Source organism: Pantoea sp. RIT-PI-b (assembly GCF_001187905.1).
In the GTDB taxonomy this organism is placed as follows: domain Bacteria; phylum Pseudomonadota; class Gammaproteobacteria; order Enterobacterales; family Enterobacteriaceae; genus Pantoea; species Pantoea nemavictus.
This window is the reverse complement of record NZ_LGIS01000033.1, coordinates 1-230,686: the sequence shown is the minus strand read 5'-3', so window position 1 is coordinate 230,686 and position 230,686 is coordinate 1. Positions and strand designations below refer to the sequence as shown.

Annotated in this window: 209 protein-coding genes and 6 pseudogenes (1 of these 215 cut by a window edge); 117 read left to right on the top strand and 98 right to left on the bottom strand. The window is 53.4% G+C overall.

Annotation, left to right across the window (positions count from 1 at the left end; all coding sequences use genetic code 11):
- The 3 genes from AC790_RS22070 to AC790_RS22060 all read right to left on the bottom strand — a co-directional run.
- Positions 1-823: the 5' end (the start) of an efflux RND transporter permease subunit gene (locus tag AC790_RS22070; protein WP_049853216.1), read on the bottom strand. The gene continues 2,270 nt to the left of window position 1, outside the view; 823 of the gene's 3,093 nt are visible here — the first part of the coding sequence; it begins with the start codon at positions 821-823; its stop codon lies off the left edge, out of view.
- Positions 820-1,908 carry an efflux RND transporter periplasmic adaptor subunit gene (locus AC790_RS22065; RefSeq protein WP_049853215.1) on the bottom strand — a complete coding sequence of 363 codons (1,089 nt, stop codon included), beginning with the start codon at positions 1,906-1,908 and terminating at the stop codon, positions 820-822. The genes AC790_RS22070 and AC790_RS22065 overlap by 4 nt, the downstream gene beginning before the upstream one ends.
- A 72-nt stretch (positions 1,909-1,980) precedes the next feature.
- Entirely contained in the window at positions 1,981-2,595 is a 615-nt protein-coding gene (locus AC790_RS22060) for a TetR/AcrR family transcriptional regulator (protein ID WP_049853214.1), read from the bottom strand.
- 37 nt (positions 2,596-2,632) lie between these two features.
- Between AC790_RS22060 and AC790_RS24915 the strand changes: the two genes are divergently transcribed.
- The 4 genes from AC790_RS24915 to AC790_RS22040 all read left to right on the top strand — a co-directional run bounded on the left by AC790_RS24915 (position 2,633) and on the right by AC790_RS22040 (position 4,822).
- Entirely contained in the window at positions 2,633-2,836 is a 204-nt protein-coding gene (locus AC790_RS24915; protein WP_161804885.1) for a hypothetical protein, read from the top strand.
- 141 nt (positions 2,837-2,977) lie between these two features.
- Positions 2,978-3,460 (top strand): glutathione peroxidase, encoded by a 483-nt coding sequence (locus AC790_RS22055; protein ID WP_049853213.1) that lies wholly within the window; start codon positions 2,978-2,980, stop codon positions 3,458-3,460.
- A gap of 471 nt (positions 3,461-3,931) precedes the next feature.
- A complete protein-coding gene (locus AC790_RS22045; RefSeq protein ID WP_049853212.1) occupies positions 3,932-4,324 on the top strand; it encodes a VOC family protein in 393 nt (130 codons plus the stop codon).
- A 69-nt stretch (positions 4,325-4,393) separates the two neighbouring features.
- Positions 4,394-4,822 carry a hypothetical protein gene (locus AC790_RS22040; protein WP_049853211.1) on the top strand — a complete coding sequence of 143 codons (429 nt, stop codon included), beginning with the start codon at positions 4,394-4,396 and terminating at the stop codon, positions 4,820-4,822.
- A gap of 63 nt (positions 4,823-4,885) precedes the next feature.
- On the opposite strand, the gene AC790_RS22035 is transcribed toward AC790_RS22040, so the two are convergent.
- Both AC790_RS22035 and AC790_RS25220 read right to left on the bottom strand, forming a co-directional pair.
- Complete coding sequence (locus AC790_RS22035) at positions 4,886-5,170, bottom strand: zeta toxin family protein (RefSeq protein WP_369817643.1); 285 nt, start codon at positions 5,168-5,170, stop codon at positions 4,886-4,888.
- Positions 5,171-5,177: 7 nt separating this feature from the next.
- Positions 5,178-5,342 (bottom strand): annotated as a pseudogene (locus AC790_RS25220) (cupin domain-containing protein); the annotation flags it as partial.
- 434 nt (positions 5,343-5,776) lie between these two features.
- On the opposite strand from AC790_RS25220, the gene AC790_RS22030 reads away from it, so the two are divergent.
- Positions 5,777-6,433 carry a surface lipoprotein assembly modifier gene (locus tag AC790_RS22030; protein ID WP_049853210.1) on the top strand — a complete coding sequence of 219 codons (657 nt, stop codon included), beginning with the start codon at positions 5,777-5,779 and terminating at the stop codon, positions 6,431-6,433.
- A 98-nt stretch (positions 6,434-6,531) separates the two neighbouring features.
- A complete protein-coding gene (locus AC790_RS22025; RefSeq protein ID WP_235440762.1) occupies positions 6,532-7,215 on the top strand; it encodes a helix-turn-helix domain-containing protein in 684 nt (227 codons plus the stop codon).
- Here AC790_RS22025 and AC790_RS22020 read toward each other — a convergent pair.
- The 6 genes and pseudogenes from AC790_RS22020 to AC790_RS21995 all read right to left on the bottom strand — a co-directional run bounded on the left by AC790_RS22020 (position 7,192) and on the right by AC790_RS21995 (position 12,719).
- Entirely contained in the window at positions 7,192-7,788 is a 597-nt protein-coding gene (locus tag AC790_RS22020) for a bifunctional 4-hydroxy-2-oxoglutarate aldolase/2-dehydro-3-deoxy-phosphogluconate aldolase (protein WP_049853209.1), read from the bottom strand. The two genes, AC790_RS22025 and AC790_RS22020, sit on opposite strands and share 24 nt — an antisense overlap.
- On the bottom strand, positions 7,778-8,674 hold the full coding sequence (locus AC790_RS22015) for a 2-dehydro-3-deoxygalactonokinase (protein WP_049853208.1): 897 nt from the start codon (positions 8,672-8,674) through the stop codon (positions 7,778-7,780). Before AC790_RS22015 ends, AC790_RS22020 begins: the two co-directional genes overlap by 11 nt.
- A complete protein-coding gene (locus AC790_RS22010) occupies positions 8,671-9,567 on the bottom strand; it encodes a dihydrodipicolinate synthase family protein (protein WP_049853207.1) in 897 nt (298 codons plus the stop codon). The genes AC790_RS22015 and AC790_RS22010 overlap by 4 nt, the downstream gene beginning before the upstream one ends.
- Positions 9,561-10,724, bottom strand: coding sequence for a mandelate racemase/muconate lactonizing enzyme family protein (locus tag AC790_RS22005; RefSeq protein ID WP_049853206.1), 1,164 nt, complete (start codon positions 10,722-10,724; stop codon positions 9,561-9,563). The genes AC790_RS22010 and AC790_RS22005 overlap by 7 nt, the downstream gene beginning before the upstream one ends.
- 17 nt (positions 10,725-10,741) lie before the next feature.
- A pseudogene (locus AC790_RS22000) lies at positions 10,742-11,978 on the bottom strand (MFS transporter).
- A 525-nt stretch (positions 11,979-12,503) separates the two neighbouring features.
- Positions 12,504-12,719, bottom strand: a complete 216-nt coding sequence (locus AC790_RS21995) for a DUF1471 domain-containing protein (protein ID WP_049853205.1) — start codon at positions 12,717-12,719, stop codon at positions 12,504-12,506.
- Between the two features lie 201 nt (positions 12,720-12,920).
- Here AC790_RS21995 and AC790_RS25215 point away from each other — a divergent pair, with 201 nt between their 5' ends.
- Entirely contained in the window at positions 12,921-13,241 is a 321-nt protein-coding gene (locus AC790_RS25215; protein WP_049853204.1) for an ASCH domain-containing protein, read from the top strand.
- Between the two features lie 50 nt (positions 13,242-13,291).
- Positions 13,292-13,648: a DUF4440 domain-containing protein gene (locus tag AC790_RS25210; RefSeq protein WP_049853203.1), complete on the top strand. Its 357-nt coding sequence runs from the start codon at positions 13,292-13,294 to the stop codon at positions 13,646-13,648.
- Positions 13,649-13,692: 44 nt separating this feature from the next.
- Here the strand turns inward: AC790_RS25210 and AC790_RS21980 are convergent, their stop codons facing one another.
- Entirely contained in the window at positions 13,693-13,959 is a 267-nt protein-coding gene (locus tag AC790_RS21980) for a hypothetical protein (protein ID WP_049853202.1), read from the bottom strand.
- Positions 13,960-14,241: 282 nt separating this feature from the next.
- Positions 14,242-14,790 carry a GNAT family N-acetyltransferase gene (locus tag AC790_RS21975; protein ID WP_049853201.1) on the bottom strand — a complete coding sequence of 183 codons (549 nt, stop codon included), beginning with the start codon at positions 14,788-14,790 and terminating at the stop codon, positions 14,242-14,244.
- Positions 14,791-15,056: 266 nt separating this feature from the next.
- On the opposite strand from AC790_RS21975, the gene AC790_RS21970 reads away from it, so the two are divergent.
- Both AC790_RS21970 and AC790_RS21965 read left to right on the top strand, forming a co-directional pair.
- On the top strand, positions 15,057-15,575 hold the full coding sequence (locus tag AC790_RS21970; protein ID WP_049853200.1) for a GNAT family N-acetyltransferase: 519 nt from the start codon (positions 15,057-15,059) through the stop codon (positions 15,573-15,575).
- Between the two features lie 310 nt (positions 15,576-15,885).
- Positions 15,886-16,788 carry a LysR family transcriptional regulator gene (locus AC790_RS21965; protein ID WP_049853199.1) on the top strand — a complete coding sequence of 301 codons (903 nt, stop codon included), beginning with the start codon at positions 15,886-15,888 and terminating at the stop codon, positions 16,786-16,788.
- Positions 16,789-16,791: 3 nt separating this feature from the next.
- Here the strand turns inward: AC790_RS21965 and AC790_RS21960 are convergent, their stop codons facing one another.
- Complete coding sequence (locus AC790_RS21960; protein WP_235440761.1) at positions 16,792-17,490, bottom strand: alpha/beta fold hydrolase; 699 nt, start codon at positions 17,488-17,490, stop codon at positions 16,792-16,794.
- Positions 17,491-17,863: 373 nt separating this feature from the next.
- Between AC790_RS21960 and AC790_RS21955 the strand changes: the two genes are divergently transcribed.
- The 3 genes from AC790_RS21955 (at position 17,864) to AC790_RS21945 (ending at position 19,579) form a co-directional block, all read left to right on the top strand.
- Positions 17,864-18,211, top strand: coding sequence for a hypothetical protein (locus AC790_RS21955; RefSeq protein ID WP_049853198.1), 348 nt, complete (start codon positions 17,864-17,866; stop codon positions 18,209-18,211).
- 358 nt (positions 18,212-18,569) lie between these two features.
- Positions 18,570-19,286 carry an AzlC family ABC transporter permease gene (locus AC790_RS21950; RefSeq protein WP_049853197.1) on the top strand — a complete coding sequence of 239 codons (717 nt, stop codon included), beginning with the start codon at positions 18,570-18,572 and terminating at the stop codon, positions 19,284-19,286.
- Positions 19,283-19,579, top strand: coding sequence for an AzlD family protein (locus AC790_RS21945; protein ID WP_049853196.1), 297 nt, complete (start codon positions 19,283-19,285; stop codon positions 19,577-19,579). Before AC790_RS21950 ends, AC790_RS21945 begins: the two co-directional genes overlap by 4 nt.
- A 258-nt stretch (positions 19,580-19,837) precedes the next feature.
- Here AC790_RS21945 and AC790_RS21940 read toward each other — a convergent pair whose 3' ends face one another.
- The 6 genes from AC790_RS21940 to AC790_RS21925 all read right to left on the bottom strand — a co-directional run bounded on the left by AC790_RS21940 (position 19,838) and on the right by AC790_RS21925 (position 22,911).
- Positions 19,838-20,440, bottom strand: a complete 603-nt coding sequence (locus AC790_RS21940; RefSeq protein ID WP_049853195.1) for a LysE family translocator — start codon at positions 20,438-20,440, stop codon at positions 19,838-19,840.
- Positions 20,441-20,774: 334 nt separating this feature from the next.
- Complete coding sequence (locus tag AC790_RS25075) at positions 20,775-20,900, bottom strand: N-ethylmaleimide reductase (RefSeq protein WP_072093469.1); 126 nt, start codon at positions 20,898-20,900, stop codon at positions 20,775-20,777.
- Between the two features lie 33 nt (positions 20,901-20,933).
- A complete protein-coding gene (locus tag AC790_RS25070; protein ID WP_235440773.1) occupies positions 20,934-21,236 on the bottom strand; it encodes a hypothetical protein in 303 nt (100 codons plus the stop codon).
- Positions 21,237-21,292: 56 nt separating this feature from the next.
- On the bottom strand, positions 21,293-21,415 hold the full coding sequence (locus AC790_RS25270; protein ID WP_255351279.1) for a hypothetical protein: 123 nt from the start codon (positions 21,413-21,415) through the stop codon (positions 21,293-21,295).
- Between the two features lie 81 nt (positions 21,416-21,496).
- Complete coding sequence (locus AC790_RS21930; protein WP_049853193.1) at positions 21,497-22,255, bottom strand: pirin family protein; 759 nt, start codon at positions 22,253-22,255, stop codon at positions 21,497-21,499.
- Positions 22,256-22,329: 74 nt separating this feature from the next.
- Positions 22,330-22,911 carry an isochorismatase family protein gene (locus AC790_RS21925; protein ID WP_049853192.1) on the bottom strand — a complete coding sequence of 194 codons (582 nt, stop codon included), beginning with the start codon at positions 22,909-22,911 and terminating at the stop codon, positions 22,330-22,332.
- Between the two features lie 186 nt (positions 22,912-23,097).
- On the opposite strand from AC790_RS21925, the gene AC790_RS21920 reads away from it, so the two are divergent.
- Positions 23,098-23,967, top strand: coding sequence for a LysR family transcriptional regulator (locus tag AC790_RS21920; RefSeq protein ID WP_200902280.1), 870 nt, complete (start codon positions 23,098-23,100; stop codon positions 23,965-23,967).
- A 176-nt stretch (positions 23,968-24,143) separates the two neighbouring features.
- On the opposite strand, the gene AC790_RS21915 is transcribed toward AC790_RS21920, so the two are convergent.
- The gene (locus tag AC790_RS21915; protein WP_049853190.1) at positions 24,144-24,650 is read right to left on the bottom strand and encodes an ATP-binding protein; all 507 of its coding nucleotides are present in this window, start codon (positions 24,648-24,650) and stop codon (positions 24,144-24,146) included.
- Positions 24,651-24,838: 188 nt separating this feature from the next.
- On the opposite strand from AC790_RS21915, the gene AC790_RS21910 reads away from it, so the two are divergent.
- On the top strand, positions 24,839-25,186 hold the full coding sequence (locus tag AC790_RS21910) for a hypothetical protein (protein ID WP_049853189.1): 348 nt from the start codon (positions 24,839-24,841) through the stop codon (positions 25,184-25,186).
- A gap of 791 nt (positions 25,187-25,977) precedes the next feature.
- Here AC790_RS21910 and AC790_RS21905 read toward each other — a convergent pair.
- Positions 25,978-26,907, bottom strand: coding sequence for an alpha/beta hydrolase (locus AC790_RS21905; protein WP_049853188.1), 930 nt, complete (start codon positions 26,905-26,907; stop codon positions 25,978-25,980).
- Between the two features lie 121 nt (positions 26,908-27,028).
- Between AC790_RS21905 and AC790_RS21900 the strand changes: the two genes are divergently transcribed.
- The 4 genes from AC790_RS21900 (at position 27,029) to AC790_RS21885 (ending at position 29,947) form a co-directional block, all read left to right on the top strand.
- On the top strand, positions 27,029-27,937 hold the full coding sequence (locus tag AC790_RS21900; RefSeq protein ID WP_049853187.1) for a LysR family transcriptional regulator: 909 nt from the start codon (positions 27,029-27,031) through the stop codon (positions 27,935-27,937).
- Positions 27,938-28,348: 411 nt separating this feature from the next.
- Positions 28,349-28,582, top strand: a complete 234-nt coding sequence (gene chaB / locus AC790_RS21895; RefSeq protein WP_049853186.1) for a putative cation transport regulator ChaB — start codon at positions 28,349-28,351, stop codon at positions 28,580-28,582.
- Between the two features lie 76 nt (positions 28,583-28,658).
- Positions 28,659-29,135 (top strand): DUF2243 domain-containing protein, encoded by a 477-nt coding sequence (locus AC790_RS21890; protein ID WP_049853459.1) that lies wholly within the window; start codon positions 28,659-28,661, stop codon positions 29,133-29,135.
- A complete protein-coding gene (locus tag AC790_RS21885) occupies positions 29,132-29,947 on the top strand; it encodes a cytochrome c oxidase assembly protein (protein ID WP_049853185.1) in 816 nt (271 codons plus the stop codon). Before AC790_RS21890 ends, AC790_RS21885 begins: the two co-directional genes overlap by 4 nt.
- Before the next feature lie 4 nt (positions 29,948-29,951).
- Here AC790_RS21885 and AC790_RS21880 read toward each other — a convergent pair whose 3' ends face one another.
- From AC790_RS21880 to AC790_RS21840, 10 genes and pseudogenes are all read right to left on the bottom strand, one after another.
- Positions 29,952-31,118: a glycosyltransferase family 4 protein gene (locus tag AC790_RS21880; protein ID WP_049853184.1), complete on the bottom strand. Its 1,167-nt coding sequence runs from the start codon at positions 31,116-31,118 to the stop codon at positions 29,952-29,954.
- A 651-nt stretch (positions 31,119-31,769) separates the two neighbouring features.
- Positions 31,770-32,509 (bottom strand): annotated as a pseudogene (locus AC790_RS21875) (SDR family oxidoreductase).
- On the bottom strand, positions 32,502-33,659 hold the full coding sequence (locus AC790_RS21870) for an alkene reductase (protein ID WP_049853183.1): 1,158 nt from the start codon (positions 33,657-33,659) through the stop codon (positions 32,502-32,504). Before AC790_RS21870 ends, AC790_RS21875 begins: the two are co-directional and overlap by 8 nt.
- Before the next feature lie 212 nt (positions 33,660-33,871).
- Positions 33,872-34,132: a YdgH/BhsA/McbA-like domain containing protein gene (locus tag AC790_RS21865; RefSeq protein WP_007885066.1), complete on the bottom strand. Its 261-nt coding sequence runs from the start codon at positions 34,130-34,132 to the stop codon at positions 33,872-33,874.
- Positions 34,133-34,226: 94 nt separating this feature from the next.
- Positions 34,227-34,982: an alpha/beta hydrolase gene (locus AC790_RS21860; RefSeq protein ID WP_007885067.1), complete on the bottom strand. Its 756-nt coding sequence runs from the start codon at positions 34,980-34,982 to the stop codon at positions 34,227-34,229.
- A 91-nt stretch (positions 34,983-35,073) separates the two neighbouring features.
- Positions 35,074-35,754 carry a type 1 glutamine amidotransferase domain-containing protein gene (locus tag AC790_RS21855; protein ID WP_007885069.1) on the bottom strand — a complete coding sequence of 227 codons (681 nt, stop codon included), beginning with the start codon at positions 35,752-35,754 and terminating at the stop codon, positions 35,074-35,076.
- Positions 35,755-36,079: 325 nt separating this feature from the next.
- Positions 36,080-37,495 (bottom strand): NAD-dependent succinate-semialdehyde dehydrogenase, encoded by a 1,416-nt coding sequence (locus tag AC790_RS21850; protein WP_007885070.1) that lies wholly within the window; start codon positions 37,493-37,495, stop codon positions 36,080-36,082.
- Between the two features lie 97 nt (positions 37,496-37,592).
- Positions 37,593-38,402, bottom strand: a complete 810-nt coding sequence (locus AC790_RS21845; protein WP_007885071.1) for a helix-turn-helix transcriptional regulator — start codon at positions 38,400-38,402, stop codon at positions 37,593-37,595.
- Positions 38,403-38,626: 224 nt separating this feature from the next.
- Positions 38,627-38,765 (bottom strand): annotated as a pseudogene (locus tag AC790_RS24465) (ASCH domain-containing protein); the annotation flags it as partial.
- Positions 38,766-38,801: 36 nt separating this feature from the next.
- The gene (locus AC790_RS21840) at positions 38,802-39,695 is read right to left on the bottom strand and encodes an ABC transporter six-transmembrane domain-containing protein (protein ID WP_007885072.1); all 894 of its coding nucleotides are present in this window, start codon (positions 39,693-39,695) and stop codon (positions 38,802-38,804) included.
- Between the two features lie 94 nt (positions 39,696-39,789).
- Between AC790_RS21840 and AC790_RS21835 the strand changes: the two genes are divergently transcribed.
- Positions 39,790-40,362 carry a TetR/AcrR family transcriptional regulator gene (locus AC790_RS21835; RefSeq protein WP_049853182.1) on the top strand — a complete coding sequence of 191 codons (573 nt, stop codon included), beginning with the start codon at positions 39,790-39,792 and terminating at the stop codon, positions 40,360-40,362.
- Between the two features lie 125 nt (positions 40,363-40,487).
- Here AC790_RS21835 and AC790_RS21830 read toward each other — a convergent pair whose 3' ends face one another.
- The gene (locus AC790_RS21830; RefSeq protein ID WP_049853181.1) at positions 40,488-41,723 is read right to left on the bottom strand and encodes an MFS transporter; all 1,236 of its coding nucleotides are present in this window, start codon (positions 41,721-41,723) and stop codon (positions 40,488-40,490) included.
- A 102-nt stretch (positions 41,724-41,825) separates the two neighbouring features.
- Between AC790_RS21830 and AC790_RS21825 the strand changes: the two genes are divergently transcribed.
- Complete coding sequence (locus tag AC790_RS21825; RefSeq protein WP_049853180.1) at positions 41,826-42,782, top strand: AraC family transcriptional regulator; 957 nt, start codon at positions 41,826-41,828, stop codon at positions 42,780-42,782.
- An 84-nt stretch (positions 42,783-42,866) separates the two neighbouring features.
- Here the strand turns inward: AC790_RS21825 and AC790_RS21820 are convergent, their stop codons facing one another.
- A complete protein-coding gene (locus AC790_RS21820) occupies positions 42,867-43,745 on the bottom strand; it encodes a LysR family transcriptional regulator (RefSeq protein ID WP_049853179.1) in 879 nt (292 codons plus the stop codon).
- Between the two features lie 104 nt (positions 43,746-43,849).
- Between AC790_RS21820 and budA the strand changes: the two genes are divergently transcribed.
- Genes budA through AC790_RS21805 form a run of 3 tightly spaced genes read left to right on the top strand, consistent with a single transcriptional unit; the run spans position 43,850 to position 47,121 of the window.
- A complete protein-coding gene (gene budA, locus AC790_RS21815; protein ID WP_049853178.1) occupies positions 43,850-44,632 on the top strand; it encodes an acetolactate decarboxylase in 783 nt (260 codons plus the stop codon).
- Positions 44,633-44,646: 14 nt separating this feature from the next.
- Positions 44,647-46,326: an acetolactate synthase AlsS gene (gene alsS, locus AC790_RS21810; RefSeq protein WP_049853177.1), complete on the top strand. Its 1,680-nt coding sequence runs from the start codon at positions 44,647-44,649 to the stop codon at positions 46,324-46,326.
- Positions 46,327-46,347: 21 nt separating this feature from the next.
- Positions 46,348-47,121: a (S)-acetoin forming diacetyl reductase gene (locus AC790_RS21805; protein ID WP_049853176.1), complete on the top strand. Its 774-nt coding sequence runs from the start codon at positions 46,348-46,350 to the stop codon at positions 47,119-47,121.
- 151 nt (positions 47,122-47,272) lie between these two features.
- On the opposite strand, the gene norR is transcribed toward AC790_RS21805, so the two are convergent.
- Positions 47,273-48,793: a nitric oxide reductase transcriptional regulator NorR gene (gene norR / locus AC790_RS21800; RefSeq protein WP_049853175.1), complete on the bottom strand. Its 1,521-nt coding sequence runs from the start codon at positions 48,791-48,793 to the stop codon at positions 47,273-47,275.
- Positions 48,794-49,251: 458 nt separating this feature from the next.
- Here norR and norV point away from each other — a divergent pair, with 458 nt between their 5' ends.
- The gene (gene norV, locus AC790_RS21795) at positions 49,252-50,721 is read left to right on the top strand and encodes an anaerobic nitric oxide reductase flavorubredoxin (RefSeq protein ID WP_049853174.1); all 1,470 of its coding nucleotides are present in this window, start codon (positions 49,252-49,254) and stop codon (positions 50,719-50,721) included.
- A gap of 4 nt (positions 50,722-50,725) precedes the next feature.
- Positions 50,726-51,871, top strand: a complete 1,146-nt coding sequence (gene norW / locus AC790_RS21790; protein WP_049853173.1) for an NADH:flavorubredoxin reductase NorW — start codon at positions 50,726-50,728, stop codon at positions 51,869-51,871.
- An 802-nt stretch (positions 51,872-52,673) separates the two neighbouring features.
- On the opposite strand, the gene AC790_RS21785 is transcribed toward norW, so the two are convergent.
- The 3 genes from AC790_RS21785 to AC790_RS21775 all read right to left on the bottom strand — a co-directional run bounded on the left by AC790_RS21785 (position 52,674) and on the right by AC790_RS21775 (position 54,848).
- Positions 52,674-53,402 carry an SDR family oxidoreductase gene (locus AC790_RS21785; RefSeq protein ID WP_049853172.1) on the bottom strand — a complete coding sequence of 243 codons (729 nt, stop codon included), beginning with the start codon at positions 53,400-53,402 and terminating at the stop codon, positions 52,674-52,676.
- On the bottom strand, positions 53,402-53,893 hold the full coding sequence (locus AC790_RS21780; RefSeq protein ID WP_049853171.1) for a nuclear transport factor 2 family protein: 492 nt from the start codon (positions 53,891-53,893) through the stop codon (positions 53,402-53,404). The genes AC790_RS21785 and AC790_RS21780 overlap by 1 nt, the downstream gene beginning before the upstream one ends.
- Positions 53,894-54,101: 208 nt before the next feature.
- Positions 54,102-54,848, bottom strand: a complete 747-nt coding sequence (locus tag AC790_RS21775; RefSeq protein WP_007885093.1) for an SDR family NAD(P)-dependent oxidoreductase — start codon at positions 54,846-54,848, stop codon at positions 54,102-54,104.
- 178 nt (positions 54,849-55,026) lie between these two features.
- Between AC790_RS21775 and AC790_RS21770 the strand changes: the two genes are divergently transcribed.
- On the top strand, positions 55,027-55,605 hold the full coding sequence (locus tag AC790_RS21770; RefSeq protein ID WP_049853170.1) for a TetR/AcrR family transcriptional regulator: 579 nt from the start codon (positions 55,027-55,029) through the stop codon (positions 55,603-55,605).
- 182 nt (positions 55,606-55,787) lie between these two features.
- Here the strand turns inward: AC790_RS21770 and AC790_RS21765 are convergent, their stop codons facing one another.
- Positions 55,788-56,699, bottom strand: coding sequence for an alpha/beta fold hydrolase (locus tag AC790_RS21765; RefSeq protein ID WP_049853169.1), 912 nt, complete (start codon positions 56,697-56,699; stop codon positions 55,788-55,790).
- Positions 56,700-57,047: 348 nt separating this feature from the next.
- Entirely contained in the window at positions 57,048-57,941 is an 894-nt protein-coding gene (locus AC790_RS21760) for a helix-turn-helix domain-containing protein (RefSeq protein WP_082204304.1), read from the bottom strand.
- Between the two features lie 304 nt (positions 57,942-58,245).
- Here AC790_RS21760 and AC790_RS21755 point away from each other — a divergent pair, with 304 nt between their 5' ends.
- The 10 genes from AC790_RS21755 (at position 58,246) to AC790_RS21710 (ending at position 77,685) form a co-directional block, all read left to right on the top strand.
- Positions 58,246-59,892 carry a (2,3-dihydroxybenzoyl)adenylate synthase gene (locus tag AC790_RS21755; protein ID WP_049853167.1) on the top strand — a complete coding sequence of 549 codons (1,647 nt, stop codon included), beginning with the start codon at positions 58,246-58,248 and terminating at the stop codon, positions 59,890-59,892.
- Positions 59,893-63,282, top strand: a complete 3,390-nt coding sequence (locus tag AC790_RS21750; RefSeq protein WP_049853166.1) for a non-ribosomal peptide synthetase — start codon at positions 59,893-59,895, stop codon at positions 63,280-63,282.
- Positions 63,279-68,687, top strand: a complete 5,409-nt coding sequence (locus AC790_RS21745; RefSeq protein ID WP_049853165.1) for a non-ribosomal peptide synthetase — start codon at positions 63,279-63,281, stop codon at positions 68,685-68,687. The genes AC790_RS21750 and AC790_RS21745 overlap by 4 nt, the downstream gene beginning before the upstream one ends.
- Positions 68,684-69,751: an NAD-dependent epimerase/dehydratase family protein gene (locus tag AC790_RS21740; protein WP_049853164.1), complete on the top strand. Its 1,068-nt coding sequence runs from the start codon at positions 68,684-68,686 to the stop codon at positions 69,749-69,751. The genes AC790_RS21745 and AC790_RS21740 overlap by 4 nt, the downstream gene beginning before the upstream one ends.
- A complete protein-coding gene (locus AC790_RS21735; protein WP_049853163.1) occupies positions 69,751-70,500 on the top strand; it encodes a thioesterase II family protein in 750 nt (249 codons plus the stop codon). Before AC790_RS21740 ends, AC790_RS21735 begins: the two co-directional genes overlap by 1 nt.
- Before the next feature lie 9 nt (positions 70,501-70,509).
- Entirely contained in the window at positions 70,510-70,809 is a 300-nt protein-coding gene (locus tag AC790_RS21730) for an isochorismate lyase (RefSeq protein WP_049853162.1), read from the top strand.
- A 157-nt stretch (positions 70,810-70,966) separates the two neighbouring features.
- On the top strand, positions 70,967-73,093 hold the full coding sequence (locus AC790_RS21725; RefSeq protein WP_049853161.1) for a TonB-dependent siderophore receptor: 2,127 nt from the start codon (positions 70,967-70,969) through the stop codon (positions 73,091-73,093).
- A gap of 2 nt (positions 73,094-73,095) precedes the next feature.
- A complete protein-coding gene (locus tag AC790_RS21720) occupies positions 73,096-74,202 on the top strand; it encodes an ABC transporter substrate-binding protein (RefSeq protein ID WP_082204303.1) in 1,107 nt (368 codons plus the stop codon).
- Positions 74,203-74,245: 43 nt separating this feature from the next.
- Positions 74,246-75,964, top strand: a complete 1,719-nt coding sequence (locus AC790_RS21715; RefSeq protein WP_049853159.1) for an ABC transporter ATP-binding protein/permease — start codon at positions 74,246-74,248, stop codon at positions 75,962-75,964.
- Complete coding sequence (locus AC790_RS21710; RefSeq protein WP_152929151.1) at positions 75,961-77,685, top strand: ABC transporter ATP-binding protein; 1,725 nt, start codon at positions 75,961-75,963, stop codon at positions 77,683-77,685. The genes AC790_RS21715 and AC790_RS21710 overlap by 4 nt, the downstream gene beginning before the upstream one ends.
- A 258-nt stretch (positions 77,686-77,943) precedes the next feature.
- Here AC790_RS21710 and AC790_RS21705 read toward each other — a convergent pair whose 3' ends face one another.
- A complete protein-coding gene (locus tag AC790_RS21705; protein ID WP_049853157.1) occupies positions 77,944-78,819 on the bottom strand; it encodes a LysR family transcriptional regulator in 876 nt (291 codons plus the stop codon).
- A gap of 100 nt (positions 78,820-78,919) precedes the next feature.
- Between AC790_RS21705 and AC790_RS21700 the strand changes: the two genes are divergently transcribed.
- The 4 genes from AC790_RS21700 (at position 78,920) to araC (ending at position 84,794) form a co-directional block, all read left to right on the top strand.
- Positions 78,920-79,894, top strand: a complete 975-nt coding sequence (locus AC790_RS21700) for a nitrilase family protein (RefSeq protein ID WP_049853156.1) — start codon at positions 78,920-78,922, stop codon at positions 79,892-79,894.
- A 478-nt stretch (positions 79,895-80,372) separates the two neighbouring features.
- A complete protein-coding gene (locus AC790_RS21695; protein WP_049853155.1) occupies positions 80,373-82,406 on the top strand; it encodes a beta-galactosidase in 2,034 nt (677 codons plus the stop codon).
- A gap of 26 nt (positions 82,407-82,432) precedes the next feature.
- On the top strand, positions 82,433-83,827 hold the full coding sequence (locus AC790_RS21690) for an MFS transporter (RefSeq protein ID WP_235440759.1): 1,395 nt from the start codon (positions 82,433-82,435) through the stop codon (positions 83,825-83,827).
- A gap of 88 nt (positions 83,828-83,915) precedes the next feature.
- Positions 83,916-84,794, top strand: coding sequence for an arabinose operon transcriptional regulator AraC (gene araC / locus AC790_RS21685; RefSeq protein WP_049853153.1), 879 nt, complete (start codon positions 83,916-83,918; stop codon positions 84,792-84,794).
- A gap of 203 nt (positions 84,795-84,997) precedes the next feature.
- Here the strand turns inward: araC and AC790_RS21680 are convergent, their stop codons facing one another.
- Together AC790_RS21680 and AC790_RS21675 are read right to left on the bottom strand one after the other, a co-directional pair.
- A complete protein-coding gene (locus tag AC790_RS21680) occupies positions 84,998-88,216 on the bottom strand; it encodes an autotransporter domain-containing protein (protein ID WP_049853152.1) in 3,219 nt (1,072 codons plus the stop codon).
- Positions 88,217-88,595: 379 nt separating this feature from the next.
- The gene (locus tag AC790_RS21675) at positions 88,596-89,930 is read right to left on the bottom strand and encodes a PLP-dependent aminotransferase family protein (RefSeq protein WP_049853151.1); all 1,335 of its coding nucleotides are present in this window, start codon (positions 89,928-89,930) and stop codon (positions 88,596-88,598) included.
- A gap of 112 nt (positions 89,931-90,042) precedes the next feature.
- Here AC790_RS21675 and AC790_RS21670 point away from each other — a divergent pair, with 112 nt between their 5' ends.
- Positions 90,043-90,921, top strand: a complete 879-nt coding sequence (locus tag AC790_RS21670) for a DMT family transporter (RefSeq protein WP_049853150.1) — start codon at positions 90,043-90,045, stop codon at positions 90,919-90,921.
- Between the two features lie 16 nt (positions 90,922-90,937).
- On the opposite strand, the gene AC790_RS21665 is transcribed toward AC790_RS21670, so the two are convergent.
- A complete protein-coding gene (locus AC790_RS21665; RefSeq protein ID WP_049853149.1) occupies positions 90,938-91,447 on the bottom strand; it encodes a GNAT family N-acetyltransferase in 510 nt (169 codons plus the stop codon).
- Positions 91,448-91,510: 63 nt separating this feature from the next.
- Between AC790_RS21665 and AC790_RS21660 the strand changes: the two genes are divergently transcribed.
- Both AC790_RS21660 and AC790_RS21655 read left to right on the top strand, forming a co-directional pair.
- Complete coding sequence (locus AC790_RS21660; RefSeq protein ID WP_049853148.1) at positions 91,511-92,089, top strand: XRE family transcriptional regulator; 579 nt, start codon at positions 91,511-91,513, stop codon at positions 92,087-92,089.
- 324 nt (positions 92,090-92,413) lie between these two features.
- A complete protein-coding gene (locus tag AC790_RS21655; protein WP_007885172.1) occupies positions 92,414-92,698 on the top strand; it encodes a biofilm development regulator YmgB/AriR family protein in 285 nt (94 codons plus the stop codon).
- A gap of 217 nt (positions 92,699-92,915) precedes the next feature.
- Here AC790_RS21655 and AC790_RS21650 read toward each other — a convergent pair whose 3' ends face one another.
- Genes AC790_RS21650 through AC790_RS21620 form a run of 7 tightly spaced genes read right to left on the bottom strand, consistent with a single transcriptional unit; the run spans position 92,916 to position 98,930 of the window.
- Complete coding sequence (locus AC790_RS21650; RefSeq protein WP_082204302.1) at positions 92,916-93,791, bottom strand: DMT family transporter; 876 nt, start codon at positions 93,789-93,791, stop codon at positions 92,916-92,918.
- Positions 93,788-95,158 carry an amidase gene (locus AC790_RS21645; RefSeq protein WP_049853147.1) on the bottom strand — a complete coding sequence of 457 codons (1,371 nt, stop codon included), beginning with the start codon at positions 95,156-95,158 and terminating at the stop codon, positions 93,788-93,790. Before AC790_RS21645 ends, AC790_RS21650 begins: the two co-directional genes overlap by 4 nt.
- Positions 95,151-95,354, bottom strand: a complete 204-nt coding sequence (locus AC790_RS21640) for a hypothetical protein (RefSeq protein ID WP_049853146.1) — start codon at positions 95,352-95,354, stop codon at positions 95,151-95,153. The genes AC790_RS21645 and AC790_RS21640 overlap by 8 nt, the downstream gene beginning before the upstream one ends.
- A 9-nt stretch (positions 95,355-95,363) precedes the next feature.
- Positions 95,364-96,380 (bottom strand): ABC transporter substrate-binding protein, encoded by a 1,017-nt coding sequence (locus AC790_RS21635; protein WP_049853145.1) that lies wholly within the window; start codon positions 96,378-96,380, stop codon positions 95,364-95,366.
- 2 nt (positions 96,381-96,382) lie between these two features.
- Positions 96,383-97,219 carry an ABC transporter permease gene (locus AC790_RS21630; protein ID WP_235440758.1) on the bottom strand — a complete coding sequence of 279 codons (837 nt, stop codon included), beginning with the start codon at positions 97,217-97,219 and terminating at the stop codon, positions 96,383-96,385.
- 18 nt (positions 97,220-97,237) lie between these two features.
- Positions 97,238-98,020 (bottom strand): ABC transporter ATP-binding protein, encoded by a 783-nt coding sequence (locus AC790_RS21625; protein ID WP_049853143.1) that lies wholly within the window; start codon positions 98,018-98,020, stop codon positions 97,238-97,240.
- Positions 98,013-98,930 (bottom strand): carbon-nitrogen hydrolase family protein, encoded by a 918-nt coding sequence (locus AC790_RS21620; protein ID WP_007885195.1) that lies wholly within the window; start codon positions 98,928-98,930, stop codon positions 98,013-98,015. Before AC790_RS21620 ends, AC790_RS21625 begins: the two co-directional genes overlap by 8 nt.
- 137 nt (positions 98,931-99,067) lie before the next feature.
- Between AC790_RS21620 and AC790_RS21615 the strand changes: the two genes are divergently transcribed.
- The gene (locus tag AC790_RS21615) at positions 99,068-99,733 is read left to right on the top strand and encodes a helix-turn-helix domain-containing protein (RefSeq protein ID WP_049853142.1); all 666 of its coding nucleotides are present in this window, start codon (positions 99,068-99,070) and stop codon (positions 99,731-99,733) included.
- Positions 99,734-99,771: 38 nt separating this feature from the next.
- A complete protein-coding gene (locus AC790_RS21610) occupies positions 99,772-100,233 on the top strand; it encodes an OsmC family protein (protein ID WP_049853141.1) in 462 nt (153 codons plus the stop codon).
- Position 100,234: 1 nt separating this feature from the next.
- Here AC790_RS21610 and AC790_RS21605 read toward each other — a convergent pair whose 3' ends face one another.
- Complete coding sequence (locus tag AC790_RS21605; protein ID WP_049853140.1) at positions 100,235-101,311, bottom strand: diguanylate cyclase; 1,077 nt, start codon at positions 101,309-101,311, stop codon at positions 100,235-100,237.
- Between the two features lie 174 nt (positions 101,312-101,485).
- Positions 101,486-103,321: a methyl-accepting chemotaxis protein gene (locus AC790_RS21600; RefSeq protein ID WP_049853139.1), complete on the bottom strand. Its 1,836-nt coding sequence runs from the start codon at positions 103,319-103,321 to the stop codon at positions 101,486-101,488.
- A gap of 360 nt (positions 103,322-103,681) precedes the next feature.
- On the opposite strand from AC790_RS21600, the gene AC790_RS21595 reads away from it, so the two are divergent.
- Positions 103,682-104,752: a CDP-glycerol glycerophosphotransferase family protein gene (locus AC790_RS21595; protein WP_161804884.1), complete on the top strand. Its 1,071-nt coding sequence runs from the start codon at positions 103,682-103,684 to the stop codon at positions 104,750-104,752.
- 40 nt (positions 104,753-104,792) lie between these two features.
- Here the strand turns inward: AC790_RS21595 and AC790_RS21590 are convergent, their stop codons facing one another.
- Positions 104,793-105,188 carry an adenylyltransferase/cytidyltransferase family protein gene (locus AC790_RS21590; RefSeq protein ID WP_049853457.1) on the bottom strand — a complete coding sequence of 132 codons (396 nt, stop codon included), beginning with the start codon at positions 105,186-105,188 and terminating at the stop codon, positions 104,793-104,795.
- A 494-nt stretch (positions 105,189-105,682) separates the two neighbouring features.
- A complete protein-coding gene (locus AC790_RS21585; protein ID WP_049853137.1) occupies positions 105,683-106,732 on the bottom strand; it encodes an NAD(P)-dependent alcohol dehydrogenase in 1,050 nt (349 codons plus the stop codon).
- Between the two features lie 111 nt (positions 106,733-106,843).
- Here AC790_RS21585 and AC790_RS21580 point away from each other — a divergent pair, with 111 nt between their 5' ends.
- Positions 106,844-107,275 carry a helix-turn-helix domain-containing protein gene (locus AC790_RS21580; protein WP_049853136.1) on the top strand — a complete coding sequence of 144 codons (432 nt, stop codon included), beginning with the start codon at positions 106,844-106,846 and terminating at the stop codon, positions 107,273-107,275.
- Here the strand turns inward: AC790_RS21580 and AC790_RS21575 are convergent.
- Positions 107,217-108,041, bottom strand: coding sequence for a helix-turn-helix transcriptional regulator (locus tag AC790_RS21575; RefSeq protein ID WP_049853135.1), 825 nt, complete (start codon positions 108,039-108,041; stop codon positions 107,217-107,219). The genes AC790_RS21580 and AC790_RS21575 overlap by 59 nt on opposite strands.
- Positions 108,042-108,144: 103 nt before the next feature.
- On the opposite strand from AC790_RS21575, the gene AC790_RS21570 reads away from it, so the two are divergent.
- Positions 108,145-109,032, top strand: a complete 888-nt coding sequence (locus AC790_RS21570; RefSeq protein ID WP_049853134.1) for an SDR family oxidoreductase — start codon at positions 108,145-108,147, stop codon at positions 109,030-109,032.
- A 70-nt stretch (positions 109,033-109,102) separates the two neighbouring features.
- On the opposite strand, the gene AC790_RS21565 is transcribed toward AC790_RS21570, so the two are convergent.
- A complete protein-coding gene (locus AC790_RS21565; protein ID WP_049853133.1) occupies positions 109,103-109,924 on the bottom strand; it encodes a Cof-type HAD-IIB family hydrolase in 822 nt (273 codons plus the stop codon).
- Between the two features lie 127 nt (positions 109,925-110,051).
- Positions 110,052-110,690 (bottom strand): TetR family transcriptional regulator, encoded by a 639-nt coding sequence (locus AC790_RS21560; protein ID WP_049853132.1) that lies wholly within the window; start codon positions 110,688-110,690, stop codon positions 110,052-110,054.
- A gap of 92 nt (positions 110,691-110,782) precedes the next feature.
- On the opposite strand from AC790_RS21560, the gene AC790_RS21555 reads away from it, so the two are divergent.
- Positions 110,783-111,451 (top strand): O-methyltransferase, encoded by a 669-nt coding sequence (locus AC790_RS21555; protein ID WP_049853131.1) that lies wholly within the window; start codon positions 110,783-110,785, stop codon positions 111,449-111,451.
- Between the two features lie 33 nt (positions 111,452-111,484).
- Here the strand turns inward: AC790_RS21555 and zigA are convergent, their stop codons facing one another.
- From zigA to AC790_RS21540, 3 genes are all read right to left on the bottom strand, one after another.
- Positions 111,485-112,705: a zinc metallochaperone GTPase ZigA gene (gene zigA, locus AC790_RS21550; RefSeq protein ID WP_049853130.1), complete on the bottom strand. Its 1,221-nt coding sequence runs from the start codon at positions 112,703-112,705 to the stop codon at positions 111,485-111,487.
- Positions 112,706-112,884: 179 nt separating this feature from the next.
- Positions 112,885-113,991 carry an ABC transporter substrate-binding protein gene (locus AC790_RS21545; RefSeq protein ID WP_049853129.1) on the bottom strand — a complete coding sequence of 369 codons (1,107 nt, stop codon included), beginning with the start codon at positions 113,989-113,991 and terminating at the stop codon, positions 112,885-112,887.
- Between the two features lie 116 nt (positions 113,992-114,107).
- Entirely contained in the window at positions 114,108-114,860 is a 753-nt protein-coding gene (locus tag AC790_RS21540; protein WP_049853128.1) for an IclR family transcriptional regulator, read from the bottom strand.
- A 391-nt stretch (positions 114,861-115,251) separates the two neighbouring features.
- Between AC790_RS21540 and AC790_RS21535 the strand changes: the two genes are divergently transcribed.
- The 6 genes from AC790_RS21535 (at position 115,252) to AC790_RS21510 (ending at position 120,066) form a co-directional block, all read left to right on the top strand.
- Complete coding sequence (locus AC790_RS21535) at positions 115,252-115,644, top strand: RidA family protein (RefSeq protein WP_008109150.1); 393 nt, start codon at positions 115,252-115,254, stop codon at positions 115,642-115,644.
- Between the two features lie 142 nt (positions 115,645-115,786).
- Positions 115,787-116,623, top strand: a complete 837-nt coding sequence (locus AC790_RS21530; protein ID WP_049853127.1) for a transporter substrate-binding domain-containing protein — start codon at positions 115,787-115,789, stop codon at positions 116,621-116,623.
- A gap of 49 nt (positions 116,624-116,672) precedes the next feature.
- Positions 116,673-117,410, top strand: coding sequence for an amino acid ABC transporter permease (locus AC790_RS21525; RefSeq protein WP_049853126.1), 738 nt, complete (start codon positions 116,673-116,675; stop codon positions 117,408-117,410).
- On the top strand, positions 117,407-118,051 hold the full coding sequence (locus AC790_RS21520) for an amino acid ABC transporter permease (protein WP_049853125.1): 645 nt from the start codon (positions 117,407-117,409) through the stop codon (positions 118,049-118,051). Before AC790_RS21525 ends, AC790_RS21520 begins: the two co-directional genes overlap by 4 nt.
- Positions 118,048-118,785 carry an amino acid ABC transporter ATP-binding protein gene (locus tag AC790_RS21515; RefSeq protein WP_049853124.1) on the top strand — a complete coding sequence of 246 codons (738 nt, stop codon included), beginning with the start codon at positions 118,048-118,050 and terminating at the stop codon, positions 118,783-118,785. Before AC790_RS21520 ends, AC790_RS21515 begins: the two co-directional genes overlap by 4 nt.
- A gap of 9 nt (positions 118,786-118,794) precedes the next feature.
- The gene (locus AC790_RS21510; protein ID WP_049853123.1) at positions 118,795-120,066 is read left to right on the top strand and encodes an alanine racemase; all 1,272 of its coding nucleotides are present in this window, start codon (positions 118,795-118,797) and stop codon (positions 120,064-120,066) included.
- Between the two features lie 188 nt (positions 120,067-120,254).
- Here the strand turns inward: AC790_RS21510 and AC790_RS21505 are convergent, their stop codons facing one another.
- Both AC790_RS21505 and AC790_RS21500 read right to left on the bottom strand, forming a co-directional pair.
- Positions 120,255-120,944 (bottom strand): aspartate/glutamate racemase family protein, encoded by a 690-nt coding sequence (locus AC790_RS21505; RefSeq protein WP_049853122.1) that lies wholly within the window; start codon positions 120,942-120,944, stop codon positions 120,255-120,257.
- 15 nt (positions 120,945-120,959) lie between these two features.
- Positions 120,960-123,017 carry an FUSC family protein gene (locus AC790_RS21500; RefSeq protein WP_049853121.1) on the bottom strand — a complete coding sequence of 686 codons (2,058 nt, stop codon included), beginning with the start codon at positions 123,015-123,017 and terminating at the stop codon, positions 120,960-120,962.
- 264 nt (positions 123,018-123,281) lie between these two features.
- On the opposite strand from AC790_RS21500, the gene AC790_RS21495 reads away from it, so the two are divergent.
- The gene (locus tag AC790_RS21495) at positions 123,282-124,229 is read left to right on the top strand and encodes a sulfonate ABC transporter substrate-binding protein (protein WP_049853120.1); all 948 of its coding nucleotides are present in this window, start codon (positions 123,282-123,284) and stop codon (positions 124,227-124,229) included.
- Positions 124,230-124,322: 93 nt separating this feature from the next.
- On the opposite strand, the gene AC790_RS21490 is transcribed toward AC790_RS21495, so the two are convergent.
- The 8 genes from AC790_RS21490 to ssuD all read right to left on the bottom strand — a co-directional run bounded on the left by AC790_RS21490 (position 124,323) and on the right by ssuD (position 133,798).
- Positions 124,323-125,537: an acyl-CoA dehydrogenase family protein gene (locus AC790_RS21490; RefSeq protein WP_049853119.1), complete on the bottom strand. Its 1,215-nt coding sequence runs from the start codon at positions 125,535-125,537 to the stop codon at positions 124,323-124,325.
- A gap of 3 nt (positions 125,538-125,540) precedes the next feature.
- Entirely contained in the window at positions 125,541-126,974 is a 1,434-nt protein-coding gene (locus AC790_RS21485; RefSeq protein ID WP_049853118.1) for an MFS transporter, read from the bottom strand.
- Positions 126,975-127,152: 178 nt separating this feature from the next.
- Positions 127,153-128,028 carry a MetQ/NlpA family ABC transporter substrate-binding protein gene (locus tag AC790_RS21480; RefSeq protein ID WP_049853117.1) on the bottom strand — a complete coding sequence of 292 codons (876 nt, stop codon included), beginning with the start codon at positions 128,026-128,028 and terminating at the stop codon, positions 127,153-127,155.
- Entirely contained in the window at positions 128,025-128,723 is a 699-nt protein-coding gene (locus AC790_RS21475) for a methionine ABC transporter permease (protein WP_049853116.1), read from the bottom strand. Before AC790_RS21475 ends, AC790_RS21480 begins: the two co-directional genes overlap by 4 nt.
- Positions 128,720-129,739 carry a methionine ABC transporter ATP-binding protein gene (locus AC790_RS21470; RefSeq protein ID WP_049853115.1) on the bottom strand — a complete coding sequence of 340 codons (1,020 nt, stop codon included), beginning with the start codon at positions 129,737-129,739 and terminating at the stop codon, positions 128,720-128,722. The genes AC790_RS21475 and AC790_RS21470 overlap by 4 nt, the downstream gene beginning before the upstream one ends.
- Complete coding sequence (locus AC790_RS21465; protein WP_049853114.1) at positions 129,736-131,130, bottom strand: LLM class flavin-dependent oxidoreductase; 1,395 nt, start codon at positions 131,128-131,130, stop codon at positions 129,736-129,738. The genes AC790_RS21470 and AC790_RS21465 overlap by 4 nt, the downstream gene beginning before the upstream one ends.
- Before the next feature lie 74 nt (positions 131,131-131,204).
- A complete protein-coding gene (locus AC790_RS21460; protein ID WP_049853113.1) occupies positions 131,205-132,611 on the bottom strand; it encodes an FAD/NAD(P)-binding protein in 1,407 nt (468 codons plus the stop codon).
- A 14-nt stretch (positions 132,612-132,625) separates the two neighbouring features.
- Positions 132,626-133,798 carry an FMNH2-dependent alkanesulfonate monooxygenase gene (ssuD, locus tag AC790_RS21455; RefSeq protein WP_007886124.1) on the bottom strand — a complete coding sequence of 391 codons (1,173 nt, stop codon included), beginning with the start codon at positions 133,796-133,798 and terminating at the stop codon, positions 132,626-132,628.
- 274 nt (positions 133,799-134,072) lie between these two features.
- Here ssuD and AC790_RS21450 point away from each other — a divergent pair, with 274 nt between their 5' ends.
- Positions 134,073-136,004 carry a sigma-54-dependent Fis family transcriptional regulator gene (locus AC790_RS21450; protein ID WP_049853112.1) on the top strand — a complete coding sequence of 644 codons (1,932 nt, stop codon included), beginning with the start codon at positions 134,073-134,075 and terminating at the stop codon, positions 136,002-136,004.
- 449 nt (positions 136,005-136,453) lie between these two features.
- On the opposite strand, the gene AC790_RS21445 is transcribed toward AC790_RS21450, so the two are convergent.
- The 3 genes from AC790_RS21445 to AC790_RS21435 form a co-directional block, all read right to left on the bottom strand.
- Entirely contained in the window at positions 136,454-137,425 is a 972-nt protein-coding gene (locus tag AC790_RS21445) for a ParB family protein (RefSeq protein WP_007886113.1), read from the bottom strand.
- A gap of 7 nt (positions 137,426-137,432) precedes the next feature.
- Positions 137,433-138,632: an AAA family ATPase gene (locus tag AC790_RS21440; RefSeq protein ID WP_049853111.1), complete on the bottom strand. Its 1,200-nt coding sequence runs from the start codon at positions 138,630-138,632 to the stop codon at positions 137,433-137,435.
- A 1,670-nt stretch (positions 138,633-140,302) separates the two neighbouring features.
- Positions 140,303-141,232 (bottom strand): RepB family plasmid replication initiator protein, encoded by a 930-nt coding sequence (locus tag AC790_RS21435; RefSeq protein ID WP_007886110.1) that lies wholly within the window; start codon positions 141,230-141,232, stop codon positions 140,303-140,305.
- Between the two features lie 480 nt (positions 141,233-141,712).
- On the opposite strand from AC790_RS21435, the gene AC790_RS21430 reads away from it, so the two are divergent.
- The 4 genes from AC790_RS21430 to AC790_RS21415 all read left to right on the top strand — a co-directional run bounded on the left by AC790_RS21430 (position 141,713) and on the right by AC790_RS21415 (position 146,543).
- On the top strand, positions 141,713-143,089 hold the full coding sequence (locus AC790_RS21430; RefSeq protein ID WP_049853456.1) for an aldehyde dehydrogenase family protein: 1,377 nt from the start codon (positions 141,713-141,715) through the stop codon (positions 143,087-143,089).
- A gap of 173 nt (positions 143,090-143,262) precedes the next feature.
- Complete coding sequence (locus tag AC790_RS21425; protein WP_049853110.1) at positions 143,263-144,537, top strand: nucleoside permease; 1,275 nt, start codon at positions 143,263-143,265, stop codon at positions 144,535-144,537.
- Positions 144,538-144,547: 10 nt separating this feature from the next.
- On the top strand, positions 144,548-145,576 hold the full coding sequence (locus AC790_RS21420; protein ID WP_049853109.1) for an ADP-ribosylglycohydrolase family protein: 1,029 nt from the start codon (positions 144,548-144,550) through the stop codon (positions 145,574-145,576).
- On the top strand, positions 145,563-146,543 hold the full coding sequence (locus AC790_RS21415; RefSeq protein ID WP_049853108.1) for a PfkB family carbohydrate kinase: 981 nt from the start codon (positions 145,563-145,565) through the stop codon (positions 146,541-146,543). Before AC790_RS21420 ends, AC790_RS21415 begins: the two co-directional genes overlap by 14 nt.
- Here AC790_RS21415 and AC790_RS21410 read toward each other — a convergent pair.
- A complete protein-coding gene (locus AC790_RS21410; RefSeq protein WP_049853107.1) occupies positions 146,530-147,270 on the bottom strand; it encodes a GntR family transcriptional regulator in 741 nt (246 codons plus the stop codon). The genes AC790_RS21415 and AC790_RS21410 overlap by 14 nt on opposite strands.
- 314 nt (positions 147,271-147,584) lie before the next feature.
- Here AC790_RS21410 and AC790_RS21405 point away from each other — a divergent pair, with 314 nt between their 5' ends.
- Positions 147,585-147,833, top strand: a complete 249-nt coding sequence (locus AC790_RS21405) for a type II toxin-antitoxin system RelE/ParE family toxin (RefSeq protein WP_049853106.1) — start codon at positions 147,585-147,587, stop codon at positions 147,831-147,833.
- Complete coding sequence (locus AC790_RS21400; protein ID WP_007886102.1) at positions 147,826-148,143, top strand: DNA-binding transcriptional regulator; 318 nt, start codon at positions 147,826-147,828, stop codon at positions 148,141-148,143. The genes AC790_RS21405 and AC790_RS21400 overlap by 8 nt, the downstream gene beginning before the upstream one ends.
- A gap of 45 nt (positions 148,144-148,188) precedes the next feature.
- Here AC790_RS21400 and AC790_RS21395 read toward each other — a convergent pair whose 3' ends face one another.
- Positions 148,189-148,374 carry a tautomerase family protein gene (locus AC790_RS21395; protein WP_007886101.1) on the bottom strand — a complete coding sequence of 62 codons (186 nt, stop codon included), beginning with the start codon at positions 148,372-148,374 and terminating at the stop codon, positions 148,189-148,191.
- A gap of 199 nt (positions 148,375-148,573) precedes the next feature.
- Here AC790_RS21395 and AC790_RS21390 point away from each other — a divergent pair, with 199 nt between their 5' ends.
- Genes AC790_RS21390 through AC790_RS21375 form a run of 4 tightly spaced genes read left to right on the top strand, consistent with a single transcriptional unit; the run spans position 148,574 to position 153,217 of the window.
- Positions 148,574-150,100 carry an ABC transporter substrate-binding protein gene (locus tag AC790_RS21390; RefSeq protein WP_049853105.1) on the top strand — a complete coding sequence of 509 codons (1,527 nt, stop codon included), beginning with the start codon at positions 148,574-148,576 and terminating at the stop codon, positions 150,098-150,100.
- Positions 150,100-151,035, top strand: coding sequence for an ABC transporter permease (locus AC790_RS21385; protein WP_049853455.1), 936 nt, complete (start codon positions 150,100-150,102; stop codon positions 151,033-151,035). The genes AC790_RS21390 and AC790_RS21385 overlap by 1 nt, the downstream gene beginning before the upstream one ends.
- Positions 151,032-151,817 carry an ABC transporter permease gene (locus AC790_RS21380; RefSeq protein ID WP_049853104.1) on the top strand — a complete coding sequence of 262 codons (786 nt, stop codon included), beginning with the start codon at positions 151,032-151,034 and terminating at the stop codon, positions 151,815-151,817. Before AC790_RS21385 ends, AC790_RS21380 begins: the two co-directional genes overlap by 4 nt.
- A complete protein-coding gene (locus tag AC790_RS21375) occupies positions 151,814-153,217 on the top strand; it encodes an ABC transporter ATP-binding protein (RefSeq protein WP_049853103.1) in 1,404 nt (467 codons plus the stop codon). Before AC790_RS21380 ends, AC790_RS21375 begins: the two co-directional genes overlap by 4 nt.
- Here the strand turns inward: AC790_RS21375 and AC790_RS21370 are convergent.
- Together AC790_RS21370 and AC790_RS21365 are read right to left on the bottom strand one after the other, a co-directional pair.
- Positions 153,214-153,735: pseudogene (locus AC790_RS21370) on the bottom strand (N-acetyltransferase family protein). The gene AC790_RS21375 and the pseudogene AC790_RS21370 sit on opposite strands and share 4 nt — an antisense overlap.
- Positions 153,736-153,876: 141 nt before the next feature.
- Positions 153,877-154,425: a helix-turn-helix domain-containing protein gene (locus AC790_RS21365; RefSeq protein ID WP_049853102.1), complete on the bottom strand. Its 549-nt coding sequence runs from the start codon at positions 154,423-154,425 to the stop codon at positions 153,877-153,879.
- A 102-nt stretch (positions 154,426-154,527) separates the two neighbouring features.
- Here AC790_RS21365 and AC790_RS21360 point away from each other — a divergent pair, with 102 nt between their 5' ends.
- The 5 genes from AC790_RS21360 to AC790_RS21340 all read left to right on the top strand — a co-directional run bounded on the left by AC790_RS21360 (position 154,528) and on the right by AC790_RS21340 (position 157,838).
- Positions 154,528-155,202 (top strand): AzlC family ABC transporter permease, encoded by a 675-nt coding sequence (locus tag AC790_RS21360; protein ID WP_049853101.1) that lies wholly within the window; start codon positions 154,528-154,530, stop codon positions 155,200-155,202.
- On the top strand, positions 155,192-155,512 hold the full coding sequence (locus AC790_RS21355) for an AzlD domain-containing protein (protein WP_049853100.1): 321 nt from the start codon (positions 155,192-155,194) through the stop codon (positions 155,510-155,512). Before AC790_RS21360 ends, AC790_RS21355 begins: the two co-directional genes overlap by 11 nt.
- A gap of 51 nt (positions 155,513-155,563) precedes the next feature.
- The gene (locus tag AC790_RS21350) at positions 155,564-156,034 is read left to right on the top strand and encodes a GNAT family N-acetyltransferase (protein WP_007886076.1); all 471 of its coding nucleotides are present in this window, start codon (positions 155,564-155,566) and stop codon (positions 156,032-156,034) included.
- Between the two features lie 43 nt (positions 156,035-156,077).
- Positions 156,078-157,046, top strand: coding sequence for a magnesium/cobalt transporter CorA (gene corA, locus AC790_RS21345; protein ID WP_049853099.1), 969 nt, complete (start codon positions 156,078-156,080; stop codon positions 157,044-157,046).
- A gap of 99 nt (positions 157,047-157,145) precedes the next feature.
- A complete protein-coding gene (locus AC790_RS21340; protein WP_049853098.1) occupies positions 157,146-157,838 on the top strand; it encodes a DJ-1/PfpI family protein in 693 nt (230 codons plus the stop codon).
- A gap of 60 nt (positions 157,839-157,898) precedes the next feature.
- Here the strand turns inward: AC790_RS21340 and AC790_RS21335 are convergent, their stop codons facing one another.
- Positions 157,899-158,633, bottom strand: a complete 735-nt coding sequence (locus tag AC790_RS21335) for an SDR family oxidoreductase (protein ID WP_049853097.1) — start codon at positions 158,631-158,633, stop codon at positions 157,899-157,901.
- 160 nt (positions 158,634-158,793) lie between these two features.
- On the opposite strand from AC790_RS21335, the gene AC790_RS21330 reads away from it, so the two are divergent.
- Positions 158,794-159,726 carry an AraC family transcriptional regulator gene (locus tag AC790_RS21330; protein ID WP_049853096.1) on the top strand — a complete coding sequence of 311 codons (933 nt, stop codon included), beginning with the start codon at positions 158,794-158,796 and terminating at the stop codon, positions 159,724-159,726.
- Position 159,727: 1 nt separating this feature from the next.
- On the opposite strand, the gene AC790_RS25265 is transcribed toward AC790_RS21330, so the two are convergent.
- Both AC790_RS25265 and AC790_RS21325 read right to left on the bottom strand, forming a co-directional pair.
- Positions 159,728-159,859, bottom strand: coding sequence for a hypothetical protein (locus tag AC790_RS25265; RefSeq protein WP_007886067.1), 132 nt, complete (start codon positions 159,857-159,859; stop codon positions 159,728-159,730).
- A 207-nt stretch (positions 159,860-160,066) separates the two neighbouring features.
- The gene (locus AC790_RS21325; RefSeq protein ID WP_049853095.1) at positions 160,067-160,771 is read right to left on the bottom strand and encodes an SDR family oxidoreductase; all 705 of its coding nucleotides are present in this window, start codon (positions 160,769-160,771) and stop codon (positions 160,067-160,069) included.
- 105 nt (positions 160,772-160,876) lie between these two features.
- On the opposite strand from AC790_RS21325, the gene AC790_RS21320 reads away from it, so the two are divergent.
- The 30 genes and pseudogenes from AC790_RS21320 (at position 160,877) to AC790_RS21175 (ending at position 199,633) form a co-directional block, all read left to right on the top strand.
- Entirely contained in the window at positions 160,877-161,767 is an 891-nt protein-coding gene (locus AC790_RS21320) for a LysR substrate-binding domain-containing protein (RefSeq protein ID WP_049853094.1), read from the top strand.
- A 251-nt stretch (positions 161,768-162,018) separates the two neighbouring features.
- The gene (locus tag AC790_RS21315; RefSeq protein WP_049853093.1) at positions 162,019-163,206 is read left to right on the top strand and encodes a M20 family metallopeptidase; all 1,188 of its coding nucleotides are present in this window, start codon (positions 162,019-162,021) and stop codon (positions 163,204-163,206) included.
- 22 nt (positions 163,207-163,228) lie between these two features.
- Positions 163,229-164,077, top strand: a complete 849-nt coding sequence (locus tag AC790_RS21310; RefSeq protein WP_200902279.1) for a transporter substrate-binding domain-containing protein — start codon at positions 163,229-163,231, stop codon at positions 164,075-164,077.
- Positions 164,078-164,089: 12 nt separating this feature from the next.
- Complete coding sequence (locus AC790_RS21305) at positions 164,090-164,809, top strand: ABC transporter permease (protein ID WP_049853091.1); 720 nt, start codon at positions 164,090-164,092, stop codon at positions 164,807-164,809.
- A gap of 9 nt (positions 164,810-164,818) precedes the next feature.
- A complete protein-coding gene (locus AC790_RS21300; protein ID WP_049853090.1) occupies positions 164,819-165,505 on the top strand; it encodes an ABC transporter permease in 687 nt (228 codons plus the stop codon).
- Positions 165,502-166,278, top strand: a complete 777-nt coding sequence (locus AC790_RS21295; RefSeq protein ID WP_049853089.1) for an ABC transporter ATP-binding protein — start codon at positions 165,502-165,504, stop codon at positions 166,276-166,278. The genes AC790_RS21300 and AC790_RS21295 overlap by 4 nt, the downstream gene beginning before the upstream one ends.
- 363 nt (positions 166,279-166,641) lie before the next feature.
- Complete coding sequence (gene tssB, locus AC790_RS21290; RefSeq protein ID WP_049853088.1) at positions 166,642-167,139, top strand: type VI secretion system contractile sheath small subunit; 498 nt, start codon at positions 166,642-166,644, stop codon at positions 167,137-167,139.
- A gap of 29 nt (positions 167,140-167,168) precedes the next feature.
- Positions 167,169-168,716 carry a type VI secretion system contractile sheath large subunit gene (tssC, locus tag AC790_RS21285; RefSeq protein WP_049853087.1) on the top strand — a complete coding sequence of 516 codons (1,548 nt, stop codon included), beginning with the start codon at positions 167,169-167,171 and terminating at the stop codon, positions 168,714-168,716.
- Between the two features lie 14 nt (positions 168,717-168,730).
- Positions 168,731-170,071: a type VI secretion system baseplate subunit TssK gene (gene tssK / locus AC790_RS21280; protein ID WP_049853086.1), complete on the top strand. Its 1,341-nt coding sequence runs from the start codon at positions 168,731-168,733 to the stop codon at positions 170,069-170,071.
- A complete protein-coding gene (tssL, locus tag AC790_RS21275) occupies positions 170,068-170,742 on the top strand; it encodes a type VI secretion system protein TssL, short form (protein WP_049853085.1) in 675 nt (224 codons plus the stop codon). Before tssK ends, tssL begins: the two co-directional genes overlap by 4 nt.
- On the top strand, positions 170,739-172,436 hold the full coding sequence (locus AC790_RS21270; RefSeq protein ID WP_049853084.1) for an OmpA family protein: 1,698 nt from the start codon (positions 170,739-170,741) through the stop codon (positions 172,434-172,436). The genes tssL and AC790_RS21270 overlap by 4 nt, the downstream gene beginning before the upstream one ends.
- Positions 172,437-172,440: 4 nt before the next feature.
- Positions 172,441-172,932, top strand: a complete 492-nt coding sequence (hcp, locus tag AC790_RS21265) for a type VI secretion system effector Hcp (RefSeq protein ID WP_049853083.1) — start codon at positions 172,441-172,443, stop codon at positions 172,930-172,932.
- Positions 172,933-173,263: 331 nt separating this feature from the next.
- A complete protein-coding gene (tssH, locus tag AC790_RS21260) occupies positions 173,264-175,864 on the top strand; it encodes a type VI secretion system ATPase TssH (RefSeq protein ID WP_049853082.1) in 2,601 nt (866 codons plus the stop codon).
- A 43-nt stretch (positions 175,865-175,907) separates the two neighbouring features.
- Positions 175,908-178,403: a type VI secretion system Vgr family protein gene (locus AC790_RS21255; RefSeq protein ID WP_049853081.1), complete on the top strand. Its 2,496-nt coding sequence runs from the start codon at positions 175,908-175,910 to the stop codon at positions 178,401-178,403.
- Between the two features lies 1 nt (position 178,404).
- Entirely contained in the window at positions 178,405-179,454 is a 1,050-nt protein-coding gene (locus AC790_RS21250) for a hypothetical protein (protein ID WP_049853080.1), read from the top strand.
- Positions 179,444-181,375: a DUF3274 domain-containing protein gene (locus tag AC790_RS21245; RefSeq protein WP_049853079.1), complete on the top strand. Its 1,932-nt coding sequence runs from the start codon at positions 179,444-179,446 to the stop codon at positions 181,373-181,375. Before AC790_RS21250 ends, AC790_RS21245 begins: the two co-directional genes overlap by 11 nt.
- Positions 181,376-181,924: 549 nt before the next feature.
- Positions 181,925-183,196 (top strand): annotated as a pseudogene (locus AC790_RS21240) (DUF2345 domain-containing protein); the annotation flags it as partial.
- Positions 183,197-183,228: 32 nt separating this feature from the next.
- Positions 183,229-183,993, top strand: coding sequence for a hypothetical protein (locus AC790_RS21235; protein ID WP_235440756.1), 765 nt, complete (start codon positions 183,229-183,231; stop codon positions 183,991-183,993).
- The gene (locus AC790_RS21230) at positions 183,990-185,963 is read left to right on the top strand and encodes a hypothetical protein (protein ID WP_049853077.1); all 1,974 of its coding nucleotides are present in this window, start codon (positions 183,990-183,992) and stop codon (positions 185,961-185,963) included. The genes AC790_RS21235 and AC790_RS21230 overlap by 4 nt, the downstream gene beginning before the upstream one ends.
- Before the next feature lie 395 nt (positions 185,964-186,358).
- Positions 186,359-186,622, top strand: coding sequence for a PAAR domain-containing protein (locus tag AC790_RS24450; protein ID WP_072093465.1), 264 nt, complete (start codon positions 186,359-186,361; stop codon positions 186,620-186,622).
- Positions 186,622-188,061 carry a hypothetical protein gene (locus tag AC790_RS21220; protein WP_049853075.1) on the top strand — a complete coding sequence of 480 codons (1,440 nt, stop codon included), beginning with the start codon at positions 186,622-186,624 and terminating at the stop codon, positions 188,059-188,061. The genes AC790_RS24450 and AC790_RS21220 overlap by 1 nt, the downstream gene beginning before the upstream one ends.
- Entirely contained in the window at positions 188,061-191,435 is a 3,375-nt protein-coding gene (locus tag AC790_RS21215) for an ImcF-related family protein (RefSeq protein ID WP_049853074.1), read from the top strand. The genes AC790_RS21220 and AC790_RS21215 overlap by 1 nt, the downstream gene beginning before the upstream one ends.
- 2 nt (positions 191,436-191,437) lie before the next feature.
- The gene (gene tssA / locus AC790_RS21210) at positions 191,438-193,009 is read left to right on the top strand and encodes a type VI secretion system protein TssA (RefSeq protein ID WP_049853073.1); all 1,572 of its coding nucleotides are present in this window, start codon (positions 191,438-191,440) and stop codon (positions 193,007-193,009) included.
- 62 nt (positions 193,010-193,071) lie between these two features.
- Positions 193,072-194,826 carry a type VI secretion system baseplate subunit TssF gene (gene tssF / locus AC790_RS21205; protein ID WP_049853072.1) on the top strand — a complete coding sequence of 585 codons (1,755 nt, stop codon included), beginning with the start codon at positions 193,072-193,074 and terminating at the stop codon, positions 194,824-194,826.
- Positions 194,790-195,857 carry a type VI secretion system baseplate subunit TssG gene (tssG, locus tag AC790_RS21200; protein ID WP_049853071.1) on the top strand — a complete coding sequence of 356 codons (1,068 nt, stop codon included), beginning with the start codon at positions 194,790-194,792 and terminating at the stop codon, positions 195,855-195,857. Before tssF ends, tssG begins: the two co-directional genes overlap by 37 nt.
- Positions 195,835-196,371 carry a type VI secretion system lipoprotein TssJ gene (gene tssJ, locus AC790_RS21195; RefSeq protein ID WP_082204300.1) on the top strand — a complete coding sequence of 179 codons (537 nt, stop codon included), beginning with the start codon at positions 195,835-195,837 and terminating at the stop codon, positions 196,369-196,371. Before tssG ends, tssJ begins: the two co-directional genes overlap by 23 nt.
- Positions 196,368-196,823, top strand: coding sequence for a type VI secretion system baseplate subunit TssE (tssE, locus tag AC790_RS21190; RefSeq protein ID WP_049853070.1), 456 nt, complete (start codon positions 196,368-196,370; stop codon positions 196,821-196,823). Before tssJ ends, tssE begins: the two co-directional genes overlap by 4 nt.
- A gap of 325 nt (positions 196,824-197,148) precedes the next feature.
- Positions 197,149-198,456 carry a sensor histidine kinase gene (locus AC790_RS21185; protein WP_235440755.1) on the top strand — a complete coding sequence of 436 codons (1,308 nt, stop codon included), beginning with the start codon at positions 197,149-197,151 and terminating at the stop codon, positions 198,454-198,456.
- Positions 198,457-198,460: 4 nt separating this feature from the next.
- The gene (locus tag AC790_RS21180; protein WP_049853068.1) at positions 198,461-199,072 is read left to right on the top strand and encodes a response regulator transcription factor; all 612 of its coding nucleotides are present in this window, start codon (positions 198,461-198,463) and stop codon (positions 199,070-199,072) included.
- An 87-nt stretch (positions 199,073-199,159) separates the two neighbouring features.
- On the top strand, positions 199,160-199,633 hold the full coding sequence (locus AC790_RS21175) for a heme-binding protein (protein ID WP_049853067.1): 474 nt from the start codon (positions 199,160-199,162) through the stop codon (positions 199,631-199,633).
- A 54-nt stretch (positions 199,634-199,687) separates the two neighbouring features.
- Here the strand turns inward: AC790_RS21175 and AC790_RS21170 are convergent, their stop codons facing one another.
- The 3 genes from AC790_RS21170 to AC790_RS21160 all read right to left on the bottom strand — a co-directional run bounded on the left by AC790_RS21170 (position 199,688) and on the right by AC790_RS21160 (position 202,041).
- Positions 199,688-200,443: a molybdenum ABC transporter permease gene (locus AC790_RS21170; RefSeq protein ID WP_049853066.1), complete on the bottom strand. Its 756-nt coding sequence runs from the start codon at positions 200,441-200,443 to the stop codon at positions 199,688-199,690.
- Positions 200,443-201,366 carry an extracellular solute-binding protein gene (locus AC790_RS21165; protein ID WP_049853065.1) on the bottom strand — a complete coding sequence of 308 codons (924 nt, stop codon included), beginning with the start codon at positions 201,364-201,366 and terminating at the stop codon, positions 200,443-200,445. The genes AC790_RS21170 and AC790_RS21165 overlap by 1 nt, the downstream gene beginning before the upstream one ends.
- 114 nt (positions 201,367-201,480) lie before the next feature.
- Positions 201,481-202,041 (bottom strand): hypothetical protein, encoded by a 561-nt coding sequence (locus AC790_RS21160; RefSeq protein ID WP_049853064.1) that lies wholly within the window; start codon positions 202,039-202,041, stop codon positions 201,481-201,483.
- A 289-nt stretch (positions 202,042-202,330) separates the two neighbouring features.
- Between AC790_RS21160 and AC790_RS21155 the strand changes: the two genes are divergently transcribed.
- The 3 genes from AC790_RS21155 to AC790_RS21145 all read left to right on the top strand — a co-directional run bounded on the left by AC790_RS21155 (position 202,331) and on the right by AC790_RS21145 (position 204,940).
- A complete protein-coding gene (locus AC790_RS21155; protein WP_007889782.1) occupies positions 202,331-202,600 on the top strand; it encodes a hypothetical protein in 270 nt (89 codons plus the stop codon).
- 122 nt (positions 202,601-202,722) lie between these two features.
- Positions 202,723-203,739 (top strand): NAD(P)-dependent alcohol dehydrogenase, encoded by a 1,017-nt coding sequence (locus AC790_RS21150; RefSeq protein WP_007889780.1) that lies wholly within the window; start codon positions 202,723-202,725, stop codon positions 203,737-203,739.
- Positions 203,740-203,923: 184 nt separating this feature from the next.
- The gene (locus tag AC790_RS21145) at positions 203,924-204,940 is read left to right on the top strand and encodes an NAD(P)-dependent alcohol dehydrogenase (RefSeq protein ID WP_049853063.1); all 1,017 of its coding nucleotides are present in this window, start codon (positions 203,924-203,926) and stop codon (positions 204,938-204,940) included.
- A gap of 101 nt (positions 204,941-205,041) precedes the next feature.
- On the opposite strand, the gene AC790_RS21140 is transcribed toward AC790_RS21145, so the two are convergent.
- Positions 205,042-206,781, bottom strand: coding sequence for a DUF2534 family protein (locus tag AC790_RS21140; protein WP_049853062.1), 1,740 nt, complete (start codon positions 206,779-206,781; stop codon positions 205,042-205,044).
- Positions 206,782-206,853: 72 nt separating this feature from the next.
- Positions 206,854-207,270, bottom strand: a complete 417-nt coding sequence (locus AC790_RS21135) for a DUF2946 domain-containing protein (RefSeq protein ID WP_049853061.1) — start codon at positions 207,268-207,270, stop codon at positions 206,854-206,856.
- 244 nt (positions 207,271-207,514) lie between these two features.
- Between AC790_RS21135 and AC790_RS21130 the strand changes: the two genes are divergently transcribed.
- On the top strand, positions 207,515-207,736 hold the full coding sequence (locus AC790_RS21130; protein ID WP_049853060.1) for a type II toxin-antitoxin system Phd/YefM family antitoxin: 222 nt from the start codon (positions 207,515-207,517) through the stop codon (positions 207,734-207,736).
- 112 nt (positions 207,737-207,848) lie between these two features.
- Here the strand turns inward: AC790_RS21130 and glsB are convergent, their stop codons facing one another.
- Complete coding sequence (gene glsB, locus AC790_RS21125; protein WP_049853059.1) at positions 207,849-208,772, bottom strand: glutaminase B; 924 nt, start codon at positions 208,770-208,772, stop codon at positions 207,849-207,851.
- 145 nt (positions 208,773-208,917) lie between these two features.
- Here glsB and AC790_RS21120 point away from each other — a divergent pair, with 145 nt between their 5' ends.
- Complete coding sequence (locus AC790_RS21120) at positions 208,918-209,268, top strand: cupin domain-containing protein (RefSeq protein ID WP_049853058.1); 351 nt, start codon at positions 208,918-208,920, stop codon at positions 209,266-209,268.
- A 168-nt stretch (positions 209,269-209,436) separates the two neighbouring features.
- Entirely contained in the window at positions 209,437-209,901 is a 465-nt protein-coding gene (locus tag AC790_RS21115) for a heme-degrading domain-containing protein (protein ID WP_007889767.1), read from the top strand.
- Positions 209,902-209,964: 63 nt separating this feature from the next.
- On the opposite strand, the gene AC790_RS21110 is transcribed toward AC790_RS21115, so the two are convergent.
- From AC790_RS21110 to AC790_RS21090, 5 genes are all read right to left on the bottom strand, one after another.
- Positions 209,965-211,278, bottom strand: a complete 1,314-nt coding sequence (locus AC790_RS21110) for a cytochrome c (RefSeq protein ID WP_049853057.1) — start codon at positions 211,276-211,278, stop codon at positions 209,965-209,967.
- Positions 211,279-211,280: 2 nt separating this feature from the next.
- On the bottom strand, positions 211,281-213,050 hold the full coding sequence (locus tag AC790_RS21105; protein WP_049853056.1) for a GMC family oxidoreductase: 1,770 nt from the start codon (positions 213,048-213,050) through the stop codon (positions 211,281-211,283).
- A gap of 18 nt (positions 213,051-213,068) precedes the next feature.
- Positions 213,069-213,797 carry a gluconate 2-dehydrogenase subunit 3 family protein gene (locus AC790_RS21100; RefSeq protein WP_049853055.1) on the bottom strand — a complete coding sequence of 243 codons (729 nt, stop codon included), beginning with the start codon at positions 213,795-213,797 and terminating at the stop codon, positions 213,069-213,071.
- Positions 213,798-214,073: 276 nt separating this feature from the next.
- Positions 214,074-214,898, bottom strand: a complete 825-nt coding sequence (locus tag AC790_RS21095; RefSeq protein ID WP_049853054.1) for a sugar phosphate isomerase/epimerase — start codon at positions 214,896-214,898, stop codon at positions 214,074-214,076.
- Positions 214,899-214,915: 17 nt separating this feature from the next.
- Positions 214,916-215,929, bottom strand: coding sequence for a LacI family DNA-binding transcriptional regulator (locus AC790_RS21090; protein WP_049853053.1), 1,014 nt, complete (start codon positions 215,927-215,929; stop codon positions 214,916-214,918).
- A gap of 405 nt (positions 215,930-216,334) precedes the next feature.
- Between AC790_RS21090 and AC790_RS21085 the strand changes: the two genes are divergently transcribed.
- The 3 genes from AC790_RS21085 to AC790_RS21075 all read left to right on the top strand — a co-directional run bounded on the left by AC790_RS21085 (position 216,335) and on the right by AC790_RS21075 (position 218,905).
- The gene (locus AC790_RS21085) at positions 216,335-217,513 is read left to right on the top strand and encodes a Gfo/Idh/MocA family protein (RefSeq protein ID WP_049853052.1); all 1,179 of its coding nucleotides are present in this window, start codon (positions 216,335-216,337) and stop codon (positions 217,511-217,513) included.
- A gap of 8 nt (positions 217,514-217,521) precedes the next feature.
- Positions 217,522-218,463 carry a sugar phosphate isomerase/epimerase gene (locus tag AC790_RS21080; protein ID WP_049853051.1) on the top strand — a complete coding sequence of 314 codons (942 nt, stop codon included), beginning with the start codon at positions 217,522-217,524 and terminating at the stop codon, positions 218,461-218,463.
- Positions 218,464-218,560: 97 nt separating this feature from the next.
- Positions 218,561-218,905: a helix-turn-helix transcriptional regulator gene (locus tag AC790_RS21075; protein WP_007889758.1), complete on the top strand. Its 345-nt coding sequence runs from the start codon at positions 218,561-218,563 to the stop codon at positions 218,903-218,905.
- Here the strand turns inward: AC790_RS21075 and AC790_RS21070 are convergent.
- Positions 218,898-220,088 carry an MFS transporter gene (locus AC790_RS21070; protein WP_049853050.1) on the bottom strand — a complete coding sequence of 397 codons (1,191 nt, stop codon included), beginning with the start codon at positions 220,086-220,088 and terminating at the stop codon, positions 218,898-218,900. The genes AC790_RS21075 and AC790_RS21070 overlap by 8 nt on opposite strands.
- 236 nt (positions 220,089-220,324) lie before the next feature.
- On the opposite strand from AC790_RS21070, the gene AC790_RS21065 reads away from it, so the two are divergent.
- On the top strand, positions 220,325-220,858 hold the full coding sequence (locus AC790_RS21065; protein WP_049853049.1) for a sterol desaturase family protein: 534 nt from the start codon (positions 220,325-220,327) through the stop codon (positions 220,856-220,858).
- On the opposite strand, the gene crtB is transcribed toward AC790_RS21065, so the two are convergent.
- The 5 genes from crtB to AC790_RS21040 are packed head-to-tail and all read right to left on the bottom strand — an operon-like array spanning position 220,797 to position 226,567.
- On the bottom strand, positions 220,797-221,726 hold the full coding sequence (gene crtB / locus AC790_RS21060; RefSeq protein WP_049853048.1) for a 15-cis-phytoene synthase CrtB: 930 nt from the start codon (positions 221,724-221,726) through the stop codon (positions 220,797-220,799). The genes AC790_RS21065 and crtB overlap by 62 nt on opposite strands.
- Entirely contained in the window at positions 221,723-223,204 is a 1,482-nt protein-coding gene (locus AC790_RS21055) for a phytoene desaturase (RefSeq protein ID WP_049853047.1), read from the bottom strand. Before AC790_RS21055 ends, crtB begins: the two co-directional genes overlap by 4 nt.
- Positions 223,201-224,370 (bottom strand): lycopene beta-cyclase CrtY, encoded by a 1,170-nt coding sequence (gene crtY, locus AC790_RS21050; protein ID WP_049853046.1) that lies wholly within the window; start codon positions 224,368-224,370, stop codon positions 223,201-223,203. Before crtY ends, AC790_RS21055 begins: the two co-directional genes overlap by 4 nt.
- Entirely contained in the window at positions 224,370-225,647 is a 1,278-nt protein-coding gene (locus tag AC790_RS21045; protein ID WP_049853045.1) for a glycosyltransferase, read from the bottom strand. Before AC790_RS21045 ends, crtY begins: the two co-directional genes overlap by 1 nt.
- A gap of 14 nt (positions 225,648-225,661) precedes the next feature.
- Complete coding sequence (locus AC790_RS21040) at positions 225,662-226,567, bottom strand: polyprenyl synthetase family protein (RefSeq protein ID WP_049853044.1); 906 nt, start codon at positions 226,565-226,567, stop codon at positions 225,662-225,664.
- 231 nt (positions 226,568-226,798) lie between these two features.
- Between AC790_RS21040 and AC790_RS21035 the strand changes: the two genes are divergently transcribed.
- The 3 genes from AC790_RS21035 (at position 226,799) to AC790_RS21025 (ending at position 230,186) form a co-directional block, all read left to right on the top strand.
- Positions 226,799-227,740 (top strand): 2-hydroxyacid dehydrogenase, encoded by a 942-nt coding sequence (locus AC790_RS21035; protein ID WP_049853043.1) that lies wholly within the window; start codon positions 226,799-226,801, stop codon positions 227,738-227,740.
- A gap of 118 nt (positions 227,741-227,858) precedes the next feature.
- The gene (locus AC790_RS21030) at positions 227,859-229,040 is read left to right on the top strand and encodes an FAD-binding oxidoreductase (protein ID WP_049853042.1); all 1,182 of its coding nucleotides are present in this window, start codon (positions 227,859-227,861) and stop codon (positions 229,038-229,040) included.
- A gap of 120 nt (positions 229,041-229,160) precedes the next feature.
- A complete protein-coding gene (locus AC790_RS21025) occupies positions 229,161-230,186 on the top strand; it encodes a Gfo/Idh/MocA family protein (RefSeq protein ID WP_049853041.1) in 1,026 nt (341 codons plus the stop codon).
- Positions 230,187-230,686: the final 500 nt, after the last annotated feature.

Sequence of the window (230,686 nt, the reverse complement as noted above, 5' to 3'; positions counted from 1 at the left end):
CTGGCGGGTCAACATAACCGCGCTCGATCTTCGCGACATCCGCAAGCCGCAGCGTATGGTTAGCCGCAACGACCGGCGTATTACGAATTTTTTCCAGCGTATCCAGCGCGCCATCAAGGCGAATAAACACCTCGGGGCCGCGCGTCTGAACAGAACCGGCGGGCGACAGGGCATTCTGCCCGTTCAGCGCGTTGAAAATCTGCTCTGGCGCTATGCCCAGCGTGGCGAGGCGATCGCTGGAGAAGGAGACATAAATGCGCTCGGCCTGCTCCCCGGTGATGGTCACTTTTTTTACGCCCGGCACGTGCAGCAACTGCTGGCGGAGTTTTTCGGCATCGCGAGTCAAAAAGCGCTGCGGTTCACCTTTGGCTTTCAGGGCATAGAGGGCAAAAACTACGTCCGAGAATTCATCGTTAACCATCGGCCCGATTACACCAGGCGGCAGGTTGCGCGCCTCATCGCTGAGCTTTTTCCGCGCCTGGTAAAACTGCTCCTGCACCTCCGCGGGCGGCGTGCTGTCCTGCAGCGAGACCATGGTGTAAGCCATGCCGGGGCGGGTGTACGTCTCGCTGCGATCGTACCACTTCAGCTCCTGCAGGCGTTTCTCCAGCGGTTCGGCAACCTGATCCTGCATCTCCTGCGCGGTGGCACCCGGCCAGGCGGTGATCACCGTGAGCTGCTTGACGGTGAACGGCGGATCTTCAGCTCGCCCCAGTCCGAGAAAAGCGATCACACCTGCTACCGTAACGAGGAGGATGAGGAATAACGTGACTGACCGTTCACGCACCGCTAAGGCCGACAAATTAAAGCGATGCTGGCTCATGGCGTGACGCCTTCTGGCTCTGGCGCTCCGCTGCGGACCGCTTCACCCTCATGAAGCAGATGCGCGCCTAGCGCTGCCACCTGCTCCCCGCCATGAAGCGGACCCGACACGCGTGCGCTGTCATCGCTGATACCGAGTAGCGTGACTGCGCGCCAGGTCACTTTTGCGGGTTTACCTGTCACCACCCAGACGCCTGGACCGCTCCCGGCATCCCATAAGGCACCGAGCGGAATCGACCAGGACTCTCCGGCACCGGCAGATTCAGGAATACGTAACGTGACCGTTGAACCCAGCGGCGCACTGGCAGCGGCACCGCTCAGCACGTAGCGTGCTTCATAGGTACGGGTTGCAGCATCAGCCGCGTCCGACAGCTCGCGCAACCTGGCCTCGTACACGATCTGGCTGCCATAGACCACGGCCGTCGCTGTCGATCCGACCTGCGGCCGCAGTGTCTCAGGCAGACTGACCATCGCCTCACGCTGCCCGGCTCGCGCAAGGCGCACCACGGTTTGACCGGCGCTGACCACCTGACCGGGATCGGCCAAGGTATCGACTACCACGCCATCTGCGTCAGCGCTCAGTACGGCATATTGCGAGGCGTTGAGCGCCACGCGTGCCTGCGCCTGCGCAGCGCTCAGATCGGCGCGCGCTGCCTCTGCTGCAGCGCGGATCTGACTGTAAGAGGAGGCAGAAACCGCACCGGTGCCGACCAGTCCGCGATAGCGATTCTCATCATCGCCGGCCTGTCGTGCCCGTGCCTGCGCGGCGTTTACCACTCCTTCCGCTGCGCGTACCTGCAAAGCCAGATCGGCCGGGTCGAGTTTCATCAGGAGCTGACCGCGCCTGACGCTTTGGCCCTTATCAACCAGACGTTCGAGGACTTTGCCCGATACGCGAAATCCAAGATCGCTCTGGACGCGCGCCGCAACCGTGCCGGTAAAAACCCGCGCGTTTTCTGCGGCAGGCTGCACCGCTGCCGTCCTGATCAGAGGCGGTTGAGTACGCGGATCGTCAGCGGACGATGCCGGTTCGCCGCAGCCGGTCACAAGGCAGGCGACTGAGAAAAACAGGAGATGCCGGAGCATGGGTTACCTTACTCAAGGAAAGTGTGAGCACCCATTCTCTGACTAGTGACCAATTATGTCAATGGTCACTAATTACGGTGCCAAACTTCTTAGCACTAATGCCGCCAATTGGATTGCATCTTCCTCGGCAGTATCAAGGGATGTCTGGAGCTGAAGAGGATCGGCCAGCGGTTTGAGCACCAGATAAACCGCGGCAGCCGTTTCATCCAGCGCCGTTTTACGCTCAAACTCTCCCGCAGCGCGTCCTTCACGCAGGATGGCCAATACGGTTGCGCGCAGCGAAGCTTCATATTGGACGGCAGCGGCCCAGTGCTCGCGCGAGGACGCTGCGGCGATGTCATACAGTCGACGCTCGCGGAAGAACAGCTCACTGCCTGCCACCGCAAGTGTTTTAAACAGTTGCCTTATTTTTTCCGTAGCTGACGGCGAACTATCCAGTGCGCCGTTTAGGCGTGCGGTAATCTCTGTGAGGCAATTGACACAGATGACTTCGCCAATTTCCTGTTTAGAGCCGAAGAATTTATAGATATAGGCTTTAGAGAATCCGATGGATCGTGCGAGATCGGACACGGTGGTTTTTTCAAAACCGTAGTGGCTAAAGTATTCCATTGCGGCAGCGACAATCTGGTCGCGAATGGTGTGATCGGAAGGACCCCGCGTGGCGGCGGGATTTTTTTGCTCTGTCATTTTTTAAACCTGCTCATTGAGCGAAGAGTGACGATTTGTGACCATTGGCTATTTTGGTCACATTTACCGGTCGCTTCAAGACCTCATTTACACCGGCTACCAACGTGGAACAGCAAACCACGCTACCAGCCACTCCGTTAACGCACTGATCTTTGCTGATTGTAACTGGCTGGAAGGCTTCATCAACCAGACGCCGTTTTCGCCAATCGCCGTCTATTCCGGCAGGGCAAGTGGTGATTGATTCGAATGTATGAATGCGGAGAATTAAGACCGCCCGTATGTCATATTGGGTGGCTTAATGCTGCTGCCCACACCGTGCCCCTCGGCAACGAGTCGACTGGTAATGGCGAGGTAGTGCGGATTTTGCTCTGAGGATTGCGACATGACCCCCTTTCATCAACTTACTGCCACCAGTCTGCGAGGCCAGCCCATCTCGATGGCCGAGTACACTGGCAAACTGGTTCTGGTGGTTAATACCGCCAGCCATTGTGGATTTACGCCTCAATACGCTGGCCTTGAAACGCTCTATAAAAAGTACGCCGCTCAGGGGTTGGTGGTGCTTGGGTTTCCCTGCAACCAGTTTGGTAAACAGGAACCCGGCGGTGCCGACGACATCGCGCAGACCTGTCACATCAACTACGGTGTGAGCTTTCCCATGTTCGAGAAAGTGGCAGTCAACGGCACCGCAACGCACCCAGTGTTTCGATATCTGAAAGAGGAATTGCCCGGCGTGCTGGGTGGACGGATCAAGTGGAACTTCACTAAGTTCCTGATCGGACGCGACGGCAAACCGCTTAAGCGCTTTGCACCCTTCACCACCCCGGAAAAAATGGAAAGCGTAATCCTCGCCGCACTTGAAGTCTAACGGTTATTGTTATTTGAACCGTCCGCTTTATGCCAGGAGCGGACGATGTAAACGAACTAATATGTTAGATTTGAGTGCCGTACCCAGTCACAATTAGCGATATAGAACCATGATCGAGACGATGCGAATCGCAGCGATTAGTGATGCAGAGTCCGTTACGGCACTGACAAGAATGGCTTACGCTAAATGGATACCTGTAATTGGCCGAGAACCTCTTCCGATGAAGGCAGATTACGCCGCGTTCATCAAAGAGAATAGAGTTGATCTTTTTTTCTGTGGCGTAGATCTGGCCGCGCTCATCTAAACAATAACGGTTCCGCCTCTCCAATCCACCCTATTCTGATGGCTGGCATAGTCATCACAAATACTCCCAAGCATTATGGTAAATCCCGTGTTGTGCTGTGCTCAGACAGTTGTACCTCGCAAATTCTTCAGCAAACATCTCTAAAGCACAAATAAGGATCGAGCCAAATGAACATAATCAAAATCGACCATATCCACGTCTACGTTGACGATATCGAGAAAGCAGAACACTGGTATCAAGAAATCCTTGGCTTCACCCGTGACAACTCCCTGTACTTCTGGTTTGAGCAAGGAGGGCCGCTCGTCATCAGGAATAATAGTGCATCACTTTCCCTCTTCCTGAGAAAATCTCAATACCCAGGCCACACCATGGCTTTTGCCGTGGAGGTGTCAGCGTTTCTTGAACTCATACCTATCCTCAAGTCCAAAAAAATCGCCTACACCGTCCGTGATCACGATGTATCCATGTCCCTTTACTTCAACGATCTCAGCGGCAACATGATTGAAATAACGTCCTGGGAATATACACAGGCAAAACAGATATTGGAAAACGCGGTATAACGATCCGTCAGTCAGGAACGGGTAACGCTATAATCAATAACGGACAAACATGTTGAAAGGAATCAAAAATTGAAATTTCACTACTCGCTTCATCGCCTTAGCTTGGCAAAGCAGTGGCAAAAAGACAGTTTCAGAATCGCGTTTTTCATACTCACCGGCCTGTTCTTCTCAGCCGTTATTAAATGGCTATTACCCCAATTAACTCATGGTAATATCACCGGTGGCTTTACCGGTATGCTATGCGGGCTTGCAGCAAGTTTTTGGTTTACCAATATTTCGTGGCTTAAGTTTAAGACACCCATTTGCTTAAGCGATCTGGATTTCATTCTGAAGAAATACAATTACCAACGAAATGAGCAAGGTTATTATGATCTTCAGATAGCGAAATACAGAAGATTCAAATCCCAGCGCATTTATATAAGTAACGATGGCAATGACATCACGCTAGAAGGCCCCTACAACACCCTAAAAAGAATCATCAATCAACTCAATAAATAGCGGGGAATTTTGAGGCGAGTGAGAAGATGACTGGCGCAAATACCTATCCAGTCATTGTCAGTCTTAACTGTGTACCACCATATTAAACCCTTCATCCGCATGCGGTGCGACGAAGTAGCTGCTGATCACCTCGAACTGCGCATCGGTTGCCGGGCAATCCAGCACCACTGACACCCCGCACTGTAGCAGCAATATCAGGTGTGGCGTCATCGCGTTGCATAACTTGCCTGCACAACGTACGTAGTCTGCGACATCCTCCATCTCTCCGGCGAACAGATGCGCCAGCGTTGATTTTCCGGCAGCGATTTTGCCGCACAGCAGATGTAAAACAGGACGAGATGTGGACACAGACGCAGAGCACAAAGAAAAACTGCCGGGAAACGGAGTGAAAGTGTCGCTTTTCAGAAGTGCCGGCAGGCATTTTTTCATGAATAATCAGCATGTCTTGAAGGTTTACCAAATACCAACCATCGCAATCGTCGCCCCATACATAATGCTCTGCATTTTCTTTTGAAATCATCATCAGTCTCTTGTTTACATGCACCCATCTATTAAGAAGTTAAGAAAGTAATACCGAGAAATGCTATCGATTCGTAACAGATTAAGCTTCTAATTAAATAAAGATATGAACTGCATTGTCCAACATATTTAGTAGTCATGTATGTATTGGGATAAAAGATTTTGTCGGGACAATGATGTCAGCTTTTCGCTCATATCGGACATCCGCCTAACGTCAATCATTTATGCCATAAACTGCTGTAGGCGATCTCACAAGGCTGCAGCGACCTACTCGCAGCCGTTATTTTGTTTAATTACACGCGGATGAAGGGGTAAAAGTGGTGGTGTACAGTTAAATTTTCTTTCCCTCACGCCTATTCCTCAACCTCGCCTTTTGCTAGCCTATGTGGCTGGACTGCTTCCAGCCGCATTAGCGTTGCCGGTTAAGGAGTTTTCATGTCGCCTTTCAACAAACACCGCCCCTTCATTTCCCTTTCTCGTCGTCAGCGTCGTAAAAAAGTCATCAAGCTTAAAAACCGTATCTATCGTGAACGTCAGCGTTGTGGCGGGATGTTCTATGATGATTGCGATATCCGACACTACCAAGATAACCCCGACCATATTTGGGCATGGAGTGATATCTATTTTGTCGGCCACGATCCCGCCGACCTCTGGAATGCTGAAATCATCACGGCTAAGTTGGCGTTTCAGGATGCGGTACACGATCGTGCATTCAATGAAACCTGGGCGATGCTTAGTGCGCAGGAACAAGAAGAAGAGACGCGATATGAGACAACACCCAATGTGAATAGCAAAGGCAAAATCGTTAGCCACACCCTTGTGCATCGCGAAAAACAGGCCCATGCGATTTTTGGCGGACTGACATTTTGGCAGTTTGTTGAGAAGCGTGAGCAGGAAATTGCGCAAGATGAACCGCCGGCTGTGCGTTGTGGTTATCAGTATCTGCCGGGATTCGCATATGGGCATGGGCTCCGGATGATTGTTGACGCTGAGACGCTGAGTGTGCCGGTTATTGAGGCGGCGATTGGGGATTTTTTGAAGAGGGTGAGTGGCGTGCCCAGGCGACAGCGATTTATATGTGGGAGGATTTAGGATTTCACAATCTCTTTCTAAATTCATATCACGCTGAAAAAATAGAATTTATCATTTTCAAACCATAGTCATCAATAAGGCCATCCATGAATAGCACAGTGTACGATGCTTTCCGCTGCCTGAACTTACTCGCGACAGCGACTCGTCCGCATGGAATTCGTGAAATGGGACGGGAGCTTGGACTGGATTCAGCCAAGGTTACGCGATTAATACAGACTTTACTGACGCTGGATATGGTACAGCGCGATGCCAACCGCAAATACAGTTTGGGTATCGGTATCCACCGCTTATCGGCTCACGCGATTCACAATTCGGCTTTTTACAATGCAGTAATGGACTTACTGGAAGAGAGCGGGAATCACGCCATCTCCATCGTGATCGGAGTGCTAAGTGGAAATAAGGTGGTCTATTTGATTCATACCCGTGGCGGAAAAAGTATTGCGCGTGCCATAGGCAATTATGAGTCCTATCCGGTCCATGATTCGGTAATCGGTATAAAACTTCTATCAGCGATGAGCGACGAAGAGATTATTAGCCAGATTGGTATCCACGATTATCAACTGCTGAGAAGTGATATTGACGAGTCGCGCCGGCATCAGGTGTTTGCCAAAGATTTTGGAGAGGGCGATTACCGCCTGGCATGTAATATCCCTGGCATGCAGGCAGCGATCGCGCTATCGAATATCAGCAGTGAAAAAATGGATATTGAAAGCTTACGTTTGTATCTGACGTCGGCAGCGAAAAAAATCAGCGGAGAATCACTGCCGATGCTGCAGCAATAATTCGCAACGAGCCGCTGTCTCAGACACGCGCTGGCCCGTTTTATACAGCGCGGAACCGAGCCCCACACTGTCGTAATAACGCAGGAACTCAGTTGCATTCTCTACCCCTACCCCACCCACGGCTGAAAAGCTGACGGGCTGAGAGAGCGGACCTTTCACCAGTTGAGGGTAATTTGTTGGCAGTGCACAGGCCGGAAAAACTTTCATCACATCTGCTCCCAGATCGATCGCCGTGAATATTTCACTCGGCGAATACACCCCCGCGTACACTAAAAGTCTATGCAGCTTGGCCTGCGCAATCACAGCCGGATTCAGATTAGGAGTCAGAATAAAATCCGCAGCGGCGGCAAAACTGCGCTGCACCTGATCTTCTGTAGTGACCGTTCCAACACCGAGCTGGATATCATTTCCAAAGCGCTGGCGGACTTGTCGCAGACTGATTTCCCAGTTGGGTGAATTGGTCGTGATTTCTATACGATAAATGCCATGCTCAACCAAACAGGCAATATGCGGCACTGCGTCTTCGGGCGTAATCCCGCGGAGGATTGCGATGATTTGATGATTATCCGCCATAGCTAAACACCCCATTCAACCCGGCAATGATTGTGTCTTCGGCGGCTAAAAGTTCATAACGACGGTGCAAAACCTCACATGCCATCTGGTAACGTGGCAATAGTATTTCACTACCAATAAAGCACACCGTTTTATCGTCGCCGGGATGCCCGCATTCAACTTCGTATCCTATGAGCAATCCAGAAAGCCAGGAAGCGGCCTCTTCCTGTGCCAGTGCACCAAGAATGTAACGGCCCCGGCAGCGAAACAGTTCCGTCACAAGTTCAACTTTTTCATGCACCACTGATAGCGCCGTTTCGACTCCCGCCTGAAAAGCGGCAGGTGAGTCAACCTGCTCCGGCAAGCCCTTACCCACCACGGAGTGATTGAGTAACAAATGATAAAGCTCGCCGGTCATCAAGGTCTGCATCCCTGTGACCTGCTGCTGCGAGCGCTCAACCTTCAGCCATTTACTGTGGGTGCCGACGGCGGCGAATGTGGCGGCATCAGAAAGCGTTAGCGCACCCGCCAGCTGCATCTCTTCACCCCGGCAGATCTCATTGACTCGTTTATCGCAAATGCCGGGACGTAAGGTCAGCGGATTTGGCAAGATATCCGGCAGTTCCATGCCTTTACCCAGTAGTTGCGAAAAACTCAGTGGCATATCGAGGTAACCGGCGTCAGCAATACCGATATTGCTGCCAATCATGCCGCAGAGCAGCACGGGTATTTGTTCATCGTAAGCATCTTCCAGCCGATGCAGCTGCTGCTTTAAAAGCTCAGGCAACGCTGAGCGCTGGCACTTGCCGACGCCGCAGCTGTCTTGCACAGATCTGATCACTACGCCATCGCGCACGCTGAGGGCGCGAAAGTTGCTGGTGCCCCAATCCACCGCGATATAGTTCATGGACGTCCTCCCAACACGGCGAGAGGTAGATAATCCGTGATCTCTTTCAATTCCCGACGCGTGGCGTCATCCAGACTTTTCGCCGGCTCACGTACATAGTCACTGGCAAATATCCCTGCCTGGTGCAGCACTGTTTTATGTATGGCTACCCCAATCCCCGGTTGCACTCCATAGCGCAGGAAAGGTAGATAGCGATAAAACAGCGCCTGCGCTTCCTGACGATCTTGCTGCCATGCCGCCAGGATGGCATTAATCACGTCCGGGAATTCGCAAGCAGGCATGGTGCCCGTTACACCCCGGCATAACTCCTCAAACAGGAAACCTGCGTTCAAGCCACCAAACAGGCCTACGCTATCTCCAAGCGCCTGTTTTAACGCAGTGATTTTCAACGTCGTCGGCGGTTGTTCCACTTTGATATACCTGATGGCAGGAAAGTCCTGACACAAACGCACCAGCGTTGATACGGGAATATTAACGCCCGTCATCAGAGGCGCGTCCTGGATCATGATATCGATTTCGCAGGCCTGGCATATGTCTCGCCAGAAGTGATAGATCTCCTCCGGACCGGGCTTAACCACCGAAGGCGGATTGACCATTGCCACCTGAGCTCCCCAGCGATGCACCCGGTTGATCTCTTCAATAGCAACCGCGGATGAAGCACCGCCAGCTGCAGCCACCAGCGGTAAATCCCCCACCAGCCTTTTGACGCAAAAGAACAGAGTCTGTTTTTCATCCTGCGTTAAGGCGTAGCCTTCGGAAGCATTGCCAAACAATGCCAGGCCATCAATGCCTTGTTGCAGCAGAAATTTCACCAAACGTTCAATGGAGGCCAAATCCAGCTGGCCCTGCTCATCAAAAGCCGTGGCGAGAATCGGAACGTTACCTTTTAACATGCAGCCTCCATCACCACGTCGCGCACGCGATCTTCATCGATTTCAATGCCTAACCCTGAGCCCTGCGGCAGATGATACTCACCGCGTGCGCAAATCAGTGGCTGCTTAACCAGTTGATTAGCGATGGCAAAAACGGGCGGCTGATATTCGAGCATAAACAGGTTGGGTATGGCGGCGGCAACATGGATCGACGCGGCGATGCAGGGACCTAAACCTACGCTTAAATGCGGTGCTACGCGTAAATTCCATGTCTCGGCCAGCGACGCGATATGCATCAGCTCGCTAATGCCGGTTCTGCCGACATCGGGCTGCAGGATATCTGCAGCGCGCTGTTCAATCACCGCTTTGAATTGATAACGCGTACGCTCGGTTTCACCTAACGCAATGCTGACCGCGCTTTTGCCACGTAATTCGCGATGGCCGGCGATATCTTCTGGCAGCAGTGGTGCTTCAAGAAAGCCAACGCCCAGCGCGTGCAGTTGCGCTGCTAAATCGGTAGCCTCTGCCACGCTGTAATTCCAGTGCGCATCAATGAAGACTTGCGCCTCATCGCCGAGCGTTTCACGAATGGCGCGAATATTTTTAATGTCTTCGCGCACGCCGTAACCCAGGGCTAACTTAACGGCATTAAAGCCCTTCTCCTGCCACTGCCGGGCGAGGCGGCAGCGGCTTTCAATGTCGGGCTCAGGTAAACCCGAGACATAGCAAGGAATCACATCGCGGAAAGCACCGCCGAGTAGTTGATGGACCGGAAGACCCAGAATTTTGCCCTTGAGATCCCACAATGCGATATCCACACCAGCAATAGCGTCGATATGATAACCACCGGTATGTCCACGATCGCGCATCGAGTCATACATCCTTGAGTTGAGCACGCCGCTAGAGAATGGCGATTCCCCGATCAACAATGGCGCAAAAAGTTGCTTAATCAGTTCCGCGATCACCTGAGGCACCACCGGCGCAAGGGCTTCTCCCCATCCTACATGCCCTTCGCTACTGGTAATTTTCACCAGGCAGGTTTCCATCTTGCGTGAGTAGACGCAGCGGTATTCTGGACGATAGTAATAATCCGGGCCGGTTCCGTCCGACTTACCGCCGAGGTAGGCATGTTCCGGGGTGATTTTGAGTGGGAAACACTCCACTTTCGTTATGTGCATAAAGGCTCCAGTTTCCGTTAATCCAACACTTTTCCGGCAGTTTCTTTGGCAAACCACACTGCAATGAATGAAATTAGCGCGGTGATCATCACGTACCAGGCGGGTGACAGCGGATCGCCCGTTAAGGAGATCAGACTGGCTGATGCCAGTGGGGTTACACCGCCAAACACTGCCACAGTCAGGTTGTAGGACATCGCGATGCCACCATAGCGAATCGCCGTCGGGAACAGTTCGACCATGGCTGCGCCACAGCCGCCATTAAACAGCGCAACACACACACCCAATACACTCATTGCCGCGATAGAGCTGCCGACCGATCCCTGTGTCATCAGGAGCATGGCGGGATAGGTCAACAGGATGAAACCCGCGCATGCCACCAGCATCAGCGGTCGTCGTCCCCATCTATCAGACAAGTAGCCCGTGATCGGCATGCAAATAGCGACGCTCAGTAAGCCCAGCGTGGTGATGAGATAAGAATCAGTACGGCTGTAGTGCAGATGCGTAGACAAATAGCCGGGCATAAAGGATTGCAGCACCCAGCTGCTGACCGCTTTGATCACGACGAAACCGGTGCAAAACAGCAACGCCGACAATGAGGTTTTGAAGGCAGTACGCAGTGGCGATTTTTCGATTTTGCCGGTGGCTTTTAACTTGTGAAATTCCGCCGAATCTTCCATGTTGCGGCGCATATATAACCCCCCCAATCCGAGCGGTGCAGCGAGCAGGAATGCGCCATCCCCAGTCATTCATTGCCGTCTCACCTAACCCATAGGTCAACAGCAGCACCAGGCCAGAGCCGCAAACAAACGCCATGAAACTGAAGTTCTCACTCCAGCAGGTAAGCGTGGCGCGACGATGCGGCTCAGCGCTCTCTGCCAGATAGGTGATTACCCCGGAACTCTCACCACCTGCGGCGAAGCCTTGTACTAATCGAGTCATCACCAGCAGCACCGGTGCGATAATGCCAACCTGATGCCAGGTCGGCAGAATGCCCATCACAAATGTAGATATTGAGGTGATGACAATCACCGTCACCAGCACTTTGCGTCGTCCCAGACGATCGCCCATGGAACCGAAAAAGAAGCCGCCCAGTGGACGCATTAAAAAGCCGGAGCCAAATACAGCAAAAGACTTCAGCAGTGCGGTAGCTGGGTCAGAACTGACAAAGAAGTTGCTGGCAATAATCGCCGCCAGGGTGCCGTATAAGCCAAAATCGAACCACTCGATAAAATGACCAATCCCGGCTGCCATCATGATTTTGGCAGTACGCTTTGGCGGATTATTGGTTTTTGTCGCCACGTACTCACCGCCATATTGACGGGTTGAATTCTCCATACGACCTCCAGAGGGTAAATGTCGCGCCACAGGGAGACGCGTCATGTCTTGGAAGTTAGCGTATGAATTTTGGTGGGATGTTGCGCAGGCGTTGAGAGATAGCGTGAAGCTAATCAAAGAACAAATCCGGCAATTGCTTCACATAGTGAAGCAGAGAAGTGTTCTCTGACCAAGCGCTCAATGGAAGCCGCGATTATAGTGAACGGATTAAGTCATTACGCATTCATCCAAAGCTTTACCTATGCTGCCGACGGTTTTTTGCAATGCGTATTTGTCATCTCGGCCCACTAGATTTTACAGAACTCAAGGTCATGTTATTGCTTTATGAGTACATGGTGATGTCCGCAGCTGAGGACACACCATGTAGCACACATTTAAAGCTCAGACGCGAAAAAGGCCGCCATTATGGCGACCTTTTCCGGCACTTCCCTTTGCGACCATCCTTTATTTGTATAATTCTGCGGTCATGTGCACGATATTGTTGGTGTTTGCCTCAGTAATTTTGTACTGAGCACCTTGTTCCTGAGCCTTCGCTGCAATTTTTGCTTCTGCACCATCCAGCGTACCGGAGGTTACTGAAACACTCTGCGCAAAGCTTGCTGCAGACATCAGAGAAAGAGCGGCTACGGCGGCGATAGACATTGCTTTGATAGTTTTCATGGTCATATTCCTTAATTTGTGTGGTTGAAAGCTCGTTCGCTTTCGATGTAATAATAATACCTATAGTTATCATTTCACAATTAACAATAAATGCTGGTATTGTGATCGTGCTAACTATTGCGTCGATAGGCACTACCTATGGATATCACTTCATCGCACAGCAGAGTTGAGCAAGTACACTACTGCTAATCAGGAGCGAACATGGTTCAAAGCCTTAAAATTGTCCCGCGGCTGCTTTCCGAAGTTCGGACAGGCACAAAAACGCATACCATCCGTTGGGGTGAACAGGAGATAGTTCCGGGTGCGATGACCTATGTGAATGCATCAGATGCATCTGACACAGCACGAGTGATGGTGACCAAAGTCAACAGGATGCCGTTGTCTGCTGTTGCAGGTTATCTGGATAAGCGAGATGTGTGGCCAGATAAGGTCATGCTGGAAGGGATGCGTGAACACTATCCTGATATTGAGCTAGATTCTGAGGTAGATGTAATACATCACCTTGCGTCGGCTAACGAATGACACCGAAACGCGGGCGAAATCTAATGCTCTTAAGGTCGAGGATATAACCCGTGCTGCTAGAAAAGCTAAAAATTCTGGAGTGCAGCCTTCATGGCGTAAAGCGGAGCGATCGCAACTGGCTTGAGCAAATACTGCATCCACAATTTCACGAAATCACCCGTTCAGGCTTGATGGTTAACCGCATCGAGACCATAGCATCACTCGAGCACGAGAAAGATGCCCCGGATATTCTGAGCGCTGATTTTCAGCTGATCTGCCTGGGTGATGCCTGCGTAATATTGCATTACAGAACTTCCCAATCCGATGGTAGTCGAGCGTCTCTACGCACATCTTATTGGATACTCTGCGAGGAAAACGGCTGGCAGCTCGCTTTTCACCAGGGCACACCAGAAGCAGGTTCAACTTAATAATGCATATTGAGGCATTAGCAATAAGCTATGGTTTAGGGCCTTTATTTCAGGAACAACGAATCTACCGCGGCCTTCAAGCCAACCGTTAGCGCTACAAATGCTCCACCCGTTGCGAATGCAGACTCCGTAGTCTTTTCTTCCTGGCAAATATCCCTAAAACGTAGCAGTGCAGCTTCAGCATCGGATGCGGTTACTTCTTCAAACTGTTTGTCATACCTTTGACTAATCAGCAACGTTGCTCTGCTTTCATCCGCTCTGTTCACCACCAGGGTATGCTTATCATTTTTATAAATGCAGTAATGCGGCATAAGTCGCTCCATTAGCTAAATGCTGTAAACATAATGTAATGCAACTGATTAAAGATAAAAGCGATAGCTGTCAAATAGATATCATCCCCCTCCCCTCTCTGATTGACCACGATACGGAAACGGGCCGCTTTGTGCCACTACCGGACGTCTTACGATGATGACAACTGCCTAATATGGCGTTCATCGTATTGGCTGTGTCCGGAGGGAGGCCAGTGAACTCTGGTTTTTCATCAAGTTACGCCAGCTGAAGGTAGTGTCTAGATTCGTGGCCATAGTCTTATGTTAAAATGAATTCGGCAGCCCCCTTTTGTTCCAATCGGTTTGGGTCAGAGTAAACAGCATGCTGGCAGGCGCATTTTTAACATCGTGAATGTCTTTTACATACCGGAGTCCGGCATTCGTCAGGACTTTCTGCGATGCCAGGTGATTTGCTCTTACTGCAGCAGATATCTCAGGCATTTTGAGCTCAAAAAACCCGTAGCTGACCACGTAGTTAGCAAACTCTGTCGCCAGCCCCTTCCCCCATGACTCAGTGGAGAAACGGTATCCGAGGTTATTGATATCGTTATTGGCATAACTGCGGATAGTCAGTCCGCCAAAGCCGATGATCCTTTCGGGATTATCCTTCAAAGTGATAGCCCAGTTTCCGAAACCGTAATCCTCCCAGTGTTTAAGCCAGCGAGCCAAAACATCGCAAGCGTAATCAATATCAGGATACGGACCTGCAGGATTAAACGTATTTGTGGCAGGGTCGCCATAAATTCTGAAAAGGTCATCTGCGTCTGAGGTGATTACAGGACGAAGATGCAGTCGGGAGGTAGTTAGCAGCAAAATGTCTCCTGAGCTTTTGATGGATTCTATGAGTTTTCTTTCTTTTTTATAGCCAGAATTCTTCAGGTTCACAATGGGGGTTATTTTTATGGTGGAAGACTACCCATGCCATCATTATTTTCACGTCCGCATCTCGCTCAAGCGGACTTACTCACGTTCAGCTGTCCGCTACGTGCCAAAAGCGGACGTTGTTGTAGTTGCTCGGGTGAGATGAACCATGCATGGTGGTTTAAAGCTGCATTGAATAGCTACGATTGGAGGAAGTGATGATTGCTCAGCAAGCGCCTCAACTTGAAACTGCCCGACTGATTTTAAGGCAATTTGCGCTCAGCGATTTTCCAGAGCTTATGGCAAGCTGGGCTACTCCTGAGATGGCTAAAATTAATGGCGGTGAGAATCCGACAGCAGAAATCGTTTGGTCACGCTTACTACGCTATATCGGACACTGGCATGCATTAAGTTATGGCTACTGGGCAGTTATTGAAAAAACAACAAGTCGTTATATTGGTGCATTTGGTTTTCAAGATGCCCATCGCGATATCACCCCTGCGTTAAAATACCCTGAAGCTGGATGGACATTGATTCCCGAATTTAGGGGAAACGGTTATGCGTCTGAAGCATTTACAGCAATTTTACTTTGGGCCGATAAGACATTTTCCTCTTCAGTGTGCTGTATCATTGACGAAGAAAATAAACGCTCAAATTATCTCGCTGAGCGTTTTGGTTTCGAGTTTCAAGGGTATGTTAACTACCATGGTAAGCAGGTACGGATGCTTATACGTTAGTAGACTATTCACCGTTGATTAATATACTGCGATGTCAGTAATGTCCGCAGATCACTCTTAGCGGACATAAGCCTTACGCCAGACCATTCTGTGCCAGAAGCGGACATTGCCTAATTAGATGCTAATGAAAATCAAACTTTTAATCCGATTAATAAAGACTGATAGCTCGATTAAAAAATGACTCAGTTTAAGCATTACTTCCCTGGCTACCTGACAACCACGTAGAATTCAGGTTTGAGGTTTCTTACGCTCATGACAATAAAAATGACTTATGTTTAACTGTGCTGAATTTTTCATTTGAGTCGAATTAATGAACCTCCGGGCAGTCGATCTTAATCTTTTGGTCATTTTTGACACGCTGATGCGTGAAAAGCACGTTACCCGCGCAGCCCGAAAAGTTCCGATGAGTCAGCCAGCCATGAGCAGCGCGCTGGCGCGGCTTCGCGTGCTATTTGCTGACGAGTTGTTCATCAGGGTTAATGGGCAGATGGAGCCGACACCGCGCGCCATTGAAATCAGCGCTGGTGTCACGAGAATACTGAAGGAAGCCGAGCGGCTGATGCTTTCGGAAGTCTCCTTCGATCCTTCAGCCAGCGGGCTGACGTTCTCAGGAAGAATGGCAGACCTGATGGGTTCTATGCTGTTGCCGGAGCTGCTTGCCTCTGTGACGTCTCAGGCGCCGGGCGTGAAGATTAACATCGAACATACGCCCATTGATAAGACCATAACTGCCCTGGAAGATGGCAACCTGGATTTTGCCGTCAGTTCTCAGCTACGTCATACCTCAGGCGTGATCAGCGAGCCGGTTATTACCGACAGGCTAGTATGCATCATGCGCCCGCAGCACCCGCTTACGTCCGGTGAACTCACCCTTGACGCATTTCTGAACATCGGCCACCTGCATGTGGCGACCAGCTCATCAGATGTCCGGTTTGTCGACGATCTGCTTTCGGGAAAACGCCTAAGACGTAACATTGCCGTGACCATACCGCACTGGCTGACTCTGCCCTTTGTACTGGCCAGAACCAATCTGATTTCGGTGGTATCTGAGAAAATGGCAACGACCCCACATTTTTCGGGCCTTGTGATCAAAGCGATGCCCTTTGACGCGCCCCCTTTTAGCTGGAATCTTTACTGGCATAAGCGCGATTCCAGTAACGTAGCGCACCTCTGGTTGCGTGAGCAGATCTTTCGCGTCTGCCGCATGCTCTGAGCGTCACAGCCCGACAGAATCGAGCCAGACTGAAATATATCGGGCTAATTGGCCGGGTTGTTCAAGCGGGACAAGATGGCCACTTCCTTTAATAACCTCAACGTCGCTCCCAAAGCAATTCGCCAGTTCCGCGACTTCTTCATAACGCCGGAGCCGGTCCTCATCTGCAGCAAATACCTTAACCGGTCCGGTAAAAGAGCGGGTGGTGATGTCATTTCGTTCCAAAAGAGCCTGCGCTCTGAACACTCCCGATCCCAGTCGTTTTCCCATCTCACGTATTCTCTGGATTAATAGCGTATCTCCCTGTCGCGAAGGATGAAGCGATCGTTTAATCGCAACCGGGCTGATACCGTTAAAGTCTCCGGACAGCGCGACGCGGGAGGCAGCATCGAGCAGCTTGCGCTGTTCAGGCGAATCTTCCCGCAGCGAGGTGGCAATCAGAATCATGCCGACAGTACGTTCGGGATAGGCCTCAGCAATTGCCCGGGCCACATAGCCGCCCAGCGAGAAACCCACCAGAATAAAGCGATGGGGTAGATCGCTGACAATATAACGCGCCATCTCGGCAATGTTATGTCCACGCGCGAGACTTGCCCGAATAAAGCATCGCTCGTCAGGATAAACGCGGATGAACTCATCCCACAGGGTCTCGTCGAGCATAAATCCCGGAATAAGCACCACGGGTAATTGCTGATGTTGCACAGGCCAGTCCTTAAGCTGAAAGCTCTGTCAATCCTGCAGCGCACCCTCTGCAGCGTCAACCGGTGATTTTGATAATTCATGATGTCTGTATTTCATTCATCGCATGAATACATGCATATGAATTATTGATTGGATCAATCGCACGCGCTGCCTGACATTAAGTGGTTTTGACGAGATGCAGAGATAAAATGAACTCTTCTATCACGCGAAGTAAGGCTTCAGCCGATTCAGCGCGGGCAACTGCAGAAAAATTATCCAGTAGTGCTGATGCTTAACCATTCATGCAGGCTGAGAATGGGGACATGCCCTTTACAATGCCATTGTTCATATAACTTACCTACGTCACGTTCGATTGCTTTTAACAGGAGAATTTATGAGTAACCCATGGCTTTCCATTCCCTTAGCTGACTATGAGGGGCATATGGCGCTCCCGGATGTCGGCCAGGCGGATATGCTCTCCGGTGAACTGGAGACGCTGCTCGCAGAATATTCACCTAAGTCCGTCGCCATTGCAGGCTGCGCAGGCGGCAATGGTTTCGATAAAGTGATTAATGCCGGGGTTACGCGACTCGTTGGGGTAGATATCAACCCTGAGTACATCGCGGACGCGCGCGCGCTATACAGATCAGATTGCGCAGCTGGAACTCTATGCGCTCGATATTCAAACGGCCATACCAGACAGCGCACCTGCGGATCTGGTCTACGCTGCCCTGCTTTTTGAATACGTCAATATTGATGATGCGTTAAAAAACCTACGCGCAATGTGTCATGACAGCAGCATTTTTGCTGCGCTTTTGCAGCTTCCCAAAGAGGGAGCTGAGGCCGTAACGCCCTCACCCTACTCAACCCTGAAAGAACTGAGTTCGCTGATGCGGCTGGTTTCTCCTCAAGAATTGAATGACAAGGCGGTCCAGGCCGGATTTAACTGCCTTTCCCAGCGCATCATCACACTCAACTCCGGGAAGCGCTTCTCTCTGCACGTGTATGAACCCTGCTGAGGGGGCGGCATACGCATTGATACTGGCTTGTTTACACAAGCTCTCAGCACAGGCCATTGTTACGAATGACAGGTTCTGATTATGGAAACCCGACTTAACACGGACAGCTTTTCAGATGGCGTGCGCGATGCCGTTCCGCTTCTTCTCGCCGTTGCGCCCTATGCTCTGGTGCTGGGCGCGCAGGCGTCTCGCTCCGGGCTCTCAGTCTCTGAACTCGGCCTCATGACGGCGCTGAATTTTGCCGGCGGTTCGGAATTTGCCGCCATTCAGATTTGGAAGAACCCCCTTCCAATACTGACGATCATCCTCATAACATTCCTGATTAACAGCCGCCACATCATTATGGGTGCGGCGCTTACGCCCTACACCAAGCATCTGCCTCGCCGAAGAGTATTACCGGCTCTTTTTCTGATGGCAGATGAAGGCTGGGCGGTCACCTATGCAAAAACATTGCGTAATGCCGCAACCATGCCAGCAGATAAAGCGCTGACAATGGGATATTTCCTTGGTGCATGCTTCCCGTTCTATCCCGTCTGGGTGGGGTTTTCCATCGCTGGGGCGATGATTGGCCCGGTGCTGGGCAACGTTGATGCCTACGGATTTGCCATTGCCTTTCCGGCAACCTTTATTGTACTGCTCAGAGGCATGTGGAGAGGCTTTTCAGCAGCCCTTCCCTGGCTGATTAGCCTTGCCGTAGCCGGAGTGGTTTATCACCTCATTCCCGGACACAGCTATGTTCTGGCGGGTACGTTCTGCGGCCTGCTGGCAGCTTGGTTTCTGGGAGGACAGCGATCATGAGCTGGATTGCTGTCGTTACCATTCTGGGTATGGCTTCGGTGACTTATCTGACGCGTGTGCTGGGCTATCTGGTCTTGCGAAACCGTCACCTTAGCCCCAGGGCAACTTATGTAATGCAGAGTGCACCAGGCTGCGTCATGGTCTCCGCCATTTCCCCCTACTTCGTTTCAACGAATCCTGCTGAGATCATTGCCATATTCATTGCAATCCTGTGCTCTGTCCGACTGCCTATGTTGTCCACGCTGGTTATCTCAATCGGATCGCTGGCACTTCTGCAGCTGGTTTTTACGTGATACTTCTTAGCTATTGTCTTTGCCGAATGGTCAATTAACTGATTATTGGGCATAGCTTTATTTCAGCGGCTTTCACGGCAGTCCAGATAATGGATAAAGTGTTGCACGGCGTGCGACACGCTGTTGTTATCACGCCAGGCAAAAAAGAATAAAGCCACTAATCGGACAGTTTTATTGATGGTGTACGCGAGGCAACTCCACTACTTATTGCCACTGTGCCCTGTGCTCTGATACTGGTGAGATGTCGGCTGCAGGAAATTAATCAATAAAACTGTGCAATGAAAAAATAATGAGTAACAGCCCACCAGCCATGTTTACATATTTTTTCAGCAACAGTGGATTAATTTTCTTTGTTGAGAAGACCAGTGTATGACTGATGATAATAAGCCAGAGGACCATTATCGCCACATGGAAAGAAGCCAAGGTTAGATAATTGCCCACCCCGCCATACTTTCCTGCAAACTGAGAAACCACCGTCAAATAAAAAATAATTGCTTTGGGGTTTAAAACATTTGCAAGCCAGGCTTCCTTTATCGTAACTGGAGACGGTTTTTTTTGAGATTGTGGGTGCTGTGCATTCAAACCATCTCGGATGAGCATAGCTCCCAGCCAAAGAAGATATAATGTTCCTGCAATTTTAAGCACACTAAAAATTGCCGGCGATGACACAATAACTGCGGTTATACCGAATCCGATAAGGAGCGCATGGGTGTAGATACCCAGTGCTGTACCAGCGAGGGTTCTGTAAAGACCTTTGCGGCCACCTGCCAGAGCGCTACCCATAACGAGTGTGAAACTTGCGCCTGGAGAGAGTGCAACTGGAAGTAGTGCTGGCATAAAGCCGAGAAGATTAATATCCATAAGCTTTTAATAATAGGCGAGATTTCACTCAGCCGCTACTATGATCTTTAACATTTAAGAATAAATCTACTACGCGTTCCCTGCGTGACCTTTCAGTCCGCTTTTCGCTCACAGCGGACCTTACTTCCGCGTCCGCTTCGTGCCAGAAGCGGATTTTATCAACGACCTAACTCATCCATATATTCCATATATCAACTTATGTATTCAGTATAAATAGCGGGAGGTTGATGAATTAGTAATAAAATTACCCCGCATGATACAATCAATATGGTAGGCTTAATAAAATGAAAGTAGGATATACGTGAATATTTACCCTCTTCATTGACATAATAAATCACTCAATTTCAGGATAATCTGTATATCCTGCGACACCACCGCCGTAATAGATCGCCGGATCGGCATTGTTCAGCGGAGATTCTGTTTTAATACGGCTGACGAAGTCCGGGTTAGCCAGAATCATCTGGCCGTAAGATTCAAGATAGGCAAGTCCGGACTAGATATCATCACCAATGCTTTCTCTGCTTTTCCCTGTGCGATTAAGTATCAGCGGCTGCGTCCATAATGCCCGCAATTCATCCAGCAGTGTCTCATTGCCCATATGCATAATGTGCAGATAGCTCAGTCCGAGCTTATTCAGCTCAGCAACCAGGTAACGATAAAGTGCCGGACCTTCTTCACCTTCACTGATACCCCAAATCTGGCTGCCGGGAAAAAGACGGATCGCGGTTTTGTCTGCACCAATCTCTTCTGTAATGGCTACCGCCACCTCCAGCGCAAAACGTGCACGGTTTTCAATCGAGCCGCCATATTCATCGCTGCGCTGGTTGGCGCTGGGCGCTAAAAACTGGTGTATCAGTTAGGCATTAGCGCCGTGGATTTCCACACCGTCGGCACCGGCCTCAACAGCACACCGGGGGCAATAGCAGAAGGTGCCACGCCCTGACGATGGTGCGGCGTGTTGTCAGGATGATTCATGCGGCCGGTATGCATGAGCTGGATGAACAGATGCCCGTCCTTATGAAAAAATGCGCTACCCGTGAATTTTTATAAATGCCATTACAGGCGCGTGTGCATATTTCCACTGAACATACCACCACGGAAAACTTTTGCCGCCGGGTCAGTAGTGAAGAGCACCAGATCAGTGGTGTCAAGTGCGGTGACGGTGTGAACGTCGTCGCCTTCGATTATAATGCTCTCACCCGTTTTAAGAGGAATTTCACCTATCCGCGCTGCGCCCTGAAAGACATATAACAGGCGCACCACGTTACCTATCGGAACAGCCGGCAGCTTCAGTTCGCTACCTTCAGCAAGCCGCGCGTCCTGTACCCACGTTTGAGAACGAAAAGTTAACGGCGCATTTTCAGGGCCGGCAATCAGCCGCCAGATATTGTCACTGTAAGGCGTACCAAAGTCGTGGAACTGAACCTGTGGTGTCAGGTCGGTTTCTGAGGGGCGAATGAAAATCTGCAAACACTGCATTGACTCGCCTTGTTCACCCAGAATGCGCTCTTCATGCTGGAAGGTATGCCCTGCGTTCATGAGCATCAGCCGGGTATCAGAAATTTCTTCCTCATTACCGACCGTGTCCAGATGCAGCATTCTGCCTTTACGCATATAGGTGAGAATTTCATCATCCTTATGTGGATGCATTGAAATTACCGTTCCGGCTTTGACGTTTGCCTGATCAATACGTCCGATTGCACCAATACCACTGTCGCCTGAATTCTGCACCATGCCCGGCCAGAGAATATCGATACCGAAACCGCCAGAGCCATGCTGACGTTTACTGCTGTTTTCTATTTTAAGCATTGTCATTACCCTTCTGTCCGGGAAGGCAGACCCGCACGGAGGGCGCAAAACGCTGCCGAACGGGCCTGCTGGTTTATTCTTTACTGAAAGGATTCCATTAATACCTGGACCAGTTTCTCTCCCTGAGGTGTTGCCCAGCTTCCTGCCAGCTCAGCAATCAGCTGGTTGGTTGTGGTGAGGGTAATACCATTTTTGTCCATACGGCGGAGCGCAATGTCATCAGCCATTTTGGTTGGTGAGGCACCGGCATCAGCAACGACCTGCACGTCAAAGCCAGCTGCAACCAGTGTCAGTGCCGGGTATACCGTACAGACGTCATTGGTGACACCCGCAATAATCAGTTTCTTTCTGCCGGTGGCTTTAACCGCGGCGGCAAAGTTCTCATCGTCCATGGCGTTTACGATGCCCAGACGCTTGATTCGTGCCTCAAACTCTTCCGGCAGAATGGTTTTCAGTTCTTCAACCAGCGGACCTTGCGCATGCTCTTCCATGCTTGAGGTCAGCACCACCGGCATATTAAGAATTGCAGCGGATTTGGCCAGCATCAGCGCATTACGTTTTAACTCTTCAAAGGGCATAGATTTGGCCCAGCCCATAGTGCCGACCTGATGGTCAATTAACAGCATGGCAGCATTGTCAGCAGAGAATTTTTCAAAGCTCATGATATTTATCCTGTAGATTTAGTTTAACCACCTGATACTTATAATTTTTATCAGGATTAATGCAGGGTTTTATTCATCTCTCCTGCGAATGATTAAAGTATATCCTGTTATTTTTTGGGATAAATAGCTAATATCAGAATTGAATATTCCACATATGGCACAATTAAGATGGAACTTCTCAATCACATGTCTTACTTTGTCGAGGTCGTTAAAGCGCGCAGTTTTCGTGGCGCGGCTGAAGCCCTCGGCATGCCTAATTCCACGCTGTCCCGTAAAATAAACGAGCTTGAAAAGTTTATTGGTCTCAGACTGTTACACAGGACAACGCGCAAGATTGAGCTGACTGAAGCCGGCCAGATTTATTATGAACGAAGCCGGCGCATCATTGATGAAGCGCGTCTGGCGCATGAACAGCTGGGTTCCCTCCTGGCTCAGCCGCAGGGCATGCTGAGGGTCTCTTTACCGGCCGATTTTGCGGTGATGACGCTTGCGCCCTTTATTAAAGAATTCGCAGACTTTTATCCGGGTATCAGCTTCGATTTTGATTTAACGCCGAGAAATGTTGATTTGGTGTCGGAGCCCTATGATCTGGCTGTTCGCATGGGGAGTCTGCCCGATTCAGGCCTCATTGCGCGTAAGCTCGGTTCGCTTTCGCGCAGCCTTTACGCATCCCCCGACTATCTGATTCAGAATGGCATTCCCGGCAGCCCTGATGAGCTGACGGATCATGAATGTATAGGTATGCGGCAGGATAAGCCCGGTTACTGGCAGTTATATCGCGAAGAAAGCCGAATTAGCCTTAAAATTTCCGGGCGTTTTCAGATGAACAGCATTGGTATGATGCGTCGTTTTGCCTCCATTGGAGCAGGCATTGCGATTCTGCCTGACAAAATTGTCGGGGAAGACGTTGCGGATAGTAAACTGGCCCGTGTATTACCTGACTGGAAGGCAGAAGCTGTAACGATTTATGCTCTTACTGAAACGCGACTGCTACCCGCGAAAACTCAGGTGTTTATTGAATTTATGCGTGAGAAGCTGAGCGAGCAAGCTGACTGACCTGGACGGCTACGCATATTGCTATAATCGAAAGGTACGCTTTCGCTCATAGTGGACATAGTTTGACGTCAGTCCGTTTAATGCAGGAGCGGACATTGCATGTATTAAGGCATCATAAGAGCCGTCAATTTCCGGAAAATAACGGCTCGATGGTGGCTTAATCGTGGATGATGCATTTAGAGGTATTCGATAATGTTAAACCCTTCGTCAACCGTGGGTTCTGAGAAATAACTCGTTATGGTATCGAACTGTTGATCTGTAGCTGCAAAGTCGTGCGCACCTTCTGCGTTACGGGCGTGTAGCCGGGCTCTACAGACTTCATCAGATACGTTCAAATAATGCAGACGATTATCAGCACCTGACTCCTTAATGATACTCATCATCCATTCACGCTGGGTCCGTGTGTTTGCCGGGAAGTCGAGAACAACGGTTACGCCTGCGTTGAGTAGTGCCACCAGGTGGGGCTTCATAGCGCTTCTGAGCTTTGAGGAACACTGAATATAATCCGCCACTGACTGCATTTCATCTGCATAGAGCTTAGCCAGCCAGTCGTCCTCACTGATAATTACGGCGCCAGGTAAAGCACCTAATTTTGCTGATAATGTGGATTTGCCTGATGCAATTTTTCCGCATAAAAGATGCAGGGTAGGTTTTACTGAAGTTGCCTCTGTATCGAAGTCCATTTTTACCTCACTGGTATGTTCCGGTAAGGCTCACCATACCGGTGGGAGGGGATAAACTCTATTTAATTTAGCCTTATACATTAAATCTTAAGCAAGTTGCCAATATAAAAAGTTGTTCTTGGGATATATAAGCTGAGAAGTTATCATCTTAACCCGTATGGATTGAAGCCAATGAAATGAAATGTGTGATGAATTTTTTTATTAAAATAATCGCTGTGATAGCCTCACTTTCAGCCATAGGCTTTATGGCTGTTTATGCTGATATTAAACTTGGCATTAAGGCGGATACTGAGGCCTGCCCAGCTTTAAATATACGACAGGTGGCCGATGCAGTAGTTGAGGATGTGACAAGGCCAGATAATCGGGTTTTTGCATCTCAAAATCTTACAACTGATGACGTAAACGTTCGAATAGACGAAGTTCAAATTGGGCCTACAAGTGCGCTTGTCACGTTTACCACATCCAAGGATCCGGGGTTGGTATGGAGCGCAATGCCTCGCTGTTCTGATTTGAAAGATGTTGAATACGGGAATTAACAAAGACGCTTAAGTTTCACCCACTTCTACGCTCGCACCGTGCCACGAGTGGAAATAAAACATTCATGACATCGTTGCGTAATGAAACATATGACGTACAGGGTATTGCAACGTGGGATATAGTCCGTTTCTCGCTCATAGAGAACCTCAAACAAGCGTCCGAGTTGTGCCAGAAGCGGAGAATGATAACTAAAATTAGTGTCCGCCGGTTGTTAACTGGCGGCCATCGTTCATCTGTTGCCTGGAAGTTCTGTATCAATGTTGGAGACATCACCCATTTAAATCCAGCCAGGATTATATTCGCTCCAGCATATTGACCAGGTGTTGCGAGCGCCCTTTTCCATACCAACCCTGTAATGCGCGCCGTAAATTTTTCGTCCTTTTGAATCATGAGTGTAATTTGCAATAACACCGCCAATTATCAGAAAGGCTGACTGGCGATCGCATTTTGCAAAACGGCAGTGACATTTTCACGGCCGGAAACGATTGTCTTCATAGACGCTACGCCAGAGTTCAAGCAATTCCGGAGGAGTTGAGAAGTCACTCAGATGCCATATCCATCCGTCGCTTTCCTCCGCTATCCAGTTCAGGTCCTATCGTGCGCGACCAACCACTATCATCGGAATGCGGGCTTCAAGTGGCATAATAAAGGCGGCCCGGGCGAAATACGTGCTTATAAGCGCTGTGTGAGTCAAGATCCGGCGGATAAGTAAGTTGGGTCTGTAAATGGGGCATTTTCACTCCTGCCGGGCGCGGTCAGCCGCGCCCGTTATTCAGTTCATCATTGATAATTACTTCGCGGCATCCCGCAGAGCCTGCTTCATAAAGACGACAGAGCTCTCCAGAGCCTGTACCGCTTCTGGCGGCAGCGTGGAGAAGAAATGCCATGCGTGAAACATACCTGGCCAGACTTCCAGATTTACGCGAACGCGGTGATCACCCAGGTGAGTGGCCAAACGCATCGCATCGCTCAGCATCAGTTCGTTTTCACCAATCTGAACCAGCACCGGCGGCAAACCCGTCACGTCGGCAAACACGGGAGATGCCATTGGGTGATTAGGTAACGCATCGCCCAGGAAGGTGCGAGCCAGGAAATCCAGACCGGCCTTGGTGTTCAGCGGATCGAGGCCTTCCCGGTTGTTCATGGATACGCCCGTGTGCTCAAGGTTGGCCCATGGGGAAATTGAAACACCGCCGGCCGGAAGCGGCAGGCCTTTGTTGCGTGCAGCAACCATAACGGTAACCACCATCGCTCCGCCCGCAGACTCGCCCGCCAGTATGATTTTGCTGGCGTCAAATCCCTGTTCAGTTAACCACTCATACGCACGAACGGTATCGGTAACGGGCGTAGGGAAAGGATACTCCGGCGCCAGACGGTAATCCGGCATGTAAACCCTTGCGCCCAGCATGCTGGCATAGTTACCACCAATGCCGTGATAGCCAGCCGGTTCACCGACAATGTAAGCCCCGCCGTGGATGTACATAACGATGGCATCAGTTTCAAGGTTGTCGGGAGTCACCAGCGTTCCCGGCACGCCCCCCATGTCGACCTCAGAAAAGCACACGCCGGCAGGTGCCGGATTTTTAGCCAGCATACGGGTATAGGCGTCACGCACCTCGCTCATAGGCGTTACGGTATCCTCACCCGTAATGATTGGGCCCAGGCCAGCCAGGCTTTCTGACCATTCTTTTACAGCTTGTTTGGTTTGTTGATTCAGCATTTCAATTCCTGTTTGCATTTGCGCTTAAAAGTAACAGGTGCCTATGATAGGTAAATATTTGGGGAATGTGCTTCCCTTATCAGGGTACGTTAACGCCCGTATTGAATGAGATAAATAAATCATGGAAATCAACAGCATTGGTGATATCGCCGCATTCGTTGCGGCTGTAAAAGCCGGGAGTTACACCCACGCTGCGGGCTCTCTCGGACTCACACGTTCAGCCATTGGCAAGAGTATTGTCAGACTCGAAACGCGTATGGGGGTACGCCTTCTTAACCGTACCACCCGGAGTCTGAGTCTGACCGATGAAGGGAGGATCATGTTCGAACGTTGCCGGCAGATACTGGATGACCTGGAAGAGGTCGATGCTGCCATGGCCATGCGCAGAGGTAAGCCAACGGGGACTCTCCGGCTGAGTGCGCCGCTTTCTTTTGGGCAGCACCATATCCTTCCCATTCTGGATGTTTATCTTAAAAAGTGGCCTGAGCTTCGTGCGGAGGTGTCCTTTAGCGACAGGTTTGTTGATCTTATTGAAGAAGGCTTTGATATTGCCATTCGCATCGGTGAACCCCGCGATGACTCGCGCATTCTTACCCGAACGATTGCTTCGCAGCACATTGTCACTTGTGCATCTCCCGAATATTTGTCCTTACGGGGCGTTCCAGAAACGCCCGCAGACTTAATCAGGCATGACACTATTTTTCTTCTGAGTGCAGAAAAGAGGCGCAGCTGGCGGTTTGCGACTCCGGAAGGTACTTTTGTGTATGAAGGACCCGGGCGGCTAAACCTCGACAGTTCGGAAGCCATGCGGGCATCGGCTATTTCCGGATTCGGTATAGTTCACTTACCAACCTATTTGTTAGGAGAAGACCTGCGTAGCGGTAAGCTGATACCTGTGCTTGAGGAGTATCCTTTCCCACCTGAACCAATTCGGATCATCTATCCCAGCAAAAAACATTTATCCCCGCGAATTCGCGCCTTTATCGACCTGCTGGTTGAAAGCTGGGAGCAAGGCGTACCCTGGGAATAAGGGAAGTGTACGTACAGAAATCCTAAATGCTGTTATGTGAAATTCATCTACAGGTTCAACGTCCGCTTTTGCTCATAGCGGACAATGAGCCCGATAATGGCAGACTTGTTCAATCTGCAGATGTTTATGAATAAGATGAGCAAAACTCATTAAATGCACAGGCCGCTCATTACTGACTGGAAGCAAATCATAGGGTCAGCAAACTTATATGTTGTTACTTCTTAATTATTGCTCATATCGGTGAATCATCAGCATTACTCTTTGAACAGCTATGATTGTTACATGCCGGATGATCAAACTACCTCAGGTGCGAAATCCAGGCCCTACAACATTGACCTCAATCGCATACGTGGACATTGAAATTTATCTCAAGTGAACCAGGCTTAAGTCTCTCATCAGAGGAAGACCTATATGCCCTATAAATCACGAGACTCCCTGCCAGACAGCGTCAGACATGTCCTTCCTGCACATGCGCAGGATATTTACCTTGCGGCTTTTAACAGCGCGTGGGATGAGTATAAAGATAAAAAAGACCGTAAGGATGACAGCTCGCGGGAAGAAGTGTCACATAAAGTGGCCTGGGCTGCAGTCAAGCATACGTACGAAAAAGGCAGCGACGTTAAATGGCATAAAAAGAAATCCTGAGCAGACCTTCAGTTCCATGCCCGGCTGGTACAACCCAGTCTGAGTTCACCTGTAACCCCCCTTCATGGAGACTGATTTGTCATTAACCAACCGGACTCAATATCGCGACCTTAAACGTTCTTTCCTCTCTGCCGTTCCGCTGGGTATTGGCGTGATGGCATCAGTTGATGAGATCATATTTCATCAGCTGCTGGCCTGGCATCACTTCTTTGACTGGGGCACTCCCGCTTATGGTCTGTTTTCCGATGGGTTACTACATTCTGCCGAACTAATCGCCTTTGTGGCAGGCGCCTTCTTGATGCTTAACCTTATCCGTGCCCAGAGCCTGTGCAGATTGTCTGCATGGTCCGGTTTCTTTACGGGTCTGGGAGGTTTTCAGATATTCGACGGCATTGTTGACCACAAGCTATTCAGACTTCATCAGATACGCTATGTGGATGATTTATGGATCTATGACCTGGTGTGGAATGGCGCGGGACTGCTGATGCTGTTAGCTGGCTGGCTCCTGTACCGACGTGCACGAAGAACGGAGGCTACCCTTTGGAGGAGATGATCCATCATGGCCCACCTCCGGGTTCCTCTGTGCTGGTCTTGTTGCTTACCCTCTTTCCACTGTGTCTGCTGTGCCTCTATGCCATAGCCGCCTTTCGCAGGCGTGAGGCATCAGGATGGAGCGGCTGGCGCATGGCGAGTTTCACTGCGGGCATCATGCTAATTGTGATAGCCGTACTGCCGCCGGTCGCGCACTGGGCGCATCATGATCTGCGCGGTCATATGTTTCAGCACCTGTTGCTGGGGATGTTTGGCCCGCTCGGATTAGTGTTCGGTGCACCCGGCACGCTGCTAATCCTGAGTCTGACGAAATCGGGGGCACACCGGTTCATGAATATTATGCGGTTGCCACCGATCAGACTGCTTATTCATCCCGTCACCGCAGCCATTCTGGATATCGGCGGAATGTATCTGCTTTACCTCACGCCTTTGTTTAGTCTGAGCATGTCCCATCCGGTTTTATTTGTACTAATGCATCTGCATTTTGTTCTGTCTGGCTATCTGTTTACCTGGTCCATTGCCGGGCCCGATCCGGCACCTCATCGTCCCTCAAGAAGTTTGCGACTGGTGGTCGTTTTTCTGGCAACAGCGGCGCATGCTGTTCTTGGCAAATTGATGTACGGATACGGATATCCACAGGGGATGTCTGGCAGCCTCGATGAGGCGCAGTCTGCGGCACAATGGATGTACTACGGCGGTGATCTGGCTGAACTCTTGCTGGTGACAGGTTTCTTTGCGGCCTGGTTCAGGCAGCGCAGTGTATTGCCTGTTTTCATGGCAACCAGAGTTGCGCGTGCGCGCAATGAAGAGTGACGTTTTATTTCTTTTTTTCTGGGTCAAAATCCCTATATATCGCACTGAGCCGCTCTCTGAACACCACCGGATCGTGCTCTCGACGGATGCGCGCGACAGACTGTATAGAACGATCTTTGACGGCTTTTCTGTCGCTGATGATCTGCAAAATGTGGGCTTTCAGCTGACTAACGATGGCGCTTCTCAGTACCGTTTTGTCGCTGAGCGCTCCTACCGTCAGCTCCGACATACTGTTCAGGGGGCAGCGGATAAGCCAGCCGGCATTTTCCGGATTGATTTCCGGCAGGGCTCTGACGTTAGTCGTAATCACCGGGCAGCCGCAGGCCTGCATTTCCAGAACGGAAAAACCGTAGGTCTCCTGCCAGGTGGGAAGTAGCCCAACGTCAGAGGTCTTAATCAGCTCCAGCACCGCGTCGTTGCTGAGCGATGTATGGTGCCGGAATATCGGGCATTCACGTAGCGTGTTCTCTATGCTTGCCCGAAAAGCGGCATCGTCCTGAAATTCCTGGTGGGCCACGTTATGCGTCCTGCCAGGATCCCCCACCATATTTACGCGCACGTCGTTCATGCTTATCATGTTTTCCCTTAACAGCTGGCTAACGGCCAGAACAACTTCAGCCCCTCCCTTGCGATAGAACTCCTTACCCACGAAGATAAAAGTCAGCGGACCTTCCTGAACCGTAGCGTTTTTTTCCTGTATCACCGGCTGCGGGGGGTGCAGTACGTGCAGTTTAGGCCCGATGATGGCCTGCTCTCTGGGAAAATGCTCCAGCAGCCGCAGCTGGATTTGCCGTGTAGCTTCTGAGATAGCGATGATGCCTTTGCAGCGCGAAGAGCAAACATACCGGAGTTCGCGCGCCAGCTCGGGATTGTCAAATTTCACTATTCCACCGACGGGCAGAACACGAGGCAGTTCGGTTTCAAAGGTCGCTACCCAGTCGCCAGGGCCCGAAGAGACTTCGTTGAAAAGGTGGATAATGTCCGCATCAACTGAAGACATCAGGGGCAGCGGGCGGAAAATAAAGAGTTTATTTTGGTGCAGCAAGCGCTGCCGTATGACGTTGATCCAGGTCCAGATGTTTCTGGACCGGTAATCCAGATAGCGATGTGAAGGGTCTGTGATGATGTTTCTCTTTTCCGGGTAGCCCTTCCCCCCCACGATAATCTTCATCCTTCCCCCTGCTGGCGAGTGTGAAAAAAATCAGTTTCAGAATTAATCAACAACCATTGAGTTTGTAAGGACGTGCGAGTGCTTGCGCGTTTTAAAAGCGGACGTGGCGTTGAGTAATGAACAAGACGTCCAAGGCCCCTCCACGCTGTTTCGAGAAGCTGCGCCGATTCAGGTGCTGGTCTGCACATAAATGGCGCTGGCTGACATTCCGATATGCTTAATTATGCGCGGGCCCACCAGAGAAAGACGTGTAACTGCAGGCATTTACTGACATTCCGGAAAACTTCGGGAGAGAAAGTACCACCGAAAATTTAAAATTCAGGTGGCTATATCGACTGCCATTAATGCCTGAAAACCCGGATCGGCCGGAGCACCCAAATCTAATGCTGCTATTTAGATTACGAGTGCCCTCGGTGCTACGGGCTGGAAGGCCAGGCATGTGGTAATGATTGGACCAGGAAGGGTATTGACGGACTGATTGCCCGCAAGGCGATAAACCCCGATTTCTCCTTCAGCACGGATATGCCAACGTTTCTGTACCTGATGGCAAAAATACTCTGTCAGGTATCCTGACAGCTTATCTCCTGACGCTGCGGCCCATATACTGGGCCGGCTGAACAATTAGCTGCAGCGGCAGCCATCGTGAAGCGGTCAGAACTCCTGACGAGTCGGGCGAAGCACGATTTCATTAATGTCTACGTCCGCAGGCTGTTCAATCGCAAACGCAATGGCCCGCGCTACCGACGAGGCAGGGATAGCCTGTTTTAGAACGCCAGAACATTTTCGGCGGCCGTGCCGGTCGTGGAGTATTTTAAATCACTCTCCACCGCACCGGGTTCAATACAGGTGACGCGGATGTTGCCGCCTATCTCCTGACGCAGACCATCCGATATGGCTCTGACCGCAAATTTCGTTCCGGAGTACACCGTGCCTCCAGGCGCAAAGACTTTGATGCCCGCCACTGAACTCAGGTTAATGATATGTCCACTCTCCTGAGCCTGAAAGCGCGGCAGCGCAGCGGCGATACCATAAAGTGTCCCTTTCAGGTTGACGTCGATCATGGCATCCCATTCGTCAGTATTCACTTCAGACATAGGGCGGATCGGCATCAGACCCGCGTTATTAATCAGCACGTCCAGCTGGCCAAAATCGCTGACCACCTCTGCGACGACGGCTTCAAACTGGTGCTTATCGGTAACATCCAGCTGATAACCGCGGGCGACATGACCGCCGTCGGTAATCTCCTGTACAACCTGATCCGTTTTTGACTGTCTACGTGCCGCAACGGCGATTTTTGCGCCCCGCATCGCCAACAGTCGAGCAACTTCAGCACCAATACCCGAATTACCGCCGGTGATAAGAATGACTTTGCCTTCGATACCGTTATTCATGGGTATTCTCCTTCATTACTGACGTTGCAGGTGGGTAAACTGGATAATCAGTAAAACCTTCCTCAGAACCACCGTAGAGACGCGCGGCATTTAGCGCGTTAAGCGGCCAGCCGTTGGCAATCCGTGCTGGTAAGTCAGGGTTCGCCACAAAGGGTCTGCCAAACGCAATCAGATCGGCATAATTGCTGCGGATCATTTTTTCTGCACGCTCTGCCGTGTAACGTCCGGCATAAATGATGCGGCCACTGAACACACGGCGTATCTCACGTCGGAAGGCCTCTGGCATATCCGGTGCGTTGTCCCAGTCCGCTTCAGCAATTGAAACGTAGGCAACGCCTGCGCTTTCGAGGACTTTCACCGCTTCCACGTAGGTCGTATGCGGATCGCTCTCCACCAGACCGATATAAACGCGATCTTCGTCGGTACTGGTAAATAACGGGGTGAATCGCACACCGAGGCGATTGGCACCGACAGCCGCGCTGACAGCTTGCACAATTTCACGCAGGAACCGCAGACGGTTTTCGAGTGAGCCGCCGTAAGCATCCTGACGATGATTGGCATGTTCAGAAATAAACTGGTTCACCAGGTAGCCGTTGGCCGCATGGATTTCCACGCCATCAAAGCCGGCACGAATCGCGTTTCTGGCAGCCTGAACGTAAAGCTCAACCAGTTCCTGAATGTCCGCGATTCCCAATTCACGCGGCGCGGAGGGTGAAACGAGAGTTCCGGTCCCTGGCCCAGTTTCAATAAATGCCTTAACTTTTTCAGCCTGAATGGCCGACGGTGCCAGCGGTGCGCCATTTTCAGGTTGCAGTGACGTATGGGAAACGCGGCCAACGTGCCAGAGCTGGGCGAATATCACACCTCTGCTGGCGTGCACGGCATCCGTGACTTTTTGCCATCCCTCAATCTGCGCTTCGCTGTAAATGCCCGGTGTCCAGGCATAACCCTGACCGCGCGGTTCAATCTGAGTTCCTTCGCTGACCATAAAGCCCGCGCCGGCACGTTGCTGATAATATTCTGCCATCAGGCCGGTTGGCAGATCGCCAGGCTGGCCGCTGCGCTGGCGCGTCAGTGGAGGGAATACAATCCGGTTTTTCAGGGTATAGGGACCGAGATTTATCGGATGAAACAGCGCTTCATGTTGCATTTCTATTCTCCAGTATCTCTGCAAAAAAATCACATTAGACCGGTCGACTAGTAATAACGTAACCCTAGGCCGATCGGCTATTTTCATCTCTTCAATCAACCAACAACGAGATCAGTCGACTAGTAAATACATCCGGAAATTTCCCCGTGATGAAGATTTTCAGCTCAGGTGATATAGCCCACCCGCTAGATTCCAACACTGATACCTCATGCTTACTTGTAAATTTCCGCCGTGCCGTAAAGATAATTGCGACCGCCGGCAGAAACCACGCGATAGGATCCGGCACCTTCGGCTGTCGCTTTCGCATCGAGTCGGTTTATCAGCTCACTCAGATTGCTTCCGGCAGCCGAGGCTGAGATAACGCCGATACGTTGCTCGCCAGCAGGTTGATCCTGAACCTGATTAGCGGCAAATGCAGGTAATGAAGCGGTAGAGATGGCGAACAGTGCAACAGCTTTAGTCATGATTTTCATGATATTTTCCTTTCAGTCAGTAAAGTGGTTTGAGTAGTAGAGAGAATTTTTTGGCCGGGACCGTTTAGTGGCTCCGGCGTTAAGTTACGAACATTTAGTGCGACAAACTCTGTGCTGCCTTTTCAATCACGGCCGCAATCTTACCGGGCTGTGAGGCATAAATTGCGTGGTTACCTTTCAGTTCGGTCACCTTGCTGCCGGCACGCTCGGCCATAAAACGTTCCAGCTGCGGGTTGATGGCGCGGTCTTCCGTCGCTACCACAGCCCAGCTCGGCTTATGCTTCCACGCCGGTTCGCCAGCTGTCGCACTGAAGGCCGCCACCGCGGGCATGACCTGAGACTGTGCCAGTAGCGCGGTCTCTTTTTCCGGCAGATCGGCGGCAAAGTCCGCGTGGAACGACTCAGGTTTCAGATAGAGGAAATGATCGTCCGTTTCAGCAATCGAATGCGCGGCGGGCGGGTATTTTTTTGCCAGGCTCAGCAGCGAGTCCCCTTTTTCCGGCTGCATCGCTGCGATGTAGACCAGCCCTGCCACCGACGGATCATTACCCGCATCGCTGATAATCATGCCGCCGTAGCTGTGTCCGACCAGCAGCGTTTTGCCACTCTGCATTTTCAGTACGCGTTTTGTTGCGGCCACGTCGTCTGCCAGGGAGGTTTGCGGCTCCTGAACAATCGACACCTTGTAGCCCTCTTTATGCAGAATGCGGGCGATCGGGTTCCAGCCGGAGCCATCAACGAAAGCCCCATGGACCAGAACGATATTTTTAACCGGCTCGGCCAGCGATGACTGAGCATAGACAGACAGAACCAGGCTTAAAGCGGCTGAAGCGACAGTTTTTTTGAACATTTTTTATCTCTCTTTCATAAACAGGTTGAGTTTGCTGTACCGGGTGCTGAGAGAGTTGCTGGGCAATCCCCCGCAGCCGGCCGGAGTCATATCACTGTGCCAGCTGTTTGATCAGCTGCGCTGCGGTTGCTGCTGATGAGGTCGGGTTCTGACCGGTGATCAAAAGACCATCCGTGACCACATAAGAGCTCCAGTCCGCGCCTTTGGAATAAATACCGCCCTTCGCAATCAGCTCATCCTCGACCAGGAATGGCACCACGTGGGTCAGGCCTACCGCCTCTTCTTCAGTGTTAGTGAAGCCGGTGACCTTGCGTCCTTCGACCAGCGGTCTGCCTTCCGGCGTTTTTACGTGACGCAGTACGCCAGGTGCATGGCAGACGAACGCCACGTTTTTTGAAGCGGCAAAGAAAGATTCAATTAGCGCGATAGAATCCTTATCTTCCGCCAGGTCCCACAGCGGACCGTGGCCACCCGGATAAAACACGGTATCGAACTCGGCCTGAGACACACTGTCGAGGCGGACGGTGGTCGCCAGCTGCGCCATGGCGTCAGTATCGGCTTCAAAGCGGTGCGTAAGCTCGGTCTGGAAGTCCGGCTCATTGCTTTTTGGATCCAGCGGTGGGTTACCCCCCTTCGGTGAGGCCAGCACGATTTCCGCACCGGCGTCCTTAAAGGCGTAGTAAGGAGCGGCCAGCTCTTCGAGCCAGAAGCCGGTTTTACGGCCGGTGTTGCCCAGCGTGTCGTGTGAGGTCAGTACCATTAAAACTTTCATTGTCATTCTCCAGTATGTCGATAAGTGATATTCAATTAGACCAGTCGTCTATTAACTTGCTGCATTTCCTGTCCTGGTGCTGACGGTTGCTTTGCTTAAACCTGATGGCTATGCAATTGCCCCCGATTTTAAGCAACCTCGTTTGCCCTGACAGTTGCCGTGAAACCAAACTAACATCAATTAGACCGGTCGTCTACAAGGATTGTATGTCATGTTCAGATTTCTTTTTAAAACAATTATGACGTAGAACGGCTTCGGTATTTTCACAATTACATCAAACCATTGCGCAAGCCGGTTCTACAGAAGAAACGTCATTGTCGCAGACTCAGTCCAGCTCTTTTGCCCAAACAGCCTGCGCATTCGTGAATTCGCGCAACCCAAAGTGGGACAGCTCACGGCCGTAACCACTTTTTTTCACGCCGCCGACAGGTATGCGGGCGTTAGTGGCAGAAAAACCGTTAATGAACACGCCGCCCGTTTCCAGACGCCGGGCCATCCGCTGTCCACGCTGAATATCCGCCGTCCAGAGGTTACCCCCCAGACCGTAGTCGCTGGTGTTTGCCAGTTCAATGGCGTGCTCAGCATTATCCGCAATCGTGATAGCCGCAACGGGACCAAAGGTTTCCTCGTCAAAAGCGGCCATACCCGGTACCACGTTACCCAGCACCGTAGGCGCGTAGAAATTACCGCTTCCTTCCAGTTTGTGTCCGCCCAGCAGGAGCGTTGCCCCGGCTTCCAGCGTACGCTCAACCTGATGATGTAGCTCATCGCGCAGATCCTTTCTGGCCATTGGGCCAACGCGGGTCTGAGGATCCATCGGGTCACCCACTTTCAGCTGGCTAACCGCAGCGATAAATTTTTGCGTAAACGCCTCCGCAATGGGCGCTTCCAGGATAAACCGTTTTGCCGCCAGGCAGACCTGACCTGCGTTCTGGAAGCGGGCTTCAACGGCGGCACGCACTGCCTGATCGATATCCGCATCAGCAAGAACAATAAAAGCATCTGAACCGCCCAGCTCAAGCAGACTCTTTTTCAGCGCTCTGCCCGCAATAGCCGCTACGGCAGATCCTGCTCGCATGCTTCCCGTCAGGGTTACTGCGGCGACACGGTCATCTTCAATGACGCGCGCCACCGTATCATTGTCCGTCACCAGGTTGGTAAACAGGCCAGCAGGAAAACCTGCGCTTTCATAAGCATCCTGTAGGGCATAGGCCGATCCCATGACGTTAGGAGCATGCTTGAGAATAAAGCCGTTGCCGGAGAGCATGATGGGACCGGATGCGCGGATAACCTGCCACAGCGGGAAGTTCCACGGCATCACCGCCAGGATTGATCCCACCGGTAAATAGGAGACATAAACCTGGTCGCCGTTATCGACGGACACCGGTTCGTCAGCCAGCACTGATGGGCCGTTGTCTGCAATCCAGTCTAAAGTGGCCGCGCATTTCTCGACTTCCGCGCGGGCTGCTGAGAAGGTTTTGCCCATCTCAGCGGTGATCAACCCTGCCAGTAAATCAGTGCGTTCGCGCAGAATCTGCGACAGACGGCGGTAAGCCGTAACACGTTCGCGTAAAGGGGTGGCGCGCCACAGGCGAAACGCGGCCGCATTCTGTTCCAGCAGCGCTTCCACTTCTTCTGTGGTCTGGTAGGCATAATTAGCAATGAATTCATCGGTCGCCGGATTGCGTGATACCGCAAAGGTGATGTCAGATGAAACTGGATTAGCAGATTGAGATGTCATTTTGAAGCCTCCTGAATGATGGGTGCAGCATGATTGTGCTGCCTGAAATCCATCTTAAGTGCGCCCAAAAATCTCAGGAAGGCGTGTTGTTATCCTATTACTGATGGTCACTGGCAACATGTCTGGGAATGTAGGTTACCAGTGAAAGATCGGGCCTGCCCTCTGGCGTCAGGGCGACATAGGTGAATTCAATGTGTCCTGAGGTAGGATGTGCCAGCCTTTTACTCCCCTCACTCATGCCCTGTACGTCGGTATCCTGCCACCACTCCCGAAATTCAGGTGACTGCTCGCTCAGTTCATCGATCAGGGCGTCGAAATGCGCCTTATTCTGCGCCCGCGCACGCGATGCACGGAATACGGAAATCATTCCGCGCGCCATCTGCTCCCAGTCCAGAATCAGCGTCCGATAAGGCTGGTAGAGAAACAGCAGGCGCAGTGTATTTCGTTCGTGCGGCTGCAATGAACTGTAATCAATGAAAAGGTCGGCGATGGCGTCATTCCACGCCAGAATATCCAGACGCGCATTGCGCACGTATGCAGGGATTGGATTGATGGCGCGAACCAGCATGTCGAGCCCATCGCTGACACCCATATCCACCTGACGCGGTTCCGGCTCCTCACGCGGTGAAAGGGCAAAAAGATGCGATGACTCTACGCGGTTAAGTCTGAGCACCTTTGCAATACGCTGCAGCGCTTCAGAGGAAGGCTTGATTTCACGGCCCTGTTCCAGCCAGGTGTACCAGCTGACGCTCACACCAGCCAGCATTGCTACTTCTTCACGGCGTAATCCCGGCGTGCGGCGGGTGCCCTTTGGCATGCCGAACGCTTCTGGGTCCAATCTCGCCCGGCGACTGAGAAGAAATGCACCCAGCTCGCGACGCTGCTCCTGAGTGGTCTTTTTGACCATGATGCTAAGCCCCTGAATAAGAATGTTTCGACAGCTATTTTTATATCAGCAGTTAACAGAAAAAAAGGTTTTCCTTAAATTTTCAACTCAGCAGAGAGACTCGCTCTGCTGAGAGAATTAACTGACTGCCATGCTGTTTAAAATGGGTGACACCATACAGGATGGTAATTATTAAAAAATGGCTGTAGCAACACCGCCAGGGTTTTATTTATCAATTAGTTGAATTATAGCGCTTCAATAACCTCATATTCTTCTGCAACTAGCTCCATATCTTCAGAGTAAAAACCTGCTCTGGTAAAAAGCTTTATGCTCTGCTCTCCAGTATTCAAGGCTCAAATTCCTTTCACCTTCTTTACGCGCATAACGTGCTAATTGAATATTGCGTTAATAGTCCGCGCTTCAGATAAGATCGGTATTCACTCGTTTACCTATATCTTTAAGCTGCGAATATTTTTCAAGCAACTGTGGCGCATCGTCAAGGCTCATCGCGAACATCCAGAGATAGGTCATGACGGAGTAAATGTGACCAGCGTCGGTCCCGCCTCGGAGTGCCATAGTGAAAATAGTCATAGCAAATAACAACGCGGTGACCGCCCCGATAGAAAGATATCCCATCGCTTCACGATCTGACAGGCGGATACGCAGCCCCGCAATTACCCGATAATGCCTGCTCAAAGAGGCAACCGGGGCACTGCTGACAAAGCCCACTTCTTTTTCCAGTCGGTCATTAAGCCGGTAAAAAAGCGCCTCATTTTTACGCGTATATCCGGGCAGGAAAAACGAAAAGAATAGCAATACGGCCAAACAGGCGATCCCGGACCAAAATTCAATCGCGAGCAGCATGAATGCCGCCCCGGTAATTGAAGCCAGGGAGGTAATCAATACCGGCAGATGTTTTTCAAAGAAGTCGACGAATTCTCTTGAAAGCGCAACGCGGGCGGCGATCGTGGAATGGCTATGATTTTCCCGACGCTGGGCAAGAATAACCGGCACTGCCAGTTCGGCGTATATCCTTGCGAATGTACGCGTATCCAGGCTGCGCCGGGCGGCACCAATCACCCACATGGTAAAAACCATTAGCGCATAAAATACTGCATGCCATGCCTTACCGGCGACGATTGCATTTATGGCAAAGCCGGCCAGCAGTGGATAGAGCAGATAGGTCAGGTTTTCGGCGATAACGAGCATGAGGGTAAAGAAAAGCTTTTTGCTATGACGGCGTCCAAGTCGTTTAAGCGTTTGTACCGCGCTGCCGGTTACCTTGACCGGATCAGTAATATCATGCGTTTGCATAGGTCCATTTTCTGTTAATATTAATTTGAGCATGTGCTCAAATTTAGAATCGCAGTCTATTTGAGCAACTGCTCAAAGTCAACGGAGCCATGCCATGAAAGAAATAAAGGAAGCGCTTAAAGCACGTATATTGGACGGCGCTGCTTTGCTATTCGCAGAGAAAGGTATTGAGAATGTCTCAACGCGCGAACTGACCGAGCGGCTCTCTATCTCACGCAGCCATATCTATTATTATTTCAGCGACTGGCAGACGCTATGTATAGAAGCTCTGACAAGATATATGCAGAATGAGCTGGATACTTTTTCACAATCCATAGAATCCATATCACCCACCGAAAAACTGATTACGGTTATTGAAAATTATCTACCGGATGCCCCTGACGCCGCCTGGCAGCTTTACGGTTCTCTGTGGCAAATGGCGGGACGCGATAGCGCATTTGCTGAACTGGCAGAACTGTTACTTCAAAAGTGGACGATTTTCATCACCGAGATCGTTGAGCAAGGTATCGCCGCTGGCATTTACCGACCTGTTGAAACCGCGCGTTTTACCCGGCAACTTGGCGCTTTGCTTAACGGATATGCCGATAGCCTCACAATAAACCCTAGCCCGGCAAAGCACCGCGAAGCTGTCGAAGATATACAAGCGTTTATTCAACTCACTCTTTAGGATTCTTTCTGCTAACAGAATCATCGGGTTATCCACTCATCACCCTTCATGCTGCCGTGAGTGAGAGCAATGAACGGTGAGATAATTGGCAGGTCAGGCATTTACCTGTAAACCTGCCGTTGGTTTTAGTGAAATGACTGGCTTCCGGTACCGGTCACGACTGGGGATACCCTAACCCGATAGGCAATAACCATTGCCGCAACCAGCATTATGCATCCCGCGGTGAGGAATACTCCGGTGATGCCGCTTATGCCATAAACCAGTCCCCCAATAGCGGCACCGATGGCAATTGAGGATTGAACGGCGGCTACCACCATTCCTCCTGCACTCTCTGCCTCATCGGGTAAAGCACGCGCTACCCAGCTGGACCAGGCTACCGGCACGCCGCCAAATGCAAAGCCCCACAACATAACCAGCAGAGTAAGTCCTGTCAGTGATACCGGCAGGGTTAACAGAGCGAGTGCAGCCGCCCCTACTAACGTGGGCATCACGATCAGCGTCAGGCGTAAGCTTCGTTCCATCAACCATCCTGCCGCTAGCGTCCCAACAAAATTAGCCAGTCCAAATCCCAGCAAAATTAGCGCAAGTGTTTCACTTCCAACATGCGCGAGCGTTTCAAGTGCCGGACGTATGTAGGTAAAAAGCGCATACTGCCCGGTGTGTGCCAGCACACAGCCCAGCATCCCCACGCTAACGCCAGGCCGCTGCAGAAGAGAATAAACCGAAGCTGTTTTACCCCGAATAACCGGCGCCATACCGGGAAGCGTGAACCACTGAAAAATTAAGGTGATTGTCCCGACTGCAGCGGCGACAAAAAAGGCGCTACGCCAGCCAAAAAGGCCGCCAATGTAGCTTCCCAGAGGGACAGCCACAACGGTGCCTAACGCGATACCACTAAAAATAATCGACAGTGCGCGCGGTACTAACCTCTCAGGCACCAGTCGCATTGCCACCGCCGCCGCCATGCTCCAGAATCCACCAAGAGCGATCCCCAGCAAGACGCGCATCGCCAGCAACATAACGATGCTTGTAGATAGCGCCACCAGCACATTTGAAACGATCATCAACACCGTAAAACTCAACAATATGGTGCGCCGATTCATCGCACGCGTCAGGCGCGGTACCATTAACCCGGCAAATAACGCAATTAACGCCGTAATCGTGACGGCCTGGCCTGTAAGTGATTCTGACACCTGAAAATCCTGCGCCATGGGCGTTAATAAACTCGCCGGCAAGTATTCTGCGGTTAGCAAGCCAAATACGCCCATGGTTAACGAAAACACCGCCCGCCAGGCAGGCCGAATTTGCTCATCACGGTCTAAGACTTCCTCGTGCGCATTCACACAGACTTCGTTTGTCATTCCCGTTTTTCCTTCTAAATAGCTTTAAAGGCCGAAGTCTATGCAGGCGGGCGTGGATGATCTATGCTCTAAAACCCTCAGTTTTTAACCCAAAACCCGAATATGAACGCGACCAATCCCTTTGCCCTCTCGTCTGAACTCATCAGTGAACTGCTTGCAGGTCTGCGGCTTCAGGGCGTGCAGTATCGGCGTATACAGACTGGCAATACCTTTGGTCTGAACTTTGTCAGTCGGCCTGGTCACGCTTATTTGCACTATGTTGCCGTGGGAGATGTGCTGCTTAGAAACACAGATGGCCATTGTCTTACGCTTTCAGCGGGTGAAGCGGTCTTTATTCCACACGGCATAGAGCATCAGCTGTTGTCGGCAACCACCGTTGAAGTGATGAATATCGATGATTTAGAGACAGCACCACTGGATGACAACGTGAGTGGACTGGATAGCTGTCCCAGCACCCAAGAGACGCCAAGTGCGGTGATGTTTTTTGGTTGCATGGAGATCAACTTAGGCAGCATGCAGCGGCTAGCAGAGGCGATGCCTGAAATTATGCTTGCCGATGCACAGGGCACTCACTGGCCTGGACTCATGCATATACTTGATGCGATGAAACGCGAGATATGCTCCGGACGCGTGGGCTATGCTGGCATCCTTGCCAGGTTGGCCGATGTCGTTGCCGCGATGTTTATCAGGGGTTGGGTGGAAAACGGTTGTGATAACAGCTCTGGACTGGCAGCGGCCCTGCGTGATCCGCGTTTGGCCCGCGCCATTCTGGCCATTCATCGCGAACCGGCTCGGGATTGGAGTGTGGCAGAGCTCGCCGCTGAATCACATATCTCCCGATCCGCATTCGCGGAGAGGTTTCAGGCAACAATCGGTATACCTCCCCTGCGATATGCAACGGAAGTGCGCATGCAACTGGCTATCCGCTGGTTGTCGTCAGAAAAAATCACCATTGACGCTGCATCACAACGCTTAGGTTACTCCTCGCAAGCTGCCTTCAGTCGGGCATTTAAACGCGTGACAGGCAAGTCTCCCGGAACACTGCGTATTCCGAGCTGAAGCATTTCAGGTCGGATTTTTATTCAGCGCTTAGAGTGATATTTAATATTGGGCATCATTATGACCTGAATAAAATGCCCGATTTCACGCATTAATTAAATTGAGCAAATGCATCACTGTCCTGGAGGGATTATTGCGTCGCCAGGCAAAAGCGATATCGGTGAACAGAGTGTTATTCTCTATTTCACAAAACGTGATGTGTGGGTTGTTCACGCAGCACATTGACTCTGGTACCAGTGCGATTCCGCAACCTGCGCCCACCATGCCGAGAGACGACGTAATCTGTGGCGCCTGAATAAATCGTGTTGTTGTAAACCCCGCACGCAGACACGTGCTGACGATCAGTTCATAGAGGCTGGGAGCGACTTCACGCGGAAACATAATCAATGTTTCATCCACCAGCTGTGATAACGCAATGGTGTGCAGATGGCTACATGCATGACCCACAGGTAACGCAACCATCATTCTCTCAGTAGCGATAACCTTCAGGTTGAACGCTTTGCTGCTTTCACACGGCAGGCGAATAAACGCCGCATCGAGCAATCCATCCCGCAAATCCTGCATCAGTAAAGCCATGTTTTCTTCACGCGTGATGAGCTCCATCGCCGGATAACGTGTTTTAAAACGTTGAATAAGATCAAACACCGGTGCACCGAAGGCGACTGAACTGGCGAACCCCAGCGACATCTGCCCGCTTATGCCCCGCGCCATGCCTCGGGCTTTCTCGAGCGCATGGTCAGCCAGCTGCACAATCTCTGCGGCATCATTCAGGAATGCCCTGCCCGCGTCGGTAAGCTCAACACCGCGCGTCAAACGTTTCAGTAACGGTGTCCCAATCTCGTGTTCCAGCCGCTGGATTTGCTGGCTCAGCGGCGGCTGAGAAATGCCCAACATCTCTGCGGCACGAGTGAAATGTAGCGTCTCTGCAACGGCTACAAAATAACGCAGATGGCGAAGTTCCATATCAAATACGTCTCAAAGTTAACAGGTTTCGCTATTGGATTCCGTAGGCCAAAAAGCCCACCATGATATTAACACGGCTTAACTATTGGTTTGCGAGGTGGCAAATGTGTAATTTTGTATCTGACTGTTCATGCGAGGAACAGCTGAAAGAGACCGTCTTAAAACTCAATGATGATTCACCAGAAAAGGTTATCTATCAGACCTCCCTGATGAGCGCGCTGCTGAGTGGTGTTTATGACGGATCCACCACGGTGTCGGACTTATTAAACAAAGGCGATTTTGGTCTGGGTACCTTCAACCAGCTTGATGGCGAACTTATCGCCTTCGACAGCAAAGTCTATCAGTTACGCTCCGATGGCAGCGCCAATCCTGCCAAACCCGAGCAACAAACGCCGTTTGCAGTAATGACCTTTTTCAAACCGGAACATCATCACCGCTTCAGCGGAACCGCGACGCGAGAAGAGGTTCACCGGGTTATCGACAGTAAAATCACTTCAGACAATCAGTTCTGCGCCATGCGCATCAGTGGCCGCTTCCAGGCGGTTCAGACTCGTACCGTTCCCTGTCAGTGCCGCCCTTATCGCTCGATGCCTGAGGTGCTGGGCGATCAGCCAACCTTCGCATTCAAACAGACCCCGGGTGAACTGATTGGCTTCCGAACGCCGCAGTACATGCAGGGGATCAACGTGGCCGGTTATCACGAGCACTTTATTACTGATGACCGGCAAGGCGGCGGACACATCCTCGACTATGTGCTCGAGGAGGGAACGCTGACCTTTGGCGCGATTAGCAAGCTGGTGATTGATCTCCCCCGGGATACCGAATTCCTCCAGGCAGAGCTCAATCCTCACAATCTTGATGAAGCCATTCGGGCCGTTGAAAGCTAACCGTAGAGGTCACTATGAAAACGTTAAAAACCAACACTATCTGGAACAGCGGCGCCGATTTAGTTGTCGCACAACTTGAAGCGCAGGGGGTTAATCACGTGTTTGGCATCCCCGGAGCCAAGATCGATAAAGTGTTTGATTCGCTGGTGGATTCACCCATTCAACTGATCCCTGTCAGACATGAAGCTAACGCTGCTTTTATGGCCGCAGCAGTAGGCCGACTCACTGGGCATGCAGGTGTTGCACTCGTGACCTCCGGACCCGGCTGTTCGAACCTGGTTACCGGCATGGCAACCGCCACCAGCGAAGGCGATCCGGTGGTGGCCATTGGCGGAGCGGTAAAACGATCGGATAGCGCCAAACAGGTTCACCAAAGCCTGGATACCGTTTCGATGTTTCGCCCGGTCACTAAATATGCTGTTGAGGTCACCTCTCCTTCCGCACTGACTGAATGTGTCTCCAATGCATTTCGTCATGCTGAAAACGGACGCGGCGGCGGCACATTTATCAGCCTGCCACAGGATATTGTCGACCAGCCTGTGTCCGGCAGCCCTTTGCACAGCAATGGACACATCAAGCTGGGTGCCGCACCCGATGCCCTGATTGAGGCGGTCAGCCAGGAGATCACTCGGGCAAAAAATCCGGTCATTCTGCTGGGCCTGATGGCCAGTCAGCCAGAAAACAGCGCTGCGATTCATGAATTACTGTCGAAAAGCCAGATCCCGGTAACCAGTACTTACCAGGCCGCAGGTGCCGTCAGACAGGAGAACTTCTCACGGTTTGCCGGACGTGTTGGACTATTTAACAACCAGGCCGGAGACCGTCTATTACAGCAGGCAGACCTGATCATCACTATCGGGTACAGCCCGGTTGAGTATGAGCCAGCAATGTGGAACAGCGGCAAAGCTTTGCTGGTCCATATTGATGTGCTGCCAGCTGATACGGATAACCTTTACCTGCCTGACGCAGAACTGGTCGGCGACATTGCCCAGACCGTAAGCAAGATTGCCACCCGCATCACCGCGCCGCTTCAGCTCAGTACCATCGCAGCTTCTGTGCTGGAAGATCGGCAGCAGCAACGGCAATTACTGGCACTGCAAGGCGCCAGCTTAAATCAGTTTGCGCTGCATCCACTGCGCATCGTGCGCGCGATGCAGGACATCATTAACGCTGACATCAGCCTTACCGTTGACATGGGAAGCTTTCACATCTGGATTGCGCGATATCTGTATAGCTTCCGCGCGCGCCAAATCATGATCTCCAATGGTCAGCAGACCATGGGTGTCGCCCTGCCCTGGGCTATCGGTGCATGGCTGGTTGATCCCTCACGCAAAATTGTATCGGTCTCCGGTGATGGCGGATTTTTACAATCAAGCATGGAGCTGGAAACTGCTGTCAGGCTCAAGGCCAATATTCTGCATATCATCTGGGTCGATAACGCCTACAACATGGTCGCCATGCAGGAAGAGAAAAAGTATCAGCGCATTTCAGGTGTCAATTTTGGCCCGGTTGATTTTAAAGCCTATGCCGAAGCGTTCGGCGCTGCCGGCTTCTCAGTAAACAGTGCTGCTGAACTGGAACCAACGTTGCGCAGAGCCATGGATATCAATGGCCCGGCAGTGGTCGCTATTCCGGTCGACTACAGCGATAACCCATTGCTGATGAGTCAGTTACACCTCAGTCAACTTCTCTAAATAAATATCAAGGATGCCATTATGAAAAACAGAGTCGCATTTGTGACCGGTGCCGGCCAGGGCATTGGCGCTGCCATCGCCTTACGCCTGGCAAAAGACGGCTTTGCCGTTGCCATCGCGGATTTCAATCTTGAAACAGCGCAGCATGTCGCTGATGAGATTATCCGCTCGGGGGGAAAGGCTTTGGCGCTGCAGGTTGATGTCACCCAACGCGACAAGGTATTTCACGCTGTTGAAGAGGCACGTCATGCGCTGGGCGATTTCAATGTGATTGTGAACAATGCCGGTATTGCGCCATCAACACCCATCAGCGATATCACCGAAGAGATTGTGGATAAGGTCTATAACGTCAACGTCAAGGGGGTGATTTGGGGAATGCAGGCGGCGATCAACGCTTTCGCCGCGGAGAATCACGGCGGCAAAATCATTAATGCCTGCTCTCAGGCTGGACATGTAGGCAATCCGGAACTTGCCGTATACAGTTCCAGCAAGTTTGCCGTTCGCGGGCTTACGCAGACAGCGGCCAAGGATCTTGCGCCTAAAGGCATCACGGTTAATGCCTTCTGTCCCGGCATTGTTAACACTCCCATGTGGCAATCCATCGACAAACAAATCTCAGAAGCGGCAGGTAAACCGGCCGGGTATGGCACTGAGGAGTTTGCCAAACGTATTACCCTGGGCCGCCTGTCTGAGCCGGAAGATGTGGCTGCCTGCGTTGCCTTTCTGGCGGGACCCGACTCCGATTACATGACCGGGCAATCGCTATTAATCGACGGCGGTATGGTATTCAACTGATTCAAAGATGGTGCTTACCCGCACTACAATGCGGGTAAGTTATTAGCCATGAGTATTTACCTATGCATCTCATTCCATCGGAAGAACAGTTTCGCGTCTTCCTGGCTAAACGGCAGGTGACCTATATTATCTTTGCGATTAACATCACCCTTTATTTCAGTCCCAATTTGACTGCCAGCCGATGAAGATTACCGGGATCCAATTCCAGCTTTCTAGCCGCCTTAGCCCACACCCGATCGCAGCTTTCATAGACCTGTTTAATGTAGTCGTACTGAAATTTACGCGTCGCCTCGCTGAGGTTCACCACTGGCGTGGTTAGCAACATTTTGATCGGCTCTGCATGAACGGTTCCGCCATCCTGCAGTTGAAAATGTTGTGGAAGCAGAATGACTTCGCCGTTGCGTGATTCGGCCTGCGCGATGATCACGGCACGATATATGGCATGTTCCAGCTCGCGCACATTTCCCGGCCAGCTTGCGGCTTGCAGCATAGCGCGGCAGCCAGCACTTAACGCAACACTCAACAGGCCAAATTTCACCCGACACTTTTCACAGAAATAGCCCGCTAGCAGCACGATATCGTCACGACGTTCATTCAGCGACGGGACGAACAGCGGGAAGACGCTAAGGCGATGATAAAGATCAGCCCTGAATTTGCCATCGGTCACCGCCTTGCGCATATCGAGGTTGGTCGCGGCGATAATGCGCACATCCACGGTAAGCGGCTTATCTTCGCCCACTCGCTGCAGATCGCCGTACTGCAGCACGCGTAGCAGCTTGGCCTGCAGCGAAAGCGGCAACTCTCCAATCTCATCAAGAAACAGCGTCCCTTTATCCGCCAATTCGAATTTGCCCGGCCGATCGTGAATGGCGCCGGTGAACGCCCCTTTGACGTGGCCAAACAGCTCGCTCTCCGCCACGCTTTCCGGCAGGGCTGCACAGTTGAGATAAACCAGCGGCCGCGCTGCGCGATGAGAATGTTGGTGGAGGGCCTGAGCAACCAACTCTTTACCGGTGCCGGTTTCACCCATGATCAACACGCTGAGATCGGAAGGAGCAACCACACCAATCTGTTGTTTGAGATGCGCTAACGCCGTCGAATCACCGATGATCTCCACCTCCTCACTCTCTTCGGGCCGGTGTGGTGGCGGTGTAAAGGATGAGGCGGGTTTTTCTAAACGCTCCATCAGCAAGGCATTATTCAGTGCGCCCGCCGTCAGGCTCGCCAGCACCCGTAACTCTTCATCGCTGTAATCATCAAATTGAGTAGCGTTAATGCCATCCAGCGTCAGGGCGCCGATCAGCGTTTGCCCAACAAAAAGTGGCATGCCGACGCAGGCGTGGACGTGTAAATCGCCTTGGTCAGGAATCAATCCATCATAGGGATCGGGTAAATCACTGTCGGCGGGAAAGCGCACTACATCGCCAGCCCGCGCGATGGCCTCAAGTCGTGGATGAGCATCAAGATTGAATCGCCGCCCCATCACATCCGGTGCCAGACCCGCGGTGGCCAGCGGACGAAACTGCTGATTCTCGTAACGTAATAGCGCGGTGGCGTCACAGTTTAGCGCGTCGTGGATGCTGTTAATCATCCGCATAAACCGGTCGCGGCCATGCACTCCATTTTGAATATCAACAGCCAGTGCCGCCAGCGTCTGAACAGAAAGAGTCATATTGTCACCCGCACATGAATTGTCTCAAAGACAAGCAAAGACATTGTATTTAACACAATATGAAATTATACATTTGATTAAAATCAACGTGTTATGTAATGGCAAGGAATATGCCTCATTAGATTAGATAATGTAGCTCAGGAGTATCACCGTGTCAGAACAACAAAACAGTCAGGCGCTTAGCGCTTAGCAAATTGCATCGGCCGCTGATGCCCTGCGTTGGGCAGCGGCATCATCTATCCACCGGCGCTGTTAATTGCACTGAATATATAACCCGCTGCGGCGGGTTTTTTATGCCTGTAAATTGTCATTAATACAATTAGTTGTCACTAACACAAAATTGGTTATTGTAATTTAAACAAAATCCAATATGTAAACATATAAATATCAGCAACTTAAATATTGGCACGCTTGATGCACAACGATTGTGAAACCAACTTACGCTAACAGGGCATCAAATGAATATTCACGTAAAAAACAACATTTTTTGGGTCGGCAAACGTGACTGGGAAGTTGAGCACTTTCACGGCAAAGAGTACAAGATGCAACGGGGCACCAGCTATAACAGCTATCTTATTCGCGAAGCCAGGAACGTCCTGATCGATACGGTTGATCTTAAATTCCGTACTGATTTTGTTAAGAATCTGGCAGAAGAAATCGATCTGAAAAAAATCGATGCCATCGTAATTAACCATGCAGAAGAAGACCATTCAGGCGCACTCGCCGAACTGCTGGCGCTGATTCCAGGCACGCCGATTTACTGCACCGCTAACGGCGTTGATTCCATCAATGGTCATCACCACCATCCCGAATGGAATTTTAACGTGGTTAAAACCGGTGATTCGCTTGATCTCGGCAACGGCAAAAAACTGATCTTTGTTGAAACCCCGATGTTGCACTGGCCAGACAGCATGATGACTTACATGACAGAGGACGCCGTGCTGTTCAGTAATGACGCCTTCGGCCAGCATTACTGCGATGAACATCTGTTTAACGATGAAGTTGACCAACACGAACTGTTTGATCAATGCCAGCGCTATTTCTCCAATATCCTGACGCCTTTTGCGCGTCTGGTTACCCCAAAAATCAATGAGATACTCGGCTTTAATCTGCCGTTCAGCATGATTGCGACTTCGCATGGCGTGGTGTGGCGCGATAAACCCACCCAGATTGTAGAGCTGTACCTGCAATGGGCTGCGGATTATCAGGAAGATCGCATCACCCTGTTCTACGACGCCATGTCTAACAACACCCGCATGATGGCGGATGCGATCGCCGAAGGTATCCGCGAAACCGATCCGCGCGTTGCCGTGAAGGTTTACAACGTCTCCACCCACGACAAAAACGAAATCATCACCTCCTGCTTCCGCTCCAAGGGCATTTTGGTCGGTTCCTCCACCATGAACAATGTGATGATGCCGAAGGTGGCGGGCATGCTGGAAGAGATTACAGGCCTGAAATTCCGCAATAAACGCGCCTCCGCGTTCGGTTCTTATGGCTGGACCGGCGGAGCGGTGGATCGCGTTGCCACTCGCCTGCAGGATGCCGGTTTTGATATGACGATTGCGCTCAAAACCAAGTGGCGTCCCGACCTCTCCGCGCTGGAAGAGTGCCGCGAGCATGGCCGCAAAATCGCCCGTGAATGGGCGCTCTCGCCGCTGCCGGTAGCCGTCGTCGCAGCGAATACTGCCGCTGCGGTTATGGCAGCTTCCGCACCCATAAACCAGGGTGGCGTCGGTGTGGTAGAAGCGGGTGAAGACATTGGGCAGAAAATGATTTGTACGGTTTGTCAGTGGGTTTACGACCCGGCCGAGGGCGAACCAAACCAGGATGTCCTACCCGGAACCGCATGGGAAGCCGTGCCAGACGATTTCTTATGCCCTGGATGCGCGCTGGGCAAATCCGTGTTTGATCCTTACGAGGGCTGAGTCCATGTCAGCAGACATTGTGATTGTTGGCTCAGGCTTCGCCGCCCGCCAGCTGGTCAAAAACATCCGGCATCTGGATAAACATGTGCCGATTCGCATCTTTGCGGCCGATAGCTGTGATGAATACAACAAGCCCGAACTCAGTCATGTTTTCAGTATGGGTTATCGCGCTGAGGCACTCACTCGACAAACCGCAGCAGAGTGGGCGGAAAACCAGAACATCATGCTGCATCCTTTTACCACGGTTTCGCGCATTGATACGGCAGCAAAGGTTATCAGAACTCCCGCTGGCGATTACGTCTATGGCAAGCTGGTGCTTGCTACTGGTGCCGAGGCCATCGTACCGGCGATAGAGGGCAGTGATCTGATCTTCACGCTAAACAGTCAGCAGGAATACCGCCGCTATGACAACGCGCTGATAGATGCGCATCGAATATTGATGGTCGGCGGGGGTCTCATCGGCACAGAACTCGCGATGGATTTTAACCGTGCAGGTAAAGCAGTAACGGTAATGGACCGCAGTAACGGCCTTCTTTCGGCGCTGTTACCACCGGAAATCAGTGCTCGTCTGCACAACCGTTTGATGAACAACGGGGTAGAGTTTCTCTTCAGGCATGAACTTTCCAAAATCTCACGGCATGAAGATTTACTGGAGGCAACGTTCAGTAACGGACAACGGAGGATTTTTAACGCCGTGGTGTGTGCCATTGGCTTACGCCCTAATCTTACGCTGGCGCAGAGTGCGGGAATCGAAACACGTCGTGGAATTGTGGTTGATGACACTCTCGCCACCTCGGCTACCGATGTCTACGCCTTGGGTGATTGTGCAGAGATTCAGGGAAAACTGATGCCCTATCTGCAGCCCGCTACCCTTGCGGCAATGACGCTGGCTAAAAACCTTACCGGTCACGACGCCAAACTGATGCTGCCAGCCATGTTGATCAAGGTTAAAACGCCGGATATGCCGCTTCACCTGGCGGGCGATCCAGCGAATGCAGCTTATCATTGGGATATGGCGTTATCCCCGTCAGGCATTATTGCTCAAGGCCGTGATGAAGACGGGGCATTACGGGCATTTGTTGTCAGCGAAGAGCATATGAAGCTGGCATTCAGTATGTTGAAGGACATCAAACTTTCGGGCGCATCTTAACCCAAGCATTTTATTAACAGACGATCGGACGCATTTAGGTTCGCTAATTAAAGCGGCGATGGTCCTTGCATCAACCAGGCCGGTAATCCACCGGCCATTGCTTCCAACTTAATATCAAAGGATGTGGCACAATGAATATGCCTGAAATATTACCCTGCATAACCCCTCCTCTTGCACCTGTGGGAGAATTATTTGGTTAAGCATGCACTGTGATTCCTTCGCCATGAATATGGGAACATGTGACGTTGATGCACGCATTGATGCAAGTATTGGAACGATTTCTCAGCGTAAAACGTTCCCACCTGAAATGCTTAAGGAGGTCGTTGCGGTGATATTTTGGGAGATGTGGAATGCGTGGGAGCCAGCAGAAGGCAAAAAGGTTGTGGCTGAATAATAAACAACACCTAAGCCGCATTTTTATAAGTTTCAATCAGTACCTGTAGCGGACATTAATGAATGTTGCCGTGGATTAAACGCCGCGATGTTTATCTCTGTATTGACGTTATCAAAAAACAGACCGTGCCTTGCCGCTGTTTAGGCCTTTCGCCGTTATGCCTCTGACAAAACCTGTAATCTGAACAATCGTTATATAATGCGCGTCCCTTGCTTCACAGCTAATAGGGGCTGGCAGGTGCATCCTTGCACATAACGCCTTTTTATCATCCATGGTTCTCGGTGTTCTTGTGCTAAGCACAGCCATTTAGAGAATGATGAATTGTCGGTCATTCAATCCCTGGCTTTAGCTGTTATACAACTACTCATCAGCTTCGGTTAAGCCAGCAAATATCCAACAAGAACTCCACTACCAGGGCTGACGACCATGGCTACCAAAAAAACCACCCGTCGGCCCATCTGATTCCGTTAATGCCATTTTTATGGCCGTAATGGCTCCTTCATCTGGCGTCAGAAAACCCGTATTGCCATTTAAATCGGTCTGCACATGTCCGGGTTCAACGGCATTGACTTTAATACCCATAGGTTCGATTTCTTTCGCGAATGAAACGGTAACAGCGTTCAGAGCAACCTTTGAAGAGGTGTAACCTAGCAGGTTTACGCTTGAATATATTGAAGTCGGATCGGTAATTAGCGTTAAGGATCCTACGCCGCTGCCCATCATGACAATCCGGGCATTGCTGGACGCTTTAAGCAGAGGTAGGCACGCCTGTGTCACCCGAATCGGGCCAAACAGATTAACTTCATACACCGCTTTTATATCCTCAATACTGACCTGGCTTGGGGGGGTATGAATATCATTGATGATGCCGGCATTATTAATAAGGACATCAAGTGATGCGACTTTACGCGAGAGTTCATTAACGGCATTGGCCACGCTTGCTTCATCCGAGACATCCAGTTCAAGTAGTCTGACGTCAAGACCTTCCTGGATTAAGCGTTCAACGGCTTCTTCACCCCGCCTGCGGTTGCGCGCGCCCATCCAGACCGTCATACCGGCCTTTGCCAGACCTTTGACGATTGCAAAACCAATACCTTTATTGGCTCCGGTAACGAGAGCGTTCTTATTAGTGTCCACTACGCCTCCTCAGCCTGTGAACGGGCGGCAGAGTTGCCAACATGGAACTGAAGATTACCCATCAAACGCGGAACAACGTTGCGGGATGTGAAGCGCCACTGACCGTCATGTTTCTCAAAACTGTCGAAATAGCGTCCAGTGCAAATTGGCTGCAATGAAAATCCATCCAACTCCTGATGAACGGTGAAATAGCTGACGCTCGTTGCTGTATCACCGGCCGGCGAGATGTCTATCAGTGCATTAGAAACGTTATGCGACGTCCGGGGCGTTCCGTCTTCATGGCGCTGAACGCCATGGATAAGAAATTGTTCAACTTCTTCGCGACCCTGCGCAGTATCACTTAAAACGATAAATTCGGAATGCTGGAACAATTCAGCGTTTTCGGCAAATTTCCCATCATCCAGATTGTGAACATAGATAGCCAGCAAACGCTGTATTTGTAATTCATCGATATAATTTTGAATATTTTCAACTTTGTTAAAGTTAGTCATGATTAGAACTCCTCAGGATAGGATTAAATTCCACATTCTTTTAAAAGCGAACGGGTATAATTAACTTTATTTGATAGCAGACACAGAAAGCGTGTAATTGACACCTTCAGCCCAGCAGTGCAGCAAATGTATTGCTCACATTAAATGATGAACAACGTCACTCGGCAGATGAGATATAATTGTTAGCCTCTGCGATACATTAAAAATATTAGATCTGCGATGCACCGCCATCAGAAAATATTTCAGCGCCATTGATATAGGCGGCATCCTCACTGGCAAGGAAAGCAACCGCTTTTGCAATTTCGCTTATCTTCCCAATGCGCCCAATTGGGCTGCGGTCTCTTAACGATTGCAAAATTACGTCCACAGGCTGTGGCAGGAAGTCGCGTAAAGACTGTGTATCAACCGGGCCCGGACTGAGAACATTTATGCGAACGCCTGAACCTTTGATATCCAGTATCCAGCTACGTACCATTGCGCGTAATGCGGCCTTGGTACCGCCATAAATACTCATCCCCTCCCCGGGATTAATTGAGGCCGTCGATCCTGTAATAACAATGCTGCTACCGGGTTTCATCAGCGGTAAGGCTTTCTGCACGGTAAATGTAATACCTCTTACGTTGGTGGTGAACTGGCGATCAAACTTCTCGGGAGTAATTTGCCCGAGTGGTTCAATTTCTCCCATGCCAGCATTAGCGATTAAAATATCAATGCGACCAAATCGGGATTTAATCTGCTCATAAAATGTATCCAGATCGGGGAGGCTTGATACATCCAGCTGAACCTGACTCGCATCAGGGCCTAACGTACTGACTGCCGACTCAAGTTTATTTTTATTTCGGCCAGTAATGATTACGGTTGCACCGCGTGCGGCAAGCTCTTGCGCGATACCCAGACCGATGCCGGATGACGCACCGGTTACAACTGCGATTTTGTTCTGGAATGACTGAGGCATGGTGATGTTTCCTTTCTGGTAGTGATTGAACATGTAGTGATCACTACATAGAAAAAGATTCATGCACAAGCTTTATTTTAATGACTATTTATAAATCGATTAAATTCAATTACATAAATTTAACCTTTGATGCTTTATCATTTAGCGATTACTATATAAATAGCATTCAGGAGGCGAGATGACACAGATAAACAGGCAGCGACGCCCTGCTTTTGATCGCGAGGCTGGTGTGGCCATTGCACAGGCGCTATTTCATGAACATGGCTTTGACGCAGTGAGCATTGCTGACCTGACTCAGGCGTTGAACATTAAGCCACCCAGTTTTTATGCTGCGTATGGCAGTAAGGTGGGTTTATACCAGAGGACACTGGAACGTTACGCACAGGAGAGCGCGCTTCCTCTAGATAAACTTTTATCACCCGAGAAATCTGTTGCGGCAGGTGTGGAAGCTTTGCTTATTGCAGCAGCCAGACAATACGGGCGTCATGCGCATCAGCGTGGTTGTTTGGTTACTGAGGGCATGCGCGCTGATGATAAAGATGCCCGGGAAGTCGCCTGTAAGATAGCTCAGCCAGGAACTACAGCCATTCATAACTGGCTTATGGCTAAGTGTCCACAATCAGCTGAATGCCTTACAGACTTTATTGTGGTGACATTGAAAGGGTTATCTGCTGCAGCCTATCAGGGCATGTCTCAACGCAGACTAATAGAAACAGCAAAAATGTCTTCACAGGTTGTTTCTGCACATGTTAAATAATATTGAGCGTTTGGGTCGCCTATATCAATCCGTTCTCTAAAACGGTTATGTTATTATTTAAAATCCCATCTCCCCCTAATTATTCATCACCTACAGTGGTAAGTGGATAACTTATACATCGTTATTGAAAACAAGAGCGGCTGCTTTTCTCTCACAGCCGAGCTGATGTGCAGCAGCAGCATCTATTGATTTAAGAATGACTCTACTTCGTTGGAAAACCGTTCTGGCTGATCCAGCATAATAAAGTGAAAACTGTTATCGATACGTGTGAAATGAATATCTGGCGCAGAAGCATAGGCCTGACGGTACATCGCATCGACGCTGGCGGCAGGAATCCCGAATAAGGTGTCATATGCGTACATGACCTCAATCGGCGCTTTAATGCGACCAAGTTCGGGACGCAGATCGGTAATCATTAATTCATACACGGCATCCGCCACTGTTTTGCGATCAGAATTAATCCCCGCCGTCACCAAAGCTGGCCTCTCCGACTCGGTCTTAGCCAGACGGGCTATGGATGTTTTCTGAAACTCTGCCATTTGCTCCGGCGACAGCCCCAGTAGCCAATCCCGCGTAGCAGTAGCACGTGGGGCAGCAGTTTCGCTGATCGCCGCAGGATCAATCATCAGCATATAGAACGGCAACGCATCGACGATCATCAAACGACCGACCAGGTCGGGATGACGGGCCGCCAGCATTATTGCTATTTCTCCCCCAAGAGAATGGCCAATAATTACCGGTGCTTTGATGTGCTGGCTTTGAATGTAATCAGCGATGGCATCAACTGCCGGAGCGATGACCTTCCCGTCAGGATTGGCAATGGCAGGCGTACTCGCAAAGCCCGCAAGCTCAACAAGATGAATGCGGTGGCTCTTACGTAAACCTGATGCTAAATCGGCCCAAACTTCGCGTGACGATGCCAACCCCGGAATTAGTATGACATCCGCTCCTGAGCCATGCGTCTGTACAGAGATACGCTGCGAGTTCGGATGCTCTGCAGGTAGGGACATAGACTGAGTTGCGGACGCTGAGACTAAGACTGACATCAATAAAAGAGTCCCTCCAAGCGTGGCACGAATAGTTGCGGTAGGCATGAGTTTAGTCCTTGTTATTTTTATCCCTGATGAACCGGGTTAGCTTACAGAAGGGTTTATTATAAAAGATAAAATTATTAAGGAACGGATACAAAGACTTTGGCAAGTGCTGGTAACAGTTCCGCGCTGCCAGGATAAACATGAGTTCGCTTTTCACTCATAGCGGAGCTGCTGTGCAATGTCTGCTTCGTGCCAAAAGTGGATCACTTATAAACCGTTATTGACATTAAGAAACTCATTGACGAGCTGAGCCTCGACAAATCAATGCTGCTGGATGTTCTGCACAGCCGTTTTGGCAGGGTTTTGTACTTAATCAACCAACATATGATTATCTCGTCCACTTTCTCTTCAGCACCGCATATCCTTAGGCGCAAAGCCGTATTTCTTGCGAAATGCGACCGACAGATGAGCCGGTGAATAGCCTACCTGATAAGCCACTGACGACACGCTGGCTTCTCCGCTTGAGAGCATGTGCCATGCGGTTTCCAGTCGAAGTGTCTGAAGATAGCCATATATGCTTTGATCAAATAATCGTCTGAACCCGGTGGTGAGTTTACGCGTGTTGAGACCCACCAGCGCGCTGATTTCTGTAATCGAGGGCGGTGAATCAATCCGCTCGGCCAGCAGCGTTTTGACATCGTGCAAACGTGCGATATCACCGCTACTCAAACGCGGCATCGCGGGTTCAATCGCGCCATTTTTCGCACTCAAACTGTCAAGGGTATGCGCTACGATCTCCAGTGCTTTGCCCGTCATATAGAGCTGACGGGCAACGCCCTCAAGAGGGTTGGTAAAAAGCTGGGCTTTAAGTCCACACAGGCATTTTGGCGCGGCCTGTACGCGCATTTTAGATTTAGCAGACAGATCGAGATGCATACCTGCCTCTAACCGGCTCATTGAATCCTCACACAGATACTGACTTAATGAGTTAGTGGAGAGATTAACGGCAGTGAAACGCAGGTCCGCACCCGGAAGAAAACACTGGCTGGCCTGTGCGATATCCTGATTCCAGATAGCGCACAGCGCAGGTCCCTTAATATGTAACTCTTTTTGCTGGGGGAAGCGGCACAACAATTCACCGCTTTCAATGATGATGACTTTCAAGCCGAGATGAAGCTGTTCATCGTGCCAGATGGCACGTTGCGGTTTTACACTGCCGCTGGTCAGCGCAATATCGCCATTCAGTAGGATCTGTGCACCGCTTTCAACTCGCTCTTTCATGCCCCGCTGTTGTCGCTCCATCGTCGAACTCCCTTATGCGAAAAATGGTATTGATAATCATTCTCACTGTAAAGGGAATGTAAATACCTGTCTATCACTTTAGCTGTTGAAAATTTAATATCTGATGTTATTAACCGCATAATGAAAATGGGTTACCAGTTTTAACTGGTCCAGACTTTCATAATTTCTAAAGAATTAGTTTCTTCAGCTAAAGTTCTGATGATTGTTATTAATAACCTGAAGGCATAACAATATTACCGATTTTATCTCAGGGCAGTTGCCCCTTAATTATTCAGTAATAACGTTAAGGTCTGGCAGGTTAAATATGAAAAATAACCCCTCACTTACTGCGCACTATACACTCGCAGAATGGCCACAGGAATCTCGTGAGAATTATTTTCGTCAGGGATTATGGAATGAAGAGACATTCGCCCAATGTATTCATGATATTGCAAATGCGCATCGCGATGAAATAGCAATCTGCTTCAATGACGAAAGCCGGACCTACGGCCAACTTTGTGATCGTGGTATTCAGCTTGCGGCGCGTTTCAGAGAAATGAATATCGATAAAGGTGATGTAGTCATCCTTCACTTACCGAATTCAATAAATTATGTCGAGGCGCTTTTTGCCTTCTTTATCGCCGGAATTGTGCCGGTATTCGTGCTGCCTGCGCACAGGGAAAATGAGATTCTGGCTTTTACCCGGGCGGCCAATGCTAAGGCCTATTTTTATCAGGAAACATTCGATGGAGAATCGCTGAAAGAGGTTGCCCAAAGTCTGGCACGGGCGTTACCTGATATTCAGCAGATAAGCATTGCGGAAGGCGCTTCCCTGTACAAAATATTATCTGCTGAGCGCGCACCGCAGCGCCCACTTCCCGATCATCATCCTGACGATCTTGCGTGTTTTCAACTTTCTGGCGGTACCACCGGCATACCAAAATTGATTCCGCGTCGTCATCGGGATTATCTCTGTAATATCCGCGCTGCCATCAAGGCTTGTGGTTTTGGACCTCAAACTGTGTATTTGACAGTGTTGCCGATGGGCCACAATTTTCCGCTGGCCTGTCCCGGTTTCATTGGCACGTTGCTGGCAGGCGGAAGAGTGGTCATTAGCGATAAAAACTATCCCGATCACTGCTTTGATCTGATTGATCAACACCGCGTCACGGTAACCGCGTTAGTACCACCACTGGCTATGGTCTGGCTGGATGCGGCTGAAGTCTATCAGCCCAACTTGTGCTCACTGGAGATGCTGCAGGTGGGGGGCGCGAAAATGAGTTATGAAGCTGCAAAACGTGTTCGCCCAGTGCTTGGATGCAGTTTGCAGCAGGTGTTCGGTATGGCAGAAGGCCTGATCTGTTTTACTCAGCCTGGCGATGTCTCCCTGCGGGCATTAACCACTCAGGGAAAACCCATGACATCCGCAGATGAGATTCGGGTTGTCGATGAGCATGGCGAAGCGGTAGCCGCGGGTGAAATGGGCTTCTTGCTTACGCGCGGCCCTTACACTATCCGTGGATATTATGCTCCTGACGAAATTAATGCCGCATCGTTTACCGACCAGGGTTTTTATCGCAGTGGTGATTTAGTCCGACTTACTCTGGATGGCGATATTATTTCTGAAGGCCGCGATAAAGATCAAATTAACCGTGGTGGTGAAAAAATTGATTGCGGTGAACTTGAGGATATTTTATTGCGCCATCCCGCCGTTAAAGACGCGGCGGTGGTCGGCATTCATGATGATTATTTAGGCGAGCAGTGTTGTGCCTTCATTCTATATGATTCTCCTGCGCCCTCAGCCACAGAACTGCGCCAATTTCTCACTCAACAAGGCGTGGCGAGCTTTAAAATTCCAGATCGATTTATTTTCACTACGGCGTTTAATTTAACCGGTGTCGGTAAAGTCAGCAAAAAACAACTTCGTGCGAAATTAAAGCAAGCCTTTCTCTTTAATCCGGAGGAGAAATAAATGCCGCGTCTCAAAGAACTTTTATTGAATCATGTGGCTAATTTAACCGGATTGCCTGTGGAGGCATTAGAGGCTAATCACTCTCTTCTGCTGCAAGGCGTCGATTCGATCGGCCTGATGAGAACGGTAAACCTGCTGCGCAAACAGGGTGTCCATTGCAGTTTCGATACGTTAAAACAGCACCCTACTCTCACTGCCTGGCTTGCTCTGCTTCCCGATAAAGCAACGGCAAGCACAGTTGCACTCGCTGAAATTCCCACACAGGATCTTGCGCAGCCAATCGCATTAACTCCGGTACAGCAAGCCTATTGGATGGGCAGACAGGAAGATCAACCGCTGGGTGGCAATAGCTGTCAGGTGTATATCGAACTACAAGGCGCTGATATTTGTCCGAAGCGCCTGCGCCGGGCCTGTCAGCGTTTAGTCGAACGGCATCTCATGCTTCAGGTGCAGTTTTCCGCACAAGGAGAGCAGCATGTGCCAGTGTGCGACCGTATTTTTTCGGTTGAAGAGGCTGACTTACGCGCCATGTCCGCCAATCAGGTTGACGTGAGGCTACAGCAATATCGTCAGCAGTTTTCCCACTATCGCGCGGATGTTGAACAGGGATGGCCGCTGCGGGTTGCTCTTTCACGCCTGCCAGGGAATGTGGCCCGGCTTCACCTGAATATAGACCTGCTTGTCGCGGATGTTCTGAGCATAAATGTTCTGCTGCGAGATATGACTAAGCTCTACAATCAGCCAGATAACGCTCTACCTCCCTTAAAGGCTAACTTTTTCCAGTATCAATACCTGCAAGGGATTGAGAGCAAGCAACGTTACCGTGAGGCAAAAGCCTATTGGCAGCAGCGGCTGAGTTCACTGCCCGGTGCGCCTGCACTTCCGTTGGCTCAGCAACCCGAAATGGTGACCAAACCGCGTTTCACCCGACGCGACTATCTGATCAAGCACCACCAATTGGCGATTTTGCAAGACAAAACCAAACAGCATGGCATCACCCTTGCCGTAGTTTTTTTGACCTTGTATTGCGAAATACTGGCGCGCTGGAGTGAGAACAAACATTTCCTGCTCAACGTGCCGTTATTCAACCGCAACGATCTTGTGCCAGACGTAGGCGATATGGTCGCCGACTTCACCACGCTGCTGCTGCTGGAAGTTGACTTCCGCCAACCGGCATCCTTCGTGCAGCGCCTGCAACAGTTGCAGTCACAACTGCACCGTGACATTGCCCAGGCCGATTACTCAGGTGTAGAGGTGTTGCGTGATTTAGCACGTCTGGAAGGGACTGCTCCCCGCACCGCGCCTGTGGTATTTGCTCTTAACCTCGGCGAGCCTTTTCTTCCGGAAGTCGCGGAACAAACGCTGGGCACACTGCACTGGATGATTTCTCAAACGCCTCAGGTTTGGATTGATCATCAAAGCTACCCAACGCGTGAAGGTCTACTACTTAACTGGGATAGCGTGGACAGCTTGTTTCCTGCTGAGATGGTAAGTTCGATGTTCAGCTGTTGGTTAGCGCGCCTGCATACGCTGATCGAACAGGAGTGGCGTGATGTGCCCGATATATCCCTGCCTCCCTTTACTCAGGCCATACGCAGCCGGGTCAACGCCACGGCACTCAGTATTGAGCCCGCAAGACTGCATGACGGTTTCTTTCAACAGGCAAAATATCAGCCACACGCACCCGCCGTTATTACTGCCGATCGTACCACCAGCTATCAAGAATTAGCGCAACGCGCACTGCAGATTGGTTTTGAACTGCGTCAGCGCGGCGTGAAACCCGAGGATATTGTTGCCATCAATCTCCCCAAAGGCATTGAGCAAATTGCCACCGTGCTGGGTGTGCTCGCCACCGGCGCATGCTGGCTGCCTCTGGCCGTTGATCATCCTCTCGCCCGACGCATAACGATATGCCAGCGCGCAGAGGTTGTCTGTGTCATCACTCACCGGGCTGAACCGTGGCCGGAATCGGTGCTGGTTTATCAAACCAGTGAGTTAATCAGTCACCCTCATTCCCATGCTCTGAAAACACCCGCCAGCGGCAATGACGAAACCCTGGCCTATGTTATCTATACCTCGGGCTCCACGGGAGAACCAAAAGGCGTAGCAATCACGCATCGCGCAGCATGGAACACCATAGCAACGCTCAATCGCCGCTTTGGCATCACTCATGAGGATCGCGTGCTGGCAATCTCCGGGCTGGAGTTTGATTTATCGGTCTACGACATCTTCGGCTTACTTTCCGAGGGAGGCGCCCTCGTCATGCCTGATGAAGATAAGCGTCGCGATCCGGATAGCTGGCGGTCTTTGGCGCAGCAGCACGCAGTCACATTGTGGAATTCCGTCCCGGCGCTGCTGGAGATGCTGTTATTAACCACGTCAAACCAGCCCTTCCTGCCGACACTTCGACAGGCATGGGTTTCCGGTGATCGGGTAGCGCCGGATTTGGCAAAGCGTTTGCGTCAGCGAATACCCCATCCAGTGCGGGTTATTGCGATGGGCGGCGCCACCGAAGCAGCTATCTGGTCGAATGCCTTTGAAATAATGCCCGAGACTGACAGCACAACCCGCGTTCCTTACGGTTATCCGCTGGCCAACCAAAAGTTTCGCGTCATGGACACCCATCACAGTGACTGCCCAGACGGTGTACCGGGTGAGTTGTGGATTGGCGGTGTGGGGCTTGCGCGGGGTTACATCGGTGATGCGGCTCAGACCGACCGCCGTTTTGTTGAATATCAGGGGGAGCGCTGGTATCGCACCGGTGATCGCGGCTGCTATTCCGAGGATGGCTTGCTGCATTTTCTCGGGCGGCAGGATCATCAGGTTAAAGTGGATGGCAATCGTATCGAGCTGACTGAAATCGAGTCAGCGCTGCAGCAACTGCCGAGTGTAATCGATGCGTTCTGTCTGGTGGTAAATCAGCGTCTCGAAGCGGTTCTCACGTCCGACAATCAACTCGACACTGCGGTATTACTGGCTACGCTCGCGGCAAAGCTACCCGCTTATATGCTGCCTTCACGCATCCACACTGTCAGCAACTTACCCCTGACCGCCAATGGCAAAGTTAACCGCGCTGCGCTCGAAAAGATGATTGCTGAGCTGGCAGCGCAAGCCACGCCCCTGACCCACGATGAAAGTCCCCTGCATGCACAACTGCGCCTGATGTGGCAGGAAATACTTGAAGTGAATGTCTGCGATATCCGTCTGACATTTTTCCAGGCGGGAGGCAACAGTCTGCAAGCGATGCGACTGGTCAACCGCATCAATCAAACGTATGGCGTACAGCTCTCGCTGCGTCAATTTCTCAGCAACGCTACGTTGGCGGCGTTGGCCACCTTTATCACCTCAACTTGTTCTGCCAATACCACCACCGAAGAGGGAGCATTATGAATTCATCCACATTGATTAGTGAGCTAAAAGCGGCGGGTATTGTCCTATGGTGCGAAGGTGACACGTTACGCTATCGCGCACCCGCAGGTGCCATGACGCCTGAACGCGTCTCTTTACTGAAGCTGCACAAGCCCGAACTTATCGCGGCGTTAACCAAACCTGAGTGGCATGACGACCCGACCCAGCGGTTTTCGCCTTATCCGCTGACTGGGCTGCAATCTGCCTATTTACTGGGACGCAGTGAAGCTTTTACTTTGGGAGGGGTTGATTGCCATGGCTACCTCGAGTTTCGTTTTGCAGAACTGGATGTTGCCCGCCTGACCACGGCCTGGCAGTCACTTATCGCCTGCCACGATATGTTGCGCACTATCGTTCATGCTAGCGGCTCGCAGCAGACGCTCGCTGAGGTGCCAGAGGCCACGATAAACGTTGAAGACATTGGCAAACGAACGAAATCAGAGCAGCAGCAATGCCTGCAACAGCGTCGGGAAGCACTAAGCCATTATCAAGGCCAACCCGATTGCTGGCCTCTGATTAGCCTGGAAGTGACGCAAATGAGTGATTGCGCCGTGCTCCACATCTCATTCAATTTGCTGGTGTGTGACTTCCAGAGCGCGCGTCAGTTGCTGAAGCAGTTAAGCGCGGCCTATCAGGGCCAAACGGTGACAGCCCCCGCAATTACGTTCCGCGACTACGTGATCAATAGTCAGCGCCAGAGTGAAAGTGCTGATTATTTGCAGGCGCGTGATTACTGGCTGGCAAGAGTGGACACATTACCAGCCGCACCGGCGCTGCCTATCTGCGCAGTGCCTTTAACACCAAAATTCTTCCGCGAAGGCTTTGTGCTAGCGCCCGCTCAATTTTCCCAATTAGCGCAGGCCGCCGCCGCGCACGGGGTGGGATTAAGTGCGCTGTTTGCCACCCTGTATGCGGCGACACTCCAGCGCTGGGTAGCCGGTAGCCATTTTGGCCTGAGCCTCACCATGATGCAGCGCCAGCCATTGCATCCGGCGGTAGATCAGTTGATCGGTGATTTCAGCGCAGTAGAATTGCTCGACATCAAACTGGCGGCTCAGCGCTCCCTGCTTGGCCAGGTTCAGGTCATTCAGGAACAATTATGGCGCGATCTCGACCATAGCGCGTTCACCGGTATCGATGTTTTGCGCGAGTTGGGCCGCCGGCGAGGCCGAGAAGCAGCGCTGTATCCGGTTGCATTTACCAGCGCAATAAGTAGCGGCACGGACTGCTGTACGCATCTGCTGCAAGGCGCGCAACAAACCTACAGCATCACGCAAACGCCTCAGGTGGCCCTCGATTGCCAAATCAGCCCAGGCGAAAACGGCCTGAATATTAACTGGGATATTCGTGAAGGCATGCTCTCTGCTGCAACGGCGAAAGAGATGTTTGCCGCATTCCGCGCAACCATTGAATCGCTGTGTGAAAACGCGGGTGCCTGGCATATCCCGGTTAACGTGCCCTTACCGGCAGCACAGCTACAACGCCGTCTGGCAATGAACGACACCACAATGGCTTTGCCGCAGGGAGTGTTGCATGCCCCCGTCTGGCAGCAGGCGCTGCGTACTCCCGACCTGCTGGCGGTGAAGGATGCGCATCAAACGTTGAGTTACCAGCAATTAACCGCTGCCGCCGATGCACTCGCGGCGCGCCTGCTACAACAAGGCCTTACACCCGCAAGCCGGGTGGTGATCGCCATCGAAAAAAGCATCTCTCAGGTTGTTGCCGTTCTCGCCGCAATGCGGGCGGGCGCCGCCTGGATTCCTTTAGATCTCTCACTCCCGGTAAAACGCCAACAGTGGCTGCTTTCACTTGCGCGCCCGGATGCCATTCTGGCCGACAGCGGCCAGCTTCCTTTTGCGGAAACAGACAGTGATTTGCCTCCGCTCATTCTCGTCGATGAGCAGCACGACACAGTACTGCCGTTACGCTGGCCGAAAGTCAGTCCTGATGCCCTTGCCTATGTTATCTACACCTCGGGTTCTACCGGTGAACCGAAAGGGGTGATGATAAGCCACCAGGCAGCACGTAATACGGTTGAAGCCATTAACCGCATGCTCAATCCGCATGAGGGTGATCGCGTGCTTGGATTGGCTAACCTCAGTTTTGACCTCGCGGTTTACGATATTTTTGGCATTCTTGCTACCGGTGCAGCATTGGTGCTACCAGAACCCCGTCATCGCAGCGATCCGTGGCAGTTAGCTCGTCTGATGCAAGCGGATCACATCACTCTGTGGAACTCGGTGCCTGCACAGCTCGCCATGCTGGTGGATTATTTGCACAGTGAATCGGATGCACAGTGTCCTTCACTGCGCGCGGCGTTGTTATCGGGAGACTGGATCCCGGTTAATTTACCTGAACGTGCCCGCCAGCCCTTACCGAATGCGCAACTGTACAGTCTGGGCGGCGCCACCGAGGCCGCTATCTGGTCGGTTTGCTATCCCATCGACCATGTTCAGCCTGACTGGACCAGTATTCCTTATGGCCGCCCGCTGCCCAACCAACACTTGTATGTGCTGGATAGCGAACTGAATGAGTGTCCCGAAGACGTCGCCGGTGATCTGTTTATCGCCGGTGCCGGGCTGGCGATCGGATACGATCGTGATGATGAAAAAACAGCCCAGCGCTTTATCACGCACCCGCAAAGTGGCGAACGCCTGTACCGTACCGGTGATCTGGCGGCTTACAGAGCGGATGGCAACCTGCAATTTCTTGGCCGTGAAGACGATCAGCTTAAAGTGCGCGGCCACCGTATTGAACTGGCCGAAATCGAAAGCACGCTGATTCGTCACCAGGATATTGCAGCGGCCAGCGTGTTGGTCACCGATCGCGGCCAAAGCACCCAGCGACTGCTGGCCTTTGTCACTGCGGCAGAGCAAGCGGTTTCTCAGGCAGGCTCGGATGTAGCCAAAATACTCCCTCAGCATGCAAAGACACTCGCAGGAGAAATGAACCGCGCCACCGTATTAGAGCTGGCGCAGGGCATTGAAGAGGTGTCGTTATACGCTATGGCGCAGGCGCTTTTAAGCCTGCCACAGTTTAGCAATCCGCAGATTCCGGTTGCCCTTAGCAATCTAATTGCCAGCGGCGCGGTCGCAAAACGCCATGAGTGTCTGATTGGCCGCTGGCTGCGTGCACTGACCGAGCACGGCTTTTTACAGCAGAAAACGGAAACGCATTTCAGCGCACAGCGACACATCACGCTTCAGGATGTAGAGCAGCGTTGGAGCAGGCTCTACCAGTTGGAAAAGGAGGTGAATTGGGGAGCCGCCATCCTGCGTTATATGCATGACAGCCATCTCGCCCTGCCGGCGCTCATGCGCAATGAAGCGGATCCGCTGGATCTGTTGTTCCCTCAAGGGCAGACGCACGTGGCAGAAGCGGCTTATCGTGACAATTTAGTCAGCCGAACCGTGAACAGTCTGGTCTGCGCCACAGTGCGTCAGATTGCCCGGGAAAAGAACGGGGATACACTGCGCTTGCTGGAGGTAGGTGCGGGCGTGGGAGGAACCAGCCTTGATCTGATACCAGCGCTGGATGATTTCCCGGTGGATTATCTGTTTAGTGACCTGTCGAATTATTTCCTCAATGAAGCAGAGAAACGCTTTAGCCAATGGCCGTGGGTGCGTTATGGCCTGTATGACATCAATCAGCCCGCTTTGCCGCAGGGAATTGAGGCATCTTCACGTGACGTGATTCTGTGCGCCAACGTTTTGCATAATTCACGTCATGCCGCTGATGTCATCGGCAAGCTAAAAGAGATTCTGGCACCCGGTGGCTGGCTGGTGTTTATCGAAGCGACCAGCAACAGCTATCAGATTATGTCCTCGATGGAATTTAAAGAAGGGTTAACCGGCTTTGAAGACTGTCGCCGTGAGCAAGGTACGACCTTTATGGGCATCGATGAATGGCAGAATTATCTGCAGCAGGCGGGCGCAACGGAAATAGTCATTGCCCCTAATGATGAGCTTGGGTTACAGGATTTAGGGCAACACGTGTTTGCGGCACGCTTCAAAACCCAGCAGGCCAGCGTTAAACAACAAGCATTGCAGGACCATCTCGCGCAATGGCTACCTGGCTGGATGCTGCCCGATGCTATCCACCAGCTTGAGCAACTGCCACTGACCTCTAACGGCAAGATTGATCGTCGCGCGCTCGCCGCGCTGGTGCCGTCAAAACCTGCGGAAGGGATGCGAGTGGCTGAAGCACCAATCACCGCACTGGAAAAAGACATCGCCAAAATTTGGCAGTCGGTACTTAAAGTTGAAAGCGTTGGCCGCTACGACAACTTCTTTTCGCTGGGTGGTGATTCTCTGTTGGTGGCTCAGGTGGTCAGCCGACTTCGCGCCACCTTACCGCAGGCCGCAGGATGGCGCTGGGATACGCTGCTTCGTGCCATGATGAACGAACAGCATCTGGCGGCTCTCGCGCTTCGCTTCGGCGAACAAAGCGTCTCGAACTATCGTCTGCTGGAGCTGCAACCTGGTGCAGAAAGCGAATCAACGCTGTTATTGATCCATGATGGCAGCGGTACCCTTGCACCCTATCGTGAGCTGCTTGAAAACATCGGACCGCAACAGCGCGTGCTGGGCATGGCACTGAACAGCCCAGAACCGTTCCTCGCCCATCCTGCAGAAAATGGCATTGCCTGGCTGGCAGATCAGGCGGTAGAGATCATCTCGAACCACGAAGATACCGCGCCATTACACATTGTCGGCTACTGCCTGGGCGGCATGCTGGCGCAGGAGATTGCCACCAGACTCACTTATATGGGACGCAATGTAGCGCAACTTAGTATTATCAGCAGCTATCCGGTGCCGTTCCGCATCGAAGATGATCTTCTGGCTGAGTATATTTTTGCACGCGTGATGCAAGCCAACCCACAAGCGCTTGGCTATCCACAGGATGAAAAAGCGTTCCAGCAGCTGCTAAACGACATCCTTCATGAGACGCCGGGCGTTATCCCACAAGGCTCTCTCGCCCGGTTCTCTTCGGGAAAACAGGACCTCTGTGCAACAGCAATCACAACCTTAGCAGCAATGAGTTCTGAAGCGCGCCTGGAGCGTATTCGCGACCATACCGCCTTTGCCGACAGTGAGTTGAACACTCCCACACGCATTGCTGAACAATATCGCCTGATTCGGCATAGCTTGCTGGCGGTTAATGGGCACGCGTTACGGGCATATCCCGATCCCCTTACCTTCCTGCGTCAGCACGGTGAGATGCAGGTTTTACCGGCAATGAACAGTGAGATGACCGCTTACTGGCAGCAACATAGTCCGCATCCTTTACGGATACATGATCTTCCTGGCGATCATTTTAGCTGCATGAGCGCCCAGCACTGCCAGCATGTTTTACGCGCGTTGGGTCTGAATGAGGGCAGCCAATGAACAGCCAACCTTTGGTGGGCATTCTGGGTGCTCGCGGTGCTGTTGGAGAACAGGTGATTGCACTACTGGCGGACGTGGTGCCCCTACGCGCGGGCAGCCGCGGTTTTCCTGTGCGCAAACATCCCGGTGTTGATTATCGGGAAGTCGATCTGTTTGATGAGGACGCATTACACGACTTTTGCCATGGCTGTCAGCTGATCATCAATTGCGCGGCACCCGGTTGCCAGATTGGTGATCGGGTTGCGCGCATGGCGGCGGAGTCGGATTGTGATTACGTCGATCCCGGCGGCGACGATAACCTTTATTCTTTACTTAAGGGCAAGGTGAATCCCGAGCGGCATTTCATTTTATCGGCGGGGATGTTGCCTGGGTTATCCGGCTTGCTGCTGCGCAGTGCCATCAGAGCGTTTGACCATTTGCAGGAAGCCAAAGGCTATGCGCTGAGCTGTGAGCCCTTTTCATTCGGCGGCGCTGCTGACTTTCTCGCCAGCCTGGACAATGGATATGGCGTTGCTGGCGCCGCCTTACGCCAGGGTGAACTGCAACTGTGCCCGGGCGGTGAACCCATCCAGCTGCCGCTGGCGCAAACAAGCGCAGCAGCCTTCCCGTTTATGACTAATGAATGGCAACGCATCGGTGCATCACAACCTGCACTTGATTTGACGTGGTACAACCTTTTTTCTTCGGAGGCGCTGACCCAGTGGCTGACACAACGTTCTCAACGTGAAGAGCAGGCAGCAGAAGCTTTGGTGGCCTTAAGCATTCAAGCGTTTGCAGGCAAGCGATTACAGCATGTGATGGCAGTCGAAGCTTATGGGGAAAAACAGGGACATCTTCAGCGTCGGGCTTGCGTAGTTGAATGTGCATCGGGCGCGCAATTAACGGCTGCGGTGACCGCATTTGCCACATTAAAGGTGATTCAGCGCGCGGTGCCCACAGGCCTGCATTTTGCGGCGGATGTACTGCCGCCTGCTGAGACGCTGCAATATCTGCAACGCCAGATTGCTAATTTCTGCTGGCTGGAGCTACCGTCGCTGCTAGAGAACGTTGAGGGGGCGATTTAATGCGCAACGCTTTACTCTCCCGGCTCGATAGCTGCCCGCATCCACACCACGAAGTGCTGTGTTTTCCGCATGCGGGAGGTAGCGCCAGCTATTTTCAGCGCTGGGCGCAGCAACTGCCCGCGGGCGTGGCGCTGCGGGCGCTGCAACTACCGTTACGCGAAGAGCGGCTGGACGACGACCCGATCAGTGATATGCGTATGCTGATTTCTCAGCTCATGGAAGAACTTGCAAACTTGCCGCCTCGACCACGAATTCTGTTTGGCCATAGCATGGGCGCCACCGTGGCCTGGGAACTGGCCTTAGCGATGCAGCACTCGGGCAACCCGGTGTGTAAGTTGTTTGTTTCGGGACAAACGCCGCCTGACAGGCAGCGCCAGACCCAGTTTCATCTCGCATCCAACCAGGCATTGATCACTGAAGTATCGCGCTTTTCTGCAACATCAGCTTCAGTATTTGAGTTTCCTGCGCTGCGCGAATTAGTGCTGGGGCAGTTGCGCCATGATTACGCGCTGATCGAATGCTGGCAGCCTACATCCTCCATGACGCTCACCTCTCCCATTACCGTGTTACACGGCACCGAAGACAGTGAAGTTAACGAGCCTGAAGCCAGACGTTGGGCAAATTTCACCTTGAATGACTTCAAATTACTCAGTTGGCCGGGTGACCACTTTTATCTGACAACGCACTGGCAGGCCGTTTTGCGATGCCTGATGCAGGAACTCACCCCACTTCCCCTCGATATGCCATAAGGAGCACCTGTGATTGCCGCTAAAGATTGCCAAAACTTGCAGGAAATACGTGCCGGTATCGATGCCATCGATCGCCATCTGATATCCCTGTTGCAGCAGCGCCTGACGTATGTGCTGGCTGCATCACAATTCAAACCTGATGTTGAGAGCATTCCGGCCCCTGAACGCGTGGATAGCATGCTGATGGACCGACTAGAATGGGCCAAAGATGAGGGAATAGATCCACCGTTTGTTATTGGATTGTTCCATTACATTATTCCCTGGTATATCGATACCCAAATTGCCTGGTGGCGGAAAAACCACGCCTGATTACCTGCTGAACTTCCCGGATAAGCCGGGAAGTTCCCTTTTTGCTTTCCATCGAAAGAAAGAGTTCCGCAAGCGAAAGTGTTGCTGATTGTTTGCTCAGTGCCTCACTGACACACTTTTAGCTGACAAATAAGTCGACACATTTTCGGAGAACACCTTGGAAAACAATAATAAAAATTGGGCGCGCTGGACAACGCCTTTAACCTGCCTCGCATTGCTGGTACACGCCGGTTGTGTACAGGCGGAAGAGACGCTTACCGTTACAGCCGGTGGGGATACCGTCGCAGATAAAGGCTACGTTTCGCAAACCAGCACCACGGCAAGCCGCACCAACTCATCCGTGCTGGCAACACCTCAGTCAGTTTCCGTCATTACGCGGGGTGAAATGGATGATCGCAACGTCCAGAGCACTACGCAGGCGTTGCAGTACACGCCCGGCGTTTTTGCCTCTACCTCTGCCATCTCATCGCGTTTCGATTATTTCAATATTCGCGGGTTTGACTCCACGCTGAATGGTACGCTGCTGGATGGATTACGCTCCACTACCCAACAGTCCTACGTACGCTATGAACCTTACGGGTTAGAACAGCTTGATGTGCTGCGAGGACCGAACGGTTTTCTTTATGGAGCGGGCTCACCTGGCGGCATTGTAAATGGCATCAGTAAGCATCCCACGCTCAACGCCCAGCATGAAGTCGGTATTCAAACGGGCAGCCACGGTCGTATGCAGGGGCAGTTTGATACGTCAGGACCGGTCAATGAGGATAAGACGCTGCTCTATCGGATCGTCGGTGTTGCGCGTGACAGTAATACGCAGTTCGACAACGTACCCGATGACACCCTCTATCTGGCACCATCACTGACGTGGCTTCCTGATGCGGATACCCGATTAACAGTACTGGCCTCAGTGAACCGTAATAAATTCGGTCCGCCGCGTGCATTCCTGCCGCTCTATGGCACGCTGCGCACGAATCCCAATGGTCAGGTTGATCGCAACAGTTATCTCGATGGCACCAACCTCGATAACCATATGACCCAGACCAATCTGGGTTACGAACTCGACCACAACTTTGGCGATCGCTGGAGCTTCCACTCTGCGAGTCGCTATACCGAAACTGACCTGATGACACAAACGCTCTCCGGCACGGCGCTGGCGGCAGATATGCGGACCCTCAATCGCGCTGCCTATGAGTTTGGTATCAAGGGAAAGATCTTCGCTACTGATAACAACCTCAAAAAAGAGTGGGATGCCGGGCCGGTTCACGGCTCCAGCGTTGCTGGGTTGTCTTTTCGTCACACCGGAGAGGACTACTATCTCAACTACGGACGTGCCAGAAGCATTGATATTTATCAGCCCACCGGCAGTGGTCGCTTTCCCGCTACCACGGCGTTCACCAGCACACAGCAGAATGCCAATGAAACCGGTGTGTATCTCTCCAACAGCCTGGCGTTGTATCAGCATCTGAATTTAGATCTTTCCGCGCGTCAGGACTGGGCGTCGGTCAATACCAAAAATCGCCTCAATAACACTTACACCTCGCAGGATGACCATCGCACCACCTGGCGGGCCGGCCTGAGCTGGATAACCGACAGCGGTGTGGCGCCTTATGTGAGTTATGCCACCTCTTTTGCCCCAGTGCTGGGGACAAATATTTACGGTGAAACCTATAAACCCACCACCGGTAAGCAGTGGGAAGTGGGGGTGAAATATCAGCCTGAACAGATAGATGCGCTCTTTACCTTGGCTTGGTTTGATTTGCAGCAAAATAACGTTCAGACCAGCGATCCCAATAACTCACTGAACAAAGTCCAGACCGGCCAGATCACGTCAAAAGGAATCGAGGCCTCTGCGACAGCCAACCTGACGGAGCAGTGGAAGCTTATCGCTAGCTACAGCTGGAATGATCTCGAAACCACAAAATCCAACGTGGCAGGTGCCCAGGGCAACACGCCCGTCGCCATGCCGGAAAACATGGCTTCATTGTGGAGCAACTATACCGTGGCAAGCGGTCCACTGGCCTCGTTGGGCTTAGGTGCAGGAGTGCGCTATGTCGGTTCTACCTGGGCCGATACGAACAACACCATCAAGGTACCGGACTACACGCTGGTGGATGCCGCCATTCGTTACGATCTTGGCCAGTTAAATAGCCAGCTGCAGGGACTGAATGTGGCGCTCAACGCGAACAATCTGTTCAACAAACATTACTGGGTGAGTTGTTCAACCACCAGCTGTAGCACCGGCTATGACCGCTCACTGAGCGCCACCCTTTCCTATCGCTGGTAAGCATGAAGGATTTTATGAAGAGAATAAGCTGGTTTTCAATGCTGATTATGATGTGCTTTGCATGGAGCACTTCATCCGCCTGGGCCTCAATAACCGTTACCGACATGTTGCAGCGTCAGGTCACTTTGCCGGGCCCCGCGAAACGCATTGTGTTGGGCGAAAGCCGCCACATTATAACGCTGGCGCTGCTGGAGAAAGATCCTATCAGCAACCTTGTTGGCTGGGGCGACGATTTGCAACGCTACTCACCGGCTACCTGGGATGCGATTGCAAAGCAATATCCAGCGGCACGTAATATTCCCGTTTTGGGTACCATGAACAGTGGCACCTTCTCAATGGAAGCGACCATTGCGGCTAAACCCGATCTGGTTATTTTTACCCTCTACGGTCCGATTCCGCCGGATCTCAAGGCACTGGATGCTGCGCACATTCCTTATGTGTTCGTGGATTTTTTCCGAGAACCACTGACCAATACCGTGCCGAGCCTGAAATTACTGGGTGATGTTCTGGATGAGAAGGCAAGAGCAGATCATATTATTGCCTTCTGGCAGCAACATATGGATGAGGTTCAAAAACGACTGGATTCAGTCAGCACGCGTCCTTCCGTGTTCTTCCATCTCAATCCCGGTAAAGGCGACTGCTGTTTCACCTCCGGCCCCGGCAATATGAGTGATTTTATTGCGGCGGCGGGAGGCCACAATATTGGTGCTGATAAGATCAGTGCACCGATTGGCAAGCTCAATCCGGAATATGTCCTTTCACGCAATCCTGATTTTTACCTGATGGGCGGCGGTTCAGCCGTTAGCCGAGACGGACTACAGATAGGCACGGGAGCGAGTGCTCAACAGGTTGCTCAGAGCAGCACGCATTTGCTGAAAGCGGCGGAAATAGCCAACTTGTCGGCAGTGAAAGCAGGACACACGGGGGGCGTCTGGCTGTTCTTCTTCGATAGCCCTCTCTACTTCGTCGGCATTGAAGCGATGGCAAAAATGTTCCATCCAACACTGTTTGCTGATGTTGATCCCGACGCAACCTTGCATACGGTAACCAGCGAGTGGCTATCAGTGCCGCTACAGGGAACATTCTGGACGGCGTTGCCGGTCAAATAAGGTAAGTGGCAGCGGTAATTACGCCGCTGCCCTAAGGACCGTTATGATTAAATCACCTTCTGCAGGACTCATTGCCCAACTCACGCCTTCACTCGTAGTAAACCTACTCTATGGGATGTTAATCACCGCTAGCTATCTGACACAGGCATGGCTGTTTACCCACATTATCCAGCATGCCCTCTTATCTGATACCGGCATGAATATCGCTCTGATCCTGACGTTAGTCGGCAATGTGCTGGTAAGGGCATTGCTGATTGCTCTTCGGTCTACACAAATCGAACAGCTGGCAGCCGACGTAAGAGCCCGATTTCGTGAGCAGCTCTTTCGTCCACTTCTGGCTCCCGGATATGCGGTACTGCAAAGTCACTCCGCAGCGCAACTGCAGGCAACGTTGTTAGAGGGCGTAGAAGCGATGGAAAGCTTTTATAGTCGTTATCTGCCCGCCCTGCTTTTGGCCATCATCGGAGGAATTATTACAGTCGTTACACTGGCGAGCATTGACCTGATATCCGGAGTCATTCTTCTGCTGTTTCTGGTAGCCTGCCCTGTTCTCGATGCGCTGTTTATGCGCCATCAGCGGCCGCATATTGTGGGCGTCTTTGCGGCCATGCAACAATTTGCCGATGACCTGATGGATACGCTGCGCGGTATGCTCACGTTAAAGGCGTTTAATGCCGTAGCTCTATTTCGCGCCCGAATGGCCGATCGCGCTGCACTCCTGCGTCATGAATCGATGTCAACCCTGCGTGTCACCATGATACGTGGCGGTCTGACACGTCTGATTTCTTTACTGGGCATCGCGGTTCTGCTGATTATTAATGCGGGGCGTGCAGTTGAAGGCATGATTGAAACGGACGTCTTACTGTTTACGCTATTTATTTCATGGGAAGCCTTCCGCCCCATTTTACAGTTGGAAAATGTCTTCCATACATTGTGGGCTGCGCAAGCAATGCGACCTGCGGTGGAAGCGTTAGCTGCAACGACTGCAAGCATTCATGAGCCGACTTCACCTCACACCCCATCCGCTCACCATAATATGCACTTTGAAGAGGTGACATTCCGTTGGCCAGGCCAACAGAAGCCACTCTTTGAAAATCTCTCTCTTCAGATCGCCGAAAACCGTCATACCGCATTTATTGGTCCTTCAGGTTCGGGCAAAAGTACCCTGATTCAGTTAATAACCCGTTTTGTCAGCCCCGAAAGCGGCGCGATATCTCTCGGTGATGTACCCATTGAACAGCTATCCATAGCAGAGCTGCGATCGCGTATCAGTTGGGTAACACAGGACATATTTCTTATTGAGGGTTCACTTGGTGAAAACGTGCGTTTAGGTAGGCCGGAATCATCTGATGCGGAAGTCTGGCAGGTATTGCAACAGGCACAACTGGATGACTGGGTTCGAGGGCTTACACATCAGCTGGATACGAATATTGGCGACAATGGTGGGTTGCTGTCAGGCGGCCAACGCCAGAGGCTGGCAATTGCACGCGCATTGTTAAAAAAATCACCCATTCTGATCCTCGATGAAGTGACTTCGAATCTGGACGTAGCCAATGAATCAGCGTTTGAGAAAGTTATTGCTTCACTACGTGGGACATGCACGCTTATTAGCATTGCCCACCGCCTGACTACGGTAGCTCAGGCTGATCATATTGTGGTGATGCATGAAGGCAAGATTCTTGAGCAGGGCACACCTGCCCAGCTAAGCCGACTCGATGGATATTACGCTTCGATTAAGACATCCGTGGAGAGTGCAACGTGAATACAAAACATCCTTCTCTATGGCAATCGCTTATGTCGCCTATGGCAGAGCATAAATGCCACCTGTTTATGACGTTACTTGTCGGTTTGTTGACACAATGCGGTGCCTTTACCTGCATAGTAATGGCTGGCTGGATCTGTATGAGCGTATTAAGTGGGGCAACGCCAAATACAGTCATGTTTTATGGTGGACTCCTCATCGGGTGCGTAATAATCACTGCGGTCTCTCGATGGGCATTGGCATGGTTATCACACGATTTGGCTTTCGCCCTGATTGAAACCCTGCAAATGGACATTTTTGATGGACTGGCACGCGGGACCCCCGCTCATACCGGAACACAATCACTCGGTGAGGTTGCCGCAACAGCAACAAGTGATGCGGAATTTATGGAGCGTTTTTATGCACACCTGCTGATTGATTACCTGACTGCTTTTGTTATGCCTTGCATCGCGCTGCTTATGCTGGCACTACTTTCCCCCCTACTGTGCCTGATATTTTTACCCTGTGCCCTGATGATCATGGCAGCTCCATTACTCTCCTCCGGGAGTTTAAAAATACAAGGCAGTACGGCACTTAACATGAAACAGGTGCTCAATAATAAGATCATTGAGTTAGTTCAGGGCTGGAAAGATATTCAGATGTTCGGAGCGGAACATCGTTATGCCGGAAAGCTTGAGAATGCCAATAAACAGCTCATTAGGGCACAACGTGATTATGGCAGGCGCGTTGGAACGGGGCAGGCACTGCTGGATGCATTGATGTCCATAACACTCATAACTCTATTAGCCAGCAGCCTCTTTATGGTTGAGCGATCAACACTTCCCATTGAGAGGTTGCCTTTAATTATCAGCATTGTGGCAGCAGCACTTTTACCGGTGCTGGAAGTTTTACATCTTGGTGGGCAATGGGAATCTCTCAAAGTCAGCGCAGAAAGAATATTCAATCTGCAGCGTCTACCTGACAGCGTGGAGGATTCCTCTTCGACTCTGCAACCGCAGGGGTTTGGCATCCATTTTGATCGCGTCAGCTTCTGCTATCCGCAGAGTTCGATAAAAGTTCTGGAAGAGTTGAGTTTAACCATTGAACCGGGTGAGCGAGTTGCTATTGCAGGTACATCAGGAAGCGGTAAAACTACCTTAGCACATCTGCTTCTGCGATTTTATGACCCACAATCTGGCTCGTTCTTTTTAGGCGAACACAAATATTCTGATGTGAGTCTCTCTACCCTTCGCCATCACATTGCCTGGGTATCCCAGGAAAGTTGGTTATTTAACGATACCATTGAGAACAACATACGACTTGGTAATCCCAGTGCAACCATGGCCCAGGTGGAATGTGCCGCTAGACTCGCACAGGCCTCCGAATTTATTAACCAACTGCCACTCGGATATCAAACCATCTGCAGAAATGGCGGCTCGCTTTTTTCTGGCGGACAACGTCAACGCATTACCTTGGCGCGTGCGTTGATCAGTCCGGCGACGGTAATTGTAATGGATGAAACGTCAGCAGGACTGGACAGTGAAAATGAAAAGCGAATTATTGCAGCATTAGATTCCCTGTCAGGAACTCGCACCATAATTATGATCGCACATCGATTATCAATGTTGAAAAATGCCGATCGTATCTTCCTACTGGAGCACGGGAAAATAACAGAAACAGGCGATCATCTTACGCTAATAAAGAGAAAAGGCAGTTATGCAAGACTCGTGGCCTCACTTTAAAAAATGGGGAAGTTTGTTAGTGGCCACCGATTGTCCTCAGCATTAGAGACAACCTTCAATTAATAATGTCGGTTTTTTACCTTCTATTTTTCCATTTCTCCAGCCTGCTGCAAACTCATCCGGCGTTTGATAATTCAGCGATGAATGAGGTCTGGACTGGTTATATAGCGGACATAACCAACATGCGCATGGGTCAATACCCAGCAGCAGGTTATTAGAATTGCCCAGCCTTAGACTGAAATGAAATCGTAACATTGATTACTGGTCTTCGAGCGTAAGAGCCTTTCTTATATTGGCGATAAAATTGTCGCGGATTACATCCTCCTTGCTTGCGTTCCAGGCGATGCCAACCTTCCAGCTTATTGACTCACCTGTTAACGGAATAATAACCAGTTCCGGTGGCGCAATATGCATAACGCTATAGGGCAGCAGAGCAACACCTGTACCTGCGATCACCAGCGCAACGATCGTTTGTATATCATCAGACAGCTCAGTGGATGATATGAAATGACCGTTGTCATGCAAAAAGCGGTCAATTTGCGCATTTAAACCCCTTCCTCGTTCAGCATGAAGTCGTAACAAAGGGGATTTTTTTAGCCAGTCAGCAGCCGTCAATGACGACGACGCGGCTGGCGCAATCAGAACCAGCCGGTCGGTAAACAAAGGCAGGTAATCAAGCGCTACTGGTGGTGGAACCCTGACAAATCCTACCTGAAGCTCATCTTTTTGCAGTAGCTCGTACTGCAGGAAGGATGGAAGATCCGTCAATGACATCTCAGTTCCAGGATAGTCTCTACGAAATTCAGCGATACAGCGTGGAGCCAGATAAAAGCTTGAGAGGCCGAATCCAACGGCTATATATCCTTCAACACCTGCAGATACTAGCGCTGCATGGTGCATAAACGACTGCGTTTGACTGACCACTTTTTCAGCTTCTGGTAGCAAACGTCTGCCTCCGGCGGTCAGCGTTGCGCCATGACGTCCACGTGAAAAAAGTGACACATTCACCAGGGACTCAAGAAGATTGATTTGCTTGGTCAATGCAGGTTGCGTAATAAAAAGTGCCCGTGACGCGTTGGCATAGTTTCCTTTTTCAGCCAGTACTAAAAAGGCCTGAAGTAACCGGATATTCAATTTTGTATTCCAGAAGGTTATCGAAAATGGAAATCATGTGATTATACAGTTATTGGAAATCGTTATGTAATTCAGTTTCGACAACAACTGGAGAAACATCATGCACGAGATTACTTCACTGAAGGCTGCTACCGTACAATTTCAGCATCAGGCAAATAACAAAAAATATAATCTGCTGATAATGGAAAAATTTATTGAACAGGCGGCTATTCAACAGGTCAAGATTCTCACTTTTCCGGAAATGTGTATTACCGGCTATTGGCATGTGCCTAAGCTCACCACAGCGGAGGTTTCTGCGCTTGCAGAGCCGATTGTAACGGGCCCTTCCCTGTTGTTAATTCGCTCTCTGGCGATAAAGCATCAAATGCTTATTGGCGCGGGACTAATTGAAAGAGCCGATGACGGGCACCTATATAATGCCTACGTTGCCTGTATGCCAGACGGTTCAATGCAGACGCATCGTAAACTGCATGCTTTTGAACATTCGGCAATCAGCAGCGGTGACAGATTTACCGTTTTTGATACTCCCTGGGGAGTAAAAGTAGGGATCCTAATTTGCTGGGACAATAATCTGGTAGAAAACGTGCGTGCTACGGCGTTGCTGGGTGCAGATATTCTTCTCGCGCCACATCAAACAGGTGGTACCGATTCCCGCAGTCCTTATGCGATGAAACCCATTCCGCTGGCGCTCTGGACCGAACGTGAAACGCGAAAGGAAGAAATTAATGCTGCTTTCATGGGGGTAAACGGTAGGGAATGGCTGATGCGATGGCTGCCTGCCCGTGCGCATGACAACGGATTATTTCTTCTCTTTAGCAACGGTGTAGGCGCCGATGATGATGAGGTCCGAACAGGCAACGCAATGATTCTGGATCCTTACGGTAGAGTCATCAATGAAACCTGGGCTGCTGAAGATTTTATGGTTAGTGCTGAACTGGATTTAAGCCTGCTTGCCATGAGTACCGGACGTCGCTGGATCCGCGGTCGTCGTCCTGATTTATATCAAATTCTGACACAACCACAGGGCTATGAACGTGATGCAATTAGCGCACGATTTTCGAATGAGATACCTTGAAGGGCAACCGTAATAAATTGCGGCTAGCTGCGGCGTGTCTTTCCCGTAACGCGTAAACTAAGCAGGATCTGCATCAGCCACAATTCTCAAGGGCTTCACGTTATAGAGTAAATCGTTGGCCCACAATAATGTTGCTCTTGAGAATATTTTTCCTGCATTGCGCCACAGAACTGAGTTTCATAAGAAATCCGCGATACCGCATGTGCGAACAGTTGATATTTGCGAATTACTCTTTACTTCAAAGCGGAGCACATAACCCCCTCAGATTGATTTCAACATCCCCTCTAGCCCTTCCCCACAGTCAAAGCGCTGCTTCAAGCGGTTGTAATGAAGTTAGAGATCCATCCTTTATGTGATGCCCTTCATAAGACTCAGCAGGGAGCGAGTTTCTCTATGTTGCCAGCGACATGCTTCATCTATAACCGACCTCCTTCCTCTAATTTACCTGCTAAATACATACATGCAGAGGCAGGTACAAATGGAAAAGTTGCTATATGGTGTCGCTTACTACCGGGAATATATGCCTGAAGAGCGGCTGGATGAAGACATTCGCCTGATGAAGGCTGCTGGCATCAATGTTGTTCGTATAGCGGAGAGCACCTGGAGCAGTTATGAACGACAGGACGGCGACTTTAACTTCTCTAGCGTATTGACCGTACTCGATCGCATGCATGCTAACCAGATTGCCGTGATTATTGGCACTCCGACATACGCAATCCCTGCATGGCTGGCGAAAAAACACCCCTCCGTCATGGCAACAACTCCGCAAGGAGTGAACAAATATGGTCACCGGCAGAAGATGGATATCACCAGCCCCATCTATCTGCGCTACGCCGAACGGATTATTCGCGCGCTGTTAAGCGCAACCGCAACCCACCCAGCGGTGATCGGCTATCAGATTGATAATGAGACAAAATACTATGACACCTGTGGCGAGGCGGTGCAGCGCGGGTTCGTTGCGCACCTGAAAAAACAGTTCGCGGGTGATCTTGAAAAGCTCAATGCTGAATACGGTCTCGATTACTGGAGCAACCGCATTGATGCGTGGGAAGATTTCCCGCCGCTGGAAAGCACCATCAACGCAAGTCTTGGCGCGGCTTTCCAGAGCTATCAGCGCGGGCTAGTCAGCAACTTCCTGGCATGGCAGGCAAAGCTGGTCAGTGAGTATCGACTACCTGACCAGTTCATTACACATAACTTCGATTTCGAATGGCGAACCTGGTCATTCGGCGTACGCGGCGAAGTCGACCATTTCACCGCATCGGCGGCGCTCGACATCACCGGCGTGGATATTTATCACCCCGGCCAGCATCAACTCACCGGAATGGAAATTGCTTTTTGCGGCGACATTGCGCGTACCACAAAAGATAGCAACTATCTGGTGCTGGAAACGCAGGCGCAGGCTTTTAAAAACTGGACGCCCTATCCCGGCCAACTTCGCCTTCAGGCTTTCAGCCACATTGCTTCCGGCGCAGCCATGGTGAGTTACTGGCACTGGCACTCTTTGCACAACGCTTATGAAACCTATTGGAAAGGACTGCTCAGCCACGATCTGGAGCCGAACCCTGTCTATGATGAGGCGAAAGAGATTGGCCAGGCCTTCGCACGCCTTTCACCACAGTTAGCTGGCCTGAAAAAAAACAATCGCGTGGCGCTGCTGGTGAGTCATGACTCGCTGACTGCCGTTGACTGGCATCCTTATAAGGGCCATCAGTTTGGCCGTCATAAGGAGCATCAGTATAACGACACGGTTCGCGCCTATTATGATGCGCTTTATCGCCTAAATATCGAGGTGGACATTCTCACCATCGATGATCCCCGACTGTCCCGCTACACGTTGCTGATAGCGCCACTGCTTTACGCGGTGTCAGAGGAATCTTTACAGCGCCTGAACCAATTTGCCGAAGCAGGCGGGCACATTCTGTACTCCTTTAAGTCTGGCTTCGCTAATCAGCATCTTAAAGTACGCCATACCCGGCAACCGGCCATCATCCGGGAGGCAATTGGAGCAAGTTATCAGCTTTTCGTTGAGCCACAGGATGTGACGCTTCAGTCTGATCGGCTGAGCTTATCAGCGGAGTCTGCAGCAGTGAGTGACTGGATGGAACTGTTGGAGGCTGATGCCGGTGCTGAAGTTTGGGCTCGTTATCAGCACCCTTACTGGAACAAATACGCGGCGATTGTTCATAACCGTTACGGGGCCGGGACGACCACCTATGTGGGCTGCAGCATCAGTTCTGATGCCGTGGAAGCGGTCCTGCTCAAACTGCAAAACAGCGTCAATCTGAACGTCGCAACCTCCGAACTGCGCTTCCCGCTGGCGGTTAAACGCGCGGTTAATCGTGCGGGCAACACCCTGCTTTTCTTTATGAATTATTCCAGTCAGCCGCAAAAAATCACCCTTCCGTCTACTCGCGGAGAGGAGTTACTGAGCAAGCAGCGCTACCTGCAGGGAGAAACGCTAAACCTGCCTGATTGGGGCGTTGCTGTATTTGAAGTGGAGAAATCGTGATGGCTCATCACTCATCGCATCAGGATTTGCAGCGCATTGGCACCCGGGAACGCCTGGCCTTTGGCGTGGGCGATTACGGTACCAACTTAACCTATACGTTAATGGTGACTTTTCTGGCGTTTTATTACACCGATGTGGTCGGGATATCAGCGCTGTTGGTGGGATCGCTGATGTTTTTTGCCCGAGTACTGGATGGCATAATCTGCATTTATGTCGGGATACGCATTGATAAAACGCGATCCCGCCTGGGCAAGGCCCGACCGTGGGTACTCTGGACCGCGGTGCCTTTTGGCCTGTCGGCATTTTTAATGTCGACTGTCCCGAATGTGAGTTACACATGGCAAGTGACGTATGTCTGCATTACCTATTTACTGACTAACATTATGTTCACCGCCAACAACATCGCTTACGGCTCGCTGCTGGCTTTAATCACCCGCGATAACTATCAACGCGGTATGTTAAGCGTTTTCCGGAAAGGCTTCTCAACCTGTGGCTCGCTTACCGTTGGGGTGTTAACCCTGCCCCTGGTCGCGTTCTTCGGCAACAGCAGTACATCCTGGATAATCGTTTTTGCGATTTTCGGCCTATTTACTGCCGTATTCCTGCTACTGACAGCGTTAGGAACCCGTGAACGTGTGGAGCCCGTCAGCAATGACAACAGCCAGCGAATTAATGCCCAACAGGTCGTGCGCTCCGTCATGGCAAATCGTTACTGGATGATCATCTTTTTCTACCTGATGATCACTTTTACCAGCCTCACCGCATTGTCGGCGGTGGGGGTGTATTACTCCAAATATGTCCTGTCTGATGTTTCGCTGATTGCTTATATCAGCATGGCCCAATATATACCGGGCTTACTCACCCTGATGATTATTCCCACACTGCTTAAGAAACTGGGCAAACGGCGTCTTGCCATGCTTGGACTGATCGTTTGTTGCATTGCCTACCTGCTCCCCCTGTTCAACAAACAGGATGCGCTGTTTGTGATCATGGCGACGGCCATACGCAGCGTGGGATTCTGTGGGATTGGCGCGACCATGTTCGCACTGCTGGCAGACACCATCGATTATGGCGAATGGCGAACCGGGCTGCGAATTGAAGGCATCCTCTTCAGCGCCGGAACACTCGGACAAACTTTGGGCATGGGGTTGGGCACGGCAAGCGTTGGCTGGATTTTGGGGGCGGCGGGTTTTGTCAGTGGCGGCAGCGCGCACCAATCTGAGACAGTCATCAAGACTATCGAATTCCTGTTCATCTTTTTCCCGCTGTTCCTTGCGGCTCTGAATCTGGTGCTGCTGTGGTTTTACAAACTTGATAATTTCTACAGTCAGGTCGCGCGCGATCTCTCTGCCGGTCGTTATCAGCAAGCTGAAGTGTCAGATGCAGCCACTGCTGGCAAAAGGTTGCAAAGTCAGGAGTGATCCCTTTAACACATTTGCTACGTACTCCCTTCTGCACGGGAGGGAGTCACTTATAGTAGACAGCGTTTTTTAGCCCGGATGGATGCCAATGGATGAACTGAACGACGTGGAGATGTTGAGTTTTTCTCCGCTCATGAAAAGCTTTACCTTCAATGCATTTATGGTCTCCGGGTTCACGCCGATAAGCCCTGGCAGCAAACTCGACTTTTTCATCCATCGCCCTAATGGCATGCAAGGTTACATGATCAATCTGACGCTGAAAGGCGAAGGGATAATTCATCATGCCGACGGTGAGTTTCACTGTCAGCAGGATGAGATGTTACTTTTCCCACCGGGCGTGATTCACCATTACGGCAGAGCAAAGGAGAGCATCGCGTGGGATCATCTCTGGATCTATTTTGTCCCTCGTCCCTACTGGATTGACTGGCTGCGCTGGGATAGCCACCAGGGGAACATTGGTCGCATGAAGCTGCCCGATGATGTCCATAGCCAGCAAATGGTCCAGCTCTTTAAAGAGGTCATTGCCAATAATGCGATAGGATCGGCGCTGCCAGAAGCATTGGCTATGAATGCGCTTGAACGCATCATTTTAAAAACCTTCCAGCTGCAACCCACCAGCAATCGCCACAACAGAGATCCGCGTATTCAGACTGTTTGCGATTACATCAATGAACACCTGTCCGAAGATACGCGTATTGAAGAACTGGCGCGCATGACCTTCCTCTCAACCTCGCGTCTGACCCACATTTTCAGAAAAGAGATTGGCAATACCATCTATGGCTGGCGGGAACGGCAGCGCGTCTCCCGCGCCTGTGATTTACTCCGGCATACCCAGCTCAATGTCACTCAGGTCGCGCGGGCGGTAGGCTATGAAGATCCTTTGTACTTTTCACGCGTGTTTAGTCAGCACTATCAGTTGAGCCCGCGCGATTACCGCAAGAAATTTGAGCGCGCGCCACTATTCTGATGAGGCTGGAGCCAATGCCTGAAAGTTGGCGGGGATCGAGCAAGGTCAGGCCGCCAAAGAGATACAGGCGCTCAATGACATCCCCATCAAACCTCCGCTCCAGAACACCAGCAGAGGAAGGTGTTCACCCCAATTGATAACCGCTGGATACACAGGCGTGATTGCCCCACTACAGCAGACAATCACGTTGGCTGAAAGCGTGTTCAGAAGCCGATATTGATGCGTACCATAATGGCCTGAGAGCGCGTTTTTTGCTGATCAAGTCCCAGCGTGCCCTGATAGGCAATGCCGGGTGTAATGTTGTGCGGCAGCAGGAAATCAAAACCGGCCCCTAACGCCAGCGATCGTCGGCTTTGTTGATAAAGCGGGATATTCCAGCTGTCGTCAGCCACATCGGCGTAGCCCACGCGTGCGCTGCCACTGTTATTAGTGAGCTGTGAGTATTCCAGACGGCTATGCAGTTTTATCACGCCCCAGCTAGCAAGGACGTTATGTTCAGCGCGCAGACCGCCCGTGGTCACACCCTGGGCGATTTCCTGCGACGCGTACGCCAGGTTGAAGATACCGGCATTCGATTCGCTGTAACCATCAAGCCACGTACGGTAATACTGAACACGTGCATAAGGGGATAAGAGGCTAAGGGGAGTTCGGAACTCGTAGCCCGTGGTCAATGACGTAAATACCTGATGCCCGTCGCGGCTGCCGCGTGCTACCGCATCGAATTCACTGACGTGACGTCTGCTGTCAAAGGTGAGTGAGTTGTAGCCCAGCAGGCCATCAACAAAGAAAGCGTTAGGGTGCCAGCTTCCGTAAAGAGCCGAGCTGATGGCGCGACCATTTGTACGGGATCCCGCATCGCCAACATCACTGACATCACGACCCAATCCGATACCCATTCCGGCCGTGAAGGCTGGCGTGAAGCGATAATCTGCTCCTGTTGTGATCCCCACCGTTGTGTGACTGAAGCGCACGGCATCATCTTTGTCATGGCCAAAATCGATGTAGCCTCCGGTCCACCAGGAGAGGCGGCTAGTCTCATGACGACCTGCAAAAGGCGCCGCAGGCTCGGCAAGATGTTGCTGGGCAGGCGTATCCAGATATTGCCGTTGTGCCTGCCAGGCTGAAGACCAGAATCCGTTATCAGCACCACGTTCAGGGCGGCTGGTGGGCATATTGAACCGAATCGCGTTGCTAATGGCAGGCTGCATCACCCCACTATGCAGCTGTTCCAGACGATCGTTAAAATTACGTATCTGCGCACGGGCAAAGTTTTGTGCAGCCTGTACCTGCGCGCTAATAAGACCAATCACATCCGCATCTGTGGCCGGATTGGGCCGCGAAGCAATCGTAAAGGTGACGCGCGCGGGTTGCGTGGTGCCGGAGGCACTGGTCAGCGTATAGCGTAACGCGACGGTTCCGCTCGCCTGCTGCGCCGCCGTGAACAGCAGTTGGTAGTTGCCGCCTGAGGAGGAGATCGTGGCGCTCCCCAGCCCGGTTTGCGGCGCGTCCAGCAGCTGTGCACTGGTGAAAGGCCCTCCCGTCGCACCCTCTGAAAGCGTGACTTTTACGGATTGTCCGGCGTAAAGCGAGGCCGTGTGATCGGCAGCAACTGCGGCGGCAGGCGTCACCGGCAGCGTATAGACAGACTGCGTGCTGGCGCCGTGGCTATCGGTTGCCGTTAAGGCAAAGGAAAACGAGCCGGCTACCTGCGGAATTCCTCTTAGTTCCCCTGCAGCGAATGTGATGCCCTGAGGCAAGACGCCGCTCAGCTGCCAGCGGTACGGCGCTGTGCCGCCGGACGCGCTGAAACTGCGGGCATAGCTGCTGCCCACCGTGCCGTTGGGCAGCACGCCACCGGCTGGCTCCAGCGCCATGCTGACGGCTGAAACTGTCAGATTGACGGTGGCTTCCGCAGACGTGCCGTAGGCATTGGTGGCGGTATAGGTAAAACTGTCGGCACCTGAATAGCCGCTGACAGGGGTATATCGGATACGAGTCCCGATAACCCGTGCGATGCCGTGCGTAGCTTGACGAATAACGGCCACGCTGGTAACCGAGCCGGCAATCGGAAGGGTAATGGCGTTGTCGCTGCTGTCTGCGCTTATGTTTGCAGACAACGGACTGACAACCGGAGCGGAACCGGCTGCGGCGATGCTAAGGGTGTAGTGGGCGATAATGCTGGCACCATAAACATCGGTTGCCGTGACCTGTGGGCTGTAGCTGCCCGCCAAAGAGGGGCTACCGCTGATTTCACCATTGCTGCTGTTGATGGTTAACCCCGCAGGCAGTCCCGTTGCTGTCCAGGTGTACGGTGCCGTTCCCCCTCCCACAGAAAGGGCGACGGTGACGTTATCCCCCACCGTCGCGCCAGGCAAAGAGCCTGAAGCTGGCGAGAGGATCAACGTTGGTGCGGTTACCGTCATGGTGACAACGGCGTTTGACGACGTACCTGATGCGTTAGTGGCGTTCCAGCTAAACGCATCTGTCCCGGAATAACCTGCTGTTGGTGTGTAAATCAGCGTGGAACCGCTGAGGTTCACCGAACCATGTCCCGGTACGGCTACGATCGCAAAAGAATCTGCTGCACCGCCGCTGGTGGGCAGCGGGATAACATTGCCTGAGCTATTTGCCGCAACCGTGGCAGAGCTGTTGTTTGCAACTACCGACGCCACCGCACGCGTGGCGTCCACGATGTAAGATTTCGTGGTGCCGTCCTCGGCAGTTACCGCAGTGGTGATAGTGGTTGTGCTTCCTGCCGCCAGGCTAATGGTGCCAGACGCAGATCCTGATGTTACTGCGTTACCGTTTACAGTGATGGTCGCGTTTGCATCTGCTGAAACAGGGGTCAGGGAGATGCTGGATACGCTATTGGCAACCGCAACACTGTAATGTGTGGTTCCGGCCACGAAGGAGGGCGTTAATATTCCGCTAGAAACCGACAAGTTGCTAAGGGTTGCGTCACTGGAGGGCGTTGCCGCTGCACCCGTACAGGTGAACACAACATTGCTTATCTGACCATGCGATGTGTCGAGGCGAAGACGTAAACCGCTAGCAGCCAGGTTGCCCGCAGCAATACTGAGCGTCTCAGTATGGGGAGAAGTGCTGGTGGACTGGGAGGTATAGTAAGTCTGAAAGCCAGCATAACTTGTAGTGGTTAAACCTATGCTGTCCGTATCCATCGAAATCTGGCCGTAGCCAGCACCGCTATCGGTAAAACTCACGACCAGTGCGTCGACCGCTTCAAAATCAGCCGCCGGGAAGGCATTGGCAGTAAACGAAAGCGAAGACGATCCACTCAGAGCATTAACGGAAGTACAACCGTTTGATAATGCATAGGCAGAGGACATTGATGTGGAAAAAATAACAAAAACGGCAAAGGAAAACCCCACCGCCTTTTGCAGTTTGGAAAAACGAAGCACCATCATTCACCCTGAGATTTTTATGTTTATATAAGCTATTCAGCTTAATATTCTTGGGTCAGGCTACCATGAGGGAAACCGGAGTGATGGGCGGAGATAAATCCTTTTCATCCATTATTTCATGCCATTCCAGTTGGCGCTGGAGAGAGTCTGTTAACGCGAAAGCTTATATAACACATGCTCCGCCAGATAATGATCAGCGGGCAGTGCCGGAAAATACTTCATTACTTCAACATCAGCATTGAGTTCAGCAAATGGGTAAAAATCTTTTTCATTCCATTGCCTGATGTTCAGGCGGTCTGTCTATAGCATTTAAACACACCTTGAGGATCCGTTATCCAGATGCCTTAATTTACTTAATTAACCGGATTGCAGAGTTTCCTTATAAATAACGCTGATACTCAACCACCTCCCTGACTTTATTTAGCGCGTCTTTCAGCTTATCCAGGCTTACGGAACCCAAGGCGAGGCGAATAGCATGCGGGACGTTTTGAGTCGTACTGAAGGGTTCGGCTGATGAAACAGAAATTTGCTCGTTCATCAGCTGGCGTACCACCCGTTCAGCACGAATCTCTTCTGGCAGCGGCAGCCAGATAAAATAAGAGCTGGCATGACTCACATACTCGAGCGGCGCCAGGCATTCCCGCGCGAGTGTTTGCCGCTGACGAGCATCTTGCCGTTTGAGCGATTCCAGCCGGGTAATCGTTCCATCCTCCAGCCAACCGGATACCAACGCCATCATCAGCGAAGGTGTGTTCCAGGCAGTGGCACGGATAGCGCGTTCAAGCGCAGGACGAAAAGCCGGCGGACATACCACCGCGCCAACCCGCAGGCCGGTCGCAATGTTTTTAGAAAAGCCGGTTACATACAGGGTTCTTTCCGGTGCGAAATGGGCCAGCGGCGGTGGAGAACCGTGCGCGAGATAAGCATAAGCAGCGTCCTCAATAATCACCAAATCATGTTGACGCGCAATTTCGCTAATCTCACGGCGCTGCGCATGGTCCAATACCCAGCCAAGTGGATTATGCAGGGTTGGCATGGTGTATAGCGCCTTTATGTGACGACGTTGGCAAAGCTGTCTCAGCGCACTCAGATCTGGACCTGTCGCCGTGACAGGGATGGGAGCCAGCTCCAGATGATAAAGACTGGCCAACGCTTTGAATCCCGAGTAAGTCAGCGCATCCACAGCGACCACATCACCCGGGCGCAGCATCCCCATCGCGGCAACGGTTAATCCATGCTGAGCACCGTTAACGATGAGAATATTTTCAGCCGCCGCCTTGAGACCTGAAGCGGTAAGCCAACGTGCAATGGCCTCGCGATCGTTTTGTCTGCCAGCATGAGGCTGATAGCGCAGCAACGAAGCTAAATCACCGGAGGTCGTGAGATGGCGTAGCGCATCGCGCAGCAGTTCTGCCTGGTTTGGTAAAGAGGGATAGTTAAAATTGAGATCCACTACATCGGTGGCTACCACCTGCTGATCCATTCCCAGACCCGGCGGCAGGGAAATTTCTCTGACAAAGGTTCCACGCCCGGTCTCGCCGCTGACCAGCCCCATCACTTCAAGCTCTGCATAAACGCGCGTTGCGGTGGCCAGTGAGATGCGCTGCGACGCAGATAACGCACGGTGAGTCGGCAAACGCGTACCTGCAGACAAACCACCTGCGCGAATAGCAGCCGCGAATTCGTCAACAATTGCCTTATAGCGAGCCTTCATCAAATGTATCCATGACAATATTTTGATTGTTATGGATTCTGGCGTTTACCATCCGTAGCGTCAACGTGTCAGAAAATATTCATCGGTACACATCACTCAACGGAGTTTTAACGTGGTTAATAACAGGGACCGAAGCGCCCTTTCGGGTTGGCTGAATGGCCTGCTGGGCGTGATTATTTTCAGCGGCTCACTTCCGGCAACACGCATTGCGGTGCAGGAAATCGACCCGTTCTTTCTTACCTTTATCCGGGCGTCAATCGCTGGAGTATTGGCGCTAATGCTAATTGGTTGCTTCAGAGAAAAGCGCCCTGATACTCGCCAGGTCTGCTCATTAATCATCGTGTCTTTGGGTGTCGTGGTCGGTTTTCCGCTGTTAACTGCAATGGCTTTACAGCACGTTACCTCCGCGCATTCGATTGTATTTCTCGGTCTTCTGCCACTGGCCACCGCTATTTTTGGTGTCATTCGTGGAGGAGAGCGACCACGATTCGCTTTCTGGATATTTTCCATACTTGGCAGTCTCTTCGTGGTGGGGTTCGCGCTGTCACAGCAGGTTGCCGTCTCATTAACCGGCGATTTGCTGATGCTCGCATCGGTGGTGGTTTGTGGTTTGGGATATGCCGAGGGGGCCAGACTTTCGCGTCAGTTGGGAGGTTGGCAGGTCATCAGCTGGTCACTGATTCTTTCGCTTCCTTTTATGCTGGCGGCATCATTTGTCACTCTGCCTGAATCCTTGGGTCACATCAGTACATCCGCCTGGTTAGCGCTTGGCTACGTGTCACTGTTTAGCATGCTGATTGGCTTTATTTTCTGGTACAAGGGCCTCGCCATCGGTGGCATCGCCGCTGTGGGTCAGCTACAGCTGCTGCAACCTTTTTTTGGGCTTGGCCTGTCCGCTACATTGCTGGATGAAGCCGTCAGCCCATTGATGATTGCGGTCACGCTGGGCGTGATCCTCTGCGTTGGAGGATCGCGCCGGTTCGCAGGTTAGAAATGTCCTGCCCGTTTCAGCTTGCTTCAGATGTGTTCAAAAACAGCTGCATAAACGTCAGATCAAGCCAGCGGCCAAACTTAGTGCCAACCTCGGCCATGCGACCCGCTTCGGCAAAACCTAGCTTTTTGTGCAGCGCAATGGATGCGACGTTTTCAGACTCAATGCCAGCGACCATCACGTGCTTGCCCTGTTCTGTCGCCAGCCGGATAAGCTCTTGCATCAGTGCAGTCCCTGCTCCGCTCCCGCGTGCACTCTTATGGACGTATACCGAGTGTTCTACGGTATATCGGTATCCATCCCAAGGACGCCAGTCCCCATAAGACGCATAGCCCAGCACCACGTCCATTTCGTTTACCGCTACGATGACCGGAAAACCGGCAGCGTGCCGCTCGCTAATCCATTTGATGCGGTTAACAAAATCGACGGTTTTGTCGTTCCAGATTGCGGTGGTGTTAAGCACGGCATCGTTATAAATCTCCGCAATCACTTCCGCATCGCGTTCTGTTGCACTACGAATAAGCATGGTAGACACCTCATCGTTGATTCACTAAAGTAGATAAATCGTACACTATCGTAGTTATCCATTATGTTAGATGAAATGTCCAGTAAAGAAGATCAGCTCAGCGCCCGCATCGGGCAGAAGGTACGACAGGAAAGGGAAAAACGGGGCTGGTCATTAACGGATCTGGCGCAGAACTCAGGCGTTTCGCGGGCGATGATCCACAAAATCGAACGCGGAGAGAGTAGCCCGACCGCCACCCTGCTGGCACGACTTTCAGGATCGTTTGATATGTCCATGTCGCAACTTCTGGCGCTAACAGAGATGCGATCGGGCACGCTGGTCAAATATGAGAATCAGGCTGTCTGGCAGGATCCGGAAACCGGCTACATCCGCCGCCATGTCTCACCTGGACAGATGCCTGTTGATCTTGTCAGCGTTGAACTTCCGGCCAACACGGCGGTGCCGATGCCAGCCATCTCGTATCTTTCACGCCGCCAGCTGATATGGGTGATTGAGGGCAAACTGTCGTTTGAGGAAGGCACGCATACCTTTGAGATGCTCACGGGCGATTGCCTTGAGCTGGGCGATCCCGCCGATTGTGTATTCAGAAATGACACTGACGAAGTGTGCCGCTATGCCGTTATTGTGCTCAAGCCAGCCTGACGAGACTTGCCGGTATGCTGGTGGTTTTTATTCACCAAGAGCAAATCCGGCCAGAGGCACACTTCCTCATTTTTGATGAACAATTAGCATTTTTTGCATAAAAAATTAGGTTGTACATAAAGACAATCGCTGTACAAGTTTTCCAGCCATGTATAACTTTACATTTAGACATCACCGGCTATATTTTTAGGAAAGTTCGCCATGCGTCAGCCTGTGGCCTGAAGGTTGATGAGTATCGAGATGTCTCCGCATGGCTGATAACAGCACAGAGATTCTCTTAATAAGCACACTGCCCCGCCTAACGGACAAAGGAGAGAAAATAAAATGCACCAAAGCACGCAGCAGTCGTCTGTCGAAGCAAATATTATTCATCACTTCCGCAGTGCGGGTGACCAGTTTTCGGCAGAAGCGGCCGTGATGGACGCCGCAATTCGCGACATTATGAATCATGGAGAGAACCTCACCAGCAGCGCCATGATTCTGCATCTCATCGCAGCCATTGAAAACACCTCTGATGAAGCACAACTTGATGTATTAATTAATGCGCTCAAAGTCGTCGTGGGATATACCCCAGGTGAAGAAGAGCGATGGGCCTATTTTGACTGGTGAATAAATGGTCATGCAGGTCCAACCTGGCATATCTCCCGAATTATGCAAAAGCCGGGAGATATGTCGGGTCGAATTGTCATTACCGAACTATTCAACCTTCAGTTCACTTCATTTTCTCGTTCACTTTATTTGCCTATCCTATTTCGGTAGCGTTACTACTTTATTAAATAGCATTGAGTTGGAGCTCAGGCTTATGCCGTGACCGTGCGTCACTTGTTTATGCCAGCACCCGCCGTCTGAACACCTGCCGCCGCACCACCGCCAGCAATATCCCACCCACAATCAGCAGCGTGCCGAGTACTTTGCTGTGATCGAGGGTTTCATGCAGGATTGTCACGCCCATCAGCAGCGCCAGCGCCGGACTAAGCAGCGACCACGGCAAAATCTGGCTGGCGGGATAGCGTTTCAGCAAGCCGTACCACAGCGAATAGGCGAACACCGAAGAACCTAATGCGCTGTAAATCACGCCCAGCCAGCCACGCCAGCCCGCTTGCAGCAGTAAAGTGAATTGATGTTGCTCGGTGAGTAGCGAACTTATGCCGACCAGCGGGATGGCAAACAACGATAGCCAGCCGGTCATCGCCAGCGGTGCAATGGGCGGCAGACGCTTGATAATCACCGTGCTGCATGCCCAGCCGCAGGCGCTGATCAGCAGCCACATCATACCCTGCCAGTGCGTAAGTGCTGGAGTGCCCGCCAGAATCATCACGCCGAAAAATCCCCCCGCCACACCAGAAATTTGCCGATAGCCAAGCCGCTCTTTCAACCAGAACGCCGCCAGCAGCATGGCCAGCGGCGTACCCATTTGAATAAACACCGCGGTGGTACCGGCATCAGCGGTTTGCATGCCGATCACCATCAGCCCGAAATGCACAAAGCCGAAGGTGAACGCCAGCAACAACATACCGGGCAGCTGGCGCCGTGTCAGACGGTGAAACGGCAGCAGAATCGCCGCCACCAGCATAAACCGCAGCGTCAACATAAACAGTGGCGGTAGCTCCATGAGGCCGAACTTCATGGCGATGACGTTAAACGCCCAACCGTTGACCACCAGTACCAGAATCAGCACATCGCGCAGCGACAGCGCTTTCACGCGCGCAACCGTCCAGGCGTTTGCTGGTGATAATCGTGCTCCAGCTGGAAGCGGCGTGCCAGTGCCAGCAGCTGACGTTCGGCGCCGTCGCGGCCAATCAGCTGCATGCCAATCGGCATGCCGTCGCGATCAAAACCCGCGGGTTGGCTGATGGCCGGTAATGCCGACAAACTCGCCAGCGCGTTGTAGCGCATGTTGCCGGTCAACACGCTCTCTTCGCGATCGCCCATCTGAATCACTTCCAGACCTTTATGCGGCGCAGTAAACGGCAGCGTCGGCACCAGAATCACATCCACCTGATTAAGCTGTTGCAGCATCTGCATGCGAAACCCGGTACGGAAGCGCTGCGCCTGCAGATACTCCACCGCCGTAATGCTCAACCCGGCCTGTAATAATTTGCGTACGTCCGCGCCGTACTCCTGCGGGCGGTCTGCCAGCCACGCAGCGTGCAGCGAGGCCGGTTCTGCGAGATTGATCAGCACCAGCGCATTCACCGCCTGATCAAGCCCGGTGAAACTTAGCGTCTGGCAACGCGCGCCGGCGGCACTAAACCACTGCACCATTTGATTGTAAGCGCTCGCTACATCCGCTTGCACCTGCTGATGCACATCCGGCAACAAACCGATGCGCAAGCCTGCCAGTTCTGGCATGGCACTGAGTTTTCCTGCTTTGCCCTCAAGCACATCGAACAGTACTTCGCACTCTTCAGCGTAACGCGCCAGCGGACCCACCGTATCGAGGCTGGTGGCCAGCGGGAAAATGCCTTCGGTGGAAAGCCGGCCAACGCCCGGGCGCAAACCGGTGATGCCATTCATCGATGCCGGTAACCGAATCGATCCGCCGGTATCGGTTCCCAGCGTTGCCACGGCGCTGCGCACCGAGGCCGCGACACCTGAGCCGCCGCTCGAACCGGCGGGGGTGCGCGAGTCATCCCCCGGATTGCTGCTGGCGCCATAATGCGGATTATTGGTGGTGCCTCCCCACGCGAACTCATGCATGTTGGTGCTGCCAATAATCAGCGCGCCCGCCTGCTTTAGACGCTGCACCACCACCGCGTCGCGGCTGGCGATGTTACCGCTGAGGATTTTGCTGCCCGCATGCATCTCTTCACCCGCCAGATCGATATTGGCTTTGATGGCGATCGGCATGCCGTGCAACGGGCCAAGATCGTAACCCTGCTCCAGCAGGCGCTGACTGGCTTTGGCCGTTTGCCGCACCTGCGCAGCATAGACCTCAGTAAACGCATTCAGATCGTGGGTGGCCTCTTCGCGTGCCAGACAGGCTTCCACCAGTTCCGGCACGCTGGTCTGTCGCGTGCGCAGCTGCTGCGCCAGCGCCAGCATCGAGGCATCAATAAGTTCAGTCATGCGGCAACTCCAGCGGCGGTTGTAAAGCCGAAACCCACGCTTGCGCCGGCAATAAAGTTGGCGGGAAGTGCTGCGCGGCAAAGGCGCTGACACCCGCCGCACGCGCTTCGCAATCGGTCAGTAAATGCTGCAGCTCAGCGGCATCGGCCGCACAGTGGCGCTGAATCAGCGCCAGCCGTAGTGCAATACTCTCCATAGCGGCTCCTTATTTATCGCCCAGCGCATCAACCGCCGCTTTGGCTTTGGTTGCCAGATCGACATTCACGTTGTTCTGATAAGAGGTGGCTTCCGAGGGATAGGCTTTGATGTTTTTGGCATACAGTGCAATGTTCATGTTGTTGTCCCACGCTTTCTGCGACACCAGTACATTCTCCGGATAACCCTTAGCGTCAATCTCACGCTGTACCGCTTTTTTCACCACCGCTTCCGGCAACGCCGGGAAGTATTTGCGTGCAATCTGTACCGACTCTTCCTGATGTTTATAGATGAAACGTGAAGCCTGTTCGAATGCGGTCACTACCGCCTGCGCCGCCTGCGGATTTTTGTCGATGTACTGCTGCGTAGTCGTCAGGCTGGAGAAGGCGAACGGATACCAGGATTGTGCCGCCGAAAACGAATAGACCACATGCAAACCATTCTGCTGCTCAGCCATGGTAACCTGCGGTTCCGCTGCCAGCGCGTAATCGGCTCTACCCGCCGCCACCGCCGGGATTTCATTGCCGATCGCCACGTGCACCAGCTTCACGTCCTTGAGGTTGTTCTGTTTGATCAGATAACTCATGAACGCCCAGGTGGTATCCGGCTGCGGGCTGGTCACCACGCGTTTACCGGATAACAGCGACAAATTGTCCTGCAGCGAAGCGGCTTCTTTGCCGAAGACAAAGATGGTCGGCGCATTCTGTACCCCCGCCACTCCCACCCCCTTACCGCCGTTTTCCCGGGTTTTCGGCACAAAAACCGGATCCTGAATCGAGAAATCCGCCGAGCCGCCAATGACCGCCGCCCAGGATTGCGCCCCGCCACCACCGGTGCTGATTTTTACCTCAACGCCCTGCTGCTTAAAAAAACCCTGCTCCTGCGCCACGTAAAGCGGCAGATAAAGCAGCGACTGGAAAGCCTGGTTGATGCGTACCGGCGTGTCAGCAGCTAACGCCGGATTGACACATACCAGTGAAGCCAAAGAAACTGCGGCAGAGATCGTAGCGAAGCGAAATGTTTTCATGATTATTTCCTGTCCCAGGAGAGAATGAGGCGTTCAAGAAAAGCCACCAGCGCGTTAAAACACAGCATCATCAGCATGACCAGCACGATGCCAGCCAGCACAATGTTCATACCGAAGTTGGAGCTGCCGAGCAGGATCATGTGCCCGACGCCCGCATCGGACGAGATGTATTCGCCAACGATGGCACCGACCAGCGCAAAACCCACGTTAAGGCGTAAACCGGAGAGCACCCACAACATCGCTGATGGCACCACCAGCTTGAAGAAAATTGTGCCGCGCCCGGCATTGAAGGAGCGCAGCAGATTAATCAGGTCAGGATCGGTACGCATCGCGCCTTTATATGAGGTGGTCAACGACACCACCACGCAGGAGAACGCCACGATCACCACTTTCGACAGCATTTCGGTGCCGAACCAGATGATGGTCATCGGTGCAATCGCCAGCACCGGAATTGAGCCAATCGCCGCGATAAATGGCGCGGCAAGATCGGAGATAAAGCGGGAATACCACAGCAGCAGGCCAAGGATCGATCCCCCAATCGCGCCCACCGCAAAGCCAACCAGCGTTTCCACTGCGGTGACGCGGATGTCGGTGAGCATTTCGCCGCTGTGGAAGCGTGCCACCAGCACTTCCCAGACCTGCGATGGGCTGGAAAACAGAAACGCGTTGATGTTGCCGCTGCGAACCCCGAGTTCCCAACCGCCAAGCAGCAGCACCACAATCGCAATCTGGAGCACCAGCAGCGTGTAACGGCGCGCGTTAGCCGAGCGGAAGAAGGTTTCGCGGCTGCTGCGATTTGCGGTCGCGCCGACCGTCGGGCGCGAAGACAGCGTATTCATCACCATGTGATCCTCTTGTTAGTTAACCGGCTCAGGTTGCGTGCCGATGCTGCGCCAGATGCGCTCGTAATATTCATTGAAGCGCGGCGCCAGGCGGCGTTCAGGAATGGATAAGCTGTCGGTGCCGAGATCGACCTTAATTTCCTGCACGATCTCTCCCGGACGCGCTTTCATTACGTAGACGCGATCCGACATCGTCACCGCCTCTTCGATATCGTGCGTAATGAAAATCACCGTTTTATGCTGATCCTTCACCACGCTGAGCAACTCGCTCTCCAGCGCGATTTTCAGCGGGTAATCCAGCGCTTTGTAGGCTTCATCCATCAGGATGATTTCCGGGTTGGTCACCATGGTGCGCATTAGCGCCACGCGTTGGCGCATGCCGCCGGACAATTGCGCAGGATATTTCTGTTCAAAGCCGGTCATTTTGTAGAGCTCAAACAGTTCACGCGCTCTGGCGCGCGCTTCGGCTTTCGGCGTGCCGCGTACTTCCAGGCCGAGAATCACGTTGTCGATCACCGTCCGCCACGGAAACAGCAGATCTTTTTGCAGCACATAACCGAGTTCCGGCGATGGCGTGCCGGTGGTTTCACGATTCTTCAGCAGAATGCTGCCGCTGTCGGGCATGAGCAGGCCGGTAATAATGTTGAACAGCGTCGATTTGCCACAGCCGCTCGGCCCCACAAACGAGACGAATTCATTTTGGTTAGCGTGGAAATTCAGGTTGCGCAGAACCGTCACTTCGCCGCCCGCCGTCGGATAACTTTTATGGATGCCTGCGGCTTCCAGTACCTTAGTCATGGTTTTCCCCCAGAGGTCGCGCGTGGCGATTGTGAACCGTTAAGGGTGAAGGCGGCGCCTGCACCGGAACGTAATCTTTCAGGAAGTGATAACCGAGATAGTCGCTGCTGCGCGCACGCAGGATGGCGGATTGGATCTCCACGTTGGCCAGCGCCATGCCTTCGCGGCTACCGCTGTCGGCAATAATCTTGCCGAGCGGATCAATGATGCGACTGTGGCCGTGATAGTGCAGATTGCCGTGCTGCCCGCACAGATTGGATTCGACCATCCAGCACTGATTCTCAAGGGCGCGCACCCGGCCAAACAACGTGTAGCTATCGACCATGGGGTCGGCATCCCCGGCGCTGCCATCACCGCCGTAGCCCCACGCGGTGGGCATGATCATGATGTCCGCCCCTTTCAGCGCCAGCTCGCGCGTACTCTCCGGGAACACCTTGTCGTAGCAAATCAGCATGCCGATGCGACCCAGCGCTGTGTTAAACACCGGGAAGTCGCTGCCAGGATAGTAAACGTGCTTCTCATCGCCCGGCTGATGCACCTTGCGATATACGCCGATTAAACCTTGCGGCCCCAGCAGCACCGCGCTGTTGAACAGCACTTCGGCACGTTCGGGGTGGCGCTCCGTCATGCCGAACACCACATGCAGGCCAAGCTGAGTCGCCAGGCGCTGCAATGCCTGAACGCTTTCACCCTGCGGCACCACTTCGGCCTGTGCCATTTGCCACGCCACCGCGTCGCCGTTCCAGTTGAGCGTGTCTGGCAGATAGCCCTGTAAAATCTGCTCTGGAAATACCACCAGATCGGCACCTTCCTGCGCCGCATGCTCCATCCACGCCAGCAGGTTATTGAGATTGCGAGCTTTATCGTAAAACGCCGTTAAGGTGACGCTGGCAATGGTGATGGCGGTCATGACTACAGCTCCCAGAAGTTTTTTTCTAAGCTGCTACGTAACTCACACTATGACCAATACAATTTTCTTATAGGAAATTTTTTATCATATGTGAGAAATTAGTGTTCACATTCACTCTGTGGAAGAGAGTCAGCACGATGAAAACCACCCGACAGCATGAAGCCTCCGGGCTGGGCGCAGCCACCACCGGCGAGCAGGATTTTGGTATGCGCATCAAGACCCTACGTCAGGCGCGTGAACTTACGCTGGAGCAGGTTGCCGAGCTCAGCAGCGTATCTATCTCCACGTTGTCGAAGATTGAGAAAGGCCAGGTTTCGGCGTCGTTCGATACCATCGCCAAAATCGCCAGCGCTTTTGATTACTCGCTGGCCGAACTCTTTGCTGAAGATCTGCCTGATTCACCGCTGCCCCGCGGCGCCATTCAGGGGCGTCGTACTTACACGCTGGCGGGCAAAGGAATTGCATTCACCAATCCGTGGTTTCGCTATGAAGTGCACGCCGCTGAGCTGCTGGTAAAAGGCATGATTCCGGTGGTGATGGGCATTGAAACCCAGCAATTGCCGCCGCCAGAAGCCTGGTCGCAGCATGCGGGCGAAGAGTTTATCTACGTGCTAAGTGGTGAAGTGATGTTGCACACGCAGCTGTACGCACCGCTGCGGCTGGCCAAAGGCGATAGCGCCTACATCGACAGCACCATGCGCCATACTTTTGTGCGTCTGAGTGACGAAGCCGCCAGCTTGATCTCCATCTGTCAGACGGAAAAGCTGGATATTGAGGATCTGGCGCGCGGAGCGCCATGTTAGTCTGCTGAGGCATTGTTCATTCGAAAGGAGCTTCAGAAATGGCAGCACGGGAACATCATTATCAGGTCACGGTTCGCTGGACCGGCAATCGCGGCAACGGCACGGCATCCTATACCGCTTACGATCGTAACGCAGAGCTGATTGCCGCAGGAAAAGAGACGGTGGCGTTGAGCGCCGATCCGGCTTTTCGTGGCGATGCGGCGCGCTGGAATCCGGAAGAGTTACTGCTGGCTTCAGCCTCGGCCTGCCATAAATTGTGGTATCTGCATCTCTGTTCAGATGCCGGGATTGTGGTGAAAGCGTATGAAGATGCGGCAGAAGGCACCATGATTGAAGAGACGCGCGGTCGCTTTACCCAGATCATCCTGAAACCACGTATTACGCTGCGCGATCCGGCAGATGCGGACCGCGCGCGTGCGCTACATCATCAGGCACATGAGGCCTGTTTTATCGCCAATTCACTTAACTTTCCGGTAATTTGCGCACCCGAGTTCAGTTAAGTCAGGCCGCGCCGGCCAGCGAGGGTTGCCATAAGCGCACACCGTTGCGTCCGGCGCGTTTCACTTCGTATAGCGCCTCATCAGCGTGTCGCAGCCATTGACGGATCGATTCCGCATGTGCCGCAGAAGCAATGCCAATACTCACCGAGCAATGAAACTCCGCTGAAGCCGGTAGGCGCACCTGCGCTATTTTCTCTTGCAAACGCCTGGCCAGCGCCACCACCGATTCGTCGCTGGCATGGTGCACAATCACGCCCAGCTCATCGCCGCCAAAACGCGCTGGAATATCCTGCAATCCTACATGGTTACGCAGCAACGCCGAGATCTCCGCCAACAGGAAATCGCCTGCCTCGTGGCCCCAGGTATCGTTTACCGATTTGAAATAATCGAGATCCATCAGCAACAAATAGCCCGCGCTATCACCGCGCCGGGTACTGAGAAATTCGCTTTCCAGCCGACGCTCAAACAGGCGACGGTTGGGGATCTCCAGACCCGGATCCATCAGCGCGATGCGCTCCAGCTCACGATTTCGTTTGCGCAGCTGCCAGGTAAGATTGTATGACGTGACGCTCAACACCAGCATGTAGCAGGTTGCTAGCGGCAACGTTAACCACACGGTTTGCGTGCTAAACGCCAGATGCACGCCTGCGCCATCCACCAGCCATACCAGCACAAACGCAAACAGAAAGGCCTGCATCGCGGCGATTAACTGTGCCGCGCCGCCAGCGGCATAGCGATCGGAGGCCAGCACCGCCATGATGATAAACGAGGGCAGCGGACTTAACGCCATCAGCGCCACCCAGATGCCGCCAAATGCGGCGTCGAGGGTGAGATTATGTCGCTCGCTGGTCGTAGAGTCTTCGGCGCGTAGCGCGCGGCGATAAGCCAGCCACGGCCAGAAAAAGGCATTCACGAATAACAGCGCGCTAAATCCCACGCTGCGATTCATCTCCATCAGCACCGATAGAATCGGGAAAAAACATAAAATCGTGCCGAGCTGACGCATGATGAACATGCGACGTACGAAGCGTTGGGAACGCCGCTTCAAATGGCTATCGTCAGGTGAGTAGTAGTTCATGCATGGGAGATATCAGGGCGACAAGAATTGCAGTTTAACGGGAAAAAGTAGCCGCGGATCGCTTTATTTTAAGAATATTTACCTTGCCATTTGTTGGCAGAACAAAAATCTCGCATTGTGTGCAAAAGAGAGGCAGTGGAGATCAATCTGGAGCGACGTCCACTGCCCTGTTGTCTAGCGTGTCGCGCCCTGCAAGCGGAACTGCGCCACCAGCCGTTCCAGCATCATCGCCTGCTCTTCCAGCGAATTCGCCGAGTGTGAAGAGGCGCTTACTAGCGTGGCGTTCTGCTGCGTGGTGGTATCCAGCTCGCCGACCGCTCGGGCGATCTGCTCGATGCCGCGGCTCTGCTCATCGGACGCCGCTGAAATCTCCCCCATAATCTCATTCACGCGCGCAATGCTGCCGAGAATATGATCCATGGTTTCACCGGCGCGCGCCACCTGCTGGTGGCCATTGCTGATGCGGCCCACCGATTCACTGATGAGCTGCTCGATATCTTTAGCGGCACCGGCACTGCGCTGGGCCAGATTACGTACCTCGCTGGCGACCACAGCAAAACCGCGTCCTTGTTCGCCGGCACGAGCCGCTTCCACCGCAGCGTTAAGCGCAAGGATGTTAGTCTGGAAAGCAATGCTGTTAATCACGGCGGTGATATCGGCGATTTTCTTCGAGCTTTCAGAGATTTCGCCCATGGTATTCACCACATCGCGCACCGCGATGCCGCCTTTATTGGCATTGTGTGAGGCTTCAGCGGCGATCTGGCTCGCCTGACGCGCATTCGCGGCGTTATTTTTCACCGTGGCGGTGAGCTGTTCCATGCTGGCGGCCGTTTGCACCACCGCCGCAGCCTGTTGCTCGGTGCGCGATGACAAATCCAGGTTACCCTGATTAATCGCGCTGGCCGCCTGCGATACGCTACTGACACTGCTCAACACATCGCCAATCATGCTGCGCAGGCGTTCGTTCATGCGACCCATCGCCGAAGTCAATTTACCTAATTCATCATGCCGGTCAGTAGCAAACTGCGAACTGAGATCGCCATTGGCGATACGCTCCGCCAGTTCCAGGTTGTGGAAAACCGGACGCGTAATCTGGCGGATGATGTACCACGCCACCAAAACGCCAAACAGAATGGCCAGGCCACCTATCAGCAACGAAATCGCCGCCGAGCCGTTGGCCAGTTCATCGTTACGCGCTTTGACGATGGTAATAATCTGTTTGATTGCGGCGCTGCTCTTATCGCCTGCCACTTTAACGGTGTCTTCCGCGCTACGCAGTTGCCCATAGGCATCTGCCGCTTGCAGGCTCAAACTTTTGAATTTTTGTGTCTCATTCCACAGCGCGTTAAATTCACCCTGCTGTTCTGGCGGCAGCTGTGCCAGTAAAGCTTTCATACCTTGATCGGCCTGCTGGAAATGGTTCTCCAGCGTTTTACGCAGCGCATCGCTGACGTTAAAGCGCAGCGCCCACGCCTCTTCACGCACATTACTGATGGCAAAAAGCTGCTGATAAATTTGGTTGGTGAGATCGGGATTGGTGACGGGAGTGCGAATAAGTTGGGTGTAGCGTGACGTCATATCCTGCTGACTTAAGCTATCAAGCTGCGAGCGCAGGCTGTTGAGTTGCTGCGTGGCCTGCGTCATTGCGCCAATACTGTTGTGGAAACTGGCGAGATGCGTCGTCAATTCATCGACCCGCTCTTTGGCACCTTCAGTCCAGGAGAGCTGTTTCGCTTCGCTCGTCAACTGTTGCGCGTGAGTGACGTAGTTCGCCATGACCTGACCGGATTTGTCATCACCATAAAGATATTTGAGGCGATTAATTTTGGCCTGAAACACTTCAATATTGATGTCATAAATCAGGTTGGTTTTCTGATAGATGTCATGAATGGCGTTAAAGCGCTGCACGCTTAATCCGGTGGCTAGCGCCACTAACAACAGTACGATGCCGAATCCTGCCGACAACTTACGGGTAATGCGCACATTACGTAAACGGGATACCAGCCCCATGTTCCCTACTCCTGCGTTTGTTGTTTTTGTACATTTGTAAGGGAGTTATCGGAACACGGCGGAAAATATTTATTAGGGATTGCGTTAAAAGTGATTGCAGGATGTGACGCACTTCTGAAAAGTCGCATGGATAGGCTTGCTATAACGGTTACCAGACGAAATAAGATTTGAAAGCGGCTAAAATGCCCTGCCATACTTTCATATCTTGACTATTTTCTCGTGGTATTACCTTTTCCGCTACGGGAAATGTGGCTTCCGCAGCATCCGCCATTCCGCGTTGAATTCCCCGTCATGACACATTTTTGGCTGGCATGGTTTTTGCTTAATGCAAACATCATTCTGTTCAGGATTAAAATAATTATGTCATCTACTACGCTCAACAAAGGACCTGCCGTAGGTTTTTTTATGGAGACATCGTTTCATTATGATGTCTATCGAAACATCATTCTGAAACTACTTGATAGTAAAATTTCGTGCGAAATTATTATTAATGATTTGATAGAAGATGATTTTGTCAAAAGTATGCTCGGTTTCTTACGCACAGTTAAGGTTAAAAAGTTAACCTGTTCTTTGCTATCCACGGTAATAAAACAGTCTAAAACATACTTATGTTTTGTTAGTCCTTATCACCTTCACTATGCTCAGGATATGGCGAGAGTTCATATTCGTACCGTTTATGGTCTGGCTAAAAACGAATGGAATCATGCTGAATGGAATAAAAAATACCACTCTATTTTATGTTATAGCCACTATACGGAAAAATCATTAAATCTTCCTGAGCGTGTTAAGGTTGTCGGTAATCCGCGCTTTGATGACTGGCATAACAAGACTTATTCGCAGAATATTCCGGATAATTTGAAACTATCTGCAACCAAACCCACGCTTCTTTATGCGCCTACCTATGGCGATCTTAGCTCATTACCACACTGGGCAGAACGGCTGAGCCGTCTGAGTACTGATTACAATGTCATCACTAAATTGCATCATGCGACCCTCTATAAAGCGAGTGAAAGACAGGCACTCAAAACGGCCAAACGTTTCCTGAAAAGAATTGTAGTGGATAATAGCGCCACCTTTGCACTGCTAAAACATGCAGATTATGTCATTAGCGATAATAGTGGTTTTATTTTTGACGCCATCAACGCAGATAAAAAAATTATTTTACTGGACTGGGAAGGAATGGGTGATTTACTAAAAGATAATAAATCCTATAGCAATCACCACAGCCCGGAACAACAAGTTCGACAATTTCTACCCGTAGCGCGTGATATGCCAGACATCAGGCATTATTTATCTGATGAGTATCCGTGGCGCAACAATATTGACACGCTGCAAAATATCAAGACTGAGTATTGTGATGCATTTAATGATGGAAGCGCGGGTATGCGCGCAGCACAGGTCATTGTTGATGCAATAAAAGCATTAGATTGAAAGCGACTACATAAACATCAGTCTGGTGACAGGACTGATGTTATAACCGCTTTTTTATCACCTCAATCAGCGATGTGGTAGAAATAGTCGGCGTGCGCTCTAGATAAACGACTTCAGCCAGCGATGAGAAGTGGTCAAACTTGCCTTTCCAGTCATCACCCATAACTAAAATATCTGCGTTATATTGTTTAATATAGTCAGGCTTTAACTCCAAAGACTCTTCCAGAAAAACCTCATCAACATACTTCATGCTCGCGATTATTGATAACCTGTCACTCTCTTCATAGATCGGATAGCGTGCTTTTTTATGGAAATTCAGTGCATCTGATGAAACTCCCACAATCAACCGATCGCCCAGCATTTTTGCGCGTCGCAAAATATTCAGATGCCCTACATGGAAAACGTCAAAGGTGCCAAAGGTAATAATTATTTTCATTTCATAGCCGATTGAAAGAGAGAACAGATAACCTCTTATTTCATCGTGAAAATCATTCACGCGTCGGAGGTACATCTTACATTGCGCCAATCTTTGCAATTTATATGCCATAAAAATAACAGAGTGTTTTCAATGATATAGAGTTTTAGCTTTATCTCTCCAGGAAGAAGTTTTTCCTTGAAAAGGAATTAAACAGTAGCGGATTTAAGGGGGAGGATGTCAAAACTTCACCATGTAAAATGCATAGGATTTCATCGTGATTGACCACATCTGCCAACCTCCTTTGATTAAACAATGCATTTGCAGAAGTCAAAATTCGGCGCTGTTCAATCTATGCATTTCAGTATGTTGTAACTATATGGCGTAATTTTGATGAAGGGAGAATTTCAGAACTTTATCTTTGCTTATTTCAAACCACATCAATCAGTTATAGCCCTTTCGATATGGCGATTTCAGGCTGAAACCGCCCATGCCAAGGCACGGGCGGTACTTTTTTACCAGTGAGTCGCTTGCATATCGATAACGAAGCGATACTTCACATCGCCTTTCAGCATACGTGCAAAGGCCGTTTCAATCTCTTCACCGACAATCAGTTCGATATCGGCGGTAATGTTATGCTTGCCGCAGAAATCCAGCATTTCCTGGGTTTCCTGAATGCTGCCAATCGAAGAACCGCTGATGCTTAATCGACGATTTACCATTGGCGTCACGTTAGGCGACTGATGCGGTTGCTCCGGAATCCCCACTAATACTAAACGGCCGTTGGTTTTCAGCGTGGCGAGATAAGGATCGAGATCGTGTGGTGCAGAAACGCAGTCAACGATGAAATCCAGTGACGTCTGCGCGGCGGCCATCTGCTGCGCATCACGGGAAACGACGACGCGCTTCGCTCCTAAGCGCAATGCGTCCTCACCTTTAGCAGGCGAAGTAGTAAATAGCGTGACCTCTGCGCCCATCGCGCTCGCCAATTTAACCGCCATATGACCCAAGCCGCCCAAACCGACTACGCCAACTTTATCACCGGCTTTAACATTAAAGTGACGCAGCGGTGACCACACTGTTACACCGGCACACAGCAGCGGCGCAACGCCGGCTAACGGCAATGTCTGCGGTACCGAAACCACAAAATGCTGATCAACCACCACGTTTTGCGCATAACCGCCCCAGGTGCTATCGCCGGTGTATTTATCGATACCGTTGTAAGTCGCGACGAAACCGGATTCGCAATACTGCTCTTCTTTCTGCTGGCAGAAATGGCATTCACGACAGGAATCCACCATCACGCCCACGCCTACCACATCGCCGGCTTTAAAATTCGTCACATCAGTACCGGTTTCAACCACACGTCCGACGATTTCATGGCCCGGCACCAGCGGATAACGGCTTACTGCCCATTCGTTGCGTGCCATATGCAAATCGGAGTGGCATACGCCACAGTAGAGAATTTCAATTTTGACATCCTGCTGCTGCAGCGGACGCAGCGCAATCTGACTGGATGAGAGAGGTTTGGTCGCGTCGTGCGCCACTAATGCATTGATTTTCATACTGCCTCCAAAATGGGCTGGCGTTAGCTAACTGAAGGCGGCAGACTATAGTGAACATGGTGCAGAATTGATAGTAGTTACCATTTGGTAACCATACAGGAGGCGCATACGGTGCCCGCAATCGTTGACGGTAAACTATTTTTTTATGCGGATTCGCCGCCGCGACGCTTGATGGATCTGTTTTCTGTGAAATGGAGCAGCATGGTGCTGCATGCGTTGTATCACTGGCCGAATCACCGCGCACGCACCGGTGAGTTACAGCGCAGCCTGCAGGGGATATCGAAGAAGATGCTGTTTCAAACGTTGAAAGAGCTGGAGCAGCGCGGGCTGATCGCCCGCCATGTCTATGATGTGATACCGCCGAAAGTGGATTACCGCTTAACGCCGCTCGGCATGACGTTCGCGGCACCGATCGAGCAGATGTATCAGTGGGGACTGGAAAATCAGGCGGCGCTGGATGAAATGGAAACCTGCTATCGCCATGCTAAGGACGCGTCATCAGTCGAGCCACACAATCTCGATCGCGCTGCTGACGCGGATTAAATACCACCAGACTCAAGCCGGGTTTGCCCTCCACGGCAAAGGTGCTGTACTCCAGCTCCAGCACGCCTTCGTCCGGCAGCCACAACTGTTTGATGCCTTCGCCATGCTGGCTAACTTCCTGCGATTGCCATAGCTGGCGGAAGGTTTCGCTCATTTCGCTCAGCTCCTCTACCAGCGCGCGCACATGCTCGCTGGCACCGGTGCGCGCCACGTCCGCACGGAAATTGGCCACCATGCCGCGAGTGACCTGATGCCAATCGGGTAAACGTTTTTTCATCTCTTCGTTGCGGAACATCATCAGCAAAATGTTGCGCTGTTCCGGCGGCAACTCGGCGTAATCCACAAACACTTTGGTGGCGGCACGATTCCACGCCACCACTTGCCACTCAGCGGTCTTCACCAGCGCGGGCGTGTGTTCCATGCTGTCGAGCACGCGTTGCAGCGAAGCCGAAACGTTTACTCCGGCTTGCCAGGTCACGCCCGGCAGCCGGTTCTGCGCCAGCAAAAACAGGTGATCGCGCTCAGCAGCGCTCAATTCTAATGCTTTGGCCAGGCGTTCCAGCACCTCTTCGGAGGGCGCGCCACCTCTGCCCTGCTCCAGCCACGTGTACCATGTGGTACTGACGCAGGCGCGCACCGCCACTTCTTCCCGACGCAGGCCCGGCGTACGACGGCGGAGCAGCGTGTAACCGAGTTTCGCTGCATCCAGCCGCTGGCGGCGTTCACGCAGATAGTTGCCGAGCACATTGTCATCTTGCTGAGTCATGCCTTTATCCTGTTAGTGCGTATACCTGTATAAGCTCACGGCTTTTCGCCGCCACGCAGGCTTTTATGATAGTGCTTCAACTTTGAAAAAGTGGAGCACGATTATGCGAATTTTTGTGACTGGGGCGAGCGGATTTATTGGTTCCGCCATTGTGAAAAAACTGCAGGCACGAGGCGCTGAAGTGCTGGGTTTAGCACGCAGCGAAGCTTCAGCAGAGAAATTACATCAGCAAGGTGTGCAGGTAATACGCGGTGAGCTGGAAGATCTCGCCAGCTTACGCAGTGCGGTAGAGCAAAGCGACGGCGTCATTCATGCCGGATACATCCACGATTTTAGCCGCATGGATCATGCTGCCGAAGTCGATCAACGCGCTATTCTGGCAATGGGCGACGTGCTGGCTGGCTCCAACCGCCCGCTGATTGTCACCACCGGCACCGCGTTAGTCGCACCGGGACAACTCGCCACCGAACAGATTCGTCCGGCAGCGGGCGCACATCCACGGTCTAATTCTAACGTCGCCGCATTGGCGCTAGCCGATCGCGGTGTGCGCGTGGCGTTAGTTCGCTTGCCGCCGACGGTGCATGGTGCGGGCGACCATGGTTTTATCCCGATGATCATCAATATGGCGAAGGAAAAAGGCGCAGCGGTATATGTCGGCGAAGGAGAAAATCGTTGGCCTGCGGTGCATCGCGACGATGCCGCCGAGCTATTTTGCCTTGCCGCCGAACAGGCTGAACCGGGTGCCATTCTGCATGCCGTGCAGGAGGAAGGTATACCGTTTCGGCAGATTGCCGAAACTATCGGTGCAGGATTAGCGCTGCCGGTGAAGAGCCTGACGCTGGAAGAAGCCAAAACCTGGCTGGGCTGGATGGCTTTCTTTGCGTCGGCTGATAATCCTTCATCCAGTGCGTGGACGCGCCAGACATTTAACTGGCAGCCAAACGGACCGGGTTTACTGCAGGATATGCGTGAGGCGGGATATTTTAGTTAGCCTGTCTTAGGCATTGAAGCGGCGCAATTTATTGCGCCGCTTCAGGATGTGCAGTGAATGAACAGCATACTTAACTAAATGGCTCTTCGCGCGCCAGCAGGCGGGCTATCACATTCAGTGCGCCTTCATCATTATTGCCTTCGGTTCTGTAACGCGATACCGCGCTCACCGGTGCGGCGGCGTTAGCCATTGAGAAGCTATAACAGGCCTGACGCAGCATTTCGATGTCGTTGGCACTGTCACCAATCGCTACCACTTCACAATCATCAATACCCCATTTTTCCTGCAGCAATGCGATGCCGTGTGCTTTATGGCAGCCAGGAATGATCAGGTCGACAAAGCCAAATCCGCTGGAAACCGGATGCATAATGTTTTCAATCGCGCCCAGTTCGGCGTGCAGGCGCTCCATCAAAGCCTCTACGCCTTCATGCGCCAGATTCAGGGAAAACTTGAAGATGGTGTCATCGATATCGTAAAGATTGTCGCGCTTTTCCAGGCGATGGTAGTGATTCGCCAACATGCCAATCACCTCATCGGGCATCGATGTGTGCACATAGGCGCCGTTACGACCGCACACTACCGTGCTAATGTCCGGCTCTTTAGCCAAAATATCGAGGATTTGATGCACACGCTCCGGGGCCAGTTCGCCGCAGAAGATCTCTTCATTATTATCAGAAACCCAGGCGCCGTTTTCCGCTACAAAGGCGATCTCATCTTTGATATCAGGAAAATAGCGCTGCAGTTGATAATATTGATTGCCGCTGGCGACCACGAAACGAATGCCCTTCTCTTTCAACAGCGCATACTGACGCGCAAAGCGTTGCACGTTGTACTGTTTCTTGTCGTCGAGAAACGTTCCATCCATGTCCACTGCAATCATTTTCACTGCCATTTTGCTCTCCCGTATTTGCTCGCCATTGGCTTTAAAAAGGTCTTTGTTAAGCTTACTCGCGGTGTGGATTATTGAGAATGTGAATAATGAGTTTGATCACCGCTTTCAGAGATTTCCAGTCCATCTTTTACTGTAAGTCAGCGCCTTTTTCTCTGATCCAGGCACAGAACATCTCCGCCATGTCATGTGCATAGGCTTTAATCTCAGCGGCCGTGCGCGGCGATTCGGAAAAATGTTTACCCACATTGCCTAGCGTGCTGTTGATCAAATCGGCGGCACGCGCCCGATCTTCCTCCTCCGAATGCGGCAGCAGTTCAAGCAGGAAATCACTGATAACGTTCTCGCCGGCGGCTTGTGCTTCCTGAACTTCCGGGGCATCGCGATAGAGCGGCGCGGCATCATTAAGCGCCGTGCGCATCGCAGCTTCTTCACATTCCGATTGCAAAAAAGCCAGAGTGAGATCGTGCAAACGCTGGCGCGGTGTAGCAGCGCTATTGCGCAAGATCGCGCCTAATAGATTGCCGGTGCGCTGCCACTCTTCGCTTTGTAATCTGAAAAGAATAGCTGCCTTATTGGGAAAATATTGGTAAAGCGAGCCAATACTTACGCCCGCGCGCTCCGCCACGCGCGCGGTGGTAAAACGCGTGGCGCCTTCCTGCTCTAAAACCTGAGTAGCGGCTTGTAAAATAGCCGAAACCAACTCGCTGGAGCGCGCTTGCTTAGGCCGTTTTCTCTCAGAAATCTTAGCGTTACGTCTTTCCGTCATCAGTAACTCCAGAACACGAATAGTGAAATGCGAATGATTCATCGTATTCTGTTCGCACAGCTTAATCCACTTTTTGATATACGGAAAAAACCATGAACACCTTAACTTCCGCGCCATTAGCCCCGCTGCTGAACTACCTGTTTGAGCTCGCCGATAATATGGCCCATCCCACTAATGAAGCGTTTAGAACGATGTCTGACGCAGAGCAAAATCGCCTGCTGCGTAGCAAAACTGATTACATCGAACTCTATGCTCACCTGAAAGATGTGCCGCTGGCGATATCGCGCGAAACCGGCAAGTTGCTCTATATGCTAGCGCGCAGCAGCAGAGCAAAAACGATCATCGAGTTTGGCACCTCTTTTGGTATTTCCACGCTGCACTTAGCTGCAGCGCTACGTGATAACGGCGGCGGCAACATCATCACCTGCGAATTCGAGCCGGGAAAAGTGGCTCTGGCGCGCAATCATTTCGCTGATGCGGGCGTCAGTGACCTGATTGAAGTGCGCGTGGGTGATGCGTTAGCCACCTTGAGCAGTAATTTACCTGCATCCATCGATATGCTGGTGCTGGATGGCGCGAAAGCGATCTATCCGGAGATTCTGGCGTTAGTGCAACCGTATTTGCGTCCCGGTGCGCTGATCGTTGCGGATGATGCCGACTTCAGCCCGGAATATCTCGAGCTGGTGCATGGCAGTGGAGAATTTATCTCGCTGCCGTTTAATGATGGCGTGGAAGTGTCAATGTGGTTGGGGAAGCCGTAGGGAGGCTGGCAAGCCTCCCGCAGAGGTAACGTATTAATTAAACCACGGCTGGAACGGGTCAGGGAGTTCTACCCAACGATCCGGCCCAGACGCCATCTCGTCATCGGTTAACAGCGCATTTTCCAGCTTGTCGCGCAGCACCGCTTCATCCATATCGATACCGATAAATACCAGTTCCTGGCGCGCATCACCGCTACCATCAACCCAGTTATCGAGAATGTACTGCAGGTTTTCTTCGTCCTGTGGCCAGCGCTCTTTCGGCACGCTGGCCCACCACATCCCCGCTAAGCCCTGACGTGACACACCACCCGCTTGTGACCATGAACCGGCATGACGTGGACGACTGGCGAGCCAGAAATATCCTTTGGAGCGCACCACGCCGTTGAGCTCGTTTTCAATTACCTGGGAAAAGCGCACTGGATGAAAAGGACGGCGCGCACGAAAGACAAAATTGTGAATGCCATACTCTTCGGTTTCCGGCGTGTGTTCGCCACGCAGCTCCTGCAGCCAGCCTGGCGCCTGCGCCGCAGCGTCAAAATCGAATAATCCGGTGTTGAGTACCTGGTCCAGCTCCACTTTGCCATATGCAGAGGTGATGATATTGGCGCGCGGGTTGAGTGAGGTCAGAATCGCCATCAGACGCTCCTTTTCTGCCTCGTTTATTAGATCCGTTTTATTCAGGATCAGCACGTCGCAGAATTCGATTTGATCGACCAGCAGATCCACCACCGTGCGCTCATCTTCTGCACCTAGCGACTCACCACGTGACTGAATACTTTCATTTGATTCATAGTCGCGCAGGAAATTGAAGCCATCGACCACCGTCACCATGGTGTCGAGCGACGCCACTGCAGACAAACTCTGCCCTTCTTCATCGGCGAAGGTAAAGGTTTCGGCTACCGGCAGCGGTTCGGAAATCCCGGTGGATTCAATCACCAGGTTATCGAAACGCCCCTCCTTTGCCAGACGGTTCACCTCCAGCAGCAAATCTTCACGCAGCGTGCAGCAGATGCAGCCATTGCTCATTTCCACTAGCTTCTCGTCGGTACGCGATAGCTCCGCCCCGCCGTCGCGCACCAGCGCAGCATCAATATTCACCTCGGACATATCGTTGACGATCACCGCCACGCGAAGGCCTTCGCGGTTATTGAGAATGTGGTTGAGCAGCGTGGTTTTACCCGCGCCGAGGAAACCGGAAAGCACGGTGACCGGCAGTTTTTTGTATTCGCGGGATGGATGGTTTTTTGCAGACATGACAACTCCTTCAAAAGACAAAGTTCACAACATGGAAAGACAAAGGTGCTGATGTTTTAGTTATGTTATAACATAACAATTAATATTGTCATTGAGGAATGTGGGTTGATTGCGGATAGCCGCTATAAACCAGAGTGGGAGAGGTAAGGTGCGCATTGTGCGCACCTGGCAAACGAAGATTACTGATTGTTGGGGTAGCTCAGGTCAATCGCGTCATCCGGCAAGGTGGTGAAGGTTTTCACAAGGGTGCGGAAATCTGCGGTCGGTGTCAGGTCGGCAAACTGCTGCGGATAAAGATCTTTCGCCAGAATTTCCATGCCAATGATGTTGTACGGGTGATTATAGAAGTGGTGATAAACGCCATATACGCGCCCTTCTTTCACCGGTTCGATCTGCGCTAAACCGGTGCGCTTCAAAAGCGTCTGGAAGGTTGCTTTAACTTCTTGCGGCTGGACGCCATAACCAAACGGCAGCACGTTGGCATTCGGACGCTTAGAACCGGTCATGATGTAAACATCAGGTTTCATAGCAATGATCTTTTCCAGTGCCACAAACCCAGCATTACCTGGCAGCAACTCCGATCCAATATTCTTCCCGCCCACCGCTTCCACCAGTCCACCCCAGCCGTTGTGGCTGTGCGTGAAGCAGCAGTTATCGCTATTACCGGCGATCGGTTCGATGAAAACGGTCGGCTTGTTTTTCACTTCAGCCACGCCTTTGCTAATGCGTGCAAATTTTTGCTGGTAGAAATCTTTGTAGGCGGCAGCCTGGCTTTCGCGATTCAACACTTTACCCAGCAGCGTGACGCTCGGCGCAGTGTTCTGTGCCGGGTGCAGTTCGTAATCAACAAACACCACAGGAATATGCAGATTATTCAAGGTGCCGAGCACGCCAGACTGCTGTAATGCCGGTTTGGCGCGCAGCTGCGCAATCATCAGGTCCGGCTTCTGCGCCAGTACGCTTTCAAGGTCGACCTGGCCTTGATCGTTAAAGCCCATATCAACAATTTTGGTTGCTTCCGGCCAGCGCCCTTTCAGCACATTCCAGAATTGCGTGTCCTGCTTTTTCGGCAAGTTGTTCCACGCCACCACGCGCTTAAACGGATCGTCCCGATCGAGCAGCGCCAGCGTTAGGATGTCGCGCCCGTCCTGCAAGATGATGTGCTGTGGCTCTTTGCTGATAGTTTGCGTGTTGCCGTCCATATCGGTGACGGTGAGCGGATAGGTGGTGGCGGCAGCCGCCGTTGAAGCCAGTAACCCCATTGCCAAAAGCAGGCGCGTATTCATGCCAAAACTCCGTGGTAAGAAGAATAGTTATTATTATCAATTACCTTAACACAACCTTAAGTGACGGAAATAAACGCCACTTCAATCAGTTGTAACGGAGTTTTGCATTTGGCTGGCTAGGTGAAATCTGACAGCTTTTGCCCTGAAGTGATCAATTCCTGTAGCAGCATCTGACGCCGTTCCCGCGGCGTATCGCGACTAACCATAAAGCAGATCGCCGCCACCGCCTGGCCGCTGCGCGAACGGATAGGCGCCGCCATGCAGCAGGTGAAGCTCTCGGACAACCCTTCTGTCATGCAGTAGCCGAGTTTACCGGCATGATGGATTTCATCGAGAAACGCCTGTTTGTCGAGAATCTGACCGCTGGCCAGACGATAATCCTCTTCGGGGATCAGCTCCAGGATTGCGCTATCTGACCAATTACTTAGCAGCAAACGGCCCGTTGCCGTCCAGGTAATCGGCACGCGCACGCCAATATCAGAGGTGATTTTAAATGGATGCGCATTACTTTCAGAAAGTACCACAGTGTATTTGTTGCCTTCCAGCATACAGAGCTGAACGGTTTCACCGTGTCGCGCCACAATCTCCACCATCAGCTGATGTGCCCGGCGAATCAGATCATTGTGCGCCATATAATCCGCACCGTAGTAGTGCATCTCCCGGCCAAAAAACACCGCGCCCTCTGCATCCAGCTCAACTAAACCGGCTTCACTCAGCAGGCTGACTAATTCATAAATGCTGGATCGCGGCGCACCTGTCGCTTCGATCAGATCGCGCATTGACATCGGTTGGCGAGCGCTATGCAACTGCCGAAATATATCGATAACCCGGTCAACGCCGCGCGCCCGCGAGGGTTTTTCATCCGGCATACACTCACTCTCCTGTTGCACTGATACCAATAGTTAAGGCGATAAAAGAAAAACATCATACACCGCACACCTGCTTTTACCCATCCCGGATTAAATAAAAATTAATTATGACCACTTTATTAATGCGTTCAGTTTTGGGGCCTCATTATGGCGCATTGCATCTCTACGATTTTTATAAAATCACGATAGCCATCACACTATAATTTTTAATTCTTACTCACAGAGTTTTATTTTGCGATCCCGACGGCATCACAAAAAATTAAATAGCCTTTCACATATTGCAAATGAAAACGTCCTGTGCAAATCTTGCCCTATCCGGTATTGCAGATAACAGTCTGATATACCAGACAACACAGAATGCGCGTCCATGCGCAAAAAGGAGCAGAAGGGAATGACGATTAAACGTTATGGCGTTGAAGGCGGAACAGGAACCGGCGGGCAAAAATTACCGTTCGCTCGGGCAGTTGAGGCTGATGGCTGGCTCTATATCTCCGGCCAAACCCCGATGCGCGACGGTGAAGTGGTAGAAGGCGGCATCATCGAACAGACGCAGCTAGCCTTCGAGAACTGCCTGACCATCATGCGCGAAGCCGGTTACCGTGTAGAAGATGTGGTACACGTTACTGCCGTATTAACCGACGCACGCTATTTCAGTTCATTCAATAAAGTGTTCAGTGAGATATTCAGTGGCAATCCGCCAGCGCGTATTTGTAGCGTGCAGGATTTGGTCGTCGACTGCAAAGTTGAAGTAGATATGAAATGTTTCCGCGCCGACCGTAAATAATTATTACCGTTAAATCAGGCTGGCGAAATTTTACTTTCCGCGGTCACACCAGGACAGCCTGTTATTAATTGATGCCTTTCTATTTTGCTGTTGAATAACGGCAATAAGCCGTCTCGTCAAAATTTTTTAAGAGAGCATAGATATGAAAACAACATCGCTAAAAACAGGCGTCAAGGCGGTAGCCAGTGCGCTGGTATTACTGACTGTGGCGGGTTGTACGCCAACGGAAGAAAAAAAAGAAGCCGGTGCGGCACCGCAATCGGCCCTGCAAAGCGTATTGCAGCGTGGCACCTTGCGCGTGGGTGATTGCCTGAGCTTCGCACCGTTTGGTTTTTACGATAAAGACGGCAACCCGGATGGCTACGATGTTGACCTTGCCAAAGCGCTGGCCAAAGAGATGGGCGTGAAGCTGGAAATGGTCAATACCACCAGCGCCAACCGTATTCCTAATCTGCAAACCAATAAAGTGGATGTCGTGTTCTGTAATTTCACTCGCAATCTGGAGCGCGCCAAAGAGATTGGTTTCACCCATCCGTATGTGGTGGCCAGTGAAGCGATGCTGGTACGCAAAAATAGCGGCATTCAATCGGCCCACGACATGGGCGGCAAAACCATTGCCACAGTGAAAGGCTCGACCAACGGCGACGAAGTGCGCAACCTGGGTATCGACGTGAAGATTCAGGAATATGACTCATCGCAGGCGGCGATTCTCGCGGTGAAGAAGGGCCAGGCCGATGCGATGATCGAGGATAACAACTTCCTCGCCTATCAGGCCAAGCTCGACCCCACCTTAACCGTCACCAACGAAGCGCTGGTCCCGCTGGAGTACAACGCTTTCGGCGTGAAACAGGGTGACCAGGTGTGGACCAACTATCTAAACGAATTCCTGTTTGAAATTAACGCCTCTGGCGAAAACGCCCAGCTGTATCAGAAATGGTTTGGTAACAAACCGCGCTACCCGCTGAATCCGCAATTTTGATGGCACGCGGCGCGGCAGTTGATGCTGCGCCGCCCCAAGGAGCAGAACCATGAGTTATCAATGGCTAACCCTGTGGCGCTATGCCGACACCTTCTTCGAAGCCGCATGGCTGACCCTGCAGGTGACGCTGCTGGCGTTCGGGCTGGCGGTCGTTCTCGGCTTGCTGTCTGCGCTGGCAAAATCGTCGCCGCTGGCGCCGCTGCGCTGGCTCAGCCACTGCTATGTGGAGTTCATCCGTAATACACCGGTGCTATTGCAGATTTTCATCATCTTCTTTGGCCTGCCTTCGCTCGGCATCACCATGAGCGCGTTTACCGCAGGTGTACTGGCGCTGGGGATAAACGTCGGTGCGTATCTCTCCGAAACCTTCCGTGCGGGTATTCAGTCGGTGCCGAAAGGCCAGCTCGAAGCCGCATGGGTGCTGGGTATTCCGCGTCGTCAGGTGTTTGTCACCGTCGTGCTGCCACAGGCGGCCCGCGCGGTGTGGCCGGCCATCATCAACAACCTGATTCAACTACTGCTCGGCACCTCACTTTTGTCAGCGATTGCGCTGCCAGAACTGACCGGCACCGCCACGGTAATCAACGCACGGACGCTGCTGTATATCCAAACCTTCAGCGTGGTTGCGCTGGTCTATCTGGTGTTGAGTAATTTGTTCTCATGGTTGGGCACGGTTGCAGGACGGCGCATGTTCCACCCGCCGCTGGTGACACCAGTAAAAAAGTCCGCCTGGTGGTGGGCAAGAAAATGGCTGACTAATCCGATGAAGCGGGAGAACGCGCTATGAATGACCTCATTTTCAGTTCGTTACCGATTCTGTTGAAAGGATTGGGTATCACGCTACTGCTGTCCTTCGCCGCAATTATTGGCAGTACGCTACTCGGCCTACTGGCTGCGGTGCTGCGCACCAGCCGCTTGCCGGTTGCCAAACAAATCGCTGTTATCTACACCGAACTGTTTCGCGGTACGCCGGTGCTGATCACGCTGATGTTCATCTACTTCGGTGTGGCCTATTTTGGCTATGACATCAACCTGTTTGCCGCCGGGATTCTGGGCCTGAGCATCTATCAAGGCGCGTATATCGCCGAAGTATTTCGTGCCGGCATTGAAGCGGTGCCGAAAGGCCAGTGGGAAGTGTCATGGATTCTTGGGCTGTCAAAGCGCCAGACGTTTATCAACGTCATCCTGCCGCAAACGCGCGGCATCGTGCTGCCGCCGCTGGCGGGTCAATATCTTTCGCTGATTAAAGACACCTCGATTGTCAGCATGATCGGCATGTCCGAACTGATGCATCAGGGCCAGGCGATTGTCGATCGTATCGGCCAGCCGGTGGTGGTTTATGGCCTGGTGGCCCTGCTCTATTTCGCCATCTGCTTCCCGCTTTCCCGTTGGGTACAACATCATCAAACCAGGAGCCAAATTTCATGAGCAAATCCGCCATTACGCTGAGCCGGATCACCAAATCTTTTGGCTCAACCCAGGTATTGAAAGAGATCAGCCTTGATGTTTCGCCGGGAGAAGTGCTGGTGCTGATTGGCGCCTCCGGTTCCGGCAAAAGTACCGTACTGCGTATTATGAGCGGGCTGGAAGTGGCCGACGGCGGCGAAGTTTGGGTTAACGCAGTGCCGCTGCACGAACGCAAGCGTGCCAGCGAAATCTGCGGTCACGTCGGCATGGTGTTCCAGCAGTTCAATCTCTTCCCGCATAAAACCGCGCTCGGCAACGTCACGCTGGCGCTGATCAAAGCGCAAAAGCTGTCAGAAGCCGAAGCCAACAAACGCGGTATGGCTGCGTTGACGCGCGTTGGGCTCGCTGAACGCGCGCATCACTATCCGGCACAACTCTCCGGCGGGCAGCAGCAGCGCGTAGCGATTGCCCGCGCGCTGGCGGTGGAGCCGAAAATCATGTTCTTCGATGAAGCCACCTCGGCATTGGATCCGGAATTGGTGGGTGAAGTGATGGAAGTGATGCGCAGCCTGGCGCGCGAAGGCATGACGATGGTGGTGGTCACGCACGAAATGGGCTTTGCGCGTAAAACCGCCGACCGCGTGGTGTTTATGGATCAAGGCGTGATTGCTGAACAGGGTTCGCCCGAGCAGATTTTCGTTAATCCGGAGAATCCGCGCACCCAGCAGTTTTTGTCCCGCGTACTTGAGCATTAAGGAGGAGCTATGTCGATTCGTTTTCCACTGCAGGCAGAAGGTTTGCTCGATGCACAACAGCCCGCCCCCCGTTTTAAATCGGTAGCCGGCGCCGGCGATACGCCGCTGGCTCTCGGTACAGCGGTGCTGAGCAGCGATGCGGTATTTTCTCCGCTGATGATCATGAAGCAGTCAGCGCTGGAGAATAATCTGCGTCAGCTGGCGGCCTTCTGCCGCGAAAACGGTGTGCTGCTGGCTGCACACGGTAAAACCTCGATGTCTCCGGCCATTCTACGCCGCGCTATCACCGAAGGCGGCGCCTGGGGTTTGGGGGCGGCAACGCCGGCGCAGGTGCGTGCACTGCGGCAGTTCGGCATTCGAAATGTGTTTCTTGCCAATCAATTGGTCGATCCGGCGGGCATTCGCTGGATCGCGCAGTGGCAACGGCAGCATCCCGATCACGGTTTCCTCTGCTACGTCGATTCACTGCAAGGCGTAAAACTGCTGGCACAACATCTTGGCGATAGCCAGATCTCGGTACTGCTGGAGATGTCAGTCAGCGGCGGGCGTACCGGTTGCCGTTCCCCGCAGGACGCGGTGGCGATCGCAAAAGCCATCGCCGCCTGCCCTGCGCTCAAGCTGGTTGGCGTAGCCGGTTATGAAGGCGCGCTGGGCGCAGGGCGCGATGCGGCAGGTATTCAGCGAGTCAAAGATTACTGCCAGATGATGATCGCTACTGCAGAACTGCTGGCCGAAAAGCAGCTATTTAGCAGCGATCATATTATTCTCAGCGCCGGTGGCGGTGCCTGGTTTGATGTGGTGACAGCGTGTTTTACTGCCGCCAAACTGCCGCTGCCGATGACGCCGCTGATTCGCTCCGGTGCTTATATGGCGCACGATAGCGGACTGTACGCACGCATTGCACCCTTTGCCCAGCCGGGCGCAAGCCATCATTTTGACGCTGCGCTCGAGATTTGGGGCCGCGTGTTATCACGTCCCGAACCGGGATTAGCCTTCGTGGATTTTGGTCGTCGCGATGTGCCTTTCGACCAGGATTTACCCAATCCTTTATGGATCCGGAATGCCGATGGCAGTGCACCGCGCGCGGCGACTCACCTGCGCATCAGCGACGTTAACGATCAACACGCGTATTTACTGCTGCCAGACGACGAAAAGCTGCAAGTCGGCGATTGGGTAGGCTGCGGTATTTCGCATCCGTGCACTGCCTTCGATAAATGGCGCTATCTGCCGCTGGTGGATGATGATTATTGCGTCACAGATTCACTGGAAACAGCATTTTGAGGAGATTGATCGGTAGTTAACCAGGTCGCCATGAATCGCCTGCTACCGATCAGTGAAGCGCCGCATCAACACACCGCACATTGCGTAGCGGCGCGATTAATCGCGCAATGAATGGCGCCGCTACAATGTGTGCGCTCGATAGGGGTTTTCATCTCTAACTGACAAGCATTACGCCATGAATGACGACCCTACGATAGCGCCAGCTTTACCGCATCTTCAGCATGAATCAACGTGGTATCAAACAGCGGCACGCTGGCATCTTCGGGCTTCACCAACAGGGTGATTTCAGTGCATCCGAGAATGATGGCTTCGGCACCTTGCACCACCAGCCCAGCGATAATCTCGCGATAACGCGCCCGCGATTCGTTGCGGATCACGCCAAGACACAGCTCCTGATAGATGATGTCGTGCACCACTTTGCGTTCTGCTGCTTCAGGCACCAACACCTCAATTCCCGAGCGATGAAGCCGACCTTTGTAGAATTCCTGCTCCATGGTGAACGCTGTCGCCAGCAAACCCACCTTTTTCACACCAACCTGCCGAATACGCTGCGCCGTAGCATCAGCGATATGCAGCAGCGGAATATTCACCGCATCTGTAATCTGCTGCGCCACTTTGTGCATAGTATTGGTGCAAAGCACGATGAAATCCGCCCCGCCCTTCTCAAGGCTAATGGCGGCAGCTGCCAGAATTTCACCCGCCTTTTGCCATTCACCCGCGGCCTGCAACTTTTCGATCTCATGGAAATCGACGCTGTACATCAGGCTGCGTGCAGAGTGCAAACCGCCCAACTGCTGTTTTACCTGTTCATTGATAATGCGGTAATAGAGCGCGGTAGATTCCCAGCTCATCCCGCCAATTAATCCGATCACTTTCATCTGCTTAACTCCGTTTTAAACATCCTGCTCAGCACTGTACGGGATTTCCGGCCAGCGCGCTGAGGGAAACAGCGATAGGCGGATATTGAACAGGTGGAACATCGGCGCAAACAGCGAATTCTCCTGCATTGCCGCCGCCTCCAGCCGCAGTAGCAGCGTATTCAATTCCGCCAGTAATTCTGGTTGTGGCACGCTTTGTAACGACTTCAGCCGACGTTTAAGAAACTGGCTTAATTCATGAAACATCGCCGCACTCTCAATGTGATGCGCAAGTAATAGCTCGCGATGACGTGTGTAATAGTCATAGCAGTTCGCCCCCAACCAGGCTTCAGCAATCAGATTGCCACCAGAGATCAGCTCCGGTACCGGATCGACACGTTTACGCGGCAGGATAATGTTGACCTTATCCAGCGTGCGCGAGACAAACTGCTGCCGCGCTGTCAGCGTGACGCTGTTTAGACGTACCGTGGCGATAAAGTGCAGCAGCTCGCGTATACCTTTGCGCACCGCGCGTTTTGCGGTCCACGACGGACGCTTGTTGCGGATCAGCGCCGTAATCACCACCGCGAAAGCGATGCCCACCAGCGTCGAGAGAATAGCGTTCACTATAAGCTGTAGATCGGGTTTGAAATTGTGACTCATGCCAATCAAGCCTGGAATTTGCGTGGCGACAATCAAACCAATCAGGTTGGTCGACGGATTGGCGATTACCAAGCCCAGCGCCAGCAAACCCGGCGCAAGGCAGATCACCAGCGCTTCGAAGGTGACCGCCTGCGGAATCAGCAGGGTGATGTAGAGAAGGCTGATGACCACCGAGATCAACACACCTTTAAGGAACAACTTCATCGGCGCAATCGGACTGTCCATTCCGGCAAAGAAGGAACAGAGCACGGCCGCCATCATCGGCGCGGTGGCACCATCAACCCAGCCGCTACCAATCCAGAATACGCAGGTCACAAACGTGGCGATAAAGGCGGTAAACGACGACAGCAACAGCAAGCCTTTATCAACGTGTTTGTGCGCGCGCGCCATTTTTCCGGCTTTCACCGCTGGCGTCCACTCACTTACGCGCTCGCTGACGCTTTGATAGGCATCGACAATGCGCACAAAATTGAGCAAGCGCTCCAGCAAACCCATCAGCAGAATGCTCTCTTCGCTGTTGAGCCTGCCCTGTTGCCATGCCTGCTTCAGCTGCTGTTGCGCGCCAGTCAGCTTATCGCGCACCGGCAGCTGATCCTCGCCATTTAGCCACAGCAAGAACTGTTGGAACACCTCGGCGATGTAGTCAGGAAAGCGGATTTGCTGCTGTGCCAGCAGATTGAGGCGCGATTCAATCGCTGTCAGCGTAGGAATGAAATACGACAGGTGCTGATACTGTACGCTGACTAAGCGCACCAGCCGCCGAGCCGCATCGCCTTCATAGACACAATGGGTAATTAACGTTTCGACATTCAGCGGATAATTGGCCATCTGCACCAGAATATCTTCGCGCTCGACTGACTTATCGGCCGGCATCACCGTGACCAGTTCGCTGCACAGCTTGCGCGCGTTCTGAAACCACAGGTTGACGCTCTGCTCTAACAAATTGCGCATCGAAACCGGCCAAAGCAGCCGATGCACCAGGCTGCTACAAATGATCGCCACGGTGATCTCTTCAATACGGGAAATCACCGTGTAGGTGATGGCCGAGGGCGACACCACGTCGGGAAAGCCCATGATCGCCGCGCTATAGCCTGCCAGCATAAACACATAGCTTTTCGGCGTGCGGTCGTGCAGTGAAAGATAGAGGCAAACCGCCACCCACAGCGAGATACACAGGCTAAATAGCAGCGGATCCTGCACCGTAGCGGGATAGATCAACAGGGTAAACAGCCCGCCCAGCACGGTGCCGAAGAAGCGGAAAATCGATTTCGATACTGTCGACCCCGAATAAAGCTGTGAGGCAACGTACACTGTAGTCAGTGACCAGGCCGGTTTATCGAGATTGAGTTCCAGAGCGATATAAAAAGCCAGAAAGGCAGCAAGACAGGTTTTGGCAGAGAACAGCACTGCGCTTCGTGAAAACCACTTCATAGAACAAGTAACACCTTATGCAGGCAGCGGAATTACTTATCCTGACAGAAGCTTATCGCAATGGCATTTTGATTTGTTATACAAATTATTACCGTGCTAATTATATGGGCATCTATGGAAATATCTGCGCCTTGTTGCGTGGAATACTGATTGCAGTGAATGATCTGGATCACATAAAAATCAGTTATAAGCGATCGAAATTAGTTATTTATTGGTTATATAAGGCCTTTGCTAAGGTGGCAAAAAAACCACGAGAGAAACATCATGAAAGTAAAACTTCCTGTCCTGAGCGCATTAGCCCTCAGCGTTGGCCTGCTCTCCGCACACGCCTTTGCCGCTAAGCCAGAAACCGTCACTATCGGCTATCAAAAAGCCAATATCTTTGCCTTGCTGAAATATCGCGGCACGCTGGATGAAACCTTTAAAAAAGAAGGCATCAATATTCGTTGGGTAGAATTCCCGGCGGGTCCGCAGATGCTGGAAGGATTAAACGTGGGCAGCATTGATTTGGCCGCTACCGGCGATGCCCCACCCGCTTTCGCTCAGGCAGCCAAAGCCGACTTAATCTATCTTGGCCATTCACCCGCCAACCCTAAAACCGAAGCCATTGTGGTGCCAAAAGATTCATCGATTAAAACCGTTGCCGATTTAAAAGGTAAACGTGTTGGCCTGAATAAAGGCTCCGACGTGAACTATCTGCTGGTGAAAGCATTAGAAGATGCTGGACTGAATTATAAGGATGTCACGCCAGTTTATCTGCCGCCAGCCGATGCCCGCGCGGCGTTTCAGAAAGGTGCGATTGATGCATGGGTAATCTGGGATCCGTACCTTGCAGAAGTGGAAGCGAACGCCGATGCGCGTGAAATCCGCAACGCCGAAGGGTTAGTCCCGCATTACACCTTCTATCTTGCCAGCCGTCCGTTTGCCGAAGGCCATCCTGATACCGCGAAGCAAGTGGTGGACGAGCTCAGCAAACTCAGCGATTGGGCGAATAAGAACCAGGACGAAGCCGCTGCCATTCTGTCGAAATCAACCGGCCTGGATAAAGCCATCTGGCAAACCACCATCAAACGTCTGCCTTACGGCGCATCGCGCATGACACCGCAGGTATTTGCTGAGCAGCAGGCATTAGCCGACACCTTTACGCGTGTAGGCTTGTTGCCGGTAAAAGTGGATGTACGCAGCGCGACCTGGTCGCTGGATAAGAAGTAAGTGATCACAAACTAGCTGGTCGCCATGTGTGGCGGCCCTGCGGTTATTGAGCGAGGTTTTCGTAGGGTGCGCATTTATGCGCACCCGCTGTTATCAGCCCTCTCCGCGACCAATCTGCCAGACGCTGGTGGGTGCAGCGCCATTCACTTTCCAGTTGCCGATATCGCGCGCCTTGTATACCACCGGATTGTGTGACGATACGGTACGCGCGTTGCGCCAGTGGCGATCCAGCGCTTTGCTGACGCGGGTATCGGATGCACCCAAAGCGTTAAACAGCTCAGTTGCCGCGCGCGTCACCCATTCACTGGCGATGACTTGCGCCTGGCTCGCTTCGGCTTCGGCCAGCACATTCGCCGCCGCAATCTGCGCTTCATCGCTGCTCACATGCGCAACATATGCTGATTGCAGTGAATGTGTCGCGCGGATCACTGTGGCTTCAACCGCAAACGCCAGGCTGGTGATTTCACCGATCACCTGCAGAATCTGCGCATCCTGACGCGCGACACCGCCGTTGCCGTGGCTATAAACCCGTTGACGTGCAGCCACTGCCTGCGCACCGTCCCGCGCCACCGCGCGTCCAATCCCTGCCAGCGTCGCGAGCAATACATGCTGATAGAACGCGGTCTGATAGCGAAAACGCGTGGCGAAATCGTAAACGTGTTCCTGTTCGACATGGGCATGGTCAAAACGCGTGGTGCCGCTGCCAGTTAAGCGCTGGCCAAAACCGTCCCAGTCGTCCTCACGCGTCACGCCGGGTTGGTGAGTGTTCACCAGAGCGATAACATCTCCCTGATTATCGTTGCGGCGCGCATAGACATCAATCCAGTCGGCGAACAAGGCGCCGGTGCTATAAAACTTCTCGCCATTCAACGTCCAACCCGCAGCGCCAGGCGTCACGCGGGTGTTCACCTCGCCCAGTTTTACTGTGCCAATTTCCGTCCAGCCGCTGCCCACCAGCTCGCCATCAATAAAGCGGCGGAACCAGCGATCGCGTTCCGGGCTGGCAGGCTGATTAAGCCGATCCTCGACAAAGGCAAAATGCGCACGCAGCGCCTGCGGCAGATTGGAGTCCGCTTCCGCCAACTCAGTTAACAATTGAAACAGCTGCGGCAGTGATGCGCCCCAACCGCCCTGGTCTTTTGGAATACGCACGGTGCCGAATCCTGCTTCTTTCAGCCAGCTAATCGGCTGATGCGGCAGCCTGCGTTCACGCTCGCGCGCCACCGCCCCTTCGGCGATGCGTGCAAACACCGGACGGAAATGCGCAGCCAGCGCGTCATAATCGGTTCCTGTTGCAAGTAAGCTCATGGTTCACTCCTGATGTGAAAGTTCGTCAATGTCATGGCGCGTTGGCTCGTAGCGCACCGCCAGCAGGAAGAAGATGGGAATGATTGCCGCCAGCGACACCACCCAAAACATATTGGTGCCTAGCGCCGCTTGCAGCATCGGCAGGATGAACAGCGCCAGCGCGCTACCAATGCCGGAGAGCGCACGGCTAAAGCCCACGCCGGTGGCGCGAATAGAGGTTGGATAAGAGAGCGCCGGATACACCATCAGCTGTGCGCCCGGACCAAAACCTTCGGCAAACAGCCATAGGCCCAGCATCAGCACGGCGAAGACAATCCCGGCAATCGCTTCTGGATGGCCAATCAATGCCAGCGCAATCAACGCAAAGAATTGCAGCGCGAAACCCGTAATCGCCACATGACGAGAGGGATATTTCCACGCCAGACGCATGCCGAGCAGTCCGCCGGTAAAGGCAAACAGCGCATTAAGGCCGAGCGATGCCGAGATGGTTTCGAACACGCCCGCCCCCAGGAACTGCGCCAGAATTGACGGCAGGAAGAAGGCAATCGCGGTGTATTCAAAAGAGATGCAGATGTTCATCACGCCCGCCACGATGGTGCGTTCGCGCCACGGTTTCTGGAACAGCACGCGGAAGCTCACTTTTGGCGCAGCTGCAGTAGGCGGCGCTTCTGGTTCGGCTTCATGCACATGAATGCCGTAAGAATCGCGCAGGATGCGCACCGCCGATTTGAGATCGCCCTGATTAGCTGCCCACAGCGGCGATTCGTTCATAAATTTGCTGCGCACCGCAATAATCAGCAGCGCTGGCACCGCACCAAACAGCAGTGATGCGCGCCACAGCCAGTCAAGATGCTCTTTTGGCAGCAGGAAATAGAGCGCGAAGATCAGCAGGAAGCACAGCGTTGATGCCGCGTACCACATTGGGCACCATGCGGCGAGTCGCGCCGCTTTGTTGCCTTTACCGGCGAATTTGGAGAACTCCGCCAGGTACGACATCGCCACCGGCAGATCGATTCCGACGCCAACGCCCATCAGGAAGCGCGCACCAATCAGCACCCAGACGTTTGGCGCTAATCCTGCCGCAATCGCCGAGACGACAAAGAACAGCATGTCGGCCATAAACACCGAATAGCGGCCATATTTATCCGTCAGCCAGCCGCCGACCAGATTGCCGACGATGGTGCCGACCATAATCGATGACGTTACCAACCCGGTGAGAAGCGGCGAGAGTTGAAACTCGCGCACCACATCATCAATGCCGTAAGAAAGCGTGGTGAGATCGTAGGCGTCAAGAAACACGCCCCCAAGCGCGAGGAACACAATCATGCGCGCGTAGTTATTGGTTTTACTGCGGGTGTTGATCAGTCTTGCCACGTCACTGACCGAACGCACCGGTTCAGAAACCGGTAAGGTGTTTTCTAAAGGAAGAGAACTCATAACGCCTCACGTTGTTGTTTTGTAGTGCAGGAGAGGTTGTTATAAGCGTTTAATTTGTAGAGCCAAAACAACATTTATTGATATTAAATTACATATATATCAATAATATAATTAAAATCAGGCAACAGAAAAACCCGGACGCGCATGGCGAGTCCGGGTGGTAGAAATAAGAGGGAAATTAGTCAGCCGAAACCGGCACCAGCACCCCTTTTACCAGCGGATCGTCGGTGGTCTTAAGCCATTGTTGAACGCGCGGATCGGAGAAGGCTTTTTTCAGTTTCTCGATATTTTCCTGCTCCAGATACGGCGTACCAATCACCAGCTGCGAAGCGAAGGTGCGCGGCGCAGGCGGGAAGAGAATACCTTTCTCGCGCGGTACCTTACCGGCATCGAACTGCGACACATAGCCAATCGCCGCATCTACCGAGTTCAGCGCGCGCGGCATGGTCAACAAATCCAGCTCCTTAAAGACAAAACCGTGTGGATTGCCGACGATATTCTTCAGCCTGGCGGTGCGCGGCTCCACGTTGGGATCGAGCGTGATTAAGCCCTGACGCGCCAGCAGCCATAATGCCTGGCCCTGATTAGCACCGTCATCCGGCACCACAACTGTCGCACCCTGCGGTAAATCGGCCACTGATTTGTAGCGATCGGAGTAAATACCAAACGCCCACTGGAACAGCGGTAATGCCGAAGTCAGCGCAAAGCCGTTGGCATCCACCACTTGCTTCAGCCACCACTGATGCTGATACACCGTGGCGGCATACTGCCCATCCGCCACCGCGCGGTCGGCCTGCACCGGATCCTGCACACCAACGGCTTCAAGTTTTAAGCCGTAATCCGGCGCAATATGCTCGCCAACGTATTCAATCAGCTTCTGTTCGCCCGCCATTGCCGGCTCAAAATGCACTTTCAGCGTGCTGCCAAATACCACCGCCTGCGGCTGCTGACTGCGCCAGAACCAGCCGCCTGCCGCCAGTACAACGACCACTATAATCAGTAGCAGCCACGGCCAGTGCCGCGTTTTACGCAGTTCAAAATCTTGTGTTGTCATAATGAGGTCCCCTGAGGATGGCGTAATGCGGTAACCAGGCGGTCGCCGAGAAACTGGATGGTTTGAATTAAGGCGATCAGCACCACGATGGTGGCGATCATGATGTGGTTATCGAAGCGCTGATAGCCATACACCACCGCCAGATAGCCAATACCGCCCGCGCCGATGGTGCCGGCAATGGCGGAGTACTCAATCATGGAGATCAAATTGAGCGTCACCGCCGCGACAATTGCCGGTAGCGCTTCGCTGAGTTGTGCCGAACGGATGATTTGCCAGCGCGAACCGCCGCATACCAGGCCGACCGCCGTCACTTCGCCAGGCAGTTCCCGCAGCGCGTTATCCACCAGACGACCAAAGAACGGAATGCCGGCGGCGATCATCGGCACTACCGCCGCCGGAATGCCGATGGTGGTTCCGGTCAGCCAGAAGGTGAACGGGATGATGGCGGCCATTAACACCAGAAAGGGCAGCGAGCGGCCCATGTTGACGATCCAACTGAGTACGCGATGAATACCGCGATGTGGAAACAGACCGCGCGGCGAGGTGTTAAACAGCACCACGCCCACTACGCCGCCGAACGTCACCACGAACAGCATCACAATGGCGACCATCAGCGCCGTTTCACCGAGTGCGGGCAGCATCAATGCCGGGATTTCTGGCCACGGCGTATCCTGACTTATGACTGATACGCTCATACCGCTTCCCTCAGTGGTAACACGCTGTCCGAAACGCTGGCGATTAAGCCCAGTTGCTCTAATTGCGCCAGCAGACGAGCCAGAGGAACACGCTCATGCTGGAAGTGAATGCCCACCTGCAAGCGTCCGGCCTGCAGACCATTGACCTGCTCGACGTGCGCGCCGAGCAGGTCAATACGCAAACCCAACTGCTGGCTGAGGCGTGAGATCCAGTCGCTGGCAACTGCCACATCGGTACGATAGCTAAGCTGTAGTATCAACTCGGCGTCGCCCGCTTGCGGCGTCAGCGGGAACAGTCGCTGACCCAGCACAGAATCCGGCTGTGCCAGCAGCTCTTTCACCACGCCATACTGCACAATTTGGCCATCGCGAATTTCGGCGACCGCATCGGCTGCTTGTCTTACCGCGTCCATTTCATGGGTGATGAGGACAATCGCCAGCTTGTAGTCATCGCGCAGTCTTTTAAGCAGATCGAGGATGGTGACGGTGGCTTCAGGATCGAGGCCGGACGTGGCTTCATCGGCCAGCAACACCGAGGGACGCAACGCCAGCGCACGCGCAATGCCAATACGTTGACGTTGGCCGCCGGAGAGCTGACCGGGATAGGCTTTGGCTTTGTGGCTGAGGCCAACGCTCTCCAGCAGTTCACCCACGCGCGCGGTGATGTCGCGTTCCACCACGCCGAGATAGTGCAGCGGCAGCGCGATGTTCTCCCATGCCGTTTTGCGTTGTAGCAGTGCGGAAGACTGGAATACCGTGCCGATTGAACGACGCGCCTGGCGCAACGCTTCGCCATCCAGCCGGGAGAGATCGCTGCCGTTGACGCGAATGCTGCCAGAACTCGGTTGCTCCAACAGGCTGATGCATTTCGCCAGCGTCGATTTCCCCGCGCCGCTCGGCCCCACCACCGCAGTGATATTGGCTTGCGGTACTTGCAGGCTGATAGCTTTCAGCACCTCGGTCACACGGCCGTCCGGCGCGCGGTAGTGCTTGCTTAGCTGATCTATCTCGATCATGAAACCTCCTGCGGCGTGGAGGTTTTGACGCGATAACCCGCGCCCGGATGCGGTGCCTGCAGCTGTGGACCGGCAGCAAATAACTTCTCGCGCAATGTGCCCTGCGCGTACTCTTTTTTGTAAACGCCGCGCTTCTGCAGTTCCGGGATCAGCAGCTCAACCACATCTTCAAAGGTTTCGTGCGTTAAGGCGTAGGCGAAGTTGAAGCCATCGACGTCGGTATCCTCTATCCAGCCCTGCAACTCATCGGCGACGGTTTCTGCGCTGCCAACAATCAATGGGCCAAAGCCGCCGATACCCACCCAATCCGCCAGCGCTTGCACCGTCCACTGACGATCGGGATCGGCGGTGGAGAAGGTTTCAATCGCTGATTGGATGGCGTTGGTGTGGATGTATTTCAGTACCTGATCCGGCTGATACTGACCGAAGTCGATACCTGTCCAACCCGATACCAGCGCCAGCGCGCCTTCGTAGCTCACCCAGCTGGTGTACTCCTTCCACTTGGCCTGCGCCGCTAAGTCGGTTTCACCAACAATCACGGTTTGCAGATTGAAGATTTTAATACTGTAGGGATCGCGGCCAGCTTCCACCGCACGACGGCGAATATCGGCGACGGTTTTCTTCAGCAACACTTTCGACGGGGAAGCGACAAATACACATTCAGCGTGTTCTGCGGCAAACTGCTTACCACGGCTGGATGCACCAGCCTGGTACAACACGGGCGTACGCTGCGGTGACGGTTCGCACAGATGAATGCCTGGCACGTTGAAGAAGGTACCCTGATGATTGATAGGATGGATTTTACGCGGGTCGCTGAAGATACGGCGTTCGCGGTCACGTAACACCGCATCCTGCTCCCAGCTGCCTTCGAGCAGCTTGTACACCACCTGCAGATACTCATCGGCATAATCGTAGCGGCTATCGTGATCGATCTGCGCTTTGTGGCCAATATTGCGCGCACCGCTCTCCAGATAAGAGGTCACGATGTTCCAGCCAATGCGCCCTTTGGTCAGGTGATCGAGCGTGGATAAGCGGCGGGCAAATGGATAAGGATGTTCAAACGACAATGACGCCGTGAGACCAAAGCCGAGATGTTCGGTGACCAACGCCATCGGGGTGATGAGCGCGAGCGGATCATTAACCGGCACTTGCGTCGCCTGGCGAATGGCCGCATCGCCGTTGCCGTTCAGCACGTCGTAAACGCCGAGCACGTCTGCAATAAACAGACCGTCAAATTTGCCGCGCTCGAGCAGGCGCGCCAAATCCACCCAATATTCCAGATCTTTATACTGCCAGGAACGGTCACGCGGATGCGCCCACAAGCCCGGCGACTGGTGTCCGACACAGTTCATATCAAATGCGTTCAAGCGAATTTCACGTTGCGATGGCATAGCAATCTCCATAGCGAGGCCGTGATCGTGTTACGACCCGGCGTTCGTCAGTTAATTTTTAGGATGTTGAGAGATTAAAGCGCTGAAGGGGGACATCGCTCGACCTGAGCGATTTGCAGTTCTTCTAAAATGTTTTTCGCCACATCGGCGGCGTGATCGGCGACCTGCGGCAAGCCCATCAGTTCACCGAAGCGTGCACGGGCCGCCGGACCCACGACCCACAGACGCGCGTTTACCTCGCCTGCGCGGTTGAGTGCCTGCGACTGACTGTCGACATCAATACCGAAGCCCAGCCGATCGGGGCGAATCAAACCCAGCTGGCTGAGCGATTGCAGCAAAGGTTGGCTGGCGGTTAAGGCTTCATGGCCGGGGCCGGTGGTGACGATCAGATGATCGAGAAGGTGCGTTTGGCGATCGCCCTCGCGTGTGCGGAGTGTAATCTCCAGCTGCTTACCGCGCGCGGCAATAGCGGCCAGGCGTGCAGCCTGCACGTTAAGGCTGCCTTGCTGCTGACGCTGGCGGATTACTGCGGAGACCTGCGGCGCGATACGATAGCGATGCACATCCCACCACGAGCGCAAATGGCGGACAAAACGCTGCTGCTCGCGTAACGGCAGCGATTGCCAGATGTCCTGACCTTGCACACGCACCTGATCCAACACGCGCTGCCAGGGTAACTGTTGTTGCGCTGCACGCGCAACTTCCGCGCGGATATGACGGAGCCAGTGACGTGCGCTGGGCACATCCTGCGGAGCTAACGTCCATTCTGGCCAGTCACCGCTCAGGTTGTCACGCGAGAGCTGTCCACGGCGCGAGAAGGCGATAAGCGGACCACGATGCTGACGCGTTCCCAACGACGCCACCACGTCAGCCATACTTAAGCCGGTGCCAATAATCGCTACCGATGCCGCCGGATCGATGGCATCTAACACGCCATGCTGCCACGGATTGGCTATCAACGCCGGGTGCGCCGAAAAAGGCTGCAACGCACGCGGCAGCGACGGCGGCGGATGGCTGATTGCTAATGCCAGCACATCACCTCGCAGGGTTTCACCGTTGCTGAGCAACAACTGCTGCCCTTCCCAGGCAATCGCGCTGGCCTGAATGTGGCGCAACGTGATGTGCGGATGCGCTTGCGCTGCTGCCGCAAACTGTTCTGCCAGATAGCGACCAAACATCCCACGCTGCGGATAGACCGCGCCATCAGCGCAATGCGCTACTGAATCCAGTGAACATTCAGGCTGAGCGCGATACCAGCGATCAAAGGCGCCCTGCTCTTCACCACTCAACTGCATGCGTGATGCAGGCACATTGATGCGGTGCGCAGGCTCCTGCGTGGAATAGGCAACGCCGCCGCCGAGATGATCGCGCGGTTCGACCACTGTAATCAGTAATTCGGATGACGAATGACGTGCGAGATGAATCGCCAACGCAGTACCGCTGAAGCCGCCACCCACAATGATTACCTGTGCCGTTGCCATCGCCTTCTCCTGCATTAGCTGGCGCTTGTCTGTTTTGACGGACGTTTGTCGCCACCAATGGTTTCACCAAACGGGCCGGTATTAATAGTGCGTTCACGCTGCTGCTGACCGTTAGCCAGTGGCAACAGCGGCAGCAGCAGTTCGGCTACGCGATGGGCCTCTTCCAGATGCGGATAACCCGACAGAATGAAGTTAGTAACGCCTAAAGCCTGATATTCACGAATGCGCTCCGCCACCTGCTCTGGGCTGCCAACCAGTGCGGTTCCGGCACCACCGCGCACCAGCCCCACGCCCGCCCAGAGATTGGGGGAGATGTAGAGATTATCACGCGAGCCGTTGTGCAAGGCACTCATACGCGCCTGACCGGCGGAATCCATACGCGCAAAGATTTTCTGCGCCTGCGCGATGGTCTCTTCATCAAGATGCGCAATCAGTTTATCAGCCGCCGCCTGAGCCTCTTCTTCCGTCTCACGCACAATCACGTGTAAGCGGATGCCATATTCTAGTTTTCGTCCACGCTGTTCAGCACGTGCACGCACCACTTCCAGCTTCTCAGCAACCTGGGCTGGCGGTTCGCCCCAGGTAAGATAGGTATCTATTTGCTCAGCCGCCACGTCAATTGCCGCTTCAGAGGAACCGCCGAAATAGAGCGGTGGGCCATTTTCCTGTACCGGCGGGAACAGCACTTCCGCCCCTTCCACATGAATATGCTTCCCTTCGTAGTCCACTTTCTCACCACGCATCAGGCGACTGTAGACATCAAGGAACTCTTTGGTGACCTCATAACGTTCACTGTGGTTGAGGAAAATGCCGTCACCTTTGTTCTCAATCGGATCGCCTCCGGTCACCACGTTAATCAGCAGGCGGCCTTCGGATAGACGATCGAGCGTGGTTGCCATGCGCGCGGCGAGCGTTGGCGGCTGTAAGCCAGGACGCACCGCCACCAGATAGCGTAAGCGGCGGGTGATAGGCGCTAAGGCCGACGCAACCAGCCACGAATCCTCGCAACTTTTGCCGGTAGGAATTAACACGCCGTAGAAGCCGAGATTGTCGGCGGCCAGCGCCACTTGCTGTAAGTAGGGTAAATCAACCGGGCGTCCACCTTCAGTGGTGCCAAGATACCGTCCATCGCCGTGTGTCGGTAAAAACCAGAAGACATTAATTTTATCGTTCGCGGAATCGGCCATTATGCTTTTCCTATATAACTTTATTAATAAATGATTATTTTGAAGTGTTTATTTAGTTATATAGCTCTTAGCAGGAAGCGTGCCAGGTCACTTTATCGTGCAAATCGCCGTATATCAGACTGTTAGCACTTTGACCCGATGTACTCACAGTCGCGTTTGCAACTCAGGCACAACAGCAATTGCTGCATATGCAACTGCTTATGCTTTTTTCATGGTGTTCTTAGTCTGCGTGAGCATTTAGCGTGGTGCTACGCTCGCTCAAGGATTCACTGCCATGTTAACGCCTTACGCCAACCTTAATGATTCTCCTCGCCTTGTCGATCCCGCTTCTCTGGCCTTCCAGTCGCTGCTGGATAAATTCGCCCCGACTGATGCCACGGTGCTGATTGTCGGCGAGACGGGAACCGGTAAAGAAGTGGTTGCGCGCTATCTTCACCATCACAGCCAGCGACGTCATGGCCCTTTTCTGGCCGTCAACTGCGGAGCACTGACCGAAAGCCTGGCTGAAGCCGAACTGTTTGGCCATGAGAAAGGCGCGTTTACCGGCGCGACTCAATCACATCCCGGCTGGTTCGAATCAGCGCAAGGCGGCACCTTGTTGCTGGATGAGATTGGAGAGCTGAGTCCATCGCTGCAAGTTAAATTGCTGCGCGTTTTACAGGAGCGTGAGATTACGCGAGTGGGTTCACGCAAACCGATTAAGGTGGATGTGCGCGTGATTGCTGCCACGCATGTGGATCTGGCTCAGGCGATACGCGAGCGACGCTTCCGCGAAGATCTGTTTTATCGGTTAAATATTGCCGTGGTTCCTTTGCCGCCTTTGCGCCAGCGGCGTGACGATATTCCGCTGCTGGCACAACATTTCCTCGCCCTCTACGCACGAAGGCTGGGACGTCCCGCACGTCGACTCTCGCCTGATGCACTTGAAGCGCTGCTTGAGTACAGCTGGCCGGGCAATATCCGTGAACTTGAAAATACGCTGCACAATGCCGTATTGCTTAGCCGCGAAGAAACGCTGACACCAGCTCAACTGCGACTTGCTGGTTACAGTGAACGCGGCTTCAACGATACTGCAGATTCCACACTCGACAACTTTCTCAAGCAGCAGCTAAGTAATCAACCACTGCAGCTGTTTGACCGTGTCATCAATAGCCTGATTAATAATGCGCTGGAGATGACCGAACAGAATCAAACGCAGGCCGCTACGCTGCTGGGTATTAGTCGGCATACGTTACGTACGCATCTGGCAAATCAGGGTGTGATTAAAGGACGCCGCAAGGTCACGCTATCACCAACTGTGTCTGATCCGCAGGGCACGCAAGAGCGTGAACTACGTATTGGTTATCAGAAGTTCGGTAATCTTGGCGTGTTGAAAGCACGCCAGAGCCTTGAACACGGCTTTGCGCAGCAGGGCATTAATGTGGTGTGGAGTGAATTCCCGGCAGGGCCGCAACTGCTGTATGCGCTGCAAAATAATGAGATTGATTTTGGCACCACTGGCGAAGTGCCGCCGATCTTCGCACAGGCCAACGGTAGCACCGTGACCTATATCGCCTGGGAACCCCCGGCGCCAAGCAGCGTAGGCATTGTGGTGCCACAAGATAGTGATATTCGCAGCGTCAGTGATTTACGCGGCAAACGCATTTCGGTTAATAAAGGTTCCAACGTTCACTGGTTATTGCTGCAATTACTGGAGGAGGCGGGAATCGGTCTTGAGGAACTTAAAGTGGTTTACACTCCGCCAAAGTATCCCTTAACCGCTAGTGATTATTTGTCAGTTGATGCGTGGATGATGTGGGATCCGCTGCTTAGCGCGGCCGAAAGCAATCCAGAACTGCGCATTTTAGTGAATGGTGAAGGGCGCGTGCGTAATCATCAGTTCTATCTGGCGCGACGTGATTACGTTGAGCAGCATGATGATATTCTCAGGCAGCTGGTTGAAACTTTGCAACAGACGGGATTATTTATTGATAGTCATCGTCACGAAGCTTCCGCTTTACTGGCGCTTGAATTAGGGATGGAAATCGCATCGGTTGAACGTGCACTGACGCGCCGCAGTCATAAAACCCGCGCCATGGCATTTGAAGTGATTAAAGAGCAGCAGATCATTGCTGACCGATTTTATGCGTTGGGGCTGATTAATAAACCTGTTCGCGTGCGTGATGCAATCTGGCAGTTTTCATCAGCGTTATCACTGGTTGAGTAATTCTCACGGTTAAAGTTATCCACGCTTTCTGTGGATAAAGCATTGAATATCATCTGGCTAAACGTAACTCGGAAACGAGATTTCAGGCTAATTAAGCGTTATAAGCTGGCGATTTCACCCTGAAATTATTTATAAAAACCCTTTACATTCATATATATAACATTGAAATTCATTGGGCGAATAGCTGAAATCTCACCCTTCTTGCCGATAATTATCTCTTCTTAAACTGGCTGCTGTTGTTTGAGCATGCAGCTGGTCAAATAGCCTGCAGTTAGTTAATAAGTACTGGTTAATGAGTTTGGGTAGCCGACATTGATTGGCTTGGAATAGCGGCGATTTCAGCCTGAAATTTCGTTGGCGACAACCTATTTTTCATACAGTTAGCGATGAAATTGGACTGGCGAAGGAAAGAAAAGGGCAAAAAAAACCGCCCGAGGGCGGCATTGCGATTATTGATTTAAATATTTGTTGAGCGTCTCGTTGATTACCCTGTCCAGCTCTTCCTGTAGCTCTTTCGACTGACGATTAAACTCATAGCTAAACATACGTCCACGCGTTTTCTTTCGCGCAAAGCGATCTTTATCTGCAAAGCTCCACAGCGGAGTTGCGATGGTTTTGTCTTTGGTCGGCGATTGAATCAGTGTCTGGCTGCCGTTGCGCACCAGACGCAGAATGCCATTCTTCACTTCATCTTCTGCCAATCCATCGCGAGCGCATACGGTATCGACATCCATACCAATGGTATCGATCAACGCATCAACCGTTTGGCCGGTTTCCTGCAGTTTTTCGTAGGCCTGCAGCAGCGTTTTGTAATCTGGATAGGTCAGTTCAGAGTGGTTGGGGAATAACGTTACCAGCTCCAGCGGTACGCTGGCGGCCTGCAAAGCACGCGTCACTTTAGCTTGCGAAAGGCCTTCGCTCTGCGCTATTTCCTTTTGCGACAAGCCACCGTCTTTCAGTGCCAGTAGACGCATGCCCACTTCGCGCAGATTATGCTCTCGCGCGGTTTGAATATCCTGAGCCAATCGGCGCGCTTCATCAGCGGTAATAGCGACTTCGGTGACCAACACATCAAGCCCGGTTTTGCAGTGCAGCGCCGCAGCACGACGACGGGAGCCGTCAAGGATTTCAATGCGGTCATCGCGCTTCACGCCAATTGCCGGGAAAAATTGCTGCAGTTTGATGGTGCGGATAATGTCGCGCAATGATTCCGGCGTCAGTCCTGACTGATCACGACCATTGGTTTCCATCTTGACGAAGGTTTTCTCTTCTATTTCCTTCGCCGTGATGTGTTCAAGCGTGAACAGCGCGCGCTTGCCGGTTGAAAGGATGAAGGTCTGAGAATGGCTATCCGCGCTCTCCTCAGTTTGCAAAGGTGTCTGGCTGAAGGTTCGGCCAATAGTGATTCTTTTTGCGCTCATAATAACCTCAGTTCAGGCGAATGAATTCAATACGATCAAATACGGCTTTGGCGAAATCTTCCGCCGCTGAACGCGCATTTTTTAAGGCCTCGGTGCTGCCCACATAGGTTGAGGGATTGGCTGAGATAACCGTGTCAAACGACTCACCACAGCGCTCAAAGCCATCCAGACGCGGTAACGCAGCATCCAGCATATCGCCGCCAAAAATCTCTTTTGCCAGGCTGTGGCACAGTTTGTGGTCGGCTTTATTGGAGAGCTTTGACATAAACCCGATATTGCCCTGTAAGCGGCAGGCTGCGCCTGACTCTTCAATGATGCCAATCAGCTCCGGCAAACGCGTCAGATACTTTAACGTGGAGTGGAAATCCACCTGCGCGGGGGGCACCGGCGTCATCAGCAGGTCTGAAGCGGCAATGGCGTTCTTCAGGAAGGCATCCAGATGTGGGCCGCTGTCGATAAAGATGAAGTCATAATCTTTCTTCAGCTTGGCCACCACATTTTCATACAGGACCGCGTGAATATTCTGCTCCGGCAAGTGGGCAGCACAAAGCTCTTCCCAGCGCGAGGCAATAAAGGCGTCATCAATCGAAGCCGGCAGCACATCGACGCCGGGAATAATCGACGAAACGACAAACTCATTGAGCAGCTCTTCACGGCTGACGTTTTGCAGCATAGCCTGGGCGGCTGTCGCTTCCACTAATCCCACTGAACGCTGATGATTCAGGAACATGGTGGCTGAAGATTGCGGGTCAAGATCGATGACCAGAATACGCAAATCTTCAAACAGCAAATGAGGATGCGCACGCAAAGCATGGGCAAGCGAGACAGTGGATACCGTTTTCGACACGCCGCCTTTCAGGTTACCCACAAACATTGTGAACGCTTCGGCGTGACGATCGCGATATTTGGGTACGCCACGATGATGATAGATGTCGATGATGTTTTGAATCGACATCGCATACTTGGTAGAGCTTCCCGCCGCGCGTTTATCGAATGGATAGCCGTTTTCTTCCATTTCATTCACCGCATAATCAACGCTCGCACGCGTCAATTTAGGCAGTTTGGCTAACGCCGCTTTCGCGTAAACCTGATAAAACGTGTTTTCACGCAACTCTTCTTTCTGTGCCTGAATCTGTTCGGTCAGGCTCATTAGCATGCGCTCTGAACGTTGTGCGACTTTCAGAACCTGCTTCTCATCGTTAGCCATACTTGCTCCACACATGTAGGATTTATGACTTTATACATAAATCCTGCACATGAGGCAAATATATCTCTTCTGCACAGGAACAATAAGTTCTGCGAAATCACCTTGATTAAGATGGGCTTATCGCAAACGTTCACTGTAATCAGTGATCACGTTTTAATCTTTCAGGTTATTTCGCTCAGAAATGAATCGCTCGTTCTTTCTTCGATACGTAAAGATTCACTGTAATCAGCAACTGGGTTCTTACTTTTGCTGCTTTAAAGAAAAGGCAGAGGAGGGCGATTACGACTGAAATAGGCCAATCATTCACTGTAATCAGTAGAGGTTATCAGCTGAAAGCTAACGTTCACTGCAATCAGTAAAAGGTTCACTGTAATCAGTAATTCTCCGATAAAGATTCACTGTAATCAGGAGATCTCATTTGTTCTTCCGTTCTGGAACATACGCTACGGTTTAACCTTGACCAACCGAGCGTTCACTGTAATCAGTACATTAGGATGGTAACGACCTAACGCGAGTAAACATTCACTGTAATCAGCAAAATGTTTTGAGCTCCATTCCAGCAAACGTTCACTGTAATCAGTGGATAACCAAGTGGCTTGGTTTAACGTTCACTGTAATCAGTAACCCAAATCGGAAAGATGAGCTGGGCATTCACTGTAATCAGTAAATGTTATGACGCGAAGAAGAACATTCACTGTAATCAGTAGAAGTTATGACGCGAGGAAGAACATTCACTGTAATCAGTAGAAGTGAATTTGCTTCTTATAAGGAGTGTTCACTGTAATCAGTAGGGCATCTTTTGGCAGTCTGCATCAGAGAATGTAATGCCGGAAAAAGGATGCTGCGCTTCGTGCGCGCGTTGAGTTAAACATTCACTGTAATCAGTACGCACTTCACTTTCATTCGGCCGGATTAACTCGGGGTTTTGGTATTGCTGTTCACTGTAATCAGTAAACTTACCACGAGAAACTCAGCCGGGAACGTTCACTGTATTCAGTAAAACGGATGCAATTCCGATGATGGTTATTTTGCTTCAAATCCGGATAGGGCAGGGGAGGAGAGACAAACATTCACTGTAATCAGTGGCAGCGTGACGTTGTTTTAAGATGACACTTTAGTCCTTAATAGAGTGCTTCAACTATGTTCACTGTAATAAGCAGACGAGCCCAACGTTCACTGTAATCAGTGTTGTGACCTACCCTGTCACTTTTACTGTTCGTATCAACAGGATAAATCCTGATTACAATGAACGCTGACAACAAAAGCAATAAAAACATAATATTTTCAATAACTTACACCTAAAGGTTCACTGTAACCAGGAATACTTTAAGTCTACGTCATTCACTGCAATCAGCATAGCTACTAGTGGTATTTGACGTTCACTGTGAACAGTAGAATAGGGATATAAGCCTGTATGACGTGATGCAGAACCGCCCTTGTAAGTACTCACTATCACTAATCATCAATGAAAACGTGGATTCGTTGAAATGATATTCTTACGATGAATGGGATGTGGCAATGAGTTGCTGATTACAGTGAATACTACTGATTACAGTGAATGACGCGAGGATTGCTGATTATAGTGAATGAAGGGGAAAAAGCAGGTGTCACTTTTGCTCAAAAAGTGACACCGCTGATGGGCGATTACTGATTACAGTGAACAGAGCGCATCACTCTTCAAACTCGATATCTTCCAGCGAATCGATGCTTTCAAGATTGCTAATGCCATCAAGTTTTGGTGTTCTGCTATGAATGATAAAAAACACCGAGCGGCCACGTTTCACTTCCGAGTAGTCGAGATAGCCTATCTCTTTCAGCTGCTCCATTGCACGTCGAACCACGTGATTCTGCGTTGTAGTCTTTGAACCAAGATTGAGTCGCATACGCAAACGAGCAAGTGAAATCGGCGCGGGATTCGTCGGCAGACTTTCAAGATAGGTGTATAACGCTTGCGCCGACTCTTTACGTTTGAGGCGTGAAATCGCACGCAGCTGTAACAACACCTTGTGGTCAAAATTATAAAGTTCAAATAGCTTTGGATCGGCCTGGATTCGCACCAGATCCTTCTCACGATCGTAATACGCCGATTGCACAAGATGAGTGTGATAGGCTTTGCCATTACCTTCAAAGGACAGCGTGTTGGTTGCGATGCGTCGCAAAGAAGCATCTAAACGCTTACGTAGCGCTGCTGACGAGTTCGCTGACGGGATCCCGCACATCTTAACGAAATCGATGAACGGCAGCGTCACGGTGTCGCCCTTTGAGGGATAACGCGAGAAAGACTGAATGATGCCAGCCCAGGTTTTGAAATCATTATCCATATCCAGCCTTGCGCCGGTAATGGTAATCTTTTCATAGCCTTCAGACTTCACCAGTGAAAGGTTCTTCAACTCTTTTGTCGCATCTGTCGATGCCATCGCACCGGACTTACCGCGCGCAGTTGATTTCAATGTAGGAACAAACAGACCCAGGCGCATCAAAGCGACCGGTTGTACGGTGTTATTTTTATTTGGGTGCAGTTGAATAACTTCACCACTGTTTTTTGTCACCGACAGAAAAGGCTCGAGTAACGCCTTGTTTTCACTCTCTTTATCTGCCATAGCCTGAGATCTTCATTCTGTGGATGAAAAGGGTCGTTTTCTGATTACAGTGAACATTAACACTGTTTATAGTGAACATTCTACTCTCTATAGTGAATAAACTACTGACTACAGTGGACACTTTACTCATTATAGTGAACGCGATCACCTTCTGAGGCCTTGTGGGGTGCGGCCTGCGACGATCGGGGATCTCTTAGGATCTCTTTAAGATCTCTATATGATCTTTCTTTAAGATCTATTCACTGTATAACTGAATAACATCAGTTCTGAAGCGGCTTGCGCCCCTTAAAACATCTAAAATACCTTCATCGCGTCAACATACCTTTCGATCCCTTAAAACCATCAGTTCCTGGCAAGGAAGATCCTTCCACTTCTCCTGATATGAACAACTTCCTCATTATTATTCATTTTAAAGAAACTTCTGCCGAGCGTAAGGTAAACACCATTGAGCATCACTTCACTAAGCCAGAGGACAATTCCATGACTGACAACGTTATTTCTCGCAATCCGACCAACGGCGAAATCATTGCGACCTATCCGCTGCAAAGCCCAGCTCAGCTTCAGTCTGCACTGCAAGAAAGCGCAAATGCATTCGCTGAATGGCGTTACACCGCAATGCCACAACGTGTAAAAGTATTGCGTCAGCTGTCAGAGCAAATTCGTCAGCGTCAGGATGAGCTGGCAACAATGGCCACACTGGAAATGGGCAAGCCCATCGCTCAGGCGCGCGCTGAAGTTCTTAAGTGCGCCAACCTTTGTGACTGGTACGCAGAGCATGGTCCCGCGATCCTCGCCGACAAACCGACGCTGGTAGAAAATCAGCAGGCATGGCAGTCATTTCGACCGCTAGGTGTGATCCTCGCAGTCATGCCGTGGAACTTCCCCTATTGGCAAGTGCTGCGTGGCGCAGTGAGCATGCTGCTGGCCGGTAATACCTATGTGCTAAAACATGCGCCAAGCGTCATGGGATCAGCGAATCTGATGACTTCACTGTTTGATGCGACCGATCTGCCAAAAGGTGGATTCACCGTAATTAACGTCGACAACGATGGCGTCTCAGCCGCGATTAAGGATCCGCGCATTGCCGCGGTGGCGGTCACCGGCAGCGTGCGTGCTGGTGGCGCAATTGCAGCACAAGCCGGTGCGGTACTAAAGAAAACGGTATTAGAGTTGGGCGGCGCGGATCCTTTCATTGTACTGGCAGATGCAGACCTCGATGCTGCAGTGGCCTCAGCGGTCACAGGACGCTACCAGAACACCGGACAGGTCTGCATGGCAGCCAAGCGCTTCATCATTGAAGAAAGCGTCGCAGAAGCGTTTGAGGCGCGTTTCAGCGCAGCGGTTCAGGCACTGAAGATCGGCGATCCTTTAGATGAAGAAACCTACATCGGCCCAATGGCGCGTTACGATCTACGCGATGAACTCGATAATCAGGTTCAGCAAACCATCAGAGAAGGTGCGCGTTTAGTGTTAGGTGGTCATAAGATCGATGGCGTTGGTAACTATTACGCTCCAACGATCCTTGCAGATGTCACGCCAGCCATGACCGCTTTCCAGCAGGAAATTTTTGGCCCAGTTGCCGCGATTACCGTAGCGCGAGATGCGCAGCACGCGCTTGAACTGGCCAACGACAGCGAATTCGGTCTGAGCGCCACGGTGTGGAGTGGTAATGAAGCCGTTGCCAATGAACTGGCAGAAAAGCTGGAAACTGGCGCGGTCTTCATCAACGGCAATGGCGCATCGGATCCGCGTGTCGCTATTGGTGGCGTGAAGAAAAGCGGCTATGGCCGTGAGCTCTCAAGTTTTGGTGTCCATGAGTTCTGTAACATTCAAACCGTGTGGAAAAACCGCCGTTAATTCTCCAGGGGCGCGTTAACCGCGCCCTTACTCCTGCCTGCATCCCCCGCCTAAGACCGTTACACACCCATTAAAATGTTGTGGACCAGTTCAAAAAATCCACCAGTGGTATTATAAAGGTATTACATCTGGTGTTAGATTTGTCCCCACCTACACCGGGGAGTCCAATTTAAATGCAAACAACAATCCCAAAACTGTCATTCATGATGTTTTTAGAGTGGTTTATCTGGGGCGCATGGTTTGTCCCGCTCTGGGCATTTCTCAGCAAAAACGGCTTCTCGCCGGTTGAGATTGCCTGGTGCTACGCCTGCACCTCGATAGCCGCCATCCTGTCACCAATCCTGGTAGGATCGCTGGCCGATCGCTTCTTCCAGGCACAGAAAGTACTGTCGCTGCTGACCATCGTCGGATCAATTCTGATGTTTCTTGCCGCCCAGCAAACGCATTTCAGCGGCTTCTTCCCTTTGCTGTTGCTGTATGCACTCACTTATATGCCAACCATTGCGCTCACCAACAGCATCGCTTTTTCGCATGTCGCTGATGTGGAGCGTGATTATCCGCGCATTCGTGTTATGGGGACGATTGGCTGGATCGCGTCTGGCATCGTTTGCGGTTTTCTGCCGCCGCTGCTGGGATATGGCGATATCTCCGCAAGTAATGTGCCGCTATTGATCACCTCCGCCAGCTCACTGTTACTGGGCATTTTTGCGCTGACACTGCCCGCAACGGAGCCGAAAAGTAGCGGTAAATTCAGCCTGCGCGTAGCGCTTGGCCTGGATGCGTTGCATTTGCTCAAGGATCGTAGCTTCCTCGTCTTCTTCATCTGTTCGTTCCTGTTCAGCATGCCGCTGGCGTTCTACTACATCTTTGCTGAAGGCTATCTAACTGAAGTCGGCTTGCCGCACGCGACCGGCTGGATGACGCTTGGACAGGTATCGGAAATCTTCTTCCTGCTGGCGCTGCCCTTCTTCATTAAGCGCTTTGGCATCGGCAAAGTGCTGCTGCTGGGGTTAACCACCGCTGCACTGCGCTATGTGTTCTTTGTGTTCGGCGGCGATCAAAACATGCTGACTTACGGTTTGCTGTTTATGGGCATTCTGCTGCATGGCGTCAGCTACGATTTCTACTTCATTACTGCCTATATCTACGTTGATAAGAAAGCGCCCGTGGCGATGCGCAATGCCGCGCAAGGTTTGATTACGCTCGCCTGCCAGGGCATCGGCAGCCTGCTCGGTTATCGTCTTGGCGGCTATCTGATGCAGGAAATGTTCGCCTATGACCAGCCGCGCAATGGCCAGACGTTCAACTGGGCGGGCATGTGGATGTTTGGCAGCGTGATGATTGTGATAATCACCATCGCCTTTATTGTGCTGTTCCGCGACGGCAAAAAACGCAGCGATGAATTGACCGCTTTTGATAACTCAGCAACTGCTGAAAACCATAAATAAGAGATTTCACATGACGATGACACTGCAAGAAAAACGGATTTTAGGCGCGTTTTATGGCCAGGCGCTGGGCGATGCGATGGGCATGCCATCAGAATTATGGCCGCGATCGCGCGTGAAACAACATTTTGGCTGGATCGATCGTTTCCTGCCCGGTCCGGCAGAAAATAACGCCGCCTGTTACTTTGGACGCGCATCTTTCACTGACGATACGTCGATGGCGCTGGCATTAGCTGATGCGATCGTGACTCATCATGGCGAGATCAATGCGGAAACCATTGGCGCGAATATTTTGCACTGGGCGGAGTCGTTTGATGCCTTCAATAAAAACGTACTGGGGCCAACCTCAAAAATCGCGCTCAATGCCATGAAAGCCGGCACGCCGGTGTCGCAGCTGGAAAATAATGGTATGACCAACGGCGCGGCCATGCGCGTCTCGCCGCTCGGTTGCCTGGTGCCTGCTCGCGATCTCTCCGCTTTTATCGAGGCCGTCGCGCTGGCATCAAGCCCAACGCATAAATCAGATGTTGCGATTTCCGGTGCCACGGTGATTGCCTGGGCGGTGTCGCGCGCTATTGATGGCGCTAGCTGGGCAACCATTTGTGATGAACTACCAGCCGTCGCGCGTGCGGCGCAGGAAAAGCGCGTGACTACCTTTAGCGCGTCAATGGCGGCGCGTCTGGATCTGGCGTTGAGCGTTGTTAAGCAGGGCAGGGGCGTGGAATCCAGCATGCAGCAGATTTACGATCTGGTCGGCACCGGCACCAGCACTATTGAATCGGTACCGGCAGCGATTGCCATGGTGGAACTGGCAGAAACCGATCCTAATCGCTGTGCGATTCTCTGCGCTAACCTCGGCGGCGATACCGACACGATTGGCGCGATGGCGGTGGCTATTTGCGGCGCGTTACACGGTATCGATAGCATTGATACTGAGCTGAAAGCCGAACTTGATGCCGCTAACGCACTGGATTTCACGCGCTACAGCCAAGCCTTTCTCGTTTTCCGCCAGCAGCGCGAGGCCGCTTATGCTGACGCCTGACGATTTGCAGCGGCTTGAAGCGCACCTGCCGGTGTACGTAATTGGTGCGGCAGTGGTGGATGTGATTGCCGATGCGTACTCGTTGCCGCATCGCGGCAGCGATATCGAGCTCCACCAGCAGGGCGTCAACGTAGGTGGCTGTGCACTGAATGTAGCGATTGCACTGCATCGACTCGCTATTCCATCAACCAACGCGCTGCCGCTCGGCAATGGCATCTGGGCGAGCATCGTGCGGCAGAAGCTAACGGAATACGGGATTCACAGCGTACTGGAAACAGCGAAAGGCGATAACGGTTGGTGCCTGGCATTAGTTGAACCGGATGGCGAGCGCACCTTTCTTTCAGTAAGCGGCGTGGAAAACCAGTGGGATGCTGCACTGCTCAGCTCGCTGCCGCAGCCGGCTAATCGCTGGATCTACCTTTCAGGTTATCAACTCACCAGCAAAAGCGGTGAAGTGCTGATCGATTGGCTGGAGCAGCAAACTCAGCCCTATCAGCTGCTGGTGGATTTTGGACCACGGCTGGCTGATATCGCTAAGACACATTTTGATCGCATTATGGCCTGCCATCCACTGATTACAGTGAACAGACAGGAAGCAGAACTGCTGTGGCATGAACGTCTCGGTGAGCATCAACCCTTTGATGTGCAGCAGTTAATGACGCGCTGGCAGCAGCGTTTTGATGCTGCGCTGGTGGTGCGGCTTGATAGCGAAGGTGCAGGTTTCGTTGACGCTGACGCTCAGGGCTGGATACCGGCGCTGCCGACTCAGGTCGTTGACACCATTGGTGCAGGCGACAGCCACGCTGGTGGTCTATTGGCGGGATTGGCTTCAGGTTGGTCGCTGGCGAAGAGCGTCGCGCTGGGCAACATCGTCGCGTCTTATGTGGTGTCACAACGCGGCGGCGACTGCGCGCCCGATCGCGCCACGTTAAGCACCTATTGGCAGCAGCGCCTTACTCAGCAATAAACACATACATGTCGCTACGACAGTAGCTAATGCTGTACTCCAGCGGATTGCCCTGCGCATCTAACGCCAGCTGCTTAATAACCAAAATGGGTACGTTGTCGGGCAAGGCGATCTGCTGCTGGAGCGCCTCATCAGGCATGCGAGCACTCACTCTACTTTGCGATTTCACCGGCAGGATTTGCTGCTGGTGGAAATAGTCGTAAAGCGAAATACCAATCTCATCTACATCATCGATCAAGCGCGCCGGCACCCAGGATTCTTCAACGGACACCGCCAGTTGATCGACATAGCGAATTCGCTTCAGCAGAAAAACCTCACTGCCTATACTCACGCCCAGCTTCCCGGCAATTTCGGCGCTACAGTGGATTTTACTTTTGTTAATCCACACCGTATCCGGCTTCTTACCGCGTAATACCGCTTGTTGCGACAAACCTTTCGGCTCTTTCAGTGAATACTCAAACTGGCTGCAAATCTGCGTACCGTAACCGCGTGAGCGCAGCACCACCCCCTCTTTTTCCAGTGCATCCATGGCTTTACGGACCGTAATACGCGAAATACTCAGCGATTGGCTGAATTCACGTTCACTCGGCAGGATCTCTTCATGCACCAGCACGCCATCGCGCACCGCATCTTTAATCGCGCTAGCGAAGCGTTTGTAAAGCGGCGTGCGGCTCTCATCGGCAAGGGTAGAAGTAAGCCGCGAAAATAGTGCTGTTGGGTCGGTCATAGCAGGTTGGTTCACTCAATCCGGTAAGCGGCAGAACGCTATGATACTGACTTTTTGCGGCGGGCGAAGCATCTTTGGCGGTTACTGTTAGCGTCGCCGTTTTTAAGGTTGATGGAATGTCTGATGGTAAAGGAGATTTGATCTTACCCGTAAGCAAGACTATAGTCGTGCTTACGGATGTAATAACGGCAAGGAAGGGAAAATGGGAATTTACCTGACGCCAGAATTTCAGGACGGACGTTCAAAAGCACGAATTACAGATACAGTGTTATGCAAGGCGGCAAGGTCGATTTTCGCCGGGCTATAAGAAGCGATTGGGCTTACCCGGCGTTGGTGCTTCTGATGGGGCGCGCTGCATCGTGTTTTTTAATGACGGAAAGAATATTTATTTCTTTGATATGTATTTAAAAAGCCAGCTTTCAAAGAAGAAAGGCAAAGAGTTAGAAGACGATGAAATCGATGCGTATTGTAAAATTGCCCGAGATTTCATTGCGATGCCTGACGAGCTCATTGAGACGTTAGTGAAAGCTAAAGAGTTGATTGAGGTAACCTGTAATGACTGATCGTTTGAAAAAAATCCAGAACATGGCGCAACGCTACAACCAATTGGGTGCAGTGAAAGATGAAACGCTTGCTGAAATTAATGCAGCGATTGAAGCGCGTAACATTCCACCCGTGCGCACAATGAGCGGTTTAGAAATCAAAGCCGTACGCTTGCGCTGGAATATGTCACAAGCGGCATTGGCATTAACCACCGGAATGTCGGTAGAAAGCGTGTCAAAGTGGGAGCGCAACGAAAGCAAGCCAAACAACGCCGCCCTACGTATTCTCAACACCATTGATGATAAAGGGCCAGCTGTCTTTATCCTCTAAACAATAAAAGCCCCTTTGGGGCTTTTCATAATGCGGAACTCAAAATCAACGCTCATCAAACGGCACGCCGCCTTTGGACTTATGGTGTTTTGGCGTTTCGATGATGGAAACCGTCACCGAATTGGCATCGATCTCGAACGAATCCGCCACCGCTGCGGTGACGGCCCTTAATAACTTTTTCTTCTGCTCCACGGTGCGACCTTCTGCCGCATAAACAACGATTTCTGGCATATCTGCTTCTCCTTGACAGTGAATATCAATTTTCAGCATACCTCAGGCAAAGGCAATCCGGCAGCGTGAATCTCAGCGCAACGCAGCCTGGCGCTAATCCGTTCAGCGTTTCTAAATGCAATCTGTGTTGAAATGTGAATTGTTATGTTATAACGTAATTATAGCGTTCTTTTTGTCGCGATATTTTACGGAAAACATAATGAAATCAATTAAAAATTTGCTTATCGCCTCGGCGGTAGGCCTGGCTTCTTGCGCCTCATTGGCGGCGGAACATCAGGATAAACCGGTGCGTATTGCGGCACCGTTCGAAATCAAAGGTGCCGATCCCGCGCTCTCCGGTGACATTCTGTTACGCATGGATGTGGTCGAAACGCTGGTGGAAGTTAACGATCGCGCCGAGCCTATCCCGGCGCTGGCCGCAAGCTGGCAAGTCTCTGCTGATGGTTTGCGCTGGCAATTACAGCTGCGCGATAACGTCCGTTTCCATGATGGATCGCCGCTGGATGCCGCCGCTGTGGTGAAATCACTGAAGACCGCGCGGAGTAAAGCGGGTCTACTGGATAAAACGCCGATTACCGAAATCAGCGGAGAAGGGCAACAGGTCACCATCACTTTACGCGAACCCTTCACCCCCTTGCTTTCGGTGCTGGCAGACAGTCGTTCGCAGATTCTTGCTTTAGCCAGCTGGGATGCGCAGGACAAGATCACTCGCATCATCGGTAGCGGTCCGTTCATGCTGACGTCGTTTCAGCCACCACAGTCGCTGACGGTGAAACGCTTCAATGATTACTGGGGCGAAAAGCCTGCCATTGCAGCCGCCAGTTATCTCTCCTCTGGACGTGCTGAAACTCGCGCGTTGCTGGCGGAAAGCGGTGATGCAGATTACGTTTTCAATCTTGATGCCGCCAGCCGTCAGCGCTTAGCCCGTAAGCCATCGCTGCAACTGCCGGCCATTCCGGTACCGCGCACCCTAATGCTAAAGCTGAACCTGGGCGATCCGCTGTTAGCCGAACAGCCGGTGCGAGAAGCGATCAGCATGGCGATTGATCGTAACGCGTTGGCGATGGCGGTGCTGCGTTATCCGGGCGCGGCCAGCCAACTGTTTCCACCCAATATGGGCGGCTGGCATAACAGCAACCTGCAACCGCTGCAGTTCAACCTGCAACAGGCAGCACAACAGCTGCAGGCGGCGGGGTGGAAAGTTGGGACCGATGGTGTCTTAGTGCGCAACGGTCAGCGCTTCAGCCTGACGCTGCTGACGTTCCCGGATCGTCCCGAACTGCCGCTAATGGCGATGGTGATCCAGCAGCAACTGCGCAAAGTGGGCATTGAAGTGAAGATCAACGCCACCAACGCCAGCGAAATTCCTGCACAGCATCACAGTAATCGTCTGCAGCTGGCACTGTTCTCCCGCAACTTTGCCCTAACGCCCGATCCAACCGGCACGTTACTGCAGGATTACGCCACCCACGGCGGCGACTGGGGGGCGATGAATTGGCATCCGGCAGGGTTTAACGCGGCGTTGCATACGCTCACCCAGTCCACCGATGAGGCTGCACGTGCGCAGGCCCGTTATCTGATCACCGCCTCACTGCAGCAGGATTTGCCGGTGATCCCTATCGCCTGGTATCAGCAATCGGCCGCGATTAACAGCAAGCTGAAAAACGTCACGCTTGATGCGTTTGAACGTCACTTTGGTCTGCGTCAGATGCAGTGGGAGCAATGATGATAAAGCTTCTTGGCTGGCGCCTTGGACAAGCGGTTTTTGTGATTCTGGCGGTCGGTTTACTCACCTGGTTTTTGGTGCAGGCGCTACCGGGCGACATGGCCTGGCGTATTGCCAGTGGTCGCTATGGCTACGATCGCGTGGATGCCCACGCAGTGGCGCGGGTACAGCAGGAGTTGAGTGGATCATTACAGCAGGGCAGCGCGTTGCTGCACTGGTTGTTCGATCTGCTGCAGTTCAATTTTGGCCGTTCGCTGGTATCGGGCGAGCCGGTAATGGATGAGCTGCGCTGGCAGCTTAGCCAGACGCTGGCGCTCGCTGGCACATCGCTTGTTCTGACCCTATTGCTCACCTTGCCGTTAGGTATTTGGGCGGGATGCCACGCCAACGGTAAGCTCGATCGTGCGTTGTTCTGGCTGAGCGCGCTGCTGAAATCGGTACCGCATTTCGCGCTGGGTATGCTGCTTATCGTGCTGCTGGCACTTCAGCTTGATTGGCTACCCAGCGCCGGTCACGGTGAGCTGCGTCATTTCCTGTTACCGGCGTTGACACTGGCGTTATCGTTAACCGCCGTTGGCGTCCGCGTGGTGCGTGAAGCCACTTTTCAGGTTGTCACGTCCGGCTATTACCGCTGGGGCGCGCAAAAAGGTTTAGCGCCCGCCACGTTGTTGCGCCGTCATGGGTTACGAAATCTGGCATCGCCGGTAATGACCTGGTTCGGCATGCAGTTCGTCTGGCTGGTGGAAGGGGTCGTCGTGGTAGAAACGCTGTTCGCCTGGCCGGGCATTGGCCACGCGCTGGTGCATGCCATTTTTGCGCGCGATGTGCCGGTGATTCAGGCGAGCGCCATGACGCTCGGCCTGCTGTTTGTCTTGCTCAACATGCTGGTGGATGCGGGTTGTCATCTACTTGATCCAAGAGGGAGACGCGCATGATGCTTTCGCCTGCACGTCTGATTGGCTGGCTGATGTTGTGCTTACTGCTCGGCTTCGCCTTCTTGCTGCCACTGGTTCATCACGGCGATCCGCTGGAACAGGATCTGCTGCAGATCCTGCATGCGCCCAGCAGCGGCAACCTTCTCGGGTTTGATCATCTTGGTCGCGACATGATGTCGCGCCTCAGTGCGGCATTGCGTCTGTCACTCGGCCTCGCGGCGCTGTGCGTAATAAGCGCCATGCTGGCCGGTGTATTAGCTGGCGTAATAAGTGCGCTCTATGGCGGCTGGCTCGATCGCGCACTCAGCATGCTCGGCGACATGTGCCTCGCGCTGCCGGGTTTGCTGCTGGTATTACTTTTAGCCGCGATTGCGCCCGATTCCCCAGGCATGCTGTGGCTGGGCATTTCATTGGTGCTGTGGGTGGAATTTTTCCGCGTGACACGTGCCACCTTACGTCCAGTGGTGCATGCGCCCGGTATGCAGGCGGCAATGCTGCTTGGCTTCTCGGCGTTCTACCGTTTCCGCCGACATCTGTTGCCAGCCTTAGCGCCAGTGTTAACGACGTTGACGTTGTTCTCTTTCAGTAGCGCCATCATGGCAGTGTCGGCACTCGGTTTTATCAGCGTTGGCGTGCGTCCACCCACGCCGGAACTGGGATTGATGATGACTGAGCTACTGCCATTTGCCTGGGAAGCGCCGTGGTTGCTGATGCAGCCGGTGATTGCGCTATTTCTGCTGCTCATTAGCCTGAATCTCTTAATGAAAAAGGAGCGTCGATGAAAGGATTACACGCCATCGGCATCACCGTTACCACCGCCAGCCAGACGCTGGTGGAACCGGTAGATCTCACCTTGCTGCCAGGTCAGCCACTCACGTTACTGGGCGAAACGGGTTCGGGTAAAAGCCTGTTGGCGCAGGCCATCATGGGCATTTTGCCAGACGATCTGCAGGCGAGCGGCACGCTTATCATCAACGATCGATGCTTCACTCTGCCGCAGGATGTCGCGCTATTACGCACTTTATGGGGCCACACCTTAGCTTCGTTGCCGCAGGAACCCTGGTTATCGCTCGATCCCACCATGTCAGTGCTACAGCAGGTGGCGGAAGGCTATCGTTTTGTGCGCGGACAAACAAAAGCAGACAGCGAAAACGCTGCCAGCAGTGATTTACAGCAGCTGGGCCTGGCGCAATCGACATCCCGTTATCCGTGGCAACTCTCCGGCGGTATGGCGCAGCGCGCCGCCTTTGCAGCCGCTCGCGCAGGCGGTGCGCAGATATTGCTAGCCGATGAGCCAACCAAAGGACTGGATGTGGCGCGTCGTGATGAGGTCGCGGCCTTGCTGCGCAGAGAAGTGGCTGAGGGCGGCACGCTACTCACCATCACGCACGATATCGCCCTGGCCCGACAGCTGGGCGGCGAGGTGATCGTGATGCACAAAGGGAAAGTAATTGAACAGGGCAGGGCGGAGCAGGTAATGCATTCACCGCAGCAAAGCTACACGCGCAAATTGCTCGCCGCCGATCCGGCCGCATGGCCCGCGTGGCAGCAAACTTTCATTGCAAGTAAACCAGTAGTCAGTGCCGAGGGGATTCAGCTGCAGCGCGGAGGGAAAATGCTCGGGGTGCCGGAAAACTTCACGCTGCACGCGGGTGAAGTGGTTGGGCTGTACGGTGCCAGCGGTAGCGGGAAAAGTAGCTTTGGCGATGTACTGCTCGGATTATTAACGCCGCAGCAAGGCCGCATTACGCGCCATGCTGCGGTGGATACGCTGAAATATCAGAAGATTTATCAGGATCCATCCGCGTTATTTCCACCAACCCGCACGCTAGGGCAGAGCCTGAACGATCTATTGCGACGTCATCGCATTGCTTGCACAAGGCGAGATGCGTTGATGGAACAGTTGGCGCTGGCACCGGATCTGTTGAAACGGCGGCCCGATGCGCTCTCGGGCGGCGAGCTACAGCGCTTCTCGTTGCTACGCGTAATGCTGCTGGAGCCGGTGTTTCTCTTCGCCGATGAACCCACATCGCGGCTTGATCCGCTGGTGCAACAGCAAACCATTCAGCTCATCACCTCATTGGCAAGCAAGCAGCAATGCGCGGTGCTGCTGGTGAGCCACGATCGCGATCTGTTGGAAAAGGGCACGCATCGGGTAATCGCGATGGAAACCCGGAATTAGCGCTCTGGCGGCTGGCTATCACCGAGACCGAGGGAACGCTGCATCACCACGGTATCGAGCCAGCGGCCATGTTTGAAACCCACCGACTTCATTACGCCGGTGTGCTCAAAACCGAGCGCCCGATGTAACCCCAGCGATCCTGCGTTGGCGCTATCGCCAACGATCGCAATGATTTGGCGAAATCCTGCCGCTTCCGCCAGCGCAATGGCCTTTTGCAGCAGCGCGCGTCCAATGCCTCTACCAGTTTGCTGCTGATCGAGGTAAATCGAATCCTCCAGCGTGAAGCGATAGGCTTAACGCGGGCGGTACGGTGCCAGATAGCAATAACCCAGCACCTGTTCATTCTCTTGTGCCACCAGCCAGAAACCGCCGCGCTGCTGCACATCCTGCACGCGATTGAGCATTTCGCTCGCAGAAGGCGGTTCGGTTTCAAAAGTTGCGGTGCCGTGCAGCACATGCCAGGCGTAGATCTTCTGAATGGCCGCTGCGTGATGCGGTCTGGCGGGAATAATGTCCATATGTTCCTGATTATCAGCGTAGAAAATCACAGCATGCCACCACGCCGCACGCTAATCACCGGATTTAACAATAGGAAATTGTGATGGCTGATATCCTGCAGCGTAGAGTCGCCATTCATGGCGACCTGGAACAATCAGCAATTAATTTTGCTCAGAAAGCTGCACCGCCATGGTATCTGGCTCTAAGGCTTCGAACACGTGCGGTTCGTCGGCGGGGTAACAAATATAGTCACCTGGATGCAATTCAACCGGTGCTTCGCTGGGGCCAACCAGCGCCCGTCCGCGGGCGATGATGATATGTTCAACTGAACCCGGCGGATGAGGTTCGGAAGCGCGCGGCGCGCCAGGTTGACTGGTTACCAGATAAAGATCGCGTCGCCCGCCGGGTGGGCAACTGGCCAGTAATGCCGCCTGATAATCTGCCATCTCCGCCGACACAATCATTCCTTCGCCACGGCGAATGATCTGTAAGCGCTTCACTTCCGGCTCCATCAGACGCGCAAAAGGTATATTCAGCGCCACGCACAGTGCCCACAAGGTTTCGAGGCTAGGATTGCCGTTACCTGCTTCAAGCTGCGAAAGTGTTGATTTAGCAATCCCGGCGCGGCGCGCCACTTCTGTCAGCGACAGCCCCGCACGCTGTCGTTCACGTAATAACCCGGCAGCAATAATATCAATTGGTGTGGTCAAACCTACTCCTGTTCTTTATATCGAACGATTTGTTCGTCTTGTAAAACAATCACACTGCGTTCATTATAACGGCTTTCCTGTTCGATATGAGATCAAATTGTGATGCGTCTGGGTGCAGTGCCGCTTGATCGCGGAGTATTAAAAGCCATTTTCCTGGTGTGTCTGGCCGACGGTATTGTCGGGCTTTCGTATGGTTCGCTGGCAGCAGCAGAAGGTTTTCCGCTGTGGGTGCCGATTGCCCTCTCGACGTTGGTGCTGGCAGGCGCATCGGAATTTCTGTTTATCGGCATTGTGGCCGGTGGCGGCAGTCCGCTGACGGCGGCAGCGGCCGGTTTGCTGGTCAATGCGCGTCATCTGCCGTTTGGTATTGCGGTGAAAGATCTGGTCGGCAAGGGCAGTCGCAGCCTTTTGGGCTGCCACATCATGAATGATGAAAGCGTGGTGTTCGGCATTTCTCAACCCAAACTGGCACAGCGGCGGGCGGCATTCTGGATCTGTGGCTTAGGCATTTTCACCATCTGGCCATTGTCAGTGATTGGCGGTGCGGTGATCGGGCGTTTTATTCCTGACGTTTCCTCTATTGGCCTTGATGCGGTGTTTCCGGCGATCCTGATTGCCTTGATTTTCCCCGCGCTGCGCCAGCGTCGTACGCTGATTCCGGCGACGCTTGGCACGGCATTGTCGGTACTGGCGACACCGTTTGTTCCGGCGGGGATGCCGGTGCTGTTTTCACTACTCGGATTATTGAGCTGGCGGGAGCGTAAAAATGCAAAATAATCTGATCATCGCGGGCATAGCGCTGCTGGCGGTGGGCACCTATGCCGTCCGCTTTGCGGGTTACCGCCTTGGCAGCCGCATGCAGATGTCGGAACGGGTACGCAGCATGTTATCTGATGCCGCCACCGTTTTGCTGTTGGCGGTGGCGGTCACCACTGCACTGTTTGAAGGCACCCACTTCGCCGGAGTGGCGCGTATCGCCGGCGTGCTGTTTGCGGTGTTTCTCGCGTGGCGTCGCACCCCGTTGATTTTAGTCATCATTGGCGCTGCGCTGATGACGGCATTGCTGCGTTATTTAGGCGTGCCTTAAACCTTTTTGCTACTGTGTGATATCCCGGAACAACAGCAAACAGGAACCTATATGAAACCGCGTTTAGCCCGCTGCGATGAAACTGCTGCGTTGTGGCGCATTCGCAATCTCGCCATACGCCACGGTTGTCAGGGTGTTTATCCGGCAGAAGTCATCAGCGCATGGACGCCCGATGCGTTACCCGCTGGTTACTTTGCGGCGGTAAAACGTAATCCGTTCTTTGTAATAGACGATCCTGAACACGGCGTGGCCGCTACCGGATTTCTCGATCTCCATAACGGCAGCGTAGAGGCTATTTTCACGCTGCCCGCCTGTAATGGCAAAGGCTATGCCAGCGCGATCATGCAGGCGATCATTGATGAAGCACGGCAGCGCGGTTTTAAACAATTGACGCTCGCCGCCACGCCCAACGCCAGCAGTTTCTATCAACGCCACGGTTTTCACGTGGTGCGTGACGCGTTATACCCTTCGGCGCTGGCGCAAGCCGATCTCGCCTGTGTTGAAATGGTCCGCGAGCTTTAAGGCTAAAATGATAAACAGTGCAAACAACAAGGATCGCGCGAATATGGTAATTAACTGCGTTGCGTATCGCCACGGTAAGCGTGAAGAGCATGTTGATGTTGCGGACATCAGCGAAGTGCTGAAAGAGGAGAAATCCTTTGTCTGGATGGGATTGTACCAACCTGAACCGGCCTTTATGCAGACGCTGCAACAGGAGTTCAGCCTGCACGAGCTGGCGATAGAAGATGCGCTAGTGGCACATCAGCGACCGAAGATTGAGCAATATGGCGATTCAGTATTTATCGTGGTGAAAACCGCACATATGGACGATCTGCAGCGCATCACTTTTGGTGAAACGCACTTCTTCCTTGGCAAAAACTTCTTGATCACCGTGCGTCATGGATCGTCAGAAGGCTATGCTGCGATTCGCACTAAAGCGGAAAAAAATCAATCGATGTTGTGTGAAGGTCCGGGCTATGCGCTTTATTGCATACTCGATTTCATCGTTGATCACTACAGCAAAATCACCGAATCCCTAAACGATCGAATTGGTGGGCTGGAAGAGGGCATGTTTACTACTCGCTTCGACAGCGATGCGTTGCAAAACGTTTACCACCTGCGTCGCGAACTATTAGCGCTGCGCAATGCGGCGCTGCCGGTGACAGAAATTTGTCAGCAGCTGGTGCGTTTTCATGAAGATATCATCCCGAAAAATCTGCGCGCCTATCTGCGTGATGTGCAGGATCATGCGCATCACGTGATGATTGATGCGGAAGATATGCGTGAGATGCTCACCAGCGCGATGCAGGTCAATCTGGCGCTGGTGTCGGTGCAGCAGAGCGAAGTGAATAAAAAGCTCGCCGGCTGGGGTGCGATCCTGATTGTACCAACGATTATTTTCAGTATGTACGGCATGAACTTTCCCGATATGCCAGAATTGCACACGCACTTTGGTTATCCGGCGGTGGTGGGCGTGACAATCGTCATCTGCTGCGTGATGTGGTGGCGGTTGAAAAAGGCTGGCTGGCTGTAACGTGGCCGTATTGGTCGTGTGCAGTTTGCTGAATTAATCCATTGCGTTCACTTTAAAAGTAAGGCCATGATAACGCTCTGATTGCTCAAGGAGATTGTCATGGCTTCTTCGCCTTTCACTATCGGTCTGCTGCTGTTTCCCAACCTCACGCAACTCGATCTCACCGGTCCGTGGGAAGTGTTTGCCCGCATGCCCAACGTCAAAAATTATCTGATTTGGAAAGATCGCCAGCCGGTGATGTCAGATCGTGGCATGGCGATTGTGCCAACCGCGACCTTTGCCGACTGTCCGCAACTTGATCTAATTTGCATTCCCGGCGGTCCCGGACAAATCGCACTGATGGACGACGACGAAACGCTGGATTTTGTGCGGCGCATGGCGCAAAACGCGCAATGGGTGACATCAGTGTGCACTGGATCGCTGGTGTTAGGCGCTGCGGGATTACTGCAAGGATATCGGGCAACTTCGCACTGGGGATCGCTGGATCAGCTCAGCCTTTTAGGCGCCACGCCGGTAGCGGAACGCGTGGTGCGTGACCGCAACCGCATCACCGGCGCGGGCGTCACCTCAGGCATTGATTTTGCCTTAACGGTGGCGCAGGAGTTGTTTGGGCGCGAGGTTGCGGAGAATATTCAGTTGCAGATGGAGTACGATCCGGCGCCGCCATTCCACTCTGGCTCTCCGCGCAGCGCCTCACCAGCGCGACTGGCCGAGGCGAAAAATCAGATGCAGGATTTTATTGCCCGACGCCGTTTGGCAACCGAGCAGGCAGCGGCAAGGCTAAAGCGCTAATACGACAGATGAGTATGAAATCTGGCGATTTCAGCCTGAAATCGCCACGGATTTTCACCCTCAATGTGCGCTGGCAGTAGGGCGCACGGTGATTTCACTGGTATCCACCTCGCTAGGTTGTTCGATGGCCCAACTCACCGCTTTGGCAATCGCTTCCGGCTGCAGTGCAATCTGGCGATAACTCTTCATCGCCTCACGCGCAACACGGTCGCTGATGCTATCGGCGAGTTCAGACTCCACCACGCCCGGATTGAGCACCGTAACGCGCAGATGCTGTGATTCCTGGCGCAGACCATCGGAAATGGCACGCACCGCGAATTTAGTAGCGCAATACACCGCCGCGGTGGGGGAAACCGTCAGGGCGCCAACCGACGCGATGTTGATGATGTGGCCAAACTGCTGGGTCTGCAGGGTAGGAAGCACTGCCGCGATACCATACAGCACGCCGCGAATGTTGACGTCCAGCATCAAATCCCACTCTTCGACCTTCATAGAACTCATCGGCGACAGCGGCATGACACCTGCATTGTTAATCATCACATCAATGCGGCCATATTTCTCCAGCGCAAAATCGGCCAGCTGCTGTGTATCGGCACGCCGTGTGACATCGGTAAGCAAATAATCCACGCTTGCGCCCGCTAAACGCAGCTCATCGCAAAGCGCCGTCAAGCGATCGGCGCGACGTGCACCGAGAATCAGTTTGTGACCTTGCTGCGCCAGATGACGTGCAATGCCTTCGCCTATGCCGCTACTGGCGCCGGTTAAAATAATCACTTTAGGATTTGAGTGGGTCATGACGTACTCCTCGTTAAGTTGACGAGGCTATTGTTGATAAATCATACGTTAGACGACAGACCCGATCGTGGCGCATGTTTGCCTGATTCTCTCGCTACCCTTGTGTATTTATTACCTTGATGGCTATGCTTTGCCTGAATCTCTCTGCGGAACATCATTTATGGCGCTCTCAGTTCAACAACGTACCTGCGCATTGCTCAGTCAGCTGGCACGTCAGGAAGGCTATACCGAATCGCTGCTGGAAAGCGTGCGCTTTATGCGTGCCGATCGGCAGTGGGCACGCACGCCGGTGCTGTATGAACCCAGCATCATTATTATTTGCCAGGGTTCGAAACGCGCGTTTCTGGCCGACAAAATGTATCGCTACGATGCACAGCATTTTCTGGTGCTGTCGGTACCGTTGCCATTCTCTGCTGAGACTGAGGCAACCTCCGAAGAGCCGTTGCTGGGCATCGCCGTTCGCCTGGATGTTGCCATGGTGGCACGGCTGGTGGCGCAACTGACCAGCGTTGAAACGGCGATGACTGCGGCACCAGCGGGCATTATCTCGACGCCCATTGATCAGGCATTAGCGGAAAGCACCTTACGCTTGCTGGAAGCGCTGAGCGATCCACTCGAAGCCAAAGTATTGGCGCCAGCGCGGGTTGAAGAGATCTGTTTTCGCGTGCTGATGGGCGAGCAGGGCGGCGCGGTGCGCGCGGCGTTAACCTATCAAGGCCATTTTGGCCGCATCGCCCGTGCTCTGCAGCGTATTCATCAGGACTGGCGTCAGCCGCTAAATGTGCCGCATCTGGCAAACGAAGCCGGAATGAGCGTGCCGCGTTTTCATCTGCATTTCAAAACCGTCACGCAAACCTCGCCGATTCAATATGTTAAATCGCTGCGTTTACATCAGGCGCGTTTGATGATGATCCGCGATAATCTCACCGCCGCCGGCGCGGCAGCGCGCGTAGGTTATGAGAGCGACTCGCAGTTTAATCGTGAGTTCAAAAGGATGTTTGGTCGAAGCCCCGCAGAAGAGGCGCGGATAATGAAGCGGGCGTTTGAGTTGTTACCGCCGGAGCAGTTGTCCGGCCGTTTACTGGCACATTAACTTAACGAATCGCCATGACGGCGACAACAGCCAAAATCCAGAACAGCGCGCAACCGGACAATACCAGTTGCCAAACACGGTGACGTTCGACGTTAAAAATAGTAGAAAAATGAGCGCGTAAAAGGGTTTGCATAGTGACCTCAGTTCCGAAAATTAAATGATTAACTCGCAAGCTGTAGTAAGAAGATACTGTCAGCGAATGAGAACATTCTGACTGCTTTTAAGGAATGAGATCGACAAGACCAGTCTTGGTTTTGTGCGCAAATGATGAACAGCTAATCAAGATAAAGCCGCGAATGGACCTGATCCATCCGCGGAATTTCGATAAGGAATTGTCTGGTTATACGTTGCGTGTTACGCCACCATCTACGCGAATATTCTGAGCGGTAATGTAGGCCGCGCCCGGCGAGGCGAGGAAAGCAATGGTCGCCGCCACTTCTGCAGACGTACCGTAGCGCTGCAATGGCACGCTATCGCGGCGTTCATCGGTTTTCGGCAGGCTGTCTATCCAGCCAGGCAGCACGTTGTTGATACGAATATTATCGGCCGCGTAGGTGTCAGCGAAGATTTTAGTGAACGAGGCTAAACCAGCGCGGAACACCGCGGAGGTCGGGAACATATCGGTGGGCTCAAAGGTCCACGCTGATGAGATGTTTATAATGCTGCCGCCGCCTTGTTTCTGCATGATTGGCGTCACCAGTCGCGTGGCGCGCACCACATTTAAAAAATACGTTTCCATGCCGAGCTGCCACTGCTCATCACTCAGCTCCAGAATCGGTGCGCGTGGACCGTGTCCGGCGCTGTTAACCAGCACATCGATACGGCCCCAGCGTGCCAGCGTGTGTTCCACAAGCTTGTGCAGATCGTCTACCGATTGGTTAGAGCCCGTTACGCCCAACCCACCCAGCCGTTCTGCCAGCGCTTCGCCTTTACCGGACGAAGAGAGAATCGCCACTTTATAGCCTTCACTTGCCAGCTTTTCGGCAGCTGCCGCCCCCATACCGCTGCCGCCAGCGACAATCACTGCAACTTTTTCTACTGTCATAATCCGCTATCCTCTCAATTAAAAATCGATTTAAGCCAGTATAAAAGGTAATTTCAGCCACAGAGAGTCAGTTTGATTGTCACTTGACGATAGGAAAACTACAGGATGAGCCACGGATTTAGCCAGCTTCCGCCGTTGAATGCGTTAAAGGTATTCGAAGCCGTCACGCGTCATCTTAATTTCCGTCTGGCGGCGGAAGAGCTAGGCGTGACACAAGGCGCGGTCGCGCAGCAAATTCGTGGGCTGGAAGCCAGCCTGGGTCTGAAACTGTTTGAGCGATTGCCGCGCAGTCTGGCGTTGACGGGTGCGGGTGCAGGTTATGCGGTCAGTATTCGCCAGGCATTTGAGCTGATTGATGAGGCCACGCGGACATTACGTCCGGAGCCAAATCGCTTAACCCTGAGCGTGACGCCCACCTTTGCCAGCCGCTGGATGCTGCCGCGCCTGCCGGGTTTTACCGCCGCCTGGCCAGATATCGATTTGCGCGTGCTGGCCTCGGAACGGCTGGTTCAGTTTCATCATGAAGGCGTTGATTTAGCGGTACGCTATGGTCGCCCGCCGTTCGGCGCCGGCCTCGATGCTACATTGCTATTTAGCCAAACGGTGCTGGCGGTGGTAAGCCCCACCTTACTGGCCGAGCTGGGCGATCCGGCCGAGAGTCAGAACTTCCAGCGCTACGCTCTGGTGCATGATGGGCATCACCTGTGGCCGGCATTTCTCGCGTTTATCTTTCCCAGCCTGTCGCTGCAACACGCGCATCATCTCCGTTTCAATCAAACCGCGCTGGCGCTTGAGGCAGCAATCGGCGGACAAGGTATGGCGCTCACTAGCCCACATTTTGTTCAGAACGATTTGGCGAGCGGGCGATTGGTGGCGGCTTTTAGCAGACAAATGGCTCTGGATGCGGGTTGGTATCTGGTATGGCCAAAGCGTCCGCGTGAGCAAGCGACGGTGAAAGCGGTGCGCGACTGGCTATTAGCCCAGGTTAACGGCTGATATTTGTTCAATAACGAAATCAGTAAAACTGATGATCCGCCGTGGATCATGAATGTTATAACTGCTTAATGATGCAGACATGGGCTTTTATCCTGCTTGCGCAGTGGATTAGCAAAATATCGCGCAAATTCAGCAAGTAACCAAAAATATTGCGCGTTGCATTCTGCTGGATGCTGTGAATAAATACGGAATCAATTTTAATAAAAATGCCATAAAGGCCAGGCTCGCGCCTGAGAAAAATCTTCGCAAATATGACCGATCATAAAGATGTTTTAGCCAGGAACATCAGCGCCAAAAGCGAAAGCATGCAAGCGCATCTCATCGCCATTCGCCGTGACATTCACGCGCACCCAGAGCTGGGTTTCGACACCGTGCGCACCGCTCACATCGTTGAGCAGGAGCTGTTACGCCTTGGACTGACGCCAAAAACTGGCGTCGGCAGAACCGGCGTCATGGTGGATATTGTTGGCGCGCATCCCGGCAAAACCGTGCTGTTACGCGCCGATATGGATGCCTTGCCGATTCACGAACAAACGGGCCTGCCCTTCAGCAGCCAATATCCCGGTAAAATGCACGCCTGCGGCCACGATATTCACACCGCCACCATGCTGGGTGTCGCGGCGATTGTGCCGCACTACCGCGAGCAGCTGCATGGCACCTTACGTTTGATTTTCCAGCCTGCGGAAGAGACGCCCGATAGCGGTGCTGAAGCGATGATCGCCGACGGCGCGGCAGAAGGTGTTGACCTTGCCATCACGCTACACAACAAACCGGAACTGGCCGCCGGTGAAATTGGTCTGACGCGCGGTGCCAGCACCGCTTCCAGCGACGAGTTTGATGTGGTGGTGCACGGTAAATCTACCCACGCCGCCCGGCCGCACATGGGCACCGATCCCATCATTGCGGCGGTGAATCTGGTCAGCCAGCTGCAAACCATTATTTCGCGCGAACTTGATCCCGCTAATTCGGCGGTGCTGACCATTGGTCACATTCATGGTGGCACCACTCACAACATCATTTCCGACAGCTGTCTGCTTCAGGGAACAGTGCGCGCTAAATCTCCTGCCGCACGTGCGCATATTGAAGAAGCGTTTAAACGTATCTGCGCCGGCGTGGCGCTGTCGCTGAACGTGCGCGTTGAGGTCAATTATCAACGTGGCGTGCCGCCGTTGATGAATGATGATGCGTTGATTGATGCGCTGGAACCGATTTTGTCGCACCAGTTTGGTAAAGCCATTGTTGCTAAACCGAGCGCCAGCTTTGGGGCCGAAGATTTCTCCCTGTTTACCGAGCGTGCGCCAGGCTGCCAGATCCACATTGGATCCGGCGCTCCGGGACGCGACGACCATCTGCACAACTCGGATTATCAACCCGACGAGCGCAGTATCCATGCCGGCACGCAGGCGCTAGCCCGTTTAGCCATTGATTTACTCTCTTAAAAATAACCAACTCTGAGGTCTTATGATGATGCGTAAAGGACTGTTTACCGCTTCTGTTGGCATGCTGCTGCTTGCCTCTTCCGCTCTGGTACAGGCTAAAGATTTTGGTACGCTGAAATTCGCTACTGAAGCGGCTTATCCCCCGTTTAACCAATCGACGCCAAGCGGCAAAATCGTTGGTTATGAACCGGATATGGTGGCTGAAATCGCCAAACGTGCCGGTTTCAAATATGAAATCGTGGCGCAGAAATGGTCCGGTATGATTCCAGGTTTGGTTGACGGCAAATATGACGCGGTGATAGATGCGGTGACCGTGACGCCAAAGCGTGAAGAAGTGGTGGATTTCTCGCGCCAATACACCGTGAGTATTTCGGGATTCGTCACCCTGAAGGGCAGCGCGGTGGATACGCTGCCGGGTAATGGCGAAGTGGTGCTGGCGGATGACGAAGCCGGCATGACCAAATCTATTGATGCGCTAAAAGCGAAATTCAAAGGCAAAACCATCGCGGTGCAGGTTGCCACCATTCAGGCTGACTTCCTGAATAAATACCTGGCCGACGTGGCGACGATTCGCACCTATCAGGCCGGTCCGGAAACCTTCGCTGACCTGCTGAACGGGCGCGTTGATGCGGTCATGGCGTCTCGTACTAACCTCAACGCTTACGTTAAAAAACATGCGGATACCGTGAACAGCACTGGCTATGGTTTCTCGGGCGGCGTGCTCGGCCAGGGCTCGGCGATTGCGATTCAGAAAAACAATCCTGAGCTGAAAGCGGCGCTGGATAGCGCGTTAAATTCGATGATCCAAGATGGCACGCTGAAGCTGCTGTCTGAAAAATGGTTCGGCGAAAACGTCGCACCTAAAGAGTAATTCCAGGCGCTTATGGCTATTGATTGGCAAATTTTAGGTTTTGGTGACGAAGGTTGGGGCGGCGTGTTGCTTAACGCCGCCACGGTGACCGTCACCGTTTCGTTATGTGCGTGGCTGCTCGGGGCAATCCTCGGCAGCCTATTGTGCTGGATGCAGATTGGCGGTGCGCGCTGGCAACAGCGCCTCGCCAACGGCTACATCACGCTATTTCGTGGCGTGCCGGAGCTGCTGGTGATCTATCTGTTCTATTTTGGTGGTCGTCAGATGGTGTCGTTTGTGGGAGAAAGCCTTGGCCTGCAAGGCCCGTTCGATGTAAACGGCTTTGTCGCCGGCGCGATCGCCATCGGCCTGATCTCTGGCGCCTATCAAAGTAGCGTGTTCCGTGGGGCATTTTACGCGATTCCGAAAGGGACGCTGGAAGCCGCCACGGTGACCGGGATGGGACGTCTGATGCTGTTCCGCCGCATGATTGTGCCGCAGGCATTGAAAACCGCGCTGCCGGGCATGGGCAATCAGTGGCAATCGGTGATCAAGGAGTCGGCGCTGGTTTCAGTGACCGGTTTGGTGGAAACCATGAACCAGATCTCCACTGCTTCGAACTCCACGCAGATGCCGTTTTTCTTCTACAGCGTTGGCGCGGTGATCTATCTGATCATCACCACCTGTTCCGATTTTGTTTTCCGCTATGTGGAAAAAGTGGCCATGCGCGGGCAACAACGCGCGCGGTTGTAAGGAGCCACGATGGACGTCACTTTCCTGCAGCACACCTTAGCTGCTTTACTGCGCGGCCTGCCGCTGACGCTCAACCTGGCGCTACTGTCGCTATTGGGCGGTGGCGTATTGGCGCTGCTGCTGAATTTGCTGCGGCAGCATCGGCTTGGCAGTTATGTCACGCGTTTCTACGTTTGGGTATTTCGCGGCACGCCGCTGCTAATACAGATCTTCATGATCTATTACGGCCTTGGCAGCTTGCCGGCGGTGCGCGAAAGCGTGCTGTGGCCGCTGCTGCGCGATCCGTACTGGTGCGGTTTGATTGCGCTAGTGCTTAACGATGCGGCCTATACCTCGGAGATATTGCGCGGCGGCCTCAATGCGGTGAGCGTGCAGTCGCTGGAAGCGGCCAAAGTGAGCGGCATGTCGCGCTTTACTGTACTCCGGCGCATCACGCTGCCGCTGGCGGTGCGTCAGGCGCTGCCGGCTTACAGCAATGAAATTATCTCGATGATCAAATCAACCTCGCTGGTGAGCACCATCAGCCTGATGGAGATGACCGGCATTGCCGACTCGATCGTCTCTGAGACGTTCCGCGCGCTGGAGGTGTTTATCAGCGCGGCAATTATCTATCTGCTACTGACCGTGCTGGTGAGTAAAGCGGTGGCGCTGCTGGAGCGCCGTTTGTCCCCTTATCACGTTGGAGCACGTCCATGAGTAAACCCACTATTGCCCTGAGCCATCTCAGAAAAAGTTATAGCGGGCACGAAGTGCTGCACGACATCAGCCTGACGGCGCAGGATGGCGACGTGATTTCGCTGATTGGTGCCAGCGGTTCAGGCAAAAGTACCCTGTTGCGCTGCATTCCGTTTTTGGAAGTACCGCAGGGCGGCGAAATTGTGGTGGGCGACGAAGTGGTCACTATCGATAATCCCGATGAGAAGCTCAGCCGCGAACAGCAGCGTCGTATCAAGTTGATGCGCATGCAGCTGGGTTTTGTCTTCCAGAGCTTCAACCTATGGCCACACAAAACGGTATTGCAGAACATCATCGAAGCGCCGGTACATGTGCAAAAGCGCAGCAGTAAAGAGGCGATAGAAGAGGCTGAGGCGCTGCTGCATAAGGTAGGTTTGTACGAAAAGCGCAATGCCTGGCCGTCGCAACTTTCTGGTGGCCAGCAGCAACGCGTCGCGATTGCTCGAGCGCTGGCGCAACAGCCGAAAGCGATTCTGTTCGATGAGCCAACGTCGGCGCTGGATCCTGAGCTGGTAGGTGAAGTGCTGCGCGTGATTCGTAGCCTGGCCGAAGAGGGGCGCACCATGATTATTGTGACGCATGAAATGGGCTTCGCGCGCGATGTGTCGAACAAAGCGGTGTTCCTGCATCAGGGCAAGATTGAGGAAGCCGGTTCGCCGCAGCAGGTATTTAGCGATCCCATCTCCCCGCGCTGCCGCGCATTTGTAAGCAGTCACTTACAGCGCAACAGTTAACCTGCCGATAACTCCCCTTTGCACCAGCTTTCAACTGAGCTGGTGCTCTTTTCCGCAACTGACAAGCCTCACCCCTCTCAATTCAATAATAATTAGCGAAATTGAATTATTTATTCGAGTAAAAGTATCGCTTGTATTAAATCAACGTGATTTAAAAAAATTACATTGAGATTAATCTTAGGTGTACTTCCAGCGTCAATCAATGATTTAACCTAGGAAGCAAGAATTTTCCTATAAAAATCAGATGAAAATCATCGCTCCGCTTTATTGCCTTCCAAATTATTCAGTTATATATTCACGCGGTAACACACAGGGGAAGTGTGCCTACGCGTGCTTTCCACGCCATTTTTACAAGGAGTAAACATGAGCAACTCTTATCAGAATGAAATCCCTAAAGCCCGTATAAATTTGAAGCTCGACCTGCACACCGGTGGCGCAGCCAAAAAAACCGAGCTGCCGCTTAAGCTGCTGGTGACCGGCGATTTCAGTAACGGCGCAGAAGATCGCCCGCTGTCTGAACGCGAAAAAATCAACGTTAACAAAAACAACTTCAACAGCGTGCTGGCCGATATCGCGCCTGCCGTCTCCTTTGCCGTGCCGAATACGCTGGCCGGCGACGGCAGCGAAGAGAACGTGGCGCTTAACTTCCGCGACATGAAAGACTTTGAGCCGGAGCAGGTTGCGCGCCAAATCCCCCAGCTGCGCGCCATGCTGGCGATGCGCAATCTGCTGCGCGACCTCAAATCCAACCTGCTCGATAACGTCACCTTCCGCAAGGAGCTGGAAGTTATCCTGAAAGATCCCGCCCTCAGCGACGAACTGCGCAGCGAACTGTCTGCGTTAGCCACCGATCAAGCCTAAACATCCCCGTAACGGACTATTGAGAGAGAATGCTGATGTCAGTTCAGAATGAAACCCATGCCAATGGCGCAACCACCGTGTTGGATCGCCCTGCGGCGGGCGGCGTCTATGCGTCGCTGTTTGAAAAAATTAACCTCAATCCGGTGTCAGAATTGAGTGACCTGAATGTCTGGCAGGACAACCAGGCGATGTCGGATGCCACCGCTGACGAGCGCGTCACCGCGGCGATGCAGGTTTTCCTGACGCGTCTGAAAATCAGCGGCGCGAAAGTGGAAAAGCTGGATAAAAACCTGCTGGATCATCACATCGCCGAGCTGGATCGCCAGATTAGCCGTCAGCTGGACGCGGTAATGCACCACGACGAATTCCAGAAGGTGGAATCGGCGTGGCGCGGCCTGAAGTCGCTGGTGGATAAAACTGACTTCCGCCAGAACGTGAAAATCGAAGTGCTGGACGTGTCGAAAGACGATTTGCGTCAGGACTTTGAAGACGCGCCGGAAATTATCCAGAGCGGCCTTTACCTGCAAACTTATGTTGCGGAATACGACACGCCGGGCGGTGAGCCGATTGGTGCGGTGATCTCTGCTTACGAGTTCGATGCCTCGGCGCAGGACGTGGCGCTGCTGCGTAACCTGTCCAAAGTCGCCGCTTCGGCGCACATGCCGTTTATCGGTTCGGTTGGCCCGCAGTTCTTCCTGAAAGATTCGATGGAAGAGGTGGCGGCGATCAAAGACATCGGCAACTACTTTGACCGCGCTGAATACATCAAGTGGAAATCATTCCGCGACACCGACGACTCACGCTACATCGGCCTGACCATGCCGCGCGTGCTTGGTCGTCTGCCGTACGGCCCGGACACCGTGCCGGTGCGCAGCTTCAACTACGTTGAAGAGGTGAAAGGCCCGGACCACGACAAATATCTGTGGACCAACGCCTCGTTCGCTTTTGCTGCCAATATGGTGCAGAGCTTCATCAGCAACGGCTGGTGCGTGCAAATTCGCGGCCCGCAAGCGGGCGGTGCGGTGCAGGATCTGCCGATCCATCTCTACGATCTCGGCACCGGCAACCAGGTGAAAATCCCGTCTGAGGTGATGATCCCGGAAACCCGTGAGTTTGAGTTCGCCAACCTCGGCTTCATCCCGCTTTCTTACTACAAGAACCGCGATTACGCCTGCTTCTTCTCGGCTAACTCGACGCAGAAACCGGCGCTGTACGATACCGCGGATGCCACCGCAAACAGCCGCATCAATGCGCGTCTGCCGTATATCTTCCTGCTGTCGCGCATCGCGCATTACCTGAAGCTGATCCAGCGCGAAAACATCGGCACCACCAAGGATCGCCGCCTGCTGGAGCTGGAGCTGAACACCTGGGTGCGCACGCTGGTGACCGAGATGACCGATCCCGGCGATGAGCTGCAGTCTTCACATCCGCTGCGCGATGCCAAAGTGCTGGTGGAAGATATCGAAGACAACCCGGGCTTCTTCCGCGTCAAGCTGTTCGCCATTCCGCACTTCCAGGTGGAAGGCATGGACGTGAACCTGTCGCTGGTTTCTCAGATGCCAAAAGCTAAAGCGTAAGGCGGAACTCAGGGATGAAAACAGAACAACCACTTTGGGGCCGGGGCACCATGATTTCGCCCCAGCACTTTCAGCAGCAGTCCGCCTGGCAGGCGTGGCAAAGCGAGTGCATTGCGCGCATGGGGCTTAATCAGCCGTGGGGCGTATTTCAGGTTGAGTTTGAGCCGGAAGCGCTGAAGCTTGGCCGGCTTAAGCCGCGCCATCTGCATCTGCGCTTTCGCGACGGCACGCTGGTGGATACGCACAACGCCGATCCGCTGCCACCGACGCTGACGCTTGAGGCGGAGCAGAAGGAAGTGACGGTTGTTCTGGCGCTGCCGCAGCTCTATGCCAACGGCGGCAACTGCCTGCAGGAGAGCGACGTGGCCGAGCGCCCGGTGCGATTCCGCCAGCGCTGGCGCGATATCCGCAACCTGTTCGGGGATGACATCCGGCAGGTTGCGGTATTGCATCCTGAACTGACGCTGCGTTATGCACATCAGGACAATAGCGACTGGCTGACCTGTGCGGTGGCGCGTCTGCAGCAGGATGCGCAGGGCAGCTGGGCGCTGGACAGCCAGTTCCTGCCGCCGCTGCTGACCCTGCAATCCAGCCCGTGGCTGATGACGGCACTTGAACAACTGGTGACGCAGCTGCGTGCACGGCTGGTGCGTCTGATGGCGATGCGCCGCGAAAGCAACCAGCGCATGGCCGATTTCGCCGTCGCTGACGTGTCGCTGTTCTGGCTGCTCAACGCGCTCAACAGTGCCGAACCGCTGCTGGCTGATTTTCTGCGCCATCCGCAAAGCCCGCCGGAACGGCTTTATCCGGAGCTGGCAAGGCTGGCGGGCAGTTTGCTGACGTTCTCGCTGGAGCATCAGGTGAGCGCTATCCCGGCTTACCACCATGACAATTTGAATGAGGTGTTCCCGCCGCTGTTCAGCCTGCTCGGCACGCTGCTGGAGGCGAGTCTGCCTTCGCGCATGGTGGCGATAGAGATGACTCACGATCGCCGGCTGCGCCAGTGGCAGGCACGTCTCAACGATCCACGCCTGCGCGAGGAAGCGGATTTCTACCTGTCGGTGCGCTCGCCGCTGCCGGTGGCTCAACTTCAAGAGCAGTTCCCGCGCCAGTGCAAAGTGGGCAGTCCGGATAACGTAACAGCGCTGGTCAACAGCTCACAGCTGGGTATTCCACTGAAACCGCTCAGCCACGTGCCGGCCGCCATTCCGCTGCGACTGGAGAACCAGTATTTCTCACTGGATCTGTCGCATCCGGCGGCACGCGCCATGCTCGAGAGCGCCAGCTGCATGTTTTATGTCCCCGGCACGCTGGGTGACCCGGAACTGGAACTCTTCGCGGTGCTGAGATCATGAGTGCTGAAGCAAAAAATATCGATATTGATGCGCTGCTGCAAAACACCTGGCTGCAGGTGATCAGCCTGCGACACGGCCCGGAATTTGCCGACGGTGAAGGGCTGGCGCTGTGGCAGCGCTGCGTCGCTGATGCGGAGCGGGTGCAGCTGGGGCTGCGTGACGCGGGCGTCAGCCGCGAGAGCTGTCAGGACATTCTGCTGGCGCAGTGCGCACTGCTGGATGAGGCGGTGAAAGGGCGCGGCGTGCAGGATGATGCCTGCCTGCAGTGGTATCACATGCCGCTGCAGGGCCATTTTTTGCAAACCATGGACGCGGGTGAAACACTGTGCGATCGCATGCAGCAGGTTCTCGCACAGCCGGAAGCCGACGAGAGGGTGCTGACCTGCTTTCATCGCGTGATGATGCTGGGATTTCTTGGCGGTTATGTGTCTGCTGATACGCCCGCACGCCAGCAACTGATGAGCGCGCTGACTAAACGCGTCCCCCCTTTCATGCGAGCGGCGGATGCGCCGTTGTTATCGCTGGCAAGCGGTGGGCTGCGCGCGGGCTGGCTCAGTAGCTGGCCCGCACGTCTTGGCCTGACCGCGCTGCTGCTGGCCGCGCTATGGTGGGGACTGAATCACTGGCTCGATCACCTCATCACGACGCTGCTGCCCGGAGTTAAAGGATGAAGCCGCTGCTTCCCCGCCTGCTGGTGCTCTGGATCTGGCTGCTTGCAGCGGTGTTGTGCACGCAGTTTCTAAGCTTTGCGCGCAGCAGCGATTTTCTCGTGCTGCTGGCGATACTGCTGGTTGCTGGCACGGTAACGTTCAGAGTGCTGCGCCGCCGCAGGCAGGTAGTGAGTCAGGAATGGACTGATTTACCCGATGCAGCTTATCGGCAGCCGGTGGTGCTGTGCTGCGATGCAAGTGGCCTGTCGGACGAGGAAGCGGTACGCGTGCTGCCGCAGGGTTGTTTTATTCGCGTGAAAGACAGCAGCGAACTGCAACACAGCGTGCGCCAGCTGCTGCAGCAACGCCCTGACTGGGGCCGCCAGATTTCCATCTGCCTCATTATCAGTCCACAGCAACAGCAGGACAGCGCAGTGCTGGAAAATGCGCTGTTTGCTCTGCGCTGGCAAATCGCGCTGCTGCGCCGTGAAACCCGCCAGTCCCTGCCGCTACTGCTTAATGTCGGTGTTGCCGGCGAGACGACGCAGTGTGCTGCACCGCTTTGGCAGGTGCAGCTGGCGGGAAACAGCCCACAAATCTGGCTGGATGACGCCGCGCCGCGTGGCACCAGCGAATGGCTGCAGTCGGGTGGCAGCGTGGCGATGCAGCAGCAGGTCCTGCTCAACTCGCTGGATGCGTGGACGCGCCAGCATGTGCTGCGCGTGCTGTCGGAGGCACACAGTGATGTCGCCGCCGTGATACCCGCCGCATATGTGTTGCAGCTGCAACCCGCTACACCTGGCACTGGCAATGACTCTCTGTGGTGCGCCTGGCTGTGGCAGCACACCACCATCCGCAGCGCCGGTGCCGCAGCGAATACAGCCGTCATCCTGCCTGACTTTATCCTTCCGCTGCTTCCAGAAGGCCGTGGCGTGACGCCAGTCATCCGTGCGTTGCACAGGGCGATCACGGCCTTCGCCGTTGCCGCTGTCATTGCACTCTGTGCGGTGGCCTGGAATAACCAGTCGCTGATCCGGCGCATTGTATTCGACCTCGAACACTACCACCGCATTGCTGTGACGGATTACGCGCCGAAGCTTGCTGCTGTGCAGGTGCTGCGCGAGGACGCCAGCCAGCTTGATAACTATGCGCGTCAGGGCGTGCCGCTGCGCCTGGGGCTGGGACTGTATCAGGGCGGTCATCTGCGTCTGCCGGTGCTGCACGCTATCAGTTCATGGGTTCCTGAACCTAAGCCTGAACCTAAACCGGCACCGAAGCCCAAACCGCAGCCGACGCTGGTGCGTCTGGATGCGATGTCGCTGTTCGATTCCGGCAAATCCGATCTGAAAACGGACTCGACCAAAGTGATGGTGAACGCGCTGGTCAACATCAAAGCGCGCGCGGGCTGGCTGATTGTGGTCGCGGGTTATACCGACGATACCGGCAATCCGGCGCTGAATCAGCGTCTGTCGCTGAAGCGCGCGGAAGCGGTACGCGACTGGATGCGTGATACCGGTGATGTGGATGAAAGCTGTTTCGCGGTGCAGGGCTTTGGCCAGAGTCGCCCAATGGCGTCCAACGATACCACCGAAGGCCGCGCGGCCAACCGGCGCGTTGAAATCAGTCTGGTGCCGCAGGCCGACGCCTGCCAGGCAGCGGACGCAATCCCTCCGTCATCACAGGATGGTGACGGCAATCATGAAGAAAAGGAGTAACAACATGGCAATTCCGGTTTATCTGTGGCTGAAGGACGACGGCGGTGCGGACATCAAGGGATCGGTGGACGTGCAGGACCGTGAGGGCAGCATTGAGGTGGTGGCGCAACAGCACAACCTGTACATCCCGACCGACAACAACACCGGCAAGCTGACCGGCACGCGCATTCACACGCCGTTCCTGTTCACCAAGGAAATCGACTCATCCAGCCCGTATCTCTATAAAGCGGTCACCACCGGCCAGACGCTGAAGTCGGCGGAGTTCAAATGGTACCGCATCAGCGATGCCGGTCAGGAAGTGGAGTACTTCAACACTAAGCTGGAGAACGTGAAGGTGGTGAAGGTCAATCCGATCATGCATGACGTCAAAGACCCGTCGAAAGAGAAGCACAACCATCTGGAGCAGATTGAGCTGCGCTACGAAAAAATCACCTGGACCTATAAAGACGGCAACATTATTCACTCGGATTCGTGGAACGAACGCGCCACCGCCTGATTACGCGTCATATTTCGCGCCGCAGGTGCGTTGGCTGCGCTCGCGCACCCCGGTCACTTACTTATGTAAGCTCCCGGGGCTGCACTCGCTTGCCGCCTTCCTGCGACACGAACTATTTAGCGTAATCCCTCCGCCGGGCGGAGATTTTTACACCCGCCGGATCGTAGGGTCGCCATTTATGGCGACCTTAATACCCACCACGCCAGATGCCTGGTGATTTCATCTTCGACGGGTGAAACCACAAGTCATTTCCACATCAGACCTGCTGACCTTATGCGCTTCGGTTCACGGCGAGGGGCGGTAGCGTGCCCCCAACCAGGAGAACTTTGCTATGGATAGTCAGTCAGCCGCCTTGCTGCGTCGTCTTAACCCGTTCTGTGCGCAGGCGCTGGAGGCTGCCGCGTCGCTGTGCCAGACCCGCGCACACACCGAAATCCAGCCGGAACACTGGCTGCTCAAACTACTGGAGCAGGGCGAGGGTGACATCACCGTCATCGCGCGACGCTACGAGTGGGATATGGACACCATTTGGCAGGATTTACTGGTGTTTCTCGACCGTCAGCCGCGCGCGGTTCGCGGGCGTCCGCTGCTCTCCGCTTCGCTCGAAGCATTGCTGAAGCAGGCGTGGCTGATGGCGTCGGCTTCCGATAACGCCCCACAAATCCGCAGCATCCATCTGCTGATGGCGCTGGCCGAACAGCCGTCGCTGGTGCGCTGCGAAGGGCTGTGGCCGCTGCTCAGTCTACGCATGAGCCAGCTTGAGCGTTTACAGCCGATGCTGGAAGCGCAGTCCGATGAGCGTGCGGAAGCGGAACAGCTGGAGATGCCCGTCAGCAGCCTCGAACAAACCGCGGCACGTGAAACCGAAACCCCAATCACCGAAGCCCTTGCACGCTTCACCCGCGACGTCACCGCTGACGCGCGCAGCGGCAAAATCGACCCGGTATTTGGCCGCGACAACGAAATCCGCCAGATGGTCGATATCCTGTCGCGTCGCCGCAAAAACAACCCGATTCTGGTCGGCGAGCCGGGCGTGGGTAAAACCGCGCTGGTGGAAGGGCTGGCGCTGCGCATTGTTGAAGGTAACGTGCCGGACAGCCTCAAGCCGGTCAGCGTGCATACGCTGGATCTCGGTATGCTGCAGGCCGGCGCGGGGGTGAAGGGCGAGTTCGAGCAGCGCCTGAAAAACATCATCACCGAGGTGCAGAGCGCACCGCATCCTGTGCTGCTGTTTATCGACGAGGCGCACACCATCATCGGCGCGGGCAATGCAGCGGGCGGCGCGGACGCGGCCAACCTGCTGAAGCCGGCGCTGGCGCGCGGCGAGCTGCGTACCATCGCGGCCACCACCTGGAGCGAATACAAACAGTATTTCGAGAAGGACGCCGCGCTGGAGCGCCGTTTCCAGATGGTCAAAGTTGATGAGCCGGACGACGACACCGCGTGCCTGATGCTGCGCGGACTCAAATCCCGCTACGCCGAACATCACGGCGTGCACATCACCGATGCGGCGGTGCGCGCCGCCGTCACGCTGTCGCGCCGCTACCTCACCGGACGCCAGCTGCCGGACAAGGCGGTTGACCTTCTCGACACCGCCGCCGCGCGCGTGCGCATGAGCCAGGACACCACGCCGGAGGCCATTACCCGCTTAAGGGCGAAACTTGATGCGCTGAACATTGAGCAGCGCGCCATCCTTGACGATGAAGCGCTCGGCGGCGCCATCCCGCAGGAGCGGCTTGCCGAAATCGTCGCCCTGATTACGGTAACCGATGAAGAGCTGGAGGTGCTGGAGCAGCGCTACGGCATTGTGCAGTCGCTGATGCAGCAGCTGCTGGAAGGGCGCAAAGACGCCAGCCAGCGCAGCGCCATCGCACAGCTCCAGACCGACCTCGACGCGCTGCAGCCCGGCGAGCCGCTGCTGACCGCTGACGTCGACGCGCGCATCGTGGCGGGCGTGATTGCCGACTGGACCGGCGTACCGCTCTCTTCATTAATGAAGGACGAGCAGGCGGAGCTGCTGACGCTGGAAAGCCTGCTCGCCACGCGTGTGGTCGGTCAGGACGCCGCACTCAGCGCCATCGCCCAGCGCCTGCGCGCCGCCAAAACCGGCCTCACTTCGGAAAACGGCCCGCAGGGCGTGTTCCTGCTGGTCGGCACCAGCGGCACCGGCAAAACCGAAACCGCGCTGGCGCTGGCCGATTTGCTGTACGGCGGCGAGAAGTCGTTAATCACCATCAACCTCAGCGAATACCAGGAAGCGCACACCGTTTCCCAGCTGAAAGGCTCGCCGCCGGGCTACGTTGGCTACGGCCAGGGCGGCATCCTCACCGAAGCGGTGCGCAAGCGCCCGTACAGCGTGGTGCTGCTCGACGAAGTGGAAAAAGCGCACCGCGACGTCATCAACCTGTTTTATCAGGTGTTTGACCGTGGCTTTATGCGCGACGGCGAAGGGCGCGAAATCGACTTCCGCAACACGGTAATCCTAATGACCTCGAACCTCGGCAGCGACCATCTGATGCAACTGCTGGACGAAACGCCGGACGCCACCGAATCCGACCTGCAGGAGTGCCTGCGCCCGATACTGCGCGACCACTTCCAGCCCGCGCTGCTGGCGCGCTTCCAGACGGTGATTTACCGTCCGCTGGCGCGCGACGCAATGCGCATCATCGTGGAAATGAAGCTGAAGCAGGTCAGCCAGCGGCTGCAACGCCATTATGGCATCCGCACCACCATCGGCGAAGGTCTGTACGACATGCTCACCGACGCCTGCCTCCTACCAGACACCGGCGCGCGCAACGTCGACAGCCTGCTCAATCAGCAAATCCTGCCGGTGCTGAGCCAGATGATTTTGCAGCGCCGCGCCAGCGGCACCTTAAGCGACAGCCTGACGCTGGACACCAGTGAAGAAGGCGATGTGACCTTTACGTTCTGAGTGAACGACGGTTTTCTGTACGCGGCAACAAAAGGATTTCACCATGACAGATACGGCCATTATCACCTTCAGCCACAGCCATCATCTGCTGAAGGTCACCGACAGCACATCACCGCTGGACGTGCTGAGCTTCGAAGGCACGGAGGCACTGAGCGCGCCGTTCAGCTGGAACATCATCTTCACCAGCACTGACAAGCACATCAGCCGCGAAGCGATGCTGCGGAAACCGGCGTCGCTGACGCTGCTGCCTTCCTCGCAGAGCCTTAGCGAGCTGCTGCACAAAGCCGCGCCGCTACGCGTGGTGCAGGGCGTGGTCACCGGCTTTGATGCGCTCGGGGTCTCGGCCGACGAAGCGCGTTACGCCATCACGCTGCAGCCGCGGCTGGCGCTGCTTGCCCGCACCCGTCAGAACGCCATCTGGCAGGACATGTCGGTGCCGCAGATTGTCGAAGCCATCCTGCGCGCCCGCCACGGCATGCGCGGGCAGGACTTTGTATTTAACCTCAGCCGCGACTACCCGAAGCGCGAGCAGGTGATGCAGTTTGACGAGGACGACCTGCGCTTCATCTCGCGCCTGCTGGCGGAGGTCGGCATCTGGTTCCGCTTCACCACCGACACGCGCCTCAACATCGACGTGGTGGAGTTTTACGACGGCCCGCAAGGCTACGTGACCGGCCTGACGCTGCCCGCCGTGCCGCCGTCCGGCCTGCACGACAGCGGCGTAGAATCGGTGTGGGCGATGGAGAGCCGCTTCCGGGTGGTGGAGAAAACCGTTAGCACCCGCGACTACAACTACCGCGACGCCAGCGCCGACATGAACGCGCAGGCCGATGTCACCGGCGGCGACGACACCACTTACGGCGAAGCCTATCACTGGGCGGATAACTACCTGCAGGCGGGCGAGGTTTACAGCGCAACGCCTGCAACCGAAAGCGGCGCGTTCTACGCCCGGCTGCGCCACGAGCGCTATCTCAACGGGCAGGCGCAGCTGAGCGCCAAATCCAGCAGCGCGACGCTGATGCCCGGCGTGGTGTTGCGCGCCAGCGGCAGCAACGCGGCGGAGGTGTTTCGTAGCGGCGTGGTTATCACCTCGCTGGTCTGCCGCGCGGCGCGCGACAGCAGCATGGAAACCGCCTTCCGGGGCCTTCCGGCGGAAGGCCGCTACAGCTACCGACCGGAACCCGCACCGCACCCGGTGATGGCGGGCACCTTACCGGCGCGCATCACCAGCACCACCCCCAACGACCCCTACGGGCACATTGACCGCGACGGGCGCTATCGCGTCAATATGCTGTTTGACCGCGCGGGCTGGGAAAGCGGGCATGAAAGCCTGTGGGTGCGCCAGGCGCGCCCGTTTGCCGGCGACACCTATGGCCTGCACCTGCCGCTGCTGGCGGGCACCGAGGTGGCGATTGGCTTCGAGCACGGCAACCCGGACCGCCCGTACATCGCCGGGGTGCTGCACGACTCATCGCGCGCCGACCACGTCACCATCCGCAACTACAAGCGCAACGTGCTGCGCACGCCAGCCAACAACAAGCTGCGCCTCGATGACACGCGCGGCCAGGAGCACATCAAGCTCAGCACCGAGTACGGCGGCAAGAGCCAGCTGAATCTCGGACATCTGGTGGACGGCGAAGGCCAGGCTCGCGGCGAGGGCTTCGAGCTGCGCACCGACAGCTGGGGCGCCATCCGCGCCAGCAAAGGGCTGTTTATCAGCGCGGACGGGCAGGCAGGTGCGCGGGGTAAGCAGAAGGAGATGCAGCCGGTGCTGTCGCGTCTGTCCGCCGCGTTGGCTGAAATGCGGTCGCTGGCGGCCAGCGCGCAGCAGGCGCAGGCGCTGGCGGCGGACGTGGTGCGTCAGCAGGCGCTGCTGCAGAAAAAGATAGAAGACATGCAGCAGGAGGTGCTGGTGGGGAGCGCGCCGCAGGGCGTGGCGCTGGTGAGCGGCGGGGATATGCAGCTGTCGGCGCAGGATAACCTGATACTGACTGCCGCAAAGCAGATGGACCTCGGCGCGCAGAAGGACCTTACCGTGGCGGCAGGCAAACAAATCAGCCTGTACAGCCGCGGGGGCGCGAAGCTGTTCACTTCCCGGGGCGATATCGACGTGCAGGCGCAGGGCGGAAACGTGACGACCTGGTCAACGGAGGACACGCATATTTCGAGCGGCAGGAAGCTGGTCGTGACGGCGCAGGATGAGCTGACGCTGATTTGCGGCGGCGGTTATATAAAGCTGAAAGGCGGCCACGTGGAGATTGGCGGACCGGGCAAGCTGCTGGTTAAAAACGCGGGCATCAGTAAGGCGGGTACGGCGAATATGCAGAGCGTAATGAAGTCGTTTGAGCCATCAACATTTGATGAAAAGTTTGTTATCAGAAATGCGCTAACAAAAGAACCTATACCTGGTAAGGCGTACAAAATCACTATGCCAAATGGTTCTGTCGTTTCCGGTATTACAGATGCTTCTGGAGCAACATCACTCAATTCATCTGATGTTATCGACAATATGATTATCAGCTTGGTTAAGGCAAATTAATATGAGATGGAATCAGTCAGATAGAAAAGTCCTCACAATTATAGCCATTATTGGTGTGCTCCTGTATGCCCTGTATAAGGGGCTTCAGTTTTTAGCCGGTGTATCAATGGGGGCCAGTTTTGGGGTAGGGCTGGGTGGGATGAGTGGTGCTCAAGAGGTTGAAGAGTCACGAAAAGTTGAAACGGATGCTCCGGCTCAAATTATTTATCGCATAGATAATAATCGATACCTGACGTTAGAGAATTATATATCCTGTGATAAGGGGGGGCAAGTTTACTACAATGACACGCGACGGGGAATAAAAACGCACCTTGGATGGGATGTCGATTTAAATGACTTCTCATATCGTCTTGGGAATAGCATGGCAGCATATCAGGGTATCATTGTTAATGGCGCGGATAATGGGTATCTGGCATTTCCTGGAGCATCCACCGATCAGTATTGTGGTAGCGGAAGGTCAGAGCGAGGTTGTCCTGTATTTTTCTTCTTTTCAGCAGATTATGGCAAAACCTTTATATATAAAATCGTAGCTGAGGATTACAGCACACCGGAACGTTTTAGTCAGCTTAAAGTTGTAGTGGCTAATGATGGGGTTTACTTAAGGGATGAGTCTGAGAAAGTACCAATTTATAATGATGGATATACTGATGGTCTTTTTAGTGTGAATAAAATTCGATTTGATAGCAATAGTAGTAAGTTAATAAATGTATTTGATGATATGGATAATGAAGTAGAAAAACGGATAAAAAACGAAGTATCTCGAATGAAAATACCATACGCTAAAGATTATAATTCGCGCTTTGATATATTTGACTATGCAAGGAAATCTATTCCACCTAAATCGCATAACGAGGCTAATAGAATGGCATATGAGTTGTCTGATATAGCTATTAAAATGAAAAGAGATGTTTATAAAAATAGAATTGAGTTTCCTCAGTTATCTAATGAAAGTAGTGATGGTACTTATCAATGTAATAATGAAATTAGAGCCAAAACTATAACCTATACATCAAAAAGTGGCAAAAGGGAGGTGGTTAATAATGAGCAATAGCAAAGAGCCTATTCGTGAGCTTGAGTGTAAGTTAGATGACAATGGGCATCCTTCCTGGATCTCATTTCCTTCACATAAGAATTGTCAGGTTAGAGCTGGGTGTAATTTGCCTCCTCATTTACCAGGGATTATTATATTAGTCCATGGGGTTAATTCAACGGGGGAATGGTTTGAGAACGCTGAAGAAAACCTATGTTCGGGCTTAAACAAACGGCTTGGTCTTGAAAAACCATACCTTTTGATTAAAAATAAATACAAAAGCGATTCTGAAGTTTTAACAACACCATTAGTTGAAAGAGATGAGCCAAACACAAAAGAATCAAATTCTCCAGTGATTAGATTCTATTGGGGGTATTCCTCACCTAAAGATAATGAAGATAAATATGTTATACCTTTAGCCAATAAGGAAGGTATTGATTATCATCAGCTAAAAAGGCAAGGTGTGTCTCATGAAAATATTCTGGCTCAGGGACCATTTTTTTGGGGCGGCGGACCGTTCCAGAACGGTACAAATAATCTACACTCACTCTGGAGTGATAAAGGATTTAAAGAGAGTGTTGCAGGCTTTAAAGTTCAATGGGCTAACGAAGATAAAGATCGCCTTTTAACCAATGCACCACCGCGAAAATACTATGCCCATGCAGCTAAACGTCTTGCCGATCTGATTGATAGCATTCGTAATAAGTATCCCAAAGATACGGTTACCATTATCTCGCATAGTCAGGGAACGATGGTGGCAATGGCTGCGGTCGCGATTGCTGGGCAAGCACCTGATGCACTGTTTGTACTTAATTCCCCTTATGCACTGGATCACAACGATCTCAATGGTGCCTCGCTTCCTGCTGAAGAGTGTATTTCTCCTGAGGGGCGGCAGAGCACATTATCTGCGATCGTTGACAAGGTTGCTTCCAGAAAGAATCACCTGTCATCGCTTGGCTATGAGGGGCTTTGCGTAGGTCAGACTGCAGATAAAAAGAGTTGGCGACCTGATGTCTCTCTTGCTGGTGAAAATAGCGCCAGTCTTGCCGAACGTGATAATCATGGGCGTACATATATCTATTTTTGTCCTCATGACCGTGTTATGGGGTCACGCCCGCTACGCTCAATTGGCTGGCAGGGATTACCCAATAATTCTCAGGGACAGATTCATCCTCTGCTGAAAAAGCATCAGGGAAATTTATTTCAGCGGATGCTGGCTCGCAGTAGTCCATGTGGTGAAGCTCCAAATCCCGTTACGCCTTTTGCAAAACTGCCGGATGGAAAACCTTTCTGGGATGATAAAGGCGACAAATATCAAAGCAGTAATTTCACCTATCCGGAGCCTCCAGAATGGCAAACGGTTTTTATTAATGCCGAAAAGGTACCTGAACCTATTGATGCTGCAAAATTAGCTGGTTTTGATGTATCACGCGTTGGAGCAGAGCATGACCAAGAGCAAAAAGATGGGTGGGGTGAAACAAAAAAAGGGGCAGTTTATAAAAACGACAATACCTATGATAATTACATCAATCTATATCCCAATCAGGATATTGTGATTGGATTTAAAAATGTGGGAACTGAATCTGAGCCCCGAATGGTACCTGTGACCCGTAAGGAAACATTTGAAGAAAAAGATCTTCGCTTAAGATCTTATGTCTCCCAGCCAACTGATCATAGCACTTTGCCAATGAACGCAGACTTCATGTCTCAAGTAGTGGCGTATGATTTACCTATTGGGTATTGCGATGCTACCTGGGATAAGGCATTTATGGCCGATTTACGGCGAAAAGCGGATTGGGTACAGGGTGAGGATCCTTATCTTTTCAGTGGAATGCCCGACAAAGTGCCTGAACCCGATTTAATTAGCAGAGATACTGTTATAGATGATTTTAATAGAAATCAAATGAAGTTACCGGCCTATAGATCCGTAAATAAAGCATAGATAATAATAATTGAATAATACGCGGTTGTTATGGGGGATTCTACTCCTCATGGCAGAAAAGTTACATCTGTATTACCTACTACGACTTGGAATAAGAGTTTCATGATAAATTTTCGGGATAGGGCTAACTGGTCAAAGGGCTATGATTCTTATTTCGAAACAGGAAAATTAAACATTCCTTCTATTCCATTCGAGATATTTACGGAATCTCTTTAGGGTGTAGAAATAGACAAGAGAAAGTTCGAGTGCTACAAAATGAACGATAAGCTCAATTCACATGCGTTAATTAAATTCAACTGATGTCCGCCATTACAGGGGTGAGATTCATTTGTCTAAATGATATGACTCTTACCTGTCAATTAATATGGCTTATGTTAAATTAGCTTGTTATTACTTTGAGGTGATGTTGAGCTACTAATCTTTATTAGTTATGATCGTTTACTCTCCAACCTGAGTTATTAAATATATTGTGTGATAGATAAATTAACGATCCTGCGCGACCATGCACATCATAGTAGACCCTGCCGGTGCTGAGCCAGATGATTTTGCAGCACCACCACCAACGATACCTACGGGCACATTGACCGCGACGGGCGCTATCGCGTCAATATGCTGTTTGACCGCGCGGGCTGAGAAAGCGGCTTCGAAAGCCTGTGGGTGCGCCAGGCGCGCCCGTTTACCGGCGACACCTATGGCCTGCACCTGCCGCTGCTGGCCGGCACCGAGGTGGCGATTGGCTTCGAGCACGGCAACCCGGATCGTCCGTACATCGCCGGGGTGCTGCACGACTCATCACGCGCCGACCACGTCACCATCCGTAACTACAAGCGCAACGTGCTGCGCACGCCAGCTAACAACAAGCTGCGACTCGACGACACGCGCGGCCAGGAGCACATCAAACTCAGCACCGAGTACGGCGGCAAGAGCCAGCTGAATCTCGGACATCTCGTGGACGGTGAACGCCAGCCGCGCGGCGAAGGTTTTGAGCTGCGCACTGACAGCTGGGGCGCCATCCGCGCCAGCAAAGGGCTGTTTATCAGCGCGGACGGGCAGGCGGCGGCGCGCGGTAAGCAGAAGGAGATGCAGCCGGTGCTGTCGCGTCTGTCCGCCGCGCTGGCTGAAATGCGGTCGCTGGCGGCCTGCGCGCAGCAGGCGCTGCTGCAGAAAAAGATAGAAGACATGCAGCAGGAGGTGCTGGTGGGGAGCGCGCCGCAGGGCGTGGCGCTGGTGAGCGGCGGGGATGTGCAGCTGTCGGCGCAGGATAACCTGATGCTGACTGCCGCAAAGCAGATGGACCTCGGCGCGCAGAAGGACCTTACCGTGGCGGCAGGCAAACAAATCAGCCTGTACAGCCGAGAGGGCGCGAAGCTGTTTACTTCCCGGGGCGATATCGACGTGCAGGCGCAGGGCGGAAACGTGACGACCTGGTCAACGGAGGACACGCATATTTCGAGCGGCAGGAAGCTGGTCGTGACGGCGCAGGATGAGCTGACGCTGATTTGCGGCGGCGGTTATATAAAGCTGAAAGGCGGCCACGTGGAGATTGGCGGACCGGGTAAGCTGCTGGTTAAAAATGCGGGTATCAGTAAGGCGGGGCCGGCCAGCATGCAGAGCGTAATGAAGTCATTTGAGCCGGGGAGTTTTAATGAAAAATTTATTATTACCCATCCGCTATCAGGTAAAGCGTTAGCAAATCAAAATTATGAAATACATCTGCCTGACGGAAAGGTCATTAGCGGAGTTACGGATGCAAACGGGCACTCTTCACTACTGGAGTCTGAAACAATCGATGGGTTGAAAATTGTGCTCAAAAAGTCCTGATATTGGGTTCATATAAACAAGGAATAATATCTGTGAACAATCTAACTAAAATGGTGTTTTTGTTATCCTGCCTTACAGCCATACCTCTATTGACAGGCTGCGTTACGGAAGGTGCGGCTTACGGCTTTGGTGCGGGCTCACTGCATGAAACGGTAATGACTGAAAAAAATAAAAATGCGCCGCCGCCTGTTTACGGACCCCCGCAGATTATCTATCGGATTGATGATAACCGCTACTTCACTCTGGAAGATTATACCCGCTGTGAGAATGGGAAGACTTTTTACAATAATAAAGAAAAAGATATTCACGTACAGATTTCTCCCTCATCAGGCTACTTATTTAAAGGCCGATTGTTCTGGCTTTCAACGCGCGATGATTATCTGGCATTTCCTCTGACCCTGAATGATAACAAGGCCGCGTGCCTGGGTTCTGATAAAGGGTGCCTGAATATTATTTCAGTGAGTGTTGATGGCGGAAAAACAAGGCGTTCAGTGACATATGGCTCAAATACGCAAGATCCTAATGAGGATACTGCTGATTACGATATGTTAGTGACAAATCAGGGTTTTTATATGATCGACTTTAAAGGTCATGAAAGATATCAAGAAGATGGTAGAACCTGGAAGTGGATATTTGATCCTGATGAAGAAGCTAGTAAAAGGAATGGTTATCCAGGTGCTACAGGACCGGTTTACCAGAAAGAGCTACCCATGGACGATATTTCAAAGGTAAAACAAATGAGGTTGGTGTGTGACAAAAATTTGGAGCCGGTTCAGCCGTTGAGAAAAAAATTATGAATGGAGATATTAAAAACCCTTCGCTAACTCGCAAGGTAATAGTACAAAAAACAGACAATGGAACTCCCTTTGATCATTCGATGACATCTTATAAAAATATTAATGTAAATGCAGAAGTTCAGCCACCACTTCAGCTGCCGGGACTAATTATTTTTGTTCATGGAGTGAACTCTGAGGGTGAGTGGTATAACAATGCAGAGAAATCACTATGTGAAGGATTAAATGAAAGGCTTGGACTTAAGAAGAATAGTGGGTGTCATCTTATAGCTAATGAATATACAAAAGCAGGCTGGAGTACCGAAAATGCAAAGGAATGGATTACTCCGCCACGAAAAATAACAGAAGAAGGTCGCTCACCCGTAATCCGTTTTTATTGGGGCTATCGTGCTGCAGAGGGTGAAGAGGGCAAGTATGCCATCCCGCTTAAAAATATAAATGGCGACAGTTATTACGAGCTCACTCCTGAAGAAAGAAAAAACAGTGGGCCTTTTTTCTGGGGCGGTGGACCGTTTCAGAATGGTTGTAATCAGCTGGTCAGCTTATGGAGCGATAAAGGGTTTAATAACTGGCCTTCTGTGATGGGCCTGCCGATCCCCTTCAGCACCCAACTGATGAACGGCGAACGGGACCGTTTACTGACAAAAGCACCGCCGCGCCACTACTATGCACATGCCGCCGGGCGCTTAGCGAAACTGATAAAAACCATCCGGGATAAACATCCGGAAGACACCGTAACCGTATTATCGCACAGTCAGGGCACCATGGTGGCGTTAGCAGCGGCGGCTATCGAAGCACCGGATGCGCTCTTTGTAATGAATTCTCCTTATGCGCTGGATAATGAAATGACCACCTACATTTCTTATCCTTTGAACGAGATTATTACGCCACAGGCCCGTGAAGCGACCTTCGCCGATATCGTGAAGAAAGTGGCGGAGAACAAACGCCGGCTGCAGCAGCAAAATACCGGTAATCTGCTGGCTGGCGTGTGCAGCGATGGAGAGAGCTGGACACCTCTCGGTAAAACACTTAATGGCCTTTCCGAACGCGATAATCATGGCAATACCTATATCTACTGCAACCCACATGACCGGGTGATGGGATCTTCGCCGCTGCGCAGTATCGGCTGGCAGGGATTGCCTAACACCCGTGAAAGTGGTTACAGCGCATCCCATCCCTTATTTGCACAGGCGGGCAAGGCCCTGTATGTCCGCATGCTGGCGCGTAATACCTCAAGCGGTGACAGGCCTGATCCGGCAACGCATTTCGGAAGTCTGGGAGACGGTAAGCCGTTCTGGGACAGCACGACGACTATGTTGCAGAAACTGACCTGGCCCACCCCCGATCCAGCGCAAAGGCTGAATATCAATGCGCCAGCGGTGCCAGAACCGCTATCGGCTGCAGAGTTAAAAGATTTTGACCAAGACTATCGAAGCATTGAGAAACAGAGCGGCGATACCGGCTATGGATATGGGCAGATAGATCCTGAGAGGGGAGTACCTATTGATGCTGATTACCGCTACTACATCTCCCTGTATGGATACTTTGACCAGAAAATGCAGCGTAAACCGTCATCCTCTTATTACCAACCCGGGCCGGGTTCCAAAGACCAGCGGGTGTTGTATGAGAGACAGTCATACAAAGAGATGAAGGAAGAAGTGCACGCCTACGTGCTGCGGCCGACTGACCACAGTTCATTACCCATGAGTGAGAAATTTATGCAACGTGTGGTGGCCTATGATCTGCCGATAGGGTTCTGCTGGCACTCCTGGGACAGAGCTTCGCTGGCTGAACTTCGCCATCAGGCTGACTGGCTGGAGAGCGATGAATATTATCTTCACGGAAAGCTCACTATCCCGCCGATGCCGTCGATTATTCGCCGTGATACGCCGTTTGATTCGTTGGAAAAGCGAGCCGAAGCTCAGGCCGAAATCGAGAAGATAAATGTGAAAATTCGTCAGCGTGAACAGTAACAAAGCAGATGTCATATATTGTACGTTATCAAAATCAACTTTAAAGCCAGCTAGTTTTATGGAGAGGGGATGCTTGGATTTATTTATCTGGTAATGTTTTTATACGCAATTTTATCTGGCTGTATCATTACGTTGATATATTGGTTTTTTTATGAAAAGAGTTATTTCAATGTTGTAATGATGTGGTTTTTGTCAGTTGTTTTTTCTTTCTTTATTTTTAGCTCCCTCGAATATTATGGTGTTTCGATAATTAGATAGCTCATTTGGGATTAAAGGTTTACTTGTGCTTCGTTAGTTTAGGTGATTTTAAATGATACTTAATAATCTCGCATGGCCAGTTTTATTAAATTAGTCATTCCTCCCTCCGTTCAGTAAATAAAATATAGGTCATAATAATGGGCAAACTTGCAGTCGTCATGGGAGATTCTACATCTCACGGCGGAAAAGTCACATCTGCATCATCTACTTTCGATATTCAGGGAAAAAATGCCGCCCTGCTGCATGATACGGTGTCCTGCCCATTACATGGCACTAACCGTATTATCGAATGCAATGTTGCATCTTATGAAGAAAATGGTCGTGGGATCGTTATACATGGCTGCAAAACGGAATGTGGCTCGGTGGTTATCGCCAGCCTGCCGGATATGGAGATCGGCTAATGGGATGGTCAGTACCGGAAGTGCCTGAGCGTAAGCCCGCCAGCGCATGTTCCCCGTGGATCTGTTTATTTATTATTTTCTTTTGCGTATTAATCAGTGCTGCCTGGCTTTTGTTTTCTGGTTCAGTGGAGGAACTGTCTTCTCTTTCATCCGGAGCCTGGCTGCCGCTGGCCGCAACAATGCTGGTGGGTGTGATGACAATCCTCACCCTGTATTTATTAGGGTGGGAAATTCAGGCTCTGAAGGCATTTTACTGGAACAGCTGGCGACTGAATTTACATGCGGCCTGGCAGCAGCATGCCCATCAGCACCTCTGCGTTGTTAATCAGAGCAATTTGATGGTGAACTCTGATTTCGTCCCTCAGCGGACAGGTCTTGTCGCTAAAAATGACGTTATTGATAAACCCACCACATTGCTTGCAGGTGAAGCACTCATCCCCGGAATTTCACGCTTTGAGCAGCTTAGTCAGGCACTGCTGAAGCAGATAGCACCATCGTTAGCAAACTGGTATCCCAGCGGCGCACTAACCGTTGTCATTCAGACTTCGGCCGCATCACTGGAGCAGGAAAAGCAGCGTGTTACGTCGCTGTGGAAACAGCTTGCACTGCCGTGGATGCCCACCTTCCATGTGTTACCCGCCGAATTTCCTTTCGAATTCGGGAATAACCAGTTGCTGGCATCGCACAACCCGGTACTGATTCTGGCAATACATTATCGTCAGGTGAATGAAACCCTGGCTGAATTTGCCAGCGCACTATTACTCGCACCTCCCTTACTGCTTTCTGCTGCTCAGCAAAGAGAAGCCGTAAAGGTATTTCGGGCCATGCCGCTGCAGACCAGTGAACTTTCAGCCGAGCTAAAAGAGCTGAAAGAGATGAATCAGCAACCATCAGCGTCTATCGGGCTGGTGTGGTTCAGCGGACTCACCGCCCCTCAGCGTCAGCAACTGACATCTGCCGTATTTGAGCTGCCGCTGTCTCTGCGCAGTTCAGCGCCGATGGCGGGGCTAATTGATTTTGATGAAGGCTGCGATCGTTACGGTCACCTTGCCGGCTGGCTGATGTCCGTTGCGGCAATCGAAGCCGTCAATTACGACATGGGTAGCCAGTGGCTGGTGTGGGCAGATGATAAACAGGCTTGGGCGATGGTGGCTGGCAGGAAAATGCCGCTGATGAACACCTCCCCCGAACGGGCGCAGGCCACGCCTTTCCCTGCCGGTGGAATGATGCTGGCGGTCCTGCTTAATACTCTTTTTATCTGGTCTTTAGGTTTTGCCTTCCCTACCTGGTTATTTTCGTGGTGGGGAACGTTCACTTTACTGGCCGTACTTGGCGTGACCTTACCGGGTCTGGCATTCGCGTTACGAAAGGTGGTGGCCAGCGCGCTGCTGCCGGGATTTATCCGCGCTACCGGTGAGCATGAAAGGAACAAAAAATAATGAAAAACTTCTTTCGTCTGCTGGGATACGGGCTCGTTGCCGTGTCCGTTTTACTGCTGTTTTTATTTCTGCTCTCCCAGCTAAAAGCCTTACCCGTTGAAGCAACCACCCGCCAGTTCTGGTTTCCGTTGACGGGATTTATTTTTCTGGCGTGCCTGATATGTACGGTGATTTTCTTCTTATTCAGTCCGCTGAATGCGGGCGTCCCGGTCACACCATCGGGTGACAAAAAAGGAGAAAAGCCTGCCTCTGCCACGGATTTCACATGCCTGGCGAGCATGAGCAACTATCTTCGCTCACGCTACCACCTCTTATGGCGCAATAAAGTTCGCCTGCTTCTGGTTGTCGGCGATGACGCCGCGATTAGCCAGCTTGTACCAGGACTTAGCAAAAATGCGTGGATGGAAGGTAACCGCACTGTTTTGATTTACGGTGGCAGCCTTGATGCTCATCTGGACACTGGAAAATACGACGCGTTGCGCAAGCTGCGCCGCAGCCGCCCACTGGACGGCATTGTGCTGGTTCAGGATTTCAATTCCACACTGACACCGCAAAAAAGCGATGCGGCGATGCGCTCGCTGGAGAAGATTGCCACCGCGCTGCGCTGGCGCGCGCCGGTGTGGATCTGGCAGCTCGGTCACAGTGACTGGCCGCAGCCAGAGCGTGAAAACAACGCGGTAGGCGCAGTGTTTCCGGCGAAAGCGCTGCCGGAAGATATAGCTCAACAGCTCGAAAGCCTGGTCGCTCCGTTACGTGAACGCGGTCTGGCGCAGGTCGATCATAGCCTCAGCCACGACTGGCTGCTGCGTCTGTCGCAGCAGCTTGCCAGCGGTGAAAGCCAGGCCTGGGAGCAGCGCTTAGCGCCGTGGCTGGACCCGGCGCGTCGCAGTTTACTGCGAGGCCTGATGTTCAGCCTGCCGGAAGCAAAGCCTGCGCTGGACAGCGTACATCCTCATGCATTATCCGATAGCGCGCTCTGGCAGAGTATCGCGTTAGACCGCGCCAGAGGGCGTCGCACCGGGCTGCCGTGGGAACAGACGCTGGCCTGGTCGCTGCTGAGCCTGATGTTGCTTGCTGGCGCAGGCATGCTGGCCTCCTCATTGTTCAATCGTCATCAGATTGTCAGTGCGGCGGAGAAAGCCCAGGTACTGGTGAATTCAACGAAGGTTAACGACGCGCAGCTGATTGCGCTGCACGGCCTGCGTAACGATCTCGGGCAGCAGCAGCACTGGCTGGAGCACGGCGCGTCCTGGTATCAGCGCTTCGGCATTAACCATACGCAGCAGCTGCATGATGCGCTACTGCCGTGGTACGGCGTCGCGGCGCAGCGGCTGATCCACGAACCGGCGCGCATCGCGCTGGAAGAGAAGCTGACTTATCTGGCTGGTTTACCTGCCGCCAGCCCGCAGCGCGCCACGCTGGCGCAGCCCGGTTATAAGCAGTTAAAGGCCTGGCTGATGATGGCGCGCCCGGAGCGTGCCGAACCGGCGTTTTATGCGCAGACCATGGCGACCGTTCAGCCGGAATATCCTGGCATTTCCACGTCGTTGTGGCAGACGCTGGCCCCGAATTTGTGGGCATTCTATGCCGCGTCGTTGCCGTCGCAGCCGGGCTGGCGCATCAAACCTGATGCGTCGCTGCTGAGTCAGGCGCGTCAGGTACTGCTGCTGCAGACCGGCCAGCGCAACGCCGAGATGACGTTGTATCAAAACGTCCTGCGCGACGTGCGCCGCAACTATACCGATTTGACGCTGGAAGACATGACGCCGGGCACCGATATGCGCCGGCTGTTCAGCAGCGAGGACAAAGTGCCCGGCGTGTTTACGCGCCAGGCGTGGGAAGGCGGTGTGCGCCAGGAGATTGAGAAAGCGGCTAACACCCGGCGCGATGAAATCGACTGGGTGCTCAGTGACACCCGCAGCGCCGTGCCGCAGGAAATTTCCCCCGAGGCGCTGAAGGCGCGGTTAACTGAGCGCTATTTCAGTGACTTTGCCGCCAGCTGGCTCAACGTCCTCAACGGTATCCGGCTTAACCCGGCGCAGAACATTGCCGACGTCACGGACCAGCTGACGCTGATGAGCGATGTGCGGCAGTCGCCGCTGATTGCGCTGATGAACACGCTGGCGTGGCAGGGTCAAACCGGTCAGCAGCGCGAGGCGCTGTCCGACACGCTGATCAATTCAGCCAAAGACCTGATCGGCCAGAAAGACAGGCCGGTTATCAGCCAGAAGGCTACCGGGCCAGAAGGTCCGCTGGATGTGACTTTCGGCCCGCTGCTGGCGCTGACCGGCAAAAACAGCGGATCGCAGCTGATGGCCGCCGACAGCAGCCTGACGCTGCAAACCTATTTAACCCGCATCACCCGCGTGCGCCTGCGTCTGCAGCAGGTTGCCGCCGCACCGGATCCGCAGGAGATGCTGCAAACCCTGGCGCAGACGGTTTTCCAGGGCAAGAGCGTTGATCTCACCGATACCCAGCAGTACGGCAGCCTGATGGCAGCGAGCCTCGGCGAAGAGTGGAGTGGATTCGGGCAGACGATGTTTGTGCAGCCGCTGACGCAGGCGTGGGAAACCATCCTGCAGCCTTCGGCGGTGAGCCTGAACGCGCAGTGGCAGCGCGCCATCGTGGAAAACTGGCGCACTGCGTTTGATGGTCGTTATCCGTTTGCTGCCGGGCAAAGCTACGCGTCGCTGCCGATGCTGGCGGAGTTTATCCGCCGCGACGCCGGACGTATCGACAGCTTTCTCAGCAGCCGTCTCGGTGGCGTGTTGCAAAAAGAGGGCAGCAGCTGGGTGCCGGATGCGGCGCACAGCCAGGGATTAACCTTCAATCCTGCCTTCCTCAAGGCGGTAAATCAGCTGCGCGAGCTGTCCGATATTCTGTTTACCGACGGCACGCAGGGCATCAGCTTTGAATTGCAGGGGCGCGCTGCGCCGGAGGTGATTGAAACCCAGCTAATGCTGGATGGTCAGCCGCTGCGGTATTTCAACCAGATGGCGACGTGGCAGGCGATGCGCTGGCCGGGCGACAGCCTGAAGCCGGGTACGCTGCTTACCTGGACCGGTGTGAAAAGCAGCGCGCAGATTTACGGCGATTATCCTGGCACCTGGGGCTTTATCCGCTGGCTGGAGCAGGCGAAACGTGAGCGTCTCGATCGCAGCCGCTGGCTGCTGAGCTTCACCACGCCGGATAAACGCACCCTGACGTGGGTGCTGCGCACGCAGATGCGCGACGGTCCGCTGGCGCTGCTACGTTTGCGTGGTTTTACGCTGCCGACGGAAATTTTCAGCGTGGATGCGGCGAGTGCTTCAGAAGCGATGGCCCCGCGTGAAACAAGCACGGATGACTTCACCACCAATATGGACGGAGCATAATAATGACCGCGATGACCGAACTGGTGCACGCCTGCGGCGTGGATGAGTCTACGCTGAGAACCGATGCACAACAGCGCCGCAGCGACTGGGCGCGCTGGCTTGAACCAATCAGTCAAGCGTTGCCCGCCGGAGACGATCCGGCTTACGACGATCAGTTTATGCATATCCGCGAAGAGGTGAACAAGCTTTCCGGGTTTGATACTGACACCATCGCCCGCCTGGCTGAATCGCTGCTGACTACCGTGAGCAAGGACATCCGGGTTATCACTTTTTACGCCTGGGCACGCCTGCATCAGGACGGTGAGCAGGGGCTGGCGGAAGGACTGGAACTGCTGGCCGCCGCGCTGCATCAGTTTGGTGGAAAGCTTCATCCGCAGCGCAGCCGCAGCCGTCAGGGCGCGCTGGCCTGGCTCGGCAGCGCCAGAATGCTCGACAGCCTGACGCTGTGGCCGGAAGCCGATATCGTGCGGGTTTGTCGTATCAGCGGCGCGTTGCTGCTGATTGAAGATGCTCTGGACGAAGATGAGCGTAACGGACTTCAGCCGCTGTTGCGTGCGCTGGAGCTGCGGCTGGCGCAGAACGGCGGAGCCAGCGCCATGGTGCCGCTTAACAGCCCGGCGCATGCGGACGTGGATGATTCAGCTCTTGCCGCACTCGCGCCGGTCAACTCCGGTGAAACGCTGAAGGCGCAGGCAAAAGTGCTGGCAAACTACCTGCGCGAGCAGCCCGGCGGCTGGCTTTCGGCACATCATCTGATGAAAAGCGTGCGCTGGGATACCATCCTCAATCTTCCCGCGCTCGGACCCGGCGGCAATACGCGTCTGCCCCCGCCGAAACCCGATCATCGTGCGCACCTCAAGCGTCTGTATCTGCAGCAAAGCTGGACGGAACTGCTGGAACTGACCGACTCGCTGTTTGCGCAGGCCATCAATCACGTGTGGTTCGATCTGCAGTGGTACGCCTGTGAAGCGCTGAATCGTCAGGACATGGGCGCGGCGCTGGCGAACATTGTGCAGCAGGATTTGCATGGGCTTTTATCAAGGCTGCCGGGACTGGAAACGCTCTCGTATTCAGACGGCACGCCGTTTGCCGATGAGGTGACCCGCAGCTGGATCGCGCAGAAAGTGATGGGCGATGTGCGCTTAACAGAGAGCGACGCGCCGTTTGCCGGGCCAGGCAACGACATTCTGTCGCTGGAAAGTGAAGCGGCGGAAAAAGCGGAAGCGGAAAGCGTCGAAGCCGCACTCGCCTGGTTGCAAATGCGTCCGGGCACCAGCAATACGAAAGATCAGTGGCTGCTGCGCCTGCTTATGGCGCGCGTGTGCGAGCAGTTTGGTAAGAGCGAAATGGCACTGCATCTGCTGGATGAACTTAACCAGCTGGCAGGTGCACTGACGCTTGCGCAGTGGGAACCAACCTTATTATTCGAAGTGCGAGCCCGACGACTGAAGTTGCTGCGTGCCAGAGCGGCGCGTAGCGAAAGGGAACGCACGCGCATTCAACCGGAAATGGACGCGCTGTTGTCCGGCCTTATCACGCTTGACCCGGTCAGGGCCGCCATCCTCTGCAGCTGACATCCGCCTTTCAACTTTCTGCCGCCTGATTCACTCCGCCGGCACATTACTTAGTGAATACCATGGACGACTTAACCCTGCGTTATTACGACGCTGAAATGCGCTACCTGCAGGAAGCGGGCGAAGAGTTCGCTCGTGCCCACCCTGAACAGGCAGCAATGCTCAATCTCGACAAAGCCGGCGCCCGCGATCCCTACGTTGAACGGCTGTTCGAAGGCTTTGCCTTTATGGTCGGTCGACTGCGGGAAAAGCTCGACGATGACCTGCCGGAACTCACCGAAGGGCTGGTGAGCTTGCTGTGGCCGCACTATCTGCGCACCATTCCGTCGATGTCGGTGGTGGAATTCACGCCCGACTGGCGTGAGATGAAGGAACCGATGCGCCTGGCGCGCGGCTTTGAAGTGATTTCACGTCCGGTGGGTGAAAAAGGCACGCGCTGTCGCTACACCACCACGCGTGAGGTGCAGGTGCTGCCGCTGGCATTGGAGTCGGCAAAGTTAACCACCGATGCCGCCGGCCGCTCGGTGATCCGCCTGCGCTTCAACGGCGGCACGCCGGCCGACTGGGGCCGCATCGCTGTCAGCCATATTCCGCTCTATCTCAATGCCGATGCGCCGCTGGCCGGCGCGCTGCACGAAGCATTGCCGCTTACCGTCGCCAGCGTTGCACTGCGTTTGCCAGGCGAAACCGACAACCGCCGCTTCGAGGGGCACTTCAGCGCGCAGGGCTTCAGCGAGGAGGATCGGCTGTGGCCGGGCGATGAGGGCAGCTTCAGCGGCTATCAGCTGCTGCTGGAATACTTCACCTTCCGCGAGAAGTTTATGGCGGTGAACCTGCGCGGGCTGGAGGAGGGGGCGCTGCCCGCCTCTCTGCCGTGGTTTGAACTCGACGTGGTGCTGGCCCAGCGCTGGGAGCATGATTTCCAGTTCAGCGAAAAGCATCTGCGCCTCAACGCCGTGCCGGTGATTAATCTGTTCGCGATGGAATCTGATCCGCTGATGATTAACGGATTACAGACCGAATATATGCTGCGACCGATGCGCGTTCAGGACGGACATACTGAAATTTACTCGGTGGATTCAGTGATTTCATCGAAAGGTCTGCCGTACGTACCGTTCAGCAGCTTCCGCCACAAAGGCGGCATGCTACGTCACGAAGCGCCGGAACATTACTATCACACGCGCGTGCGGCGCGGCCCGTCCGGGCTGCATGAAACCTGGATGATCCTCGGTGGCGAAGCCTTTGATAATCACAGCCTGCCGGAGAATGAAAGCCTGTCGGTGAGCGTCACCGGCACCAACGGCCAGCTGCCGCGCCGCGCGTTGCAGAGCACGCTGCTGGATACCGCGGTGAGCAGCACCGACGTGGCGATGCAAGTGCGCAACCTTTGCGCGCCGACGCTGCCGTGCTATCCGCCCAATCGTGATCGTTTTCACTGGCGCGTGCTGAGCCATCTCGGTTCCAGCTTCCTGTGGATGATGGATAACGCTGAGGTACTGCGCGGCACGCTGGCGCTGTATGACTGGACGCACAGTGAAATGAACCGCCGTCGTCTGGAGGCGATTCTGCACGTTTGCCACAAAGAGACCGAACGCTTTGAGCAGGGTTATCTGCTGCGCGGCGTGCAGATTGAAATCACCCTCGACAGCAGCGGCTTTGCCGGCAGCGGCGATATCTGCCTGTTTGGCGAAATGCTCAGCCGCTTCTTCGCGTTGTATACCGATATCCACCTGTTTAACCGTCTGATTTTAATCCTGCAGCCAACCGGAGAGCGCCTCGAATGGGAAGAGAAGCACAATCGCCGCATCTCCGGCTGACGCCACGGCTGGAGCAGGAGCTGACACGGCTGAACTTTTACCGCTTCTGTCAGCTGATAGAGCATCAACACAAAGATAAGCCGCCGCTGGGCAGCACTAATAAACCGGAAAACGACGCGGTGCGGCTGCTGCCGCATCCCGGCATGGGTTTTCCGGCTGGCGAGTTGAAAGCGGTTGAGTACCCTGAAACCGATGCCGCCGCGCCGCCGGTGGTACGCACCACGTTTTTGGGTTTATACGGCGTGGATTCGCCGCTGCCCGGCAGCTATATCGATGACATCACCCAGCGCGATGAAGGGCATGAAGCGCTGCAGGGATTTTTGGATATTTTTAACCACCGCATCCTGACGCAGTTTTATCGCATCTGGCGCAAATACTCGTATCCGGCGACCTTCGAAGCGGGCGGTGGCGACAGTACTTCACAGTCGCTGCTCGGGCTGGTGGGATTGGGCATTCCGGGCACCGGCAGGCATATCGCCACGCCGGTTTCACGTTTTCTGGCGCTACTCGGCGTCATGCGCCAGCCGGGCAGAACGGAAGAGGGCATTCGCGCGCTGGTGCGTTTACTGGCGCCTGGCACCTCGGTTCGCGTGCAGCCGCACTGTCTGCGCCCGGTGCCGGTAAGCCATCCGCTGGAATGCGAGTTCGTACTCGACGGCAATGCGCCGCTCGGCGAAGAAGCGATGGATGCTAACAGCCAGCTACTGATTGAACTGCAGACCGCCTGCCCGGATGAGGCTCATCGCTGGCTGCCGGATGGCCAGCTGTATCAGGACTTTCTGGTGATGCTGCGGGTGTACCTTGGCTGGCGCTATCGCGCGCGCATCCGGCTGTGTCTTGATACCCAACTGCTGGCCCCGCCGGAACTGGGCGATGCGCCGTTCTGGCTCGGCATGACCGGCGTGCTCGGCGCGGACCACGGGTGCAGCGATATCCCCCAAACCTTTACCACTGAACTGGGCTGCTATGCAGGCATGAGCCCGGTCAAACCCTGCGAGGAGCAGCGACGTGTCAGTTACCACTTTGATTAACATTATGATGTGCAGCGCACTGTTGCTGCTTGGCGGCTGCGGTTTGCAGCAGAAAGTCACTGATGGATCCGTTGCGGCGTTTGACGCGATTTTCCACAAGCAGATTAAAACCCTGCACCTTGATTTCAGCGCGCGCGCAAGCCTCAACAGCGACAGCCGCGAGCATAATCCGCTGTCGCAGCCGGTGATGGTGCGCGTGTTCCAGCTCAGCGAGCGTAAGGCGTTCGACGGCGCGGTATATCAGCATCTGACCGGCGATGCGGCGGACGTGCTCAAGTCAGAACTCCTCGCCGATCGCGATGTGGTGCTGACGCCGGGCGGCGACGTGTCGCTGAATATGCCGATGGAAAAAGAAGCAAAATTTGTCGCGGTAGTCGCACTGTTCCAGCAGCCGGATATGATGAAAAACAGCTGGCGGCTGGTGCTGGAGCGCAACGATTTGGATCCGGATAAAGCACGCGTGATTGAGTTAAGCAGCAACAGCCTGCGCCTGATCAGCGAGGCAAAACCATGAGTGGCGGCAATCATCAACCTTCGCTGTATGAGCTGCTGAAAGGCAGCTTTTCTGGTGGTCTTGAGCTGGATCGCGTCAAGGAGCAGGATCAGGTGATCCTTTCCGTGCTCGATAATATGCAGCGCATCCTTAACACCCGCGCCGGATCGTTGTCGCATCTCCCCGATTACGGCCTGCCCGACATGACGCGCATCCTGCAGGGCATGCCCGGCACCGCGCATCAGCTGCTGTATACGCTCTCTGCGGTGCTGCTGAAATACGAGCCGCGCCTGAAGCGCCTTGACGTGGTGTTACTGGAACAGAATATGCCCGGCGAGCTGCGTTATGCCATTGATGCCGAACTTAAAGAGATCGGGCTGGTTCGCTTCGGCACCGAATTTATGCCGGAAGGCCGCATGCTGATCCGCCATATGAAACAGCAGCACTATCTGGATGCCCGTGCACCCCTTTGAGCCAGCACCGAATACAGCAATGGCTTCATCTCAACATCACTATCTAACGACCGGCGTGGAGCCCTGCTCATGGCATGCAGCCTGGATTGCTGTAATGCTAAAATCTTACCTTCACCATCCATAGCAAGATCCACTGATAATTATGGTCAATCCAGGTAGACTTCTGAAAACCATAGCAATCCAGGGAAAGTCATTGAATCCCTATACGGCGCGGGTTACAACGTTTGACTTAACTCGTTAAGAGCTGACCTCCTCGCTATGCGCAATGGAGGTTTTTTTGACTGCAGAGCGATGGAAATTTATGCCTCACACTTACCGACCATGGATGAAAAGGTATTGGCTGGCCTGGCTGTTGTTAACGTTAATCACCTTGATCGCACTGTTCGCCGATCAAATTTTGCAGCAACAGCGCGCGGGCGAAGCGCATTTTAACCAACAGTTTAATCGACTCGCAGCCTATCAAACGCAGAATGAAACGCTGTTGCCGTTACTGACCGGTGACGAAGATCTTGCCTTGTTACAGTCGAAATTTCCGCAGCTGGTTTTGATCGAACACACGGTGAATCGTGCGTTAACAGCGCCGCGTTTTGAAGAGGTCAGCGGCGGTCAATACTGGCTTTACAATCCCTATCGTCAGATACGCATGTTGGTGGATTTGCATTTTGCGCTGCAAACCTCGGACGTGGCGCTGGCGCTGGCCTTTCATATTCATGCGCCAACGGCGATTCAGACGCCAAACTATGATGCAAATGCCCGCTGGCAATGGCAGCGACCGTTCATCAATCACTATCAACCGTTTTTACTCAAAGGCAGCGCTAATCCTGATCTGCGCGCGCTGCATGCGCTGCCGTTTATGTTGGCGCTGCTATTGTGGCTGGTGATCGGCGGACTCGGCTGGTGGCTGCTGCGCCACTGGCGCCAGCACATAGAGATGCGTTTGCGTGCCGACTATTTTCAGCGCACGCGTCGCGAAGCCTTGGGCGAGTTCACCGCGGGCATTATCCATGAAATTAACCAGCCGCTGACCGCGATCAACACCTGGCTGCACAGCAGCCAACTGCTGCTGAAACAGGGCAAACACGAGAATCTGCCGCAAGCGCTCAATGCTATGAGTCTGCAAACCGAGCGCCTTGCAGGATTGCTGCAACGTTTTCGCGACATCGTCAGTGAACGTCCGGTGGCAATGACTGCCGTTAGCCCCGAAGCGGTATGGCGGCGCGTGACGCTCCTGCTGCAGCAGGAGCTGGATGATGGTGATGTGGCGTTGCGCCAGCAGTTTCAGCATGGTCAGGCCAAGGTGCTCAGCGATCCCCAGTGGCTGGAGCAGGTGTTTCATAACCTGCTGCAAAACGCGATTCACATGCAGCAGGGACGCCCGGATGCGTGGGTGAAAATTGCATCGGAACAGGTTCCGCAAGGTATCAAAATCATCATCAGCGATAACGGCCCGGGTTTCTCTGCGGAAGGATTAGCGCAGGCCTGTATGCCGTTTTATAGCTCGCGTGCCAACAGCATGGGATTAGGCATGACGCTGGTCGAGAGTTTGATGTTACGTATGAATGGCCAGCTTAGGCTGGGGAATCGCGCTGAGGGCGGCGCGGAAATCACCTTAATTTTCCAACTGGCGGAGTAAAGGAATGGGCGCGAAGGTTTGGTTAGTGGACGATGATTTATCGGTACGGGAATCGCTCGGTTTTCTGCTGAAAACACTGGAATACGACGTGGCAGATTTTGCCGATTTGGCCTCGTTTGAAGCGGCCACTCAAGCGCTGGAGCCGCTGCGCGGCTGTTTGCTGTTGGATGTGCGCATGCCGGGCATTAGCGGTCTGAGCTGGCTGGCGGAGCAGGGCGATCGTCATCCGCTGCTGCCGGTGATCATTATGACTGGCCACGGCACCATTGAAGCCTGCCGTCGCGCGTTTCGTCAGGGCGCGTTTGAGTTTTTCACCAAGCCGCTGGATATTGAACCGCTGCTGGAAACCATTCACCAGGCGATAAACGAAAGTGAGCAGCGTGCGCAACGCTGGCAATCGCAACAGGGTTTGCAGGCGCGTTTTGCCCTGCTATCCGCGCGCGAAAGTGAAGTGATGCAGTTGATGATTGCCGGGCAAACCAGCAAAGAGATCGCGCGGGATTTATCGCTGTCGCCGCGCACCGTTGAAGCGCACCGGGCTGCGGTGTTTACCAAGCTGGAGCTGAGTAATCTCGCCCAGCTGATTCACGCCTGGCAGCAGCTGAACCAGGTATAACTACCAGGCCGAACGCGTAATCGCCCGAATATTTTTTTCCCGCTCTGCACCCTAAAGTGTCACTCATCAACTATTCAGGAGTGACCCATGAACATTCGCCTTTCTCTGATTGCCGCTGCGGCGGCCTTTATTTCCTTCGGTAGCCACGCGGCATTAACCGCATCCAACCTTTCGCTGGAAGATGCACAGAAGCTGGCAAGCGCCGCGATTCAGTCGTGCGCAGCGAAAAACTATAACGTTACCGTGACCGTCGTGGATCGCGCTGGTCTGGTTAAAGCCGTGCAGCGCATGGATAACGCCGGTCCGCATACCGTCGAAGCCAGTCAGATGAAAGCTTACACCGCGCTGAGCACCAAAAATCCAAGCGGTAAAGTGATGGAAGCGGCGCAGAACAATGCCGGTGCGCAGAATATGCGTGATATTCCAGGCTTCCTGCTGCTGGCTGGCGGTGTGCCAGTGAAAAGCGGCGATCAGGTGATTGGCGCGATTGGTATCGGCGGTGCGCCGGGCGGTAATCTGGATGAAGCCTGTGCGATGGATGCGCTGAAAGCGATTCAGTAATCGTTTTGCGTAAGGTGCGCATGAATGCGCACCTGGTCGCCATCAATGACGACCTTACACGCGTCGTGACAGCGCAAAGCTGATCAACGGCACCGGCAAAGTAAACAGCAGTAGCAGCCACAGCAGTACATAAACCGCATCAATACCGTTGTTTTGCAGGTTGTTATACAGCTGAACCGGCATGCCTTGGGGGAAATAAGCAAAAATCATCACGATGCCAAATTCGCCCATTGCTCGCGCCCATGCTAATGCGCTAGCGGAGGCCAATCCCGGCGCGGCTAGCGGTATCGACAAACGCCAGAAACGTTGCCACGCAGAAGCGCCAAGCGTGCGACCCGCTTCCAGAATATCCTGCGGTACGCCGGCAAACGCGGAACGTGCGGTGGTGACGAAGTAGGGCAGCGCGCCATACCATTGCGCGAGAATAAACGCAGCGGGATTGTTAACCAGCGTCCAGCCAAACCTCCCCAACAGCTCACCTGGCATACTATAAGGGCCGTAAGCGCTTACCAGCAAAATGCCCATTGCCAGCGGCGGCGTCAGCAGCGGAATCATCACCAGCAATTCAACGATCAATCGCGCACGACCGCGTGCCTGCGACAACCACCACGCCACCGGTAATCCACTGACAAAAATCAGTATCAGCGCGACAGCACCCAGGCCAAGCGAGGTCGCGATGGCATTGCCATCGCCCCACGCAAGCTGCAGATGCTGCCAGTGCGTAACGCCAATCAGCGTGATAAAGGGCACCGCCAACAGCAGCAGTGCCGGCAGTGACAGCCACAGCGCAGTGGCGTGACGGGTTTTCATTACGGGTAGAGGGAACCGCCTTTTGGTGCGGCATAACCATTCTGTTTAAACAGCGCCTGGCCCGGCTGGCTCAGCATAAAATCCACAAAGGCTTGACCTGCAGCCGCGCCGTGTGGGGCATTTTTCAGCACCGCGGCGTAGTAAACCAGCGGCTGGGTGTGCAGCACTTCGCCTTTGCCTGCGCTGTCTTTCACATTGAAACTCACCGTGTCGTACCACTGCTTCGCCATCGCCGGATTACTCAGATTAATCTCGTCGGGCAGCGCCACGTAGGGCAGGTGTGCGGAGATCACCTCGCTCTCATACCCCGCCGCAGCATCCACCTGGCCGCTTTCCAGACGCGTCAGCAGGCCGCCTTCGAGGTGGGTTTGTGCCGGGTTTTGATAGCCGCCCATGATTTTATCGGCGATGCCTGGCTGCTGATAATATTTCTCAGCCAGCAGCAGGGTAAAGATGATGTTCTGACCTTTGGGATCGTTGATCGGATCGGTGCGACCAAATTTAATGCCCGGCGTTGCCAGCACCTTCAGCCAGCTGGCATCGCTGCCTTTGGCCTGCGCGAACTGCTGCGCGTATTTGCCTTTTGGGCTATAGGCCACCACCATGCTGGTGCTCGCCACTGGAATCGCGTCATCAATCAATCCCGCATCCTTCAGAATTTGCATTGGCCCCGGCGTAATCGAGACGAACACATCAGCGGTGATTTTCTTGCTCGCCAGCAAACGTGCCATGCCATAGGCGCCCTGACCCTGGCCTTCATAGTTGCCGTTGTTTTGTTTAGCGAAAGCTGGACCTAAAGATTGATCCATCACTTTACCCATCGAACCGGCATAAGTGACGCGGATATCGGTATTGGCTTGTGCATGCAGCGTAAAGCCCGCGCCGACGGTAAGCAGCAGCGCGCTGAGGTGAGTAAATCGCATTCCCTTTCTCGCTATATAATTAGGTAGATAGCGATTATCGGAATTGGTGCGGACAGTGCAAGCGAAAATCTATTGCGAAATCATACCAAGGCCCGTCGCAACGGGCCGAAGCGGCTAAGCGAGGATGCGCTTTGCCCAGGATTCGATGTCGTCACCGCTGCCAATATCCAGCTGCACCAAACCGTTGGTGATGAAGGTTGGTGAAACATGAATGCCATTTTGGCGCGAGTACTTGCTGTGCCATTTAATCTCGTTCTGCAACTCGGCGCGCAGGAAAGGCTCGCGAGCGTTTACGCCGCTGTATTTCTCCAGACGATCGAGTATCTGATTGGGCGTGGCATCCATATTTGGACCGTGGCTGTGATCGGTAAATTCGAACTCTTCACGATGATCGGCGACCGCCTGCAGCACCTTTTTAGCGGCCGCTTTGCCTTCGGGCAGGGTGGACGCGGCAAGGATGTAGCGCACAATCACGCCGGAATACATGTGCCATGGCTGCGATTGCAGACGAATCTTCAACGTCATCTTCTCTTCTCCCACTAACTGCAGCAGCGCATCCAGTTTATTGAATGCACGTACCGAGAACGGGCAGGTTGGCTCCAGAAACACTTCAAACACCTTCGGGCCGTGGCCCCAAACCAGCGGGTCGGCATGTAATGCGGCGGATTGGTTCATTGTTATTCCCTGTAGAAAATGGAGTTGAACGGATAACGCTGCCTTACTTTGGCAAAGCGCTGCGCCGACAGCCAGTGCAGGCTTGTGCTTTTTTGTTACAAGGCCATTCGGCTGGCGAAAATGTGCTGAAATAAAAATCGTTTTATAGATCCGCGAGCTACAAGAAAGTCAGTCCGCAGCGCCTTTGTGCAGAAAATAAGCGGCTATAGTTAGTTCTGTTTCAATTTTATTTCTTGCAGCATTTTTGATTCATTTGCCTGGAGCCAAACGTTAAGCATCGAGGTTCAATGTGTTTGCCAATCTCTCCTGGAAAATCATCCATCAGGTTCTCAATGAAACCATTGCAGAACTCATGGATGAGCAACAAACGCTGGACGTCCCCACACTGCGCGAGCGGCTGCTGGAGATGGCTGAAAGCGAAACCGATGAATTAATGGTGCTCTGTTACTGGCAAGCGAGCAAAGTGCTGATGCGCTTACCGCCCACGGTCACCGCCAGCCAACTGATAGAAGAAGCGCGCGTGGCGTACCGCTCGCCGCTTAATCACGATCCTCTTTAACCCTGGATGCTTTTCCCCTGTCTATTCGCGGCAAAGTGACTAAGTGGCGGATTTATGGTCATGAGCGGTAAACACGCTCTGCTAGACTTGCCCTGTCAAAAACGTAGATACAGAGGACAGTAATGAAAATCAAAAGTTATGCCGCCTTGAATGCGGGTGAAGCGCTGGTGCCTTACGAGTATGAGGCAGGTGAACTGGCTGCGGAAGAGGTGCAGGTTGAGGTCGATTACTGCGGAGTGTGCCACTCAGATCTATCGATGATTGATAACGAATGGGGCATCTCCTCCTTTCCGGTGATTGCCGGCCATGAAGTGATTGGTCGTATCAGCGCGTTAGGTGCTGCAGCGCAGACCAAAGGGTTGAAAGTCGGCCAGCGTGTGGGCATCGGCTGGACGGCAAAAAGCTGTCAGCACTGTAATGCCTGCATCAACGGCGAACACGTCAACTGTGAAAATGGTTCCGTGCCCACAATCATGAACAAGGGCGGTTTTGCCAGCCATCTGCGTGCCGACTGGCAATGGGTGATCCCGCTGCCAGAAGCGATGGATTACACCTCAGCAGGCCCGCTGCTGTGCGGCGGCATCACCGTGTTTAAACCATTGTTGATGCATCATGTCACCGCCACCAGCCGCGTCGGCGTGATTGGCATTGGTGGCTTAGGCCACATGGCGATCAAACTGCTGCGCGCGATGGGTGCCGAAGTGACGGCGTTCAGCTCCAACGCCAGCAAAACCGAGTCAATTAAAGCGATGGGTGCCGATCGTGTGGTGAATAGCCGCGATCCGCAGGCGCTGAATGCACTGGCCGGACAATTTGATCTGATTATCAGCACGGTCGCGGTCGATCTTGACTGGCAGCCGTACTTCCAGGCGTTGGCGCCGCACGGCAAGTTCCACACCGTTGGCGCGGTGATGAAACCGTTCGAAGTACCCGCGTTTAGCCTGATTATGGGCGATCGTGCGGTGACCGGTTCATCCACCGGTTCGCCAGGCCAGCTGCGTTCACTGATGAAACTGGCATCGCGTGCGGATATCGCGCCGCAGGTTGAAGAGTTCCCGATGTCAAAAATCAATGAAGCGCTGGATCACGTGCGCGCGGGTAAAGCCAATTACCGCGTGGTTCTGAAAGCTGATTTCTAACCTCAGATGACCAGGTCGGCATAAATGCCGACCTCAGGTCGCAAGGTGCGCACGCCTGCGCACCGTTTTACTGCACTCACCTCCCTTCAAACAGCATCCACCCTCTTAATCACCTGATTATTCGGCACAATATTACGTAGTGCTTTGATAAACTGCTGCCAGCAAACCAACATTGAGGACAGCAATGAAGATTTCCAGCTATGCCGCTCTGCAGGCGGGTGAGGCGCTGGTGCCTTACGAATATGATGCCGGTCCACTGGCCGCGGAAGATGTGCAGGTTGAGGTGGATTATTGCGGCGTCTGCCACTCCGATTTGTCGATGATTGATAACGAATGGGGCGGTTCGCGCTATCCCCTGATCGCGGGCCACGAAGTGATTGGTCGCGTCGTGGCGTTGGGTGATGCGGCGCACAATAAAGGGCTGAAATTAGGCCAACGCGTGGGTATCGGCTGGACGGCGAAAAGCTGTCAGCACTGCGATGCCTGCATTGAAGGCGATCAGGTGAACTGCGAAAACGGTAAAACCTCGACCATTAATAATCACGGCGGTTTTGCCAGCCATCTGCGTGCCAACTGGCAATGGGTGATTCCGCTGCCGGAGGCGCTGGATATCGCCACTGCCGGCCCTTTACTGTGCGGCGGTATCACCGTGTTCAAACCGCTATTGATGCACAACATTTCCGCCACCAGTCGCGTTGGCGTGATTGGCATCGGTGGACTGGGGCATATGGCGATCAAACTGCTACGCGCCATGGGCGCTAAGGTTACTGCGTTCAGCTCCTCAGCGACGAAAACCGATTCGATCAAGGCGATGGGCGCCGATCGGGTGGTAAACAGCCGCGATCCGCAGGCGTTAAGCGCATTGGCTGGGCAGTTTGACCTGATTATTAGCACCGTGGCGGTGGATTTGGACTGGAGGCCCTATTATCAGGCGCTGGCGCGTAAAGGCGCGTTTCACACCGTCGGCGCGGTGATGAAGCCGTTTGAAGTGCCGGCATTCAGTTTGATTGTGGGCGATCGGGCGTTAACGGGTTCGTCTACCGGTTCGCCGGGACAACTGCGTGCGTTACTGAAACTGGCATCGCGCACTGATATTGCGCCACAGGTGGAGGAGTTTCCTATGTCGCAGGTGAATGCCGCATTGGATCACGTGCGTGCCGGTAAAGCGCATTATCGTGTGGTGTTGAAAGCGGATTTTTAAACGCGTATTAGCACATACCGTAGCGGCGCGATTTATCGCGCAATAAATTGCGCCGCTACAACTTAGTGCATTGATAAAGAAAAAGTGCGCACCGTTTTACATCAGCCCCGCGAATCATCCTTCTCGCCGAGGAAGAAATACCACAATGGAATCGACGTTAGCGCGGTAAACACCGTGGTATATAACGCGATCATAAAGCCCTGCGTGATATACATGGTTAGCGACCAATGGCTAAACGGAATGCCATATTGATCGATCACGCCACCGATAATGGCGTTGCTCATCACGGTGCCAACAATCAGCGCCAAAATAAACAAACCGCGCAGGAAGTAGCGCATCTCTTTACGCTTCACCGCAAAACGCGCGCGGATAATGCCCAGCGGCGATTGCTGTGAGGCTAGCAGGGCCGCCTCATCCAGCGGTGCACGTTGCTGCTTGCGCCAGCGCAGAATATCCACCAGCAGGAAGGCCAGCAAACTCGCCCCCATCACCGGCAGCGCATAGCCAAGCGCCAGCGCTACCATCAACCAGGCACCTTTCGCATACTGCGGCAGCACCATCCAGCTTTCGGTCAGGGTTTGTGCCGGGTTCGCTTCCACATCTTTCGGGCGACGAATCCACCACATGCGATAACCCAACACGATCATGCTGCACAAACCCAAACCAAAGAACGCCAGCAACAGCTGATTAGGCAAACCAAACAGCACGCCCATGTGTGCGTCGACGCCCCAGCGCGTCAGCTTCGCAACTAACGGGAAACGATCGAAATAGACGTGGTCCACCACGCTAAAGTCCTGTGGATTAACCGAAACCGCATCCACCTGAGTTGGCCAACTGCGGTCAATTTCCGTTACCGCCCACGCTTTTTCCGCGCTTTTCGGCTGACGTAGTTCAAGTTTGGACGCGCTGAGTCCATCCTGACGCGCCGCATTCAGGACGCGATCCCAATCGGCATCGGCGGCGTTATTACGCATCGGTTTTGCTGGCGCCGCCGCCGGTTTGGTCATGGATGACATCGACATATTCATGCCCGCCATATCCATATCCGGCATATGATCGGCATGCGGATCGGCGGGGGCTGCGGGCGCATCACTGTTCAGCGAGGTATTGACCTGCGGCGTCAGCCAGTTTAGCTCGGTACGCATGCGATCAATATTGCCGCCCGCCCACTGCGACCATGTCAGGCCAGTGATCGAGAAGAACACCAATCCGACCACCAGCGTTAAACCGAGCGTGACATGCCAGTGACGGCTGAAGGCAAATCCTTTGCGCGGCTGTTTTAGCTTACGTTTTGGACGCGTTCCCAACCACAGCACTACACCGCCAAGTGCGGCTACCCACAGCCAGGATGCGGCCAGTTCGCTGTAATTGCGTCCGAAATCGCCAAGCAGCAGGCTACTGTGAAGTAAGTCGATGGTAGTACGCAGCGGCAATACGCCGCTGGTGCCATACACCGGCAGATCACCAACAACTTTCAGGCTGTAAGGATCGATAAACACCGCGCGTGACTGCGAAGTGCCGAGTGACGAATCGCTGAATTGCACGCGTGTGGTGTCCGTTGCGCCGGGCGCCGGACGTACCGCGAAGATGTGCTGGTTCTCCCCAGCATAAGCGCGCGCGGCAGTGATTTGTGCCGACAGTGGCTGCGCATTGCTGTGCGGTTCGGCGGTCAGCGCATCGGCATAAATCAGGTTTTCCAGCTGGGGTGTTAACACGTAAAGCGTGCCGCTGAGTGCCGCGATAAAGATGAACGGGGCGACAAACAGACCGATGTAAAAATGTAAGCGACGTAGCAAATTAAGCACCGCACCGCGCGGTGCTGCAGAGTGAGCAGCAGACAAAGCCGTCTTCCTTCCAAAAAGAAATTGTCTTAGCGCAACGCTACAGTTGAGCGTGCACTGCAAAAAATTAAGTCAGCAGGGAAGAAGTGCAGGAGGGGCGCGCGGTCGATGGATGCTGCTAACGCGACGTATAATCGGCGCAACCACATGTGGCAGCGGCGGCGCACGCGAGATCACCATGATCAACCAGATGAACGGGATGAACACCCACATCAGCAGCGGGACATGCACCAGCAGATCGCAGTAGCCGCAGGCGAACTCGCCGTCATCCATCATGTGATGGCTCATGCCGGGCATCGACATATCCGCCATCATCATCTCATGATGGCTCATTGAGCTGCTCATCATGCTGTGTTGCGGCATCGCCAGCATCTGGTTTTGCCGCTCCATCAACGTTTTCGACACAATCGGCGCGACGAACAGCAGCAGCACCGCCACAATGGCGACGCAGGCAGTCAAACGCTGGCGGAAGTGATGTGTAAACGTCATGGTTGCTAGTGGATGATTCCGTAAATGAGGCGGAAGTGTAACGCGATTGACGTGGATGGGTTAAAAAAATAGAGGCTATTTAAGAAAAAATTCGCACCTTTTGAAAATAGTCACTTAACGCGCCGCGTTTGTTAACCTCTATTTAACTTGAAAAAAACAGAGAAGAAACATCAAAACGGGACCAAAAAATAACATTGGGGGTAGGTAAGATATCTAATCCCCACGTGCGCAAATTGGAGGAGATGTGAAAAAATTTATGTATACAGAGGCATTAGCAAATTTATCTGGGATTCTGGAGCTGGCTAATAAAGGTGAGTCAGTTGAAATTACGCTACAAAATGGGGGTTCGGTCAATGTCGTCAGTAAAGCCAGTTATGAAGAGTACCGTAAGATCCTCCTTAATGCCGAATTTGCAGAGTTAATGGGTGAGTTTGATGAATCCAATAAGGCATTGAGCCAGTGTTGAGGGAATGTCAAAACAATAATAACAAGAGTTATATCAATATATTGCGATAAATATCTTCTCTTCATATTGTAATTGATATGATTTTTTCGCGGTTAAATGATGCATTAGGCCGTTAAAAAATCGATCGTCCCAGCCGCTCGGTGAGTTTTTCCAGCAGCGCGGTGCCGGCCAATGAGTTGCCCGAGTGATCCAACGCAGGCGACCAGACCGCAATACTCATCTCGCCGGGAATCACGGCCACAATACCGCCACCGACGCCTGATTTAGCCGGCATCCCAACGCGCCAGGCGAACTCACCGGCGCCATCGTACATGCCGCTGGTCATCATCAACGCATTGACCTGACGCGCCTGACGCGGCGAGATCACCGCCGATTCGTCATCCTGAGTGCGGCCGTGATTCGCGAGATACAGGAAGGTGCGCGCCAACTCTTCGCAACTCATCGCCAGCGAGCAGTAGTGAAAATAGGTTTCCATCACTTTGCTGACATCGTTGTGGAAATTGCCAAACGATTTCATCAGCCAGGCAATCGCCGCGTTGCGCGCCGAATGCTCGTATTCAGAACGCGCCACGACGCGGTCGTAATTGATGTCCGGTTGCTGTGCCAGACGCCTTACGATCTCCAGCATGCGCTGACGCGGTGCGGTGAGGCGGCTTTCCAGCAGATCGCACATCACCAGCGCGCCGGCATTAATAAACGGATTGCGCGGTTTGCCCTGTTCCAGCTCCAGCTGTACCAGCGAATTAAATGCCTGCCCGGAAGGCTCTTTACCGACGCGTTGCCAGATCTCGCCATCTTCGTACAGCGTCAGCGCCACGCTGAGTGACAACACTTTGGAGATTGACTGGATGGAGAAACGGGTCGCGGCATCACCGGCCTGAAAACAGCGGCCATCGGGCGTGCAAATAGCGATGCCGAGCTGATCGGCCTCTACATCGGCCAGCGCCGGAATATAATCCGCCACTTTTCCCTGCTGGGTTAATGGGCGAACTTCGCTAACTATCTCTTCAAGCAGTGCATTACTGAGTTCCGACACCTTCACGCTCCGTGTAGCCAATCGTGGCCCGGATAATGGTGATTTGCGCGCAGCGCGTCAATCGGCAGCGCGAAATTCTGTGAGCCTTCTGGGTGAAGCCTGCGTTACAGTGCGGGCTGTTTTCATTAACTATAGAGCCCGCGCGATGATAACCAACCTGTTCCGCGATTTCCCCGCCGCCGCACAGAACGGCAGCGCTGAGACGTTTGAAGCGCTGCTTGCGCAGCCTAATCTGCATATCGAACGCATCGTTTCAACCGGGCAAGCGAGTCCACCCGATTTTTGGTACTGCCAGACGCAGGGTGAATGGGTGATGGTTTTACAAGGATCGGCAGGATTGCAGCTGGAAGGCGAAGCGCAGGAGCGTCATCTGCATGCCGGCGATTTTGTCGAGATTCCAGCAGGCTGCCGCCATCGCGTTAACTGGACGGACAGCAGCGGCCCAACCGTGTGGCTCGCGGTGCATTATGGCGCGCTGCCGATGGATTTGGCTTAAGGACGCTTGTCGACGCTGTGCGTCGAAGTGGTCCAGCGGCGCGCCTGTAGTGAGGGTGGCGCACGATTCCGCTTAGTGACCAATGAACTGAGAGCCTCATCACGTGCGAAAAATATATTCCATGTTATAAAATATGGAAAATTAATTTCAATTTGAGAGGATTCTATCATGTCATCGCTCCCGTCTCTGGACAGCCTGTTGCAGCAGGAAGCTGAACACCGTTTACCGCAGTTTGATTTCGATTTAGCCTGGCAAATTGGACAAAGCATCCAGCAGCGTGGCCGTGAAGAGAATGCGCCTATCGCTATCGAAGTCTATGCATTTGGCCAGGTGCTATTTCTTGCAGCATTGCCAGGATCTGCGCCAGAGAATCTGGAATGGATGCGACGTAAACGTAACACCGTGCTGTTAACCGGCCACTCGTCGATGTATGTGGGACTTTTTAATGAGCAGAAGGGCGAGCGGATGGCACAGCAGCGCAATATCCGTCAGGAAGATTACACCGATCACGGTGGGTCCTTCCCATTGCTGACTTCTCAGGGCGCGATCATCGGCGCCGTCACCATCAGCGGTTTACCTTCTGCAGACGATCATGCGTTAGCGCTGTGGGGAATTACCCAGCTGCTGCGCTGATAATCCAGTGTGATGCGGCGCGCGAAATCGCGCCGCTTCAACTTCTGATGAAAAAATGACTGTTTATTTCATCGCGGGCAGTTTCAACTTATCCCCTGCGCCGGTGGCTTTACGTAGATCGGCAACCTGACTGGCTTTCACTTCTGCACCCTGATTGCCCCACGAATTCCTCACGTAGTTGAGCACGTCGGCCATCTCCTGATCGTTGAGCTTCCAGGAAAATGCCGGCATGCCTGCGGACGTTGGGCGGCCTTCGGTGTGCGGCGCACGAGCGCCATCCAGCAGCGCATGAATCATGTTGGTCGGATCGTTCTGCATCGCGCCATTGCTGGCGAAGGCTGGCACCATGCCGGTGATACCTTCTCCCGACAAACCGTGGCAGGCAGAGCAATCCACTTCATAACGCAGCGCGGCCTGTTCCTGACGCGCTTTATCCATCACAAATCCGCTGGCTTTTGCGGTGGACGACACTGGTAAGCTGCGCAGATAGGTGGCGATAGATTGCAGATCGCGATCGTTAAAATATTGCGTTGAGTGTTCAACCGCTTCCGCCATCGGGCCTGCCGCCACGCTCTCGCCGTTGGAGCCAGTTTTCAGGTAGTCGGCAATCTGCGCGTCGCTCCATTTACCAATGCCAGCGTGTGGATTTGGCGTGATGTCTGGCGCGTACCAGCTGCCCAGATTACCGCCTTGCAGATACTGGCTACCGATCTCGCCGCCTAGCGCGTTGCGCGCGGTGTGGCAAACGCTACAGTGCGCCGGACCGTCCACGATATATTTGCCGCGATTCCACTCGTCGTTCTGCGCGGTTTGCGGTTTAAACGCATTGTTATCAAAGAACAACAGGTTCCAGCCCGCCATCGCCAGACGAATGTTATACGGGAAGTTCATGCCCGCATTTTCATCCACGGCGTTGTTCACCGGTTTTTGCGCCGAGAAGTAGGCCCAAAGATCGTGCATGTCGCCATCGCTCATCTGGGTGTACGCGGTGTACGGCATCGCCGGATACAGGAAGCCGTGATCGCCACGCCCCTGACGCACCGCGTTGAAGAAATCGCGTTCGGTCATTTTGCCGATTCCGGTAGCGCGATCTGGCGAAATGTTCGAGGTTTTCAGCGCGCCAAACGGCGTATCGATGTTGTAGCCGCCGGAGAAGTCGGCATTGTGGCAGGCGGCACAGTCGGCAAGACGCATCACATATTCGCCGCGTTTGATGGCCGCATCATCGTTGCTGTGAAAATCGGCCAACTGCACCTTATCGTCGGCAACGTTGGAGCGAGCGCTGTCTAACACCACCCATAATCTGCCTGTTGCCGCAATGCCCGCCAGCACCGCCAGCGCGGCGAGGGTGTAAGTTATTTTCTTTGCTTTCGCCATGATTACGCCCCCACCAGCGGTGCCGGATTGTTGATGTACTTCTGGTGAATCGCCTGTGCGGCGCGAACCGCCAGCGCACCAATGGTGATGGTGGGGTTGTAACCGCCGTTATTCGGGAAGGCCGACGCGCCCACCACAAACAGGTTGTGCGCATCCCAGCTTTGCAGATAAGGATTGAGGGCCGAGGTGCTGGGATCGGCGCCCATCACCGCACCACCAATGGTATGCGAACTGTGCTGCTGGTAAGGGTTCCAGCTCTTCTCTGCCTGGTTATCGACCACCATGTGCTGGCCGCCCATCTCTTTCATGATATTGATAGCGCGGTCGGTAACATATCTCGCCATGCGCACATCGTTCTGGTTCCAGTCGAAGGTGGTGCGGATCAGCGGTTGGCCGTGACGATCTTTATAGTTCGGATCGAGATCGAGATAGGCTTCACGCATCGGCATTGAGGTGCCCTGACAGAAGATGGTGCCAGCGCTTTGATAATCGCGTTTGTAGCCCGCTTTCCACTCGCTGCCCCAACGCCTGGTGCCAGGACGCAGGCTATTCATGTTCTGAATCGGACGGCCGTTGGTGGAGAAGCCCATGATGCCCGCGCCGCCGATGAAATCGAGTTCGCTGTGATCGAAGTTATCGCCGTTGAAATCATCGATTTGCACCGCAAGCGCGCCGCCGCCGATGAACGGGTTCATATATTCGTTATCGAAGTAACCGGTGACCGTAGAGCAGGTTTGATAGTTGTAGTTTCGGCCAATGGTGCCGCGACCGGTCAGCGGATTGTATTGCTCGCCTACGCCGGAGAGCAGCATCAGGCGCACGTTATCCATCTGATAAGCAGTGATGCAGACGATATCGGCTGGCTGGAAGCCTTCCACGCCATCCTGCGTGATGAATTTAACGCCTTTTACCGTTTTGCCATCGTCATGTTTCACCGCGTGCAGCACTTCGGTTTCGGTCAGCAGCGTGAAGTTCGGGCGGCGCATCAGCACCGGCAGAATGCACGCTTGCGGTGATGATTTGGAAAAGTTGCCGCAGCCGTGGAAGTCGCAGAAGCCGCAATAGGTGCACGGGCCCATACTGACGCCGAGTGGATTCACGTAAGCCTGAGAGAGATTACCTGCAGGGATGGTGAAGGGGTGATAACCCATGCTCTCGGTGGTTTTACGGTATTTGCTCATCCAGTGCGTATCTTTCAGCGGTGGCGTCGGATAGTCGCGCGAGCGCGGTCCTTCAAACACGTTGCCGCCTTTCTGCAACTGACCGTTGAGATTGCCGGCGATACCAGACGTCCCGGCAATACGCTCAAAGCGATCGTAAAACGGCGCCATGTCGTCGTAGGTCACGCCCCAGTCCTGCAACTGCAAGCCCTGCATCTTTTTAACGCCGTAGCGCTCGCGGGTTTGCTTTGCCACTTCAAAATCCCACGGCGTAAAACGCCATGACATGCCAGCCCAGTGTGTGCCTGCGCCGCCGACGTTCCAGCCAAACTGAAACGCTGACCAGTTACGCACCGGGGCGGCGAGCTGATCGCTGCGGTTACGGAAGGTGGTGGTTTCCACGCTCATTGGCTGCAAAATTTTACGGCGGGTATGAAAACGCAGTTCGTCGGCATCAATGGCGACCGGGAAATCGGTCGAGGTATCACGCCAGGCTCCGCGCTCAATGGCAACCACATTGAGTCCCGCACGGGTTAGCTCTTCCGCCATCACCGAACCGGCCCAACCCAGGCCGACGATCACCACGTCAGCTTTATTTCTTACTAGTGACATTAACTCAGCTCCGGCTATTTAATCGTTAGGAATTAGACTGACGGGAATAAGTGCCAGATTTTCGTTACGGCGTTCGATATAAGGACGATAGTCATAGCGCGCACCGGGAAAACCGATCATCTTCCAGCCCGCCATATTTTTATTACCGCCATAAATCGGATCGGCCAAATAGCTTTCACGCGCGTTTTGCAGCATTAATTCAAAAAGCGCCTGGCTATTTACGTCTGCTCCTAAATCAATTTTGCCGTCTTCCATCTTTGTCAGAAATTCATCGATCTGCTGCGCAGTTAAGGTATGCAGTGAGGCCTGATGATGTTGCTGTGCCCACTTTTCCAGCGCCGCTAAGCCGGTTAAATAGCGCGCTTTCGGTGGCGTGAGAAATTGGGGGCTGCCCATCAATGCTTCTTCATTTTCCGGGTGCAGCGGCGCCTGTAAATAGAGCGCTGCGCCAGAACCATAATCACCCGCTAGTTGGTTATCGAGGAATTCAATCGCGCCCGCTTCACTGGCGGATGGGCCAAGATCATCGGCGGGGATCAGACGATCAAAAATGGCCGCCAGGTTTTGTCGATCCAATGGGTTGGTGAGTACCTGATAGCCGTCTCGCCATGCCGGCTGGGGCAAGTGATCGGAGCTGAGTTGGGTCTCCAGCGGGACGTTGTGCAGCTCTTTAGCGCGCAGCTGCGGCGCGACGGCGAGCGATGCAACAATGCCGCTGAGTGAAAAGAGCGCTTCTCTTCGGTTCATACTTCTTATCCCTTAATCATTCCATCCTCAGATGGACACCACAAATTATTATTTACAGAGCACGACGTTCTAAACTGACAGACGCAGTGATGCCCAATACAAATAGCGCACAGGCGTCATCGACGAATCCACGTTCGTTATTATTTTTTGGCAGAAGGTATTAAAATACGCATCGCGCGTTGCAATAGGGCCAACGCGCTATTTATCAGGCTGGAGGTTTTCCGCGCCATGGCAAATAAGCTTCACGGGAAACCCGTTAATCGGGCTCCCTTTCTGTTAATTAATATATTTATTCATATCATCAATGCAGTGACGGGAAATATCCCACAGGTCATCTTCCCAGTTATGCGGGCTTAATAATTCTGGCGACCAGACGCCATCGTATCCGGTAGCCTTCACAGCTTCGACCCAGGCGGCAATATCCACATCGCCTTCACCCGGCGCATAGTTACGTTGCACCCATTCGTCCCAGGCCTCGCCCGGTTTAGCCGCGCGGCCATCGCAGAAATGCACGCCGTAAATCAGATCTTTATCCATGCGCGCCACTTCCGCTGGCGTGGTAGCGCCGCCCGCATGCAGATGCCAGAAATCCACTACCACACCCAGGTTATCTTTGCCGCTCTGTTTGATCAGATCGAGCGCGTGCTGCAGTGAGTTGAACGCGGTGAACGCCACTACTTCAATCTGGAATTTGATGCCGAGCGGCGCACCGATATCGGCAATCGCGGAGATGTTGTCCAGCAGGATGGCATCGCGCTCGGCATTAGTCAGGTGATCAAGTTCGGTCAGCGCCATGATTTGCACCACTGGACAACGCAGCTCCACAGCGGCCTGGCAGATTTTTTCCGCTTCACGCATTAGCTCGGCTCGCGCTTTCGGCTCATGGCGACCAATGCGTTTCAGTGCATTGATGCAGGTAATCTCGATGCTGTATTTCGCCATCAAATCGCGGTAGGCGGCATAGCTGCCACCGTTATCCAGATAGCGATACAGATGCTCTGGCAGGATTTCTAATCCACTAAAGCCCGTTTCATGGGCGATGCGTAACTGAGTGACGGCATTGCTGTACCAAACAGACACGCCATGCAACGACAACTTCATCTCTCCTCCTTGTTACCTCACGGCTTCAGGTGAGAGCGACGAACACGCAATTCTCCCTGAGACCAAACGCCACCTGGAGTGGCACGTCCATCAATCAGCCGGTTTAAGGCTTCTGTGATGATCAAATCAATACGCTGGCTGAAGCTGGTGAGCTGCCAGCTCGGCAGACTGGCTTCATCGATGTCATCAAAGCCCACCACCGCCATAAATTTATTGCCTGCACCTTCGCGCAGTGCGGCTAATGCACCGAGTGCCAGCACATCGTTTTCACAAAATAGCGCTTCGATGCGCTGATCGGGTGCTTGCGCGTTTAGGTAATCGGTTAACGCCGTATAGCTACACTCGCGGGCATAAGCGCCTGCCGTCAGCAACACGTCGAGCTGCAAGCCTGCATCGTTCAGCGCGAGCTGAAGGCCCTCCAGACGCAACGTGTGGTGGCTTCTGGTGGCGGGTCCCATCATGTAACCGATGCGCGTATAACCCTGTGCCAGCAGCAGTTCACCCAGCTTTTTGCCCGCATGTAAGCCATCAATGCTGACCACTTCAATGCCAGGCTCATCATTGTTACGGCACACCTGCACTAACGGAATGTGGTGCATCTCGCGCGCAACGGCGATTAATTCATCACTCAGCACCGTGCCGAGAAACAGCATGCCATCAACCTGCAGCTGGTCGGCCAGCGAAAGCACTGCGCGATAATTTTCGCCGCTGCCGATATTCAACAGCAGCGCCATATAACCGCGCTGTTGCAGCTGGCGGGTGACAGTGTCGAGCATCAGCATGGTGTGCGGATTTTTTAGCTCGTCGATCACCACGCCAATAATATGTGTCTTCTTTTGCGACAGGCTGCGTGCCAGCAGGTTAGGGCGATAGCCCAGTTCGCTGGCAATGGCCATGACGCGTTCGCGCGCTTTATCAGAAATTGACGCGCCCGGCGTAAAAGCGCGCGAGACCGTCCATTTCGAGACGCCTGCCAATCGTGCAACGTCGCTGGCGGTGGCTTTGTGTGGTTTTTCGGTTGGTTTACTCATAGCACCTGCGTAGGGGTATTAACGGAAGACCCCCAGCATTGAACGTTAAAGCCAACGGAAAATAAACACCTGAGCGCACGCATTTGGCGCAAAGCGCGACAAATAATCTTGTTTTTATGATGTTGCGATTATGTTTGATCAGTGCACCCGATTGCAACATTTTTTGCAATCGGGTGCATTACATTAAGATTTTGTGATCGGTTTCGCTGATTTGCACTTTGCCAGATTGACGTGAAAGTCAATATCGCTGACATTTCGCTCAGTTTAACGCGAAAAAATGGCGTTTATACTCATGAGTGCAGGCTTTTTTGCACCCGGTAACAAAGTTAATGTTAGCAGAATAAATATCCTCAAATCTTACTGCCACTCATTTTGCACCCGGGTGCAAAATTAAAAGGAGTTGTTATGCTCAACGGTGAAAAGAGTATCCCACGTCCATTGCGCTGGGCCATGATCGGCGGCGGTCGTCTAAGCCAGGTTGGCTATAAACACCGTTCTGGCGCCCTGCGTGATAACACCGCCTATCAAATGGTGGCGAGCGCGTTTGATATTGATGCCGAGCGCGGTCGCGATTTTGGCGTCAATCTCGGTTTGGCGGCAGAACGCTGCTACGACAATTATCAGCAACTGCTGGCCGAAGAGGCGAAGCGGGAAGATGGCGTGGAAGTGGTATCGATTGCCACGCCAAATGGCACTCACTATGAAATCACCAAAGCCGCTCTGAATGCTGGTATTCACGTGATTTGCGAGAAGCCGCTGTTTTTCACCTGTGCCGAAGCGCAGGAAATCAAACAACTGGCCGCGACGAAAGGCTTGATCGTTGGCGTGACGTACGGATTCTCTGGCCATCCGTTGCTGATGCAGATGCGCGCGATGATCGCTAATGGCGAAATTGGTGATGTGCGCATGGTGGAGTTGCAATACACCCACGGCTTTAGCGCTAATGACAGCGCCGACAAGTTCAGCGAAGCACAGAAATGGCGGGTCGATCCCAAAATTGCCGGACCTTCATTTGTCCTTGGGGATATCTCTACTCACACCTTCTACATCTCACAGCTGGTGCTACCGCAGCTGAAAGTGAAATCGCTGCTGTGCGATCGCCAGAGCTTCATTCCGTCGCGCGCACCGCTAGAAGATAACGCGATGGTGTTGATGCATTACGACAACGGTGCGGTAGGGCGCATGTGGGCGTCCTCCATCAACGCCGGTTCGATGGACAGCCAAAGCATTCGGGTGATTGGTTCGCGTGCCAGCCTGGAGTGGAGCGATTACAACCCGGGCGAGCTGAAGTATGAAGTGCAGGGCCAACCGAATCAGATTATGCATCACGGCATGCCGTATCTGCACGAAAGCGCCTTGGCTGATGAACGTCTCGGGGCGCTGCATACCGAAGGGCTGGCGGAATCCTGGGCCAATATCTATCTCAAATTTGCCATCGCCATCAGCGCCACGCAACGCAGAGACCAACAGACGCTCGATAACCTGATCTATCCGGACATCAACGCCGGGATTGAAGGTGTGCGCTGGATCGAAAACTGCGTGCGGTCTGCGGATAACGGCGCGAGCTGGGTTAATTACGAATAAGGAATGCTATGAAACTCTCTTTTTGTACCGATAGCCTGGGTCATCTGCCGTTTGAACAGATGCTGGATAAACTGCTGGAGCTGGGGGTTTACGGCGTTGAAATGACCACCGGTGGCTGGTCCCCGGCGCCGCATCTGCGCACCGAAGCGCTGCTGGCGAGCGCGACGCAACGGCAGCAGTTGCTGCAGGCGCTGGAGAGTCGCGGCATGTCAATTGCGGCGCTGAATGTGTCGGGAAATCCGCTCGATCCGGGCGAGTTGGGCAATAAGCACAAGCGCGATACGGAAAACGCGCTGGTTTTGGCCGGTGAATTGGGCGTGAAGAAAATCGTCATGATGAGTGGCCTGCCGCCCGCTAGCCCGCATGACACCATTCCCAACTGGATCACCTACACCGTAAGCTGGCCGCCCACGCTGAAAAACTGCCTCGATTATCAGTGGAATGAAGTGGCAATTCCTTACTGGCAAGGGCTGGTGGAACGTGCCAAAGCCAGCGGCGTCGAAAAGTTTGCACTTGAAAACTTCAGCTCGATGCTGGTGTGGAATCCGGAAACCCTGTTCCGTCTGCGCAATGCGGTGGGCGATATGGTCGGGCTGAATCTCGATCCCAGCCATCTGCTGTGGATGGGAGCCGATCCGATTGCTGCCGCGCGCGCGCTCGGCCCGGCGATTCATCACTGCCACGGCAAGGATGTGCGACTGGAACGTGGGCTGGTGAACATTAACGGCTTACTGGAAACCAAACCGGTGGAAGACGTTGCCAACCGTGCCTGGAATTATGTTGCAGTGGGCTGCGGCCAGGATCTGCAGTGGTGGAAGGAGTTCTTCTCGGTGGTGCGCATGATGGGCTATAACGATTGGGTATCGCTGGAGATGGAAGATCTTACCATGTCGGTGGACGCCGGCATCACCTCATCAATTGCGGCACTCAAGCAAACCCTTAGCCAGTAAGGTGCAATACACGGCGGGTTTGCGCTCGCCGTGTGCTGTACTTCCTTCCGCGCCTGCCTGATAATTCGTGCTTATACGAACCATTGAGAGGCAAGCCATGCTGGAAAATCACCCACCGCGCGCTGATATTCGTCTGGAAAATGTACTGGCGGCATTGGGCAATCCGATGCGTATGACGGTAGTCAGCATTCTGGCGGATGGCGGTGAACATACCTGCGGGTCGCTGCTGAAAGGCGTATCGAAATCGACCTTGACCCATCACTGGCGCGTGCTGCGCGAGGGCGGCATTATCTGGCAGAAACCGTCCGGCCGCGAAAACCTGCTGTCGCTGCGACGCGACGATCTTGACGCGCGTTTTCCCGGTTTACTGGATTCGTTATTGAGTGCCACTGAGCAAGATGCGCTCACCACCGCCACGCTGAATGAGTTCCACGTTAAATAACCCGCGCGCGGCCCGCCAGCGTGGCCACCACCATCTGCAGCGCCGCAATCACTAATAGCAACATTAGCGGCCACTGCCAGCTGCCGCTGACGTCATGCAGCAGGCCAAAGCACAACGGCCCGAGCGCCGCCAATCCATAACCGACGCATTGCGCCATGCCCGATAATTTCGCGGCCTGCAGATGATCACCGGTGCGCAGATTAAACAGCGTCAGGCAAATCCCCATTGACGCTCCCGCCCCCAGCCCCGCCAGAATCAGCCACAGTAGCGCGTAGTTCGGCGCAAGCAGCAACCCTGCTACGGCCACAAAGATTGCCAGTGACGCGAGAAAACCGATTACGCGCTGATCGCGCATTCTCTTCAAGGCGCTCATGCAGGCCAGATTCGAAACGATCGCCACTATCTGATACACAAACAGCATGCCGCCGGCTTCCAGCTGACTGATGCCGCTGTCTTGCGCGAAAGGGGTGATCCAGCCAATTAAGGTGTAAAACACCAGCGACTGGCAAGCCATAAACAGGGAAACCTGCCAGCCTAATGCGGCGCGCCAGGGCGATCGCGTGAGAGTAGCGCTGGCTGTACCTTTTTTCTGAGTGGCGGGCTTTTTCAAATACGGCAGCCAGGCGAGCAGCGCGACTACCGCCGGAATCAGCCATACCGCCAGCGAAAGACGCCAGCCTGCGCTGTTCAACTCTGCCAGCGGCACGACAACGCCAGACGCAATACTGGCGGTAATCGCCATGGTCATTGCATACAGCCCAATATAACGCGCGGTATGCTCGGTGAAATCACGCTTAATTAGCGGCGGCAGAAGCACATTGGCGGCAGCAATACCGGAGCTGAGAATTACGGTGCCGGCCCACAGGGCATTTTCACTGCCGCTAATGCGCAGCACCGATCCCAGCGTAATCAGCAGCAACGCGCCCCATAAACTGCGCTCCAGACCAAAACGATTGCCGAACCACGCAGCCGGTGGCGCTAAGGTGGCAAACATCAGCAGCGGTAAGAAGTTAATCACCCCCGCCGCGCTGGCGCTCAGGCCAAACGTCAGACGAATATTTTCCAGCACCGGACCGACCGCCGTAATCGGCGTGCGCAAATTGGCCGCCGTCAGCAGCAGCAAAAACAGGAAAAAACCAGAACGACGTAGGGCAGGATTCGCAGATAAAGCGGTATGGGTCATATTTTCGCACCATAACAATGAGGCAGACCAGGTCTGCATATGGTGCGTTGGTTGACGTTAACGCTTACGCAGCGGCGGCAGGCCGCTGAAAGGAGGGCAATATTAACCAGTGAAGTGGCGGATGTACAGCCAATAAACCTAACGCTAGATAATCTGTAATTTGACACTTACCTTGCGCCATCCGCTATCCGCGTCCACCTTTAGTATTTCCCCCTTTTTCCACAAATGGACGAACAATGCTCTGGTTATGGAACACGCTCATTCTGTTAGCGACCGTGGTGGTGATGGAAATCGTCGCGGCGCTCTCGCATAAATACATCATGCACGGTTGGGGATGGGGTTGGCATGAATCACACCACGAACCGCACAGCGGTAAGTTTGAGCTTAACGATCTCTACGCAGTGGTATTTGCGGTGCTGGCGATTGTGCTGATTTATGTCGGTGTGCAGGGCTTGTGGCCACTGCAGTGGATTGGCGCTGGGATGACCACTTACGGCGCGCTCTATTTCATGGTGCACGATGGTCTGGTACATCAACGCTGGCCGTTTCGCTACATCCCGCGCAAAGGCTATCTTAAGCGCTTGTACATGGCGCACCGCATGCATCATGCGGTACGTGGACGTGAAGGCTGCGTATCATTTGGCTTCCTGTATGCGCCGTCGCTCAGCAAGCTGCAGGCCACGCTGCGCCAGCGTCACGGACGCAAACTCAACGAGGACGTTGCCACAAATCAGCCGGACGCGGCTCAGGACGAGCCACGCGTGAAGTAATGGCGGAACCCGCGCCTTTCACCAGCAGCGCCAGTTTCTCCGCCCGGCTGGTGCGCTGCCGAGCATCCCAGGCGTGCGCGCCGGCCTGCTGAACTTTTACCCCAATTTCGCGATAAACGCCGTGTGCGGTGGCAATGGCCCACGCCGAACGCAGCGGCAAACCCGGCAAGCCGGATCGTGCCGAATGATAGTAAGGTTCCGCTTCCGCCACTAAGCGCGCTGCCAGCAATGCCAGCGCGGTACGATGTTGCGGATCGCCAAGCGTTTCGGCACGTAATCCAGCCTGCTCGAGCCAGGTTTGCGGCAGATAGCAGCGGCCGTTTTGCGCATCTTCCACGATATCGCGAGCAATGTTAGTCAGCTGAAATGCCAGCCCTAAATCGCAGGCGTGATCCAGCACCGCTTCATCGCGAACGCCCATCACGCGGGCCATCATCAAGCCGACGACGCCCGCGACGTGGTAGCAGTAGCGCAGCGTGTCATCGAAGGTTGCGTAGTGTTCATCGCGCGCATCCATGGCGAAACCTTCCAGATGATCAAACGCCAGCTGCTGAGGCAACTGGTGGATGATCGCCACCTCCTGAAAAGCCTTAAACGCCGGTTCATCCATGTGGGCACCGCTGTAGGCGCGACGCGTTTCAATCTGCAGATGGTGCATGCGTGCCTGCGCATCCTCCACCGCGTGTTGCGTGCCCCCTTCGCCTAGCGTTTGTCCATCAATCACATCATCGCAGTGGCGGCACCACGCATACAGCATCAGCGTGCTGCGGCGCGTTGGCGCGTCGAATAATTTAGCGGCGGTGGCGAAACTCTTCGAACCTACCGCCATGGTTTGCGTGACTTGCTCAAGGAGTGGCTGACGGTTCATTGGTGGCGATCCTCCAGCATTAGCTGGGCGGTGGCCTTGGCCGATCCAATCACACCCGGCACGCCCGCGCCGGGATGCGTGCCCGCGCCAACCAAATAAAGATTACTGATATCAGCATCACGATTGTGCGGACGGAACCAGGCGCTTTGCGTCAAAATCGGTTCCAGCGAAAACGCCGAACCGTGATGGGCATGCAGCGTGTCGCGAAAATCAAACGGTGTAAACATGCGGTGTGTCACCAATTGCTGACGTAGTCCCGGCATATAGTGCTGCTCCAGATAAGCAAAAATTCGATCGCGCAAGCGCGGTCCTTCCTGTTGCCAGTCGATGTCAGCGGTGCCGAGATGCGGCACCGGCGCTAACACATAAAAGCTGCCGCAGCCCGGCGGTGCCAGCGAAGGATCGCTGCTGCAGGGCGCGTGTAAATAGAGCGAAAAATCCTCTGCCAGCTCGCCGCTGTTAAAAATTTCATCGATCAACTCGCGGTAGCGCGGACCAAAACACACCGTGTGATGCGCGAGCTGCGTATGGGGCTGATTCAGGCCAAAATAGAGTACAAACAGCGAGTTGCTCATACGCTTACGCTTCAGCGAGATCGCCCGCTTGCGGGCGTGCGGATGCTGGCGCAGCAGCGTGTCGTAGGTATGGACCACATCGGCATTTGAGGCCACGGCGGCGGCGGCGAAACGTCTGCCATCCTTGAGCTCAACACCGCTAATCCGGTCACCTATGGTTTCAAGCTGGCTGACTTCGGCATTCAACAACAGTTCGCCGCCGAGATCTTCAAACAGTCGCGCCATACCTTTAACCAGCGCGCCGGTGCCTCCGCGCGGAAACCACACGCCCCATTCACGCTCGAGCGCATGGATTAAGGTATAGATCGATGAGGTTGCAAAAGGATTACCGCCGACCAGCAATGAGTGAAAGGAAAACGCCTGGCGCAGGTGATCGTCCTGAATAAATTTCGCTACCATGCTGTAAACGCTGCGCCAGGCCTGCAAACGACCCAGCTGCGGGGCGACGCGCAGCATGTCGCGAATATGCAAAAACGGCACCGTGCCGAGTTTCAGATAACCCTCTTTAAACACCTCGCGCGAATAGGCGAGAAACTGGCGATAGCCAGCGACATCCTGCGGGTTGAACGTGGCAATCTGCTGCTCGAGCAGCGGCTGATTGTTATCGTAATCGAGTTGTTTACCATCTTCCCAGCACAGGCGATAGAACGGTGTCACCGGCATCAGTTCGACGTAATCACTGAGCGATTTTCCTGCTAGCGTGAACAACTCTTCAATAGCGCTGGGATCGGTGATCACCGTTGGCCCGGCATCGAAGGTAAAACCTTCATCCTCAAACACATAAGCGCGTCCGCCCGGTTTATCGCGCTGCTCCAGCAAGGTTGTCGGCACGCCCGCGGCTTGCAGGCGAATCGCCAGCGCCAGGCCACCAAAGCCTGCGCCAATCACGTAAGTGCGTTTCATTTTTTCTTCCCTGTATTACCTGAAGTCATCAATAGCGCGCGCAGCGCTTCGCCGATGGGCACCGGCGGTTTGCCGGATAAAATTCGTGCTTTGTCGCGCAGGCGCAGTCGCCCGGCGTAAAAGCGGCTAATCAGTCCGGCGTCGAGCCGGTAGAAACGTTGCATCACGCGCCAGCGCTGCTCGGGACGTCCGGCGAGAAACAGCATGCGATTCAGCAGGCGGAAAAAGCGCTGATCGCGCCACTGCTGACGTGCAAAGCGTTCGATTTGCCGGCTGATCGTGCTGGCGTCGCCGGGCAAGCTGCAGGCAACCCGTTCTGCCAGCGCGACGGCTGACGGCAATGAATAGCCGGTGGTGGCGTGAAATAATCCGGCACGCAGCCCGCTGCTGGGCTGGTCGCGCTGTTGCTGCCAAAACCGATCGATATCACCGCTTAAAGTAATGGGTAACACGCCATGCTCTTCACGCAGCAGCATGCTGAGCTTCCAGCCTTGCTGCGCGGCATACTCGGCGAGGTGTTGGCGTACACTGTTTTCGTTCAGCGTGGGCTGATTAACGTAGTAGGTGTCTTCAATCAATAGGCGGTCGGCGCTGAGCGGCAGCGTGTAGACGAAACGGTAGCCCGCTTGCTGGTCGACGGTGGCATCCATCAATATTGGCTGCTGCAAACCATGCGGCTGTGCCAGCTGCCACTCTTGTCCGACAAACACCTGATAACCCAGCTGAAGATGCGGCGTTGACTGCAAGCCGCGACCATCGATCACCACCTGCGCATGAAGTTCGCGGCCATCTGCCAGCGTCACCTGCGTAGGTGAAACCACGCTTACCGGCGCGTTACACCATAGATCGTCGCCGATGACGTCTTTCAGCTGGTGAGCAAAATCGCATGAGAAAATCGAACAATACTCACCGTGCAATGTACGACGCAGCGCGGGAAAACGGACCTGATAACCCGGCCAGCGCACGGAAATCAGCGGTTCCAGCCAACTCAGCTGTTCAGCAGTGAGATCGCTGCGATGAAAGGACCAGGTATGATTTCCCGCCGGATGCGCGTTGCTCTCCAGTAGCAGGCAAGTCAATTGCGGTTGCAGCTGGCGCAGGCGCAGCGCAATCAGGCCATTCGCCAGTCCGGCGCCGACCAGAATCACATCATACTGCGTACGCATTAGGTGGCCTCCGCAAGCACAACTTGTTGCTGGCATAACGCTTGCTCGACGATATCCGCCGCACGCTGGCAGCCGCCTGCGCGCTGCAGCTGCGCCTGAATCGCGGACATGCGTAGCACATAGCGCTCGTCATTTAGCAGCTGGTGTAAATGACGTTCCAGTTGCGGGACGCGGCTGAAACGTGAAGCGCGGCGGCCCACTCCGTGCCACTCAATGCGCGCCGCCACGCCGGGCTGGTCAAAGGCTATCGGCAGCGCCAGCATTGGCGTGCCGCACTCGAGTGCTTCCAGCGCGCTATTTAAGCCAGCGTGGGTGATAAACAGCTGCGCATGCTGCAGTGCCGCGCGCTGATCAACGAAATCGGTCACCCACGCGGCACCGGCCAGCTCAAGTTGGTGCACCTGATGCGCATTCAGGCCACCGCAATGGGCGATCACCAGCGACAGCCGCTGCTGGCGGCACGCCTGTGCCAGACGCAGAAACAGCCGCATACGGTGGCCCTGCAGCGTACCAAGCGAGGCATACACCACCGGCTGGCGCAGCGCTGGCCAGGGCGCATTGAGCGGCGCAGGCGAAATCGGGGCGCGCAGCGGGCCCACCGCATGAAAACAGGCTGGCAAATGTTGACGCGGAAAATCAAACGCGGGCACCATCTGGCTGATTTGCGCCAGCGGCGACAGGCACTGATGCAAACCGCTGCGCTCGGTTAAGTTAAACGCGCGTGCATGTTTGCGGATCACCTCGCCGTGACGCCGCATAATACGATCATAGATATCGCTGCTGGCCTGGAAACGTTTCAGCGCTTTCTCGTCCTGGGCAAAGCGAAAGGGCATGACCGCCAGTGGAATGCCGGCTTCACGATTGACCGGCAACGCGCAGGCCACCGACACAAACGGTAGACGTAAAGCCTCCGCGACCAAACCTCCCGCCGCCTCCATTTCATCCGCGATCACACCATCAATCTTTAATGCCTTTAATACCGCCGGTAGCTCGCGGCACAACATGTCGGTAGTGTTGGCAAGATCCCTGATCACGCGAAACAGCGATAAGCCGCCCGGCGACGCCAGGCGATGCAACACCGGCGCCAGCGATCCGGCAGGATGCGTCTGCTGCCCGACGGCAACAAAATCAATACGTTCGTCGCTGAGCAAGGTGCGCGCATCGGCTTGTTGAATAAACGTGATGCGATGGCCGCGCGCCAGCAACGTTTGTGCCAGCGCCTGCAAGGCGTGAAAGTGGCTGTAAAGCGGCGGCGCAATCACCGCAAAGTGGCCCACGGGCGGAGCCGCGCTCAGTTGAACATCGCCAGCTGTTGATTAAACAGGGCGTGCATATATTGGCGAGTGGCGATGCCGCGATGGCAGGCGCTGGCGAGATGCGCATCAGCGCTGCGCAGGTGATCGCGCAGGCGGCGTTCCGCACCATCCGCACCAAGCATTTGTACGAGGGTGGATTTGCCCTGATCCTGATTCACATCTTTTCCAGTGTGTTTGCAGCCATCGGTGAGATCGTCGAGCAACTGAAAAGCTTGACCCAAATCCTGAGCGATGAGGCTGAGACGTTGCCGCACCTGCGGCGCAGCATCAGCGGCAATCGCCGCCATTTGCAGCGTGGCGCGAAACAGTACGCTGGTCTTCAATTCGTTGGTTAGCGCGATGGCTTCCGGGCTGCGGCTCTGCGCGCCTTCATGCAAATCCTGAAATTGCCCTTGCACCAATCCTTGCAGGCCAACGGCGGAGGAGAGTTCGGCAATCGCCTCGGATTTATGCTGCGCGAGCAAGCCGGGTGCAATCGCAATCACTTCAAAAGCGCGGCTAAGCAGGGCGACGGCCGCCAGAATCGCCACGTTTTCACCAAATTCGCGATGCACGGTGGGGCGACCACGCCGCATCTGCGCGTTATCCATTGATGGAATATCATCAAGAATCAGCGATGCTGCGTGCACCATCTCTACCGCGCAGGCGAGATCGAGAAGACCATGTTGAGTCAGCTCGCACCCCATGTCGCGCGCGGCCAGCATCAGTAATAAAGGTCGAATGCGTTTGCCCTGCGCCAAAGTCCCGGCCCGCATGGCGGCACGCACGCGATCGGTAGGCTGACCCGCAGGCAGCAAATGCTCAAGATGTGCCTGTAAATTTTGCTGCAGCTGAAGAAGTTCGCTTTCCTGATGTGCTGTGGTATCGACATGGGCGGTCATCGTGGCTATCCATGGTTGGTGAAATTTTTATGCTTTTTGATTAACCGTAGACTGCGTAAGGTGAGTTCGCCAGCGGGCGCCGCGCATTAGGCGTGTAATTAACCTTCAGGAGTGCGGGATTTTAATTCTCTTATTCACGTGATCGTATTAGCGAAAAAAGTAACAGCTGCGCCGTAACATAAATAACTCCGTTAGGCTGGTGGCAAATAAATACACCTAATGGAAAATATAATGACAACTTCACAACCTGCCATTTTGATAATTCAGCCGCTGATGCCACAGCTGGATGAAAAGCTAACCCAGCATTTTCACTGCTATCGTTTATATGAACAGCCCGATCCGGCGGTATTTATTGCGCGGCACGGCACAGCGATTAAGGCGATTGTCACGCGTGGCGACGTTGGGGTTGAGACTGCACTGCTGGAGCAGCTGCCAGAGTGTAAAGCGATTGCGGTATTTGGCGTGGGCACCGATCGTATCGACCTTAATTATGCTGCGGCACAAGATATTCAGATCAGTATTACGCGCGATATCCTCACCGATGACGTTGCGGATTTAGCTCTGACTTTGACGCTGGCATTTTCTCGCAATCTGGTGGCTTACCATCAATTTGCGCAGTCGGGTGCCTGGGAAAACAATGCGGTAGCGCTCTCCAGTCGCGCCAGCGGGAAAAGAATCGGTATTGCTGGCTTGGGTGCAATTGGATTAGCCATTGCCCGCCGAGCCGAAGCCTTTGGCATGCAGGTGGCTTATACCGCGCGCACGGCGAAAGAAGTAAGTTATAAGCGTTGCGACAACATTGAGCAGCTGGCAGCATTTAGCGATTTTCTTGTGCTGGCATTACCGGGCAGCGCGGAAAACCTGCAATTAGTCGATGCAAAAGTGCTGACAGCGCTGGGTAAAGAGGGCGTGCTGATCAATATCGCGCGCGGCACGGTCATCAATGAAGCGGACCTGATCGCTGCTTTACAGCAGGGAACCATTAAAGGTGCGGCGCTGGATGTCTATCCGCAAGAACCGATTATTAATCCGGCGCTGCGTCAATTGGATAATGTGCTATTAACTCCCCATATTGCCAGCGCAACCCATGAAACACGTGCGCAAATGACCAATAATGTACTGGAGAATTTGCTGGCCTATTTCGCTGATGGGAAGATTCTGACAGCGGTATAATTATGATGTCGGTATTCAGATGAAATTCTTATAACCTGAGCCACAATCCTTATTAAGATATCGCAATTCTCATCTGTTTGGGCTGTTATGCTATTGGCACTTTATTCAGGAGCCCATTATGACAGCACAAAAAATTGCAATTATTGGCGGCGGCGTTATCGGTTTAGCGGTGGCGCGCGCTTTAGCTTTGCAGGGCGTTGAAGTCACAATATTCGAACAACAGCATATCGGTGCAGGAACCAGCAGCACCACGTTCGCCTGGGTTAACTCCAACGGCAAACAGCCGCACAGTTATCACCAGCTTAATGCGCTATCAATGGAAGAGCACCGCAAACTGCAACAGGCGCAGCCGAACGGTTTGCGCTGGCTGGAGACCGGCGGCACCTGGGAGTGGGCCGCGCAGGGCGATGCGCAGCAGCGCTTACTGCAGCGCGCAACGTCGCTGCAGTCGCTTGGCTATGCGGCGCGTGAAGCTTCGCCAGCTGATGTGCTGCGCGATATTCCTGAGCTGCGCGCGCAAGCGATTAGCGGCAGCGTGTGGCATTTCCCCAGCGAATCGGTATTGCATCCCGCGATTTATCTGGCGCGTTTATGGTCAGAGGCTAAAGCGCATGGCGCGGTGCTGTATCAGCAACAGCGCATCATCAGCATCAGCGAGAGTGCTACGCAAGTTACCCTCCAACTTGAAAACGGCGAGCAGTGGCAGGGCGATCGTCTGGTGCTGGCCACCGGGCGTTGGGCCAATCAGCTGTTGAGTTCACTTGGCCTCAATCTGGCGCTGCTGGATACCAGTAAACCCAACGCGGTGGCCTGCAGCTTCCTGGTGCGTACCGCGCCGCAACCGCTGTCGCTGCACGCCAATCTTATCTCGCCGCAGCTTAACGTGCGCCCGGATGGCGGCGGACGTTTGCTGCTGCAAGCGCTCGAGCTGGATCATCTGGCCGATTCCGCCGCACCACCATCCCTCCACAGCGATATCGCCGGGCAGTTCCGCGAACGTTATCACGCGTTGTTTGACGATGCTGGCGAGTTGCAGATTGAACAGATCGTGGTGGGGCAACGTGCGCGACCTGCAGATGGTTTGCCCGCGCTGGGTTATGTGACGCCGCATCAGCGCGTGTATGTGGCGGTGACGCACAGCGGAATCACGCTTTCGCCGCTGATTGGCAAGCTGGTGGCTGAGGAGGTGGTCAAGGATGTGGCGAGAGAATTACTGAGTGACTTCCGCCCGCAGCGTCTGTTGGGGAAAAGTGCGGAAGAATTCGCCCCGATCAAACGGAATTTTCCGGCGGCACAGTAAAGCCATTTTCTATTAAAATGATATTTTTATGCCAATTTTGTGTAGCTGAACGCGTTATGTTGTTACTAATATGTTATTGGTAATGACATTAACTTCTCTTTTAACGCACACGGAGCAAGCATGAAAATTGGCATTGTGGGTTACGGCACCGGCGGCAAAAATTTCCACGCCCCCTTTATCACGGCAGCAAAAGGGCTTGAGCTGGCGGGGATTGTCGCCCGCGCACCGGCAACCATTGCGAAAGTGAAAGCGGATTTCCCCGACGTGCCGATTTACGCCAGCCTGACCGAAATGCTGGCAGCGGGTGTAGATATCGTCACCATCACCACGCCGCCGCAAACCCGGCGTGAGTTGGTGCTGGAAGCGATCGATGCAGGTGTGGCGGTGATAGCCGATAAACCCTTTGCGCCGGATGCCAAAACCGGCCGTGAGCTGGCTGCGGCGGCGCAGGAGAAAGGCGTGGTGCTAGGGGTTTATCACAACCGTCGCTTTGATGCAGATATCCAGACGCTGAAGAAACTGATCGAGCAGCAACGCCTGGGCAAAGTATGGCGTTTGCATAATCGTATGGATCTCGACGAACCGGAAACGCTGGAAGGCGGCCCCAACGGCGGTTTGCTGCGTGATATGGGAAGTCATCTGGTCGATCAGGCGTTATGGCTGCTGGGCCCGGTCAGCAGCGTTTACGCGCAACTGGACATTATTGAGGTGGATGAAGGTCCAACCGACGCCAGCTTCTTCATCACACTCACGCATAAAAATGGCAGCCATTCCTATGTTTCATCCAGCAAGGTGAATCATCTTGTCGCGCGTGAGTTGCGCGTTTACGGCGAGAAGGGCAGCTATCTTTCTCAAGGCACCGATGTACAGGCGCAGGCGATTTTTGCCGGTAAGCGCCCAGCGGATGATTTGGCCAACTGGGGCTTCGAGCAACGCGACCGTTGGGGCACTTTACACCACGCAGAGGGCGACGAAGCGGTGCCGTCGGAGCAGGGCGCCTATCACGCCTATTATGAAGCCTTTGCCGAAGCGGTGCGTAACGGTAACGAACCGCCGGTGACCGCCAAACAAGCCATTGACGTATTGGCGGTGCTGGATGCCGCCTTTATCAGCGCGCGGGAAAATCGCGTGGTAAGCATCGATTAACCTGATATTCGGTTCATCGGTCGCCATGAATGGCATAATTCCGGCTAGTTCAGCGCTGAGCGACTTTCGTTCGCCATCGACTGGAGTAGTTTCAGCTATGTCGTGCGGCGACCGAGCAGAGGTCGCCTGGCCGCGCCCTCTGCACTCCCCGGCCCTGCGCCAGCTCATCCCGCCGCTTCGCGGTGCCTTCACTCAATCGCGATTCCTGACGGACCGGCGGCGATTCGCTCCTGCTCAGCGCCGCCTCTCGCCGCATCCCTGCGGCTCGCCCTGGAATCCCTCACTCGCTCAGCGGGCTGGGATGTCGTCTCAACACCCGCGCTGCAGCATCAATGCCTATTCCTGGAGCATCATCGCTTTAACGCCTGTAGGGCTGATGAATCCCCACAAAAACGAAGCAGGCACAGTGGAAAAATGATCTAATTATTGCGCCAACAAAAAATAAGATCGCCACTATGCCTGCTTCCGCATTTTGCCATAAATTCTTACGTAAATCTTTA

What these genes read in the sequence shown, in the direction of transcription:
- AC790_RS22065 (WP_049853215.1), bottom strand. Translation starts at nt 1,908, where the DNA reads ATGCTCCGGCATCTCCTGTTTTTCTCAGTCGCCTGCCTTGTGACCGGC.
- AC790_RS22060 (WP_049853214.1), bottom strand. Translation starts at nt 2,595, where the DNA reads ATGACAGAGCAAAAAAATCCCGCCGCCACGCGGGGTCCTTCCGATCAC.
- AC790_RS22055 (WP_049853213.1), top strand. Translation starts at nt 2,978, where the DNA reads ATGACCCCCTTTCATCAACTTACTGCCACCAGTCTGCGAGGCCAGCCC.
- AC790_RS22045 (WP_049853212.1), top strand. Translation starts at nt 3,932, where the DNA reads ATGAACATAATCAAAATCGACCATATCCACGTCTACGTTGACGATATC.
- AC790_RS22030 (WP_049853210.1), top strand. Translation starts at nt 5,777, where the DNA reads ATGTCGCCTTTCAACAAACACCGCCCCTTCATTTCCCTTTCTCGTCGT.
- AC790_RS22020 (WP_049853209.1), bottom strand. Translation starts at nt 7,788, where the DNA reads ATGGCGGATAATCATCAAATCATCGCAATCCTCCGCGGGATTACGCCC.
- AC790_RS22015 (WP_049853208.1), bottom strand. Translation starts at nt 8,674, where the DNA reads ATGAACTATATCGCGGTGGATTGGGGCACCAGCAACTTTCGCGCCCTC.
- AC790_RS22010 (WP_049853207.1), bottom strand. Translation starts at nt 9,567, where the DNA reads ATGTTAAAAGGTAACGTTCCGATTCTCGCCACGGCTTTTGATGAGCAG.
- AC790_RS22005 (WP_049853206.1), bottom strand. Translation starts at nt 10,724, where the DNA reads ATGCACATAACGAAAGTGGAGTGTTTCCCACTCAAAATCACCCCGGAA.
- AC790_RS21995 (WP_049853205.1), bottom strand. Translation starts at nt 12,719, where the DNA reads ATGAAAACTATCAAAGCAATGTCTATCGCCGCCGTAGCCGCTCTTTCT.
- AC790_RS25215 (WP_049853204.1), top strand. Translation starts at nt 12,921, where the DNA reads ATGGTTCAAAGCCTTAAAATTGTCCCGCGGCTGCTTTCCGAAGTTCGG.
- AC790_RS21980 (WP_049853202.1), bottom strand. Translation starts at nt 13,959, where the DNA reads ATGCCGCATTACTGCATTTATAAAAATGATAAGCATACCCTGGTGGTG.
- AC790_RS21970 (WP_049853200.1), top strand. Translation starts at nt 15,057, where the DNA reads ATGATTGCTCAGCAAGCGCCTCAACTTGAAACTGCCCGACTGATTTTA.
- AC790_RS21965 (WP_049853199.1), top strand. Translation starts at nt 15,886, where the DNA reads ATGAACCTCCGGGCAGTCGATCTTAATCTTTTGGTCATTTTTGACACG.
- AC790_RS21955 (WP_049853198.1), top strand. Translation starts at nt 17,864, where the DNA reads ATGAGTAACCCATGGCTTTCCATTCCCTTAGCTGACTATGAGGGGCAT.
- AC790_RS21950 (WP_049853197.1), top strand. Translation starts at nt 18,570, where the DNA reads ATGGAAACCCGACTTAACACGGACAGCTTTTCAGATGGCGTGCGCGAT.
- AC790_RS21945 (WP_049853196.1), top strand. Translation starts at nt 19,283, where the DNA reads ATGAGCTGGATTGCTGTCGTTACCATTCTGGGTATGGCTTCGGTGACT.
- AC790_RS21940 (WP_049853195.1), bottom strand. Translation starts at nt 20,440, where the DNA reads ATGGATATTAATCTTCTCGGCTTTATGCCAGCACTACTTCCAGTTGCA.
- AC790_RS25075 (WP_072093469.1), bottom strand. Translation starts at nt 20,900, where the DNA reads ATGATTCTGGCTAACCCGGACTTCGTCAGCCGTATTAAAACAGAATCT.
- AC790_RS25270 (WP_255351279.1), bottom strand. Translation starts at nt 21,415, where the DNA reads ATGAATCATCCTGACAACACGCCGCACCATCGTCAGGGCGTGGCACCT.
- AC790_RS21930 (WP_049853193.1), bottom strand. Translation starts at nt 22,255, where the DNA reads ATGACAATGCTTAAAATAGAAAACAGCAGTAAACGTCAGCATGGCTCT.
- AC790_RS21925 (WP_049853192.1), bottom strand. Translation starts at nt 22,911, where the DNA reads ATGAGCTTTGAAAAATTCTCTGCTGACAATGCTGCCATGCTGTTAATT.
- AC790_RS21920 (WP_200902280.1), top strand. Translation starts at nt 23,098, where the DNA reads ATGTCTTACTTTGTCGAGGTCGTTAAAGCGCGCAGTTTTCGTGGCGCG.
- AC790_RS21915 (WP_049853190.1), bottom strand. Translation starts at nt 24,650, where the DNA reads ATGGACTTCGATACAGAGGCAACTTCAGTAAAACCTACCCTGCATCTT.
- AC790_RS21910 (WP_049853189.1), top strand. Translation starts at nt 24,839, where the DNA reads ATGAATTTTTTTATTAAAATAATCGCTGTGATAGCCTCACTTTCAGCC.
- AC790_RS21905 (WP_049853188.1), bottom strand. Translation starts at nt 26,907, where the DNA reads ATGCTGAATCAACAAACCAAACAAGCTGTAAAAGAATGGTCAGAAAGC.
- AC790_RS21900 (WP_049853187.1), top strand. Translation starts at nt 27,029, where the DNA reads ATGGAAATCAACAGCATTGGTGATATCGCCGCATTCGTTGCGGCTGTA.
- chaB (WP_049853186.1), top strand. Translation starts at nt 28,349, where the DNA reads ATGCCCTATAAATCACGAGACTCCCTGCCAGACAGCGTCAGACATGTC.
- AC790_RS21885 (WP_049853185.1), top strand. Translation starts at nt 29,132, where the DNA reads ATGATCCATCATGGCCCACCTCCGGGTTCCTCTGTGCTGGTCTTGTTG.
- AC790_RS21880 (WP_049853184.1), bottom strand. Translation starts at nt 31,118, where the DNA reads ATGAAGATTATCGTGGGGGGGAAGGGCTACCCGGAAAAGAGAAACATC.
- AC790_RS21870 (WP_049853183.1), bottom strand. Translation starts at nt 33,659, where the DNA reads ATGCAACATGAAGCGCTGTTTCATCCGATAAATCTCGGTCCCTATACC.
- AC790_RS21865 (WP_007885066.1), bottom strand. Translation starts at nt 34,132, where the DNA reads ATGAAAATCATGACTAAAGCTGTTGCACTGTTCGCCATCTCTACCGCT.
- AC790_RS21860 (WP_007885067.1), bottom strand. Translation starts at nt 34,982, where the DNA reads ATGTTCAAAAAAACTGTCGCTTCAGCCGCTTTAAGCCTGGTTCTGTCT.
- AC790_RS21855 (WP_007885069.1), bottom strand. Translation starts at nt 35,754, where the DNA reads ATGAAAGTTTTAATGGTACTGACCTCACACGACACGCTGGGCAACACC.
- AC790_RS21850 (WP_007885070.1), bottom strand. Translation starts at nt 37,495, where the DNA reads ATGACATCTCAATCTGCTAATCCAGTTTCATCTGACATCACCTTTGCG.
- AC790_RS21845 (WP_007885071.1), bottom strand. Translation starts at nt 38,402, where the DNA reads ATGGTCAAAAAGACCACTCAGGAGCAGCGTCGCGAGCTGGGTGCATTT.
- AC790_RS21840 (WP_007885072.1), bottom strand. Translation starts at nt 39,695, where the DNA reads ATGCAAACGCATGATATTACTGATCCGGTCAAGGTAACCGGCAGCGCG.
- AC790_RS21835 (WP_049853182.1), top strand. Translation starts at nt 39,790, where the DNA reads ATGAAAGAAATAAAGGAAGCGCTTAAAGCACGTATATTGGACGGCGCT.
- AC790_RS21830 (WP_049853181.1), bottom strand. Translation starts at nt 41,723, where the DNA reads ATGACAAACGAAGTCTGTGTGAATGCGCACGAGGAAGTCTTAGACCGT.
- AC790_RS21825 (WP_049853180.1), top strand. Translation starts at nt 41,826, where the DNA reads ATGAACGCGACCAATCCCTTTGCCCTCTCGTCTGAACTCATCAGTGAA.
- AC790_RS21820 (WP_049853179.1), bottom strand. Translation starts at nt 43,745, where the DNA reads ATGGAACTTCGCCATCTGCGTTATTTTGTAGCCGTTGCAGAGACGCTA.
- budA (WP_049853178.1), top strand. Translation starts at nt 43,850, where the DNA reads ATGTGTAATTTTGTATCTGACTGTTCATGCGAGGAACAGCTGAAAGAG.
- alsS (WP_049853177.1), top strand. Translation starts at nt 44,647, where the DNA reads ATGAAAACGTTAAAAACCAACACTATCTGGAACAGCGGCGCCGATTTA.
- AC790_RS21805 (WP_049853176.1), top strand. Translation starts at nt 46,348, where the DNA reads ATGAAAAACAGAGTCGCATTTGTGACCGGTGCCGGCCAGGGCATTGGC.
- norR (WP_049853175.1), bottom strand. Translation starts at nt 48,793, where the DNA reads ATGACTCTTTCTGTTCAGACGCTGGCGGCACTGGCTGTTGATATTCAA.
- norV (WP_049853174.1), top strand. Translation starts at nt 49,252, where the DNA reads ATGAATATTCACGTAAAAAACAACATTTTTTGGGTCGGCAAACGTGAC.
- norW (WP_049853173.1), top strand. Translation starts at nt 50,726, where the DNA reads ATGTCAGCAGACATTGTGATTGTTGGCTCAGGCTTCGCCGCCCGCCAG.
- AC790_RS21780 (WP_049853171.1), bottom strand. Translation starts at nt 53,893, where the DNA reads ATGACTAACTTTAACAAAGTTGAAAATATTCAAAATTATATCGATGAA.
- AC790_RS21775 (WP_007885093.1), bottom strand. Translation starts at nt 54,848, where the DNA reads ATGCCTCAGTCATTCCAGAACAAAATCGCAGTTGTAACCGGTGCGTCA.
- AC790_RS21770 (WP_049853170.1), top strand. Translation starts at nt 55,027, where the DNA reads ATGACACAGATAAACAGGCAGCGACGCCCTGCTTTTGATCGCGAGGCT.
- AC790_RS21765 (WP_049853169.1), bottom strand. Translation starts at nt 56,699, where the DNA reads ATGCCTACCGCAACTATTCGTGCCACGCTTGGAGGGACTCTTTTATTG.
- AC790_RS21760 (WP_082204304.1), bottom strand. Translation starts at nt 57,941, where the DNA reads ATGGAGCGACAACAGCGGGGCATGAAAGAGCGAGTTGAAAGCGGTGCA.
- AC790_RS21755 (WP_049853167.1), top strand. Translation starts at nt 58,246, where the DNA reads ATGAAAAATAACCCCTCACTTACTGCGCACTATACACTCGCAGAATGG.
- AC790_RS21750 (WP_049853166.1), top strand. Translation starts at nt 59,893, where the DNA reads ATGCCGCGTCTCAAAGAACTTTTATTGAATCATGTGGCTAATTTAACC.
- AC790_RS21745 (WP_049853165.1), top strand. Translation starts at nt 63,279, where the DNA reads ATGAATTCATCCACATTGATTAGTGAGCTAAAAGCGGCGGGTATTGTC.
- AC790_RS21740 (WP_049853164.1), top strand. Translation starts at nt 68,684, where the DNA reads ATGAACAGCCAACCTTTGGTGGGCATTCTGGGTGCTCGCGGTGCTGTT.
- AC790_RS21735 (WP_049853163.1), top strand. Translation starts at nt 69,751, where the DNA reads ATGCGCAACGCTTTACTCTCCCGGCTCGATAGCTGCCCGCATCCACAC.
- AC790_RS21720 (WP_082204303.1), top strand. Translation starts at nt 73,096, where the DNA reads ATGAAGGATTTTATGAAGAGAATAAGCTGGTTTTCAATGCTGATTATG.
- AC790_RS21715 (WP_049853159.1), top strand. Translation starts at nt 74,246, where the DNA reads ATGATTAAATCACCTTCTGCAGGACTCATTGCCCAACTCACGCCTTCA.
- AC790_RS21700 (WP_049853156.1), top strand. Translation starts at nt 78,920, where the DNA reads ATGCACGAGATTACTTCACTGAAGGCTGCTACCGTACAATTTCAGCAT.
- AC790_RS21695 (WP_049853155.1), top strand. Translation starts at nt 80,373, where the DNA reads ATGGAAAAGTTGCTATATGGTGTCGCTTACTACCGGGAATATATGCCT.
- araC (WP_049853153.1), top strand. Translation starts at nt 83,916, where the DNA reads ATGGATGAACTGAACGACGTGGAGATGTTGAGTTTTTCTCCGCTCATG.
- AC790_RS21680 (WP_049853152.1), bottom strand. Translation starts at nt 88,216, where the DNA reads ATGGTGCTTCGTTTTTCCAAACTGCAAAAGGCGGTGGGGTTTTCCTTT.
- AC790_RS21675 (WP_049853151.1), bottom strand. Translation starts at nt 89,930, where the DNA reads ATGAAGGCTCGCTATAAGGCAATTGTTGACGAATTCGCGGCTGCTATT.
- AC790_RS21665 (WP_049853149.1), bottom strand. Translation starts at nt 91,447, where the DNA reads ATGCTTATTCGTAGTGCAACAGAACGCGATGCGGAAGTGATTGCGGAG.
- AC790_RS21660 (WP_049853148.1), top strand. Translation starts at nt 91,511, where the DNA reads ATGTTAGATGAAATGTCCAGTAAAGAAGATCAGCTCAGCGCCCGCATC.
- AC790_RS21655 (WP_007885172.1), top strand. Translation starts at nt 92,414, where the DNA reads ATGCACCAAAGCACGCAGCAGTCGTCTGTCGAAGCAAATATTATTCAT.
- AC790_RS21645 (WP_049853147.1), bottom strand. Translation starts at nt 95,158, where the DNA reads ATGACTGAACTTATTGATGCCTCGATGCTGGCGCTGGCGCAGCAGCTG.
- AC790_RS21640 (WP_049853146.1), bottom strand. Translation starts at nt 95,354, where the DNA reads ATGGAGAGTATTGCACTACGGCTGGCGCTGATTCAGCGCCACTGTGCG.
- AC790_RS21635 (WP_049853145.1), bottom strand. Translation starts at nt 96,380, where the DNA reads ATGAAAACATTTCGCTTCGCTACGATCTCTGCCGCAGTTTCTTTGGCT.
- AC790_RS21630 (WP_235440758.1), bottom strand. Translation starts at nt 97,219, where the DNA reads ATGAATACGCTGTCTTCGCGCCCGACGGTCGGCGCGACCGCAAATCGC.
- AC790_RS21625 (WP_049853143.1), bottom strand. Translation starts at nt 98,020, where the DNA reads ATGACTAAGGTACTGGAAGCCGCAGGCATCCATAAAAGTTATCCGACG.
- AC790_RS21620 (WP_007885195.1), bottom strand. Translation starts at nt 98,930, where the DNA reads ATGACCGCCATCACCATTGCCAGCGTCACCTTAACGGCGTTTTACGAT.
- AC790_RS21615 (WP_049853142.1), top strand. Translation starts at nt 99,068, where the DNA reads ATGAAAACCACCCGACAGCATGAAGCCTCCGGGCTGGGCGCAGCCACC.
- AC790_RS21610 (WP_049853141.1), top strand. Translation starts at nt 99,772, where the DNA reads ATGGCAGCACGGGAACATCATTATCAGGTCACGGTTCGCTGGACCGGC.
- AC790_RS21605 (WP_049853140.1), bottom strand. Translation starts at nt 101,311, where the DNA reads ATGAACTACTACTCACCTGACGATAGCCATTTGAAGCGGCGTTCCCAA.
- AC790_RS21600 (WP_049853139.1), bottom strand. Translation starts at nt 103,321, where the DNA reads ATGGGGCTGGTATCCCGTTTACGTAATGTGCGCATTACCCGTAAGTTG.
- AC790_RS21595 (WP_161804884.1), top strand. Translation starts at nt 103,682, where the DNA reads ATGTCATCTACTACGCTCAACAAAGGACCTGCCGTAGGTTTTTTTATG.
- AC790_RS21590 (WP_049853457.1), bottom strand. Translation starts at nt 105,188, where the DNA reads ATGAAAATAATTATTACCTTTGGCACCTTTGACGTTTTCCATGTAGGG.
- AC790_RS21585 (WP_049853137.1), bottom strand. Translation starts at nt 106,732, where the DNA reads ATGAAAATCAATGCATTAGTGGCGCACGACGCGACCAAACCTCTCTCA.
- AC790_RS21575 (WP_049853135.1), bottom strand. Translation starts at nt 108,041, where the DNA reads ATGACTCAGCAAGATGACAATGTGCTCGGCAACTATCTGCGTGAACGC.
- AC790_RS21570 (WP_049853134.1), top strand. Translation starts at nt 108,145, where the DNA reads ATGCGAATTTTTGTGACTGGGGCGAGCGGATTTATTGGTTCCGCCATT.
- AC790_RS21565 (WP_049853133.1), bottom strand. Translation starts at nt 109,924, where the DNA reads ATGGCAGTGAAAATGATTGCAGTGGACATGGATGGAACGTTTCTCGAC.
- AC790_RS21560 (WP_049853132.1), bottom strand. Translation starts at nt 110,690, where the DNA reads ATGACGGAAAGACGTAACGCTAAGATTTCTGAGAGAAAACGGCCTAAG.
- AC790_RS21555 (WP_049853131.1), top strand. Translation starts at nt 110,783, where the DNA reads ATGAACACCTTAACTTCCGCGCCATTAGCCCCGCTGCTGAACTACCTG.
- zigA (WP_049853130.1), bottom strand. Translation starts at nt 112,705, where the DNA reads ATGTCTGCAAAAAACCATCCATCCCGCGAATACAAAAAACTGCCGGTC.
- AC790_RS21545 (WP_049853129.1), bottom strand. Translation starts at nt 113,991, where the DNA reads ATGAATACGCGCCTGCTTTTGGCAATGGGGTTACTGGCTTCAACGGCG.
- AC790_RS21540 (WP_049853128.1), bottom strand. Translation starts at nt 114,860, where the DNA reads ATGCCGGATGAAAAACCCTCGCGGGCGCGCGGCGTTGACCGGGTTATC.
- AC790_RS21535 (WP_008109150.1), top strand. Translation starts at nt 115,252, where the DNA reads ATGACGATTAAACGTTATGGCGTTGAAGGCGGAACAGGAACCGGCGGG.
- AC790_RS21530 (WP_049853127.1), top strand. Translation starts at nt 115,787, where the DNA reads ATGAAAACAACATCGCTAAAAACAGGCGTCAAGGCGGTAGCCAGTGCG.
- AC790_RS21525 (WP_049853126.1), top strand. Translation starts at nt 116,673, where the DNA reads ATGAGTTATCAATGGCTAACCCTGTGGCGCTATGCCGACACCTTCTTC.
- AC790_RS21520 (WP_049853125.1), top strand. Translation starts at nt 117,407, where the DNA reads ATGAATGACCTCATTTTCAGTTCGTTACCGATTCTGTTGAAAGGATTG.
- AC790_RS21515 (WP_049853124.1), top strand. Translation starts at nt 118,048, where the DNA reads ATGAGCAAATCCGCCATTACGCTGAGCCGGATCACCAAATCTTTTGGC.
- AC790_RS21510 (WP_049853123.1), top strand. Translation starts at nt 118,795, where the DNA reads ATGTCGATTCGTTTTCCACTGCAGGCAGAAGGTTTGCTCGATGCACAA.
- AC790_RS21505 (WP_049853122.1), bottom strand. Translation starts at nt 120,944, where the DNA reads ATGAAAGTGATCGGATTAATTGGCGGGATGAGCTGGGAATCTACCGCG.
- AC790_RS21500 (WP_049853121.1), bottom strand. Translation starts at nt 123,017, where the DNA reads ATGAAGTGGTTTTCACGAAGCGCAGTGCTGTTCTCTGCCAAAACCTGT.
- AC790_RS21495 (WP_049853120.1), top strand. Translation starts at nt 123,282, where the DNA reads ATGAAAGTAAAACTTCCTGTCCTGAGCGCATTAGCCCTCAGCGTTGGC.
- AC790_RS21490 (WP_049853119.1), bottom strand. Translation starts at nt 125,537, where the DNA reads ATGAGCTTACTTGCAACAGGAACCGATTATGACGCGCTGGCTGCGCAT.
- AC790_RS21485 (WP_049853118.1), bottom strand. Translation starts at nt 126,974, where the DNA reads ATGAGTTCTCTTCCTTTAGAAAACACCTTACCGGTTTCTGAACCGGTG.
- AC790_RS21480 (WP_049853117.1), bottom strand. Translation starts at nt 128,028, where the DNA reads ATGACAACACAAGATTTTGAACTGCGTAAAACGCGGCACTGGCCGTGG.
- AC790_RS21475 (WP_049853116.1), bottom strand. Translation starts at nt 128,723, where the DNA reads ATGAGCGTATCAGTCATAAGTCAGGATACGCCGTGGCCAGAAATCCCG.
- AC790_RS21470 (WP_049853115.1), bottom strand. Translation starts at nt 129,739, where the DNA reads ATGATCGAGATAGATCAGCTAAGCAAGCACTACCGCGCGCCGGACGGC.
- AC790_RS21465 (WP_049853114.1), bottom strand. Translation starts at nt 131,130, where the DNA reads ATGCCATCGCAACGTGAAATTCGCTTGAACGCATTTGATATGAACTGT.
- AC790_RS21460 (WP_049853113.1), bottom strand. Translation starts at nt 132,611, where the DNA reads ATGGCAACGGCACAGGTAATCATTGTGGGTGGCGGCTTCAGCGGTACT.
- ssuD (WP_007886124.1), bottom strand. Translation starts at nt 133,798, where the DNA reads ATGGCCGATTCCGCGAACGATAAAATTAATGTCTTCTGGTTTTTACCG.
- AC790_RS21450 (WP_049853112.1), top strand. Translation starts at nt 134,073, where the DNA reads ATGTTAACGCCTTACGCCAACCTTAATGATTCTCCTCGCCTTGTCGAT.
- AC790_RS21445 (WP_007886113.1), bottom strand. Translation starts at nt 137,425, where the DNA reads ATGAGCGCAAAAAGAATCACTATTGGCCGAACCTTCAGCCAGACACCT.
- AC790_RS21440 (WP_049853111.1), bottom strand. Translation starts at nt 138,632, where the DNA reads ATGGCTAACGATGAGAAGCAGGTTCTGAAAGTCGCACAACGTTCAGAG.
- AC790_RS21435 (WP_007886110.1), bottom strand. Translation starts at nt 141,232, where the DNA reads ATGGCAGATAAAGAGAGTGAAAACAAGGCGTTACTCGAGCCTTTTCTG.
- AC790_RS21430 (WP_049853456.1), top strand. Translation starts at nt 141,713, where the DNA reads ATGACTGACAACGTTATTTCTCGCAATCCGACCAACGGCGAAATCATT.
- AC790_RS21425 (WP_049853110.1), top strand. Translation starts at nt 143,263, where the DNA reads ATGCAAACAACAATCCCAAAACTGTCATTCATGATGTTTTTAGAGTGG.
- AC790_RS21420 (WP_049853109.1), top strand. Translation starts at nt 144,548, where the DNA reads ATGACGATGACACTGCAAGAAAAACGGATTTTAGGCGCGTTTTATGGC.
- AC790_RS21415 (WP_049853108.1), top strand. Translation starts at nt 145,563, where the DNA reads ATGCTGACGCCTGACGATTTGCAGCGGCTTGAAGCGCACCTGCCGGTG.
- AC790_RS21410 (WP_049853107.1), bottom strand. Translation starts at nt 147,270, where the DNA reads ATGACCGACCCAACAGCACTATTTTCGCGGCTTACTTCTACCCTTGCC.
- AC790_RS21400 (WP_007886102.1), top strand. Translation starts at nt 147,826, where the DNA reads ATGACTGATCGTTTGAAAAAAATCCAGAACATGGCGCAACGCTACAAC.
- AC790_RS21395 (WP_007886101.1), bottom strand. Translation starts at nt 148,374, where the DNA reads ATGCCAGAAATCGTTGTTTATGCGGCAGAAGGTCGCACCGTGGAGCAG.
- AC790_RS21390 (WP_049853105.1), top strand. Translation starts at nt 148,574, where the DNA reads ATGAAATCAATTAAAAATTTGCTTATCGCCTCGGCGGTAGGCCTGGCT.
- AC790_RS21385 (WP_049853455.1), top strand. Translation starts at nt 150,100, where the DNA reads ATGATAAAGCTTCTTGGCTGGCGCCTTGGACAAGCGGTTTTTGTGATT.
- AC790_RS21380 (WP_049853104.1), top strand. Translation starts at nt 151,032, where the DNA reads ATGATGCTTTCGCCTGCACGTCTGATTGGCTGGCTGATGTTGTGCTTA.
- AC790_RS21375 (WP_049853103.1), top strand. Translation starts at nt 151,814, where the DNA reads ATGAAAGGATTACACGCCATCGGCATCACCGTTACCACCGCCAGCCAG.
- AC790_RS21360 (WP_049853101.1), top strand. Translation starts at nt 154,528, where the DNA reads ATGCGTCTGGGTGCAGTGCCGCTTGATCGCGGAGTATTAAAAGCCATT.
- AC790_RS21355 (WP_049853100.1), top strand. Translation starts at nt 155,192, where the DNA reads ATGCAAAATAATCTGATCATCGCGGGCATAGCGCTGCTGGCGGTGGGC.
- AC790_RS21350 (WP_007886076.1), top strand. Translation starts at nt 155,564, where the DNA reads ATGAAACCGCGTTTAGCCCGCTGCGATGAAACTGCTGCGTTGTGGCGC.
- corA (WP_049853099.1), top strand. Translation starts at nt 156,078, where the DNA reads ATGGTAATTAACTGCGTTGCGTATCGCCACGGTAAGCGTGAAGAGCAT.
- AC790_RS21340 (WP_049853098.1), top strand. Translation starts at nt 157,146, where the DNA reads ATGGCTTCTTCGCCTTTCACTATCGGTCTGCTGCTGTTTCCCAACCTC.
- AC790_RS21335 (WP_049853097.1), bottom strand. Translation starts at nt 158,633, where the DNA reads ATGACCCACTCAAATCCTAAAGTGATTATTTTAACCGGCGCCAGTAGC.
- AC790_RS21330 (WP_049853096.1), top strand. Translation starts at nt 158,794, where the DNA reads ATGGCGCTCTCAGTTCAACAACGTACCTGCGCATTGCTCAGTCAGCTG.
- AC790_RS25265 (WP_007886067.1), bottom strand. Translation starts at nt 159,859, where the DNA reads ATGCAAACCCTTTTACGCGCTCATTTTTCTACTATTTTTAACGTCGAA.
- AC790_RS21325 (WP_049853095.1), bottom strand. Translation starts at nt 160,771, where the DNA reads ATGACAGTAGAAAAAGTTGCAGTGATTGTCGCTGGCGGCAGCGGTATG.
- AC790_RS21320 (WP_049853094.1), top strand. Translation starts at nt 160,877, where the DNA reads ATGAGCCACGGATTTAGCCAGCTTCCGCCGTTGAATGCGTTAAAGGTA.
- AC790_RS21315 (WP_049853093.1), top strand. Translation starts at nt 162,019, where the DNA reads ATGACCGATCATAAAGATGTTTTAGCCAGGAACATCAGCGCCAAAAGC.
- AC790_RS21310 (WP_200902279.1), top strand. Translation starts at nt 163,229, where the DNA reads ATGATGATGCGTAAAGGACTGTTTACCGCTTCTGTTGGCATGCTGCTG.
- AC790_RS21305 (WP_049853091.1), top strand. Translation starts at nt 164,090, where the DNA reads ATGGCTATTGATTGGCAAATTTTAGGTTTTGGTGACGAAGGTTGGGGC.
- AC790_RS21300 (WP_049853090.1), top strand. Translation starts at nt 164,819, where the DNA reads ATGGACGTCACTTTCCTGCAGCACACCTTAGCTGCTTTACTGCGCGGC.
- AC790_RS21295 (WP_049853089.1), top strand. Translation starts at nt 165,502, where the DNA reads ATGAGTAAACCCACTATTGCCCTGAGCCATCTCAGAAAAAGTTATAGC.
- tssB (WP_049853088.1), top strand. Translation starts at nt 166,642, where the DNA reads ATGAGCAACTCTTATCAGAATGAAATCCCTAAAGCCCGTATAAATTTG.
- tssC (WP_049853087.1), top strand. Translation starts at nt 167,169, where the DNA reads ATGCTGATGTCAGTTCAGAATGAAACCCATGCCAATGGCGCAACCACC.
- tssK (WP_049853086.1), top strand. Translation starts at nt 168,731, where the DNA reads ATGAAAACAGAACAACCACTTTGGGGCCGGGGCACCATGATTTCGCCC.
- tssL (WP_049853085.1), top strand. Translation starts at nt 170,068, where the DNA reads ATGAGTGCTGAAGCAAAAAATATCGATATTGATGCGCTGCTGCAAAAC.
- AC790_RS21270 (WP_049853084.1), top strand. Translation starts at nt 170,739, where the DNA reads ATGAAGCCGCTGCTTCCCCGCCTGCTGGTGCTCTGGATCTGGCTGCTT.
- hcp (WP_049853083.1), top strand. Translation starts at nt 172,441, where the DNA reads ATGGCAATTCCGGTTTATCTGTGGCTGAAGGACGACGGCGGTGCGGAC.
- tssH (WP_049853082.1), top strand. Translation starts at nt 173,264, where the DNA reads ATGGATAGTCAGTCAGCCGCCTTGCTGCGTCGTCTTAACCCGTTCTGT.
- AC790_RS21255 (WP_049853081.1), top strand. Translation starts at nt 175,908, where the DNA reads ATGACAGATACGGCCATTATCACCTTCAGCCACAGCCATCATCTGCTG.
- AC790_RS21250 (WP_049853080.1), top strand. Translation starts at nt 178,405, where the DNA reads ATGAGATGGAATCAGTCAGATAGAAAAGTCCTCACAATTATAGCCATT.
- AC790_RS21245 (WP_049853079.1), top strand. Translation starts at nt 179,444, where the DNA reads ATGAGCAATAGCAAAGAGCCTATTCGTGAGCTTGAGTGTAAGTTAGAT.
- AC790_RS21230 (WP_049853077.1), top strand. Translation starts at nt 183,990, where the DNA reads ATGAATGGAGATATTAAAAACCCTTCGCTAACTCGCAAGGTAATAGTA.
- AC790_RS24450 (WP_072093465.1), top strand. Translation starts at nt 186,359, where the DNA reads ATGGGCAAACTTGCAGTCGTCATGGGAGATTCTACATCTCACGGCGGA.
- AC790_RS21220 (WP_049853075.1), top strand. Translation starts at nt 186,622, where the DNA reads ATGGGATGGTCAGTACCGGAAGTGCCTGAGCGTAAGCCCGCCAGCGCA.
- AC790_RS21215 (WP_049853074.1), top strand. Translation starts at nt 188,061, where the DNA reads ATGAAAAACTTCTTTCGTCTGCTGGGATACGGGCTCGTTGCCGTGTCC.
- tssA (WP_049853073.1), top strand. Translation starts at nt 191,438, where the DNA reads ATGACCGCGATGACCGAACTGGTGCACGCCTGCGGCGTGGATGAGTCT.
- tssF (WP_049853072.1), top strand. Translation starts at nt 193,072, where the DNA reads ATGGACGACTTAACCCTGCGTTATTACGACGCTGAAATGCGCTACCTG.
- tssG (WP_049853071.1), top strand. Translation starts at nt 194,790, where the DNA reads ATGGGAAGAGAAGCACAATCGCCGCATCTCCGGCTGACGCCACGGCTG.
- tssE (WP_049853070.1), top strand. Translation starts at nt 196,368, where the DNA reads ATGAGTGGCGGCAATCATCAACCTTCGCTGTATGAGCTGCTGAAAGGC.
- AC790_RS21185 (WP_235440755.1), top strand. Translation starts at nt 197,149, where the DNA reads ATGAAAAGGTATTGGCTGGCCTGGCTGTTGTTAACGTTAATCACCTTG.
- AC790_RS21180 (WP_049853068.1), top strand. Translation starts at nt 198,461, where the DNA reads ATGGGCGCGAAGGTTTGGTTAGTGGACGATGATTTATCGGTACGGGAA.
- AC790_RS21175 (WP_049853067.1), top strand. Translation starts at nt 199,160, where the DNA reads ATGAACATTCGCCTTTCTCTGATTGCCGCTGCGGCGGCCTTTATTTCC.
- AC790_RS21170 (WP_049853066.1), bottom strand. Translation starts at nt 200,443, where the DNA reads ATGAAAACCCGTCACGCCACTGCGCTGTGGCTGTCACTGCCGGCACTG.
- AC790_RS21165 (WP_049853065.1), bottom strand. Translation starts at nt 201,366, where the DNA reads ATGCGATTTACTCACCTCAGCGCGCTGCTGCTTACCGTCGGCGCGGGC.
- AC790_RS21160 (WP_049853064.1), bottom strand. Translation starts at nt 202,041, where the DNA reads ATGAACCAATCCGCCGCATTACATGCCGACCCGCTGGTTTGGGGCCAC.
- AC790_RS21150 (WP_007889780.1), top strand. Translation starts at nt 202,723, where the DNA reads ATGAAAATCAAAAGTTATGCCGCCTTGAATGCGGGTGAAGCGCTGGTG.
- AC790_RS21145 (WP_049853063.1), top strand. Translation starts at nt 203,924, where the DNA reads ATGAAGATTTCCAGCTATGCCGCTCTGCAGGCGGGTGAGGCGCTGGTG.
- AC790_RS21135 (WP_049853061.1), bottom strand. Translation starts at nt 207,270, where the DNA reads ATGACGTTTACACATCACTTCCGCCAGCGTTTGACTGCCTGCGTCGCC.
- AC790_RS21120 (WP_049853058.1), top strand. Translation starts at nt 208,918, where the DNA reads ATGATAACCAACCTGTTCCGCGATTTCCCCGCCGCCGCACAGAACGGC.
- AC790_RS21115 (WP_007889767.1), top strand. Translation starts at nt 209,437, where the DNA reads ATGTCATCGCTCCCGTCTCTGGACAGCCTGTTGCAGCAGGAAGCTGAA.
- AC790_RS21110 (WP_049853057.1), bottom strand. Translation starts at nt 211,278, where the DNA reads ATGGCGAAAGCAAAGAAAATAACTTACACCCTCGCCGCGCTGGCGGTG.
- AC790_RS21105 (WP_049853056.1), bottom strand. Translation starts at nt 213,050, where the DNA reads ATGTCACTAGTAAGAAATAAAGCTGACGTGGTGATCGTCGGCCTGGGT.
- AC790_RS21100 (WP_049853055.1), bottom strand. Translation starts at nt 213,797, where the DNA reads ATGAACCGAAGAGAAGCGCTCTTTTCACTCAGCGGCATTGTTGCATCG.
- AC790_RS21095 (WP_049853054.1), bottom strand. Translation starts at nt 214,898, where the DNA reads ATGAAGTTGTCGTTGCATGGCGTGTCTGTTTGGTACAGCAATGCCGTC.
- AC790_RS21090 (WP_049853053.1), bottom strand. Translation starts at nt 215,929, where the DNA reads ATGAGTAAACCAACCGAAAAACCACACAAAGCCACCGCCAGCGACGTT.
- AC790_RS21085 (WP_049853052.1), top strand. Translation starts at nt 216,335, where the DNA reads ATGCTCAACGGTGAAAAGAGTATCCCACGTCCATTGCGCTGGGCCATG.
- AC790_RS21080 (WP_049853051.1), top strand. Translation starts at nt 217,522, where the DNA reads ATGAAACTCTCTTTTTGTACCGATAGCCTGGGTCATCTGCCGTTTGAA.
- AC790_RS21075 (WP_007889758.1), top strand. Translation starts at nt 218,561, where the DNA reads ATGCTGGAAAATCACCCACCGCGCGCTGATATTCGTCTGGAAAATGTA.
- AC790_RS21070 (WP_049853050.1), bottom strand. Translation starts at nt 220,088, where the DNA reads ATGACCCATACCGCTTTATCTGCGAATCCTGCCCTACGTCGTTCTGGT.
- AC790_RS21065 (WP_049853049.1), top strand. Translation starts at nt 220,325, where the DNA reads ATGCTCTGGTTATGGAACACGCTCATTCTGTTAGCGACCGTGGTGGTG.
- crtB (WP_049853048.1), bottom strand. Translation starts at nt 221,726, where the DNA reads ATGAACCGTCAGCCACTCCTTGAGCAAGTCACGCAAACCATGGCGGTA.
- AC790_RS21055 (WP_049853047.1), bottom strand. Translation starts at nt 223,204, where the DNA reads ATGAAACGCACTTACGTGATTGGCGCAGGCTTTGGTGGCCTGGCGCTG.
- crtY (WP_049853046.1), bottom strand. Translation starts at nt 224,370, where the DNA reads ATGCGTACGCAGTATGATGTGATTCTGGTCGGCGCCGGACTGGCGAAT.
- AC790_RS21040 (WP_049853044.1), bottom strand. Translation starts at nt 226,567, where the DNA reads ATGACCGCCCATGTCGATACCACAGCACATCAGGAAAGCGAACTTCTT.
- AC790_RS21035 (WP_049853043.1), top strand. Translation starts at nt 226,799, where the DNA reads ATGACAACTTCACAACCTGCCATTTTGATAATTCAGCCGCTGATGCCA.
- AC790_RS21030 (WP_049853042.1), top strand. Translation starts at nt 227,859, where the DNA reads ATGACAGCACAAAAAATTGCAATTATTGGCGGCGGCGTTATCGGTTTA.
- AC790_RS21025 (WP_049853041.1), top strand. Translation starts at nt 229,161, where the DNA reads ATGAAAATTGGCATTGTGGGTTACGGCACCGGCGGCAAAAATTTCCAC.